We start from the raw sequence: 230,686 nt of genomic DNA, 5'->3' as shown, positions 1-230,686 counted from the left end.
TCACGTAATCAGGATTTTCTTTCCCATATTTCTCTTTCATTTGTGCTTTAATTTCTTCTGAAATAATCGCTTGGAATTTCGTTACCATTGCTGGATAAGGATGAGGACCAACTACAGAACCAATGATGTAAAAAGTTTCAGGATTATTGATCCAATAACGAATCGCTTCATTTGTTGCATCTTTCAAGGTTTTACTTCCTGAGGTTGCTGGAATAACTTCTGCACCTAACATTTTCATTCGTGCAACATTTGGTGCTTGACGAGCAATGTCAATTTCTCCCATAAAAACGATACATTCTAATCCCATCAACGCACAAACAGTAGCAGTTGCAACACCATGTTGTCCAGCACCAGTTTCGGCAATAATTTTGGTTTTACCCATTCGTTTTGCTAAAAGAGCTTGACCAATCGCATTATTGATTTTATGTGCACCTGTATGATTCAAATCTTCACGCTTTAATAAAATATTGGTGTTATATCTTTTTGAAAGATTTGGTGCAAAATACAATGGACTTGGTCGACCAACGTAATCTTTTAATAACAAATTAAATTCATTTTTGAATTCGTCTGTATCGATATATTGTGCTAAAGCTTCAGATAATTCTTCACAATTATGATGTAATAACTCTGGGATAAATGCTCCTCCAAATTCACCATAAAAACCTCTTTCGTCAACTTCGTATTTCATTTTGTTTCTTTTTTAATTTTGTTCAATTCGTCCATCAATTGTATCGATAAACTGTTTTACTTCGTCAGTTTTTTTTATTCCTGGTGCTGACTCAAAACCACTATTGATATCAAATCCAATACATTTCGGATGCTGAAAATTTTTCAAGATAAATGCATCTTCAAGTGTTATTCCGCCACTTAATAAAAAGGGTATTGATAACTGATAATTTGTTAACAATTGCCAATCAAATTTCTTTCCAGTTCCTCCGTAATTATTTGATTTTGTATCGAAAACAAAACTATCAATAACTTGTTGATAAGTGGTTAATTGTTGAAAATCTTCAATCGATTTTATGCCAACGGCTTTCCAAATTTTAAAGTCTAAAAAGTTTTCATCAGTTAATAATCGTTGATGTTTTTGATTGATTAATTCTTCACAAAAGTCAGCTGTTTCATCACCATGTAATTGGACAACATCTAATTTATATTCTTCAACTTTTTCGAGAATTTTCTCGACTGATTCATTCACGAAAACGCCAACTTTTTCTGCATTCGGAAAAACTTCAAAAATAGATTCGTCTTCTACAAATCTTTTTGATTTTGGATAGAAAATAAAGCCTACATAATCGGGTTCGATTGCTGCAATTTCTTTAAAATTTTCGATGTTATTATTTCCGCAAACCTTTACTTGAAAACGTTTCATTTTGATTCTTTTACAAATTGCTCAAATGCTTGAGATGGATTATCTGCTTTCATAAAATTTTCACCAATTAAAAATGCCTGAAATCCAGCTTGTCTTAATTCTTTTACTGTTTTAGGATCAGAAATTCCACTTTCCGCAACTTTAATTAAATCGGTTGGTAATTGTTTCAAGATTTGTTTTGATTTTTCAATATCAACTTCGAAATTTTTCAAATTACGATTGTTAATTCCAATCAAATCAATGAATTCATTTACCTTTTCTAATTGATCTTCTGAATGTAATTCCAATAAAACTTCTAATCCAATTCCCTTAGCAGTTTTAGCTAAATTATAGACTTCGTCTTTTGTTAAACATTCTGCAATTAATAACATCAAATCTGCACCAATCGCTTTTGTTTCGTACACTTGAAATTCATCAACAATAAAATCTTTACGCAAAACAGGAATATTCAACACTTCTTTTGCTTGTTTTAAATCATCAAAACTTCCGCCAAAAAATTGCTCATCTGTTAAAACAGAAACGACAGAAGCACCAAACTTTTCGTAACCGGAAACAACTTCTTTTACATTTGCGTCTTTGTTAATAAAACCTTTCGATGGTGATTTTCGCTTAAATTCTGCAATAATTCCAGATTTTAATTTATCTAAAATTGAAGCTTTTGTAGATTTAACAGGAAGCAAAAAATTTTCTGAATTTCTAAAACTTTCTATTGATTGAGTTTTCTGTTTTTCTAAAATTTCAATACGTTTTTGCGCGACAATTTCGTCTAATATCGTTTTCATGGTTTCATTAATTTTTGGAATACATTCAATGCTTTTTTACTGTCTAAACTTTCGTTCGCAATTGCTACACATTCGATTAAATCTTTGGTTGGATAAATTGTTTTAAGCGCTAAAGCAGCATTTGCTAAAACAACTTCTTTTTGTGCTTTAGTTGAATTTCCTTCTAAAACGCTCAAAAATATTTTTGAATTTTCTTCGATTGATTTTCCTCCTTTTATCTCATCAGGTTGAAGAATATTTAAACCAAAATCTTTACTTTCTAAAACAAATTCCCCCGAATTATTGAACACTTTTGTAGGCGATGTCAACGAAACTTCATCATAACCAGCCAACGCAGTCGAAATCGAATATTTCACGCCCGAATTTTGCATCACATAATGATATAATCGAGCAGTTTTGACATCATATGTTCCTAAATTTTGAAATTCTGGTTGAACAGGATTCACCAAAGGCCCCATTAAATTGAAAAATGTTTTTATCGCCAAACCTTTTCTAATCGGAGCAACTTTCGCTAAAGCCGGATGAAAGAGTGGCGCATGTAAAAATGTAATTCCAACTTCTTCGAACTCACGTTTTAATTTATCTTGATTAACAGAAAATTCGTAACCAAAATTATCCAACATATTCGAAGAACCGCTTACAGACGACGTTCCGTAATTTCCTTGTTTAATAATTTTCTCTCCAGCTCCAGCCAAGACAAAACAACTCAATGTCGAAATATTAAAAGTGTCTTTTCCGTCACCGCCCGTTCCTACAACATCAATCGCTTGCTTTGGTAAATTAACTTTGATGCATAAATCTAACAACGCTCGACGATATCCTTTTAATTCTTCCAACGTAATGTTACGCATATTAAAAATGGTCATAAATGAAGCTAATTCGACAGCCGAATATTTTTCTTCCGAAATTTCCACCATAATTTGATAGGCTTCATTTTCGCTCAAAGTATAATTTTCGAATAATAAATTTAATAATTTTTTCATCGTTTTAAGCTTCTAACCAATTCTTAATCATCTCATCTCCAAGTGGTGTTAAAATAGATTCTGGATGAAACTGAACACCGCGAACATCATACGTTTTGTGACGTAAAGCCATCACTTCTCCTTTTGGACCAACTGCTGTAATTTCTAATTCTTCAGGAAAATCTTCATTTGAAACTACCCAAGAATGGTAACGCCCAACTTCTAATTTTTTTGGTAAATTTTGGAATAACACTTCGTCTTTTATTACTTCAATTTTAGATTCAACTCCGTGAAAAACTTCTTGTGTATTTAATAATTTCCCTCCAAAAACTTCTCCAATTGCTTGTTGTCCTAAACAAACGCCAAAAATAGATTTTGTTGAAGCATATTTCTCGATGATTGGTTTCAATAAATTGGCTTCATCAGGAACTCCTGGACCTGGAGAAAGTAATATTTTATCATAATTATTCACATCTTCCAAAGTAATTCCATCATTGCGAACAACGGTAATATCATCGGCGAATTTCTTTAATGAATGCACTAAATTATAGGTGAACGAATCGTAATTATCGATAACTAAAATTTTCATAGTTTATAGGTTTTGAGCGATTTCTATTGAGCGACGAAGCGCTCCTAATTTATGATTGACTTCTTGTAATTCATTTTCTTCGACCGATTTGGAAACAACTCCAGCACCAGCCTGAAAATATAAGGTATTTTGTTTGCTGACGAACGTACGAATCGCAATCGCCATGTTGATGTCACCGTTGAATCCTAAATATCCAATTCCGCCACCATAAACGCCACGATTTTGATTTTCGTAACCGTCTAATAATTCCATTGCTTTGAATTTTGGTGCGCCAGAAAGTGTTCCAGCCGGAAAAGAGTCTGCAAAAACTTTCATCGTATTTACGCTTGGATCCAATTGAGCAGTTACTTTTGAAACCATGTGAATCACATGCGAGAAATACTGAATTTCTTTGTATTGTGCGACTTTTACATCAGCAGAATTTCGACTTAAATCATTGCGAGCCAAATCGACCAACATCACATGCTCTTCATTTTCTTTTGGGTCAGCAATTAATTTTTCGGTCAATTCTTTGTCCAAAGTTGGACTTCCAGTTCTGCGAACTGTTCCTGCAATAGGATGAATTTCTGCATGATTATTATTAATGATAATTTGCGCTTCTGGTGAAGATCCGAAGATTTTATAATTTCCGTAATCGAAATAAAACAAATAGGGCGAAGGATTTACAGAGCGTAAAATGCGGTAAACATTAAATTCGTCACCCGAAAATTTTTGTTTGAATTGACGAGAAGGAACAATTTGGAAAACATCTCCACGGAAACAAGATTGTTTACATTTTGTCACCATTTCTTTGAATTCATCATCTGTTAAATTCGATTGAATTTCACTTTCTACATTAAATGGATATTCAACAATTGATTTGTTATGAACAACACTTTTAATTTCAGAAAATTTAGAATCTATTTCATCATTTTGAAATTCGATGAATTGAATTTCATTGTGAAAATGATTGAACACCACAATATTTTGATAGAACGAATACGAAAATTCTGGAATCGTTGCTTCGTTTCCTTTTGCTGAAAATTTTACTGTTTCAAAATGTGGAATCGCATCCCACGCAATGTATCCAAATAAACCATTTACAGGTAAATCTTCTCCATTTTGAATCATAAACTGACTTGTAAATTTTTTGAATTTCTCTGTCAATTCTTGACCATTCAACGCATATTCTTTTGTTTCTCCATTCGCATACGTTTCATTCACAATTCCGTTTGTAACCTTAAAAGTTGCGATCGGATTTAGACAAATAAAAGAGTTAGCATCTGTCTTAGAATGATAGTCAGAACTCTCTAATAATAAGGCATTCGGATAAATATCTCGCAATTTCAAATAAAGCTGAACAGGAGTTGTTAAATCGGCTAAAACAGTTTCTTTCTGTATGTTAAAAGTTAAATTCATTTGTTAAATATTTAGGTTTAGAGCACAAAAAAAGGCTTGTCGGTTACGACAAGCCTTTTCTACATATAACTGCATAGAGGTCTTACGAACCAACGTTTTGTTGTTCGATATTCCACCACCAGTTATTTGTAAATAATGTTTTCATTGGGACAAATTTAGGAAGGATTTTGAATTGTACAAATTATTTTTTGATAAATTTTTTAGTTGAGTGAACAATTGATATTTTTGAGTGAATAATAAAAACACAAACAAAATGGAATATAATTATAACAATCTGATTGTTGAAGTAGAAAATAAAATTGCATTAGTTACCTTAAATCGTCCGCAAGCATTAAATGCATTGAACAAAGATTTATTAGATGATATTTCAAACTTTTTTACAGACGCAGATTCTGATCCCGCTATTCGAGTAATTATTTTAACAGGTTCTGGTGAAAAATCTTTCGTTGCTGGTGCTGATATCAAAGAATTTGCAAGTTTTGATGGTCGTCAAGGTGAAAAATTAGCTGCAAAAGGACAAGAAAATGTTTTTGATAAAATTGAAAATTCTAAAAAACCTGTAATCGCCGCAGTGAATGGTTTTGCTTTAGGAGGTGGTTTAGAATTAGCGATGGCGTCTCATTTTCGTATAGCATCAACCAATGCAAAATTAGGATTACCAGAGGTTACATTAGGTTTGATTCCAGGTTATGGAGGAACGCAACGTTTGCCAAAATTAATTGGAAAAGGTCGTGCAATGCAGGCAATTATGACAGCAGATATGTTTACAGCTGAACGCGCGTATGAAATTGGTTTAGTGAATGAAGTTGTTGAGCAAGCTGAATTAATTGATCGAGCAAAAGAAATTGCGACTAAAATTTCAAAAAATTCTTCTGTAGCGATTCGTCACGCGATTCGAGCGATTAATGCGTCAGATAAAGACAATGGTTTTGAAGTTGAAATTGAAAGTTTCGGAAATTTATTTGACGAAGAAGATTTCAAAGAAGGAACAACTGCTTTTGTTGAGAAAAGAAAACCTAATTTTAAGTAAATTTACATAAGCAAAAAAATCCGCTCAATGAGCGGATTTTTTAATAGACTTTGGCTGCAAAGCAAACCTATTTTTAAATATATTTTTTGATTTCTGCCACCAATTGTTCTTTTGGCCTTGCTCCACTTTGTTTCCATAATAATTCACCATTTTTGAAAATAGCAAAAGTCGGAACTCCTTGCACTTGATATCGTGCAGCTAAATCTTGATATTTATCAACATCCACTTTTAGGATTTTGACATCACCTCCCAATTCTTCTTTCACTTGTTGCAAAATTGGCCCCATCATTTGACAAGGACCACACCAAGTTGCAAAAAAATCTAACAAAACTGGTTTATCTGAATTAATAATTTCTTCAAAAGTCATCGTTTTTGATTCTTCTTGGTTATTTGATTGATTTTTATTTCGGTTGAATAAATTTTTAAACATCTTTATTTTTTCTTCTTAAATATACTAAAAAAGCACTTCCGAAGAAGTGCTTCATAATTAGTTTTACTAATTATTAACCTAACCTATGAAAAATTTATTCTACTGTTAGTGCTACTAACATTTAGGTATAATCAAAACAAATACCAAGCTTAAAACACTGACAATCTGTTTTTTACATTTAACATAATTTAAGAAATAGGTTAACGTAAATATGTTTTATTTTAGAAATTCTACTATAATTCACACACAAATTTTGGATTAACTGACTTTATTTCAGCTATCACTGACATTATTTCTTCTTTGGTTGAATTATCTTCCAATCTTTTCAATTGTTCCGAATTCAAACCAATCATTTGTATAAATGTAACTTTTCCATGCGGCGTATCAATTTCATCTAAATCATCATCCTTGATAAAAGCCAAACCAACAATGTCCGTTTCCGAATCTGTACGAATTGGACCTCCTAATGGTAAAAATTGATACTCTTCAAACCAAACATTTGTTTCGTTTACAAAACGTCCCAAATTATTCATCAATTGAACTACCCAAAAAGGATCTTCACCATTATCATCTTTAACAGGTTTCACACGGAAAGAAAACTCAAATCCCCACTTACTAAAATCTGCACCTACACTCTCCTCAGAATAGTATAAATGTGACATTCCGTAACTCACCAAATGATAATAACCATTCACATCAAAAACCGCAACGCCATCAATCGGATCATCACCTCCTTGAAAAGACATCACCTGCGGCGAATAAAAACGAGGCTCTAAAGTCCCATAAACCTCTTTTAAGCGATTTTCGATCGCAATTGCACCAACCGCTTGATCTGATTTATATTGTTTTTTGTATTCTTCTAAATTCATGATGCAAAAATAGTTTATCCAATCTTAATTCTCAGTTAAAGACATAAAAAAAGAGAGCTTCTTGTTAGAAACTCTCTTTTGTAGTAGCGAGGACCGGACTATATAATATTCTCTGTATCTCTCACTATCACTAAGATTTCTTCATCTATATTTTTTATGTATGCCTAATTGTATGCCTTTAATATGGTTTACCAATAGAAACACCTAATTATTTACCAGGAGTTATAAAAATACTACATTGACACAATTGAACTAACTACCAAGTTCTGAATCTTAACATCTGATTTTATGTAATAGTTTTTAATTACCAAATAGTCATCTGTATTATATCTTTCAATTTCCTTTGTTGATTTAATCAATATACATACTAATATATCCCAATAAAAGATTAACTCTATTTCAATATCTTTAAAATTGTTGCCTACATAAAGATAACTATCATAACCAATAATTCTATCATTTAATACCTCAACTTCAAACTCAACTTCTTCATAATACATTCCTATTGTAAATGGTATGTATATTTTGTTCATTTGTATTTTATTTTAAAGAAAAAACCACTCTTTAATTGAGTGGCTTTATATTAAAGAGTTATTATACACTGAGATTTACTCTTTATAATAAGTTCCTTCATATGCTTGTTCATTAGAATTACCTGTTGAAGTAAATTCTATCTTTTTATCGTTAATATATGTTACTTTTTGTACATATGTTAAACTTACTCCTTTAGGAAAAGTCATTGTTAATACATCACCTTTCAATTCATAAGTACCTTTTTCTGAATCAAAATCATTTGCTTTACCTCCAGACCAATATGAATATACAACTGTTTTATCCTTTGAGAAAGTAAATGAATTATTTGTTGTATAACCTACTACTTTTGGGTCTTCAAAATACCATTTACCTATTAATTTTTGAGTTGATGTATTTTCTATTGATGAGTCATCATCTTTAGAACAGTTAAATAATAATGCTGAACTTATTAGCATTATACTCAATAGTAAAATTCTTTTCATAGTTTTTATTTTTAATTCATAAACATTTCATTTGATAACTTTTCACCTTCATCATTTCTTATATTATCTAAGAAAACTGTATATCTACTTGAAGTATGTCGTGGTAAGTTTGAGAAATCAGTAATCTTTTTTGAAGTTACAATTATATACATTGTATTCTTATCACTTTTATCTTTACTTGTTCCTAATACAGAACAAAAACCTTCTGGAAATGATATAATTTCTTCTTTATGAGAGTTTAACTCATACACTAAACTATAGCCTATTTCTTCTAATAACATTTCTTCAGAGATTCCATTATGAAGTTTTTCACCTACCAGAGCAGATAAATCAAAAAAATCTTCTGTTAATTGATATTGAAATTTTTGAGGTTCAAATTCTTCTTTTAATACAAAACCCTTATTTCCTGATTCAAACAAAGTATAGTAGTATTCATCTTTATTAGGATTGTTATTTTCCATCAGTTTCTCTAATATGATTTATTTGAATCTTACTTCAATCTAATTTTTAACTTACTTTTTTATCATACTTAATAATAATCCAATAGCAACTACAACATCTATAATATTCCATATTGTACGTCCTAAGTAAATTTTAAATATTGGTTGAAATAAAACTGCTAAAATCAAATAGATAACAAATTCTGTTTGTTTTTCCTTTTGATAAGATTGATAAGCAAGTACTCCAAAACCTATTAATGCTATAAAGCGTATTAATTGATAAAAACCATATGGCATATCTATCAAACATAGTAGAAACAAAACTGAAAGTATGGATATCCTAACGAAATTTCCAGAGTAAGAAAAGGTATATAATACTTATCTTACAATTATGAAAGGAATAAAAAATCATTACGATGCTTCATTTAAATTACGAGCGGTAGAATTGAGTTATGAAAGAAGTAACATTTCAGAATTAGCAAGGGAACTTGGAATAAAAGCCTCCTTATTATACAAATGGCGCAAAGATTATCAAGAATACGGATCCAATAGTTTTCCAGGAAAAGGTAATTTAAAACTAACGCCTGAACAGGAGCGAATAGTTGAATTAGAAAGAAAGCTTAAAGATGCAGAATTAGAACGTGATATTTTAAAAAAAGCAATCAGCATTTTCTCCAAGAACGATCGATGAAATATAGATTTATAAAGAATCATGAGTGCCAATTTCCGATTGAGAAAATGTGTATTATCTTAAAAATCCACTCCAGCAGCTATTATAAATGGAAAAAGAAAGGTTGCTCCAATCGACTTTTGAGAAAAAATTTGATGCTAGATAAAATAAAGTATCTATATTTTAAATTCAAGCAGAGATATGGAAGTCCTCGAATTCATTCAGAATTAAATGCTTTAGGTTACAGAATATCAGTTAAAACAGTTGCTAAATATATGCAAGAGCTTGGTTTAAGAAGTAAATTAAGTAAAAAGTTTAGAGTTACAACAAATTCTAAACATAATTATTTAACTGTAAATAATCTTCTTAATCGAGATTTTTACGCTTCAAAACCTTCTATGAAATGGGTATCAGATATTACTTATATTCAAACTCAAGAAGGATTTTTATATTTAACAACAATTATCGATTTATACGATAGAAAGGTCATTGGCTGGAGTTTGAGCAATACGATGAGTACTGAAGATACAACTTTATCAGCATGGCGTATGGCTATAAAGAATAGATCGATTAAAAAAGGAATGCTATTTCATTCTGATCGAGGAATACAATATGCGTCAAAGAAGTTTGCAAATATGCTTGATTCTTATGGTGTTATCCGTAGCATGTCAAGGAAAGGGAATTGCTGGGACAATGCTGTGGCTGAGAGTTTCTTTAAATCGTTAAAAACTGAAATGATTTATGGAAATAAATTAATTACAAGAGAGAAAATGAAAAACCAAATTTTTCAGTATATTGAAATTTGGTATAACAGAAATAGAAGACATAAAGCTTTGAATTATAAAACTATTTTTGAGTTTAATAATAATTTACAATTTTTAAAATATGTAGCTTAACTTATACTGGAAAATTTAGGGGGATATCCAGTACTATTTTGATTAAATTCTCTGAAATTTGAATATTCATTGCTTATGATAATTTATTTTTTTTATTAATGGTCTTTAAATACAAGAAAGTTATACCAGCACTCAAAATAAATCCTATTACCCCAAAAGTATAGTTCATTTTAATATGCTTTATTGCATCAGTACTTTTATAAATCCTTTTACCTACTTCATTAAAATATTGTTCTTCACCAAATAAGTACCCAAACAAACTAAATATTATTGTCCCTGTTAAAAGTGAAATAACTATAATTTCAGCATAACCTAAATAACTTAACTTTGATTTTAAGTTAATTGACTTATATCTTTTCAATATTGATTCCTTTAAGTTTTTTAATTTGTTAATTGTACTTTGATATGATTGTCTTCTTTTTGAAGAAGTATCTTCAGGAACATATTCTTTTTGATCAAACTTAAATTCTTTTTGGTGTTGATTCTTTTTATCAAAAATAAAATACAGAATAATTACTACAATAGGGATTGCAAGTCCTGAAAAATAGCTAATCCCCTCTAAATAATTGTTTTGAATTTCTTTTAAAGTATTATTTTCACCTTTTTCTACTACAACATTATTAATTGAATCCCATATTGCTATAGAATCTCTTATCGCTACATCATCAACTACAATTATTGAATCAACTCTATTTATTGAATCAAGCTCTTCTTGTATTTTATTTCTTGACTCAGCATCACCAGGAGTTGATGAAAGAACAGCTTGTTGTTTATCAGAGTATTCTTCTGGAATACCTAAATTTCCCCTTGCCTTTTGTAAATAAGCTTCTGGATTATTAATTTGTAAATTTGCTGCAGATTGTTCACCTGTTATAAATGGTGTTTTTCGTTGTGGCATATCTATTTGTATTCTTCAGGTAATAGTGTAACAAAAAATATAAGCTTATCATTTGTGTCAACAAAATAGTATTTGATTGCAGTATTTGCATTAACAAAATATTTGTTATTAGGATTACCTTTAGAAATCTCTAAAAATATTTTTTTATATTCTACCTCCAAGTATTCTATTTCTTCCACAGAGTATTCATCAAAAGATTTAGTATTGTCTTTCACTACATACACAACATAATTTTCATCCTTTTTAAAAAATACTTTTTCTAACACTAAATTATCATCCATCTTTATAGGTAGACTTTCCTTGAATAAATCAACAGTTTGCTCTACTATATTTATAGGATTTTCACTTTGCTCATCTATTTTTGACTCTTCATTAGATTTATGTTTATCTAATAATTCTCTTATTTCAGCTTCTTGGATATTTTTTTGATCTTCAATATATAATCCTAAAACTAATGTCATTAAGAATAAACCTATTAATAGAAGTGGATGTTTATATTTCATTTTACCTTCCATTTTTCTTTTTAAAGAGAAATATAAAATTGGAATAGATATAAGAAATGCAAATATGTTTGCTGACATTTTAGTTCCTATAATGTATGATAGAGAATTGTAGCTTGTTGTACTTTCCTCTAAAGCAGAACCCAATATTAACAAAAAGGTAATCATTAAAGCGGCAATTAAATACCTAAATACAATAAACCAAATTTGCTTGTTTTTTTGCGGTTTCTTTTTGTAGATAGCAATTATTATTATTAATAAGAAGAAGGATAAATTTAGCATGTTTATAAAGTTTTATGTTATTCAATTATTAAAAGTTTGTTTGCAATGTATGCTCCTAATAATAAAAGAGCACCATAAAGCAATAACATATAGTCATTATTGTTGTTAATAAAAATTGATATTGTTTGAACAACACACAAACTCAATAAAATCAAGAGAATGATAATTTTTACAATCTTATTTGGAGCAATATAACCAGCTACATACATTAGTGTAAATCCACAAAAGAAACCCTCAATTATATATCGAAATAATTTTACATCATCATAAATACCAAAATATGAAAAAGCAATGTTTATTATTAATTGAACCAAAAAACCTACGATAAATGCTGACAGAACTGATGCAGGAAGAAATAACAGCCATCTTGAAATATTATTCTTCATAATGAACTGCTCAATTTTTTTAAAAGTTTTTTCCATAATTAATAAAAGCTAAAGGTATTCTCATTTACTATATAATTTTTACGTGAATCCGTAAACTTAGTTATTTTTTAAACTTGTCATATATGACATTAAACTACAAACGTAATAATCTTTCCTTGAGTTGCCAAATATGTCAACAATGGAAAAAGAAGAACTATTAAAATTTGTAGGTAAGAAGATTCAAGAAATTAGATTATCAAAAGGATTAACTCAAGTGGATTTAGTTGGTAAAATAGAAGGAGAAATAGATACTACTAATATATCAAGAATAGAAGCAGGAAGAACAAACCCAACAATTTTTACACTTTATAGAATAGCAAGTGCTTTAGAAGTTTCTTTATCTGAAATAGTAGAGATTAAATAAACCGCTATTAATATTATATCTGAACTTTTATTCAGGTACTTTATTAATAGTTTAATTTACGTCTAATACCTTATCATTTACTCCTGGTTAAAGAAATAAAATTCAGACTTTGCACTTAACAAAGCCTGAATTGAATATATATTATTTTTAATCTACTGAGATTTATTAACATTCAGGTATAAATTCATATCTATGACCTAACGTTATTAATTCTCCTGTTTCTGGGATAGTGAAATCATACAATTCTGTATTTACTTTCTCTATACTACCAGGAAGTTTTTCACCAATCAAAGTTTGGCAAGTTGCTTTGTTAAATGTTGATGGAACAAATGCTTTTTTTGCAGTTGCATAAAACTTATCTGATACTTGGCTTTTAACCATTTCAATACCAGATTGAACTTCTAAAACATAGAATTTCTCTCCATCTTTTTTTAGTCTTTCTTTAAAATCGATAACTGTTACCATTGGAATATATTTTGTTTGAGTTAAAATATGTTTACCAGGATATTATAAATAACCTCATTTACTCAGCTATCACCTTGAATAATAATATGAGCTTTAAATAAATTTACCTGATATAACAAGAGGGGGGAGTTTTCCCTCTAAAAAGAAGTGAGGGTCTTTGTGCAAGGAGGTTTACACACTCAATTGAAAATTTAAAAAATTATATTAATTAAATGAGAATATTATAAATATTAAAAATACAATTATAATTTTTTTTCCTTCATTATGATAGTAGGATTACACTTAAAGTGTTGTTTTTGTATGTTTTAATTGTTTTCAATTTTACTACTTGGTTTAATAAATAAAGCCACCCTACTAAAGCAAGGTGGCTCAGCTTAACTCAAAAACCAATGATAATTAGAATTACCATTTAGTGCCTGTTGGATGCCTTTATTAAATTCAAAAGCATTCAAATTTCTTTCAAGGAATGTATCTATATAGCTGCTTTTACTCGCTTGTGTAAATAGATTGTAGACATTCCATAGATTTATATTTCCTAACTCGTCTTTACTAAAACTCTCATCATTGTAGTAATCTTTAGCTATTGTATTAAATTGTCCATCATTGAAATTCAGCTCTGGAATAAAAGATTTAACTTTTTTAGGCAGATGATTATAAAGTCTGGATTTGCCTATTAACTGAGCAAATTGATGTTCTGTCAAAGAATATTCAGAAAATTCTTTGAGTTGCTCTAAATGCCTCTGAGCATTGTAATTTCGTATTAAATCTGTGATTTTATTTTTTAGTTCAGCATAAGAAGTGACTTTCATTTCAGAACTAAAACCATCTGTTGAAACACAAAGATTACAGCAAACTTTATTTTGGAATCCAATAAAGAATTTGAATTTTTCAAAACTTTTTTTACTATACAAATTCTCTTGATTATAGGCTCTCACACCTCCAATAGTTAAAGAGAGTTGATTTCCATTAATAGTATCTGTAATAGTTGGAATTCTTATAATAAAAGCCATTCTCTCATAGTAAATGGTTTTCTCGTGATCTAAAAGCTCTGCTACATTTTTGTGAATTGCTTCTGGTGTTCTACCTTTTATTTGATGACTTACCCTAATTTCAGGCATTTCAAAATTTTCATTTCCAAATACATCAAATAATCCTTCTTGAGCAATTTCTATAAACTCTTGATGTGCAATTGTTTTTTCATTATCCTTGCTAAACACAGGTATGATGCATTCTGTTTGTAGGTGATTATAATCTACATCAATTGTATTAGCTTCTATAAAAGGTTTTGGTTGATAGTTATTATTATTTCCTGGTATATTCCTTTCTTCGTATTTACCAGGAGATTTAAAAATACTTCTATCTTCAAAATTTGGATTCCTTGAATTGATTGGAATAATAGGATTTGGATTAGTAATGTTTAAAAGTTCCATTCTGTTGTATATTTTGTTGGTTAATTAAAAGTGATAACTCATTCTTTCTTGTTGTAAAAGATGAATTTAGATTCTGTTGAAACTGGGGATATTGTTGATACAGCTTAGATAGCTCATTAATAGTCTGACATGTAGAGATTTTACCTAACACATCATTTTCTAAAATTACTTCATCATTTACTCCACTATTACACCATTCTAAAATCCTTCTACCTGTACCAGAATTAATAATAAACTCAGGTCTACCCATAAATAAACCTGTTCTATCTTTGCTTGATACTGCAAAATGTTTGATGTCTATGTCAAATACTAAAGTAAATTCATAATCAAGTCCATCTCTTTGTACTGCTTTCAATCCTACTTTCTCAGGAACATATTTTCCATCTTTCTGATTTAATACATAATCTTGTTTGGTTCTCATTGTTGCTATTACATGAGCTTTGCATTGAAGTATTTTATCTGTAAAAGCCTTCTGTCTTGGAGTTACTTTTGCCCAATTTGTAAAGCTATTACCTGCTAACTTTGAATGAAAGTCTAATAATTCATCCCAAGCATGAGAAATACTATCAATTATAATTACCTCCATACCTTCTTTTTCGCATAATTCAATAGCTTCTATATATTTTTCAGGTGTATAAGGAGGTTGAAGAGCAAGAACATTGTAATCTCCTAAGTGTGCATACAAATCTGCACTTCCATTTTCAGTATCTATAATAGCTATTTTACTGAAATCTTTATTCGTGATACCTTGTGCAAGTAGTAAGCTTGAATAAGTCTTTCCACTTCCACTTGAACCTTGTAAAGCCATTTTTATCTTGGCTTTTTTTCTTTCTGATTTTCTTAATTGCATAATTGTAAATATTAATTGGTTAATTTTGAAATGAATTTTTTTTAAGTTTTAGTCTTAACTATGGAAATATTAAAATCTCCTTTATTGTTTTTTGAAGTTCTTCTTGAGTCAAATAAATATGACCAAATGAAGAATGATTATATGGACAAGTACCTTGAGGAAAGAGGTAACTTAAAATTTGAGAATAGTAAATTTGACTACGACAAGGGAATTATCATAGAAGATGAACAAACAGATCTAAGCTATTTCTATATGTTTAAAAACTTAATAGTTGATAATATTAGAATTACTAAAAATAAGTTTGATAAAATCCTTTTGAAGATGGCTATAGAAAATATAGATTCAACTAAATTTCTACAAATGCATATATCTTCTCTGACTTCTCTAATTATAAAGGCTGATAATTTTTATGCTAATCAACCTTTTTTATCTAATACTCTAATGGTCTTGAAAGAAGATTTAGAAATCAAACTGAATCCACAACAGCTATATAATAATAACAAAGACGGTAAAATATCTTCATTTGAATGGGATTACTTTAAAGAAAATGAAGAAGCAACACAATTAATTATTGAAAAATTATATGATGGACTCTTAAATCTTAAACTCATTGAAGGAACTAAAGAGGATTTCATTAATGGATTTATGAAGAAGGAAGTAAAATATGGTATTAAATGGCTGGATAAAACAAATACCAAAAAGGACACTAACAAAGGTTCTCTCATAGGATTTATTAATCTACTAATAAAAGGAAATTTTATTAACGATATTAAAGAGAAAGAATATAATGATGCTCTTGTTTATGTTTTTAGAGATTTCAATGGTAATAAACTTAAGAACATTAGACAAGCAAAAAGCTCTTATACAGGTAAGTTATCAGAAGAAATCCAAGATTTAATTTACAATTTAAATTAGCCTTACACTTTTAGTGTAAGCCTTACGTAAAATATAGTAAGGTATTCCCGATAATTTCTTTGCCTCATAATTAAAAACAATAATTATGGCAAAGAGAATTATTAAAAGCATTGTTGCTTTTATTCCAGAATCTTTAGATTTAGACAAGTTACTAAAAGAAAATCCTCCTGAGTTTAACTATCATGTAGATAACTTCAAATATCTCCTGACTTTAATGTATGAAAATTACGATACTCAAAAAAATGATGAATATGGTAACCCTTATACAAATCTAAATGCAAAGCTTTTACAATGCAGAATCAGAAATTACAGAGAGCATTTAGACTACCTTAAAAAACACAATATAATACATGAAGACAAACAATATATTCCTGGTGTCAAAAGTAGAGGATTCAGTTTTCATAATATTTTTGGAGTTACTCAAATTAAAGAAGTATTAATTACCAATCAAAAGTTAATTAGTAAGATAAATAAGTTTTATTATTTGGATGATAAAAATGAGATTAAACTACTAAATGATGAACTTAATATAGATTATATTACAAAATGGCTTAATCCTAAATACTTAAAAATTGACTATGCTAAAGCTGAACAGTATTTATATGATTTAGCAGATAAAGAAAGGTTATCTGAAAAGATTAGAGATTGTGTTATTCAAAAATTTGGAAAAAACAAAAAATTATATAATCAAAAAGATATTGAAGATGGAGTTGAATTAATTGTAATGAATAAATTTAATTGTAGGCTTAGAGTAATAACGTTATTTAATAAAGGAATATTCAACCAAATAGTAGATAATACCGCTGGAAGGTTACATACTACATTAACCCAATTAAAAGGTGATTTAAGACAATTTATTACCTTCAAAAATGAAAACCTTGTTGCAATTGATATAGTTAATTCACAACCTTATTTGAGTTATTCTTTGTTAAATGAGGAATCATTTCTCAGAAATAATATCAGTGAAAAAGTTTCCCTATTTAACCCAAGGTTTAATACATCTAAAAATTTAGATGAATTAAATAAACTAATATCTAATAACACAAGTAAAGATGATGTTCGTAATTTTATTGAGTTTATTAAATCAGGTAAACTCTACGAGGAATTTGGAAAAATTCTTATTAATAAAAGTATTATGAAAGAACATGAAGATTATAGAAAAGAAGCCAAAACAATTATTTTCAGTTCCTTTTTCAGTAAAAATCAAGCAAAAAGATTTATTAAAGAAATCCAGATTTTTGAAAAGGAATTTCCAAATGTCTATCAAATTTTTAAAACTATCAAGACAAAAAAACACAATGCTTTAGCTTGCTTATTACAAAACTTAGAAGCTGAGTTAGTTTTACATAAAGCATGTAAAATAATTGCTAAAAATAGACCTGATATTCCTATTTTCACTCTACATGATGCTATTATCACTACAGAACCAAACAAAGAATATGTTTATAGTGTACTTCATAAAATTCTGACAGAAAATATTGGTATTGAGCCTACTATAAAATATGAACCTTGGGTTTAAATAACAAAAATGAGTAGTATATGCTACTCATTTTTCATTCAGTTTTATTTCTAATGTATTAATATGTTCACTTACTTTTGATTGAACTACTTTAGCATAACTTTCTTGTGTAGTACTAATTTTACTATGACCCAATAATTCAGATACTATTTCCATAGGTATGTCATTGTATAATAGTATTGTAGTTGCAAAAGTTTTCCTTGCTACATGATGAGTAAGATTCTTTTCAAATCCTACTACATCAGAGATTTCTTTTAGATAAGAATTAAACTTTTGATTACTGATAATTGGCAATAGATTGAGATTTTCATTCTCCTGGTACTTCGCTAAAATTTCTTTTGGCTTAGCTAATAATGGAATTGATATTTCTCTTTTTGTTTTCTTTCTTATCATCTTAATCCAATCATTACCATCAAAACCTTTGTGTATATGAGAACTCTCAAGACTTGCCATTTCATTATATGCTAAACCTGTATAACAGCAGAAGATGAACATATCAGCTACTTGTTGTATTCTTTTTTGGATAAACTTATAATTTTCTAATTCTGTCAATTCTTCCTTTGTTAAATAAACAATCTTCTTTTCAACTCTTTTTGGATGATAAAGTATAAAAGGATCTCTTGACAAGTAACCTTCACCAAGAGCAAGTTTGATGATTTTCTTTAATCTCTGAATAGTTTTATTGATTGTAATTTGCTTGTGATTCTTTTCTGTTTTTAGATAGAAATCAAAATCATCTATAAAATTTAGCTTTATAGATTCAAGTAAAATATCATTCTTATTGAACTTAAACTTGATAAACTCATATGTATGTTTCCTTGCTTCTTTTAACTTGATGTATGTAGACATTGAATATTCTTTGCCTACCAATTTGAGAAATCTCTGATTGTGAATATCAAACACTTCTAATAAATATTTTATTCTCCTGGTATGGTCACCTGAGTACTGAATGTATATATCTTCTACATCAAATTGCTTCTCATTCATTTGCAGGTACAAAAAAGCCTGATTAATTTTAGATTTAATCAGGCTGAGTTGATTGTTTACATAATTACAATCTTTATCTGTGGATTTCATTTTTTGAAGCTTAGAGTTCCATTTTTTTGGATTAATAAAGATTCCATTTGAAAACTCTTTTCTTTGAGAAGAATAGGTTATCCTAACTCTTAAAGGACATAATCCTTTGCTGTTTGTTCTATTTTTTTGTATGTAGAATAGCACTACTAATTTATTGTTATTCATATCACTACATAGTTTTAATATGTACACCAGAATATATTAAATGTACACCTAATTGTACACCAGATTTTTTGAGTAAAAATCTATACATTAAATATATTTTGTGCCCAAAATTTGGGACTGTACACCTAATTATTATTTATGTACACCTATTTGTACACTATTTTTTGATGCTTATTTATAAAGAAGTAATTAATTTCTTGAAGTTGAATAGAATAATCTATATTTTACTATCATAATGAAGAAAGGGTAGTATTTATCAATAGTTTATCTAATCTTAATTCTCAGTTAAAGACATAAAAAAAGAGAGCTTCTTGTTAGAAACTCTCTTTTGTAGTAGCGAGGACCGGACTCGAACCGATGACCTTCGGGTTATGAGCCCGACGAGCTACCTACTGCTCCACCTCGCGATTTAGTAGCGAGAACAGGACTCGAACCTGTGACCTTCGGGTTATGAGCCCGACGAGCTACCTACTGCTCCATCTCGCGTTATTGGACTGCAAATATACGTTCATTATTTAAAATACCAAACATTATTCGAAATTATTTTATTTTATTCTGACAAAAAACAAACAAAAACAACATAAACAACTATAATAAAGTGATTTACGTGATTTTAAATATTTAAAATTATTTTTTAATTAACTTTAATTGGTGGATGATTTTCGATAAAATCGATTGCTAAATCAGCACTATCTGTTAAAAATAGTAACTCCTTATATGGTTTTCCTGTAGCTAATTGATGCAAAACTGAATAAATCGCCGTATCTTCTACATATCTTTTCTTACTCAAAAAAATCATTGGACTATAATATCCTGAAGTTCCATAATGATTTTGCGCTGCTTCCTGAAAAATTTCTTGTGTTGTTCCAGCACTTCCAGGCGCATAAACCAGCCCGAACAAACTAATTGTTAGCAACATATCTTCTCGAATACTATTAGAAAAATATTTTGCAATATTCGTTGCAAATAAATTACTCGGTTCGTGACCATAAAACCATGTTGGAATTGCTAAACTTTCAGCACCATTTGGGTAGATTTCTAAAACTTTTTTAGCATTCGTCATAAAATTCTTCGCCAAATATTCAGTTTTATCTTCATCAATAAAGTCTAAATCAGCCAAAATACTAATCGCATTCATCAAATCTTCATCCGAATAATTTGCCATATAAGCTCCTAAATTAGCGGCTTCCATAATTCCAGGACCTCCACCAGAAACAACAAAATAACCTTTCTCAGTAGCCAATTTCGCCGCTTTTGCGGTTTCATTATAAAACTCCGAATTTCGCGCAGTAGAATGTCCGCCCATAAAGCCAACCACTTTTTTCTTCGTCATTCCATTATCATCATATTCCAAAATTCGACGCAAACCATCATCAATAGACAAATCGTGTAAACGTTGCGCTAAAGCTTCTGAAACAGACGGATTATATTTATGTTTTTTGAAGTGTTTATAAATTTTAAGATCTATACTTTGGTCATTATCCGGATCATAACCTTCCATCAACTCTTGCCAAGTATACAATTTTCCACGATATGGATTATAGGGAACTGATTCAAATTTTGGATAAACGAATGCTCCTTTTTCGATTAAATAGATTGCTTCATGTTGTTTAAACTTACAACCCAAAAAAGATGTATTACATAAATTATACTCTTCCCAATTGATTTCTTGACGCAAAAAATTAACATCTTGAACTACTTTATCGGTTAAATCTTTGGTTTGAGAAACTAATTCATTCCATTCTGATAGATTATGAACTAAATCTTTGATTGGTTTTATTTTCATTCTTATTTCTTACTTCATTAAAAATTCGGAAAAATGAATTTACACGAATTATTCCAAACCAACGAATTCGGTACAATAAATCTGCAAATTTTCATTTTTCTAATTTATATTTGCATCAAATTCGTGCTCAACTTAATGGGGAATCGTGTGCAAATCACGAACTGTCGCGCAACTGTAAATCAATATTTTTGACAAGTCAGAATGCCACTAAATTGAGTTAATAATTAACCAAAAACTTTCGCGAAAAAAGTAAAAATTATGTTCTATGAAATCATCAAACCACCACAAAAAAACATTATCAACTCAAAAATTAATTAAGAAAAGTAACGTGTAAATATATGATAATGGAAGTGGAAAAAACACCAAGAGAAGAGTTGATTGAACAACGTATCATCAATTCTGAAACTCGCATTTTCAAAGCTGTTTTTCCTGGAGATACAAACCACCACAACACAATGTTTGGAGGATCAGTAATGTATTTGATGGATGAAATTGCTTTTATGACAGCAACTCGTTTTTGTCGCAAACCTATTGTTACAGTAAGTAGTGACAAAATTGATTTTAAACACTCAATTCCTGCAGGAACTATCGTAGAAATGGTAGGAAAAGTAGTACGTGTAGGACGCTCAAGTTTGGATGTACAAATTGATGTTTTTATCGAAAGTATGTATCGTGACGGACGTGATAAAGCGATTTCTGGAACGTTTACATTAGTTGCAATTAACGAAAACAAACGACCAGTTCCTGTTATTGACTAACACGAGCTATAGAAAATTTTTAATCCTTTATCTTTTTGATAGAGGATTTTTTTATGATTTTCAATTAATAATTGATAATATTCTAAAGGTTTCTTAGTTTTACATTAAACACAAGAAAAATGGAATTACCTTTTGCCGAACCATTTCGCATAAAAATGGTCGAAGAAATTTATCAATCTACTCGAGAAGAACGCGAAAAGTGGATCGAAGAAAAAGATTACAACCTATTCAACCTAGAAAGCCACAAAGTATTTATTGATTTATTAACTGATTCTGGAACTGGAGCAATGTCCGACAAACAGTGGTCTGCAATGATGACTGGAGACGAAAGCTATGCTGGTTCTCAATCTTTCTTAAAACTGAAAGAAACCATTAATACCATTACTGGATTTGAGTTTCTTTTACCTACGCATCAAGGTCGTGCAGCGGAAAATGTATTATTTTCAGCTCTTGTAAAAGAAGGTCATGTTGTTCCTGGGAACTCGCATTTCGATACAACAAAAGGTCACATCGAATTTAGAAAAGCGCACGCGATTGATTGTACTATTGATGAGGCTTTTGACAGCGAATTGATTCATCCTTTCAAAGGAAATATCGATTTACAAAAGTTAGAAAATGTCTACAAAGAATACGGAAAAGAACAAATTCCATTTACATTAATCACTGTTACGTGCAATTCTTCTGGTGGTCAACCTGTATCAATCGAAAATATTCGTCAAGTTCGTGAATTGTCTAATCAATATGGAATTCCAGTCTTTTTTGATGGCGCTCGTTTTGCGGAAAATGCTTATTTCATCAAAGAAAGAGAAGAAGAATTCAAAACGAAAACGATTAAAGAAATTGTTTTAGAAATGTTTTCTTACGGTGATGGAATGACAATGTCTGCGAAAAAAGATGGTTTGGTAAATATTGGTGGATTTATTGCACTGAATAACGAAGAGCTATATAAAATTTGTGGAAATTTCGGAATTATTTACGAAGGATATTTAAGTTATGGCGGTTTAGCTGGACGTGATTTAGCAGCTTTAGCACAAGGTTTACAAGAATCGACAGAATATTCTTATTTACAATCGCGCATCAAACAAATTGAATATTTAGGGAATAAATTAATTGAATTTGGAATTCCAATTCAGCAACCAATTGGTGGACATGCCATCTTTGTTGATGCTGTAAAGTTTTTACCAAATGTAACACGTGAAGAATTTCCTGCGCAAACATTGGGAATCGAATTGTACAAAGAAGCTGGAATTCGTGGTGTAGAAATCGGAACTATTTTGGCAGATCGTGATCCTGAAACGAGAGAAAATCGTTATCCAAAATTAGAATTATTGCGTTTAGCAATTCCTAGAAGAACTTATTTTCAAAGTCATATGGATTATATTGCAGTAGCTTTGAAAAATATTTTTGATCGACGAAACGAGATTAATTCAGGTTATGAAATTTCGTGGGAATCTGAAATTTTAAGACATTTCACTGTAAAATTGAAAAAGAAATAAATAAAAAATCCTTCAGATAATCTGAAGGATTTTTTTGATATTACCATCTCCAATCGCCCGAAATACGAAGTGGAGTTTCTAAATTTCCTTTGATTAAGGCTTCTTTTACTTCTTGCTCGTTCCAACGTTTTGAAGGAATTTCTTTCAAATTACTCAAACGATACAACAAATAGGTTTCCAAAATCACATTATTTTTCAAACCAATTTCTTCTACATAATCAAATGTATCGCAATTCGCGTGGTAACAATTTAACGCTCCTTTTGTAAATTGACTATCCGAAAGCCCAATAATAGGCACGCCTTGCAACATAAACGGTTGATGATCTGAATGTAAATCTACACTCGCAAATGTTTTCAATTTAAAATCTGGAATCACTTTTTGAACATCATTCGCATAATCAGTTAAAATAGGCAAATTACTTTCCATTGTCGAATAATACGACTTTGGATTTGTTGTCATATCCATATTCGACATTGTTTTGATTTGATTGATAGAACCATCTTTCAACGCTTGATTGACATAATATTTAGAACCTATCAAACCAACTTCTTCGCCCATAAATAAAACAAATTCTATTGTTCGATCATTTTGAAGATTCAACTTTTTATACGTTCGTGCAATATCCATCACAGAAAAACTTCCAACGCCATTATCAATCGCACCTGTAGCTAAATCCCAACTATCTAAATGCCCTCCAAGAACTATTTTCTCATTTGGAAATTTAGAACCGATTATCTTTGCTATAATGTTGCGACCTTTCATTTGTCCAACATCATTTTTCATTTCGATTTTAGCAATTTCTTTTCCTTTTGATAGATTTTCTTTGATTTTCAATCCATCTTCTAAACTGATATTAATCGCAGGAATTTTAATAATTTCTCCCGTCACAGAGGCCGTTCCTGTTAATAGAATTCCTCCAGCAGGACGATTAAACAAGATAATTCCTTTCGCTCCGTACTTCTCTGCTAAAGCTGTTTTTTCTGAACGATGTAGATTTTCGATTTCTTTTGGTGTTCCATCCAACAAACCAAGCGCAGCAAAAACAATCTTTCCTTTTACTTTATCACCAATCTTTTTATAATCTTCTTCAAGTCCATTTCCCAAATCAATCAATTCTCCCGAAAGACTAACATTTGCTGGCGAATGCGCCAAAGCAACGGATTTTATAGGTTGATTATTGATTTTTAAATCTAAACTTTTACGATTCCATCCGCTAAATGTAAACTCTTGAAAAGACACATCATAACCATACGAACGCAACAAATTGGCTGCATATTCTTCTGCTATTCGTCCATTTTCTGTTCCTGTAGCGCGATGTCCAATTGTTTCGGTTACTTTTTTTAATTGTTGATAAGCTTCAGAATTTTGTTGTACTTCTTTGTTAATCAAGTCTAAAACTTGTTGATTAGTTTGAGCAGATAAACTCATGGTTGTAGAGATTAAAACTAGTGTTAATAAAAATTTCGATTTCATGTGTGAGTATTTCTATAAACTTAAAAATGTTTTTGGAAATAGTTGATAGAATGGGAGGAAAATTTAATCAAAAAAAATAGTCCTCAAAAAATGAGGACTATTTATATGAAATTATAAATTATTTCTTAATGAGCTGGTACGAAACGCTCTCTTGCATCTTGCAATAATTTTTCTGCTTCTGCTTTATCACCGTACCCTTCAATTGTTGTTGTTTTATTTTCTAAGTCTTTATAAACTCTGAAAAAGTGCTCAACTTCTTTCAATGTATGAGGATTCATATCAGTGATGTTTTCTAATTGGTTCCATGTTGGATCAGCAACTGGTACACAAATTAATTTTTCATCTTGTCCTTTGTCATCAGACATTTTAAGAACACCGATTGTTTTTACTTCGATTACACATCCAGGAACAGTAGGTTCTGTTAAGAAAACTAATACGTCAATTGGATCTCCGTCTAATCCTAATGTATTTTCTACGAAACCGTAATCAGCTGGGTAGAACATTGGAGAGTATAAAACACGATCAAAACGGATTCTTCCTGTTTCGTGATCCATTTCATATTTATTGCGAGATCCTCTTGGGATTTCAATGATTGCATCAAAAGTCATTGTAATATTCTTTTTTTTATTATGTATTTTCTAAAAATTCCAATCTAAACCGATTGTGATGCCAAATTTACGAACATCTGGCAAATTATTATAATTTCCGCGCCAATTAAAATCAACACGTATTGGTCTAATGTTTCCAAAACCAATGTTTTCGATCCCAAACCCGTATTCGTAGTAGATTTGTTGATTTGGTGCAAAATATTCTATTGTCGAACGATTAATAGCTTTACTTTTCTCAGAAATGTCTCCGTAAGCCGCTCTCAAGAATCCAACTTCTCTTAATTTTAATTTTTTGATTAACGGAACTTTGTTCAAAATCCAACCGTTAAAATGATGTTCCCAGTTCATCGTTACATATTCGTCTGTTACAAATTCATAATAATCTAATTGTGAAAATGTACCATAAACTTGTCCGTAACTCTCATTTCCAGGTAACGCACTCATTAATGATAAAGGAACACCTTGAAATGTTTTTCCTGCTTCTACAGTTACCAATGATTTACCAAAAGATCCAATCAAAATTGGTTGTGTATATAAAAATTGTAATTTATCATATTCAAAATCTGAATTAATTACACCTTTCAATCCTTTTGTATAACGCAACATCAACGTTGGAGCAAGTGTTGTCATTTCGTAACGATCAATTCCATATTGAGAATATTTTGCACCTGGACGAGCAATTACCGAAACACTTACACTTGAATTTGTTAAAGTTTCTTTAATCTGACCGTTTTTTTCATATCCAATCGAAAAATGCTCTGCATCAGCTGGTTTAATTAATTGATAATTTCCATCAACACGAAACGTTACATTTTTCCAAGGTTCGATCGACGCATACACGTTTGTCAAATTATTATTACTCAAAAATGTATTATCTCCTTGATTGATGATTGATGACGAAGCAAAACTACGCGTCATAATTCCATCAGAAGCTGTTAATGTTGCAGCCAATTGTTCTACATCACGTTTTGTTCCGATACCGACTTGAAAACGATTATATTTATTGAACATGTAACGAAAATCTGCTCCATATTTGAATTTATCATCTCGAAAACCATATGCCAAGAAACCTTGCGCACGCCACATATCATTTTGCGAAAAATATGTACGAGCTCCAGCTCTCAAACGGAATCCTTCGATTTGGTTGTATCCAAAAGATGAGTATAAATTCCCGATATCAATTGCATTTCCGACATTGTAATATCCAGAACCAAAAATCTCGATTGCTTTCACAATATTATTGAATTTTGGTACTTTATTTAATTGCTCTAATGTTTCGTAAATACCTTCTTGATCTTTCGTTAAAGCTTCAGGACGATTTTCTGCCCAAAACTGATTATCTTTTTCGTTAAGCGCAGCTTTTGCTGGATCTAATTTCTCGTAATAAAAAGCTTCGGGATGTGTTGTCTCGAAATCGTAATTGTAATAATTCACCGTTTTATGCGCAAAAATTCCTTTCGCACTTTCTTTTTTACTCAACAACGACATATCCAACATCGCATATTCTTTCTTTGGATAAAAAATAGAATCGTTTGGAATATCATATTCTAGATTCATGAAAATATTACGCACAAAATTCACGTTCATTTCTTTCGTTGTTTCCATCACAACCTCTTTCACTGCATAAGCATCTTTCGAAATATATAATTCTCCTTTGAATGTCAATTCGCCTTCGCGACGCGGATAATATTTGATTCGATAAGATTCTATTCCATCTACATCAACTGTATCTTTCAATTCGTAATCATAAACTGCGAAACCATCTGTTGCAATTGGACTCACAAATTTGATGTCCAAAATATTGACACGATTATCATAAATATCAATATCACGGAAAAGATTTTTTACCGTAGAAGCTACCACTTCATTTTTCTCGAAACCTGATGTTTTATTCGCAATTAATTCTCGACGCTCCTTTGTTGAAGGTTTATTAATTCCCGCAACATTGTAAATCGACTCATTCAAGAAGGCAGGTAAATATGTTTTTCCGTTGATAGAAGAAGTATCTACTTTCTCGAAAACAAACTCCATTCCTTTAAAAATCTTACGTTTCATAAAAGTTGAATCGATATTACTAATATCAAATTGCAACTTTTCGTATTCATCATATTGGTAATGTGGCGCTAATTTTAGTCCATTTTTCTTTTTACGCTTCCATACTTCACGTAAAATAGCATACGCTGGATTTTCTTTCTTTTTAAGACGTTTTTTCTTTGCCGAAACAACCGCAGTTTGTAAATCTACCGTTCCGTCATCTTCTTCTGAAGTATTGTCTTCTGCTAAAAATAATTGAGCAATAAAATTATAATCGATTTTATTTTCGATTACATAATCAGAAGTTTCGTATCCATTTTTTGATACGACAATTTTATTTGTATTCGAACTAGATTCGATATAAAAAGTACCATCAGAGTTTGATGTTGCACTTACTTTAAGTTCTGGTAAACGAATATCTGCGTAAGGAATAGGCTTCTGAGTTTCAGAATCGATGACCTTTCCTTGGATTTTTACTTGCGCGTGAACAGACGCTAGAACAACTATAAAAAAAGCTGTTATATAACTTTTCATCAATAAGATTTGGTTAAAAAAATAAAGTCTAGCAAAATGTATGCTAGACTTTACAAATATAGTTTATAAATCTTAATTATTTATACATCACAGCTTTTACAGCTTCAACTACATCTTTTGCATTAGGAATCCAAGTCTCATACAAGTTTGGAGCATAAGGTGCTGATGTATCTTTTGTTGTGATACGTTTGATTGGTGCATCTAAATAATCAAATGCTTTTTGTTGAACCATATATGTAATTTCTGAAGCAACTGAAGCGAAAGGCCAAGCTTCTTCTAAAACTACCAAACGATTTGTTTTCTTAACAGATTTGAAAATTGTATCATAATCTAATGGACGAACTGTACGTAAGTCAATTACTTCTACAGAAATTCCTTCTTTTGCTAATTCATCAGCAGCAATGTAAGCTTGCTTAATAATTTTCCCGAAAGAAACTAACGTTACATCTGTACCTTCACGTTTGATTTCTGCTTTACCAATTTCGATTGTGTATTCTTCATCTGGCATTTCCATTTTATCTCCATACATCTGTTCAGATTCCATGAAAATTACTGGATCGTTATCACGAATTGCAGATTTTAATAAACCTTTTGCATCATAAGGGTTTGAAGGAACAATTACTTTAAGACCTGGTACATTTGCATACCAATTCTCAAAAGCTTGTGAGTGTGTTGCACCTAATTGTCCTGCAGAAGCAGTAGGTCCTCTAAATACAATTGGACAGTTGAATTGTCCTCCTGACATTTGATAAATTTTTGCAGCGTTATTGATAATTTGGTCAATAGACACTAATGAGAAGTTGAATGTCATATATTCTACGATTGGACGACATCCCGTCATTGTAGATCCAATTGCGATTCCAGAAAAACCAGCCTCTGCGATTGGCGCATCAATTACACGTTCTGCTCCAAATTCGTCTAACATTCCTTTCGAAGCTTTGTACGCTCCGTTGTATTCTGCTACTTCTTCTCCAATTAAAAATATAGATTCATCGCGACGCATTTCTTCACTCATTGCCTCTGCGATTACTTCTCTAAATGTTTTTATAGCCATTTTATGCGATTTCGTTCTTTATTATATTTTTTCCTAAAGCAAATGTAATAAAAAACTTGCGAATTATTTAAAACGAATTCATTCAATAAAAAAATCCCAAAATAATCTAAAGTTATTTTGGGATCGAAAAATATTTAAAAAAGAATGTAATCTCTATTTTAGAACCAGCCTTTGTGACCTTCTACATATGTTTTATCAAACTCTTCGTCAGATTTAGTCAAATAAATAATCCCTTCAATAAATCCAATAAGTCCAGCAAATCCAAATGTTACAAAAGTGGCAATAATTTGAATAACTCCTTCTTTTGTATATCCTAAATAGAATTTATGAATTCCTAAATATCCTACTAAAATTCCTAAAATTCCAGCAATGATTTTTTTCTCTGATTTGTACGGCTGATTGTTTTCCATCGTTTTTAAAGTTTAAATAATAATTGTTTTTGTTGGTTACAAATTTAATTTGTCCATCATTCTTAAAAATCACTAGATATAATGATTTTGAATACTGTACAAATAAAATAAATCTGATCTTAATTTAAGGTTAACGATTTAACAATCTACTTTTTATAAAATCAATTGCTTTTCTTTACATTTGCATAAAATGGTGCTCAACGAGTGAGTTAAAAGGGAATTTGGTTCAATTCCAAAACTGTCCCCGCAACTGTAAATTCTAACATACTTTTTGTAAAAGAATAAGTCAGGAAACCTGCCATTGCTAACAAATTAATAGAAAATGTTTTCGGAGGAAAAACAGATTTTAATATGAAAAAACTTTTTCTTTGTTTTAATCTTATCGCTGGAATTGCTTTTGCACAGACGGATACCATCAATTTGAAACCTTTGATTTTGAACGATGCTTTTCTTAAAAATCATTACAAATCTCAAAGTATTATCAAACTTAATGATAGTATTTTAGAGCAAAATCCTAATCAACTGACGCAAGTTTTACAAGCGCAAACGCCAATTTATTTTAAAGAAAATGGACGAGGAATGGTTTCTTCGCCTTCGTTTCGTGGAACTTTAGCTTCGCATACAGCGGTAATTTGGAACGGAATAAATTTCAATTCGCAAACAACAGGACAAACGGATTTTAATTTATTTGCAAGTAATTCGTTTGACGGAATTTTAGTGAAACCAGGAGGCGGAAGTATTGCGTATGGAACAGGTTCTATCGGCGGTACAATTCATTTGTTGAATAAATTTGAGTATGACAAAGGTTTACAGCAAAAAATAAATTTAGGATACGGAAGTTACGATACGTGGTCGGGAAAATATCAGTTGAAATATAGTACAGAAAAATTTAGTTCTTCAATCGATTACGAACGAAATCAATCTGATAATGATTACAAAATTCCGAATCACATGAAGAAGAATTTGAATGGAAAATATTATTTCAATACAATTAATGGAAATTTTGGTTATAAAATCGATCCTAAAAATGAATTGAAACTTTATTCGATGTTCAATTTTGGAAAGCGCGAATTTCCTTTGGTTGACATTGGTTCAACGCCTTCTGGATACGAAAATCAGGATTACCGTTTGATGACAGAATGGAATTTCAATCCAAATGAAAAGTGGCAATCGCAGTTAAAATTAGCTTATATACGAGAAGAAAGCAGTTATTTCAACAATATTCACAAATCTTATTCGGACGATTTACAGGTTGATAACTATATTTTAAAATATTATCTGAATCATCAATTGACCAATAATTTCGAGCTTTCGCTTTTATCTGAAGCTAATTATAATCAAGGAAGTGGAAATAATTTGACTAAAAGCGATCAAAACTCAATCAATTTTGCCTTAATCGCGAAGCATAAATTATCAGATGTTTTGGAATACGAAGCGAGTATTCGTCAAGATTTTTCTGATACGTACCAAAATCCATTTATTTATTCATTGGGTTTTAATTATCGTCCGATTCATTCGTATCAATTAAGAGGAAATGTTTCGAAAAATTTCAGAAATCCAACGTACAATGATTTATTTTGGAAAACTGGTGGAAATCCGGACTTGAAATCAGAATCAGCTTATCAATTTGAACTTGGAAATGATTTTATCAACAAAAATTTAAACATTCAAACCAATATTTTTTATAATAAGTTGAGTGATATGATTCAATGGATTCCGAGTTCGCAAAACAGTTCTTATTGGGTTCCTGTGAACATCAACAAAGCTGAAACCTATGGTTTTGAAATGATTGGAAACTACAAATGGAATGCATTTAGTTTCAATACAACTTATGCATACACCAAAACAAAAGATAAATTTAAAAATAAGGAACTGATGTATTCCCCAAATCATAAATGGACGGCGAGCGCACAATACACTTACAAACGTTTATCTGCTTTTGTACAAAACATTTATACAAGTAAAGTTTTTACCGATTCGCAAGAAGAAAGAACACTTGATGGATTTTGGCTAATGAATTTTGGTTTAAATTATACAATTTCACCACTTTATAGCATTTCTATGAGAGTGAATAATGTGTTTAACCAAGAATATCAAACGCAAGAAAATCGTTGGCAACCTGGCACAAATTATAATATACAATTACAAATAAAATTTTAAAACTATGACTAAATTTAAATCTATTGCGCTTATAGCTTTAGCAGGAATTTTTTTACAATCATGTTCTAATGATGATGATAGTGTAAAAAATGATCCAGAAAATGGAAACTATTCAAAAGGAATTTTTATTTTGAATGAAGGAAAATTTCAAGCAGGAAATGCTGATATTACGTATTATGATCCAAGTACTGTAGTGGGAGATAAAAATCCTGTTCAAGAAATTTTCAAGACTGCGAACGCTGGTGCACAATTGGGTTCTGTAGGACAAAGCATGTATTTCAAAGGAAACAAAGCTTATATTGTTCTTAATGTTTCTAATAAAGTAGAAGTTGTAGACAACACAACTTTCAAAAAAATTAGTACAATTCCATCATCAGATAATATGAGCAACCCTCGTTATATCGTTTCTGATGATCAATTTTTGTATATCTCAAACTGGGGAGATCCTAATGTAACGACAGATGATTTTATTGCAAAATACAAAATCAGTGATTTAACATTTGTAGAAAAATATAAAGTAGATGAAGGTCCAGAAAAAATGATTCTTGACAATAACAAACTTTATGTTGCACAAAAAGGTGGCTGGGGAACAGGTAAAACAGTTACAATTATTGACCTTAAAACAAATGATAAAAAAAGTATAAATGTTGGTGATGTTCCGACAGATTTAACAATTCAAAACGGAAATTTATTTGTGCTTTCTCAAGGTGTTAATTGGGGAACTACTACAAAAGGAAAATTGGTTCGTTATAATTTAACTTCAGAAGATAAATTAGAAATGAATTTTCCTGATGGACAACATCCTAATTTCTTAGTTGCGGAGAATAGTAAATTGTATTACATCGTTAATAATTCTGTTTATTCTATGGCTACAAATGCAACAGCTTTGCCTACAAAAGCAGATTACATAACAGGTGCTGATAGTGTATATGGTTTCTATGTAAAAGGTGATACTTTTTATGTTTTAGACGCAAAAGATTACAATTCTAATGGACGATTATTAATTCAGAATGCACAAGGAGGTCTTAAAAATCCAGCAATTACAACTGGAGTTTCACCAAATTCTGTTTACATCAAATAATATTTCCTGAAAAATCAACATAAAAATATCTGAAGTTTAAACTTCAGATTTTTTTATGTTTTTCATTTTGAAAATTGTTTGTGAATTAAACCCTACAATCGCGAGTAAAATCAAACTATAACCGATCATTTGCATTAGAGAAACGGCTTCTTTGTAATAGAAAATTGCTAAAACAAAATTCATAATTGGATTCAAATAAATTAAAATTCCAACAGTTGAAGAGTCAATTCCTTTTAAAGCAAAATTGTTTAAGAACATTGGAATGATAGTGAACAAAATCACAATCATCATGATACATTGATAGAAAATTGTTTCGGTCGGAATTGGTCCTGAAAAGATGAAAACCAATGGTAACATCAGAATGGCTACAATTAATAATTGTGTCATCAACAAATTGAAACTATCAAAAACATTCAAACTTCTCTGAATAATGATATAGAGTGCAAATGTACAAGCTACAATCAAACTATAAACCAAGTCTATAAGATGACCTATAGAAATAACCAAACATGCTAAAAGACTAATACCAACTGCAATCCATTTTATTTTGGTCAAATGTTCTTTCAGAATAATGAAAGCCAAAACGGTAGTAATAATCGGGCAAACCAAGTACGAAAGCGATGCTGCTTGTACGCTAATATGATTCATCACGATAATAAACATCAACCAATTCGTCATCAAAATCAATGATCCGCCAACAATTAAACTTACTAATTTTTTCTGTTTCTTTTTATCAAATGATTTGAATAAATCATAATCAGCTTTCATCTTATTACGTCGAAATCCAACATTAATGACCACTAAAAAGAAAACGGAAACATACAATCTGAAAAATAGAATATCCAAAGGTGGATAACCGGCGATCGGTTTCAATCCGAAACTAAAAAATCCCCACATAAAGTAGGTTATAATGGCTGCAATGATATATTTTGATTGATTCATAAAAGAGGCATCAATTTGTACAAATGTATCGAATATCCAATTTGGAAATGATTATTTTTGCCTTAAATTTTATAGAAATGGAAAATCTTTTTACAGACGAATATTTTATGCGAATCGCCTTTAACGAAGCGGTTACAGCTTTCGAGCGAGACGAAATTCCAGTTGGAGCTGTGATTGTTTGCAACAACAAAATTATCGCGAAAGCACATAATCTAACGGAAACATTGACTGATGTTACAGCGCACGCAGAAATGCAAGCCATTACGTCTGCAGCAAATTATTTAGGTGGAAAGTACTTACAAGATTGCACATTGTATGTAACCTTAGAACCTTGTGTGATGTGCGGCGGAGCATTGTATTGGAGCCAAATCTCGAAAGTGGTTTATGGTGCTTCGGATGAAAAACGCGGTTTTAAAGCAAAAATTGGCGAATTACATCCAAAAACTGAAATTGTTTCGGGAATTATGGAAGAGAAATGCGGTCAATTGATGAAAGAATTTTTCCAACGTAAGCGCTAAATTGATTTCAAAATCGATAAAACCTCATCATAATTTTCTATAAAAGCCATGTGTCCGCCATCAAATTTGTACAAATGAATATTAGGTAAATTTGGAATTAAGATTAAAAATAATTCAGGATTAACTGTTTCATCATTCATTCCAACAATAATATAAATTCCACCTTTGAAATCATACAAAATCGACGAACGATCTGGACGCTGTCGCATTCCTTTCAAAGCTGCACAAACACCTTCAATTGGAGTTTTTAAAGCAATTTCTTTTACAAATTTCAACTCATCTTTGAATTGATCTCGATGATGCGCTGCAAATAAAGTAGGCATACTAAAACTCACCAACGCATTGAAATTTTTACGAGCAGTTTCACACGCTTTCAAACGTTGATTTTTCTTCGCTTCATCATCTGGTAAAGTCGAGGAGTTAATCAAAACAATATTTTCTACTCGTTCAGGAAAAAGATCAGCCAACGCACACGTCACATATCCTCCCATCGAATGTCCTACAAAAGCTACTTTTTCAAGATTTAATTCATCCAGAACTTCAATCACTTTTTCTGCCATTTCTTCCATCGTATTCACCTCTTGAAAATTTTCAGAATTTCCATGTCCAGGTAAATCAATTGTAATAATTTGATTGTGATGAAATAAATCATTCTGTAAACGATTCCATATTTTATGATTTTCCAAAAAACCATGTAAGAAAACTATAGGTTTCCCAACTCCAATACTTTCGTAGAACAACATATTTTGGTTCAGAATTTGTAATTAATTAAATACAAATTTACAACAATGAAAAAATATAATCCTATTATAATACTCACAATAGCTATTGGTGCTATTCTTATTTATTGTATTACAAGAAATAAATCACTTATAATTGGAGGTTCTGTACAAAAAGAAATTAAAAAAGATTCTTCTATTCAGGAAATTGCTTTTGCTTCTCCAAAGATTATGAATAATTCTGAATTGAAATTAATACAAGGAAAAGGTAAATTTGAAATTGAAAAAGTAGCAAAAGAAGAACAAACATTTAGTTTTAGAAATGATTCTTCTTCATCTGTTTTTATTCAAATAATTCCTCAAGATAAACTAGGAAACATTAGAATTAATCAACTTATCTCTCCAAATAATGAAAAAGATGGTCCTTTTGGACAAGAAATCAATTACGATTTAAACGAAAAAGGTTTGTATCAAATTCGAATTGGCGAAAGTTTGATGCAAGGCGATCCATTTGAAGGAAAATATACCTTGAAATTGCAGTTAAAATAGTTACTTTTACAACAGAATTTTTCTGTTATGAAATGGACTTTTATCGCTTTTATTACATTGATTACGCTTTATAGTTGTGAAGACAAATCTACACCAACCATTTATCCAAGCAAGATTGGAGTTGATTCTGCGTACAAGGATTTGGTAAAAAAAGATAAACCAACAACAGAAGATGTAATGAAAGAAGAAGTGGTAAAAACAGCTTCTCCTCAGAAAAAAGTTGTGATAAAACCTCAGCAAAAAGTTATATCTAATACAGATAAAATTGTTCCTTTAAGCGCTAATAACACTACAGAGAATCTTGAAGTAAGTTATGCAAAAGCAAAAGCGGAACCGACTAAAATAGCGGGACAAACCAATACGTTTACGTTTAATGCAGATTCTGCAAAGAAAGTTTGGATCAAAATTTCTGCACAAGATTCTACAGCGAATATTAGAATTAATCACATCAAAGGACCTGCGGATTCTATAAAAGGTGGTCCTTTTGGCAAAGAAACCATTTTCGAATTACCTGCGCGTGGCGTGTATCAATTCTCGATTTCGGAGAAACCAACAACCCCAAAACCATACGCTGGGAAATATAAAGTTGAATTGAAATTATTGTGGAAATAAATCTATTTGTAATAGATTTTGTAGTTAAGTGAATGATTTTTCAAAATATCTTGTTTAATCATTTCACCATTAATTTCATTGTAATATTCGACTGATTTTTTTGTTACAATCAAATCAAAATAGCCATTTCCTTCGGGACAAAAAGGATTTTCGTAAGAAGTTTCTAAACCAATAAAATAGTTTTTGGCTTCGGAAGGTTTAAGTTTTAAATGAATCGGAAAAATATATTTTCCTTGATAATCTTTATCCACTTCAAACCATTTTTCTTCAATCAAACTTTGTTTATCCTCAATCGATTTTAGAATCATTGGTTTGAAATAATAATATTCGTTGCAATAATTTTTCTTTTTCACTTTTGATTCAAACAAAATTTCAATTGCGACAATTTCAATTTCTTTCTCATTTGGAAGTAATAAATTCGAAAATATTTTAAGTCCGAAACTTGTGTTATCCGTTAATCGAACCACTTGTTTAAACTTTGGACGAAATTGTTTGTAATTGGAATAATTCACTACCTCAACTTGATTGAGATTAATCGTATCCAACTTTTGAGCAAAACTCATCACAGAAAGTAAGAAAAGAATTAGAAACTTCATTTTATAAAAATAGAAAAAATTTTCAGTAAATGATTTTCTCAATTCATCCTAAAAAATCAACAATTCGTAAACATATATTTATACAAGTCTTTTGCTAACTATAGTTTTGATAAAAATTAACAACATGAAAACACTTATCAAAATCCTAAAAATCTTCTTTATTGCTCTAATTTCAATAATTACACTTATTTTTTTGTATTTATTTATTAGTAATAAAATTTTCTTAGCTTCTAAAAATGAAACAAATATTGGCTATCTAAAAAATAATAAAACAACAATTGACAGCAACTTTGATTCTCAGATTTTTGATAATAACTTCAACACTTCAAATGTTATTCTATTAGGTGAAATTCATGGTTTTGCTGACAATCAAAAATTAGATGAATTTATGTTTAAATATTTGAATAAGAATCTTGGATTCAACTATTACATTGCCGAAATGGACAGTTTAAATTCTAAAAAATTAAACACATTTCTAAGCTCCGATGTTAAAAATGAAAAATTATTAAAAGAAGTTGTTTTAGCTATTAAAAAAAGAATTCCTCAACAATCAAGTCAAGAGTTACTAAAAAAATGGAACAACTTGTATGATTACAATAAAACATTAAATGATTCATCTAAAATCGTTGTTTTGGGTATTGATACAAACTTTGATGATTCTAACAACAAAATTTCAAGAGATTCTGCAATGATTGAAAATTTTAATCATATCATTTCAAAGAATCATCTACAAAATGAAAAATTCTATGGATTATTTGGTCTTTTTCATACACTTCAAAAAAGTATGAATGATAAAGAAAAACCTTTTGCTGAAAGACTTTTAGACAATAAATATAACGTAACAAGCATCGTAAGTTATACATTGGACAGTGAAATGTATTTACCTAAAAATGATCAATTTCCTACTCCAGAAAATGAAAAAATAAACTGGGTAAATGCTGATGGACCGATGATGTTAATAAAAGGTATTCTTGATTTTAAAGAACTTGCAAAGTCTAATTCCATTTCAATTTTTAATCTTAATGCGAAAAATTCACCATACAAATCTTCTCAAAATTTAATTCAAATAAAGTCAAGATTATTTGGAGAAAACTTTACACCAAAAGAAAATTTAAAAACAACTGATTATTTTCAATATGTTGCAATACTCCGAAATTCTGAAGCATTAACTCCAATTCAATAAAAAAAACGGAATCTTATAGATTCCGTTTTTTTATTTTCCATTTATCGATTAAATCAAGTTCAAAACTTGTTCTAAATCTTCTAATAAGTCATCTATATCTTCGATACCAACAGACAAACGAATTAGATCATCTGTAATACCAATTTCAGCACGTTTTTCAGCTGGAATAGATGCGTGTGTCATCGTAGCTGGGTGATTTGCTAATGATTCAACTCCACCTAAAGATTCAGCTAAAGTGAAAACTTTTAAGTTTTCTAAAATTTTGAAAGCATCTTCTTTTTTCCCAGAAGTTAACGTAAACGTCACCATTCCTCCGAAATCTTTCATTTGCTTTTTCGCAATTTCGTGTTGCGGATGATTTTCCAAACCTGGATAATACGTGTGCTCAACTTTTGGATGAGCCTCTAAAAATTGTGCGATCTTCATTCCGTTTGAACAGTGACGATCCATACGAACAGCCAAAGTTTTGATTCCACGTAAAACTAAGTAAGAATCTTGTGGTCCTAAAATTCCTCCTGTTGCAAATAAATTGAAGTGAACATCAGTTGCCAATTGCTCTGAATTAACCACAATTGCTCCAGCAACTAAATCTGAGTGACCTCCTAAATATTTTGTTGCAGAATGCATCACTATATCTGCTCCCAACTCAATTGGTCGTTGTAAATAAGGCGAAGCAAATGTATTATCAACAGCGACTAAAATATCAGATTTTTTTGCTTTTACAGCATCATTTACCGCTTTGATATCAACCACTTTCATCAATGGATTTGTAGGTGTTTCAACCCAAACCATTTTTGTATTATCATTGATTAAAACAACAACAGCCTCAACATTTGTCATATCTACGAAATGGAATTTCAATCCAAATTTTTCATAAACACGTGTAAACAAACGGTAAGAACCTCCATATAAATCGTCCATCGCGATGATTTCATCACCTGGTTTAAATAATTTTAATACACCATCGATTGCTGCCAAACCAGAACCAAATGCAAAACCTGCAACTCCACCTTCGATAGATGCTAATGCATTTTCTAAAGCAGTTCTTGTTGGATTTGCACCACGAGAATATTCGTATCCTTTGTAATCTCCTGGTGATCTTTGCGCGAATGTTGATGTTTGGTAAATTGGAGTCATTACGGCTCCTGTAGAAGGGTCATGTTGTTGACCTCCATGTATAGCTTTTGTATTGAATTTCATTGTAAATGCTTTTAACTATAGCAAATATATGGAGTTTTATTTATTCTTTGTTTTAAAGATTTGTTAGAATTTATTTCGGGAGATTAACTAAACAATTCGTATAAAACTTGTAATGATTTTGGCTTCTTAAAATTATTGGTGTGAATTTGATAGTACTTCACTAGAATTTCGAGTAAAAGAGAACGTTGCGATTGGTTGAATGTATTTTTTGAATCTTCGGAAAAGTGTAATTCTAACAATTTTTTGAACAAAACAGTTTCATCTGCTTTCAACATATTGATAGATGAATTCGAATTTGTGAAAAATCCATTTTCTAAATCGAATAGATTTCCATCAATTTCTAAGTTGGGATAAAAACCAAGAAAATGTGATAATTGAATTAAAAAAATCAAATGAAAATCTGCAAAATCATCTTTTTTTTGATCAAATTCTTTTAACGAATGTTCAATGTAAAAATATAATTCTGGATTATCTGATTCTTCTTTTAGAACTAAGTTTAGGATTTCAGCTAAGAAAAAAACAATCGCCGATTTGATGGGATGAAAATGCAACGATTCATAATAATGCGACGTCTGAGCTGATTTTAAGAAAACCAATTGTTGTTCATTTGATTTCGGTTGAAAGCTCAAATCTATTTCTGCTAGCGGAAAATACAACGAAGTATTTCGCTTTTTTTTGGAGAAAACTCCTTTTGCTATAAATGATTTAAGGCCAAAATCTTGTGTATAACAACGAATAATTAAACTCGTGTCACCATATTTTAAGCTTGAAAGTACAATGGCTTTGGTTTCTAAAATTTTCATTAACGGACAACTGCAATTTTTAATGTTTTGGTTTCTGTACCATCAGCATTTGTCATCAAAACTAAGTAAATTCCAGAAGCTACTGGCTTTCCTTTTGCATTATTTGTGTTCCATTCTACAATTCCTCCTTCTGCTTTTTTCTCAAAAAGTAAATTTCCAACAATATCTGTAATCTTAACCAACGCACGATTTGGAAGATTTTTTATCGTGACATTCCCCTTATATTCTGGACGATAAGGATTAGGATAAGCAATTGCATTGTTAAAATTATTCGCTTCTGTCGATACATCTCCGTTATACGAAACCACACCTTTTTCCGTTGCAAAATATACTTTTCCTGTCGATTCATCAATCGAAACATCGTACACAACATCCGAAGGTAAAGGTGAATTTTTAGACGTAAAATGCAATTTCGTCGATTCTCCACTATCCGAAACATAATAAACTCCTGCTCCATTTGTTGCAATCCATTTATTATTTGCGTTATCTACTTTTATAGCATAAATTCCAACATCGGTTAACAACGCTTCCGGAATTCCATCTTGAATAATGACAACAGGCTCGGCAATTATATTATTAGAACTTACAGCATTATCAGCTCCGTACAAAACCACTAAACCTTGTTGAGTTCCTATCCACAAGTTGTTTGATCTATCATTTGCAACTGTCAAAACGTTATTAATAGGCAACTTGTTTGAAGTTGTTAAAGTTGTTACTATTTGATAATTTTTATCTAATACAGCAACCCCTCCTCCTTCTCTACCACTTGGATAATAGGTATAAATATCAGAAAAATCAGGAGTTAGAGCCACTATTGCAGAGGCTTTATCAACAGAAATATTATTCCACGTCCCATTAGCATTACGTTCTAAGTAATAAACCGAATTATAATCAGGAGATTTTCCATCTGGAAATGAAGCACCAATATGTAAGTTTCCTAATTTATCATAGGCTAATCCAGAAATTCTAGAACTAGGGAACTGATTACTAATAATTCGATCAGGTTTATAATTATTTACAAACTCGAATTTAGTTGGATCAAATTCTAATAAATCTGTTCGCCCATTTACATCGCGTCCATACTTATTGAATGATGAAACTATAAATGTATTATTATTTTTATCTGGATGAGGAGCGATTCTTAAAACATCTCGAATATCAAAAATATCTTTTGAACGAAAATTGTTCCATTGTTTTACATTATAATAATAGAAACCATCACTATTATCTAAAACATTTCCATAACCTAGAGTTCCTCCTGGAGCAATCCAGACTTTTCCATTTTTTGTTGTTACAGACCAAGCTTTATTATTGAAAGGTCCATCGGGATAAAATTCTTTATGATTAGATAAATTAATAATTCCATGATTTACTGAACCTCCAAAATAAATATTGTTAATAAAAATTCCTGAATTGAAATTTATTTCATTTCCATCTTCATCAATTAAAGGGTAATTATCTCCTTTGAAAACAGAAATTTGATTATTCTGAGTAATAATTAATTTACCATTCGACGATTTTAACTCTTTAATCAAATTAAAAGGAGTAGAAGTTCCTCTTAATAATTTTAATTCATTGTTTACCGAATAATAAATCTCATTTTCAAATAATTCTATATTTGTAACATTTTGACCAACAATTTCTTCTTTCCAAATTTTTCTATTTGTAAAATCTGGATTATTCAAATTCTTATCCGATAATTCGCTCGAATAGATTCCTTTATCTGTTGCAATATAAAGAGTTGTTCCGTTAATTGTTGCATCATTTACAACAGCTGTATTTGTACGTGTTGTTTCTTTAAATTCTTCCTCTTTTAAGTCGAAAGAAACAATTCCAAAAGCTCCAGAAATAAACGCAATTCCATCATTTATAAAAATATGATTGACTTTTTTATCACCCGAAAAACCATTCCATTTGATATCCAAAACCATTGTCGATTCTCCAGATTTCAATAAATCTAAACCTCCATTTTCATACCCAACTAAAAACGAATCCGAATCTATATCATAAGCCATTACAGAAACCCCAACATTGTTCAAAAAATTGGTTTTATTTAGTTTAATCCAATCACTTGTTGGATTTTGAGGATTGAACAAGAAAATTCCGTTTTCAGTTCCACAATAAATCACACCATTTACTTCTTCCAACAATTTCACATTATTGTAAGAAAAAAGATCAGTCCAACGCACTTTATCATTTTGAGCGTTTAAACTTGTGAAAATCATGGTGATGAAAATGAACAATTTTGTCTTCATAATGCACAAAAATACTGTAATTTATAACAAAATAACTTGCTAAAAATTGTATTGCTTGTTACAATAAATCATAAAATTTACCTGGAAGAGTAGAAATTATTTGCTTCAATTCTAAATCTAATAAAGTTGGCATCAATTCGTAGGATTTCAAATTTAAGTCAAAAGACATTTTATCAATATGTTGTTTTCCATTGGTTTTGAGATAATTTACAATTAAATTTTCATCATCAGAAAACTCAATAAACAAATCTATTTGTTTTGGTTTCTTCTTCGAATTGAAGTTAAAATAATCAATAATATCTTTCGAATTTTCGACCAAATAAGCTTGATGAGATTTTATCAAATAATTACACCCAATACTCAACACATCGGTTGATTTCCCTGGTAAAGCAAATACTTCGCGATTATATTCATTTGCAAATTTTGCAGTCACCAAACTTCCTCCTTTAAAAGCAGACTCTACCACAATTGTAATATCCGACAAACCTGCAATAATCCGATTTCGTTGTAAAAAAGCTTCAGGTGAAGCAATTTTAAAACTTGGTTGCTCCGTAATCCAACCTCCTTTTTGTAAAATTTCAATCGCAATTTTTTTGTGAGCAACAGGATAAATTCGTTCAAAATTTGTTCCCATTACCGACCATGTTACAACATTATTTTTAAGCGCATTTGAATGTGCTTCAATATCGCAACCATACGCCAATCCACTCACAATTGTAACATCAAAATCAGCTAAACCTTCAATTAATTCAGTAATAAAATTTCGTCCATAATTGGTCATTTTTCGTGTTCCAACAATCGAAATCTTTTTATTACTGAGATGATTAAATTCTAAACTTCCTTTACAAAAAATCACCAAAGGTGCATCAATACATTCTTTTAAGAATTGTGGATAAGCTTCATCATAAAAAGTTAAAATATTGATTTGATTATTTTTACAATATTCTATTTCGTTAAAAGCTAAATCTAACCATTTTTTATTCCCAAAATCTTTGCTTATTTGCTGTCCAATTCCCGAAATTTGCAGCAAATCTTTTGGTTTACAATTCCAAGCAGCCTGTGCTGAACCAAAAAATTGAATAATTTTTCGAGCTGTGATATCGCCAATTCCTTTCTGAAAAGAAAGTGCTAAAATATATGGTAAATCGGTTTGCATTTTGTTAAATTACTAATATTAAACCAACTAAGCAGAATTTTAAGTATTTATTTTTTGCTAAATCTAAAAAAAATGTTAATTTCGTAGTATGAGGTTAGAAGAGCATATTAGTCAATTATTATTTCAGCACGATTGTGTAATCGTTCCAAACTTTGGAGCGTTTATCTCAAACAATGCTAATGTGGCGTTTGACGAGCAAACAAACACATTTATTCCACCAAGAAAAGAGCTTTCTTTCAATACAACTTTAACAAAAAGTGATGGTGTTTTGGTGAATAAAATTGTAGAAGATGAGCCAATGTCTTTTGAAAATGCGCAAACATTTTTGAATGAACAAGTTTATTTTTGGCAAGAACATTTGAAAAATGGAAAAGTTTTAACCTTACAAAATATCGGATCATTACAATTTAATGACGCTGGAAAAATTGACTTCAAACCAGAAAATGCTCAAAATTATTTCATCGCCGCTTATGGTCTTTCAAATTTACAAGCCAATTACATTTTAGATTCGTCTAAAACTAAAACCTCTAACAAACACATGTCAAAATTTTTAGCCGCAGCCTCATTAATTCCCATTATTGTTGGTGGCTTCCTATATTTTAATACGCCGCAACCCGTACAAGAATTCGTAACAGAACAATGGAGCGGTTTGGTTTTACCAATGATTGGTAAAGATGACGCAACCAAAACTGAAAAACCTACAGTGCAATACGATGTGTATAATATGCCGCAAACGATTGCTGAGCCTTCTTTAGTTGAATATCAGATTGCCGAAACGGTAACGAAAACAGATACAATTGAAACGCCTAAAAAAGTTGAAATTACAGTTGTAAAGGAAACGAAACTGAATGAAACTGAAAAGGAGATTACGGCAATTGTAAAGGAAAAGCCTTCGACAAAAGAAATTGTAAAAACAGAAACAAAAAAATTAACGAAAGTTGAAGCTCCTAAAACAGCTGAAAAGAAAGTTGAGGACAAAAAAGAAGTTGCAACTAAAACAACTTCAAAATCTAACAATAAAAAATATCAAGTAATTGCGGCTTCGCTTAAACGTCAAGAAGATGCTGATCGTTTGGTTGGAGAATTGAAAAAACAAGGTTACAAAGATGCAGGAGTTTCTTATGTAAAAGGTCGCTATTATTATGTTACATATAGCAGCTTCAATAACATAGAAGACGCGCAAAAATATATGAATGATGTGAATAAAAAGTCTCCTGGAACTTGGGTTAGAACTGAAAATTAAATCATTTTTTAATACAATATAAATCGAAATAAGCTGCCCAAAAGGCAGCTTATTTCTTTGTTAGAATGAATATGAAAACTACTTCCAGCCACCACCTAAACTTTTGTATATAGCGACAACTGTACTTAATTGTTTTTCTTTTGTTTCGATTAATTCCATTTTTGCATCCAATAAATCACGTTGAGTTGTTAACACTTCTAGATAATCTGCACGATTATTTTTGAACAACTGATTCGCAATATCAATAGATTCTACAAGTGCTTTCGCCTGTTTATCTTTGTACGAATAACTTTGTTCTAAGTTATTAATCTTCGACATTTGATTTGACACTTCTAAATAAGCATTTAAAATCGTTTTATCATATTCGTACAACGCTTGTATTTGATGAGCATTTGCTGTATTAAACTCCGCTTTTATCGCACTTTTATTGATTAAAGGCGCAGCTAATTCTCCAGCCAACGAATATAAAATAGACTCTGGCATTTTTACCAAATAAGATGGTTTGAACGCATTTAGTCCTAAAGCCGCAGAAATATTAAGTGACGGATAAAACTCTGCACGAGCCACTTTCACATCTAAAGCAGAAGCTTTTAACTCTAATTCTGCTTGTTTGATATCAGGACGATTTGATAATAATTCAGAAGGAATTCCTGCATGTACTGTTTGTGGAATCAAATCCATAAATGACGAACCATCACGTTTTATCTTTTGCGGATATCTTCCCAATAAAGCATTAATCCTATTCTCGGTTTCCGTAATATCTTGTTTAATATTAAACTCTTCGCTTTCTGATTTTAATAATTCTGCTTCAAATTTCTTCACCGCTAATTCAGTTTCACGCGCTGCTTCCTTTTGAATTTTAACTACACGAAGTGATTCTTTCTGTAACTCAATATTTCGATGAATTAACTCCAATTGACTATCTAAAGACAATAATTCATAATAAGACGATGCGATCTCTGAAATTAAATTTGTCAAAACAAAATTCTTTCCTTCTACCGTTGATAAATATCGCGCAATCGAAGCATCTTTCGAATTACGTAATTTTTTCCAAATATCAACTTCCCAATCAGCGCTCAATCCAATCGCATAATCCATCAAAGGATCAGGCATTTCTTTCCCGGGTTTTATCTCAGTCGAAGCATCACCAGCACCTTGACTTGTATAACGACCAACTTTCTCAACTCCAATTCCTGCATTTGCTGAAACATTTGGCGATAATTTTCCGTTTTTGTACAACACTTCATTTTTAGAAATCTCAATTTCTTGAAGTGTAATCATCAATTCTTGGTTATTTTTTAACGCTTCTTCAATCAAAACGACCAAATTTGGATCAGTAAAAAATTGTTTCCAAGGCGTCAACCCAGAACTTGGTGCATCATCATTTTGCACATTTTGATAAGCTTCTGGAATTTTTGGTGCTTGATGATTTTCAATCTCTTTGCTTACCGCAGGAGCTTTACAGCTCCAAATCATCGGTCCAAAAAGACTTATTGCAATTATATTTTTTAAACTATTTTTATTCATCTTCCGTGATTTCTTCTGTTAAAGGATTTTCATCTTCATATTTCACCAATTGCATTTTATCCGCCAAAGCGCCAAACGCAACATATAAACCGGGTACAATAAACAACCCGAAAATAGTTCCGAACAACATTCCGCCTGCAGCAGCAGTACCAATTGTTCTATTTCCTACTGCTCCCGGACCAGAAGCAATAACCAACGGAATAAGACCTGCAATAAACGCAAATGATGTCATCAAAATTGGACGGAAACGAACACCCGCACCTTCAATCGCTGATTTTACAATTGATAAACCTTCGTTATGTTTTTGTACTGCAAACTCAATAATCAACACCGCATTTTTACCGAGAAGTCCAATCAACATCACCATTGCAACTTGTGCATAAATATTATTTTCTAATCCTAATAATTTCAAGAAGAAAAATGCTCCGAAAATCCCTGTTGGTAGTGAAATGATAACTGGTAAAGGCAAAATAAAACTTTCGTATTGTGCTGCTAAAATCATGTAAACGAAAATTAAACAAATGGCGAAAATAATCACCGCTTCATTTCCACGAGAAACCTCATCTTTCGAGATTCCTGCCCAATCAATTCCAAAGCCGCGAGGCAATGTATTTTTAGCTACTTCATTAATCGCTGCAATCGCTTGTCCACTACTATAACCTGGTGCTGGCGTACCACTAATTTCTGCTGCATTATACATATTGTGACGCGTAATTTCTGATAATCCATATACTTTTTCAATTTTCATGAAAGCTGAATATGGAACCATTTCACCTTGATCATTTTTCACATACAATTTCAATAAATCTTCTGGTAACGCACGATATTCTGGCGAAGCTTGTACCATCACTTTATAAGGTCGGTCAAATTTGATGAAACTTGTTTCGTAATTAGAACCAACTAATGTTGATAAATTATCCATCGCATTTTCGATCGAAACTCCTTTTTGTTCGGCAATATCATTGTCAATTTTCAAGACATATTGAGGGAAAGAAGCACTATAAAATGTAAATACAGAACTCAATTCTGGACGACGAGTTAATTCTTTTACAAAATCACGGCTCACTTCTTCCATTTTATGATAATCTCCACTACCCGCTTTATCTAACAATCTCAACTCGAAACCTCCTGCAGCACCATATCCAGGAACAGATGGTGGTTGAAAATATTCGATATTTGCACCATTAATATTCCCAGTTTTTTCTTCTAATTCTTTGATGATTTCTTCAGCAGATTTAGAACGTTCGTCCCAACTTTTCAAGTTAATCAAACAAGTTCCAGAGTTTGCTCCTGTTCCTTCTGTCAAAATCTCATAACCAGCCAAAGATGAAACTGATGAAACGCCATCAATTCCTTCCGCTATTTTTTGTAATTTTTGAGAAACTTCATTTGTTCTTTCTAACGTAGAACCTGGAGGTGTTTGAATAATCGCATAAAACATTCCTTGATCTTCGTTTGGAATAAATCCAGAAGGCAAACTATTATTCAAAAAGAAAACTCCAGCGCAAAATGCAAGTAAAATTCCGAATGTAACAGTTCGTTTGTTAACTGTTTTGGTTAAAACTTTTTCGTATTTAAAAGAACCTTTGTTGAACAAATTATTAAACTTCAACAAAAATTTATTTAGCATCGTTTTCTTTCTTGGTTGATTATGATTATTTTTCAAAATCATTGCACACAAAGCTGGTGTAAGCGTTAAGGCAACAATTCCTGATAAAATAATTGATGTTGCCATCGTAATCGAAAATTGACGATAAAAAATTCCAACTGGACCAGACATAAACGCAACTGGAATAAAAACAGCTGCCATTACAAATGTGATTGCTATAATTGCTCCACTAATTTCGCGCATCGCTTCTTCCGTCGCTCGTAAAGGCGAGAGATTTTTCTCTTCCATCTTGGCGTGGACAGCCTCTATCACCACAATCGCATCATCGACGACAACTCCAATCGCCATAACTAAGGCAAATAATGAAATCAAGTTTAATGTAATTCCAAAGAAACTCATTAACGCAAAAGTTCCGACCAAAGAAACAGGAACCGCCAACGCAGGAATCAATGTAGAACGCCAGTCACCTAAGAATAAAAACACAACAATCCCAACTAAAACGAAAGCTTCAAAAAGTGTATGTACCACTTTTTCCATTGAAGCATCTAAGAATTTCGAAACGTCATATGAAATCTCGTAATCCATTCCTTTTGGTAAATTATTCTCTTTAAGATCAGCCATTAATGCTTTGATATTTTTAATCACTTCACTCGCATTACTTCCGTACGATTGTTTTATCACAATTGCGGCAGAAGGTTTTCCGTTCAATGTTGAGTAAATATCATACATCGAACTTCCGAATTCTATATCAGCAACATCTTTTAAACGTAAGATTTCTCCATCAGGATTTGCTCTTAAAATGATGTTTCCATATTGTTCTTTTGTGTTATATCGACCTGAATATTTTAATACATATTCAAAAGCTTCTGAACGTTTTCCAGAACTTTCCCCTGTTTTCCCTGGCGAAGCTTCAATACTTTGTTCATCCAACGCTTTCATCACATCATCCGCAGAAATATTATAGGCTTGCATTCTATCTGGTTTTAACCAAACACGCATTGCATATTCTCGGTTTCCTAAAATATCTGCATCTCCAACTCCATTAATACGTTTCAACTCAGATAAAATATTGATATCTGCATAATTATATAAAAATTGTTGGTCAGCTTTTGGATCGTTACTGTACAAGTTAATGTACATCAACATGTTTGATTCTTCGCGTGTAATTTTCACTCCTTCGCGAACTACTAAAGGCGGAAGTTTATTGACAACCGAAGAAACACGGTTTTGCACATTTACAGCTGCAATATTGGGATCAGTTCCTAAATCAAATATCACTTGAATAGACGCTTCACCGTCATTCCCAGCATCAGATGTAATATATTTCATTCCTGGAACACCATTTAGCGCACGTTCTAATGGAATTACCACCGATTTGATTAATAATTCATTATTTGCACCCGGATATTCCGCTGTAATATTCACCTTTGGTGGCGAAATTGAAGGGAACTGCGTTACGGGTAATTTGACTAATGATAGAATTCCTAAGAAAACTATAATCAACGAAATGACAATCGATAGAACGGGTCTTCGAATAAATTTATCAAACATAACTTTGAATTTTTTAGATTAGTTTGATTTTAATTTCAACGATGAAAGAACTTTTCTTGGTGCAATAAATTTCGTTTTGATTTTATCATCATCTTTCACTTTCTGAACACCCTCTAACAAAATATTATCTTTCTCCGAAAGTCCGCTTTCTACCACATAAACATCAGGCATTTCTAGACCAATCGTGATATTTCTCGATTTGACAACACCATTTTTATCTACTACAAAAACATAGGTTTTATCTTGAATTTCGTAGGTTGCTTTTTGTGGAATTAATAAAGCATCATGTAACGGAACTGTCATTTTTACTTTCCCTGTTTCACCATTTCTTAACAGATGATTTGGATTTGCAAAACGTGCACGAAACGCAATATTTCCTGTTTCGTTGTTAAATTCTCCTTCTATCGTTTCTACCAAACCTTTTTCTGGTAAAGGTTTATTATTCGCCATAATCAACGAAACTTGTTTATTCGCTCTATCTTGAATATTTGTTTGATAATCTAAATATTCAGGTTCAGAAACGTTGAAATAAGCAAACATTGATGAGTTATCAGATAAATTTGTTAATAACATTCCTTCGTCAATCAAGCTTCCCAATTTCATAGGAATTCTATCAATAACACCAGAAAATGGTGCACGAATATCTGTAAATGATAAATGTAATTGAGCCAATTGCATTTCTGCTTTCGATTTTTCTAATCGTGCTTGCGCAATGGCTTTTTCGTTCTTAGAAACGACATTATTATCAGCCAAAGTTGCTGAATTTTGTAATTCAATTTGTGCCTCTTTTACCTCAGCTTTCGATTTTAAATATTCGGCTTGATACATCGAAGGCATAATGCGAAACAACAATTGACCAGCTTGTACATGTTGACCTTCATCCACAAAAACTTTTTGCAAATAACCTTTTTCTTGCGCACGAATTTCGATGTTTCGTACCGATTGAATTTGGGCTACATAATCCTTATCTACAATCGTATCCATTTTGATTGGCGTTGTGATTGGATAATCTTTCACTTCTTCTTTTTCCTGTTTTTTTGATGAACAACTTGTTGTCAACAATACAGTACTTAGAGCTACAAATAATGCGACTCTTTTCATAATTCTTCTAACTATTAAATGTAAAATTTGATGAAATGGATTTCTTGGCAGAAGTAGTTTTACCAAAAAATATTACATACAAAAATTGGTTAACATTCAGCTATTCATGAACTGAACACTAATTTTTGGTGTAATTTTAAAAATTTAAGAAATCAATCAAATTCTGATTGTACGTAACAAAATGTACTTACAACTCGAAAATTTGATGGTTTTATTGTAGAAGATGTGCTTCTTTCTTAAACCTTGAATCATAAAGTTTAAAACCAGAACAACACTTAATAGTTTGATACAAGTTTCTAAATCGATTTTGTTTGATGTCTGAAAATCATCATCAATCGTTTCGATACTTGGATTAAATTCTTGAAATTGATTTGAATTTGAAGTTTTAGAAAATTTAGTTTCAACAATTTTACTTGCGTGATAAATATGTGTATTATCGTTAACAACTGTCTGCGAAGTTAAATTTCCTTGAAAATGTTGAGTACCCGCAAACACTTTAGTTTCCGCAAAAAATAGCAGAAATAAAGCAGACAGCAAGTATGTGATAAACATTTTCATAATTCTGTTCAAATGTAAGACTTGAAATAATACAATAATCTATATTAACATTTTTTAACTATAAAATTTTATTGATTTAATAAAAAACTCAATTACAAATACTTAACACAACGATAATAACTGTTTCAAAACTCGAATATTTTGTTGAAATTTGCACCCAACAAACAAAAGTTTATGGCGAAAGCAAAAACAGCAAAAGAGTCGTTAGCAGTAATGACAAACTTGGTTTTACCGAATGAAACCAACAACTTAGGAAACATGTTCGGAGGCGAATTATTGGCTTCTATGGACAGAATTTCTTCTATTTCTGCGAAAATGCATGGTGGAAGTTTTTTGGTTGTAACAGCAAGTGTCAATCACGTTGCGTTTAACATTCCGATTCCGATGGGAAGTACAGTGAAGTTAGAATCTAAAGTAACTCGCGCATTCAAATCATCGATGGAAGTGTATGTTGATGTCTATGTTTACGATTACGAAAATTGTGTTTATAACCAAACAAATAGCGGTATTTATACATTTGTAGCCGTTGATAATGATAATAAACCTGTTCAAGTCCCTGAATTAATTCCAGAATCTGAACAAGAAATCGAGCGTTATGAAGCTGCTTTGCGTCGTAAACAATTAAGTTTGATTTTGGCTGGCAGAATGAATCCTGCTGATGCACACGAATTAAAATCGTTGTTTATTACAGAATAAAATAAAAAAGTCGAAACAATGTTTCGACTTTTTTATTGATATAATTTTTTAACCTTTTCCAGCTAAACGATCCACCACATATTCTATTTGTGTTTTCCCGTGTGGTTTTGGTTTTCCTTCTGCATCTAAATTTACCATCGTAATTCGATCGACTGTAATAATGGTTTCATGCGTCATTTTGTTACGTACTTCGCATTGTAAAACCAATGAAGTTGTTCCAAATTTCACCACTTCAATTCCAATTTCTACAATATCACCTTCACGAGCCGAAGCCATAAAGTTGATTTCCGACATATATTTGGTCACAACATGCGAATTTTCTAATTGCACAATGCTATACAACGCCGCTTCTTCATCAATCCAAGCCAAAAGCTTTCCTCCAAAAAGTGTTTTGTTTGGGTTAAGATCTTCTGGTTTTACCCATTTACGAGTGTGAAATTTCATAGTTTTCTATTTTAAGTTCTTGCTTATTTTCTGTTGCCAAATGATTCGCATCCGAAATAAACTTGACTAAATTTACAGCATATTTTCCATCTAACAAAGATTCATTATGACGGATTAACGCGTCAGAAATTTCGGCAATGGCGTTAGGATGAAAATTCTTTTGTTCAGTAGAAATTTTGTTTGAACAACACACATTTTTTAAATCAGAATAAATCATTTGATTAAGATATTGATCTCCAATCTTTATTGTTCCTTTTTCAGCAATAAGCGTGATATTACTTTCGAAATTTTTATTGAAAACTGACGTTGTATAAATCATATGTCCGATTGCTCCATCGGCAGTAAAATCAACACAACCCGAATCATCAAATTCTGTCACTTCTTGATGCGTAAAATTGAAACTTTTTGAATTTGTACAAATTACCTCATCAAACCAAAAATTCATGATATCAACAAAATGCGAAAATTGAGTAAATAAAACACCTCCATCCATTTCTTGGTTTCCGTGCCATTCACGCAACTTGTAATAATTCTTGTTACGATTCCAATAGCAATTAATATTCACCATGAAAATTTTCCCTAATGAATTATTATCTATCAAATTCTTTACATATTGCACAACTGGAGAAAAACGAAGCTGCATCGACGTAAAAACTCTAAGTTTCTTTTCGTCAGCAACTTTCAGTATTTCAGTAATATCTTCTACAGTTAATGCAATTGGTTTTTCAATCAAAACATTTTTTCCCGCTTTTAAACAACGAATCGCATGTTCGCGGTGCAAACCATTTGGCGTAGCAATCACAACAACATCAGTTTCTTGATCTTCGTTCAGAAAACTTTCAAGTGTTGAATAACCTTTGAAAGGTAAATCTTCTGGTAAATTGAAATCAATCACCGAAATTAATTGCGCATTTTCCGTTTCTTCTATCGCTTGTTGATGTACACGTCCAATATGACCGTAGCCTAAAATGGAAAAATTCTTCATTGAATTTATTTAATAATTTTTTCTAATATCTTTTGTGTGATTAGATAAGTTGGTTTTACACCTGTTAATCCTAAACCTCCAGAAGCCAATGTACTTCCTGTTTCTAACGGATTATCAGAAGCGTAATAAGCATACATTACTTTAACATCTTTATCAATGTGATGTCTAATTTTTGACGCAACCTGAATCGCTTTTTGATAATGCGCACCTTCCATTTCTAATCCAATCGCTTGGAAAGACGAATTTTTGAAATACTCTAAAACGTCTTTATTTTGTAATGATGTTCCTAAAACCGAAATCATTGGTCCTTCGTAAACACCTAAACCTTGTCCTTCGAAATCTGCAGCGGTTAATTCGTTATCAAAAACATAATTATCTGTTGTTCCTTCGAAAACGTGTGCTGTCGCAATCATTATATCACCTTTTATTCCTTCAAGAATACCAGCTTTACCCATAATCGCAACAGATTTTACATTCATTTTGAATTTTACATCTCCTACTTTGTATGGTTTCAACAACTCATCCATCGCCTCAAATGCTTGCTCACCAAAGGCATAATCCATTACAATAATCACCTCATTGTTCTTATCTTTTGCATAAGAAAACGCAGAATTGGCAATGTTTACTTTAGATAAATCAATAATCTGAACATCGATATTTGTTCCTGATTGATCTTTGATGTAAACTAAACCATTTTGTTGAGTGTATTCATTTAACGAATCACGCAACATTTTGTTGTTTGCCGCACTCAAATCTTCGTAAATTTCTACACCATCATTTTTGTATTTTCTTTTTAATCCATCATAGGCATACAACATGTTAGACACACTATGCATATTAGCAGAAATAATGTGAATGTTTTTATCTTGAAGATTATTTTCGAATAATACACGTTTGATTTCATTCGCCCATTTTTCTCCAATCATATGATGACCAATCGATTCACGTAAAGTTGACGTAAATGTAATTTCACGTTTCTTTGTTCCGATACGATCTTGTTGGCTAGTATAGCCCATCCAATAAACTACACGGAAAAAATAATCTTTGTCGTCTTCTTTACTGAAATAATGATGAATTTCTTGTGTTTCTTCAAATGTTCTTCCTAAAATCGTCGATAAATGCATCAAAGCAACTTCGCGTTCTTTTCGAGAAATTTCAACTTCATTAAATGCAACATTTTCGATAAATTCCCACGCTCTACTTTTAGAAAGTGTTTCGTTACTAAATGCTCTATTTCTGATTTTATCCGCTTCGTTATATAAAAACGTTAAGTGCGTTAACACATCATAAATGTCAGAACGACCGCGAGAAATTTCGATATTCATCTGGTCATCATCAATTCTATAACAAAAACGACGACGTTTTGCAGGAATAATTGGTGTAAAAATAGAACGATCATAGCCTTCGTCAGATGTAAAAGACACATATGGCGTTTCTACAATTCCTTCTGGTAAACGATCTAAAACATACATTAATCCACTTAATTCTACTTTGTTTGGATCTGTCATTGATCCGTAGATTTCAGGATTAATTTCGAATAATAAATTTCTTAATATTTTTCCAGGTGCACCAGATGGACGGTACACTCCTCTATGAAATAAATGACGCATAGAGATATATAATCTTTCAATAGCGTCAGTAGATCTTCTTGCTCTTGTTATTGACATAATAATTTTTTTTTTACTTTTTTTGGTTGTTTAATTCTTGTTGAATGTCCATTAATTCATCGTACCATTCTTGTCCAAATTTTCGGACCAACGAATCTTTTGCAAATGTTGCAACATTCACTTTCAATTCTTTTCCTAAGGTACAAGCATCTGAGCAGATATCCCATACATCATAGTTCACAGAAGTGAAATTTGAATATTCCTTAACACGAACTGGATACAAATGACAAGAAATTGGTTTTTTATAATCGACCTTTCCGTCTTCGTATGCTTTTTCAATACCGCATTTTGAAAAACCATTTTCTTCGAAAACTAAATAGGCGCATTCGCGATTATTGACTAATGGAGTTACCCAATCACCGTCAGTATCCATTGTGTATTTACCTTCTTGCTCAATCACCGCAATTCCTTCGGGACGCAAATAAGGTTTTACATCTTCATAAATATCGTCTAATACAGTTAGTTCGTCATCATTCAAAGGCGCTCCTGCGTCACCTTCTACACAACAAATCCCTTTACATTTGTTAAGATTACAAACAAAATCTTCATTTAGTAGTTCTTCAGATACAAGGGTTTTTCCTATTTGGAACATGTTACATTAAATTTTGTAACATGCAAAGGTACGGAAAATTCCTCAGAAAAATGTAATTTTGTAAAAGAATAATGGATAATCTACTTTCAAAAATCAATCATCCTAAGGAACTTAGGACTTTTGAAGCGTCTCAATTAACTGCTTTAGCTCACGAGATGCGCGAGTTTATTTTGGATACTTTGAGTGTAAAACCAGGACATTTAGGTGCTAGTTTGGGTGTGATTGAATTAACGATTGCATTACATTATCACTACAATACACCTAAAGATTTGTTGATTTGGGATGTAGGTCATCAATGTTATCCACATAAAATTTTGACTGGTCGTCAACAAATTTTCGATTCTCTTCGTCAGAAAGATGGTATTTCTGGTTTTCCAACGCGTACAGAAAGTGAGTTTGATACATTTGGAACGGGACATTCTTCTACATCTATTTCAGCAATTGTTGGGATGGCAACAGCAGATAAAATCAATCAAATCAATAGAAAACATATTGCAATTATTGGTGACGCATCAATTACTTCTGGAATGAGTTTAGAAGCATTGAATCACCTTGGATCGACAGATTTGGATGTTTTAGTGATTTTGAATGATAATGATATCGGAATTGATCCTTCGGTTGGTGGTTTGAAAAAACATTTTAAATCATTAGAAAATCAATCCGAAAATATCTTTACCAATTTTGGTTTAAATTTCATCGGAACAATTGATGGGCACAACTTTGATGAATTACTGAATGCTTTCAATAAAGCTGATTCAATCAGAGGTCCAAAAGTTTTACACATCAAAACAACAAAAGGAAAAGGTTACGAACAAGCCGAAATCGATCAAGTAAAATGGCATGCTCCTGGTTTGTTCGATAAAGAAACGGGTGAAATAAAATCGAAGAAAAAAGAAAAATCGTATCAAGATGTTTTTGGAAAAACCATGCATCAATTACTTGAAAATAATTCACAAATTGTAGCCATAACGCCTGCTATGTTAACAGGAAGCAATTTAGTAAAATGTCATCAAGATTTCCCAAAACGAGTTTTTGATGTCGGAATTACAGAACAACATGCGGTAACGTTTGCAGCTGGTCTGGCGACGCAAAACACCATTCCGTATTGTATGATTTATTCGACATTTTTACAACGTGCCTACGACCAAGTGATACACGATGTAGCGTTACAGAATCTACCAGTTGTGTTTTGTATTGATCGTGCAGGATTCGTTGGTACAGATGGCGCAACGCATCATGGTTATTTTGATATAGCATATTTACGCGAAATTCCAAATATGATTGTGTCTTCGCCTCGAAACGAAAAAGATTTCAAAAATCTATTGTATACAGCACAGTTTACAACTCGTCCTTTTGCAATTCGTTATCCAAAAAATAATATCCAAACAAGTAATTCTAAAGTCGAAAAAATAGAAATCGGTAAATCTGAAATTATTTTTGAAGGAAATCAATTAGCAATTCTTTCGACTGGATTGATTAGTTCTCGAATCGAAGAAATTATCATCCAAAATCATCTTCAAGATAAAGTTGCTTTGATTGATTTTCCTTTTATCAAACCTTTAGATGAATCTCGTTTAAAAGCTATTTCGTTGAAATATTCTACCATACTAACTTTTGAAGATGGGATTAAAAAAGGAGGTTTTGGAAGTGGAATTTTAGAGTTTCTGAATTCAATACATTACAAAGGAAATATTACAATCAACGGTTATCCAGACGAATTTATCGAACACGCTTCGATTACCGAATTAGAAGAAATCGTTGGTTTGGATGATGAATCAATTTTGGAAATGATAAAAAGTTATTTGTAATGGAAAATGAGTATTTAGAAAAAGCTTTAGTTGGTTTTTTATTAGGTCTAGGAATGTTAATATTTATATCTCCTTTCTATTATCCATATTATAAAAATAAAAAATCGAAACCTAAATTTGGAATTGATTATGCAGTAAAAAGAGAAAATAAATTAGACCATTTAAAAGACGGTTTTAAAGTTTTAGCTTATAATCGATTAATAGGTGGAATTATAATAGGATTTTTCCTGATAATTTCTTCAATTGTCTATTTGGTTTTAGGAATTATTGAATATTTTTAAACTTAATAATTTTCGGTACGAGAGTTGTAATAGCTTTTTCTAATTTATAAACACAACAACAATGAAAAAAATAATCGGTTTATCTTTTATAGCAGTATTGTTAACATTGCAATCTTGCGGTACAACAAGCAACATGCAAGAATTCTACAAAAAATATGATAATCAATCTACTGTAATTCCTTTACCTTCTTTTGCGTTGAAATTAGCTGGAAAAGCTGGTGGAACAGATTTATTTAATTATTTAAAATCGGCTAAAGTTTTTGTTGTTTCAGATGCTGGACAAGGAAAGCAAAAAAGAATCATGAATGATTTGCAGTCATCTATGCGTGGTGAAAAATATGAGAACTTAGTAAAATTCAAAGCGAAAGACAGCCGTTTGAACATTTCATTACAAGAAGATGGCGGACGAGTTAAGAAAATGATTTTTGGAATTAACGGTTTACGAAATGTATTGGTTATCGATTCGAAATTAGATATTCCTAGAACAGATTTAGACAAAATTTTGGACAAAGTTTCGGCTGAAGATATTGCAGATTTAGCAGATATTTTGAAATAATATAGGAAGCCAGCTAATTTGCTGGCTTTTTCTTTTGAAATTACTTTGTAACTTTGTCGCATGAGTGGAAAATTATATTTGGTTCCGACGCCAATCGGAAATTTGGGAGATATGACATTTAGAGCGGTTGATGTGCTAAAAGAATCGGATGTGATTTTGGCAGAAGACACGCGAAATAGTGGTATTTTACTGAAACATTTCGAAATTTCTACTCCAATGCGTAGCTACCATATGCACAATGAGCATCAAGCAACTGAAGATATTATTCGTCAGCTAAAAGATGGTCAAATCATTTCGATTATTACTGATGCCGGAACTCCAGGTATTTCTGATCCAGGTTATTTATTAGCAAAAGAATGTGTAGCAAATAATATCGTAATCGAATGTTTACCAGGTGCAACCGCTTTTGTTCCTGCATTAGTTGTTTCTGGATTACCAAATAATGAATTTACTTTTGTTGGATTTTTACCTGTGAAAAAAGGTCGAAAATCGAAATTAGATTCATTAGTAGAAGAAAAGAAAACGATGATTTTCTACGAATCTCCACATAAAATTGGACGCACATTAAAAGATTTAGCCGAAGCTTTTGGAGCTGAACGCAAAGCAAGTTTATCACGCGAAATCTCGAAAAAATTTGAAGAAACTTTACGCGGAACATTAACTGAATTAGCCGAAATAGCTGAAAAAAGAAATTTAAAAGGTGAAATGGTTTTGGTTATAGAAGGACATCATTAATCGTTGAAGCGAATATCTTTGATATTCAATTGCCAAGTTCCTTTTCCTTGCCAATAATTCATTCCGATTGTGTAAACCATATCAAACGATTGTCCTTTCTCTAATTTTGGTCCAAATTTCCCTAATTTGAAACCAATTGCAGGAAACGTAATACGTGTATCTCGCTGATGTACGTACAAACGCGCGTGTTCTTTACCAACTAATCGGAAATCCGTTGCTAATAAATCCTTCGAAATAAAAACAGGATTCATATTATCTGGTCCAAAAGGCGCCATTCGCATCACCGATTCCAAGAAAGAACGTGTCATATCCTTAAAAGAAATCTCTTTATCGATCAAAATTGATGGCGTAAAATGTTTTCCATTCGACATTTCTTTCACTGTTTGATCAAATCTAATCTTGAATTCTTCAAAGTTTTCTTCTTTCATTGCCAAACCAGCAGCAGCCATATGTCCACCAAACTGTGTTAACAAATCTTTGTTTTTTTCGATTGCCGAATGTATGTCAAACTCTTGAATAGAGCGAGCCGAACATACAATTTCGCCTTCATTATTCTTCGTGCAAACAATGGTTGGTTTATAATACAAATCGACCAAACGAGAAGCAACAATTCCGATTACTCCTTTATTCCAAGAAGCATCGTAAACAATGGTCGAATATTTTTCTTTGGTATTAATTTGATCCAGTTGAAAAAGTGCATCATGTGTCATATCAAGATCCAAGGTTTTGCGTTCATTATTTAATGAATTTATATCATTCAAATATTTACGGCAATCCTCTTCATCTGTACTCAACATAAAACGAACCGCTTCCGAACCGTGTTTTATACGACCTGCAGCATTAATTTTTGGCGCAATAGAAAAAACAACATTCGAAATATTGACATTATTTTTAATATTAGTCGGAATTAATTGCTGAAAAGCTAAACGAGGTTCTGAATTTAATCGTTTCAAACCAGCAAAAGCCAATACACGATTTTCTCCTGTAATCGGAACAATATCAGCCGCAATACTTACTGCAACTAAATCTAAAAGAGATAAAAGATTTTCTTTCGGAAGATTAAATTTCTCGGTATAAGCTTGTACCAATTTAAACCCAACGCCACAACCGCTCAAATCTTTGTAAGGATAGCGACAACCTTTTTGTTTCGGATCTAAAACAGCGTACGCTTTTGGCACAGAACGATCTGGTAAATGGTGATCACAAATAATATAATCTATGCCTTTTGATTGTGCATATTTTATTTCTTCGTGTGCTTTAATCCCACAGTCTAAAGCAATAACAAGTGAAATATTATTTTGTACAGCGAATTCTATACTTTGTTGAGAGATTCCATAACCTTCATTATTTCGGTCTGGAATATAAAAAAAGACTTTCGAGTAGATAGAAGTCAGAAATTCGTAAAACAAAGTTACAGCTGTCGTTCCATCTACATCGTAGTCTCCAAATATTAAGATATTTTCTTCATCATCAATTGCATTTTTGATACGTGAAACCGCATCAGACATTCCTTTCATCAAAAAAGGATCATGCAATTCGTCTAAGGATGGATTAAAATACGATTTGGCTTGAGCAAAATTCGTAATTCCACGTTGGACTAATAAAATAGCAAGCACCTCAGATATGTTAAGCGATTCTCTTAAATCCTTAACAACTTCAGTATTGGGCTGTTCTTTTATTTCCCATCTTTTTTCCATCTCTTTAATTTACATATTTTTTAATTAGAGAGAAGGGTAAAGCGAATATTATTTTGATTTATTTGCTTCTTTCACGTATTTATCTAACGCCATTGTCATTGAAGGCGTTTGTGGTGTTGGCACCTCAATGTCTACACGTAATCCCATCTCTTTTGCTTGATCTACTGTCGATTTTCCGAAAACGGCAATTCTTGTATTTTCTTGCACGAAATCTGGGAAATTTTCAAATAATGATTTGATTCCTGAAGGTGTAAAGAATACTAAAATATCGTATTTTACATCAGACAAATCAGATAAATCACTCGATACAGTTCTAAACAAAGTTGCTTTTTGCCAAGTTAATCCTAAACTATCTAATAAAGTAGGAACATTTGGTTTTAAAACATCAGATGCTGGTAATAAGAAGTTTTCGTCTTTGTGCTTTTTAAATAAAGGCACCATATCCGCAAAAACTTTTTCTCCAATATAAATTTTACGTTTTCTGTAAACAATGTATTTCTGTAAATAGAATGCAATTGCTTCTGATTCGCAAAAATATTTCATAGAGTCAGGAACAGTAAAGCGCATTTCTTCTGCTAAACGAAAAAAATGATCAATAGCGTTTCTACTTGTAAAAATTACAGCAGTCACTTTGCTAAAGTCAATTTTTTGTTGTCTTACTTCTTTAGCGTCTATTCCGACAACTTGGATAAATGGTCTAAAATCAATTTTGATTTTATTTCTTTTTTCAATCTCGTAGTATGGCGAGTTTTCTGCCTGAGGCTTAGGTTGAGATACTAATATTGATTTAACTTTCATAGTAATTTTAGATTACTTTACCTACAATTAATAGTTTTGCTAATACCATTATAGGTAAAATTTCTAGGGTGCAAAGGTACAAAATATTATAATACCAAACTGATTTATTGTCACTTATTTGTTTTGCATATATATGATAAATTTCGAATATTCTATTCAAAAACAACAAAATAAAGCCAATCACCATCAAGTAATCTTTGTTAATTTGTGTGTAAAAAAACAAAAAACAAATAATAAGTAAGAGTAAAACATTTTTTGCATTAACAAAACTCGAACTTTTCATAAAATATGAAACAGAACTAGATTCGTAGAAAACACGATAAAAAATTACCTCAATCATCAACCTAAAGAGCATAATCAAACTGATTAAACCAAAGGTAATTCCGACACGTGAAAGATAATAAAACTTAAAATTTGGAATATGATTATAATTGATATCAAAATAAGAAACCAACAACAAACTTATCAGCAAAACCGTCACACCATTAACAATAAAACTAAATAACGTCGTATTATCATCCGTAAAACTCATGTATTCGGTTTTATTATCTAGCGTTTTGAAATTTTTCGCAAACAAGTATTTTGCTGCACAAACCAATAACAAACACACCGTCAAAGCAATAAGAACAGTATCATTGCCAAGTGTATTTTTTCCTATCGAGATTAAATCGTTTGTTTTCATAATTTTTTCAAAAATACAAAAGACTAACAATCTTATAACTATCTTTATGCCCACAAAATAATATTTATGTCGGACAAATTAGTTATTATCCCGACCTACAACGAAAAAGAAAACATAGAAGCCATTATTCGTGCAGCTTTGGCTGTTGACGGAGCATTTGATGTGCTTATTGTTGACGACAGTTCTCCTGACGGAACGAATGATATTGTAAAACGTTTGATTCCTGAATTTAATGGACGTTTGCATTTAGAAATTCGTACCACAAAAGATGGTTTAGGACGCGCTTATGTACATGGATTTAAGTGGGCTTTGGCAAATAATTACGAATATATTTTCGAAATGGATGCAGATTTTTCACATAATCCAAATGATTTACCTCGCTTATACCAAGCATTAGCAGATGGTGCCGACTTAGCAATTGGTTCTCGCTATTCTAATGGTGTAAATGTTGTGAATTGGCCAATGAATAGAGTTTTATTGTCTTATTTTGCATCGAAATATGTGAGCATCATCACTCGACTACCTGTTCATGATGCCACAGCAGGGTTTGTTGGTTATAGAGCAAACGTGTTGAAATCTTTGGATTTGGATAAAATACAATTCAAAGGTTATGGTTTTCAGATTGAAATGAAGTATAAAACGTGGATTAAGAAGTTTAAGCTAAAAGAAGTTCCGATTATTTTTACGGACAGAACTTTAGGCGAATCAAAAATTAGTTCTGATATTATTGGAGAAGCCGTTTTTGGTGTAATTTCGTTACGATTAAGAAAAATATTTGGTAAATTATGAAAAACTTGATCTTTCTATCACTGATTTTTTTGAGTATTTTTAGTTGTGCACCAAAAAATTACGACAAACCAAAAGATCTCATCAATCAATCTGAAATGATTGATATTCTTACAGATTTATACATTAGTCAACAAGGTTTACAAATGTTCCCTACTCAAAACCAAGATCAAAGTATAGATTTAGCAAAAGATGCCGTAGATATTATGAAAAGTTATGATATCACGTTTCATCAGTTTTCGGAGAGCTACAAATATTATATGATGCAGCCCGAAAAATTCAAAGAAATGCTGAATGATGTGAAAAAAAATCTTGAAGATAAATTATCTGACGAAGAAAAAGAGCGTCAAAAAAATCAAAAGAATAGCTTAAATAATACTATAGAAGCAGAAAAATAACAAGAAAACCTTAAGTGAATCACTTGAGTTTTTTTTTGTTTACTATATTTTAGTATACATAATTTTTTTTTAAATAAAATCGAGGCTTTCCAAATGGAAAACCTCTAAAAATGTTATATTTCTCTATGAGGAGAAGATATATATAAAAAATGTTATCACGATGGATTCTGTTCACACAACGGATTCGAATTGATTTCAGCGACAGGAATTATCCATTGCCATTTTAAATCTGTTGGCTCTATTGTATAAACGTTGTTAATAACAGTTGCATTGTGATTTGCTCCTGTACGATCTAATTTTTGACCTAATCGTTTTAAATCGAAGAATCTAAATCCTTCTCCCCATAATTCGATTCGTCTATTCAGTAAAATCTGTTGATAATATGCATCCCCAGAAGTTGTAAATCCTGTGAAAGATGTATCCCTTGCTTTTTCTAAAGTTGTTAATACTGCTTTAGATTCTGTTTCTTTTCCTAATTTATATAACGCTTCTGCTTCTATCAAATACATTTCTGCCACACGCATAAACGGTACATCTCCTAAAGAACTTGATGTACTTTGTGCTAAAAATTTTTGAGATGTATATGCAAATAGTGAATAGTTAGACGGTAAATCTAAACTTGTATGCTTTCCTGTCGGATCCACAACTTGCGTACGAACATCTGTTGTTGGAAAAGCATTGTACAAATTGGTATTCATCACTTTTGGAGCAGTACGAATTTGAGATGAATTGTAATTTCGAGACATATAAGCATGGAAATTTCCGAAATAGTCGGATTGATCTTCTTGAATTGTTACGCCCCACATCCATTCTGGATTTGAATAATCATTAAACCCAGCTTTGTATTGCGTTTGTGACATTAACGAAAATTGTGATTTTACCTCGTTAGCATATTCAGCAGCTTTTGCATAATCTTGCTGAACCAAAGCAACTCTTGCCATAATACCTTTTACATTTTCGATCGAAAAATGTGAAGCATTAGACGCTTTTTTTCCTGTTAAATAAGTTTCTGCTTTGGCTAAATCATTCCAAATTTCAGTATAAACTTCTTGTACAGTTGCACGCGTTTTTGGATCAACATCTTTTGGATCATCTCTTAAAACAACTCCTAAATCAGAATTTGCGGCACCTGCTACATATCTTTTACCATACAACTGAACTAATTGAAAATATCCAAATGCACGGTAAGCATAGGCTTCTCCAATAGCTTGATCTTTTATATCCTGATCTCCCGATGCATCATCTCCGTATGTAATAATGTTATTAGCATTTTTGATCATTTCGTACCAAAATGTCCAAGGATAAGATGAAGTTGTAGAAGAATTGTTGCTTTGAGAAATCCATCTTAATTCACTTACAAACCAGCCATTTCCAGTAGAAGGAAATACAACATCTTCTCCCATTACATCTGTAATAATCAGTTGTGCTGTATAACCATTATTACCTTGAGATTCATTTTGTCTAACATACATATTTCTATGCATTCCATTTATTGCAGCCATTAAGTTATCTGCTGTAGAATAAATTGTTTGATCACTTACTGAGGATGTCGGAACAACATCTAAATAATCATCATTACATGATGATAACGAAAATGATGATAATCCAATAACTACTAGTAATAATTTTATCTTTTTCATTGTAAATTCATTTTTTTAGAAAGAAACATTTAGTCCTAAACTTACTGTTCGAGACGGAGTGTAACGATAAGTTGTTGTACCGTTGAATGACTGCGCTGGTTCTAAACCTTGTCTTGCGGTCCAAGAATATAAATTCTCACCAGAAACATAAACTCTCAAATTGCTTAAACCAATTCCTTCAATTGCTCGTTTATCGAAATTGTAACCTAATTGTACTGTTTTGATTGTTAAATAATCTGAACTAACCAACCATCTTGACGAAGCAGCAGAAGCATTTGTTGTATTCGCAGTACTCATAATTGGCACATTTGTAACATCTCCTGGACTTTTCCAAGCTGATAACATATCTGTACTAATTGCTTGTCCTTGTGGATAAGAACTCATTAATAACGCATAATTACTATCATATGTTTTTCCTCCTAATTGATAATTCAACATAATTGAAGCATCAAAATTTCCAACTCTGAAATTATTTGTAATACTACCATAAACATCTGGTAATGATGATCCTGAATAATCATACAATGCATTCGCATAATTAGTAGTTACTTTAGTTCCGTTAACTGTACGTGTATTAGAATCGTCTGCTTTTGTTGGATCTTGAACATACAAAGCTGCTCCATCCGAAGAGTCTACACCATACCATTGACGCAACCAGAAATCATACAAAGAATGACCTTCTGCAATACGTTTTGTTCCATTGATAATTGCATCATCTTTTCCATTAGCCATTTTCAACATTTCGTTTTCGTTATGAGCAGCAATCAGACCTAAATCCCATGAGAATTTATCATTTCTAACAATCCCAAAGTTTAATGAAAGCTCGATTCCTTGATTTCTCATTTTACCAATATTTTGATAAATAGAATTTCCTGGAACTCCAGCAGAATTTGGCACAGGAACAGCGAAAATCATATCTTTTACATCTTGTAAATAATATTCTAATGATCCTGAAATTCTATTTCTGAACAATGCAAAATCTAATCCTACATCAAACGAATTTTTAGATTCCCATGTTAAGTTAGAATTACCAACTTGACCAAGTAAGACTCCCGATTCTGTCCCATTGTTATATCCCAAAGAATATAAATCTAAATCGACCTCATAACCTGGTTCTTCGCCAATTCCGCCATCATTCCCAACTTGTCCATAAGAAGCACGTAATTTTAATTCATTAATAACTGATGAATCTTTTAAGAAATCTTCTTTGTGGATATTCCATCCACCACCTACAGACCAGAAAATACCTTGATTATTTTCATCCGAAAAACGAGATGACTTATCTAAACGAGCAGAAGCAGACAACAAATATTTGCTTGCATAATCATAGTTAACGCGTGCAAAATATCCTTCTTTTCTAATGATGTAATTGTACCCCGTTGCACTTGTTGTATTCAAGAAATTGACTAGTTCATAAATACCAGAAACAGTTTCTCCAGTTTTACGAATATTAGAATAATCAGTTTTTCTCTCAAAACTTTCGTGACCTAAGATTGCATCGAAGTTGTGTAAACCGAATGATTTTCTATAATTTAAGATTTGATTGAATGTTGTACCTGTATACTTATATTCCGTAATTTCTAAAGCAGCAGTACCAGACGCATCTCCAATTTCTTTATTACCATATTCTTTGTATTTGTAATTTCTTACATCATATGATAAGTTTGAAGTAAATGTTAAACCTTTTGCAAGTTTAATCTCTGCATTAAATCTTGAATTAATAGAATTAGAATCTTGATATTGATTATTCAACAAAGTTTCTTGCAACACATTTCGTCCAGAACTTGCACTAGAACCTCTACCACGAGATTCGTTTCCATCATAAACAGGATTTCCTTCTGTATCATAAACACGTTGTCCATTTGCATCATACAAATAAGGCGAATAAATTGGCCCCATTGCTCGTGTAAAATAAAATGGATTGATATAAGAAGAACCTCCACTAGAATCAGCTTGATTCGATTTAATTAAACTTCCTGATAAATTAGTTCCTAATTTTAACCAATCTGTAACTTGAGAATCTACATTTACACGTGCATTATAACGTTCGAAATCAGATTTTATCACATAACCAGATTCTTTATTATAACCAAAACCTGCAAAATATGTTGTCTTCTCATCACCACCCGAATAATCTATATCATACTTTTGAAAAGACCCTACACGAGAGATATAATCTTGCCAATCAAAATCATTGTATAAAGCATCAGATGAAGTTAAAACTCCATCTACAACAACTTGATTATCGGCAACTCCGTAAATATTATTTTTAAGATTATTTGTAATTAAATTCGTTGAAGCATAAGCATTCGCTTGTGCTAATGTTGCAGAAGAATTTGAAGCTAAATAGCCATTTCGCATAGATTCCCAAGTAGCAACATAATAATCTCCTGCTCCAACTCTCGAATATTCTGGTATAGCTCTCGTTACAACTCCTGTATTTGAAGATAATCTAAAAGATCCTTTACCTTTTTTACCTTTTTTTGTTGTCACCATAACAACTCCATTTGCAGCTGATGCTCCATATAAAGAAGTTGAAGCAGCATCTTTTAAAACGGTCAATGATTCGATATCATTTGGATTCAAATCTTGTAAACTTCCTGTGTAGATAACCCCGTCTACAACATACAATGGCGAACTAGATAAGTTATAAGAACCTACTCCTCGAACTTGCACTTCCAATCCAGAACCAGGCTGACCAGAACCAGTTGAAACTTGTACGCCAGCTACAGCACCATCTAAAGCTTTTGCCACATTAGATAAAGGTCTGTTTTCTATATCTTCAGCTTTTATAGTTCCCACAGAACCAACTACAGTTTCCTTTTTCTGTACACCAAAAGCGGTTACAACCGTTTCTGCAAGATCTACAGTAGTATTAGACTGTAATTTAATAACACCTAAATGATTGCTCGAAACAACATAATCTTTTCCATTAATGATTAAAATATCACCAATTTTAGCATCAATATCAAATTCTCCATTTTCATCTGTGTAAGCTACTTTGTCTGAACCTTTGATTCTAATTTGCACATCTGCTTCTGGAAAACCATTGCCATCATTTATAATTCCTTTCGTTTGCCCATACGAAAATGCAGCAAAACCAAGAAAAGCGAATAAGCTTAATGAAGTTAATTTTTTTCTCATGTTTAATATAAATTGATGCTACAATGATATTTGACATCTTTAACTTCGAGATTATTTTAACTTTCATTCAATTTTAATTAGAATTTACTTAACATAAATAATGAATGATTTTGTTTATTATTTAATGGAATAATTAAGTAAAATTTTAAACATGACGTTTTAACTATTTTTAACATAATAATTGTACTAAAACGCACAACCTGATTTTCAGAAGATGAAAAAAATTGTAAAAAATAAATTTTTATGCTTCTTACAAAATGACTTAATATAAAAATCAAACAGACTTCAAAACAACTAAAATCATCCTTATATATAATATTGTTGTTTTCACAATATTGCATAAGATAATAACTATCAAAAGCAGTTAATAGTTGATAGATTTAAAAGCTTTTCGATACCTATTGTGAGGTTTTTTTGTGGAAAAATAAATGGACGAAAATAAAAAAAGCACTAATCAAATTGATTAGTGCTTTTTGAGGTTCCTAGCGGATTATAAGTATGCAATATGATAATTTGTTATATTGTATTGAATTCATTAAATCTTAATTAAATGCAATGAATATCAAAGTTTAATGACTTTTTCAACATTGCACATAATTGTTTCTAATTTCATTTGATTTCAATTTAGTCGGACTAATGTCGGACTCGATCTCTTACTTATAAATTAGTAATCAAAAAATAACAATTATGGCTAAAGTAAGATTTGTAGTAAAAGGATCTCAAGAAATCGTACAATTAATCATTCGAGTATCAATCTCAAGACAAAATGATTTTCAGAAAGGATCTAAAATATTCATTCCAAAAAAATATTGGAATTTTGAAGAAAAGAGACTTTACGATAAAAAAGATAAATCTTCATTTAAGAATGATGCGGATTTTATCACAACAATCAATAACTCCAATAGGCTTTTATCTTCGATTGAAAATTTCGTTTTTAATAATTTGTCAAATCCGGAATTCATTACCTCATCATTAATAGAAGATGAAATACTTAAATTTCATGGACTCCCTACATCTCATGAAACATTAATTAAAGAAAAAGAGATCGAAAGGAAAAAAGAAATTGAAAATAACAATAAACTATTATTATATATTCATAATTACAATAATATTAGAGCTAATGATTATTCTATTGAAAACTCAACAAAACAAAAATATAAATATCTTGAAAGTGTAATATCCAATTATCAAGAATACATAAATAGAGAAATTAACATCCTCGACTGTAGTAAAGAATTCTTTTTAAACTTAGAAACTTTCTTATTTGATTACAAAATGTTAATGAAATCAACAATTAGACGAATATTAAAGAATCTTAAAACCATTATATATGATGCACGAAATAACGGACTTGATGTTAATCCTAGTATAAATTTTCCTATTCAAAGAATAAAAGAAGGTGATGTAGTATATCTCAACTTTAAAGAACTGGATCAAATAAGAGATTTTACAACTGATGATAAAATATTAACCTTAACAAGAGATTGGTTGCTCATTGGATGTTATACCGGACAAAGAATTAGTGACTTTATGAGGTTTACTACTGATTGTATTAGAAAATATTTAGACAATAATGGTAATGAATATAGTATAATAGAAATAACTCAAGTCAAGACTAAAAAAAGGGTTGCTATACCTATTCATCCAATTGTAAATGAAATAATTATTAAATATAATGGATTCCCTCCATTATTCAGTTCAAAATACTCTTCTAATGCAACAATATTCAATCAACACCTTAAAATTCTATTAGAACAAATAGGTATAAATAGATTAGTATTTGCAAAAGAATTTGATGAAAATGATAAACGAAATTACATGAAAGTGATTCCGTTATATAAAGCTGCTTCATCCCATATATGTAGACGATCATTTGCTAGTAATTACTATGCACACCCAAACTTTCCAACACCATTATTAATGAGTATTACCGGACATCAATATGAAAACACTTTTTTACAATATATAGGAAAGAATGATATTAGTAATGCATTGCAAGTAGCAAAAATATTCAACGATTAATATAAATGCGTCATTAACGATATAATGACGCATTATTTTTATTTGAATTTAGTGATGCATAATCAAATCTAAATTTCTTACTCTATATTTAGTTATTCCAATCACATTAAGTTTTTTGCCTGAAATTCTTCAATACTATAAATTATTCCCTGGTACATTTGATTTTTTTGATATTATATATTGTTTTATTGCATTAATGTTTAATCACTTGATATATAAAAAACTTAAATCAGAGGATCAAAATTTACATAAAACAAAATCAATAAAGCTTAAAGAAAACAAAATTTAAAATACAACTATTTGTATCTTTACAATCTTAGATATAAATACATGATTTCAACTAACTTCCATGCAAAGTATTTTGCACATGATTTAACGCGACGATTACCATCAGATAGTGTAGGGAAATTCGTAGCTTCATTACAAGATGCTCAAGTTGATTTAAATCCTCATCAAGTTGATGCGGCTTTATTTGCTTTCCAATCTCCTTTATCAAAAGGTGCAATATTAGCTGATGAAGTTGGTCTAGGAAAAACAATTGAAGCCGGAATCATATTATCACAAAAGTGGGCTGAACGAAAAAGAAAATTATTAATTATTTCTCCATCGAATTTACGCAAACAATGGAATCAAGAACTTCTAGACAAATTTTTCTTACCATCTACAATTCTTGAATCTAAATCTTTTAACGATGAAATAAAAAAAGGTAATTTGAATCCTTTCAACCAAGAGGATCAAATCATCATTTGTTCCTATCAGTTTGCTAAAACTAAAGATGCATACATCAAACAAACAAAATGGGACTTAGTTATTATTGATGAAGCACACCGACTTCGTAACGTATACAAACCAGCAAATAAAACAGCAAACGCTATTAAGGAGGCTTTACACCCGTATAAAAAAGTATTATTAACAGCAACACCACTTCAGAATTCTATATTAGAATTGTTTGGTTTAGTTTCAATTATTGATGATTATGTTTTTGGAGATTTAAAAAGCTTTAAAGAGCAGTACTCACGTAATCTGGATGAAGATTATCTTGAGGATTTAAGAAATCGTATTCAACCTGTTTGTCATCGTACATTACGCAAACAAGTATTGGAGTACATAAACTACACGAATAGAATACCAATTTGTGAAGAGTTCTTTCCTACACCAGAAGAAGAAGATTTATATGATCTAGTTTCTGAATATTTACAGAGACCAAAACTTTATGCACTACCGAATAGTCAACGTCAATTAATGACATTAATACTTCGTAAACTACTTGCATCCTCATCATATGCTATTTTCGGAACATTAAACACATTAGTTAATCGACTTGAAAGTATTTTAATTAAAGAATTGAATTCTGATTTGTTTGATGAAATTGATGAAGATTACGAATCGACTGATGAATTACAGGACGAATGGGATGACGACAATGATGATGATATTTCGGATGTGGTTTATTCACCTGAAGATTTAGTTAACATCCAGAAGGAATTAGATGAATTAAAGCAATATAGAAACCTAGCTGAAAAAATTCAAAAAAATTCAAAGGCGGAACACCTTTTTACAGCACTTGATAAAGGATTCAAAGAACTAGAAAATCTTGGTGCAAATAAAAAAGCATTAATATTCACAGAAAGTAGAAGAACTCAAGATTTCTTATATAAAACATTAGAAAAAAGAGGATACAAAGACAAAGTAATATTGTTTAACGGAATGAACAATGATGCTAAGTCAAAAGAAATTTATAAAAATTGGATTCAAAAGAATAAAGGTTCAGATAAAGTCACTGGATCTAAAACAGCTGATATGCGTGCTGCATTAGTAGACTATTTTAAAAACGAAGCTACTATAATGATTGCTACAGAAGCTGCATCTGAAGGAATCAATTTACAATTCTGTTCCTTAATTGTTAATTACGATATGCCTTGGAATCCTCAGCGTATTGAACAACGTATTGGTCGTTGTCATCGTTACGGACAAAAACATGACGTTGTAGTGGTTAACTTTTTAAACAAAAAGAACGAAGCTGACATCCGTGTATATGAATTATTAGAACAAAAATTTCAATTATTTGATGGCGTTTTTGGAGCTTCTGATGAGGTTTTAGGAGCAATTGGTAGTGGCGTTGATTTTGAAAAACGTATTGCAATGATTTACCAAAACTGCCGTAAACCTGAAGAAATAAAAGCGGCATTTGATGAATTACAAGAAGATTTAAAACCGCAAATTTCTGAAAAAATATTAGAAGCTAAAACTACTTTACTAGAGAATTTTGACGGAGAAGTTAGTGCAAAACTAAAAGCTAATTTATTAGAAACTACTGATTCATTATCAAAATTTGAGGAAAAATTATGGAAACTAACCAATTTTGTTTTAGTTGATAATGCTACATTCAATGATAATTTTTCATTCGAACTAAAGAAAAATCCTTTTAATGACATTAATATCAATAAAGGGAAATATATTTTACTGAGAACAGATGATAAAGGAAAAAAGAATGAAGTTCCGGAACATACTAATATTTACAGAATTGGTCATCCATTAGCGCAACAAATTATTCAAGAAGCTTCTATATTAGAAACGCCAACTCAAAAAATATCATTTAATCTTTCTAGTTCAAAATCTAAAATTAGTTACTTAGAACAGTTTATAGATGAAGAAGGTTGGATGAAAATTGTTAAACTTGAAATTGATTCTTTTGAAAAAGAAGATTACATCATTGCTTCAGCTATTTTAGATGATGGAACAGTATTAGAATCTGATATGGCTCTAAAATTATTCTCATTGGACGGAACTGAAGAAGGAGGAGTTTCACTTGATCCTGAATTTGCACAAAAACTTGAAGAAATTCACTTTGCCAATTGTCAAGAAATCATCAGTACTAACGCAATGAAAAATAATGATTTTTTTGATGAAGAAATGGATAAACTTGATCAATGGGCAGATGATATGAAACTTAGTTTAGATAAAGAGGTAAAAGACTTAGATGCCGAAATAAAACTACGTAAAGCTGAGGCTAAAAAAATCTTGAATTTAGATGAAAAAGTGAAAGCTCAAAGAACGATTAAAGAGCTTGAAAATAAGAGATCTGAAAAGCGTAGACGTTTATATTTAGCACAAGATGAGGTAGATGAAAAGAAAGAAAACCTACTTTCTGAAACAGAAAAACGTTTAGAACAAAATATAACTGAAACGGAATTGTTTGCAATTCGTTTTAAAATTCTTTAATATGACAAACGAAGAATTAATAACATTAGTTAATGAATTGCTCCAACAAGGCAAAGAATTAGAATGGCTTGAATTTAAACAAGGCGATGCGACAGATGCACAACGCTTGGGTAAATACATTTCTGGGTTAGCCAACGCTGCTAATTATAATAATGTGCCTTTTGGTTATTTAGTCTTTGGAATTAAAGATGAAACACTGGATATTGTAGGTACAAACTATAATTACCTCAATAAAAAAGAGAAAGGGAGTGAATTAGATTTTTACATTCGTAGAAACCTAAGTCCTTCGGTACATTTTCAGCATTTTGTTTGTGATTATGATGGTAATAAAATAGAAATATTTAAAATATCTGCTGCTCAAAATATCCCTGTTTCTTTTGAAAATGAAGCCTATATAAGAGTAGCTTCTAGTCTTACTGAATTAAAAAAATATCCAGATCGTATGAGAGCAATTTTAAATTCTCATATTGATTGGTCAGCAGAAATCGTACCTAATGCCACTTTAGAAGATTTAGATACTTACTCTATTCAAAAAGCAAGAGATATTTATAAAGAAAAAAACAAAAACAAGTCTTTTTATAAGGAAATAGACAATTGGACTAATGAAGTATTTCTCGATAAACTTAAAGTAACCATTAACGGTAAGGTCACTAATACAGCCTTAATATTATTGGGTAAATCAGAAGCATCACATTTATTGTCTCCTAAAGTAGCTCAAATCACTTGGAAATTAGATACCGAAGAAAAAGCATACGAGCATTTTTCTATGCCACTGTTTCTAGCAGTAAATGAGGTATTAGCTAAGATCAGAAATGTCAACTATAAGTTTTTTCCAACCAATCAATTAATTTCTATTGAAGTACCTAAATACGATAACGAAAGTATTTTAGAAGCTTTAAACAATTGTATTGCACATCAAGATTATAGTTTAAATTCTAGAATTATAGTTACTGAAAAAATAAACAAATTGATATTTGAAAATGCAGGTGGTTTTTTTGAAGGAAATGCTGAGGATTATTTTTTAGGTGAGAAAACACCTAAGAATTACCGTAATAAATGGTTGGTAGAAGCTATGGTCAATCTGAATATGATAGATTCAATGGGCTATGGTATTTTCAAAATGCTGAAAAGCCAAAAAGAGCGATATTTTCCATTACCTGATTATAGCAAGTCTAAGGGAAACGAAGTCATTTTAGAAATATATGGTCATTCTATTGACGAAAATTATTCAAAATTGCTGATAGAAAATAAAGATGGATTAGACCTTACACAAGTGATTTTACTGGATCGAATACAGAAAAAAACACCTATTACAGATGCTGCAGCCAAAATGCTGCGCACCAAGGGCTTGATTGACGGCAGAAAACCTAATTATTTTATATCGGCAAAAATTGCAGAATTGACCAACCGAAAAGCCGAATATACCCGAAATAAAGGATTAGATAAAGAAGTGCTTGAGTCATTTGTTTTAAAGCATATTGAGCATCATGGATTTGCTTCAAGATCAGAAATTAATCAATTGTTGATGGATAAACTCCCTGATTATTTGGATGAAAAGCAAAGAAAAAAGAAAATAGACAACCTATTACAGGGCATGAAGGATAGCATTCACAATGTGGGCTCTCGTACGGAATCAAAATGGGTGAAAATTAGGAAAGACTAGGAAAGGTTTAGGAAAGAAAAAAGAGATTTATCAGATAATAATAAAATGCAAATAAATGATTTTCAGCATTTTGCAATAAAATATTTTAGGAAAGCTCAGGAAAGAACTTAGGGTACGATTAGGAAAGGGAAAAGGGGTTTGTTTAACAATTACAAAATACAAATAAGTGATTTTCAGTATTTTAAAAGAGAATATTTCAGGAAAACTCAGGAAAGATAGGAATAGACTTTGGGATACTTAGGTGATGTAAAGCAATGAAAAAGACAATGCATAATAAGGATTATTCTATTGTTAATCAGGGTTCTACAAGAAAGCCTATTTGGGTATTAAGTTTATCTAATGAGTAACCAAAGAATATTTTTAGACAAACTTTTCCAATTTTAGACAAACTTTAGATAAACTTAGGGAACAATACAGATAAACGCACAGAAGGAAATCAACTTCCCTCTGTAGATATAAAACAATAAAAATCAATACATTAAAGTATTGAAAACAACAAAATAAAGAATATAGTAGTACAAATGGCTCAAAATAAAAACTTACAAAAATTAGAATTAACGTGGATAGGCAAAGGTGATGAACCGAAGCTAGAACCTCGTATTTTAATAGAAAACCCAGAATACTCATACGGTGACCCAAACACCGAAAACATGCTGATACATGGCGACAACCTATTGGCATTAAAAGCCCTAGAACAAGACTATGCGGGTAAAGTAAAGTGCATCTATATAGATCCTCCTTATAACACTGGTAATGCTTTCGATCATTATGATGATGGTATTGAACATTCATTATGGTTAAGTTTGATGAAACCTCGTTTAGAGATTTTAAGAACTTTATTAGCAGATGATGGCTCTGTTTGGATATCTATTGATTCTGATGAAAGTCATTATTTAAAAGTATTATGTGATATGGTTTTCGGCAGGAAAAATTTTATCGATGAGGTTATTTGGCAAAGAGCTTTTTCACCAATTAATCTTAAAAAAACATTGTCTAGAAGTCATGATATAATATTAGTTTATGCTAAAAATTCATTAGGCTTCGAATTAAATAAACTCCCACGCTCGGCAGATGCAACTAAATCATATAAGAACCTAGATAATGATAGTAGAGGTCCTTGGACTTCAGGCGATTTATCAGTAGGTCCTAAAGTAGAATCCAAAGTTTATGAAATTACAACGCCATCTGGTAGAAAAGTTTTGCCTCCAAATGGTTATTGTTGGAGATTGTCAAAAGAAAGGTTTGATGAATATGTTGCTGATAATAGAATTTGGTTTGGAGCAAAAGGAGATGGTGTTCCTCGTATAAAAAGATTTTTGTCGGAAGTAAAAGACGGTGTTACTCCAATGACATTATGGACGTACCAAGAGGTTGGTCACAATCAAGATGCTAAAAAAGAAGCTAAAGTATTTAATTCTGATAGTGTTTTTGCTACTCCAAAACCAGAAAAACTGATAGAAAGAGTAATTCATCTTGCCACAAATCGAGGTGATTTAGTCTTAGATTCTTTTTTAGGTTCAGGCACAACGGCTGCTGTGGCTCATAAAATGGGGCGTAAATACATTGGTATTGAGTTAGGAGAACACGCTATTACACATTGCTATCCACGTCTTAAACAAGTGGTTGATGGCGAGCAAGGCGGTATCTCTAAAGCAATCAATTGGCAAGGTGGCGGAGGTTTTAAGTTTTATACGTTAGCACCAAGTTTATTAAAGAAAGACCAATTTGGGCAATGGATTATGTCTGATGAGTACAATGCCGATATGTTAGCCGCTGCAATGGCAAAACAAGAAGGTTTTAAATACAACCCAAGCGAAACTCAATTCTGGAAACAAGGCAACTCGTCAGAGCAAGATTTTATTTTCACTACCACACAGTTTTTGACTGTTCAGCAGTTAGAAGCTATTGCAGAAGATATGCAAGCAGGAGAAAGTTTATTAGTTTGTTGTAAAGCATTCCAAGCGGAATGTAAAAACAAGTTTCCAAACATTACCATCAAAAAAATACCTCAACTATTATTAGATCGTTGTGAGTTTGGTAGAGATGATTATAGCTTAAATATTGTCAATCTACCACAAGAAGATAACCAAGAAGACTACGATGTAGAAGAAGAAATTGAAAATGATGAGGAAGTAGTAGAACCAAAAGAAAATAACCAAAAAACATTATTTGATTAAACATGAATCAAAACACTATAAATCAGATCAAGCAACGCTTATCGTTACGTTTACCGCTAGCAGAAGCGTTAGAAGTTACAGCAACCGTTGCAGATCATATTACTCTACAAAAATCAAAAAGAAGCACAACTGTACAAGAAGATTTGCAAGTCATTAAAGACTTATATCCATCGTGTACGGACTTTCAGAGAGCATTTCCTTCAATCACGCATAACATTGCTACAGGAGTTGGAAAAACCCGTCTTATGGGAGCTATTATATCGTATTTGTATTTAGCCAAAGGAATTAAGAATTTCTTTATTTTAGCACCTAACTTAACGATCTATGAAAAACTAATCAAAGATTTTGGAGATCCTGCTTATTCTAAATACGTTTTTAATGGAATTTCTGAATTTGTACACAATCGTCCAGTAATAATCACAGGTGATAATTATGCACAACAAGGGGCTTTGTTTAGCGAATCAGAAGTACGCATCAATATTTTCAATATCTCTAAATTTAATTCAGATAACAAAGGCTCTAAAACGAAAGGTATTGCTTTAGCTCCTAAAATGAAACGTTTATCAGAATATTTAGGCGAATCGTATTGGAAGCACTTATCATCTTTAGATGATCTTGTTGTCTTGATGGATGAAGCCCATCGTTACCATGCAGATGCTTCTAAAAAAGCCTTAGATGAACTAAATCCTGTATTAGGTATAGAATTAACTGCTACACCAATTGATGAAAAGGGAAAACCTTTCAAAAACATTGTTTACGAGTATACCTTAGCCAAAGCTTTAGCAGATGGTTTGTATGTTAAAAATCCTACGATTGCTAAACGTAAAAACTTCGATCCAAAAGGTGAAAGTTCAGAAAAAATAGAGCAAGTGAAGTTAGAAGATGCCATTTCTATTCACCAACAAACCAAAACGGATCTAGAATTATACGCACTAAATAACGATCAAAAAGTCGTAAAACCTTTTGTTTTAGTGGTTTGTAAAGATATTACCCATGCTAAAGCGGTTTATGATTATATCAACTCATCTACTTTTTACGATGGGCAATACATCGGTAAAGTTTTACAAATCGATTCTTCTACTAAAAAAGATGAAGAAATAGAGCAATTATTTGTTTCGTTAGAAAATCCAGAGAACGAGATAGAAATTGTTATTCACGTGAATATGCTCAAAGAAGGTTGGGACGTTTCTAACCTGTACACAATTGTGCCTTTACGTGCTGCAAATGCATCAGTTTTAATTGAGCAAACGATTGGTCGTGGATTGCGTTTGCCTTTTGGTGGTAAGCGTACAGGGGAAGCTAATATAGATAAATTAACGGTAATCGCTCATGATAATTTTGATGCAGTTATTGCTGAAGCTCAAAATCCAGAATCTATTCTTAATAAGATTTCATTTATTGAATTTGATGAAGATGAAGTAAAAGAGAAAACTATTGCTACAACATCTGTATCGAAAGCTGAAAAAGAAATTGAAGAAGAGCAAGCAAAAGTTGATGCTATTGTTGATGTACAAGAAAAACAGACAGCCCAAAATCAAGTTGATGCTAAAAAGGCTATTATTTCTGTTTTACCTACATTAAATAAAATTCCAGAGATAAAGAAAGTTGAAGATTTTGCTAAACCTGAAGCTAAAGCTAAAGTTATTGAGCAGTTAAAAGAGACATTCAATCAAGGACAAGGAAATTTATTTGTAGATGATATTGTAAAGGAAGCAGAAACAATATATGAAACAGTAGTTTCTAATTACAAAAAACAAATCATCGAAATTCCTCGTATGGACTTAGTTCAAGGGGATGCTCATGCTTATTTTGAAGATTTTGATTTAGATATTTCTGGATTTCAGCTTAAAGCATTCGATGATGAAATTTTAAGACAAAGTCTATCTGATAAAAAAGATATAGAAACTCTTAGAGCTGTTTCTAGTGGTAATTATGGTAATCCTATCAATAATATCATTGTAGAATTATTAAATTATTCGGATGTAGATTATGATGATAATGCTGAATTATTACATAAACTAGCAAAGCAAGCCTTTAGCGCAATTGAAGCAAGTAATTCAGATGAAAAAGATATGAAGAAAGCAGTATTTCAGTTTAAGAAAACCATTGCAGATCGTATCTACCTTCAAATGAAAAACCATTTCAAAATCGAATACAGCAATTACGAAAAACCAAACGTATTACCATTTACCAAAATAGAATCACATAATTTTTCGGCGTTAGCATCTAATGGTTTTAAAGATTATAGAGATACTATCTCACCTGTTAGTTTAGTACCAAAGTATGTATTTACAGGTTTTGAAAAAGCATGTCATTTTGAATATAAGTTTGATTCAAACACAGAAAAAGAATTAGCATTTGTACTTGAAAATGATAGAAGTGTAATAAAGTGGTTAAGACCTGCAAGCAATCAATTCCGTATTTATTGGGATAACAACTCTAAACGTTACGAACCCGATTTTGTAGTAGAAACCGAAGATGCTATTTATATGATAGAACCAAAATCTAAAGATAAAATGCAAGATTCAGATGTACTGCAAAAAGCAGATGCAGCAAAAACATACTGTAAATACGCAACCGAATACAATTTAGAAAACGGTAGTAAACCTTGGTATTATTTATTAGTTCCACACGATGAAATTAATAAAACAATAAATTTTGCATACTTACTAAATAAGTTCCTAACAAAATAATCTATGATTAATAAAAAAGAACTATATAATTTTGAAGACGTTAGTGATTTAGAGCTTAATTACACTTCTAAATTAAATCAATGGCTTATTCAAAATGAAGATTATAACGAACGTAAATTTTTAAAAGAAGCTATTTTATTTAACGAAAAAAGTATTTCACACCTAACAATATTATCTGAACTAGAAGAAGAATACTCCATAAATAATGCTGAAGCAATTCTAAAAAGTTATCAACTATCCGTTAGAAATATTAGTAAACCGCTCGATTTTAAAATTAACAGAAAAGATACTGATTCAACCAAATCTTTAATTTCATATTTATATGAACTATACGGATTAGTAGCCAGATATCTAAAAAAAATAAAGTCGGAAGATGCTACCGTTACTAAAGTTAATATTAAAAATATTTTAAAAGAGTATACTAATGAAATATTTGTCGATTATATTTTAGTAGATGATTATATCAATGACTTTTTAAATGAAAACTTCTATTTCACCAGCTTTTTAAAAAAATATAATTCAAATAACTGGGAAAATGATATCGAAAAATATAGCTTTTTTGACTTTAATAAATTTCACGAACATTTATATCACAAAAATGAAGTTGTAAAAATTTTAAAGAAAAAATTTAAAACCAAAAAATCATTTAATAATCTAAAATTCGATTCAAAAGTCGACAGTGATTTTGCTCTAAAGATTTACATGTTAGAAAAAATGGGAATAATTGATCAACTAAAAGTCAATTATCAAATTGAAGACAGTAAAATTGAAGATTTTATAGCTGACTTACTAGGTTGCACTAATAGAACAGTAAGAAAATCATACCTAGTTAAGTCCGTATCTCCTTCATATAAAAGAATAGCTGAATCTTATATCGAAAATCTTAATAGCCTAATGAGAAAAGAGATGGAAGGAACTCCCCGAAAAAAATTAGGTTTATTTCTTAAGAATAAAAAATAAACACCTGTTTAACAATTATTTAAAAAGTGTGGAAAGCGTTTTTAGCTTTCCACATTTTTTTTTGATAAATCTTTGCATCAACAAATTAAGAAAACAGTTATGAACACATTAACACTCTACAATGTAGACGCAGATGATCTTATTATAAAGATCAAAACAATAGTAGAAAAAACTATTAACCAACAAAAAGAGATCTTGACAATGGAAGTTGAATTTCTTACTCGAGAAGAAACTGCAAGAATCTTAAAAATAGATTTAAGCACACTTTATCGTTGGACAACTAAAGGAATAATTTCTCAGTACGGACTGGGTAACAAACGCTATTACTTACGCTCTGAAATCGAACAGAAACTTCTAAGTAATAAATTAAACTAACCTCACTTATATTGGTTTAAACGACCTTTTATTAAACTGAATTTTAATAATTAAAAAAGTATCCAATATCAATAATGATAATCTGGACAGGGCTTCTCATGCCCAAAATGTAACTTTCAAATTTATATATTTATGAGTATTTTAAATGAAAAGTCTTACGTAGTATGTAAGCAAATAGAAAACTTAGAATTTACAGTTGCTAACGTTTTAAAAGAATTTCTTCATCAATTTTCAATAGTTGATCAAGACGATATTCTAATCTCGGCTCGAGATAAAAAACTTATATCAAATTTCATTTGTATATCCGGATATGTTGAACGTTTTGAGAACGAAAACGACATATTTGAATATGAGAATCTTTCTGAAGATCAATTTAATGAACTATTAAACAGCAATTTAATTGCTAGTAATGCATATTCAGAAATAATAGAAACTCTGAATATTGATTTTAATTTATTTAAAGAACTATTGAACTCCGCTTTAGATTTATTTGTAATAGATAAACATGAAGATGTTTTTATTGGCAGTAGTCATTATTTAGCTCAATTTATGGTGAACAATTATCATAACATGAACTTTAATGATAAAATTTCTTTAAAAAATGATAAATCATTGTATGGTTTTAAAATTCTTAAACGTAATCTACCACTTGTCACAAAAGTAAATAGCTTAATTATTAATAGTCATTTAAATGGAATTTTTGAATTAATTGACTATGCTTTAAAAAACTTAAAGAAAACATCGAATTTTGATCAGTTTTATCAAGAGTATTGTGAAGACAATAATCTGAAGTTTATTATAAAATATATTTTTAAGGATATCGAATTAAAAGGATTAGATAATCGAAAAATAAGATTCTTTATCAATAAATTTAAAAAGGCAGCAAAAAATTATCTGGTGAATAAAACTTATGAAATTGACTATTTAATAAATTATTATGATTACGTATTAATAACTGAACTTGAAAAATACAAAATATTAAAAACAACGATAACTGATATAAATAGGATTGAAATAAGTCATCCGGAATATGTTCATTATTCATTTTTAAAAAGATTTATACAGGTTTATGGATTTTCAAAGACCATTATTACTGAAGACAATCCAATTTATCAAGTTATTCAAAAAACATATCAATATTACTTGATAAATAAAAGTGAACTATCATTTCAGGATTATAACGAAATCATTTCAGAAATTGGAATAAAACTAAATCAAGAAAGAAATGATTTAAATAAAATTGATTTTAATTATGATAAAAAAACATTTGAAATAATTGATTTATTAGTGAGTGAAAATCCGGAATTCACTATAACAAACAGTAATGGAAAAAAAGAATATTATTGTTCTACACATAATTTATTTTGGGCAGAGGTAATACCATTTATTATTGATGATCTAAAGAATGATGAATACTTATGGTTTGTTTTCAATAATCTTAATAAAGCGAATCTTGAATACGTAGTAAGTCATGACGTCAATTATAAAATACTTTTTAGAGATTATTTGAATCATGAAACTCAATTTATCAAAGATGAAAACATTGAAAAGGTATTAACAATAATTGATCAGATAAAAAAACTAAACTAGATTATTTAAAGGCTCCATTTGGAGCCTTTTTTAAAAAAATTAAATATGAAAAAGATTTTTATACCCAATAAAATCGATATCGAAAAAATAATAATTGCATCTAACAATCAATTTCTAAATAGCATAACTGGAAAATTAGAAAAGTACGATTTCGATATAAAAAAGCTAAGAATTGAATCTATTTATTATATTTTATATCTAATATTCTATTCAACAATTCATCGATTAAATGTTAAAAATCAAGAAGAAAAAAATAAATATGTAAATACCAATCAATTTATATTTAACGATGTGTATATTGATTTACCATCAACTTTATTACAATCTATTGATCGTGATTATCATAAGATCATGAAATTTCTTACTAATCAACATTTGAATTATGATAATTTATTATTTAGAAATGAATATAAAAATGGAAAATCATTTAGTTATTCTATGAACTATACTTATATTAATTCCGGATATAAAATTATTGATCTTTCAAGATTATCAATCATTAATAATATAAAAAAAAACTGCACAATATCGATCAAAGGGAAAATAATTGACAAGAAACTAAAAAAACTAAAAAATGATTTTCTAACTAAGTTCGATATCAATTTTGATAAACTTTCAAATAAATTAATGAGTCAAAATATTATTTCAGAATACTCATCACTAATATCTCTATTTGATTATCACAACGGAAAAAGATGGATGAGCTTAAATGATAAAACTGACGGTAGACTTCATACAAATTTCACTAATTTATCTTCACAATACAGAAAATTAATTACGAATAAATCTGAGGAAAATCTGGTTGAATTAGATATTGGCAGTTGTATTCCCTATTTATTTATTATCAGCTTAATGTATAATACTAAATTAAAAAATCTAATTATTGAAAATGATAATTTAGTATTATATCAAGAGATTTTTGAAGATAATATTAATTATTATACCAAAAATGAAATTATCGAACCATTAATTACAGAATTAAAACATGTTTATGTGGATATTCTTGATAATAATTTTTATAAACGCTTTACTACTGGCAGTGATTTAAAAAAAAGCGATATACTCAGTCTTTTCTTTTGTGAAATAGGAACTAAACCGAAAGTAGAACAAAAATTAAAAGAATTATATCCACATATTCATTATATACTAAATCAATTAAAAAATAATCAAACATGGATAAAAAAATATGGTTATCCACCATATGAAAATTGTAACAAGGTTTTAGCACATTATCTATTCCATATAGAAGCTTCAATTATGTTATTTAAGTTAATTGACAATATAAAAAAATACAATAAAAATATAGAAATAATAACTATACACGATTGTGTTATGATTTCAGAGAAATATTTAGATGAAGTAAAATTAATCATGGAAAATACATTTAAAGAACATATAGGTTTCCCTCCTAAATTAAAAATAAAAATATTAGATTAACTATTACCATATTATGTTAGTAAAAACAGCTTAAACACTTATAAACAGTGATTTTAAAAAGTATAAAACCCTTTAGTAATTTATTTTTTTACTAAAGGGTTTGCTATTAAAACATATAAGCTACCGAAACTTTAAAATTGCTATTTTTTAATGTTCCTGTTACATCATAATCTTCTTCATTCTTAGATTTATTATAAGTATCAATTAATCCAAAATCATAGCCGATAGATAATTGATAATTATTTTTATATTCAACACCTGCTTTAAAACCTAAACCTAAGTCAAATCTTTTTAAACCAGAATCATCAGAAAAAGTGTCATACTTTGTATTTACATAGCTATCATAATACCAATCCGATTCTGCTACTTCCATCTTACCTCCAATTCCATAAGCGAAATAAGTACCCACACTACCTCTTAAATCCAAATCAGGATTAATATTATAAACATATCCAATATGAATTGGAACTTCAATATAATTAGCATTAATTTTATTTGAACCTAAATCACCAAAATCCATTTTAGCTCCTTTTGCAGAATATAGTACTGAACCTTCAATAAAGACATTTTCCGTAATAGATTTTTCCGCTTTTAATCCTAAATGAAATGAAGCTTTAGAATCAAAATTTGTCATGTTACTCAAATTTAAACCTCCAGTAACACCAAACCTTAAATCCTCTAAACTTTGTGCATTTACATTACTTAAAGCGAATGGTAATAAAAGACTTAAAATAAATATTTTTCTCATAATGTATATAGATAAATTTTATACAAATGTAGTTATTTTTTTTACTTTTAAGTATTATTGTTATTATGCTTTTTTTAATAATTATCAATACGTTACATTCAGAATATTATTAATGATTATATATTATTAATAAACGATATTAATTAAGCCAAAATAACATCCATTATTTTCTACTCATTAATTATACATACAATAATTCATTATTTATCAATGTTTTAAAATGATCAATTTAGAAAAAGAATAATTTTTTATAAAATCTGATTAATCCACTTGATTTTGATACATCTAAGATTTCAGAATCCGGAAAATTTTAAAAAATTTTTGAAGCAACATGCAGTGCCTTTATACGTTTAGAGGGAGGGAGGGCTATATAAGCGGATACGGAGGGAGGGGGTAAATATTTAAATTTTTCTAACCAATTAAAATTTCATATAGTTATGCTAAAATTATGAAAAATTGAAAAATAACATTTACCTTTATAATATATTGTTAAATAAAAAAATTATGTTTAATAAGTTTATAGTTGTTTTTATAATACTCTTAATTCTAATTCCAGTAATGATTATTGGTTTAACAAAACCTAAATCTAATTTTAATACCACAAAAAATTCTACTATTGAAAATGTTTATGATAGTGCAGAAATTAATAAACAAGTTTCAAAAAAAATAACAGTTTGTAGCATCTGTCACAAAACATTTACACATAATGGTTATAAAGAAATATCCGATGGAGTTTGGAGACCTCAATCAGATCCATATACTTCACAGATATGTAGCATAAATTGTGGCAAAAAATATACAAAGAAAGTACATGATTTAATTGATAAAGTTGAAGACAAATATAATAATGGAATAGATACACATTCTAATCAAGAATATCAAAGAGGAAATGATGGGAGAATTTACGAAACCAAAAAATGCAGTATGTGTTTCGGTAAAGGGTATACTGATTACGTAAATCCGGCTAATGGATATCCTAACGAAAGTTCCAGAGTAAGAAAAGGTATATAATACTTATCTTACAATTATGAAAGGAATAAAAAATCATTACGATGCTTCATTTAAATTACGAGCGGTAGAATTGAGTTATGAAAGAAGTAATATATCGGAATTAGCAAGGGAACTTGGAATAAAAGCCTCCTTATTATACAAATGGCGCAAAGATTATCAAGAATACGGATCCAATAGTTTTCCAGGAAAAGGTAATTTAAAACTAACGCCAGAACAGGAGCGAATAGTTGAATTAGAAAGAAAGCTTAAAGATGCAGAATTAGAACGTGATATCTTAAAAAAAGCAATCAGCATTTTCTCCAAGAACGGTCGATGAAATATAGATTTATAAAGAATCACGATTGCCAATTTCCGATTGAGAAAATGTGTATTATCTTAAAAATCCACTCCAGCAGCTATTATAAATGGAAAAATAAAGGTTGCTCCAATCGACTTTTGAGAAAAAATTTGATGCTAGATAAAATAAAGTATCTATATTTTAAATTCAAGCAGAGATATGGAAGTCCTCGAATTCATTCAGAATTAAATGCTTTAGGTTACAGAATATCAGTTAAAACAGTTGCTAAATATATGCAAGAGCTTGGTTTAAGAAGTAAATTAAGTAAAAAGTTTAGAGTTACAACAAATTCTAAACATAATTATTTAACTGTAAATAATCTTCTTAATCGAGATTTTTACGCTTCAAAACCTTCTATGAAATGGGTATCAGATATTACTTATATTCAAACTCAAGAAGGATTTTTATATTTAACAACAATTATCGATTTATATGATAGAAAGGTCATTGGTTGGAGTTTGAGCAATACGATGAGTACTGAAGATACAACTTTATCAGCATGGCGTATGGCTATAAAGAATAGATCGATTAAAAAAGGAATGCTATTTCATTCTGATCGAGGAATACAATATGCGTCAAAGAAGTTTGCAAATACGCTTGATTCTTATGGTGTTATCCGTAGCATGTCAAGGAAAGGGAATTGCTGGGACAATGCTGTGGCTGAGAGTTTCTTTAAATCGTTAAAAACTGAAATGATTTATGGAAATAAATTAATTACAAGAGAGAAAATGAAAAAACAAATTTTTCAGTATATTGAAATTTGGTATAACAGAAATAGAAGACATAAAGCTTTGAATTATAAAACTATTTTTGAGTTTAATAATAATTTACAATTTTTAAAAAATGTAGCTTAACTTACACTGGAAAATTCAGGGGGATATCCAGTATATTATTTAATATATTTGTTCCTAGTTAAATAATTATAATTAAATCATTTGAAAAAAATATTTTACACACTTATATGTTTTCCGTTTATTTTTTCATGTAACAAATCTGAAAAAAAAGATCAAGAAAAAACACAAACAAACTTATACAATAATTCTGTCGACAGTTCTGAAATTATTTTGGATGAAGAATTAGCTGATACAATTAAAAAAGCTGAAACAAAATTAACTACAAATCAAGAAGAGTTAATAGGTAAAGGAAATCCTACTTTAGTAAGGAAAGATAATTATGCTTTATTGCCGGAAGCTGCAAAAGCTTTTGACAAAATGAAAGCTGAGGCTAAAAAAGCAGGTTTTAATATACATGTTATTTCTAGTTATAGGAATTTTGATTATCAGAATGGAATTTGGAACAGAAAATACAATTCAAATAGCAAGGATTTAACTCCTGAAAAAAATATTCAGAAAATTATAGAATATTCTACAATTCCCGGAACTTCTAGACATCACTGGGGAACAGATTTAGATATAATACACTCTACAACTGGTATTCCTACGGATCCACTAAATGAAAAACACTTTAACAAAGGTGGAAGTATGGAAAAATTCAAAGAATGGTTGGATAAAAATTCTGAGAAATATGGTTTTTATTTAGTTTACACGAATAATCCAAGTCGAAAAGGATTTAAGTACGAACCTTGGCATTTTACATACAAACCACTTTCTCAAAAAATGCTTCAAGATTACATTAAATTAGATTTAAATACCATTTTAAAAACAGAAAAACTAGCAGGAAGTCAATCTTTTACTCCAGAATTTATTAATCAATATAAAAAAGAGCAAATTCTTGATATTAATCCCGCTATAAAATAATCATGAAAAAAATATTTACACTACTTCCTATTCTAGGAGTAAGCCTTTTATTTGGACAAGTTCATATTAATGAATTTGATATGAAAACAAAAAATAATAATGCTGAAATTTTTATAGAATTAAAAAGCGCTCAACCCAATTATTCTTTAGACGGTTATCAACTTGTTTTTGTGAAACAAGACGACAAAGATGATACTAAGAACTATTTGTATTACAAGATTAATCTAGTTGATGTAACAACAGACAAAGATGGTTTTTTAGTGATCGGTAGCAAAACTGTTAATCCACAGCCAACGGTCACATTTAATACTAAAATCGCTGAAAACACTCCGATGATTGTAGGGTTATATTATGGTGCTGATACTATAAAAATGTATGAACATAATGATAATTTGAAGCTTATAGAAGGTTTTGCGTATAATTATGATTCCAAACCTTTTCCTGCATTTTATACTAATATTGCTGATAATACTTTTTCTGACATTGATGATAACTTATCTTTTCAACGAGATGAATATTTTGATTTTGTTACAAAAAAACCAACACCTGGATATGATTTTTATAACCCAAAAGTAACTTTTTCTGATGATGAATATATAACGGATAGTGTTCCTGAAAAAGTGAAACCTGAAATTGCTCAAAAATCATCAACTAATTTCAAAACAAGTAAGTTTTATTTTCCTGACGGAAGAGTGTTAGAGGGATATTTTCCGAATGAAATACATACAGGAAAAGGTGTTTATACCTTTACAAATGGAGATTCTTACGAAGGTGATATTGTAGATGACGAAATGACTGGTTTTGGCGTTTTTAAATGGAAAAACGGCGATCGTTATGAAGGAATGTTCTTAAAAGGCGTGTTGAACGGAAGAGGAACTATGTATTTTACTGACGGTGATCGATACGAAGGTTTCTTTAAAAACAATCTTTTTCATGGAAAAGGAAAATTACTAAAAACAAATGGTAAAACTGAAGAAGGAGAATTCTTCGAAGGAAATATAAAAGAATAAGAGGCTAATAAGCCTCTTATTTTTTATTTGATAATTAAATTTAGTGTGTTAGAATCTAATTCTCCGTTAAAATATTTATCTAAAACCAACGTAAATAAATTGTCTTCATTCTTTTCAATAAATGCAAAAAGTGTCATACAAGATTTTAATTTGAGATTATCAGGAAAGTAAAAAATATTTTCAATTTTTGTTTCATTACTTTCTATCAACACTTTTGTAATTTGCTTTAATCTAACTCCAAGAGTCGAATCATTTAAATATTCATTTGCTTCGTCCAAACTTTGTATAGAATAATAATTAGCCGTTTCACTAGAGCCAAGTCCTTTGTATTGTGGAAAAATAAACCACATCCAATGAGAAATTTTTCGTCCATTCTTCACCTCTTGTAAAGCTCTTTCAAAATCTATTTCTTGGGCTTCTAAAAATCTATTCAAATTAAATTGCATTTATTGTAAATAAGCCGTTTCTACCCAACCTTTGGATGTTTTGTTCTCCGAATTTGTAAACTCTACATAAGCAAAATCTTTTACAACTTCTTGTACATAAACAATTTCATTTGTTGTAAATCTTGCTTTTCGTTTATCATTAAAATTTGGCGAATTATAAAAATGTGCAGGATAACGATCACTTGCAATTACTCTATACTGATTATAAGGCTGAATATGAGAAGCTGAACTTTCTTGCTCTTGCATCGCTTGTTGTTGAATCTGCTTTTCTTCGTCTAATTTCTTTTTCTCATTAGCAACATATTGCGCATTAGAGTTAACCTTTCTATTTTTTTCTGCTAATTCGCTTTGTTGTTTTAGCAGCTCAAGTTCTTTTACTTTTAACTCCAACTCCTTTACCTTTTGGTCTTCTTTATTAGAACAAGAAACCGTTGCTCCAAAAAGAACTGTAAGTAGAATTATATTTTTCATAGAATTATATTTTATTTAATTATTGGTTACAGTAACTTTTCCGACTCCATTAATTTGAACTCTTTTAGGTTCTTGCGAGACCAAAAGTCCATAGGCATTTTTATCTTTTTTCCTGTATTCTTCTGTTGCTATTTCACACTCTTGTTGTGTAGAAAATGGTCCAATATAAACACTGTAAAATTTAGCACCACTTAACGAAGCATAATCTGGTATCCATAAATAATTTGCTTGATAACCTTTATTTTCTAGCTTTATTACTTCGTTTTTTGCATCCGATTCAGTTTTTACTGCAGCAACACTTACCATATAAAAAGACGATTCAATATTCGGACTTACAGCTTCTACTAATTTTATCCAACCGTAGTCATATTTGTATTTATCAATAATAACGTGTTCATCATTTATCAATAATTTATTTTTTCGATCAAATCTTTTGCCGAAATAATGAAATTTGTCTGAAAGAAAATTATCCCGTTCAAAATCACCTTGATCTGTTTGTAAATAGTATTCGTAAAAAAATATTTCTCGATCAGTTTCTTTGCTGTGATATATTGCGATATCATCTTTTCCATCAAAATTATAATCGCCAACTACAATGTTTCCGTCATATAATTTATCACTCCATTGTTTTGAAATATTATAATTTTTGGACAACGATTTTACTTGGTCACATTGTTTGTAAAAATTAATTTCTGAAGCTATTATCTTAGGTTGTGTTGTAATTTTTTTTAGGATATTGTTCTTCTTGTCCGTAATTTGAACAACAAATTCTATCGCTCCATTTGCAATGTTGTTATCTTGATTAATTTTGAAATTTACATTAAACTGATCGGATAAATTGTTATAATCACAGTTTAATTGGGTGTTTTCTGAAACTACTTCACTTACATTTTTCTCATTATTACAGCTTGTAATCAAAAGAAAAATAGTTACATATATTAGAAATTTCGTATTCATTAAATAATAATTAATTACTGAAATTAAAATTAGGATAACCATTATCCCCTATAATTTTTATCCAACCTGTAGTATAGTTTAGAATATAATAATCAGATTCTGGAAAAATAATTTCAGACACTTCAGCCCATTGCCCTTTTTTATTTCCAGTAAAAACAACGTAATAATTACCTATATCTGGGTGAATTTGTCCGATTAATTCTGATTTTGAACTTGGTGATTTTCTCACATTCATAACTATTCCATTTGGAGAAATATACATTTCATGATTTACAAAGTAATCTATAAAACTCTCTGGTTTGAAATTATATTTTTTTAATTCTAATGCATTAACATAATATGTTCCAGAAACATCTAATTGTAGAAACAAGCCATTTTTAGATTTATAAACCAATGAAGAAATTTTAGTATCACTATTATAAAGTTCTTTAACCTCTAAAACATTATTACTGTTTTTTGAAGCAAAATTTTCCCATTGATTAAATTCTACATTCCCAACTTTTTTAAAATTAGAATCATAAAGTGAAATAATTTTCGAGTTTTCTCCTCTATTAAAATTAGTAATTAAACCTCTTTCTGGAGCATTCGGAAAAGGGTCATTTACTTCTTCTGTCATTGTCCAGGAATTGTTGTTGTATGCATATTTTTTTATAGCAGATTTATCTTGTATAACAATTGTTTTACCATTCACATCATATTTTTTACTAAAATAATCGGTATCATCAGACAAAAAATTATCTATCTTAAACTCGCCACTCGCATCTTGTAAATAATAATTGTAATATGCTTTGTTGTCTTGTTTACGGTTATAAACCGCAAAATCATCTTTTCCATCAAAATTAAAATCTCCTACAACTACATTACCATCAAAAGATTCTATGTCAAAACTCTTCGCTAAATTATATTTTGTTGCTAAGGATTTCACTTGATCACAGATCTTGTATTTATCCAATTCATCCGTTGAAATACTAGGTTGAGAAACAATTGTTTTCAAAACTTTGTTGTTTTTATCTAAAATCTGAACCGCATAATCTACACCAGCTGTTGCTTTTTTGGGATCTTTATTGATCACAAATTTCACGTTAAATTGATTGGATAAATTGTTGTAATCACAATTTAATTGGGTATTTTCTGAGATTATATTTTCAGAAGATCCTCCTCCAATTTTTTCTTTAATTTCATTACAACCCGAAACCAATGTCCCAATTGCTAGGTATAAAAATAGTTGTTTTGTCTTCATAAGTTTATTGTGTTATTTTGTTAATCAATGTATAATTCTGTGATTTTACCATTTTTATCAAATTTATAAATACCGTAATAAATCACATTTTTTTCGCTTCCACCATCAACCTGATAGTTGTGATTAATCTTTACTTTATAGGTATTATCAGCAATTTTATTAATCGAAGAAATTTCTTTTTCTTCATACGTTATACTCGACCACCAATCGTTGTAAATCGATTTTAATTGACTTTTTGAAAGGTTATTTTTCGTTTTATATCTTGAAATTTTTGAAGAAAATAAATCACTCAAACCATTTCCATTTTTATTATTCTCAAAAGAAATAGATTTTTGAAGAATTGCTTTTGCTTGATCTTCGGAAAACGAAACTTCTTTTTTGACAGGAGCTTCATTAACCACAATTGGTTTTTCTATTTCAACTTTCTTTGCAAATTCTGGAGTTTTTACCTCTTCTTTTTTTGCTTCCGTTTTCGTTTCATTCTGATCAGGAAATTCTACCGAATTTTCCATTGGTTGAGTTGATATAGAATCTTGTATTTGTTCTTGAGAAACAGAAATTGGTTGTTCTTTTTTATCAGATTTTAAAAACCAATAACCTGCACCTAATAAAAATAATAAGGCTACAACTCCACCGATCATATACAATTTGTTGTTAGATGATGGGGTATTTGGATTTAACGAATCAATTGTTGAACTATCATTGGTATAAACTTCTTCTTCATTTTGAATACTTGTTTTTCTAAAAGATTCTTCAATAAAGTTGGTGTTTTCATTAATGACAAATTCTTTGATTATTCCGTCATAATTAATGAAAATCTTTTGTCCTAAGTAATCCTCTTTATCAATTTCAAAAGGCGTTTTTCCTATTTTATCAAAATTTTGATTCCTTACAATTGCTCCTTCTGGAACAGAATTTATACTAATTTTCATGTTTAGTTTATAATTTATTGTCTATGTAATTAATTAGCCCATTTTCATTGAATCGAATATAAATAAATGGAAATCGTTCTACACGGACATTGTCTTTATTTGTATAGGTATATTTTAAATCTACTTTATAAAATTCACCTTCTTTACTAATTGAAAGAATTTCATTTTTTGGATCTTGGATCTTGGCAGAACCATTATAAAATGCTGTATTTAACATCGTTTCTGTAATTCCGTCAACTTCCCAATAATGTAAATTAGTTAAATCAAAAAGTGATTTTAAGTATTGATAATTTTTCTGATCTTCAAAATATAAATAATGTTCAATTTTTTGTTCATTTGATATCTTACTAAATTGTTCACTTGTTAATTGTTGATGGATATCCATTGTAGGAATTTCGCTTTTAGAATTCGACAAGAAATAAACACCTCCACCAATCGCTAAGAGAAACAAAACAAGTGCTACCCAAATTAAACTATTTTTTGAAAATTTACTCTTTTCTTCTGTTTGAATTGTAACAGATTCTTCTGTAACTGAATGATTAACAATTTGAGTTTCTACTTCTGGTTGAACTGTAATTATTGGTTCTTCTATTTTCTCAAATTCTACAAAAACAGACTGTGTTTCTTCTGTAATGATCATTTTCTTTGAATCATCACCGTAATTTATACTTATAGATTGATTTAGAAAATCTTCTTTATCAATAAAATTTGGGGTTTTACCAATAATATCAAAATTCTCATTTCGTATAATTGCTCCTTCTGGAAAAGAATTAACTTGAATTTTCATCTTGTTCTATAATTTAGTAACCATCATAATAATAAACCGAAGAATCTACTAGAATAACTGAAGGATCAACTTCAGCTACTGCAGAATCAACAACAGAATCATCATAATAATATTGATTAGGTGTAGAATCATCTACGACTACAGAATCAACAACCGCTGCAGCAGAGTCAACATATGCCGCCAGAGAATCAATAACCATAGATTCTTCTTCAGAATTATCTCGAACATAAAAATCTGAAAACACTGCATTATTGTACAAAATAACTATAATCATTGCTACAAATAACAATCCAACATACCACCAAAAAACAGAACGTTGAGTTGTATCTACATATTCAGATGAGTCTTCGACTTCTTTAGGTTTTGGTACTTCATTAGTCACTGCTGAGTTATTAAAATCAACAAAAACATCATTCATTCCATAATAAATATCAATTTTTTTGATATTACTTTTCTCTGTAACAATAATTTGAAAAGGATGATCTCTTTCTTTAATTTCTAACGTATAAGGTGTTCTGCCAAAAACTTCGTACTCACTATCTCGTACTGTTGATCCTGTTGGCGAAGATGTAATGACAATTTTCTGTACTTTTTCATCTGAGCGGGTATCTTCTGGTAAATTTTGTACTGAGTTTTGTACCGGATAATCTTCAGCATTATGATCATTTGAAACTTGATTTTCTGTTTTTTCTGGCTCTACTAAAGCTTCAAAATCAAGGTAATTATTTGCTGCTTGATTCTCATAACTCTTGATTAATGAATAAGCAATAGAATTTTCAATTTGATTTAAATCTTGCGAATTAAATGTAAAAATTAAATTATTAGACTGAATTGAATTATCAGTTTTAGCAATTTCTAATGCACTTAGAATCATTGCAAAAAACGCCAAGTCTTTGTTATGTAAATTGACAAAAGAATCTTTATTAATATTAGTTGTCTCAAACTCTGGAATGTATAAATCGTCTAAAAACGTCAATACTAATTCATTATTAGCGTTTACTCTAATTGTTTTGAATGTTAAATTTCCATGTGCAAATTGCTTTACTTTTAATTGAGAAGATAAATCTTTTAGATCATTTTGAAGTTTTGATACCAATTCTGGCAAAAAAGAAATATTATCAAAATAAGTATCTAATGAAATAGATTGTTGATCATCTAATAAAACAACAGAAGAGGTTTTACCATTGATATTAATTTCATTTTCTTTAAACTCTAATTTTGGGATAAAACTAAGGTTATAATTTCCGATTATTTTTGCTAAACTTTTGTATCTATTTTCAGCATTTTTATTCAGATCTGTGAAGCAAACTAAGATACATTCTTTTCCATCTATTTTACATTTTACATGTAAGGTTTCTTCTCCTGAAAACAATAAATAATTGTTCTCTGAATGTAAAATTTCAACATTGGTTAATGATGAAAAAAAATCAAGTTTATTACTCTGAAATACTTGATTATACGTCAATATATCTGGTTGCATATTTTTGTCTATTTAGTGTTGTATTTTCTCTAAAATTAAATAATTTATTTTATATTTATCAGTATAAAATTTAACTATGTTTTTAAACCCATTTTCTTTAAAAGGACGTATCAGGAGAACTGAATATTGGTTAACCAATTTAATCTACTCAATACTTTATATTACCTATTCAGTTATGATTACTGAATCCCCATATGATTCTCCAATAATTATATTTTTTGGATTATTATTTCTTCCTTTTTTTTGGATTTTGATTGCACAATCTGTAAAACGTAGTCACGATATTGGTAACAGTGGTTGGTTTAACTTAATCCCTTTTTATGGGTTATTTTTACTTTTTGGAAATAGTGATGATGGCGATAATAAATATGGAAGTAACCCCAAAAGATAATTAAAAGTCTCTCTAAAATAAGAGAGACTTTTTTGTATTATTTATTTCGGTAATTCTTCTTTCTTAGCTTCTTCAACCAAAGGTTTCGTTTTATCTTGACAATATTTCTCCTCAATAAAAGTGGATTGATTAAACGATGTAGGATTTTTCTTGACATCATTAATCTTATCTACTAAAAATGGATTGAACATCTTATCTTCATTCATTAATTCATTAAATTTAATAATTGGTTCTTCCGTTTTCTTTTTAGCGATAATATTATCAAAATCCTTCGATTTGAACGTAGCAATAGAAATACCTGATTTTATAACCCCTTGTTGTACTTTCGTTATAACTTCTGTCGCATTACACGCATTATCTTTATAATTAACCAAAGCTTCAGTTATAGAGTTTTTATCTACTTCTACTTTTGATGTTTTATCAAATGTTGGTAAATTATGTAGTCTTGCAATCGCAGACGAAACTTTTACCGAATCGTATTTCTGTTTTAGAATATCTGTATAAACTTCATCCATTGCCTTTAGATAATCTGTAAAAACAATTGATTTTTCAGCTCTTTTATAAATTTCTGAATTCTTATCTTCTGCTGCTAAAATACTTTCTACCATTAATTGTGCTTGGCTAATCGTATTTTTATCTTCTTCCTTTAAAATTTTAAATCCTTGCGTTTTGAAATAATCATCAGAATAAAAATTGTTAAACGTTGAAATAAAATATTTTGAATTTACTTTTGTCAAAATATCTTTTAACTGTTTATTTTCGACTTTCAGTTTTTCTAATTCTTCTTTATCTTTAGAATTTACAACTACAGTTTTTTGTTCATTTTTTGTTTCGACAATCTCAGTATTTTTCACTTTATTCTTATCTCTTTTATCCCCTTTATTTTGAGCAAAAATGATACAAGGTAATAAGATTAAGATGTATTTTATTTTCATAATTATTCAAATTCTACTTCAACACTATTTAACTTTCTTTCTCTGTCGTATTCTTCAAATCTACTTTTGTACGAATTCAATTTAGAAACTGCATTTGATTTGATACTCGTAAATTTTCCTTTTGACTTATATTGATTATCTAATCCAGGCATATTTTCAGCTTCGTTTTTCAATGAAGTGTATTTTCCTGTAGAAAAACTTGCCAGATTTCCATTGGTAAAAGATGTTACTTTCCCAGGAAACGAATTGGCATAATAATCGTATTTCGGGATTTGAGTTTTATAAAAATCTATTCTAGCATCCTTTCCTATCGCTTTTTCTAAACTTGACAAATAAGACAAAACCGTATTTTTATCTCCATTTCCTTGGTTAAGGAAATAATCAGCCTTGTTAAATACATGTTTTTTGTAAACACTATTTAATTCTTCTGTTAAATAAATTACTGATGAAGATTCTATCAAACCTTGTTCTTTTGATGAATTAATTTCCATTAACAAGGTTGAATATTGCTCTGGTTGAAAATTATCTTTTCTGAAATTTTCAATCTTTTTTTCTAAATCATTTTTATTAGAACCTGCTTTATTATTCACCATTTCTGGTCCCGAAATACTAGAACCTTCAAAAACTGTAATTCCACCTATCAATAACAAACCGATGACAATTACACTTCCTAATATGATTAATTTTCTTTTTTCCATTACTGTAAAATTGTATTAACCTCTAAACCTCTTTTATTTTCTGTCTCTATTTTTTTAGGAATAGAATTTTCGATTTTCACCTTTTCTATTACTTTTGGTTTAGGGACTTCTATTTTAGACTCTATAATTTTGTTTTTTTTCTCAGAAACAGTAGGACTTGAATTCTTAAATTGAATCTTTTTTTCTTCTTGATAAATTGAATCTTTTTTCAAGGCAGACTTTATAGAATCGTTTATTTTAATTTTTTTTAACTCGACTTCTTCTTTTTTTTCGAATTCTTTTACCCGATTTTCTAATAATTCAATTTTCTTTTCAAACTTTTCTGCTGTCCCTTTTTCTCTTTTTGAAATTGAATCATCATCAATCATCATTATCCCACACATAAAAATAAAGCTTGAGAACAATGCACTTCCTAATATGATTAAATTTCGTTTATTCATTATTGTAAACCTATATTTGGTTCAAGGCTTTTTACGGTTTTCACTTCTTTTACTGTTTTAGTCTTTTCTTCAGCCTTTGGTTTAGAAACTTCTGTTTTAGGTTCAGTCGCATTATTATTTTTAGGTTTAGGAGAAGTTACTTTATCTGTATTATTTGTAGAATTAACATTGTTATCAACGGATGTATTTTCTTTTGGGGAAGTTGTAGTTGTTTCGCTATCATTAGGTAATTTTAAACCTTGATATTTTGCTTCTTCTACAATTTTATTCCATTGAATTTCTGTAATATTATTGCTTTTTAAAAAGATTGAAAGATTGTCCTTATTTAACCTTTCTAATTCTCCTTTGTTATATAATTCATCAAATGACTTATAATATTCTACAGATTTTTCATCTTTATTTTTGAAATAATAATTTCTCAAACTTGGGCTAACAGTATCTATTTGATAATAATCATTATTAATTGGCACTTTTTTCCCTCCAAAAGAAATCGTATCTTTTGAGTTATGTTTTACTATAATAAATGTTGGCTCGTATAAAACATTACTATCTTTCACTACTTCTTCATTATTTATTTTTTCAACTTCAGTATCTTCTTTTTCTTTAAAGAATTTATCATATGAGAAATATCCTCCTATTCCCAATGCAAAAACGCCTAAAATTGCTACAATAATAATTGGTGTGTTATCTTTTTTGGGTTGAGTTGATCTTGGTTGGATAGGTTTAGAAATTACAATAGGTTTTCTTAATTCATTAAAATCTGCAACTGGAATATTTTTCTTTTCTGTTGTAGAATATTTTAACGTTCCTGCTAAACTTGATGGATAAATTATTTTAAAATTTTCTTGACTAACTGTTCTAAAATCAATTGGTAGATTATTTTGTGTAATTTCTCTTAAGATATGGTCAGAATTATCAAAGTTTGCCTTCTTTGTTTTGTAATCATTAAAGGAATCTAATCCATACGCTTTCACTTGATCTTCTGCTAATGATTTTGTAACATCAAAAACATAGAGTTTTTCTATTGTAAAAACCTTTTCATCGTTCAACTTTTCTGTTAAAGCTGTAAAATTATTTGGATCAAAATAAGCGACAAATTGTTTTTTCTCTGTCAAATAAAGAAATGATTTAACTTCTGTTCCGTCCAATAAATTTTGAATTATTGTATAATCTTGTCCAGCTAAAGTATTATTGTTTTTATGTTCTAAATATTTAGCTTCAATTTTATCAAAAAGACTAATCAGATTAATTGGTTTGATAAACTTATTGTTGAAATATAATTTGATTGCATAATAACCAGAACGTCCAAACTCATCGGTAACATTAGGGTTAACGTAAGTATATACTTTGTATGATTTTGTAACCTCAACACTATAAAATTTTGATTGATTGACTAATTGCGTCGCCAAAATTCTTTCGTCTTGCGTTGTTTGGATTACTTCACTATTATTACTATCTAAATCAGAAGAAATGTATTGTGTGTTTAACCCTGACGTTGTTTCTTGTATAATTATTCCGAATTGATTCATAGTTTTTTAGATTAATTAAATAAACTCCATTTTCCTCCTTTTACAACAAAAGAATCTTCTATCAAATTGTTTAGCACAATTGAAGAATAGTTACGATTAAAATCTTCTACAATAAATTCATAACTTACTTTACCAATAGAATATGGTAAAACTTTAATTTTAAATTTATTCTTTGACTCATCTCTGATACTCGTACAGTTATTTAATAAGTTTTTGAATTCTTCATTCAAAAATTCATATGCTAAATCAACATCCGGACGATTATCTCCATCATATCGACTTTCTTTTATAGCATCAAATTTATTAGCAACTAAATAAACTGCATCAGTTTGATTTAAGATTCCGCTACTTTTGAACATATTAAGAATATTCACATAAACTAAACTTTGATCTAAAGCACTTTTAGCGTCAGCATAATTTGTATCATGTGCCAAAGAATCAATCACAAAAATTAAAATCTTTTTGTTAGAATTTTTGATGTATTTCAATAAATCGTCCACATTCGCATTGTTGAACATATTAACATACAACTCTCCTGGAACCTCAACGACATTAAATGGATGTTTCTTTTTATTATCATCATTTAAAGACATTGCTACATAGTTATATGAACCCGAAGCGGTAGCATTAGGTAAAACACCCCTTGATAAATCTGAAACGATTTGCGTTTGATAAACTGCTCCATCATTACTGTAAGTATCTGGCAAAAGAATACCTTCTTTATTCGCAACATTCAATAAACCTGAGAGCATAGTCGATTTTCCTGAACCTGGTAATCCTACAAAATAAACATCTGTACGACCTTCTTCCATCGGCGGTAAATCATCAATTTTCTTAAAAATAGTTACGCGATTAGAGTTTGAATAATATTTGATTGAATTAATTATCCTTTGAGAAATTCCTTCATCTTCTAAATCATCAAATGAGATATATCCATTGTTTATTTTATTTCTTATCTCATCAACCGTAACTCTTTTACGAACAACTTTTTTAAGAAATTCATTTTTTTCTTCTTGAATTTTAAATTTAGCTAATCGTTCTTCTTCTTCTTTTCTAGCAATCTCTGCTGCTGCGCGTTCTTTAGCCGCTTCAAGATTTATTTGACCTTCAATTTGGCGAATTTTTTCTACTGTTAACCCAGCTTGTTTAAATTCTTCTATAGAAATTTCTCCTTTTTCTATTAATGAAATAAGATTAGAAACTTCTAAAGTATTTGCATTTTGTAATATGATTCTTTTCTGTACGTCGTTCATGGTGTTTTCTTTTATAATTCTATAGATCCTCCGTTATTACTTGATCCCTCTTGCATTTTATTTGTCGTATTATTATACGATCTTACTTTTTCTGTAAAAAATGGAATTAAAATAAAACCATTGATCAATAACACAACGATAATTGGAAGTATGTAATTTGGGGTAAATTTTTTATTAAATTCATTTGGAGTGCCTAATGGAAGGCTTTCTTTGTTGTAATTAATTACAATAGGAGAATTATCAATCGGAAATTGTGCTATTTTTTCATTAATTAAATTGATGGATTGATCTATATAATCATTCAAAGTAGAATATGTACCTACTAAACTTAATCTTTTCCAGTTAGTAAAAGTACTTTTATATTTCTCCGTATTTTTCTTCGTTATTGAATCAAAGTTAGCGGCGTTTGTTTCTATATTTTTGATGATTGGTGTCAATTTAGCGTTCGCAACTTGATCAACATTAAGATACGTTCTGTCACTTAAAACCTTTGCATCAATACTATAAGGTTTTGAAGTTAATTCATTAAGAGTACTATTAGAACCTGTGTTTTTATAACTTTTAAGTTTAGTTTTAAGATCATTTTCAAAATCTTCTATTACTTTTTTAGAACGGTCTTTGTAAATAGTTGTCGCACTATCTACAATTGTTAATTTTGATAATGCATCGTCTTGAATTTGTTTTTTAGCATTGAATTCAACATTCACAAAATGTGACATCAAAACAAAACTAACGAAGAATAATCCAATGTAAAAAAACCACAAAACAGATGAAGAATGAATAAATTTATTTTTAAACATTAACTCCTTGTTCTTAGCTAATAATTGAACTAAGAAATAGTAACATATTATAATTAATGTACTTACTAATGCACTGAATATAATATTCCCTTGTAAGATATATAATAACCCTAAAAAATTCGCGATAAATAATATTAATAAAAATATCGACGATACGATATCTACAAATAAAAAATTCTGTTGTTTCATTTTTTCTAAATTGATTTTATTCTAAGTTGTTTTATACTGTTGACTTCTTCTGTATTCTTCATCAATAATGACATCACATCATTAAATTTGTAATTAGGATATTTAGATTTTATTAAACCTATAAACCCACTAATAATTGGTGCTGACATACTTGTACCGTCTAAATATTCGTATTGATTATTTGGTTTAGCTCCATAAATTTCTTCGCCAGGAGCATAAATTGTATTATAATTTCCGAAATTACTAAAACTCGCAATGGTATTTTTACGGGAAACCGTACCGACCTTAATTGTTTGATTAGATCGTTGAAAAGCATCAAGACCTGTTAAGACACTACTATTCCCTGCAGCAATTACACAAATAGAATTTCGTTCGTTTGCATAAAGAAATAAATCATTCCAAAACTCTTGTAAATCACCTGCATCAGAATTGATTACTTCCTTTTGTTGTTGTAAAGAAAGATTTCCCAATTCTAACGGAATTTCTGATCCTAATGATAAATTAATAACAGCTGCTTTATTTTTTACCGCATATAGAATAGCATCAATCACATAAGACATCGACATTATTCCATTTTCGTCCTCAACTTTTATCGGCATATAATCACAATTTGGACATATACCTTGATACCTATTGCTGTTACCTACTGCAATTGATGCAACGTGTGTACCATGATTCTGACTAGATGGATTAACCTGATTTGTTTTTGAAATAACATTATAAGACTTTACATCTTTTCCTCGCAACGATTCGTGCTGGGTATCAAAACCATTGTCAATAACCGCAATAATTGTTTTTTTTGTTCCTAAAGTTGTTCTCCAAGCATTCCGAATGTCTATTTGATTCATAAACGGAGCTTCTTCTTCGTTTATAGCAACATTGTTATTTGTGCTTTCAAAAATCATCTCATCCCAAACAAGCAAACTGTCATTCTTCATATTTTTCTTAACCTCATCTTTAAAAATTTCTCGATCTAAATCGGGTAATTTTACTTGAAGACGATTGATGACAGAATCTATATAAACAATTTGATAAGTAGAATCTTTGTAGACTTTTTTCAATTCATCTGCAAATTGATAAATGTCTTTCGACTTATTTTTTAATGCAATATTAACCAGGTTGGAAACGATTCGTCTATTTGCAATAGAATCTATAATTAAATCGTCTTGATTAATAGGTTGTAATACATGTACAGCTTTATCTTGTCTATAATCAATCTCTTGTTGTGAAAAATATTTTCCATTTGAAAAATTATTGAAGACAACCCACCAAAAAAAAACACTTACAATCACAAAAAAAATGATTGAGAAATAATAATAAAAAGGGTATTTAATTTTTTCTTTCATTATTGTGGACAGTTAACAACATATTCCCACATTGTACCAGCTTCTGGTGCAGACATTTTTACTATACATGTATTTGGTTGACCAGGTAACGCTTGATAATTGAAACTTAAATTCCCTTGTCCAGAAACCAAATTTGTTGAAGTCGCTACTATTTTTCCGTTGTAGATAACCTCAATCTTATCTGGAACATCCATCATATCAAAATTTATAACTACTCTACCAGGTGAATTTCCTAGATTATGAGTTGTCTCTGTCATACCTTGTCCTCCAGATTCTACTTTTGCGTTACATTGTACTGTATTTTGCTTTTCACGTAAGTTACATTGCGCTAATTGTTCCTCCAGATTCTTGATATAACGATCTTTTCCTTTCAAACTTTCGCGTGCATCAACTAATTCAGTGTTTTTCTGATTAATTATATCTTGATAAGGTTTAAAATTAACCTTCCATAACAAAGCATATATCAATAAGCCTAATAATGAAAATAATAGGATGTAATATAACCACCAATATTTATAAAAAAACTTGCTCATAATTAAGAATATAACAATGATTTGTAAACAAAAACTAAAACAATAAGTACGAGTAAAACGATCAGAAACCACCAATAAGTTCCAGCAAACCATTTCAGAAACTCTAGAAAACCTGGTTTTCTTTCTAAAGACTCATCTTTTGGAAATTCATCCTCCTTTTCTATTATTTCTTCTGGTAATTCTTCTTCAACTTTTGGTTCATCGATTGGTAAATCTTCTACAATTTCATCCTCAAGAACCGGTTCATTATTTTCACCAATTGGCTCTGTTATGTTTTCTACTATTGGCGTATTTTCTTCAATAATTTCTTCTTCTATCGGAGGATTAGCTAATTGTAAGGCAGGTTTATAAATTTGGCTATTTTCAAATTTCCATCCCCAAACTATAGAAATATCTTTTCCGTTCGTATAAATAAAATTATCTTGCTCATTGAACACTTTTTCTAAAATCTCTGCCCAATTAATCGCATCTTGATCGCGTTGAGATTTAAAATTTTCAATACGTTGTTTTATAACTTCTAAAAACTCATAATATTTACGATAAGCAAACTCTTCGTGTTCAGAACCTTGTGCATTTACAAGATTTGGATAAATTGAAAACCATTCTATATTATATCCACTTTTAATTGGTTTTGCTAATAAATTGCGGTATTGTTGATCTATATTAAATGTCAAAAAATTCGTAATTCTATCATAATGGTTAAACAGATAATTATTATCATGCGACAAAGGCAAATAATGATCTGTTGCTATTTCGTAAAATTTATTCATACTCTAGTTGAAGATTAAAATTAGTAAGGTTTTGGATGTATGATTTCAGTTGTAAATTTGCTTGCTCATCGTAGTTGACAAAACCACAGTTCACTAGCAAAGAAATTCTCAAAAACTCAATCCATTTATTATATTTTTCTAACATAATTGCTTCCGAATTCAAAATTGCAGACTCCTCAAATAAATCAGATAAATCATTATTTGGTTCTAAATTAAATTTTTGATAATTAATAAATTGACGATAATTCGGCATTTTATTAATTTCTGAAATTTCATCTTTTGAAAAGAAATCTAAGTCAAAATTGATGGTAATATCATTGATTATAGTAGAAAATGTTTCGGCTAAAAACTCTTCAATACCTCTATTACTTTCCGTTTCTGAAACAATATCATTTAGCACTTTTGTCAATTTACTTTCGATATTTCTATTCTTAACAATTGAAAATAAATGATCGGCTAAAAAGACAATACTACTTTGAGATAATCCATTATTTGTAAAATATTGATAATTAGAAAAATTCATAATCTTCGATTTCCAATTTTCAAAAATCAACTCAGTATAAATTTCTGGTTTAGATTTTGAAACTTTTTGTTCAAACAACTTCGTTTTATCAATATTTTGATGGTGTAAAAAATCTTCAACTTCTTCACTTGTTCCTAGCCATAGACTAGATTTTAAGATTTCTATTGCTTCTTGATAAGATTTTGCATTTTTTAATTCTGGATATTGAAGGAACAAGATATTGCTTTGATCAAATGAATTATTACTTACTTGAGAAGAATCAACAACAATATTTTCGTTCAATAAATTGAAATTTTCTACCGTATCTGTTCCAATAATTTTAAGAAAAGAATTGAATGCATTTGTGTCTTTCGTCAAAATATTATTGAAGGAAAACTGAAATGTATTGGTATCCTTCATTCGATTTGCTCTTATCACTGAAACATCATCTGAATGTACAAGTGACTCTAAAAACGATTTTATATCAGTAATTAATTCGTTTAATTTATTCAAATAATAATTTGTCTTCGTATGATTATTTGAAACTAGATTAAGATTGTTGATAATACGTAAAGATCCGTCAGAATTGAGAGATGTAGAATCTTCCCAAACATCAGTTGGATTTTTAAAATGTTTATTTACGAATTCAAAATTCTCAAAAGATGATTTTAATGCATTCAAGTAATCAACTCTTTCAGGTTTTAAATTGGTTTCTCTACCTTCAATCTCAAAACCGTCAAATGTATCTGAGGAATATTTATAATCGCGTAATAAGTAAAAGTTTTGGAAATGATGATTCATCAACGTCCATTCTGTATCCCAATCTTTGGTTTGAGTAACAATCTCGTTTTTAAAAAAACGATTAAATCGAGTATCCCATTTGTAGTTTAAAGAATCTGAATCCTCTTTGTAATGTAAATCGTTTGTTATATCAAATTTTAACTGATTATTGAAAAATGTAAAAATTACAAATAACGGTGGAACTTCTGTATTTTGAAGCGCATTAGATCGTTCAATTTTATTTTCACCGATGTTATTTTTTATCCAATTAAAAAGTAATGCAGGAATCTCATTAACATCTAATTGTTTGTCATTTGTACAAAATAGTAAATTATTAATACTATAATTATCGGAATATTTATTGAATAGATAAGAAACCTTACCTCTCAACAACATATCAGGAATTATTTGGTTATCAATATCTTCTAATTCTATTGCCAAACGACTTCTTGCACCAGGAAAATCTAATAAATCTGATTGTTTTAAGAATGGTTTTTCATCCACCAATTCTTTTGGTACAGTAAAAATCAATTCTGACGTTAAAGCTGTAATCAACGATTGTAAAATCTGTACAACTTGTCCATCTTCCGTTTTAACTTGTGTAATGACAGATGATGTATAAATTTCTTTTAGACGTTGTACATCTAAGATTTCTCCTCCGCCACGTAAAACCTCATTAAATTTGATAAAGGCATTCTTAGAAAAATTAAATTTGACCAAAGAATCAATCAACAAACTATACAATTGATTTAGATTATCATTCTTTAACCATAAAATACTAAAGATAGATAACCATTGATTCTGCGAATAGTTTTTAATAATCATACCAACACGTTCAAAGAATTTAGATTCTCGTAAGCTCTCAAATAAAATGGTATGTTTTGATAAATGATTTTCGAAATATTCTTTGATTTCTAAAACATCAAAATCTGTTAAATAATCTTGTTGATTATCAGAGATATTTTGTTCTAACTTCTCTAGATGTTCATTCAAATCGGATAAAGCAACATATTTCTTGATTTTTTTGAGATCAAGAAAAAAGCTATCTAAAACGATTATTAAAATATCTTTTGCGGATAATAATTTTATCTGAATAGGAAAATCTGGAAATTTCAAGTTTTGATCTATTGTAAATCGTGTTACAACTCCCGTACTTTCTGCACCTACACCTGGAGGATTAATATCTTTTAAGAAATCATAATCTATTTCATTATTTTTTATAAGAAATGGTTCTCCTTCAGAACTTAATAAATTTTTTATTAGATATGATTTCCCAACTTGACTTCCTCCGAAAACTGCCATAACAGGCTTAGATTCTATATTCTCGTAAATTCTGTGAAATACATTTTTAGAATTTTTTATTTTTAAAAGAAACTGATCTTTTTCTTCATAACGTAGGTTTTCATTTCCCCAATTAATAAGCTGATCTAAAATAGAAACATTATTTTCTATTCCAAGTTTTATTGTATTTATAAATTGATCTGAATAGTTTTTCATTTTAATTGCTTCTAATTCCTAATGTAAATTCGCATGTATCTAACCAATATCCATCTTCAGTTCCTAATGTTTGAGGAGTTAGTTTAAATAATTTTATTGGTAAATCATCTCCTTCATTATTCTCTATACTTTCTAAAAATATGTTTTCTTTCGATTCGTCATACTCTCTAGAAATCGTAATTTTTAAAGGTAATTTTTCGAATATTTTGGCTTTTATTTTATTTATTTCTTCTTCTTTTCCTTCGGCACGTTGACTTATATAAGCCTCATTAATGCTTATACTATACAAATTTGAGATAGGATAATTTTTACTTTCATACTTAGAATAACCAAATTGAAAAGGCAAATTTTCAATCAAAATAGTATTTTCATTTTTCTTCGGAGTCAAAATGATTTCTGTTGAATCGAAGTCTTTTCTCAAAATATAATCAGCTGTAGAAATCACTTCTTTTCTTAAGGTTTCTATATTCAATTTCAAATCTTCTAAATTTTTCAGACGATTAGATGTTAAAGAGATCATAGCACCAACAGTTACCATTGTTTTAGCATCTTCTACATAACCTTTGTGATCAGAAAACGGGAACCATTTACCTATCCAATAAGTGTTGAGATTGATTAAATTATTCGGTGAAATTGATAAATATTTTAAGAATAAATTCTCTAAACTGTTTAACGACGCGGGTTTTCCTGATAAAACAATATAATCACAATTATAATGATTAAGAACTAAAGCTAATTGTTTTACCAATCCATCAAAAACTGATGCAATTATTTGATCTAATTTTTTAGGTTGGATTGTAAATTTGATATCAAGAAAACTGAAGCCAAAATGTCTTTCGAAATAACTAATTAAATCTTTATTTGTGAAAGATTTTCCTATTATTTCTTCAAAAGTTTTTACTTCAACTTCATTCTTATTCGAGTTATTTAGATAATACATCGCAATCGGAATAGCAACTTGATGAATAAATCCTTTTCTCATCATTTTCCCTAAATACCCTACTTTATTACTATCTACACCAAAAAAACCGTTTAGTTTATCTGATACATTATTAATGCCATTATTAATCGCGTAATTTTCTATAACTCCCGTACAACCTTCATCAATAGGACTATTAATTTTTCCTTCAATAATTACTTGTTGAATAATTTCTTTTAATAAATCATCTCCAGCAATTTTGAAACTGTCCCAATATTTTGGTTTAGGTTCTAATTCTATTGTTTTATTCTCTTGATTAAGCAAATAATCTGCAATCATAATATCTGTTGTTCCTGCACCAATATCAATAGAACCAATCGTTAAATTAGGTTTATTTTTATAAATGAAATTAGAAATTACATATTGATTACTATTTAATTTTTTAGAAATCAAACTATATAGAAATACTAGTTGACAACTCGTTGCCTCATCGTACATCCAATCTTTACGATCTTCTAATTCTGTGTTTTTCTTTTTTATATCTTCTATTGACGGAATAATCTCTGGCATTTCAAACCAAAATTTATTTTCATCTGAATCGAAATAAAATTTTACATAATTATTCAATAATTTACAAGCATCAACAGCCGCTTGTCTCAAAGCAACTTGTTCATATTGTATCATTGCTGTTGGGCAGGAAATTGTGATTCGTCGTAAAGTTCTTGGAATTGTTAAATTACCATGTTCTTGACGAAAATGAAAAGAATTAATTTGAATATAAGCGTGTATTAACATTTCTAAGAACACAAATTTCATCAAACTATTTCTTGAAAAAAGAGATTTAGATCCAAAAATTTCACCTTGTTTAGTTAATGATCCATCTGCATTTAGTTGCTCTGAAATTCCATTTAAGTAAACTTTTTTGATTCGATTCGTATAATCTGGTGAAAATTCCCATTCTATATTAGATGGATTATTATCCCATAAATATCTTTTTGGACTAGAGTTATATGTTTTTAATTCATATCCTAAATCCAAATTAATTCCTTTTTTGTTGATTAAATCATCTGCCTCGAAACCAATTCGAACAAAACTTGGTATAACAAATTTATTATTGTGGTATTTTTCTTTATTGATCTCTCCAAAATTAGATTCCTTGAAAATCAAATTCATCGGAAAAGGTTTATCATACTCAATGTGAGGTTGAGTATAATCTTGTATAATTAATTTTTTAACCTTATCAAACTGAATATTTTCATTATTATTATTCTCAAACAACAATGCACAAGTAGATGAATTTCCTACATCAATAACCAAGTCTACAGGTATTTTTTTTGTATCATCGGTAAAAAGCTGTATTTCTGGCAAATCCATTAATCTTGATAACCATTTCAGTAACAATAAATAATGAGAAATATATTGTTTAACAGGTTGTTCAAATCTTAAGTCTTCATTATTTCCGTAAAAAACATCTGCTATATACCCTTCTAACCATTTTGTTTGGCTATCATCATTATAAAGAAAATTACTAATCAAACTTTCTTCAAATTTTAATTTATATATATTTTCTTCTGGATTAAAACTTAGTTGCGGACTAGTTTTATCATACTCATTTTTTGCTAAACTTGTATCTATCGCAAGTACAAATTCTGCTTTCGAATAATCTTCATTGCATGTAATAAAAAGGCGAACCCAATCTGTCGGATAAGTTAAATCTTTGTTGATTGAATTATCTTTAAAAAATGGTAACGGAATCCATTTATTGTTAAAGTGTTTTAGAACTTTTTTTAGATTTGATAGTTCATAATATTCAGTAAAAGTTTTACAATCCTCTAAATTTGAATCACTTTTTAATTTATTATTGATAATATAATCCTTTTCAATTAGTTCGTTTTTACGATAAAACAAATCTTCATTATCTGTTTTAACTTTAAAAAGAGGATCATAGATAAAATCAAGTAAGTTATTGTCAAATGGTTGGTGAAAAAATAATTTATTATCTTTTCCAAAATCTAAATCAATATTTCCCGAAAATTTATGGTACTGTATACTCGAATTTGCTATTAAGGAAATTCTTAACATGTAAAAGTTGTTTTTATAATTTGGTTGTTTTAATTATTGTAAATATATAAAATGCATTTAAACAACTATATATTAATCATTACAATATTTAAAAATTATTGGAGATCAAAAAAACAAAATATTATTCAATATTAATTATGGTTTTCCGTAATTGTGGTAAAGTTTTTAGACAATTCTATTTTTTTTGATTAAGTTATAAATGATATTTTAAATTCTTGCACCTATTTATAATGTACATTTTATGAAAATAAACTAGCAAAATAGAGATTTAAGATTATTAACAAGCTCCGTAATAAATGTAAATGCACTAAAATTCCAATAAAAAAAATGCAACCAACTTGTTTCTGATTGATTATTCTTGTTTAATTATAAAATATAAAAAAATATAAAAATTTTTTGAAGCTACTTACTATATAGAAATTATGAATGGAAAGAGGGAGGAGATTTAAGAGGATACGGAGGAAGGGGGTGTATGAAATTAAATAAATATGGTTTATATTAGTAGGAGAATTTAAGTATTAGAGTAGAAATCGGACTAATGTCGGACTATTGAAAAACAAAAAAAGTTAACTATCTAAATACAAGACAATTAACTTTTTAATTGAGGTTCCTAGCGGATTCGAACCGCTGTGGACGGTTTTGCAGACCGCTACCTAGCCTCTCGGTCAAGGAACCATTCCCGTTGTTTTGGATTGCAAATATAGCAATAATTTCAGAAAAAAAAAGTTTAATACGATTTTTCTAAAATAACACTCACTTTTTCTACATGCCCACCAATAGGAGGATTCAGCTTAGATAATTTTACTTTTGCATATGTGACATTCGTAAGTTCCTGACCTATACGATCTAACACTCTTTTACAAACATGTTCCAAAAGTTTTGAACGAATACCTACTTCTTCCTTCACAATTTTATTTAACGAAACATAATCCAAAGCATCTACCAATTCATCCGATTCTGTTGCTTTCGTAAAGTCTGCATGCGCTTCCAAATCAACCAAATAATCAGAACCAATGCGCGCTTCTTCATCTAAACATCCATGATTCGAATATATTTTTATATTTTCTAAAATAATTACTCCCATAGTCCAAAGATAAAAAAAGACTTGCGTATTTCTACACAAGTCTTGTATTGTTTAATTTTTTTAAACCTTATTATTTTGCAGATGCAAATCTTTCCGCAACTTTATCCCAGTTAATTACAGAGAAGAAAGCCTCGATATAATCAGGACGACGGTTTTGGTAATTTAAGTAATAAGCATGTTCCCAAACATCTAATCCTAAAACTGGAAATCCTTGTACATCAGCAACAGGCATCAAAGTAGAATCTTGATTTGGAGTTGATGTAACAACTAATTTTCCATCTTTTACGATTAACCAAGCCCATCCAGATCCAAAGCGTGTTGCAGCAGCTTTAGAAAACTCATCTTTGAAAGCTTCAAAAGATCCAAAAGCAGCGTTAATTGCATCAGCAACTTCTGCAGTTGGTTGATTAGCACCACCTGGAGTTAAAATTTCCCAGAATAAATTGTGATTGTAAAAACCACCACCATTGTTACGAACAGCTGGTTTGTCAGTTCCTTTTGCTAAAATTTCTTCGATTGTAGCATTTGCTAAATCAGTTCCTTCAATAGCAGCATTCAAGTTATTTGTATACGCAGCATGGTGTTTGTCATGGTGAATTTCCATTGTTTTTGCGTCAATATGAGGTTCTAATGCATCAAATGCATAAGGTAATTTTGCTAATTCAAAAGCCATAATATTTATTTTTTAGATTTAATTTTCTTGTATAAAGATACACAATAACTCAACAAATATGATTCCGAAATGATAGAATTTTAACATTATTTAATAGTAAAAGCTTATTTTAGTAAAAGATTCTAAATTTTTGAAATGAAAATACTTTGGAAAATAATAAAATGGTTCATCGTAATCATTTGTGTATTAATCCTAATTCTTTATGCAACAGGGAATGACTACATTTTTCGTGGCGTAAAATTAACCTATATGAAAGGTGAAAGCACTGCAAATATCAACGATTACAAAGATTTTGATAACAATGTAATTTTGGCAGATGCACCGCGAGTTTGGCATCAACATTTAGATTATAATCAATTTCCGTTGTCAGCTAATTTCGAAAAGGAGATGAACGATTTCGGAACTGCTGGGTTAGTTATTATAAAAGATAATCAAATTTTGAGCGAATATTATTTCAATGGATATGCGCAAAATGATATTACCAATTCTTTTTCGATGGCGAAAACATTCACGACAATGATGTTAGGAAAAGCGATTGAACAAGGTTATATCAAAGGTTTAGATCAAAAAATAACAGATTTTATTCCCGAATTTAAAAACGATAAATTTGGAGCTGAATGCACCGTTGGTGATTTATCTGCGATGACTTCTGGTTATGATTGGGACGAAGATTATTATTTTCCTCTAAATCCTACTGCAAAAGCATATTATGGCGATGATATAGTTAAACAAATGTTAGCTCGAAAATTTGTTTCTCAACCTGGTGGACATTTCAAATATCAATCGAGTGACACGCAATTATTAGGAATTGTGATTGAACGCGCGTTAAAAAATAAATCGTTATCACAATATTTTCAAGAAGAATTTTGGCAACCAATGGGTATGGAATTAGATGCACAATGGTCGAAAGATAATCCGAAAGGAATGGAGAAAACCTATTGTTGCTTCAATGCAACAGCGCGAGATTTTGCCAAACTTGGACAATTATTATTGAATGATGGAAATTGGTACGGAAAACAAATTTTAGATTCAGTATTTGTTCAGAAAATGGTTTTACCAAACAAAAAAGCATTCGGACCAAATGAGTCACAAATTTATGGTTATTCAGTTTGGATGGATTACAATTACAAAACGCCTTTTTATGCAATGTTAGGACATTTGGGACAACGTATCATTGTAATTCCTTCAGAAAAATTAGTTATTGTTCGAACTGGAAAAACGCATAATGATCAACCAAACAATCATCCAATTGCAGATGGCGATGTTTACCGATTGGTAGACGAAGCAATGAGAATTAATCAAAAAGTGAAAGAAAATGATCCAACGAATTCCTTACAGTAAAATATTATTTTTAGATATCGAAACGGTTCCACAAACCGATGATTGGAATCTTTTGTCTGAAAGAACACAAGCTCTTTGGGAAAAGAAAACAGCTTATCAACGCAATAATAATGAAATTTCTCCTGAAGAATTTTACCACGAACGTGCTGGAATTATGGCTGAATTTGGAAAAATTGTATGCATTTCAGTCGGAATTGTAGTTAAAGATTCTTTTATTCATATCAAAAGTTTTTATGGTCACGACGAAAAGAAATTGTTAGAAGATTTTAATTCAATGTTGATTGAAAATTTTTTCAAGCCTGATCATATTTTATGTGCACACAACGGAAAAGAGTTTGATTTTCCGTATATAGCTCGCCGAATGATGATTAATCAAATTGAAATTCCAGCTATTTTGCAATTATTTGGTAAAAAGCCATGGGAAGTTCAGCATTTGGATACAATGGAATTATGGAAATTTGGCGATTACAAGAACTTTACATCGTTAGATTTATTGGCAAATGTTTTCGAAATTCCAACACCAAAAGATGATATCGATGGTTCACAAGTTGCACGAGTTTATTACGATGAAAACAATGTAGAACGCATCAAAGATTATTGTGAAAAAGATGTTGTAACCTTGATTAATGTTTTCCGAAAAATGCGCTACGATCAACCTTTACAACGAAAAGAAGATTTATAAAAACGAAAAAATCCGCTAATGAGCGGATTTTTTATTCTATATTTTTTAATGATTAATTTTCATCATCTTCTGCTGAATCTGGTTCATCGCGAAAGTTTTCAATCAATTCATCTTTCACTTTCAATTGAACTTGCTCAACAGAATTTCGGTACATTTTGATAATTGTTCCTGTATATTCTTCCAAATCAATCAAATCTCCTTCTGTTAATTCTTTATCAGGATAACATTCAGAAATCAATCCAGCCAACGTATCATAATGTTCACTTTCTTCGAATCTAAACGGTACTAAACGATTAATATCGCTTATCGCGTTGTGTGCATTTATATTATAAACACCTTCAGAAACACGAGAAACTATCGGATCTTCGTTATCATATTCGTCTTGAATTTCTCCAACCAACTCCTCCAAAATATCTTCCATCGAAACAATTCCTGCAACTTCACCAACTTCATTTGTTACAATTGCAATTTGCATATGTTTTTTCTGAAATTGTTTCATTACATTCTTAATCAATGCATTTTCTGAGATAAAAATTGGCTCTCGCAACAATCCTTCAATTTCAGTTTGATTTGGATTTTCCAATAATTGCTTGATTAAATCCTTAGCGTAAATGATACCTTTTATATTATCAAATTCTTCTTCGTAAACAGGATAACGCGAATAACCTTCATTAATCGCATAATCTAACGCATCTTTTACAGAAGTATTAATATTAATTGCAGAAACATTTTTACGTAATGTTTGAATATTCATCACTCGACGATCATCAAACTCAAACACATTTTGAATTAAATTACGCTCAGATTCTTCAATTGCTCCACCTTCAGAACTTTCTGTAATAATCATTTTCAACTCTTCTTCTGTGTGAATTTCACCTCCATGAATAGGATGAATTCCAATCGCACGAAGAATTACATTTGCCAAACCATTCATTAAAACAATAAGAGGTTTGAAAACAAAATAAAATGCACGAAGAGGCCAAGCTACTGTAAAAGTAGTTTTTGTTGGATACTGAATCGCAATAGATTTCGGCGCTAACTCACCAAAAACAATGTGCAAAATAGTAATGATAACGAAAGCTGCTGGGAATGCAACATTATGCGCAATCGCTGTCCAAGAAGGAGAAGTTAAACCAACTACTTCAAAAAGTTTTACGATTACAGGTGTTAAAGAGCTTTCTCCAACCCAACCAAGACCAAGCGAAGCTAATGTAATACCTAATTGTGTTGCGGCAAGATAAGAATCTAAATGATTAACGATTCGTTTTGCAGCATTTGAAGTTCTTTCGTTAATATCTTGATTAACTTCAATTTGTGACGAACGTACTTTTACAATTGCAAACTCGGCTGCAACGAAAAAACCATTTAATAAAACAAGGAAAATTGTAAGCAAAAGTTTTGCTACAGAAATTTCATCGGCGACATTGTGATTAGCGACTAAAAACAATGTCGAAATCTGGGAGTATGTATCCATTCTTCGAATTTAAAAAACTGACTTGTTATAAGTTTTTATAAGCCAGTAAATCAATACATCTAAATTAATAAAAAAAAATAAAAATCACAACGTTTTGATTCGTAGCAAAATTACAAAATTTATAAATACAAAATCTTAGAAATTATTGATTCGAGAAAATGATTAAAAAATCACTAAATTTCCACTTCATTTATCAAGCAACAATTTGCCATGCAAAAGCAAGATTTACATTATATTATCGAGATCAAAAAATTATCGATTTCTTTTGGAGATAAACAAGTTTTGAATAACATCAATTTCAAAGTAGAACAAGGTGATACATTAGGAATTGTTGGAGAATCCGGCTCTGGAAAGTCATTAACTTCATTGGCAATTATGGGTTTATTGTCTCCTAATGTGACAATTCATCCCGAAAGTGAAATTCTTTTTCGTCAAGATGATAAAATGATCGATTTGCTTAAACTTTCGCCTAAAGAACTGGAGGAAATAAGAGGAAATGAAATCGGAATGATTTTTCAAGAACCAATGACTTCTCTAAATCCAAGTTTACGTTGCGGGGAACAAGTGGAAGAAGAGATTCGTTTGCATCAAAATTTATCGAAAGAAGAAGCTAAAAAGAAAGTTCTTCATCTTTTTGAACAAGTAAAATTACCAAATCCCGAACGTATTTATAAAGCCTATCCGCACGAATTATCTGGTGGACAAAAGCAACGTGTAATGATTGCAATGGCGATTTCTTGCGAGCCGAAATTATTGATTGCTGACGAACCAACAACAGCTTTGGACGTTACGGTACAAAAAGCAACGTTAGATTTATTGAAAGAATTACAAGAAAAAAATAACATGAGCATGTTGTTTATTTCTCACGATTTGGGCGTAATTGCAAATGTTTGCGAAGAAGTTTTGGTGATGTTTCGTGGTGATGTTGTAGAACAAGGAAATGTGGAAACTATTTTTAATCATCCGAAAGAAAATTATACAAAAGGTTTAATTGCTTGTCGACCTCGATTGGATGAACGCGCAAAACGTTTACCTACGGTGAAAGATTTCTTAGAAAATCCAAATTTCAAAACTGAAATCTATACAGAAGAAGAACGAGAAGCTTTTCACGAAAAAATTTATGTAAATCCTCCAATTTTAGAGGTTAAGAACTTGAAGAAATATTTCTATCCTTCGACTCTATTTGGAAACGCTACAATCCCGAATGTAAAAGCTGTCGATGATATTTCATTCAAAGTATATCCAGGTGAAACAATGGGCTTGGTTGGCGAATCGGGTTCTGGAAAAACAACCTTGAGTAGAACGGTTTTGTTATTAGAAAAACCAACTGCCGGCGAAATTTATTATAATGGTATAGATATTACGAAACTAAAAAAAGAGCAAATTCGTAAATTAAGAAGAGAAATTCAGATTATTTTCCAAGATCCATATTCAAGTTTAAATCCTCGCCAAACCATTGCGCAAATTATTACAGAACCAATGCAAGTGCATAAAATTGGTCTGAATAAAGCTGAGCGATTAAAAACGGCTTCATCTCTTTTACAAAAAGTGGGTTTATCAGATCAAGATTTGAACAAATATCCGCACGAATTCTCTGGTGGGCAACGTCAACGTATCGGGATTGCTCGTGCTTTGGCTTTAAATCCTAAATTTATCATTTGTGATGAATCTGTTTCTGCGTTGGATGTTTCTGTTCAGGCACAAGTTTTGAATTTATTAAATGATTTGAAAACAGAATTTGGATTTACCTATATATTTATCTCGCACGATTTGGCGGTTGTAAAATATATGAGCGATCAATTATTGGTGATGCAACACGGAGAAATGAAAGAATTGAACGATGCAGACAAGGTTTATGCGCATCCGACAACAAACTATACCAAAGAATTGATAGAAGCTATTCCAAAGCTATAAAAGGATCTTTTATAAAAGCAAAAAGCGTTTGAAGTTTATTTCCTCAAACGCTTTTTTATTGATCGCAATAAATCAATATAAACTAAACTATTTCAAAATAAAAAAAGCATCCAAATCTGAATGCTTTTTAGTAGTCCCTAGGGGAATCGAACCCCTCTTTCTAGAATGAAAATCTAGTGTCCTAACCGATAGACGAAGGGACCTCCTTTCGTATTATTGTGGTGCAAAAATAAACGTTTATTTTTTATTACCAAACAATTTTCGAAAAATTTATACTATTTTTTTTAATCAAGTCAAATTGTAGTCCCTAGGGGAATCGAACCCCTCTTTCTAGAATGAAAATCTAGTGTCCTAACCGATAGACGAAGGGACCACTTAATATGAATTAATTAATTCGAATATTATTTATTTTGAATGAACGTCATTTTGTGTTGGGAGTTGTAGAAAAGTCGATGTATAATTCTAATAATTTGAACCAAGTTGAATTATACAGCGACATTTTCATTCCCGATTAATCATCTAAACATTATGATTAACCTTTACAAACAAAACACAAAAAACAATTTCCTTTACACAGTATTCTACTGGTTGTTTAAAAAATCAACAACTATGAACAAGGAAAAAAAAGATTGCAATAATGCAATCCATCTATTAATTTGTAGTCCCTAGGGGAATCGAACCCCTCTTTCTAGAATGAAAATCTAGTGTCCTAACCGATAGACGAAGGGACCACTTTTATTTTATTAAGCTAATCCCGCAATATGTTTCGCTAACTTTGATTTTAAGTTTGAAGCTTTATTCTTGTGAATAATGTTTCTTTTTGCTAACTTATCAATCATTGAAGAAACTTTCGGAAAAACTGTTTCTGCTTCATTTTTATCAGACTCAGATCTTAAAGCTTTAATAGCTGTACGAGCTGATTTGTGATAATATTTATTACGATCGCGTCTTACCGCTGACTGTCTAATTCTTTTTAATGCTGACTTATGATTTGCCATAACTTAAATCTCTTTCTATTTTAGTTCGGCAAAGATATAAACAAATATTTTATCTCGCCAAATTAATTTAATAATTTTCTAAAACACTTTTATGTAGCCCATAGGAGAATCGAACTCCTGTTTCCAGGATGAAAACCTGATGTCCTAACCACTAGACGAATGGGCCGCATGACGGCTTAACCACTTGTTGTGAAAAGCGAGTGCAAATGTAGAACAATTTTTTGGACTTCCAAATATATTTAAAAGTTTTTTTGAATATGTTTTTGTTAAAAAATGTTAAGGAAGTTAATATTTTGTCAAAACAACTCTTATATATAATGAGTTATAATTTTAACAATTACTTTAGCGGTGCTATTAAAATTTATACAAACGAATACTCAATATATGAAAGCATCGATATTAGGTGTAGCTGCAGTGGTTTGCACGATGTTTATTACATCATGTTCATCTTTAACCCCAGTTAGTGAAGCTACAGAATATTCTTCGAGAAGTTTCGTACCGAAACCAAGAGCTATTGAAGCTCAAGCTAAAATAATCAATAAACATGCCAATTTAGATGTTACACCAATAGAAATTAACGATGAAGCGAAATCTATGGTTGTGTTAAACAGCGTTTTAGAAGAAACGAATGAATTGTTTGCAGGGTTTTTATTAAAAGAAGCAGAAACGTATATTGGTACACCTTACCGATACGGAGGCACAACAAGAAGTGGTATTGATTGTTCTGCCTTTGTTAGAAACGTTTTCGAAACTTTCAATAAAAATTTACCTCGTGTATCTGCAGATCAGGCAAGAGAAGGTTTTACAGTTAGTACAGACGAAGCAAAGGAAGGAGATTTAGTTTTCTTTGCAACAAGAGGTCGTGGTAGAGTTTCGCATGTAGGAATTGTTCATGGAAGAAATAAAGATGGAGTTTTAGAATTTATTCATTCATCTACTTCTCAAGGTGTTATGGTATCTTCTTTAAATGATAGATATTGGGGACCAAAATTCTTATACGTAAAAAGAATATTATAACATTATCATAAAAAAAGCATCAAGTAATTTTGATGCTTTTTTTTTGTCTTATTTTTTTATTTTCGATGTTCTCTCAAAATCATCACAAGCAATACAATTAATGGAACAATCATTCCTAAAATATAATATGTATTGATTTGTAAAATTGTTGGATAAAATAATATTGCAGATAATAATCCCACAATTGCTCCACCTAAATGCGCTGAATGCCCGATGTTCCCTAAATTAGTTTTCATTCCATAAACTGAATATCCTAAATATAAAATTCCGAAAATCCAGGCTGGAATTGGTAAAGCAAAAAATAATCTTAATTCCATTTCAGGAAAAGCTGCAATTGCAGCGAATAAAATCCCTGTGACTCCTCCAGAAGCTCCTACTGCCGAATAAAAAGTTTCTTTCTTGTGAATCAACAAAGACAAAAGATTTCCGCCAATAACCGCTGCAAAAAAAACTAAAAGAAACATTCCGTAACCTACATTTAGTTTAGCATTCGAAAAGTCTCCTAATAAAAATCCTTCTGGACTTGCAAAAAAACCGATAACAGGATTCGCAAAAAAGTAAAGAGTTAACATATTGAATAACAAATGAGTAAAATCAACATGTAAAAATCCTGAACTTAAAATTCTATAGTATTCCTTATTATATAATATCGACCCTACTTGGAATTTATATTTTTCAAAAAAAGCTAAATCGTTAAAACCTTTCCAACTTACCAAAACATTCAATCCAATAACGACTAATGCCACAATAGAGATGTCTCCCATTATTCTTCTATATTTTCTTCTTCATTATTATCCTCCTCAATCGCATCAAATAGCGTCGGCTGCGGCTCTTCTTCTGACTCCTCCTCTTCTTCTGGTTCTTCGAATGGAAGCGGTTCTAACACATTAATCTGTTTTAATTTATATGTCGTCAATTGATTTCCTTGCGCTTTAATTCCTTTAACTGTAATAAATTCTTCTAAATTTATCACTTCTGGTTCTTTTTCTAAACCTTTTACTTTCGGGAAAATCAACTCAATAACTGGTAAATAATCTGTCGAAACAACTTTTATTGATGATTTACCATCTTCTAACGTATAAAAAGTTTGTGGAGAAAATGTATCTTCTAAAAGGAAACGTTTCACAAAATAACGATCTTTTTCTGCATCATAATACACGCAAGAAATCGGTTTTGAAGGTTTCCATTTCTCGATAATTTCTAAATCTTCGTCAAAACGATTACTCAAATCAAACGAAACCAATTTTGCTTCACCTTTTTTATTAATCGTTAAAATTTTATCATCACCCTTAAAAGAACCTAATAAAATCCCCAATCCATCTGCATTTAGGCGTTTTGTATCCGTATCAAACCAAATTTGACGAGGTGCTAAAGTCGAAACTCCTTCCTCTTTCAATTCTACTTTTTTGATTGGATATTTTGTTACTAAATTTCCTTTTGATGCACGACCTTTAATCGCTAAATCAGCAAAATTAATATCAAATTTTAATTTTTTGATTCGTTGATGAGTTTTTAAAATAATTGATACAACTTCGGCTTCTCCATTTGGATTTGCTGAAAAATACAACACTTCCGAACCTTTATTACCAGCCGTTAAATCATATTCTTTATCGCGAGTAATTCCCGTTACAGCAAAACGTTTTTGATAAGCCGGACCATTTTTACCATCGCGATAAATCAAGTTATAAATGGTACGTTTATCATTTTTATGCCAAATTCCAACATGAATAATTCCTTTTCCAACAAAAGTTTTTGCATCAACTTTTGTCACAATCATCGAACCATCATGTTTGAAAACCACAATATCATCAATATCAGAACACTCGAATAAATACTCGTCTTTTTTCAATGAAGTTCCGATAAAACCTTCGTTTCTATCCACATAAAAACGTGTATTTGCAACGGCAACTTTTGTCGCATCAATCGTATCAAATGTTCTAATTTCTGTTTTACGTTCTTTTCCTTTTCCGTATTTTGTCTTTAGGTTTTTGAAATAATCGATCGCATAATCAATCAAATTTGCTAAATGATGTTTTACATTCTCGATTTTATCTTCTAATGATTCAATAAATTGTTGTGCTTTATCTAAATCAAATTTTGAAATACGTTTGATTCGAATTTCTGTTAAACGCGTAATATCTTCTTCCGTAACTGGACGAATTAAATGCGCAATATGTGGCTTCAGCCCTTTATCAATCGCAGAAATTACACCTTCCCATGTTTCTTCTTCTTCGATATCGTGATAAATTCTATTCTCGATAAAAATTCGTTCCAACGAAGAAAAATGCCATTGTTCTTGCAGTTCATCTAACTCAATTTCTAACTCTTTTTTCAACAATTCAACTGTATTGTTTGTATTGTGAATTAAAATTTCAGAAACTGTTAAAAATTCTGGTGTTTGTTCATTAATCACACACGCATTTGGCGAAATAGAAATCTCGCAATCCGTGAATGCATACAATGCATCAATTGTTTTGTCTGGACTACTTCCTGGAACAAGATGAATTAAAATCTCAACTTCAGCCGCTGTATTATCTTCAATCTTTTTGATCTTGATTTTACCTTTATCATTGGCTTTTAAAACTGAATCAATCAAAGATCCTGTCGTTGTGCCGTAAGGAATTTCCGTAATTTTTAACGTTGTTTTATCTTCTTGCAAAATCTTTGCACGAATACGCACTTTACCACCACGCAATCCATCATTATAATCGGAAACATCAACCAATCCAGAAGTTAAAAAATCTGGGAAAATTTGAAATTTCTTTCCTTTCAGATGTAAAATTGACGCATCAATTAACTCATTGAAATTGTGTGGCAAAATCTTTGTTGACAAACCAACTGCAATTCCTTCTACTCCTTGTGCCAAAAGCAAAGGAAATTTGATTGGAAGATCAATTGGTTCTTTATTTCGACCATCATAAGATGGTTGCCATTTTGTAGTTTTTGGATTATAGACAACTTCTAACGCAAATTTAGTTAATCGAGCTTCGATATAACGCGACGCAGCTGCTCGGTCACCAGTGTAAATATTTCCCCAGTTTCCTTGCATATCGATCAACAATTCTTTTTGACCAATTTGAACCATTGCATCAGAAATCGCCATATCACCATGCGGGTGATATTTCATCGTATTTCCTACAATGTTCGCAACTTTGTTATATCGTCCGTCTTCCAACTCGCGCATTGAATGTAAAATTCTACGCTGAACTGGTTTCAACCCATCATAAATAGATGGAATTGCTCGTTCTAAAATTACATAAGAGGCATAGTCAAGAAACCATTCTTGGTACATACCAGAAACCTTCTTGATGCTCTCTTGATTGTCTTGCATCATGTTAAATAGCTACTTCTACATTGTTTTTGACCATACAATTAGACTCCACAATTTTGTCTAATTCAGTCAAAATAATATTAATATTTCGGTTAGAAATGAATGCTAAACGAAATTTGACTTTTGTTAAATTGGTAGGATTCTTTTTACTGTTAATATAAAAGACAACGTTTTTTGAAAGAATTCCTTTCTGAAAATCGTATTTGATCAATTTATACTTCGGTAAATCGATTTTGTTCGTTTTTGAATCTAAGAAGGATAAAAATCCAACATTCTTCGTTTCAAAAGTTATGGTTTCACCTTTTGTGTCTATCGCAAAAAATTGATTTCCACTTTTATAGCTTACATAAATAAACAACGCTATAAAAATTGCAACAACATAAGGTGGTATTATGTGATACTTGTAAGGTAAAATACCAGCATACATAATAAGGTTTAGAATGATTAAAATAACGATGGTGAAATTTAGCATTTTAAAGAGCTGTATCACATTTTTATTATTCTTCTTCATATTTATAAAATAGGTGTTTAGGTTAGATAGAAAGTAAGTTTTTTATAAAATATTCTAATTTTTAATAGCTTCTACAGCCAAATTGTTAATAATAAATTCTTGTCTTGTTGGTGTATTTTTTCCCATGTAAAATTCTAAAAGACTTTCGATGGTTTGATCTTTTCCAATCATTACTGGTTCTAAACGAATATCTTTTCCGATAAAATGTTTGAACTCATCTGGCGAAATTTCACCTAATCCTTTGAATCGTGTAATCTCTGGATTTTTAACTTCTTCCAACGCTTTTATACGTTCTGGTTCAGAATAACAATAACGTGTTTCCTTCTTGTTTCTCACACGAAAAAGTGGTGTTTGCAAAATATACAAATGTCCCTCTTTGATCAATTCTGGGAAAAATTGTAAGAAAAATGTAATAATCAACAAACGAATGTGCATTCCATCGACGTCAGCATCAGTTGCAATTACAACATTATTGTAACGTAAATCTTCTAATCCTTCTTCGATGTTTAATGCCGCTTGTAAAAGATTAAATTCTTCGTTTTCATAAACAATTTTCTTTGTCAAACCGTATGAATTCAACGGTTTTCCTCTCAAACTAAAAACCGCTTGCGTTTCTACACTTCTACTTTTGGTAATCGATCCACTTGCCGAATCTCCCTCGGTAATAAAAATAGTTGTATCTAAACGTAATTCAGCTTTCGGATCATTATAATGTTGACGACAATCGCGCAATTTCTTGTTATGTAAACTAACTTTTTTGGCGCGATCACGCGCTAATTTTCGAATTCCAGAAAGCTCTTTTCGTTCCGTTTCTGATTGTTTAATCTTGCGTTCTAATGCTTGCGCAACTTCTGTATTTTTATGTAAAAAGTTGTCAAGATTCGTTTTGATAAAATCATTTACAAACGTGCGAACCGTTGTCATTCCTGGTCCAATTTCATTCGAACCAAGTTTAGTTTTTGTTTGCGATTCAAAAACTGGCTCAATTACTTTGATCGAAATTGCTCCAATAATTGATTTTCTAATATCCGCAGGATCATAATTTTTATTATAAAATTCGCGAACAGTTTTCACAACAGCCTCTTTAAAAGCTGTTAAATGTGTTCCTCCTTGCGTTGTATTTTGACCATTCACAAAAGAATAATACGTTTCCGAATATGATTTCGAGCTGTGCGTCATCGCAATTTCGATATCTTCTCCTTTCAAATGGATGATATCATAAATTGTTTCTTCCTCGATATTATCATTCAATAAATCTTTCAATCCGTCTTTCGAAAAGAATTCTTCTCCATTGAAAATAATTTTCAATCCTGGATTTAAGTAAACATAGTTTTTCAACATTTTGTCTACATATTCTTTTCTGAATTTAAAATTCAAGAAAATCGATTTATCTGGGATAAATGTAATTTTAGTTCCTTTTCGTAAAGATGTTTCTTTTTCATCTTCTTGATTTGCTAAAATCCCTTGCTCAAACTCTGCAATACGTGTTTTTCCATCTCGAATAGATTGCACTCGAAACGATGTTGACAACGCATTTACAGCTTTTGTACCAACACCATTTAAACCAACCGATTTTTTGAAAGCTTGTGAATCATATTTACCACCTGTATTCATCTTAGAAACGGCGTCAACCATTTTTCCAAGCGGAATTCCACGTCCATAATCACGAACCGTTACCTCATCTTCGCGCAGATTAATTTCGATTGTTTTTCCTGCACCCATCACAAATTCATCGATACAGTTATCTACAATCTCCTTCAACAAAATATAAATTCCATCATCTTGAGACGAACCATCTCCCAGCTTCCCAATATACATCCCAGGTCGCATGCGAATATGTTCGCGCCAATCAAGGGTTTTGATATTGTCTTCCGTATAATTTACTTGTTGATCTAATTCTGACATTTGAGTTGTTGAGTGTTAAACGAGTTTTACAAAAATAAGAAAAAATTTCCTAAAAATATTAAGGTTCATTGTTTTGATTTTGAGCAAAAACGACCTAATTTACCAATATGATAAAATCTAAACTACCCAATGTTTCGACAACCATTTTTTCGGTAATGAGTCAATTGGCAAATGAACATCAAGCGATTAATTTAGCGCAAGGTTTTCCTGACTTTAATGCAGATTCTGAATTAATTAGTCGTTTAAATTATTATTCAACACAAAATTACAATCAGTACGCGCCAATGACTGGCGTCGAAAAATTGCGTGTATTACTTTCAGAAAAATATTCTAATCTTTATCAATCTGATTACGATTTTCAGAATGGAATTAACATTACGAGTGGTGCAAGTCAAGCGATTTTTAATGTTGTTTCTACATTAATTCATCCAAATGATGAAGTAATTATTTTTGAACCTGCTTACGATTTATATCAACCAACGGTTGAATTATTTGGAGGAAAAATTGTTCCAATTCAGCTAAAATATCCTGAATATTCTATCGATTTTGAAGAATTGAAGAAAAAAATTAATGATAAAACGAAATTGATTATCGTTAATAATCCGAATAATCCAACTGGAAAAATTTTATCCGAAAATGATTTAAAACAATTTGAACAAATCCTAAAAGATTCAAATTGTTATTTGCTTGCAGATGAAGTTTATGAGCACATTACATTTGATGGAAAATCGCATCAAAGTTTTGCAAAATTAAAATCAGTAAAAGACAAGATTTTCATCGTAGGTTCTTTCGGAAAATTATTTCACATAACTGGTTGGAAAATCGGTTATATTTTAGCCGAAAAAGAATTGATGAAAGAGTTTAGAAAATGTCACCAATTCAATACTTTTTCTACGCATACACCATCACAATATGCAATTGCAGATTATTTAGAAAAACCTGATCATTACTTGCATTTGAATGATTTTTTTCAACAAAAAAGAGATTTATTTGTTAAAGGTTTAGCTTCAACAAATTTTGAAGTTTTGCCTTGCGAAGGAACTTATTTTGTAAGTGCAAATTATGCTAAAATAAGTGATTTATCTGATGATGAGTTTGCAAAACAGTTAACCATCAAAAATAAAGTTGCGACAATACCAATTTCAGCATTTTACCATGATAAAACAGATAACAAAGTAATCCGATTTTGTTTTGCTAAAAAGGATGAAACACTTTTAATGGCTTTAGAAAATTTGAAAAGTTTGTAGAAAAATAAAAGCTCAATCTTTCGATTGAGCTTTTTATATAGATATAATTTAAATCTTAAACATTAAACAAGAAATGCATAATATCACCATCTTGTACGATGTACGCTTTTCCTTCTACGTTTAATTTTCCTGCTTCACGACATTTAGATTCTGATCCGTATGTAATAAAATCCTCAAATTTGATTACCTCTGCACGAATAAATCCTTTCTCGAAATCAGTGTGAATAACTCCTGCCGCTTGTGGTCCTGTAGAACCTTTTTTGATTGTCCAAGCACGAACTTCTTTTACACCTGCTGTGAAATATGTTTCTAAATCTAACAATGTATAAGCAGAACGAATCAAACGATTAACTCCTGGCTCTTCTAATCCTAATTCTTCCAAGAAAATTTGACGCTCATCAAACGTTTCTAACTCGTTGATATCTGCTTCTATTTGTGCCGCTAAAATTAACACTTCTGCGTGTTCATCTTTTACAGCTTCTTTCACTTTTTCTACCCATTCGTTTCCGTCTTTTGCAGCAGACTCGTCTACATTACATAAGTACAAAACTGGTTTAGAAGTAATCAATTGTAACGAATCCACAATTTCTTGCTCTTTTTCGTCCAAATCCATTTCACGAACATTTTTCAACTCTTCTAAATGAGCGATTACAGCTGTTAAAACTTCTACAACTTTTTGTTCGTCTTTATTTCCTGCTTTTGCTGCTTTTTTAGATTTATCGATACGTTTTGTAACTGTATCCAAATCTTTCAATTGCAACTCAATATCAATTGTTTCTTTATCACGCAATGGATTAATAGAACCATCAACATGTGTAATATTTTCGTTTTCGAAACAACGTAAAACGTGAATAATTGCATTACACTCTCGGATATTTCCTAAAAATTGATTTCCTAAACCTTCTCCCTTACTTGCTCCTTTTACTAAACCAGCAATATCTACAATTTCTACAACAGCAGGCACAACGCGCTCTGGATTTACAATTGCTTCTAACTGATTTAGACGAGTATCTGGTACAGAAACTGTTCCTACATTTGGTTCAATTGTACAGAAAGGATAATTCGCCGATTGCGCCTTTGCATTCGACAAACAGTTAAATAAAGTAGATTTACCAACATTAGGCAATCCAACAATTCCACATTTCATATATGTTGTCTCTTTTTTTAATGATTGAATATTAGAACGATGTTCTAATAATTTTGTGCAAAGATAATGATTTCCATTAAATTTATTTAACCGAAGAAACTCTGTTCAATTTTATATTTAATACATTTCCAGAATATGATTTCATTTCACCATAAAAACAATCGCAAGTCGCATTATAAGTTAAATCATAATAATTAGAAGTTTTATCAAGATTTATTTTTCTGAATTTGAGTTGAGGAAAATTAAACACAACAGAATCTGTCACATCTTTTTCATAACCATCTTGAAAATCAAATTCTATTTTTAATTTTGATTTATTTCTTGAAACATCCATAACCGCATCACTCTTTGTCAAAGGAACTTCTACCACTTTCGATTTATAATCCAAAAAATCTTGTTTCCATTTTCCTTCAATTGTTTTTATATTATTGGATGCGCAACTCACAAGAAATAGCAAAAAGATAAATCCTAAAAAATGTTTCATAAGTGTTAATTTTTTATTGAAAATACAATTATTTATTTACATTTACTTAAATACTTATTACAATGAAATTAAAAGCCTTAATCGTAAGTTTTATAATTGCTTTCGCAGGAATCGTAAACGCGCAAACAGCAACAGAAATATTAACAAAAGCTCAAAATCAAGCGAAGGTTGAAAATAAAAATGTCTTTTTAATTTTTCATGCTTCTTGGTGCGGATGGTGTAAAAAGATGGAAAAAAATATGGACGATCCAGCTGTGAAACCATATTTTGATGCGAATTATGTCAAAACATTTATTACTGTACAAGAACGTGCAGAGAAGAAAAATTTAGAAACTCCTGGTGGAGATGCTATCAATGAGAAATTAGGAGGAAAAAATCAAGGTTTGCCTTTTTGGGTAATTTTAGATTCGACTGGAAAAGTTTTAGAAGATTCTCGCGTAAATGGAGAAAATCTTGGTGGTCCAGCTTCTGAAGAAGAAGTAAATCACTTGATTGCAAAACTTGAAAAAACAACGAAAAACGATAAAGTTGATCCAGAAAAAATCAAAGAAGTTTTTATCTTGAAAAAGAAATAATTCACAAAAAAATCCGCTCAATGGACGGATTTTTTTTTATTGTGTTAAAACATGAAAAGCTTCTTCCAAGTTTTTATATTGTCCTTTAAATTCTTCTATCGGTTGATCGGCTACAATTTTTCCTTTATTCAAGAGGATTACACGCGAACAAAGCGCTTCAACTTCTTGCATAATATGTGTCGAAAGTATCACCGTTTTTTCTTTTCCAATTTCTTTAATTACCTCTCTAATTTCAATAATTTGATTTGGATCCAAACCATTTGTAGGCTCATCTAAAATTAAAATTTCTGGGCTAGAAATAATCGCTTGCGCCAATCCAACACGCTGTTTATATCCTTTAGATAATTGATGAATTTTCTTATGTTTTTCTGGTGATAAACCTACTTTTTCAATGACTTCATCAATTTTTGATTTAGGCACATTTCGAATATTTGTTACAAATTCCAAATACTCTTTTACATACATATCCATGTACAATGGATTATTTTCTTGCAAAAATCCAATAAACTTTTTCGACTCAATTGGTTGCGTCAAAACATTAAAATCATTCACAGAAATTTCACCAGAATCTGCATTTATTGCATTGGTAATACTTTTCATCAAAGTAGATTTTCCTGCTCCATTTGGTCCAAGTAAGCCAACAACTTCGCCATTATCTATTGAAAACGAAACTTTGTCTAAAGCCACCTGTTCACCGTATTTTTTTACTAAATCAGTAATGATTATTCCCATTTGATGAAAAATTTTCGATAAAATTAGCAAAAAAGATTTGGATAACTGAAAAATTATTTTTTAGATTTGTACTATAATTAGGAAAACGAAATGGCAACATTCAATTATTTTAACGCATTCTTTTTTTACTTTTTTGGGTATTATCCAGGAGAGCAGGGACTGCGTTGTCAAAATTGATTGTAAACATTCATAATAAGATAATATAAGGTCCCGCAATTTGTGGGACTTTTTTTGTGAAAAAAAATGAAAGAAAGAGTTGCAATACAAGGTTACATTGGTTCATATCATCACGAAGCTGCCAATAATTATTTAGGAAACAACATCGAAATTGTAGAATGCGACACATTCAAAACTTTAGCAAAGTCTCTTGCAAAGGAAAAAGTTGACAAAGCAATCATGGCAATTGAAAACACAATTGCTGGGGCAATTTTACCAAACTATGCATTGCTAACGAAATATAATTTGAAAGTTGTTGGAGAAATTTATTTATCAATCCAACATCAATTGATGGTAAAAAAAGGGCAAACTTTAGAAAATGTAAAAGAAGTTCGTTCGCACCAAATGGCATTGTTACAATGTGATAAGTTCTTTGAAAAACATCCAACATGGCGAGTTGTAAATGATATCGATACCGCATTAACAGCCAAAGATATTGTAGAACAAGATTTGAATGATGTTGCAGCAATAGCGTCGAGAAAAGCTGCAGAAGTTTATGGATTAGACATTTTAGCTTCGAGTATTCAGACGTTTCAAGATAATTTTACTCGCTTTTTTGTATTGCAACGCGAACACAACGATTACGAAGATTTCAATAAAGTTTCGATGCGTTTTTCTGTTCCACACCAATCTGGTGCTTTGGTTGACGTGTTAAATCAAATTGCAGAATGTGGAATAAATATGGACAAAATACAATCTGTTCCGATTATTGAAAAACCTTGGGAATACTCTTTCCACATTGATATTACGTTCGAGCAAAAAGAACAATATTATGAATTGCTTGGAAAAATTGCACGAAAATTAACGGATTTAGAAATATTAGGCGAATATAAACTGGGAGAAAAATGATAGCAGAAGCCCAACGATTACAAAGTGTTCAGGAATATTATTTCTCGAAAAAATTACAAGAAATAACGAACATGAAAACCGACATTCCTATTATTTCATTAGGAATTGGAAGTCCAGATTTACAACCTCATCCAGATGTGATCGAGGAATTAATCAAAAGTTCACGAAACGGAATCAATGGCTATCAAAGTTATCGCGGAATTCCAGAAATGCGCGAAGCAATGGCAAGTTTTTACAAAAACAAATTTGATGTAGACGCCAATCCTTCAACAGAAATTTTGCCACTTATGGGCTCTAAAGAAGGAATTATGCACATTTCGATGGCATTTTTGAATGAAGGTGATAAAGTTTTAATTCCAAATCCTGGATATCCAACTTATTCATCTGTTACAGAATTAGTGCAAGCAGAACCTTTATTCTACGATTTGAAAAATGAAAATGATTGGCTTCCAGATTTTGATCAGTTAGAAAAATTAGCCGAGCAAAAACCAAAAATTATGTGGCTCAATTATCCACATATGCCAACCGGAGCCAAAGCCCCAAAAGACGTTCTTAGAAAATTAGTAGAGTTTGCAACTCGTCACAATATCTTAATCGTAAATGATAATCCGTATAGTTTTATTTTGAACGATGAACCGACAAGCATCTTAGGAATTGAAGGTGCAAAAGATGTTTGTATCGAACTGAATTCATTAAGCAAAACCTTTAACATTGCAGGTTGGCGAGTAGGAATGGTGATTGGAAAAGAAAGTTTTATTAATTCTATTCTAAAAGTAAAGTCAAATATGGATTCGGGAATGAATTTTGCGATACAAAAAGCCGCGACAAAAGCTCTTTTAGTTGATGATTCTTGGTACGATGAATTAACAAAAATTTACGCAGAAAGACGAAGAATCATTTGGGAAATCGCTGATATTTTAAATGTAAAATATAATCCCAATGCAGCAGGAATGTTTATTTGGGCGAAGCTTCCAGAAGGAAAAGATGATAAAAAATTTATTGATGAAATTTTATACAATAAAAAAGTATTTATTACACCAGGAAGTATTTTCGGAAGCAATGGTGAAGGATTTATAAGATTTTCACTTTGCGCACCTGTCGAGAAGTTGATTGAAGTAAAGAGAAGATTAGAAGCATGAAAATAATTTCAGTAATCGGTTTAGGATTAATCGGAGGTTCTTTTGCTTTAGCATTAAAAAAAGTTGGTGTTGCCGAAAAAATAATCGGTGTTGATCAAAATATTGAACATCAAATTCAAGCTTTAGAATTAGGAATTGTGGATGAAATCGCTCCTTTGAATGAAGCACTTTCTCAATCAGATTTAGTAGTGATTGCGGTTCCAATTAATTCAATTCAAAAAGTTTTACCAGAGATTTTAGATCAAATTAATGATAAAACGATTGTAATGGACATGGGATCAACAAAAGCTGGAATTTGTAAAAAAGTTTTAAGTCATCCCAAAAGAAAACAATTTGTTGCCACACACCCAATCGCAGGAACGGAAAATTCTGGACCAAAAGCTGCTTTTCCTGAGTTGTTTTTAAACAAAGTTGCGATTTTGTGTGATATTGAAGAAAGCGAAAAAGAAGCAGTAAAAAAAGTAAGAAAAATTTATCAATCGCTCTGGATGAATGTTAAAACAATGACTTCGGAAGCGCATGATGCGCACATTGCGTACGTTTCTCATCTTTCGCACATTACATCTTTCGCTTTAGGACAAACAGTTTTGGAAGAAGAAAAGAATGAAGATGCAATTTTTGACATGGCTGGATCTGGTTTCGAATCTACGGTTCGTTTAGCAAAAAGTTCACCAGATATGTGGACACCAATTTTGATTCAGAATCGAGAAAATTTACTCAATGCTATTGATGCTTATCAAACTCAAATTTCTAAAATCAGAAAAATGATCGAAGAAAAAGACGCCGAAGATATTCATCAATATTTAAAAAACACAAACGACATACGTCGAATATTAAATAAATAATTACTCTCAAATAAAATAAATATTAAATCTTAAATTTGTAAATGTTATGGAAAACAATAACTGGATAAAAGAATACGATAAACCAATGATCATCGCTGGACCTTGTAGTGCAGAAAGTGAAAAACAAATGATGACAATCGCTGAAGATTTGGACAAAGATTATGTGCAAGTTTTCCGTGCGGGAATTTGGAAGCCTCGTACTAAACCAAATTGTTTCGAAGGAGTTGGTGCAATCGGATTAAACTGGTTGAAAAAAGTAAAAGACGAATTCGGAATGAAAATCGCAACTGAAATCGCCAATGCAAATCACGCAAAATTAGCGTTAGAATATGATGTTGACGTTTTATGGATTGGTGCTCGTTCTACGGTAAACCCTTTTACAGTACAAGAAATTGCTGAAGCTTTACGTGATACAGACAAAACAGTTTTGGTTAAAAATCCTGTAAATCCAGATTTAGATTTATGGATTGGTGCTTTGGAGCGTTTAGAAGGTCAAGGAATCAAAAACTTAGGTGCTATTCACCGTGGTTTTTCAACGTACAAAAAGACAAAATACCGTAACAATCCACAATGGCAAATTGCATTAGATTTCAAAAACAAATTACCAAACGTGCCAATTATTTGTGACCCATCACACATTTGCGGAAACAGAACAGGATTATTTGATGTTGCACAGCAAGCTTTCAACTTTGAATACAATGGATTGATGATCGAAACACACAATAATCCTGATGAAGCTTGGTCTGATGCAGCTCAACAAGTAACACCAGCTCGTTTATTAGAAATCTTAAAAGATTTAGAAATTCGTGTTTCTGATGATCCAGATGCAATTTACAAAACTGGAATTCAGAATTTACGTCATCAAATTGATGAATTAGATAACTCTATTTTAGATGCAATTGCTCAACGTATGAAAGTTGCAAACTCTATCGGAGAATTGAAAAAAGAACATAATGTGGCAGTTTTTCAGCCAGATCGTTGGAAACAAATCAAAGATAATTCTGTAAAAGCAGGAGTTTCTTTAGGTTTATCTGAAGATTTTGTTGACAAATTATTGCAAGCAATTCACCAAGAATCTGTTGCGCAACAAAACCAAATTATGGTAAAAAAAGAAGAAAAAATTTAAACAATATTGAAAGGAATTGTCATAAAATCTACTGGTAGTTGGTATCATCTTTTAACCGAAGATGGTGCAACCTATCAGGCAAGAATTAGGGGAAAATTTAGAATAGCCAATATCAAACATACCAATCCAATTGCTGTTGGAGATGAGGTTGAGTTTGAGATTGACAAAGATGATATTGCAGTCATTACAAAAATTCATGATCGCAAAAATTACATCATACGAAAATCTGTTAATCTATCCAAAAAAACGCATATTATTGCCTCTAACATTGATGTTGCTTTTTTGGTTGTAACGCTTTCTAATCCCAAAACTTCGTTTGGTTTTATTGACCGTTTTTTGATTACTGCCGAAGCTTATCATATTCCTGTTGTAATTTTATTCAACAAAATGGATTCATACACGGAAGATGAAATGGCTGAGTTAGAAATTTATAAATCAATTTACAATTCTATCGGTTACGAAAGTCTTGATATTTCTGCTGAAACTGGTCTAAATTTAGATCTTGTAAAAAATCGAATGAAAGATAAAGTGAGTTTGGTTTCGGGACATTCTGGCGTTGGAAAATCAACGTTGTTGAATACTTTAAATCCTGATTTAAACTTAAAAACGCATGAAGTTTCTGATTTTAATAGCAAAGGACAACATACCACTACTTTTGCACAGATGTACGAATGGCCTTTTGGAGGTTTTATTATCGATACGCCTGGAATTAAAGAATTTGGTTTGGTTCATATCGACAAAACCGAATTACAAGGTTATTTTCCTGAAATTTTAGATTTAAAACATAATTGTAAATTTGATAATTGTATACATGTTAACGAGCCAAAATGTGCCGTTCGAGATGCAGTAGAAAATGGTGAAATAGCAGTTTCTCGCTACGAAAATTATCTCACTTTTTTAGAAGAAGATATTTATACCGAAAAATAATTAAAAGCCATTTCTTTCGAAATGGCTTTTTTATTTTTTCAAATTACGGTTTCACGTAAAAATAATTCAACTTCTCATTTTATTTTTGTTAAAATTAATTGAATGAGCAATTTATCCGTACAAATCGCTTTAGATTTTGTGGAATGTACAAAGGAACAAAAAGAAAGATTTTTATTGCATTTAGAAGATTTAAATTGGAAACCATTAAATCCAAATAAATTGTGGACTGCTGAATTCGATAATTCTAAAAACAAAGAAAATAAACTAAAAAATATAGAACAAGAACTAATTAATGCAAAACAAATATCGAAGCTCTATGAGCTAGATTATGTGATAATTGCAGATGAGGAAATCTATTTTAACCAACTAACTTAAACCTATAGCGATTGCTTTCTAAACTTAAATTACAACAAGCGTTATAACACATCTAAAAGATGAGTTGTAACGCTTTTTTATTTGTTAATAATTTCTTAAATTTCAATCAATTTAATACCGATTAAAACAATATTTATGCGAGTGATTTTACAGCGTGTGCAACATGCTTCTGTAATGGTGGATGGAGAAATAACTGGAAAAATAGAAAGTGGAATTTTGACCTTGGTTGGCTTTGAACCTGATGATACGAAGGAAGATTTTGAATGGATTTCGAAAAAAATAATTCAACTTCGAGTTTTCAATGATGAAAATGATGTGATGAATTTAGATGTGCAACAAACAAATGGAGATATTTTGGTTGTTTCTCAATTTACGTTACATGCCTCTACGAAAAAAGGAAATCGTCCGTCATATATCAAAGCGTCAAAACCAGCTGTTGCAAACGAACAATATGAAACATTTTTGAACGTTTTAGAATCAAATTTCAAACCTGTACAAAGAGGAATTTTTGGTGCAGATATGAAAGTAGAATTATTGAATGATGGTCCTGTAACCATTTTTATCGATTCAAAAAATAAAGAATAACTTGATTAATAGATATTGAATGAAACAAACTCTACTTTTTTCAACTTTTTTGATTAGTTCATTTTCTTTTGCTCAAAACTATGCGGTCGATCAAATTCCATCCGATTTGATAAAAGATGCTTACGCTATTGTACGAAAAAATGAAGAAAAAATAGAACTTCTCAAAGTTGATGAATTAAAATATACGGAAGACGTTGTCGTAACGGTTTTGAGTAAAGCGGGCGATAATTATGTTGGTGCGCAAGCGAATTATGATGCAAATACAAAAATTGACTTATTCGAGGCAACTTTGTATGATGCAAATGGAAAAGAAATTAAAAAATTCAAGACCAAAGATTTTGGTGACCAAAGTTATGTAACAGGTGGACAAATGTACACGGATGATCGCATAAAATATTTGAATTATACTCCAACAAATTATCCTTACACGATACATTATAAAATTGTTACAACGAACAAAAATACACTTTGGATTCCGCGTTGGTCACCTATACGAGCAGCGAATTTATCAATCGAAAAATCGTCTTATCAATTTGTAAATAAAACATCTTCAACTATTCGATTGAAAGAAGATAATTTTAAAGGTTTTGACATTGCAAAAACAGGAGATAACAATAATTTGAGCTATTCATTAAACAATGTTTTGGCATTTAATGAAGAAGATCAAATGGTTGGAAGTCAAAAAATATTTCCTCGCGCTATTTTAGCTTCAAATCAAATTAATATCGATGGTGTTAAAGGAAATTTTGACAATTGGAATGATTACGGAAAATGGACTTTTGATAATTTAATTCGTTCAAAATTAGATTTTACTCCATCTCAAAAATTAACTTTTCAAAATATGGTCAAAGATGCAAAATCGGACGAAGAAAAAGTTCAGATTTTGTACAAACATTTGCAAAATAAAGTTCGATATATTGGCGTACAACTGGGAATTGGAGGACTTTCGCCTTTTCCAAATTCTTATGTTGAGAGCAAAAGTTATGGCGATTGCAAAGCCTTATCTAATTATATGATTGGAATGTTAGATGCAGTGAATATCAAATCGTATCACACCATATTATTTGCTGGAAATCCAATTGATATTGATGAACAAATGATGTATCAACAAGGAAATCACATGATTGTTTATATACCTCTAAATGGAAAAGATATTTGGTTAGAAGCAACAAGTCAAACAGCTCCTTATAATTATTTAGGTGATTTTGCAGGAAATAGAAAAGTATTAATTGTTGATGAAAAAGGCGGAAAAATTATTCCTTCGCAACAATTCAAAACAGAAGATAATCAATTATTCGTCAATGGAAATGCAACACTTTTAGCAGATGGAACATTAAATTTTGATTTTTCTGAAACTTCCAAAGGTTTGATTTATGAGAATTTTGCAAGATTTAATCAATTAAGCGAAAAAGATCTTGATGTTCGTTTAAAAAATCGATTTTCTTACTTACAAGGAATATCATTCAAAAAGAAAGAATTTAATAATGATTGGAAAAATGCTGTTTTTACTTCAAATTTCGAGTTTTCAGCACCAAATTATGCTAAAATTCAAGGAAATAACATCATTCTGAATATTATTCCAGTGAATAAAGAAGAGACTTCTGTCAAAAAAATGAAAGATAGAAAGTTTGATTTCAACATCGAGACAGGATATGTTGACGAAGTTTCGTATACATTGACACTTCCTTCTGGTTATAAATTACCACAAAAATTTGATGCTATAACCGTGAAATCTGCTTTTGGAGAATATCAATTAGAAATCAATCCGAAAGAAAATAATGCATTCGAAATAAAACGTATTTACAAACAATTTTCTGGAACTTTTTCGAAAGAAAAATACAACGAATATGTAGAATTTAGAAGACAAATTTCGGGTTACGACAACACAAAACTACTTTTAGAAAAATTATAACACTAATATGAAAACAATATTTACGATTGTTGCGACAGTTGCAACTGTTTCGAGTTTTGCACAAGATGTAAAATTTGGAAAACTATCTAAACAAGATTTCGAGAAAACAAAAAGTACAATTCAAGCTGATGCTCCAGCAGAAGTTTTATATGCTGACGGAAATTATAAAGTTAGTTTTAATACCAATCAAGGCGGTGTTGAGCAAACAAAAAAAGTTTTTTATAGAGTAATTGTTTTTGATAAGGATAAAACACCTGATGATGTTTTAAAAATAGAAATTCCTCTTTACAAAAGCTCAGGATCAGATCAAGATAAATTGATTACTTTAAAAGCGGTTACCTATAACCTTGAAAATGGAAAAATTGTTGAACAAAAAGTTGAGAAAAAAGATATTTTCTTAGATAAAGTCCATCGTTTTATGGATAAACAAACGTTTACATTTCCTAATGTAAAAAATGGATCGATCCTAGAATATACGTACGAAATTATTTCCCCTTTCTATGGAAATACTGATACGTGGTATTTTCAACAATCGATTCCTGTGGTTGCAAGTAATTTCACGATGCAAAATCAAGAACATTTTAATTATCAACAAGATTTGAGAGGTGCATTTGCTCCAAAATTAACAAAAAATTCTAAAGATGATACTTTTTCAACTACTTCTTTTGGAAACAGAGGTGTTTCATCTTTTGGGGGAAATATGGGAAATCAAGGCGCGACATCAAGTAACCACAAATTAAAAATTGACACGCAAACCTATTCATTAACTAATTTACCTTCTTATTCTCGCGAAGCTTATGTACTTAATCCGAGAAATATGTTAGCAAGTATTCAGTTTGAGTTAGCTTCATTTGTGGTTCCAGGAAGAACCTCAGAAAATTTTTCTACAACTTGGGAACGTATTGGTAAAGATTTGATGGATCATGAAGATTTTGGAAGACAATTAAATGGAAATAACTTTTTAGATGAAACAGTAAATACTACAATTGTTGGAAAATCTACAAATATTAAAAAAGCTCAAGCAATTTTCGATTATGTAAAAAACAACATCGCTTGGAATAATTATGTTGGTCAATATACAGATAAAGGAATTCGAAAAGCATTTAACGAAAAATCTGGAAATTCAGCGGATATCAATCTTATGTTAACAGCTATGTTGCGTAAAGCCGGATTAGACGCAAATCCAATTGTTTTGAGTACGTTGCAAAATGGTTTAATCAATTATTCGTTTCCTTCACGTAGCAAATTGAATTATGTAATTGTTGGAGCAACAATAGATAATGAATTTTATTTAATGGATGCAACTGATAAAAATGCTCAAATTAATTTATTACCAATTCGAGCAATTAACGATCGTGGATTTATGGTAAATGACAAAGGAATAAAAGAAGTTCCTCTTCGTAATTCGGTTATGACCAATGATAAAATATCAATTACGGCAGATTTAAAAGCTGATGGAAATTTGAAAGGTTTATTTTCTAATGTTCGTGATAATTATTTTTATATGTTTGATAAAAGTGAAATCGCAGATGATCCAAAAGCGTTTGAAAAAGAATTTGTAGAAGATTACAATTTTGAAATTTCAGAATTTAAAACACAAGATAACAAACAAAATGTAATCCGTCATCAATTCAAATTTGATGATGTAAAAGTAGATGTGGCTGGAAATAAAATATTATTCAATCCATTTTTATTTGTTGCGAATACAAAACATAATTTAAATCTAGATCAACGTAATTACAATATTGAGTTTGGTGCACCAACTACGAATACAAATACAGTTAAAATTAAAATTCCAGAAGGTTACAAAGTCGAATCTTTACCAACTGAAAAGCAATTTACAATGCCCGATCAAGCTGGTGGATATGCATATAAAGTAATTGAAAAAGATGGTTTTATTATCGCTCAAGCCCAAAAAGTTATTCCATACAGTATTTTACCTGCACAATACTATAAACCATTGAAAGAATTTTTAACAAATATTATTAATGCAGAAAGTCAGCAAGTGATTTTGGTAAAACAATAAAAAATATTCTAAACATCGAATAAAGCCAACTCCAAATACGAGTTGGCTTTTTATTTTTGTACCTTTAACTTTTAAAATTTAAAATAAGATGAGCCTTAAACAAGCACAAACAGACGTTGATAATTGGATAAAAGAACATGGTGTTCGTTATTTTAACGAATTAACAAATATGGCACAATTAACTGAAGAGGTAGGAGAAGTTGCACGTATTATTGCGCGTCGTTACGGTGAACAATCGGAGAAAGAATCTGATAAAAACAAAGATCTTGGCGAAGAATTGGCAGATGTTATTTTTGTAGCGCTTTGTTTGGCAAATCAAACAGGTGTTGATTTAGAATCAGCTTTTTACAAAAAATTAGATTATAAAACAAAACGTGACCACGATCGTCATCAAAATAATGATAAATTAAAATAAATATGATTGAAATTTCTGCTCTAAAATCTCCGATAAACAATCAATTAGCCATCACAGGTTCTAAAAGCGAAAGCAATCGTTTGTTGTTATTAAGTCAATTATTTGAGAATGTTTTGACATTAGAAAATGTTTCAAATTCAGAAGATTCTCAATTAATGCAAAAAGCGTTAGCGAACAAAAGTGATTTAGTTGATATTCACCACGCGGGAACTGCCATGCGATTTTTAACGGCTTATTTTTCTATTCAAGATGGACGAAAAATAACGTTGACAGGTTCTGAAAGAATGAAACAACGTCCAATAAAAGTTTTGGTTGATGCCTTGAATGAGCTGGGTGCAGAAATTTCGTATCAAGAAAACGAAGGTTATCCACCTTTATCGATTGTTGGAAAAAAAATAACGAAAGATTCTATTACAATCCCTTCTAACATTAGTTCTCAATATATCTCTGCTTTATGTTTGATTGGAACGAAATTAGAAAATGGATTAACGATTAATTTGGATGGAAAAATTATTTCTATTCCTTATATTCAAATGACAATTCAATTATTGAATAAAGTTGGAATTAATGCAATTTTCGAAGGAAATACAATCAAAATTCCTTTTACTGAAAACATCAAAGCTAAAACTTTACAAGTAGAATCTGATTGGAGTTCAGCTTCATATTATTATAGTTTGATTGCTTTATCGCAGAATTCTGAAATTAAAATCTCAACTTATTTCGAAGATTCTTTACAAGGAGATTCAGCTTTGCAACATATTTATGCAGAAAATTTTGGTGTAATTTCAACTTTTGAAAATGGAGTTTTAACATTGAAAAATGAAGATAATTTCATACCAAAATCAATCATCGAATTAAATTTAATCAATACTCCAGATATTGCACAGACGATTGCTGCAACTTGTGTGGGATTGAAAGCAAAATGTCATTTAACTGGTTTGGAAACACTAAAAATTAAAGAAACCGATCGTTTGGTTGCACTTAAAAATGAGTTGGAAAAATTTGGAGCAATTATTACAATTACAAACGATTCTTTAACGATAGAAGGTTATCATAATTTTGAAGAAACGCCGACTTTAGCGACTTACAATGACCATAGAATGGCAATGTGTATGGCGCCTTTGGCTCAAATTTACTCAATTCGAATTGAGAATGAAATGGTCGTAGAAAAATCATATCCAACATTTTGGGAAGATTGGAAACAACTTGGTTTTGAAATTAAATAGATTTAAAATATAAACTAAAAAATCCGCTTAATAAGCGGATTTTTTTAGTTTATAAAGTTAAGTTTTATTCAAAATTTTGCATGTTTACCAAATTAGCATAAACTCCTTTTTTCTCGATAAGCGAATGATGATTTCCTTCTTCAATAATTCTTCCTGCTTCCATTACCACAATTTTATCTGCATTCTGAATGGTTGATAAACGGTGCGCAATAACTAAAGAAGTACGATTTTGCATCATATTATTTAACGCAATTTGCACCAATTTTTCAGATTTAGTATCCAAAGCAGAAGTTGCTTCATCCAAAACCATAATCGGTGGATTTTTATAAACCGCACGTGCAATACTTAAACGTTGTTTTTGTCCACCAGAAAGTTTACTTCCTCCCTCACCTACTGACTCTTGATACTTTTCTGGCATTTTTACAATAAACTCTTCCGCATTTGCAATTTGTGCTGCATGTTCTACTTTTTCTAAATTTGGAGATTTATCACCTAATGAAATATTATTAAAAATTGTATCATTAAACAGAATCGAATCTTGCGTAACCAAACCAAATAACAAGCGATAATCATGTAATTTTATATGTTTGATATCAATTCCATCAATCAAAATTTGACCAGATTTTACATCCCAAAAACGAGTAATTAAATTAGCCAAAGTTGATTTTCCAGAACCAGACTGCCCAACTAAAGCAACCGTTTCTCCTTTGTTAATTGTTAAATTAAAATTCTCAATTACATTATGTTTTCCATAAGCAAATGTCACATTTCTAAACTCAATTTTATCTTCAAACGCATCAATTCCTTTAGCATCTGGAACATCTTTTATCGAAACGTCAGCATCCAAAACTTCAAAAATTCTCTTTGCAGAAACTTCTCCTTTTTGTACATCTGATAATGCTTTCGAAAAGCGTTTAATCGGATCTAATAATGTATAAAATGTTGCGATATAAAAGATGAATTGTGAACCTGTTAAACCATTTCCTTCTAACGATAACTTACCTCCAAAAAAAACAATTAATCCAATTGTAACAGCACCTAAAAATTCACTTGTTGGTGAAGCTAAAGCACGTTTTTTCATTACTTTTTGAAGATATTTTCGATAACGATTAATCGATTCATCAAAACGACCTTTTACTTGATCTTCAGCATTAAAAATTTTGATAATCTTAAGAGAAGAAAGTGTTTCGTCTACATAAGTAATAATATTAGATAATTCGTCTTGCGCATGAGTAGCAGCTTTTTTGAGACTTTTTCCAATCAACGAAATAATTGTTCCCATAATCGGGAAAACCAAAATAGCAAAAATCGTTAATTGATAACTTACAGTAAATAAGAATATCACAAAAACAATAATCATAATTGGTGAACGCACAAGTTCTACAAAAGAATTTAAGATATTCGATTCAACTTCATTTACATCACTTGACATACGATTTATCATATCGCCTTTTCGTTTTTCTGTAAAATAAGCAACTGGTAAATCGATAATTTTATTATGAATATCCACTCGCAAATCGCGTGTAACCCCAGAACGTAAATCGACCAAACAAGTTTCTGAAAGAAAACTGAAAATATTACGAAACAAAAATGCAATAATAAATACAACACACGAAATTGCTAATACATAAACTGGACCTTCGGTTTGCGACAATTGATTCATATAATAGCCCGAATAATCAGAAAAAAATTGTTTCAAATCAACTAAATGACCTGAATAAATCGGTTTGACTGTAATGTGTTTTTTATCTTCTCCGAAAAGCACACTCAATATAGGCATCATGAATGCTAATGCAACAATATTAAATAATGCATACATTAAATTAAAAAAAATTGCTGCAACAAATGAAGATTTGTAAGGTTTTATATAAGCAAACGCTCTGTTTTTATATGAACTCATTAATTTATTTTAGAAATAATCAAAAACTAAAGTTTTGAAGTTACAAATTTAAGCAAAAAAAATAATGACTATTCTTTTAGAAATAGTCATTATAGAGTAAAATTTTGTGGGTTTGATTACTCAGAGTAACCTTTTCGTTTTTGTTTTGATTTTTATTTAACTCGTTGCCAAGTTTGCGTTCTTCCTACAAGAGAAATCCCGATAAAACCTCTTACGTCTAATTTATCATTTCCGTTAAGAGACATTTTTGCTTTGTATTCCTTTCCACTATTAGGATCAATAATTTTTCCACCATTCCATTCTTTTCCATCTTTTTTAAGACCAGAAAGAATTTGCATTCCTAAAATTGGTTTATTTTTTAATGCGCCTGAACAATCTGTACATTTTGCATCTTCTTTTCCTTTTGTTAAAATCTTAGTGACTTTACCATAAAGTTTTCCATCTTTCTCGAAAATCTCTACGTAAGACTTCGCCTGTTTTGTCTCATCATCAATTGTTTTCCAAGTTCCAATTGGTGATTGCGCATACATTAAAGATGTCAACATAAAGAATAATCCGAATAAAATTGATTTTTTCATATTTTTATCCTTTAAAATTTATTTCACTAAAATAACTATTTTTTAGTGTAAATAAAACACTATGCTTTATTTTTTATAAAAATAATCTTTTTTAAACACATAAACCCTTTTATAATATTGATTACCAGTTATTTAATTTGATAAATAATTTTAAATAAATAAAAATAGATTTTATTCATAAAAGTCAAAACAGTGTATTATTATGCTTACATAGCAATAATAAAAGAGAAAGCATTTTTATGGGTTTTGTCATTTTTTCGACAATTTCTTCTTCAAGAATAAAAAAATGAATACATTCGCCTACTATTTTTATAGAGTTTATAGATTTAAGAATGTATCAGCTTACGAAATACAGTTTACCATTTAGAAAACAAGAAGTAGAACCGTTGATAGAATCCATTATTTATGATGAGATTTTTCAACAACCAAATCCTTTGTATAAGAAAGAAGATTTACTCAATCAATTCAATTCTATCTTGTTAAAAATTGTTCCTGAGGAGAAGTCGAATCAAATTAGTTTATACTTTTTTGAACAATTCAAACAACTTAGACAAGAATTAGAAGAACTGATTTTTGTTTTTTATGCAAATGATCCTGCATCTAAATCAGAAATTGAAATCATTTTAGCTTATCCAGGTTTTTTTGCGATTGCAATTCACCGTTTAGCACATATTCTCTATAAATTAAATACGCCAATTCTTCCCCGTTTTTTTTCTGAATATGCACATTCTAAAACTGGAATTGATATTCATCCTGGTGCTACAATTGGAAAAAATTTTTATATCGATCATGGTACAGGAATTGTGATTGGAGAAACAACATTGATTGGTGATCATGTAAAAATTTACCAAGGCGTAACATTAGGAGCGTTTTATGTTTCGAAAAATTTGGCTGATAAAAAACGTCATCCAACAATAGAAAACAATGTCACGATTTATGCTGGAGCCACTATTTTGGGAGGAACAACTGTAATTGGAGAAAATTCTATAATCGGTGGAAATGTTTGGATTACAGAAAGTATAGAAGAAGATTCTGTTGTCTATCAAGAGAATCAACCGCAAATAAAAAAACAAAAAAAAGAACAACATATCAATTATATCATCTAAAACCTTACAACAATGATTTACAATAACGTATTAGAAACTATAGGAAATACACCAATTATTAAACTAAATAAATTATTTCCCAACCATAATGTTTATATTAAAGTAGAAAAACAAAATCCAGGTGGATCAATTAAAGATCGTATTGCTTTAGCAATGATTGAAGATGCGGAAAAAGCTGGAATTTTAAAACCTGGAGGAACAATTATAGAACCTACTTCGGGTAATACAGGAATTGGCTTATCATTTGTTGCAGCTGTAAAAGGTTACAAAATGATTATCACAATGCCAGAATCAATGTCAATTGAGCGTCGAAAAATTATGGAAGCTTATGGTGCTGAATTTGTTTTAACGCCAAAAGAATTAGGAATGAAAGGCGCTATTGCAAAAGCACAAGAATTAGCCGAAACAATAGAAGGCGCTTGGGTTCCGCAACAATTTGAGAATAATTCGAATCCGACAGTTCATTATAATACAACTGCAAAAGAAATTCTTTCTGATTTTCCACAAGGAGTAGATTATTTAATCACAGGAGTTGGAACAGGTGGACATCTTTCTGGAATTGGAAAAGCATTGAAAGAAATTAATTCTTCAACAAAAGTTATCGCTGTAGAACCAACCGATTCTCCTGTCATTTCAGGAGGAAATCCTGGTCCACACGCGATTCAAGGAATTGGAGCAGGCTTTATTCCAACTAATTTAGATACTTTAATTGTTGATTCTTCTATTCAAATTACAAAAGAAGAAGCATATGAATTTGCAAAAAAAGTGGCTAAAGTAGAAGGTTTATTTGTTGGAATTTCGACAGGAGCTTCGCTGGCTGCAGTTGCAAAAACATTGAATGAAGTAGACAAAGAAGCAAAAATATTAACTGTCAACTACGATACTGGCGAACGCTATTTATCAGTAGAAGGTTTATTTTAAATACTATAAAAATTTTTAAACGAGAGGAGATGTTGTCAAAATGTCTCCTTTTTTTATTCAATATAGTCAAAAAGTCAGTTTTTAGGTTTTATTTCTACTTTGGAATTTTTTTTGATGAAGTACAACAAACAAAACCAATATAAAAAACTAAAAACCAATGGATTTTAATCAATTTACAATAAAGGGTCGTGAGGCGATTCAAGCAGCGCAGCAAATTGCAGTTGCTAAAAAAAATCAAGCAATAGAACCAGCTCATATTTTAGGCGGAATGATAGATGTTGATGAAAACGTATTATCATTAATCTTAGAAAAACAAGGTGTAAAAATGGATATGTTGAAACCAGAGCTGGATTTAGAAATCAATAAATATCCAAAAATTGAAGGTCAACAAGGAAATCATCTTTCCAATTCATCTAACCAAATTTTGCAATCTGCACAAGAAATTGCAAAAGAGATGAACGATGATTTTATCACATTAGAGCATTTATTATTAGGTATAATCAAGAATGTATCACCTGTAAGTCAGTTATTAAAAAATAGAGGTGTTACATTCGACAACACAAAAAAATTAGTAACAGAATTGAGAAACGGAGAAAGAGTAACTTCTGAAAACGCAGAAGGAACATATAATTCATTAAATAAATACGCTAAAAATTTAACAGATTTAGCAAAAGAAGGAAAATTAGATCCTGTAATTGGACGTGACGAAGAAATTCGTCGTGTTTTACAAATTCTATCTCGTCGTACAAAAAATAACCCAATCCTTATTGGTGAACCAGGTGTTGGTAAAACTGCTATAGCAGAAGGTTTAGCTCATCGTATCATCAATGGAGATGTTCCTGAAAATCTTTTGAATAAACAAATTTTTTCATTGGATATGGGAGCTTTGGTTGCGGGTGCAAAATACAAAGGTGAGTTCGAAGAGCGTTTGAAAGCCGTTGTAAAAGAGGTAACTGCTTCGAATGGAGAAATTATTTTATTCATCGATGAGATTCACACGCTTGTTGGTGCTGGCGGTGGCGGAGAAGGCGCAATGGATGCAGCAAACATCCTAAAACCTGCTTTGGCTCGTGGCGAATTACGTTCGATTGGTGCTACAACTTTGAATGAATATCAAAAATATTTTGAAAAAGATAAAGCTTTAGAGCGTCGTTTCCAGAAAGTAATGGTTGAAGAGCCAGATGAAGAATCTGCAATTTCTATTCTGCGTGGAATCAAAGATAAATATGAGCAACACCATAAAATTGGAATCAAAGACGAAGCAATTATTGCGGCTGTAAAATTATCAACACGTTATATTACAGATCGTTTTTTACCAGATAAGGCCATCGATTTGATGGACGAAGCGGCTTCTAAGTTGAGAATGGAAATGAATTCTAAACCAGAAGATTTAGATAAATTAGATCGTAGAATTATTCAGTTGGAAATAGAAATTGAAGCGATAAAACGTGAAAATGATGAGAAAAAATTGAATCTTTTGAAAGAAGAATTATCTAATCTTCAAGACGAAAGAAATCAATTGAATTCAAAATGGGAAGCGGAAAGAAATCGTGCCGATGAAGTTCAAGATTTAAGAAAATCTATCGAAAATATCAAATTCGAAATTGAGCGTGCAAAACGTGATTATGATTATGCAAAAGCCTCAAAATTAGAGTTTGAAGATTTAGTAAATGCAAAAAATAATTTAGAAGAAGCTGAACATAATCTTGAACAGAATAAACAAAACAAACTAGTAAAAGAGTTTGTTGATGCAGATGATATTGCAGAAGTTGTATCAAAATGGACTGGAGTTCCAGCTCAGAAAATGATGCAATCTGACCGCGAAAAATTATTGAATTTAGAAAGCGAATTACACAAACGTGTACTTGGACAAGAAGAAGCAATTACGGCTGTTTCTGATGCAATTCGTCGTTCTCGCGCAGGTCTTAGTGACGAAGGAAAACCAATTGGTTCGTTCTTATTCTTAGGTTCGACTGGTGTTGGGAAAACTGAGTTAGCAAAAGCTTTGGCTGAATTTTTATTCGATGATGAAAATGCAATGACTCGTATCGACATGTCCGAATATCAGGAGCGACATGCAGTTTCTCGCTTGGTTGGGGCACCTCCGGGTTACGTTGGTTACGACGAAGGTGGTCAGTTAACAGAAGCAGTTCGTCGTCGTCCTTATTCAGTTATTTTGTTGGACGAAATTGAGAAAGCGCATCCAGATGTTTTCAATATTTTGTTACAAGTTTTGGATGACGGACGTTTGACAGACAACAAAGGTCGTGTGGTTAACTTTAAAAATACGATTATCATTATGACATCGAATTTTGGTTCTCATACGATTTTGGATAAATTCTCGAATATTGACGAAAATAATGTGGCGCAAGTTTATGATGAAACAAAAGATGTCGTTTTTGAGGAATTGAAACAAAACTTTAGACCAGAATTTTTGAATCGTATTGATGAAATTATTTTGTTCCGTCCATTGAGTGAAAATCAAATTTCTGGAATCGTGAATATCTATTTAAGCGGAGTTGCTAAGAAATTAGCACAACGTGATATTACATTAGATATTACGCCAGAAGCTGTCGATTATTTAGCAAGAAAAGGCTACGATCCACAATTCGGAGCACGACCATTGAAACGAGTTATTCAACAAGATGTATTAAATGAACTTTCAAAAGAAATTTTAAAAGGAACAATAAATGATAATGATGCGGTTTTAATCGATTATTTCGAAGAAAAACCTGGAGATAATAAATTAGTTTTCAGAACTAATCAATAAGTATATTACGATTTTATTCATGTGTAAAAAAATCCGCTCGTTGAGCGGATTTTTTTATTTCTTCTTTTTATAAAGCGGAACAGTGCTACACGCTTCACCAAACATTAACGAACTTACAATTGGTTGTAAACGTTCAATCAACTGAATATAAGCTGATTCTGGTACAGGTTTGTGAGAGCAACCTTTCACAATTATTTTTCCATCAACATAATCTTCATAAGGCAAATGATCTACAATTTCTGTGTACAAAATCGTATCCAAATCTTGTAAACTTCCATGTACAATTCGTTTCGCAATTGGCGACAAATAGGTTGCGACCAACAAATAAGCCCAAGACGGAACAATCGCATCCGCAGTACACGTTAACGCTACATATTTATCTTGATATTGTGTCCAATCATGATTTTTCAGATTTTCTCTAAAATCCTTTTCTCTAAGAATCAATTCTTCATATAACCAATCTTTCAAGTCAAAAACAACACGATCTCCATCAGGGTAATAATCCTGTAAATCAATTGTTACTAAACTACTATTGGCAACTTTATTTATAATTTCGTCTGACATTTTTCTTTGTTTGAAAGAGTAAATTTACGCAATAAAAAACATTGAAATCTACTCCACTTATAGATTTCTCCTATCTTTGTAAGAAGAAAAATGATTTCCATTGAAATACTATATCATTGCAGGTGAAGCTTCGGGCGATTTGCACGCATCGAACTTAATGAAAAAATTAAAATTAAAAGATCCACAAGCTGAATTCAGATTTTGGGGAGGAGATTTGATGCAAATGCAAGGCGGAACTTTAGTCAAACATTACAGAGATTTGGCGTTTATGGGTTTTGCTGAAGTTGTAATGAATTTAAGAACGATTTTAGGAAATATTTCGGTTGCTAAAAAAGACATCGAAACTTATCAGCCAGATGCAGTTATTTTAGTTGATTATCCTGGTTTTAATCTCAGAATTGCTGAATTTGTAAAAAGTCTTGGAATTAAAGTTTATTATTATATTTCGCCACAAATTTGGGCTTGGAAAACTGGTCGAGTTCATAAAATCAAAAAAGTTGTCGACAAAATGTTTGTGATTCTTCCGTTCGAAGAAGAATTTTATCAACGTTACAATTACAAAGTAGATTTTGTTGGAAATCCATTATTAGACTCGTTGAATAATCTTCCGCCAATTGATGAACAACAATTTAGAAAAGACAATAATTTAGACGAAAGACCAATTATTGCTTTACTTCCTGGAAGTCGAACACAAGAAATTAAAGTCAAATTACCTTTGATGCTTTCAGTGGAAAAAGATTTTCCCGATTATCAATTTGTTGTAGCGGGTGCTCCATCTCAACCAATCGAAAATTATAAAAAAATTGCAGGAAACGATTTGAAAATTGTAGAGAATAAAACCTACGATTTATTGCGCGTTTCTCATGCAGCTTTGGTTACATCAGGAACAGCAACTTTAGAAACTGCTTTACTGAAAGTTCCAGAAGTTGTTTGCTACAAAGGAAATGCAATTTCGTACGAAATCGGAAAACGTGTTGTAAAAAACATTCGTTTTATTTCGTTGGTGAACTTGATTATGGATGAAGAAGTGGTGAAAGAGTTGATTCAATATGATTTAACTTACGAAAATATCAAACGAGAATTAGATTTAATTTTAAATTCTCCTAAACGAGAAAAAATCATGAAAAGCTATGAAAAATTGTATCATAAACTTGGTGGAATTGGTGCTTCAGAAAGAACCGCTTCACTAATTATTGAGGACTTAAAAAAATAATTTAAAAAAAAGTAAAAGTTTGACGCAACCTTTTATTGTTTTTTTTATCTTGTAAGCTATAGATGTCATTCAGATCTAATTATTAAAATGTTTCAGGATTGACTTAATTAAAGTTTACACCTATTCTAACAAAGGTAATCCTCTTGATTTTCAAGGGGATTTCTTATTCTATATGTTAATTTCTTATTCTTTCACGCAACCTTTTCTAAAATCTATATCTTATTTTTATAACGATTAAAACTCATACAATGAAATTAATGAAAAGATTAAGCATGTTTGCTTTGGTAGGTATTTTAGGTTTATCAACATTTAGTTGTTTAAATAATGATGATGCAGATTTTGTAAACTATGGTTACTTTACAACGGAAGGAGTTACTGTTAATCCAGACTCTATTATGCCTATGAACCAAACAACAAATGTTAGAGTTAATTATTCTAAAACAAATTCTTGTCAAGAATTTATTCAATTTAGTTTATTAGGTGGAAAACAAGATGACTCAATTCAATATATTGGAGTTTTAGGTTCTCAAGGAAGTGGACAATCTTGTTTACCTTCGACAAGTATCGAATCTAAAATTTTAAAATTTACACCTAAAAAAGCTGGTAAATACACATTAAAATTTTGGACAGGTAAAAACTCAGAAAATAAAGATACTTATAACGATTCTATCGTTTTAGACATTAAAGAAAAATAAAGTCCAATAAGTTTTGAATAGTGACTCTCTTGAAATTTTAATCAAGCAATGTCAAGAACAAAATAGAAAAGCTCAAGAAGAAATTTATATTGAGTTTTCGTCTGTTTTGTTCTCGATCTGTCTTCGTTATGCCGAAAATCACGAAGATGCGCAAGATATTTTTCAAGAGGGTTTTATTCATATCTTCAATAAAATAAATCAATTCAAGTTCGAAGGATCTTTTGAAGGTTGGATGAAACGGATAATGGTAAATCTTAATTTAGAAAAACTAAAAAAGAAGAATAATTTACCTTTTGAAGATTTCGAAAATCTCATTATAACACAGGAAGATGACGACGAAGTTGAAGAAGATTTTGATTATCAACAGTTGTTAGAAGCCGTTCATAATCTTCCACCACAATATAGGCAAGTTTTTAACCTCTACGTTTTTGAAGAATATTCGCACCAAGAAATTGCAGAAATGCTGACCATTTCGGTTGGAACTTCAAAATCAAACTTATCAAGAGCACGAAATTTATTAAAACAAAAACTCAATCAATTAAAAACTGTCACAGAAGATGAACAAATTTGATCAACATATTAAAGATAAACTCTCGCAACCACAACTTCCTCCTTTGGATGCTTGGAAAAATATTCAAGAGAAATTAGACGAGAAAGAAAAGAAAAAACGCATCATTCCTTTATTTTATTGGATTGGTTCTACAGCAGCGTGTTTAGTTGCGGGAATTTCTATTTATTATTTTAATCAAAATGATGCGGTTAACGTTAATCATACTCCGACTAATGAAGTTGTAAAAACGAAATCGACATCTAAAGAATCCACCAAAAAAGATTGGAATAATATTGAACATACAAATGAAAAGTCTTTTGATAATAAGATTGTTTCTTCTGTAAAAAAATCGACTGAATCAAATCAAAAGATAATTCAAAGTTCAAGTTCATATTTTGAAAATATAATTGGAGAATCATCTTTATTTTCGAATATAATTCCAAATCAAAAAGAAGATAAAACACAAGAATTAGGTAAAACAAGTTCAACTCAAAAAGATAATTTTGTTCAAAATAATTCTATAAATACTCCAAAAAATGAAGTTTCTGAGAAAGAAGTTAAACTTAACATTTTAGAGGAAAAACCATTAGAATTAGTTCTTCAAGAAGAAAAAAAGAAGAAAAAAGAGAAAGTAGAAATCAAACAGAAATCTCCACTTCTGACGATCTCTTCGTACATCAATCCTACAAAAATGTTAGATTCTAAATCTATTTTAGCGGATGAATTTAACGATCATACTATCAAAAACAATTTGACTGTCACTTACGGTGCAAAGATTTCTGTCCGTATAAATGATAAGATAAATGTCCGTTCGGGAATTTCAAAAGTTGAGTTGGAACAAAATACAACCAATATAAATTCGGGAATCAATACAGGTGTTTATGCACTTTCTGCAAACATGCCAAAATCACCGAACAATATCACATATCATTCGAATATTAGAGTTGTAGATGATAATACATCACATACGACAATGACCATGTTGTCTTCTGAAACCAATACTATGGAACAAAAAGTTCATTATATCGAAGTTCCATTAGAAGTTGAATATAAATTGGCAAGTTTTGATAAATTCAATATTCTAGCAATAGCGGGAGGAAGTTATTATGCTGTAACGAAAAATTCTATTTCATTGGCTGATGCTAATACAAGATCAAATTATAAATTAGGCGAAGCAAATAACTTAAATAATTCGAGTTATAGCGCTAACGCAGGGGTTAAGTTAGAATATAATTTATCAAATAAATCAAGTATAAATTTGGAACCAAATTATAGATATATGCTAAATCCATTGAAAAATGTAGATGCTAAAAATCCTTCTTTATTAGGATTGAATTTAGGTTTTTCAATTAAATTTTAACAAAAAAAAGACGAAGATTATTCTTCGCCTTTGTTATTGTTTAATTTGATTACAATTGTATTATTTTCTTCAGTCATTTCCACTTTGGCTTCCTCAAAAGTTGGCTCACGCAAAATAGGATCTAAATTCTTAGAAAAACCATACGGTTCTTTACGCACACCCAAAAAACTTTTATCAAGCTGTTTATTATTGTTCGTATCCAAATACACTTTTACCGCATAAAATGTTGGCTCAATATCTTTAAAAACCGTTTCATACCTGTCTATATCAGCAACTGGAACGTACAATTTTTTGAATGCATTTTGACCTTTTGTATAATTTTCTACATTTCTATAAAACTCTATAGCCAAATTTCCTTTCATTTTCTTAAGGTTTGTGATTGATAGTTTTACATCAATTTGAGCCATTGCCATTTGAGTAAAAAATAACACAATTAATATAAGAATCTTCTTCATTTTTTTTTATTTTTTTAATCAATTCATTTACAAATAATTAAAACCTACTATTTGTAAAAAAATTTATAAATTATTAGGATGAAAAAGTATCTCTTTTTTACCCTAACAATTTGTTTCTCAATCGGAATAATTTTATCCGAATTATTAATTCCTGCTACAAATTTACGAATTATATTTTTTTCATTAATTACTTTACTTTTTATCTCTTTGTTAAAAAATAATAATCGTCAAAATATAATCACTTTTTTAGGTATTTCGATTATTTTGGGCTATTATATTCATCAAAATTATAATAGACATTCAAAAATTGATTTCGAATCTGTTTCGAAAATTCATTTACTAAAAGTCGTTTATAGTTCTAATTCTACCGAAAAATATACCAATTACGTTGTAAAAGATATTGAAACGACTGAGCAAATTTTACTTCATATCAAACCTCAACAACAAATTTTATATCCCAATGATGAAATCATAATTTTAGGAGAAAAAAGAAAAATCCAAGAACCGTTAAATCCATATCAATTTGATTATAAACGTTTCTTAAACAGAAAACGAATTTATTCTCAAATCTTTACAAATGAAATTATTTCTATTCACAAAGAAGGAAATGGATTTCGAAATTGGGTTGCCAAATCGAAAGTCATGATTCGAAAAGAACTAACAGAACAAGGTTATTCCCTTGAAAGTAGAGCGATTATTTCGTCTATGCTTTTGGGTGATAGAACGGAGCTCTCGCAAGAACTCAATCAAAGTTATGTAGCAACAGGAGTTGTGCATATTTTATCCATTTCTGGTTTACATGTGATGATGATTTACATGATTTTACAATTCGTTTTACAACCATTATTAAAGCTAAAACAAGGTCGGAAAATTAGAATAATTATTAGCTTAATATTTATCTGGATCTTTGCTTTTTATGTCGAATTACAACCGCCAGTTTTTCGTTCTGCGTTGATGATTACCATTTATTATATTAGCGAATTACTCAACCGACCAAAAAATATTTTCCACACACTTTCACTTTCTGCTTTTATCATTCTAGTTTTTCAACCTAATTATTTGTTTGATGTTGGCTTTCAATTGAGTTTTTCAGCGGTCTTTTTCATTGTTTGGCTCAATCCAATTTTTGAGTATTATTGGAAAGTTAAAAATAGTTTCCTGAAGAAAATCAAGATTATGATTGAAACAAGTTTATCTGCTCAATTAGGAACTTTACCAATTTCGGTCTTGTATTTTAATCAATTTTCAGGATTGTTTTTATTTGGAAATTTAGTCTTGATTCCTGCTTCCTTTTTTATGATTTGTGGCGGTATAATTAGCATTCTTCTCATCATTTTTGATCTTAATATTCCAATCTATACGTGGATTTTCAATCATTTTATTTATTATTCAAATCAATATATTTATTGGTTAGCAAACTTCAAGTTTATTGCGAAAGATGTTTACATCAGTTTATTTACCGCGATTTTGATTGGCGTTATTTTATATGCATCGAAACCTTTATTCCTAAAAAAATCTAAACTAGCATTATTTGTTTGTTTAATTTCTTTATTTCTAATGGAATCTGAACGATATTATCAAGTTTATCAACTCAATCATTCGAATGAATTAATTGTTTTTAATCAATACAAGAATAGTATTATCGGCATAAGAAATCAACGAAGTTTAGCAATTCTAAGCGAAAATCCTTTGGATGAAAAAACATATAATTTTACGATTAAACCATATAAAATCCACGAAAGAATAAAAGATGTTAGTTTCTACTCTTATGATTCAGACTTTAAACATCAACATTTTATCAAACATCCAAATTTTATTGAAACGAAGTCATTTAACCTTTTATTAAATGAAGAACATTCTGATACTCCTTTTTATGTGTTAATTCATCAATCGAAGCTTTATTCTTTCGAAAATAATGAAAATTTAAAAAGGGTAATTGCTGATGCCAGCAACTACCCTTCTATTGTTAGAGAACTTGAAGAAACTTCTGATTCTGTTTTATTGAAAACCTCTCAACAAGGTTATTTCTCGATTAAATTTTGATATCGTTTATGAAATCTGTTGAATTACGATAGCCCAAAACAATTTTGTTAACATCTCCTTTTCCGTTCATCAAAACAGTTGCAGGATAACTCAATTGTCCGTTTGTAAAGGCATACGCCATGTAATTCGCTTTAGCAGGTGCAATATAGGTGTACTGAATTCCCATAAATTTTACCATATCCTTTGTTTCCGCATCAAATTTTACCGCAATGTAATTTTTGTTTACATAATCTGCGACTTTATTATCTGTAAAAGTTTCTTTGTCCAAACGCTTACAGAATCCACACCAAGTTGTATAAAAATTAATCAATACAGGTTTTTCTGGATGTGCTTTTATTTCCTTTGTTGCTTCGTCTAATGATAACCATTTAATTTCTTGTCCGAAAAGAAATGATGATAAAATTAGGGCAGCGATTGCTAAGCTTGATTTCATAAATTTCAATCTTTATTATTTAACTCCGTGCATCAATTTTTTCATGACTGGATTTAATGCGATAACGATTAAACCTGCTACAATTGGTACAATTGTAAAGATTAAGAAGAAAGTTGATAACGAATATTCTTTGGTAATATTTTCGATTTGACCTCCTAAAATGGCTGCCAATTTGTTACCAATTGCAATTGCAAGGTACCACATTCCGAACATAAATGCAATCATACGTGCTGGAACTAATTTCGATACGTACGAAAGTCCAACTGGAGATAAGCAGAGTTCGCCCAATGTATGGAATAAATAAGCTAATACTAACCAGATGATAGAAACTCTAACACCTTCTGAAATTCCGTAAGAACCGAAAGCTAAGAATCCGAATCCGAATGCCATAATGATTAATCCTAAACCATATTTTACAGAAGCTGATGGGTTGTATTTAGAATCCCAAACACGAGAAACTAACGAAGCTAATGCAATGATGAAGAAAGAGTTTAATGTAGAGAACCAAGAAACGGTAATTTCTACTTGAGAATCTTTAATCTCTGCTACTTTCGCAGGAACAACTTCAGATGGTTTATTTTGATTTTTATATTCAGTATCTAATTTCACTAAACTTTCTGGAGAAACTAATACAAATTTATCTCCTTCTTTGTGAATATTAATATCAGATCCTTTTGTTAAAGCGTCTTGAGAAGCTAAATTAATTGTTTCAGTTACAATTTTATCTGTAGAGTTTGCCACATAAGAAGCCGTAACTGGTGTTTTATCAAAAACAGGTTGTCCTTCTTCGTTCATCACTTGTTTACCAGCGTCGTCTAATTTAGCCGTTTCAATTGCTTGGTAAGAAACATCGTAAGAGTGAGAAGTCCAGTTATAGTTTAACATCCAAATTGCAGCAGCCCAAATTCCTAAGAAAGTAAACGCTAAAACAACATTAGATAAAGCCGCTTTTTTAAATGTTTGTTTTGCTAATAAAATCAATACATACGAGATGAACAATAATGGAACAACTGTTAATAATGTATTGAAAACGTTGAATGCCATTGCAGCACCTCCAATTAAGTTACGTTCTGTATTATCACGCGCAAAGATTACTAATGATGTAGCTCCTTGTTCGAAAGACATCCAGAAGAAGATAACGAAGAAAGCAAAAATAATTACCGCAATCATACGATCACGAACCACTTTTGTATAATTTGCCAAACGACGAATTACCACAAAGAAGAACAAGAATAATGCTACTAAAATAACGACATTTTGTCCTGATAATCCTCCGATAGAGAATGGGAATAAGTTAATTCCACCAATTGCATTTAACGGATCATTGAACGCATATCCTAATCCTAAAAGCGTCATAATAACGATCAATACTTGATCTAATACTGTAAAAGGATTTGGTTTTTCTCCTGGTTCGTATTTTGGTGTATCATCATCAGCAGTAATTTGATTTCCTGTTTTTGAAGGAACCTCACCGATATACCCAAATAATGGTTTTGCTAACCAGAACTGTAATGTTCCTAATAACATGAAGATTCCAGCTAAACCAAATCCCCAGTGCCATCCTACTTTTTCTGCTAAGAATCCACACAACATCATTCCGAAGAATGCACCAGCGTTAACTCCCATGTAGAAAATTGTATAAGCACCATCCTTTTTCTCAGGAAAGTCTTTGTACATTTCTGATAAGATAGATGTCATATTTGGTTTAAAGAATCCTGTTCCAATAACCAAACACGCCAATCCTAAATATAAAAAGATAGGTGTATCAAAAGCCATGAATGCATGACCAAGAGTCATAATAATCGCACCAATTACAACTGCCCATCTATAACCTATGTATTTATCGGCAATAATACCTCCAAAGATGGGCGTAATGTATAATAACATTGCGTATGTTCCATATAAAGCAGTTGCTTTTTCTATAGACCATTCCCAACCTGGATTTAACCCAATAACTGCAGCTGTTAAAAACTGAATTAATAAAACGCGCATTCCGTAGAATGAAAAACGCTCCCACATCTCTGTAAAGAAAAGCACGAACAACCCTGACGGATGCCCAAGTACTTTTGAATCAAAGAAATTTTCTGATTTTGAACTCATGTTTGTTTGTTAAAAGTATTTCTTAAAAGTTATTTTACGTCTTGCATTAATTTGCGAATTAATGGGGATAAAGCGATTAATAATACACCTGCAATTAAAGCGTATATTCCCAAATCTTTGTAGCCATCAGTATAGGCAATCAATTTTGACATTAAAGTTCCTCCTGTATTTGCTTCAGACATTTCTGCTCCAATTTTCCCTGCAAAAAACTGACCAAAAGCACTTGCTAAAAACCACATCCCCATCATCATTCCAAATAGTTTTTGAGGAGATAGCTTCGTAATAATTGACATACCGATTGGACCTAAACATAACTCTCCTAGAGTAATTACTAGCCAAGTAAAAGTGAATAAATTAAGAGATGATTGTCCTGTATCGTTTACAAAGAATCGTAAAGAATAAAATAAAAAGAATCCTAATGATAAGAATAAAAACCCTATTCCGAATTTAATAATTGTATTAGGTTCTATTTTCTTTTTAGCTAACCATATCCATAACAATCCTGCTAATGGACTTACTATGATTATAAAAAATGAATTAGCACTATTATTAATAATATTTGGATCAATTTCGAAGAATAGTAAATTATGTACTAAGTTATCTTTTGCGAAAAGAGATAAAGAACCTCCACTTTGTTCATAAATAACATTAAAAATCAAATACATAACAATAAAAATAAAAGCTGCTAAAACTTTTTTCTTATAACTATTATTTAATTTTAATATCTCGAATCCTAAATACAAAAGCGCAGCAATACCAATTCCGTACATAAAATAATCGGTTAAATCACTTCTATGAATTAAGAAATATATTAAAGGTAATATAACTATTGCACCAACGTAAACAGCTGTTTCTTTAAAAGTCCTTTTTTGTATACTATCTTTTTCTAATGGAGTGTTTCCTATAGGTTCTAAACTTTTTTTAGTAGCAAAATAAGTTATCAAACCAATCACCATTACAATTGCTGCTGCTAAGAAACATAAACTCCAAGAGTAATATTTTCCCAAATAAACACACAAAGCACCTCCTAAAAGACCTCCTATATTTATTCCGGCATAAAACATTCCATAACCTGCATCACGTCTTACATCTCCTTCTTTATACAATTCACCTACCATTGATGATATATTGGGTTTAAAAAAACCTGTTCCTATAATGGTGCAGGTAATTCCTACATAAAACATTGTATGAGGATCATAGGCAATGATTAAATTTCCGATGACCATAAAAAGACCTCCAAAAACTAAAGACTTTTTGAAACCTAATATTTTATCAGCGAAAATACCTCCAATAAATGTAAATGCATAAATAAATGCTTGTATTGCGCCATATTTCAAATTAGCATCTTTTTCTAAAAGACCTAGTTGGTCTGTCATAAAAATTGCTAAAACACCTCTCATACCGTAGAAACAAAAACGTTCCCACATTTCTATCGTAAACAAATACCAAAGCTGTTTGGGATATTTTCCTTCAAAGTTTTGAATTTGCTCTAAAGTTAATTTTTGACTCATAATTTCTTTAACTAAGCGCTAATATATCATTTAGATTTTATTAGCAATCAACGAAAATAAAAAAAACCTCCGACAATGCAGAGGTTTTTTTTATTTAATGTATGATTTTTGTCAATTTGAATAATGTTTCATCTTATTCATTGGCGTATTCTAATAAATACAGCTTTTTTCTTACAAATTCTTCTTGATAAAGTTTGTCATTTTACGGTAAAGCTGAATACGCGTGTTTCCACCATAAATCCCGTGATCTTTATCTGTATAAATTGCCATATCAAAATCTTTGTTCGCTTGTACCAAAGCTTCTGATAATTCGAATGTGTTTTGTGGATGCACATTATCATCAGCAGAACCAGAAATTAATAAGAAATTACCTTTCAACTCGTTTGCATAATTAATTGGTGAATTGTCATCATAACCAGATGCATTTTCTTCTGGTGTACGCATAAAACGCTCTGTATAAACAGAATCATAATAACGCCAGTTTGTTACAGGAGCAACAGCAATCGCCGCTTTGAACACATCATTTCCTTTGAATAATACATTCGAAGCCATGAATCCTCCATAAGACCAACCCCAAATTCCGATACGAGATTTGTCCACATAAGGTAATTTACCAATTTCTTTTGCCGCAGCAATTTGATCTTCTACCTCATATTTTCCTAATTGTAAATACGTTTGCTTCTTGAAATCTTCTCCTTTGTATCCCGTTCCACGACCGTCAACACAGAAAACGATATAACCTTCTTGTGCCAACATCATGTGCCAATAATCATTTGAGTTGAAATACGCATTATTTACATTCTGAGAACCTGGTCCAGAATATTGATACATCAAAACTGGATATTTTTTGGTTGGATCAAAGTTTTTTGGTTTGATTACGTAAGCATTTAATTCGTTTCCTGCTGTCGTTTTCAACACAAATAATTCTTTTGTTCCAATATTATCTGTAGTCAATTTATCTTTTAAAGAAGTATTGTCAACGATAACACCCAAATCTTTTCCAGATTTAGATTCAACCAAACTAATTGTTTTTGGAGTTGTTGTATTCGAAAAAGTATTAATGAAATACGTAAAATTCTTACTGAAAGCAGCCGAATTTGTTCCATTATTTTTCGTCAACATTGTTGTTTTCTTACCATCTAAACTAACCGAAGAAATTTGTCTTTCTGTCGAAATACGTTTTCCATTATTCGAGTTAGATTGATAATAAAGTGTTTTATTACCAGGATTATATCCGTAGTAATTCGTTACTTCCCAATCTCCTTTCGTCACTTGGTTAATTAGCTTTCCGCTATCTGCATAATGGTAAATATGGTTATTTCCATCGCGCTCAGAAGTCCATAAGAACGAATTATCTGCTAAAAACTCTAACGTTAAATTATCCGTTTCTATCCACGCTTTATTTGTTTCAGTAAATAATTTATTTACTTTTTTCGTGTTGATATCATAAAACGAAACATCTACATTATTTTGATGACGGTTAGACGTTACAACCGTTAATAAATTCGCTTTTGTAGAGAACTTAATTTTAGGAATATAATAATTCTGAACTCCGCCTAAATTAACATTTGCAGTTGAGTTATTCTTCGTATCAAAAACATGTAACGAAACTTCCGAATTGTCTTGTCCTGCTTTTGGATATTTGTAACGTAATTCTTGTGGATAAAGATTATTGTGGTAAATCGGAATATTAATTTCTTTGACTTTCGATTCGTCAAAACGAACATAAGCCAAAGACGTTCCATCAGCATTCCAATCAAAATTTCTTACGAAACCAAACTCTTCTTCATAAACCCAATCGTTGATCCCGTTGATAATATTATTCTTTTTACCATCCGTTGTAACTTGAATTACCTTGTTCGATTTTAAGTCTTGAATGTATAAATTATTCTCAAAAGCAAAAGCTACCTTAGAAGCATCTGGCGAAAACAAAGGCTCTTGAATTCCTTTTCCATCAAATAACAATACTTTCGATTTTGTTTGTGTATCATACACTTCAAACTTTGCTGTAAACGAATGGCGATAAATTTGGTGCGAATTAGTTTGCAATAAAACGTAACGCTCATCAGAACTAAATTCATAACCTTCAAACTTTCCAGGAACGACAACTACATCAGAAGTCTGACCTTTTTTCAATGTCGATTCATACGAACGTTTTACCAATCCGTCTTTTGTAAGAATTGTATAATTTTCTCCATCATTCAATGAATTTACACCATATAATGAGTTTTCTCGGTATTTACCGCCATATATCCCTTCAATGGTTATTTGTTGTGCATAAGAATAAGCACCCATCGCAAGGATAGCCAAACTTAAAATAAATTTTTTCATATTAATTTTCTAATCATGTGAGTTCAAACAATCAAATATAAACAATTCTATTTTCTCAAATAACACATTTCCTCGAATAATCCATTATAATCGTTCATATAAACGAAAAACTCTTCACTATTTTATATTTTAAACAATTTACAGATAATCGTATTTCATCATTTTTATCAAGAATATTATTAATTCAATCAAAACAATTTAAAATAATCAAATATTTGTAATATAATCATTTAAACAATACAAATTACATTTTTCACAAAAAGTGACCACAAATGTCCGGTTTTGTCCACATTTGTCCACTTCTGTCCTCCAGCATTTTTATCAACAATATGTTTTAGTTAATTGAAACTCCTATACAAACCTCTGTATATCTATGTTTCACATCATATCGAAAAATAGCTCATTTTACTCTTGTTCGACCATCGTTCGACCTTTGTTCGACCGTCCTTCGACGAACTTGCGGAAAAATGCACCTTTGCGAGGACAATGGTCGAAGAACGGTCGAAGAAAACACGAATAAACTCTATAGAGAGTTATAAAAAAAATAATAACGTTGCAGTAAAAAATTAGTACGAAAGAAAAATAATTTTGTCTGATATGAATACCTTCACTCAACGATTAAATGCTTCTTTCAGAGCATTTTAAATTACAAACTTGTTTGTTCAAAACTGCACTCTCACAATATCAAAGTTTTAAGCCATTTAAAAGAGGTGTATAATAATGATTATGTTTAATAGACCTTAATAATGTAAATATTGTTTATTTTCTATTTGAAAAATGATTTCTTATTCCTTTCATCATGTTAAGATAAATAAGTCTTATACCTTTTCTTATACTGTATTTTTTTTAGGATTTCCAAATCAAGATGAAACAAATGATGGAAGAAGAATGAATTGACAAACGAACACAGTTGCCAATACTTTTATTCAACACGTAATAGGGTCGATTAATAAACTAATTTTATCAATTTGATAGATATAAAAAAAGGATTTTTAAAACAAAATCCTTTTTATAGGCAATATCCAAAAAACTGTGTAAACATAAATTAAGGTGGGTTTAGTAACTCACCTTATTTATTTTATTAAATTTATAAAACACAGTTTATTATGAAAAAATCTGTAGCCCAATTCATCCAAGATCAAGGTCATTTAGAAGGGATCAAAACCCAAGAAGATCTAAGTAAATTATTAAAAGAATTGCATTCTGATTTATTAGAAGCCATGCTACAAGGCGAACTTGAAGCCCATTTAGGTTACTCAAAAAATGAGAAAAGTGACAATTCCAATGCACGTAATGGCACAACTTCAAAACGTTTAAAAAGCGAATATGGGGAATCTACAATAGAGGTTCCTCGAGATCGAGAAGGAAGTTTTGATCCAATTATTGTCCCAAAACATCAATCCAAATCAGTTTCTGTTGAAAATATGGTTATTTCGTTATACGCTAAAGGTCTAAGTGTTTCGGATATTGAGCAGGAACTTTACGAATTATACGGCTATAAACTCTCTACATCAGCAATATCCATCATTACTGATAAAGTAAATAGTCAAGTTTTGGATTGGCAAAATCGTCCTCTAGAATCTATTTATTGCATTGTTTGGATGGATGGCATTGTGTTTAAAGTTCGTCAAGGCGGAAAAGTAATCAATAAAACGATTTATCTAGCTGTTGGTTTAAACCGTGAAGGTCACAAAGAAATCCTTGGAATGTGGCTTGGAGAGAACGAATCTGCTGCTTTTTGGCAAGGTGTGATGACGGATTTAAAAGCGCGTGGCGTAGAAGATATTTTGGTTACAGTAACTGATAATTTAAACGGATTTACACAATCTATAACCAATATTTTCCCTCAAGCGAACACACAAATTTGCGTGGTTCACCAGATTAGAAACTCTGCTCGATACGTAGTCTGGAAGGATAAAAAAGAATTTACCTCAGACATGAAACTCATTTACAATGCGCCAAACAGAGAGATGGCTGCTTTAGAATTAGATCGTTTTGCAGAAAAATGGATTCAAAAATATCCCTACGCAATGCAATCTTGGAGAAATAATTGGGACGAATTAACTGTATTTTTTGACTTTCCTATTGAAATCAGAAAAATTATTTACACCACCAACCTTATCGAAAATTTGAATGGAAAAGTCCGAAAATATACCAAAAATAAACTAGTATTCCCAACAGATGACGCGCTCAAAAAGTCAGTTTATCTATCGTTAATGCAAATCTCAAAAAAATGGACACAACCAATTCATAATTGGGGAATAATTTTAAATCAATTTTTAACTATATTTGAAAAAAGGGTTCAACTATAAAAAAGTCAAACCCACCTGAAATATATTTACACAAAATTTTGGACAGTGTCTTTTTATATGTTTTTTAATTATTGTTTAAATAATTCATTAAATTTTCTCTCCTCCTCTTTCATTATTTTATCAAATTCTACTTGAGTTATCGATTTACCTTTTGTTGGTTTATTTATTTTTAATTTATCACTCACTTCAACTTTTGTTGCTAAATAAATTTGTTTGTTTACCGAGTTTTCTTCTTTATTCGTCAAAATTAATTTTAGAATAATCCCTGGTAATCCTCCATAATTAGAAGGTCCATTTTTTATTTTAATTGTTGACGCATACCAAGCTTCAACAAATGAATTTTCAGAAATTTGTAAAGTTGCTTTTTTAACATCGAACCCTAAAATTTTATCTTTATCTTTTCCTAATATCCAATTTTTGGTTGTTATAGAATCTGTTATTAATATTTTTTTTCCTTTATAGTTAACTTCAGAAATAGTTGATTTATCAACTAAATTTTTATAATAAATTCCTCCTGGTCCACTTATAAAGGAAATTGACACTCCTGATCTACCCTGAGAATTATCAATTCTATCTATTCTTTGGAAAAGCGATTCTTTATCAGAACTTAAAAACTCAAAATACAATCTATTTTCGTTACTGTTTTTTAATCGTTCTTTGACAACAGCATCTTTTGCATTTTCAATATCAAATTCATTTCGAAATTCGTATTCTATTTGTATTTTTTCTTGACAAAATGTATTTACAAAACACAATAACATTACAAATGAAAGTATATTTTTCATATAGATTCTTATTTTTTTCTAATTTCTGTGGCTTTGGATAGTTAATTGAATCATAAATTATTTTCCCATTCTGTAATCTTCCCCTTGTTAGGAACATTTAAAAGTATAGTTTTTATTTAATATTATTGTATTATTATTTTGATTAATTTGAAATGTAGGAAAATCATTAGGATTTTTGACCTTACCATATTTCAATAAAAAATTTCTAGGAGAAAGATATTGTAAAGAACTGTGTGGTCTTTCATTGTTATACATCCACATCCAAATTTCTGTATAATTTTTCATTTCTTTGATATTTTCAAATAAATAAGCATTTAAAAAATCTGTTCTAAAAGTTCTATTAAATCTTTCAATCAACGAATTTTGCGTAGGTTTCCCAGGTTGAATATAATATAATTCAATGGCTTTTTTTTGACAAAATAGTTTTAGTTTTTCAGCAATAAATTCTGGACCATTATCTACTCTAATTTTCTCAGGTTTCCCTCGCCATTCGATTAGTTTTTCAAGTTCAGAAATTACTTTAGCTGAAGGTAAGCTTGTGTCGATACAAATACTCAAAATTTCTCGATTAAAATCGTCTATAATATTCAAACTTCTCACGCTTTTTCCGTTTTCTAAACTATCATGCATGAAATCCATACTCCACGTTACATTTGGATAAATCGGACGTAAAAGCGGCTCTTTAATCCTTGCAGGAAGTCTTTTTTTACGTTTATTACGTAGGTTAAGTTTCATCGAAGTATAAATTCGATAAACTCGTTTATGGTTCCAAGTAAATCCTAAATTTCGTAAACGATGATGCATCATCCAAAAGCCCCAAGTTTGATGCTCGTTGGATAGCGCTATCAATTGAAAACGTATTTTATCATCCTCATCTTTACGTACTTTTTGATAATAAAAAACGGATGTTCTTAAGCTAAATAGACGACAAGCCCTGCGAGAACTTAGCTGATGTTTTTCTTTTGAATACAACACCAACTCTCGTTTTTCACAAGGCGTTATAGCTTTTTTTCGATAACATCTTTTAAAACTACGTTTTCCAAAGTAAGCTCTGCTACAATTTTTTTATATTGGGACAATTGCTTCTCTAGTTCTTTTAATTGAGCTAATTGATGGGCTTCCATTCCGCCATATTTACTCTTCCATTTATAAAAAGTGGGTTGACTTATTCCATGTTCACGACAAATTTCATTGACTGTTTTGCCTTGATTTTGTTCTGATAAGATCTTGACGATCTGAACTTCTGTAAAATTGCTCTGTTTCATAATTATCCCTAAGTTAATAAACTATATTTTTAAACGGTCCGGTTTTTAGGGAAGATTACAATTCAAATAATAATTCTATATCTATTCTTTCTCCTTTTGGGAATATAAAATTACTGTCTATTTTTCTTAATTTTTCTTTAACTCTTTCTGGCGTTTCAAATTTTAATTGTGGATATTCTTTGATGCTTTTTACAGCATACGTTTTATTTTCTAAAGGATTTTTTATTGTACTTACTTCTATCTTTTTCACGTCCTTTAATTGCCAAGAATATCTCCCGCTGTCTTCATTAACACTTACTATTGCGCCAGGAAGTCCATGCAATTTCCATGGTCCAACATTTACAGGAATATCTAATGTGTACCAAGCTGTATAGTTTCGCCCTCTGAAAGTAGCAGTCGCTTTTTTAAGATTATAATCATTTTCTACTTTTGTTTCATTTGATAATTCCCATTTGATAGTTGGTATTTTTTCTGTAAAATTCATCATTTCAATATCAATCTGTTCTTGAATGACCATTTCTAATTTTTTGAAATTACTATAAATTAATTCATTATCAATCACCTTTTCATCTATAACTAATGAAGTGCTGTTTTTTTCACTCTTTGCTTTTTCTTTTAGTTTTATTACCGTATATAAACTTACCTTATTAGGAACGTCATATACTAATGTTGTGTTATATGTATTTGTTCTATTCAATATTGAAACATGATTATTGAACTGATAATCAAGCTTATAGATTTGCGCATAAATAGAATTAGCAATACAAAATAAAACTATTAATAATAGTGGCTTTAATTTCATTTATTATTTATTTTATAATAGCCTGATTAATTATAATCAGGCTATATTAATGTAGTTGATATTAGTTAATTCAATTATGAATGATCTGCAATATATTGCTCTAAATACTTATCAGCTTGATAATTACAATTTAACTCTGAAGTAGCATAAACTATTGTATAAGCAAGTAATTTACCATTACCATCACGAATTGTTATTTCACAATTATTAACATCTTCAGAAGTATTATAATTTATAACTGATGATAATTCTTTAACTTCATTTGTAATTTTTGTTTCTGTTTCGTTTGCCATAGCAAAAGTTCCGATAAGTGCAAAAGCACTTGCTAATAAGATTTTTCCATTTTTTTTAGTTTAAATATTGTTGTTAATATTTCTAAATTAATATTTTTTTTAAAAAACAAAAAATTTTAAATACTTAATTTAAGAAATATTTAAAAATGAAGTTTTTTACATTAGAGTTGAAATATCTTATAACACCTTTTATGTTAAGTAAAAGGTGTTTTTTATATTTTAGAATATCAATTTTCAAGTGGATATTTTCTTCAAAAAGTTATAGTACAATAACTAATTCTACATTTATTGTGTTTAACCAAATCCACTACTCTACTAAATCGTTAAAAATTAATCAAAAAACAGAAGAAGTATCTTATAACATTCAAAACGTTTGTACTTTTGTCTTATAAAAAAATATCCAATATGAAGCATCAAGCAGTAGAAGGTTTTTCGAAATTATCGAAAGAAGGAAAAATTGAATGGGTTGTCAATGAATATTTGAATGGCGATGAAAAAGCAATTCAAATCATGAAACAATATTGGAATGATGATGCAGATTTACAAAAACTGCACGACGAATTTTCAGAAAATACAGTTTCTAATTTCTATATGCCGTTTGGTTTAGCACCAAACTTTTTAATCAACGACGAATTATATGCCATTCCAATGGCTGTTGAAGAGTCGTCTGTTGTTGCTGCGGCTTCTAAAGCTGCGAAGTTTTGGCAAACACGTGGTGGTTTCAAAACAACTATTTTATCCACAACAAAATTGGGTCACGTTCATTTTATGTACGAAGGCGACAAAGAAAAGTTACAAAATGCATTTGAAACAACGATTAAAAATCAATTAATCGAAACGACAAATGATATCACCAAAAACATGCGTGCGCGTGGTGGTGGTATTTTAGCTTTGGAATTAATTGATAAAACTGCTGATTTAGAAAACTATTATCAAATAAAAGCGTCTTTCGAAACAATGGATTCGATGGGTGCAAACTTTATCAATTCTTGTTTAGAACAATTTGCCAAAACATTACGCAACGAGATAGAAGCTGATTCTACTTTTACAGATGATGAAAAAGATTCAGTTCAAATCGTGATGTGTATTTTATCGAATTATACGCCAGATTGTATTGTTCGTGCAGAGGTTTCTTGTCCTGTTGAGCAATTGGCAGAAGGAAATGTAACCTCAGAAGAGTTTGTAGAAAAGTTTTTGCGCGCTGTTCGCATTGCAGAAATAGAACCATATCGTGCAACAACACATAACAAAGGAATTATGAACGGAATTGATGCGGTTGTGATTGCAACAGGTAACGATTTCCGTGCTGTAGAAGCTTGTGCGCATACATATGCGGCGAAAGATGGGCAGTATTCTTCGTTAACACACTGTGAAGTGAAAGATGGAGTTTTTCGTTTTTGGATTGATTTACCAACTGCTCTTGGTACAATTGGTGGATTGACAGCTTTGCATCCGTTAGTAAAATTAGCAATGGGAATTCTTGGGAAACCGAATGCTAAAGAATTGATGGGATTTGTTGCTGTTGCAGGTTTAGCGCAAAACTTTGGTGCATTACGTTCTTTGGTTACAACTGGAATTCAGAAAGGTCACATGAAAATGCACTTAATGAATATCTTGAATCAGTTAGAAGCAACTGAAGAAGAAAAGAAATATTTTGTCAATTATTTTAAAGATAAAACGGTTTCTCATCACAATGTTATCGAAGAGTTTTGCAGATTACGTGGTGTAAAAAATGTAGAAGAGATCAAAAAAGAGAAGTAATCTAACAAATGCGAATTTGGTCTGTTCATCCGAAATATCTCGATGCAAAAGGAATTGTAGCACTTTGGCGCGAAACGCTTTTGGCAAAAAATGTTTTGGAAGGCAATACAAAAGGTTATAAAAATCATCCGCAATTAACTCGTTTCAAAGCAATTGAAAAACCGCTTGAAGCGATTAATCAATATTTAGCAAAAGTTTGGGACGAAGCCACAAGACGAGGATATAATTTTGACCGAAATAAAATTGATTCTGATTTTACAAAGATTAAAATTGAGGTTACAACAGGTCAAATGCAATATGAATTCAACCATTTATTAAAGAAGTTAGAACAAAGAGATCCTGAGCGATTCAAACAATTTGAAAACCTTAAAATGGTTGATTGCGCGGAGATTTTTGAAGTAAAAGAAGGAGAGATAGAAAAATGGGAGATCATTTCTTAGAAGAATATTTTGCGAAAGCAAAAGAAAAACAACGCGAACACAAAAAGTTTTTGGAGAAGTTGAAGAAGAAACCGCCTAAAAACTTGGATCAGAAAATGGAAGAAATCCACGAAGATGTTTTCAATCGTATTGATTGTCTTTCTTGCGCGAATTGTTGCAAAACAACTGGTCCCCTTTTTACACAAAAAGATATTGAGCGTTTAGCGCATGTTTTTCGCATTAAACCAAGTCAATTTATTGATAAATATTTGCGAATTGATGAAGACAACGACTATGTTTTGCAGCAAGTTCCTTGTCCTTTTTTGGATAGTGAAAATTATTGTTTGGTTTATGAAGATCGCCCGAAAGCTTGTCGTGAATATCCGCATACAGATCGTAAGAAATTTTACCAGATTAATCATCTTACCATAAAAAACACGCTAATTTGTCCTGCAACTTACGAAGTTGTGGAACAAATGCAGAAAGAAATAAAAGTATAAATGGAAACACCTCTAAAAATAATCGCATTTATTATGTTGATATTTCCGACAATTTATCAAGGAATTGCTGGATTTAGAACAAAAGATGCAGCTGTTGTAAAAAAAGTGGCTTGGCGCGCCGTTTTGATGCAAATCATGGGAACACTTTTGGCTTATTTTATCTTCATAAAAATTGGTCAAGACAAGCAAGTTGCCATTTATGTTGGCTTTATGTTTTTTACGTCGGTTGCAATTTTAGTGCTGATTCAAAACATTTTGATTTACTTAAAAAATAATAGTAATAATTAAAACGTCGTCTATGAGCGACGTTTTTTTAATATCATTAAGCTAATAAATTAACGTATTGTTCTGCTTTTTCGGTTAGTTTAGTTTTTACTTGATCATAATTTGAATCAAAAAAACTTCGTAATCTGAACTTTGATTTTTTGGTTTGAATAGTTAGAATTTGATTGCGATTCAAGCGAAAAATGTCTTCTTCTTCGTACAAATAATAAATTGCTCGATATGGAATTTCATCTTTTTTGAAAATTGTTCTGATTTCGAACGTTTCTTCTTTTAACGTAAATAAGGTCAAATTAAACGTTAAATCGTATAAAATAGACATCGATGCAAGTAAAGAAATCATGAAAACGCCAATGCGTAAAAAAGGTTCGTCTATCCAAAAATTTCCTCCAAACCAAAAAGCTTTGACAAACGTGAAGTTAACCATCATTAATAATAGAAAAATGATGACGAGAAGAAGTGTTTGCCAACTAAGTTTAGATTTTACCATCTCTCATTGGATTTGTACTAATTTACAATTTTTTTGAACAGGTTTAGAAAATTTTTCTACAAATAAAAAACCTCAGATAAATCTGAGGTTCATTATATTAAAAAAAATGTTATGTTATAAAATTTCAATACTAAAACTATGATTGAGATAATTGTTATAATCCAAGATTTATGCCAAACTGAATCATTTTACGATTATCGAATGTATTATCTTTAAAATAATTATTAAAATCCTTTCTCACAAAGACATCAATCAATCCTAAACCAATTGTTACTTCGGCTCCGTAGATAAAATTATTCACATTATAATTTCCACGATTTTTGCTGCGAACACCATCTCCTTTGTAAATATTATTCGATGATAACAACGTTCCTCCATACATATATGCTGCGATATAGTGTTTTCCTTGCGGACGATATGCAAAATCTTCGGTAATATTTTTGACTTTCGAAAAATTGTATTTAAATCCAACTGGAACCATAAAATAAGCCGAGCGCAACTTCGATTTGTCTAACGATTTGTCATGTTTTATTAAACCAACATCTCCATTTTCATCACGATTAAAACGCATATCATCGTCAATTCTGTAAGTTCTCCAAGAGAATAATGCTCCTGCTAAAAAGTTAACTGGACTCGTTAAGGATAATTGTCTTTCATACATTAAACCTACTGTTAAATTGCTCGAAAACTTCTCGTGTTTGTTCAATTCTTCGTCTTTTTTTCCTGTAAACGCCATGTATCCAAAAGAAGCATAACCGTTAATTTGATTCGCAATTCGGTAACGTTTCGTCACATCTTGTTTCGTTTTTGGCGTAATTGGATCTTCGCCATTCATAATCGAAAATGCAACTTGTTGTTTGATGATATCATCTAAGTTAAAATTCACTTCCTGAATACGATCATTTATCGTTCCCGAATACACATTTGCAATCGCTTCTTTCTTCGCTGTAGCCTCAGAAGCATTCAGTTTTCCTTCTGCTAATTCTTTGTCAACTGCCGCAATTTTCTTTTCCATTGCAGATTTTTCTTCCTGCACAATTTGACGAATCACTAACGTAAATTCGCTAATGCGATCTTTTACAATTGGACTGATTTTTTCGTCATTTTTATCATTCAAATCAAATGTAAATTTTTGAGCATATAGTGATGTAGCTGATAAGCATAATAATCCTGCTACGATAAGTTTTTTTATCATAATCTTGCTAATTTAGGGATATTAATGTTTTATTTGAAGCCGATAGAAACCACGCGCGATTGGTTTGACTCCTTTAGATTTTCTTTATTTTCGATCGAATACAACAACATATTTGGATCTACAAAATTCTTCTTCTTTTTGTTCACTTTTACAGAATCTAATGTTGTGTTAGCTGCAATATTTTTCTTTGGTTGAGCTTCTGATTTTAACTCTTCTTTCTTCTCTGCAATAGCTTCTTTCTTCGTTGGAAAAGCCATTTCAACTTGTTGAGATTCTTCGTTTATCGCCACTTGAACTTTACCATGTTGAATTGGTTTCTTCTCTTCTTGAGGCTGAATTTCAACTTCTTTTTTAGAAGAATCAATCTTTTCATTATTCGCTAAAATCGATTCTGAAGAATGAACTGTATTAGAATCTGATTGAATTTGTTGCGGATTATTTTGTTCCTGATGATTTACCAATTCTTTTGGTTCATCATTTTTAGATTGATTCGTAAATAAATAAACAGACGTAGTAACTGTAAATAACGCCACAACCGCAGCAGATAACCACCATTTGTAGTTTGATTTTTGTGGTGATGGAGCGACATCCATACGAGCCTGAATTCTGTCCCACGCATCGTGCGAAGGTTTTAGCTCACGATTTTCTAAATCGTTTTTTATATAGTTTGATATTTTATCGTTGTTTTTCATTTGTCATTTTCTTTTTACTTAGAACAATTTCTTTCAGTTTTGCCTTTGCTCGAAACAATTGCGTTTTGCTGGTCGATACCGAAATATTGAGCATTTCTGCAATTTCTTGATGCGAATAATCTTCGAGAATATGAAGATTAAACACCAGTCTATAAGGTTCTGAAAGTTGATCTAACACGTCTTGCACATTAAAATTTAACCATGTTTCTTCTACTTCTTCATCTGCTTCATCATAATTAGAAACTCTTACATCATCAACATAAATCAATGTTTTATTTGCACGTAAAAAAGTTAAACATTCGTTGACCATAATTCGACGCATCCAACCTTCGAAACTTCCTTTATTTTGAAATTTCTCGATATGATTAAAGACTTTACAAAAACCGTTAATCATACAATCTTCTGCATAATGCATGTCTTCGATGTAACTTCTACAAACGCTCAGCATCTTTTTGGAGTTTTGTTCGTAGAGTTCTTTTTGCGCCAAAGCATCGTTCTTTTTTAGTCGATCGACTAAAATTTCTTCTTTACTTTTTCGATTTAGTACAAATAATTTCACGTGTGTTAATTGCTTTCTTACTTAATAGACTCAAGGTTTGTAAAAAGGTTACAGAAAATTAGACATTTTTTTGAAATGATTTGATATAAAATGAAAAAAGCTCGCAATGAGCGAGCTTTTTAATTGTTTTTATCTAAAAATAGATTTATTTCTGAAATGAATCTTTATTCAATTCGTATAATATTTTAAGACCTTTTATTGTGTGTAGACGATCATCGATATCAATTTTATCTGTCAATGATTTGTAAACACCGCCAACTCCTCCTGTTGAAATTACATAAGATTGTTCTCCTTCTTCGGCATTGATACGATCGATCATTCCTTCGACCATACTTAAAAACCCATAAACCATTCCTGATTGCATGCAAGATTCTGTATCTGATCCTAAAACAGTTTTTGGTGCTTTTAGTTCGACTGTTGGTAATTGAGCTGTTTCTCCTACTAAAGAATTTAAGGCAGTAATAATTCCGGGAGCAATTACTACTCCACCGACATTTGCTGATTCGTCTATGCCTAAGAAAGTTAGTGCAGTTCCAAAATCAATGACAATTTTTTTGCCTTGATAATTTTGATAATGTGCAGCTACGGCATTCGCATATAAATCTGTTCCCATTTGGTTTGACTTATGCTTGATTGCTGATGGCGTATTACGATCTACAACCATTGGTTTGAACTTGTGAATCTTTTGTAATGCAATCTTAACGCTTGCTGTAAGTGGTGGTACAACCGAACCTATCACAATATCTGTAATATCATTTTTCGAAATTCCGAAAGGCTCGTACATGTTCGAGAATTTTGCAAAAAACTCGTATTCGGTACGGTAAGGTTTTGAATTGATTGTCCATGTAATAATCTCCGTTTCACTTTTGAAAACTGCGAAACGAAGATTAGTATTTCCAATATTTACTGCTAATAACATTATTTTGTAAATACGTTATTTTTATCGTTTACATCTGCCAAACGTTTTGTTGGATCGATGGTAACTTGTTTAACTTCTTTCGAAACTTTAACATCATAGGTAGGTTTTGTCCAGAACCAATCTTCTAAAATAATTCTTTTTGCACCTTGGTATTCTACTAAGTTTTCTGCTGGTTTTTCTCCACGCATTTCACGTAAAGGAATGTAGAATAATTCTTTTGAGCCATCTGTATATTCTACCAACAAATCGATAGGCATTGCAAAATCTGATTTGTTTGCAATTGTGATTGTGTTTCCGTTTACAGCTTCTACAGCGTAATCAATTTTGCGTGTTGTGTTCAAGAATAAATTGAAGTACCATTTAAGATTAATTCCAGAAACTTCTTCTGCTACACGTTTGAAATCATTCCCTGATGGATGTTTGAATTTCCATTGTTTATAGAATTCTAGGAATGTTTTGTTTAAATTATCATTTCCAATAATATATCCTAATTGAATTGCTAAAACTTGACCTTTGTAATATGCTTCTAAAGAGTATGCATAGTTTGTATTATAATAGTCTGCTAATAAACTTGCAGGTTCTTCTTTACCAGAAAGTGCTAAATTAATATATCCTTTGTAGGCATCTGGATTTGGATTAGAAGGCATTACTTTTAATTTATCTACAACATTAAGGTGCGCCATTTGCTCTACATATGATGTAAAACCTTCGTCGAACCATTCGTTGTATGTTTCATTGATACCAAATAATTGTTGGTACCAAGAGTGAGCTGCTTCGTGGAAAATAGTTCCGATTAAGCTATTTAAATTACTTCCTCCAGCAATTAAAGTTGCAGTACCATATTCCATACCACCGTCACCACCTTGAATGATTGAATATGTTTTCCAAGGATATTCGCCAAAGTGTTCAGAATTATAATCGAAGAAACCTAATGCGTAAGGCATTGCTTGTTTCCATGCAGAAGATTTATCATTGTCTTGGTAAACTAAATATACCTCAACACCATGCTTTGATTTTGCATGTTCTACAATAAATTCTTTGTCTGCAGCCCAAACAAAATCGTGAATATTTTCAGCTTTGAAATTCCAAGCTACTTTTCCATTCTTTGTTTTGATTGTTGGATTTTTTACATAACCTTTTACACTATTAGGGTCTTGTAATTCTCCTGAAGCTCCGATTACATAATCTTTATCGATGTTAATTGTGACATCAAAATTACCAAAAGGCGCAAAAAATTCGCGACCAATGTATTCATCTAAATGCCATCCTTCTGGATCGAATTCTGCCATTTTAGGATACCATTGTGCCATAGAAAATTCTACACCATCTTTCGAATTACGTCCAGAACGACGAATTTGTTCGGGAACTTGTGCATTCCAAACCATATCGAAAGTAGAAGTTTGTCCTTCTGCAATTGGTTTTGCTAATGTAACTTCTAAGATTGTTCCGTCTACTTTATATGAAACGGCTTTACCATCTTGTTTAAGAGATGTTACTTTTTGATAACCAATTTGATCTGGTTTTAATTCAGAAATACGGCTAACATATTTAGGATTTTCTTTTGTTCCGATATTTGTTGCCATTCTTTTATCAGGATCTGAAATGTTTTGTAAACGATTATCCATCATACTTCCTGGTTGAAAAGCATTAAAATATAAATGAAAATAAACTTTATTCAGGCTTTGACCTGAATTGTTGGTGTATTTCAATTGCATTTTTCCATCGTATTGATATGATTTTTCTTTCATATCAACATCTATTTTATAATCTACCTTTTGTTGCCAATATCCTTTACGTTGTGCAAAAGCTAATTGAACCAAACATAAGCAGATTAGTAAAGTGAATTTTCTCATTTCTAACTAATCATTAAACTTTAACTTCAAAAATACAAAAAAGATTGAGATTAAGGTGAAGGTTGGGGGTTGGTTGTTTTTATTTAGTTAACAACCTTCTGTTACTTTTTTTATTCATTGAATATCTATTTTAATTAATTGGTATTCATATGCCCTTCGGGGAACAGTCAAAAAAAGTAACCAAAAAAGACTTGGCTGTAAATCGATTGGACTAAAAATGGTTTTCGCTTCGCTAAAGATTTTAAAAACTCTACGAGCTAAAATCTTTTTAACGCTGCTCTTCAATCATTTTCTTAACGTCATCGATTTAATGCCAATTTTTTGATTTGGAATTTGATTAGAAAATAATGTGAAGCTGAAATGAATTTAGCTTGATAAGTTAGGGTTTACACTCTTCTATGCCCTCTCGAGAGGGATTTTTTTTTGTGTCTTTGGTGAAGTTTTTTCTTTTGATAAAAAAAGAAAAACCGTTTGTATCTTGGACATCAACTTATGTGATTTGTTATGATATAAACGGTTTTTTCTCTCTTTTCTGAATCATAGTCAATGTTAGTTTACTATGATTTTTCCTACGTAAACAGAATTAGATGCAAATAGGTTTTCTGGATTGACAAAGGCAATCCATATATGTAATTCTTTACCTTGATATCTTGGTAATAAACTTAGTTGATATGTTAAGTCTACACGGATTGCATTGGTTTGAAAAAAATGGGTTCCTACATTAAGGTCGTTGTCTTCTGCAAGTTATGCCACCATGTAATCTGTTTCGCCATTAGAGCCCATGGAGTTGTTTTCCCAATCGATCTGAATTGTTAACGGAGTTGGAGAACTGATGGCTAAGGGTTGTAGATCTATTCCTTTTCCTTTTGAAAATTGAATTTGATGATAATTAGGTAGTATTTGTAAATTATCCATATCACAGACTAATGCATTCATGACATTGCTCATTGCAGAATTGTATGTGGAACGTAATCCTACTTTTGTTCCGAAAAATGCTTTTGCATATTCTTTGTAACTCGCAAGAAATAAGACTGATTTGTTGAAACGTTCTTTGATTAATGCTTGTTTTGGAGTTGGTGCTTTTGATAATTTTTTAGGACGAATGCGTGATATTTCGTAACCGTTGACATTTGCGACTACTATTCGACCTGTACGACCGGATGTACCTGAAATGATACTGTCAATAACTTTACCCATACTTTTTGGTTTTAAATGTTTTACTTGATTTTTAATTTCTATGGTGAAGTTCGTAATGGATATCCGTATTAATTCAATTATTGCATACAAATGGAAACATTTGGAATGATTTGCAATGCTTTGGAATGAAATGTACTTATTTGTATTCGTCTGTATATTTCTGTGGTTGTGCTGTGGTTGTTCTGTTGATAAGTACCGCAGCGCTTCGGTGTTTGTTCGGTGTTTGTGTGGTTGTAGTGGTTTTGTTTTACATTTGATTTACACTCTCCTGACCTCTTTCAAACGGGGAAGTTTTTCTTTTTGGTTAAATCTTCTGTCTCTTTTTTTGTCTAAAAAAGGATTCAAAAAAAGAATTGGTTGTTAATTGTTATCTTTAATGATGATCTTATTGAGTATTATTAAATTTATTATAAATAAAAAGAGGCTTAAAAGCCTCTTGATTTATTTGAGTAATTGATTGATTATTGCTTGGTAAACTTCGTGTCTTAAGTAGACGTTTCGACCAAAATAATTGTAGGCTTTTAAAAGGTTTTTCTTTCTGTAATTGTATAATGTACTTTTGCAAATTTTTAGGTATTGCAATACATCCTCCTCTTCCATTAGGTACAAATCTAAAGAACTAATGTTTCCTTCTGCAAATGCTTGTTGCATTTTATTGATTTCTTCTGCTAATTGTTGAAACTAATTGACTGAGTTAAACGCTTGACTTTTCATCTGAAGAATCGTAAGATTTACTCTAAAGATAAATTGATTATCGAAATGATTTTATGGGTTTTAACTTTATTTATCAATAATATGTTGTTGATAAGTTAGGGTTTACACTCTTTGCAAAATAATCCCATATAAAAAAAAGCTCGTGTCAAGTACTTGACACGAGCTTTTAAATAATAAATAATAAAAAACTATATAATAATCATTCTCCAATTACCACATTGGCGTTTGTAAAAATGACGATAATATTCCTGGAAAAATTCCCATCACAATTAAGATTACCATTCCGATAATTAAAAGGAAATTTGTTAACCCGTCTTGTGTTTTTAATTTGTTTTTCCCTTTTTTGAAATACATGTAGTTGATGATTTTGAAGTAATAATACATACTCAAAACTGCCATAACCAATGCAATTACAATCAAAAATAGGTTTTTATCGTTTGTTCCTCCAATACTCAACGCCATAAATTTCGCAAAGAAACCTCCTGTTAATGGAATACCTGCTAATGAAATTAATGAAATTGTCATCGCTGCTGCTAAAACTGGATTTGCTTTTCCTAAACCAATGAAACTCTCAAATTTTGAATTTTTGAATTGATCAATCGCATAGAAAATAATGAAGTTCGCAACTGAATAAGCAATCGTATAGAACATCAAAGCCTCTTTAGAAGCTGAATTGATATTGAACAAAACAAATAACATGAAACCTGCTTGCGCGATTGATGAATAAGCCATCAAACGTTTGACAGATTTTTGAGAAACTGCTCCGAAGTTTCCGATAAATAACGTCAAAATGATAATTGACGCGAATAATAAACGGTAATATTCGGCATATTCTACATTTGTTGGGAATGATTTTAGGACTAAAATAAATCCTAAAAATGATCCTCCTTTGATGATTGTCGACATAAACGATGTAAACACAGTTGGTGTTCCGTCGTAAACGTCTGGTGTCCATGCGTGGAACGGTGCTGCAGAAACTTTGAAACAAAATGCGAAGATGATTAAACACCATCCTGCGTAATAAATTGTTTCGAAATCTTTGTTATAGTTTACCAATTGATCAACCATAAAAGTTCCTGTTGCGCCGTACAAAAATGTTACACCTAACATCAAAATTCCTGTTGAGAAAGCTCCCATCAAGAAATATTTTACAGAAGCTTCTGTACTTCTAAGACTTTCTTTGTTTGTTCCTGCAATAATGTACATTGGAATTGACATTAATTCGATTCCTAAGAACATAATTACTAAGTTGTGGAATTGTGCTAAAACTGCGATTCCTGTAAAAGAGAAGAAAATTAAGGCATAATATTCTGCCACATGTTTTCCTACTTTTCCAAACGAATCTTTGTTCAACAATAAGTAAAAAATTGCCAATCCTGCCAATGCGATAAAGAACGAAACGCCGTAAAGCGATTGTCCAATCATATTATCGAATTTTCCTGCGAACATTGAGCAACCTTTCAAGTCGAAAATTCCTCCTACAATCATTCCGAAAAACAGAACAACAGAAAGTATATTTAAGGCACGATTATTTTTGATGTAGAATCCACTAAACATCAAAATAATACCTGAAAGTGCTGATAAAATAATCGTATTCATATCTATTTATTCAAAAATGATTAATGTGCTAATAAATTAAAAATTGGTGTTGGATAAACTCCTAAAATAATCACGATGATTGCGATTACAGAAATAACTGCAATTGGTCCAAAACCTCCTTTTTGAGCATCTTTTTGTTTGATGTTTTTCACTTCTCCAAACAATAATGCGCTTGATAATCTCAACGTATAAACGGCAGATAAAATAACACCTAAACAAGCTACTACACATAAAACTGGATTGTGTGTAAATAATGCAGAAAGCATCATAAACTCTCCGATGAATGAGCTTGTCAATGGTAATGCTACGTTTGCTAAACCGAATATCATGAATAAGATAGATAATGTTGGATCAACTTTTGCTAAACCACCAATCGATTTGATGTCTGTCAAATCATATTTTCTTTCCATAATATCTACACATAACCATAATCCTAAAACAACTAAACCATGTGAAAACATTTGGAAATAAGCTCCTGCTACACCATTTGCTAATTCAGAAAATAATGACACAAAAATTAAAGCTAAGTGAGCAATCGAGCTATATGCAATAATTTTCTTCACATTTTTTGCACTCAAAGCTATTAACGAGGCATAAACTAATCCGAAAATTGCTAAATAAGTAATGTATTTGAACAATTCTGAAATCGTTGGAAACATTCCCAAATACCAAGTAACCACTGCAAATAATCCCATTTTCGCCATCAAAGCTGAAAGTACAACTGTTAATGGAGTTGGTGATGTTTTATAGATTGTTGGTTGCCATGTATGAAATGGAAAGATTGGAATTTTAATCACAAAAGCGATTAAGAATAACAATGCCAACGCTGTGTTTGTTGAATAATGCGGTCCTGTAACTTGTACAACATCTGTTAATAAAAATGATGCTGGTTGTAAGAAAAATCCGATGTAAATAATTCCTCCTAACATAAACATCGATCCTAAAATCGTGTATAAGAAGAATGTCATATTTGCGCGAATTTTGTCTTTTCCAATTCCAAATAATCCGATTAAGAAATAAACCGGAATTAAGACAACTTCCCAGAAGAAATAGAATAAAATTAAATCTTCTGCTAAGAAAACTCCGTTTAATCCTGCTAAAGTGATTAACAATAATCCATAGAATGTATTGCTATATTTTTGTTTTGTTGTTGATAAATAAACAAAAAGAGCTAAGTAAGTAAGGTTAGTTAATAGAATCATTAATCCTCCCAAACCTTGAGCATTTAACGCGAAATAAGTTTTAACGCTGTTGAAATTGAACCATTGTGTTTGAAACGTTAACTCGTTGTTTCCACCTTTGCAAGTGATAAACAAGTACAACGCCAACAACGCTCCACCAACGAATGCTCCTAACCATCTTTGTGGTTTTTGACCTTGCATTAATAGCATAAAAACTCCTACTATTAATGGTAAAATGATAAATAAAGATAAAAGCATTACTAACCTATTTTGAAATTAAATACCCCATAAAAAAGATTGCGATACCTGCCACGATTCCTACAACCATTAGCATAATATAGAATCCTACATTTCCGTTTTGTAGCTGACGTACATTTTTTGATGCGCGACCAGAAACAGTTCCAACTCCTAAAACAAAAGCTGCAATTCCTGCTTTTTCTACATATTTTTTCAAGACATCACCCAACTCGAACAATGGTTTTACAATTGCATTGTCATATAACTCGTCGATGTACCATTTGTCTTCAAAGAATTTTGCAATTCCTGTTGCTTCACCATCTACATGGTTTGTGTATTTCTTGATTGCATAATAAATTGCACCAAGTACACAAAGTAATAAAGCTCCCATCATCATCCATTCTGTTGCATGAGAAACATGATGAGCTTCTCCGATTGATACAACTCCACTTAAGAAAGTTTGAAGTTTATGTCCGTCTTGCATAAACAACGCTGGAATTCCGATATAACCTGCAAAAACAGAAAGAACTGCTAAGATGATTAATGGAATTGTCATTGCAGCTGGACTTTCATGCGGATGAGCTTCTTTATCTCTTAAATCTCCTAAGAAAGTCATTGCATATAAACGGAACATATAGAATGCTGTCATCACAGAAACGATAAATCCGATTCCGTAAACAACTGGATTAGAAACAAACATTCCTAATAACATTTCGTCTTTCGAGAAGAAACCTGATAAACCTGGAATACCAGCGATTGCCAAACATCCAATCAAGAAAGTGATATGTGTAATTTTCATGTATTTGCTCAAACCTCCCATTTTGCGCATATCTTGCTCGTGGTGCATTCCGTGAATTACAGAACCTGCCCCTAAGAATAATAATGCTTTGAAAAATGCATGCGTCATTACGTGGAAAACTGCTGCGATATACGCTCCAGATCCAATTGCTGCGAACATTAATCCTAATTGAGAAACTGTAGAATAAGCCAATACTTTTTTGATATCGTTTTGACGCATTGCAATCGTTGCAGTAACAAAAGCTGTTGCAATTCCTACGTACTGAATAACTTGTAATGTGATTGGTGCTGCCGAAAATAATTCGTTGCAACGTGTAATCATAAAGATACCTGCCGTTACCATTGTTGCAGCGTGAATAAGTGCTGAAACTGGCGTTGGTCCTGCCATCGCGTCTGGTAACCATGTGAATAATGGTAATTGAGCCGATTTACCTGTTGCTGCTAAAAATAACAATAATGTAATTCCTGTCAATACAAAACTTGTAAATGCAGATGGATCAATTGCTAATTGGCTGAATACTTTTACATATTCTAACGTTCCAAATTCTTTGAAAATCCAAAACATCGCCAATAAGAATCCAACATCTCCGATACGGTTCATGATGAAAGCTTTCTTTGCTGCTTTGATATATTCTGGATTTGTAAACCAAAAACCAATTAATAAGAATGAACATAATCCTACTCCTTCCCATCCAATAAACATCATCACAAAGTTGTTTCCCATAACAAGAATCAACATAAAGAAGATGAATAAATTTAGGTAAGAAAAGAATTTTGCAAATCCTTTGTCTTCGCTCATGTAAGCCGAGCTGTACACGTGAATTAAAAATCCAACTCCTGTAATAATTAACAAGAACAAACTCGTTAATGCATCAATTTGAAATGCAAACGGAACTTGTAAAGTTGGAATATTGATAATATCAAATGCCTTAAAAATTAATGGTTGTGCATCTGCTCCTGATGGAACTGACATAAAAACCATGATTGATAAAATGAAACTTGCTAAAACTGCTCCACTTCCGATGAAAGTAACTAAGCTTTTTGAAAGTACATTTCGTCCTAAACCGTTAATCAAAAATCCTATGAATGGAATCAAAGGAATTAACCATATATACTGCTCCATTCTTAACCTTTTAAACGATTTAACACATTAATATCTACCGAGTATACTTTTCGGAACAATAAAATTATTACTGATAATCCTACAGCAACCTCAGCCGCGGCTACAACCATAATAAAGAATACTAAAAGTTGTGCATCTGTTCCTTTTTCTAATGCTGGATTTGCATGATAGTGCATTTTTGAGAACGCTACTAACAACAAATTCACAGAATTTAACATCAATTCTATACACATAAAAATGACAATTGCGTTACGACGTAGCATAACACCTGCCATTCCTATTCCGAATAGGATTAATGATAAAGTAATATAATAACTGATTGGTAACATCTTTTACTTTTTATATTTAATCCAATAATTCTTCGTCCTTTTTCGATAACATCACCGCTCCAATCATTGCAGAAATAAACAAAATACTGCTCAACTCGAATGGTAAAACATATTCTGAATATAACAATGATCCTAAGTTGTGAATCAATCCTAAATCACCTGTTCCCATTTCTACAGCTGTGTTTGCAGAAGCTTGATTTTGTGAGAAAATACCAATTGTCAAGGCAACAAATAACAAAGAGATTAAACTCGCTGCTAATATTTTTGCTGGTCGACCAAATGATTTCTTTTCACTATTCAAGTTCATCAACATCACCACGAATAAGAACAATACCATAATTGCTCCGGCATAGACAATGACATTTACAATTGCCAAAAACTGTGCGTTTAGCAATACATAATGTCCGCTGATGCAGAAGAATGTTACGATTAAATATAAAATGGAATGTACAGGATTTTTACTGAACACCATTAGTAGCGCACTTAACACCGTTAAGCTCGACAAAACATAGAATAAAATGATAGGTAATTCCATTAATTTGTAGCTTTTTTCGGGATTAATAAATCTTCTTTCGAATAGATAAAGTTTTGACGTTTGAAACTTGCTGGTGGAACTGTTTGCGATAAATAAACAGCATCTTTTGGACAAGCTTCTTCACAGAATCCACAGAAAATACAACGTAACATGTTAATTTCATATTTCGCTGCATATTTTTCTTCGCGGTAAAGATTTTCTTCACCAGGAAGTCTTTCTGCTGCTTCCATTGTAATCGCTTCTGCTGGACAAGCCAAAGCACAAAGTCCACAAGCCGTACAATTTTCGCGATCTTCTTCATCTCTATTCAAAACGTGTAATCCTCTAAATACAGGACTAAACGGTCTTTGTTTTTCTGGATAACTAATTGTTGCTTTCTTCGAAAAGAAGTGCTTCAATGTAATCATCAACCCTTTTGCGATAGAAATCAAATAGATACTTTCCCAAAAAGTAAGGGGTTTACGTTCTACTTGTTTTACTCTATTTGTAATTGGTTTCATACTTTTAATGATTTTGATGATTCTACTTGTTTAATAATAAAATCACTAAGCCTGTAATTAACATATTGATTAATGCTAAAGGCAATAATTTTTTCCAACCTAAATCCATTAATTGGTCATATCTGAAACGAGGAATCGTCCAACGCACCCACATATAGAAGAAGATGAAGAAACAAGCTTTACCGAATAATGAAAGGAAATTAAGAATTGCCGTTCCATTCACTCCGATAGAGTTTACTAATGTTGCATCGTCTACAAATGGGATATCGTATCCACCAAAATATAAGGTAGAAATTACTACAGAACTGATAAACATGTTGATGTATTCTGCGAATAAGAAGAATCCCATCTTCATCGAAGAATATTCTGAGTGATAACCTCCAATTAACTCATTTTCTGCTTCTGGTAAATCGAACGGAGTACGGTTAGTTTCTGCGAACGAACAAACCAAGAAAATAATAAATCCTAATGGTTGTAATAAGATAAACCACGCATGCTCTTGTTGATAATGTACAATATCACTCAATTTTAAAGAACCTGTCATCATCAAAATTGTGATTAACACTATTCCCATCGGTAATTCGTACGAAATAATCTGCGAAGCTGCACGCAAACCTCCCATTAAAGAGTATTTGTTGTTCGATGCCCAAGCACCAATCATAATTCCATAAACACCTAAACTTAACACACCTAAAATGTATAAAAACCCGATGTTAACATCTGCAATTTGAGGAACAACTACACGATCTCCAATCTCGAAAGCTGTCGACCATGGAATAACTGCACCTGTCATACAAGCTACAATCATTGCCAAAGATGGACCTAAGATGAATAAAAATTTATTTGAATCTTTTGGTGTAATTTCCTCTTTTGAGAATAATTTTAAACCATCGGCAAGTGGTTGTAATAAACCAAAAATACCTGCACGGTTTGGTCCGATACGATCTTGTAAGAATGCTGCAACTTTACGCTCAGCCCAAGTAGAGTACATGGCAACAACTAATGCAAAACCAATCATTACGCCTACTAAAGCTAACTTTTCTAATGCATCAGCAATAAATTCTTCTGTCATTTTTGTTAATTTTATTTACGAATGATTAATCTTTAAAATCTTTACTTGTTGCTGGTCCATCAATTTTAGATAAATCACGATTTGGTTCATTTACTTCTGAAACCGAGTGAATATCTAATAAAATCTTTGGATCGCGTTTGATTACTTTCGGAAGTGTTTCTTTTGGCTCCACTTTATTCTCAAAGTAATGACCTTGACGAACAACAGAATCTTTAGAAATTTCTGATGGTTTTTCTAACGTCCAATCGTTGATATCTTTTTTATCGAAACGACATGTGTTACAAATCCAATCTTTTACTTCGTTAAATTCATCTTTGCGAGCTGTTACACGGAAAACTTCGTTTCCACGGAACCACACTTGTGCTTTACCAGAACAAGTCGGACAATCGCGATGTGCATCAACTGGTTTCAAGAACCAAACACGATTTTTGAAACGGAACGTTTTATCTGTTAGAGCTCCAACTGGACAAACATCAATAATATTTCCGATGAATTCGTTATCTAAACTTTTGTTGATATGAGTTGAAATTTCTGCGTGATCTCCACGATTCATTACACCATGCTCACGACAACCTGTGATTTGATCCGCAGTTTTTACACAACGATAACATAAAATGCATCGGTTCATGTTCAACTGAATATTTGGACCTAAATCTTCTTTTGGGAATGTACGACGATCAAATTCGTAACGTGTTGCTTCTGCTCCGTGCTCGTAACTTAAATCTTGTAATTTACATTCTCCTGCTTGATCACATACTGGACAATCTAAAGGATGGTTGATTAATAATAATTCAACAATACCTTTACGTGCCTCAACTGTACGCTCAGACGTTTTATTGCCTACAACCATTCCGTCCATAACTGTTGTACGACAAGACGGAACCAATTTTGGCATTGGACGAGGATCTGCTTCACTTCCTTTTGATACTTCTACCAAACATGTTCTACAGTTTCCTCCTGTATTTTCTAATTTACCGTAGTAACACATCGCTGGAGGTGCTACTTCTTTACCAACCATACGAGCGGCTTGAAGGATCGTTGTTCCCGCAGGTACTTCAATCGTTTCGTTATCGATGGTAACTTTAAATAATGGTGTTTCTTCTGCCATCTTCGTATTAATTTGCGGTTTCTTTAATTTCGATTGGATCAGCATAATGTGCTAAACCAAAATTACGCATCAAACATTCTTCCGGATTATTAATATGCCATTCAAACTCATCACGGAAGTGACGAATTGCCGCTGCTACTGGCCAAGCCGCTGCATCTCCTAATGGACAAATTGTATTTCCTTCGATTTTACGTTGAACATCCCATAACAATTCGATGTCAGACATTTTTCCTTTTCCTTCATCGATTCGTTTCAAGATTTTTTCCATCCAACCTGTTCCTTCACGACAAGGTGAACATTGTCCACACGATTCGTGACGATAGAAACGAGCTAATGTATACGTGTGGTAAACAACATCTTGATCTTCATCTAAAACAATAAATCCTCCGGAACCCATCATTGTTCCTGTTTGGAAACCTCCTTCTGATAAACTTTCGTAATTCATGTAACGAGGTTTACCTTCGGCAGTTTTTAACAATAAGTTTGCTGGAACAATTGGCACAGAACTTCCTCCAGGAATACATGCTTTAAGGCGTTTTCCATTTGGAATACCTCCACAATATTCGTCTGAATAAATAAATTCTTCAACCGTAATTGTCATATCAATTTCATAAACGCCTGGTTTATTAATATTACCACAAGCTGAAATTAATTTTGTTCCTGTAGAACGTCCAACTCCAATTTTAGAATACGCTTCTCCTCCAATTTCAATAATTGGAACAATTGCAGCAATTGTTTCTACATTATTTACAACCGTTGGTCTTCCCCATAAACCTTTAACAGCTGGGAAAGGTGGTTTAAGACGTGGATTTCCACGTTTACCCTCTAACGATTCTAACAATGCCGTTTCCTCACCACAGATATAAGCTCCACCTCCACGTTGAACATAAATTTCGCAATCGAAACCTGTTCCTTGAATGTTTTTACCTAACCAACCAGCAGCTTTTGCTTCGTCGATTGCTTCTTCTAAAATTTCTGCAACCCACGCATATTCTCCACGGATATAAATAAATGATGTATTAGAACCTAAACAGAATGATGAAATCAGAACTCCTTCAATTAATAAATGAGGAATATATTCCATCAAGAAACGGTCTTTGAACGTTCCTGGTTCAGATTCGTCTGCATTTACCACTAAGTGTCTTGGAACACCTTCTGGCTTTGCCAAAAAGCTCCATTTCATTCCAGTTGGGAAACCTGCACCACCACGACCTCTTAAACCAGAAGTTTTTACTTCTTCTAAGATTTCATCAGTTGTCATTTTAAATGCTTTTTCAGCATTTGCATAACCACCGTTTTCGCGGTAAGCTTGATACTGACGAATTCCTGGAACATCAATATTTTTTAACAGTAATTTTTGTCCCATTATGCTAATTTTTTCAATTCCTCGATTAATTCGTCTACTTTCTCGATCGTTAAATTCTCACGATACGTTTTTCCTAACTGTAGCATTGGCGCGTAACCACATGCTCCTAAACATTCGGCTGGTTTTAATGTAAATAAACCATCTGCCGAAGTTCCACCAGCTTCAATATTTAATTTTGTTTTGATGTGTTCAATAATTTTGTCTGAACCTCTTAACATACAAGGTCCTGTTTGACAAACTTCTAACACAAATTTCCCTACAGGATTTAAGTTAAACATCGAATAAAATGAAGCTACTTCGTAAACTTCTACTGGTAAAATTTCTAATACTTCTGCAACATAATCTAAATGAGGAGTGTCTAACCAACCACCAAACTCAGCTTGTGCGACATGAAGTAAAGGAATCAATGCACTTTGTTTTTTATCCGATGGATAACGTGCAATGATTTTATCTACTTTTTGTTGTGTTTCTTCTGAAAATTGAATTGCCATTTTTAATAATTTTTATTAAGCATCTAATTCTCCAGCAATCAAATTCAAACTACTCATTGTGATAATGGCATCTGAAATCATTGATCCTTCAATCAATTCTGGATAAGCTTGATAATAAATGAAACAAGGTCTACGGAAATGTAAACGGTATGGCGAACGTCCACCATCAGAAACGAAATAATAACCCAACTCACCATTTGCAGCTTCGATTGAATTATAAATTTCTCCTTTTGGCATATCTACCTCTCCCATAATAATTTTGAAGTGATAGATTAACGCTTCCATTTTTGTGTAAACATCTTTCTTTAGTGGTAAATAAAAGTCTGGAGCATCAGCATGATATTGCGTTGCTTCTTCTCCTTCTAATGCATCAATTTTTGCAATTGCTTGTTTAATGATACTTAAACTTTGCCACATTTCTTGACCACGAACTAAGAATCTATCGTAACAATCTCCCGTTGTACCAACTGGAATATCGAATTCGAATTCTTCGTAACGAGAATATGGTTTCGCTACACGAACATCATAATCTACACCAGCCGCACGTAAATTTGGTCCTGTGAAACCATAATTTAATGCACGTTCAGCCGAAATTCCTCCTACTCCTTGCGTACGATCCATAAAAATACGGTTACGTAAAAATAAGTTTTCAAACTCTGTTAAGACATCTGGAAACTCTCTCACGAAACGATGGATTTTTGTCCAAGCAACTTCAGAAAAATCACGTTCGAAACCACCGATACGACCAATATTTGTTGTTAAACGAGAACCACAAATTTCTTCGTAAATCTCATAAATCAACTCGCGGTATTTCATCATATAAAGGAATCCTGTAAATGCTCCTGTATCAACACCCATAATCGAGTTACATACAATATGATCTGCCATACGAGCCAATTCCATAATGATAACACGCAAATAAGAAACACGTTTTGGAACTTCAATTCCAACGAATTTCTCAACTGTCATGTGCCAACCTAAGTTATTTAACGGCGCCGAACAATAGTTCAATCGGTCTGTTAAAGGTGTAATTTGGTACAAAGGTTTGCGTTCAGCAATTTTCTCAAAAGCACGGTGAATATACCCAACTGTAGGAACCGCAGATTTGATGATTTCACCATCAATCTCTAAAATATTTTGAAATACCCCATGTGTTGCAGGATGCGTAGGTCCTAAGTTTAAGGTAATTGTGCTTTTTTCTAACGAACCATCTGGAAGATCAAGATGCTTTAATTTTTTAGTTTTCTCTTTTCCCATGGTTAATTTGCTTTTACATTAAAACCTCCGTAATTAAAATCTCCACCACGACCAAACATATCGTCGTCTTTGTCTTTACGTGTTTGATCCTCTAATGGGAACTCTTTGCGTAACGGATGATAATCCATTTCTGGAACATTCATGACACGAATTAAATTTGGATGTCCTACAAAATCAACTCCATAGAAATCATACGCCTCGCGCTCTAACCAGTTAGCTGTTTCGAATAATTTAGTTGCGGTAAAAATCGAAGGTTTTTCGATTGGTAAAGCAAATTTTAATCGAACCTCAACTCCTTCATATAGATTATAAACTAAATAGGTTACAACCAATTCTTCTCCAACATTATTAGGATAATGAATAGCAGTTAAATCCTTCAAAAATTTGAAAGATAATTGCTCATCATCATATAAATATTGTAAAATCTTTAGATTGAAATCTTTGTTAGCGTATAAAGTCAATACACCGAAATGCTCTTCGTATCCGTATATATTTTCTTGAAACTTCTGAACCAAACGGTCTTTTATAAATGAATTGTCCATTATTTCAACTTATTTAATTCCATAACTTGCTAAAAGTTGTTGATATTCTTCGCTACTTCTGCGACGAACACTTTCGCTCTCTACCAACTCCTGAATACGCATTACACCATCGATAATTGCTTCTGGACGAGGCGGACAACCTGGCACATATACGTCTACTGGAATTACTTCATCAATTCCTTGTAAGACCGAATATGTATCAAAAATTCCTCCCGAACTTGCACAAGCGCCAACAGCAATCACCCAACGAGGTTCTGCCATTTGGATGTAAACTTGCTTCAGAACTGGTGCCATTTTTTTAGAAATTGTACCCATTACCATCAACAAATCGCACTGACGAGGCGTAAAAGCCAAACGCTCAGATCCAAAACGTGCCAAATCGTATGTCGAACCCATAGTCGCCATAAACTCGATTCCGCAACAACTTGTCGCAAATGGTAAAGGCCAAATAGAGTTTTTACGCGCTAATCCAACTACTTTTGATAGTTGCATCGCCATAAAACCTTCACCTTCAAAACCTCCTGGAGACTCTACAATCTTCACATTGGTATTGTGTGTTACTGGTCTTTTATTATGAATCATTATACTATTATTTTAGAATTTTAATCGCTCTATTTTTCCCAATTAAGAGCTCCTTTTTTGCGTACATACAAGTACATCACAAAGAATAATCCAACGAATGTTACAACTGCTGCAAAACCTTCCCAACCTAACTCTTTAAAATTCGCTGCATATGGGTAAAAGAAGATTACCTCTACGTCGAATAACACGAATAAAATGGCTACTAAGAAGTATTTAATTGCAAATGGCTGTCTTGCATTTCCAACTTTCTCAATCCCAGACTCGAAATTCTCTAATTTTTCGTCTGTCTTTCTCGATGGCCCAAGAAAATGCGTCGCAACGATAGTACCCGCTACAAACGCAAAAGCAATCACAAAAAGAATGAGAATAGGAATATAACTTGATGCTGTTTCCATAACTACTTTACTATTTTTCCAACTAATATTTTATCGATAAAAATAATAATAAAATATCATATTATTTATGTGAATTAGTTTTCAGTAAGTTGTAGTTCTTTATATGATAAATTATATATTATTTATTTATATCGGAAGTTTGATAATTGAATAAAAAAAGGAGAACTAACAACTTGGTCAATTCTCCCTATGTATTTTATTAGATTACTAATTAAAACTTAAAAAAGTTAATGAATTAATAAATTTTGTAGACCTTGTAGTGCTTCATTCACAGTTTTAATATGTTCAAATCGTACTAACAATGTTGGGTACTCTTCTCCTTTTTGGGGTGATTTTTCCTTAAAACTGATGTTTTTAGGGTTATTTTGAACGTAATTTAAAATTAATCTAAATTCATCTGACTGATAAAATTCGCTTTGTGGTTTATTAATAAAATAAGCCAATAAAACACCATTTTTCATCACCAAACGTTCGAAACCTAATTTTTTACTGATCCATTTCAGTTGAATTGATTCCAATAAATTTTCGGCTTCAATTGGTAATTTTCCAAAGCGGTCAATCAAATTATTTTTAAACGTTTGTAAATCTGTTTCAGTTTCGACATCAGCTAATTCTTTGTACAGCAATAAACGCTCTTCCGAACTTTCAATGTATTCGTCTGGGAACATAATTTGTAAATCCGAATCAATTTGCACATCCGACACATACGATTTTACTTCTTCCGATTTTTGATCTTCGAACAAATCTTTGAAATCCGTTTCTTTCAATTCTTCTATCGCTTCATTCAAGATTTTTTGATACGTTTCGAATCCAATATCCATCATAAATCCTGTTTGTTCAGCACCTAAAAGATTTCCAGCTCCACGAATTTCTAAATCTTTCATCGCAATATTGAATCCTGATCCTAAATCAGAAAACTGCTCAATTGCTTGCAAACGTTTACGCGCTTCGTCCGTTAAAACCGAAAGTGGTGGCGCAACCAAATAACAAAACGCTTTGCGGTTACTACGACCAACACGTCCACGCATTTGATGCAAATCTGCCAAACCGAAATTCTGCGCATCATTAATTAAAATCGTATTCGCATTCGGAACATCTAAACCAGATTCGATAATAGTTGTTGACACAAAAACATCATATCGACCATCAATAAAATCGAGTAAAACGGCTTCTAATTCTTTCCCATCCATTTGTCCATGACCAATCGCCACACTCGCATCAGGAACTAATCGTTGTACCATTCCAGCAATATCTTTTAACGATTGCACACGATTGTGAATGATATAAACTTGTCCACCACGTTGCATTTCATACATAATCGCATCACGGAAAATCTCTTCATTAAAACCAACCAATTGCGTATCGACAGGTTGTCTATTTGGTGGAGGAGTTTTGATAACCGATAAATCACGCGCAGCCATCAACGAGAATTGAAGTGTACGCGGAATTGGCGTCGCAGTCAAGGTTAATGTATCAATATTTTCGCGAAGTGTTTTCAATTTATCTTTTACACCAACACCAAATTTGTGTTCCTCATCCACAATTAATAATCCCAAATCTTTGTATTCAATTTTTGGATTAACCAATTGATGCGTTCCTATCACAATATCAACTTGACCAGATTTTAAACCATCTAAAACAGCTTTTTTCTTTGCTCCTGTTACAAATCGATTGAGATAAGCAACTTTCACAGGCAAATCTCGTAAACGCTCTGAAAATGTCTTGAAATGTTGAAAAGCTAAAATCGTTGTTGGCACTAAAACAGCAACTTGTTTTCCATCAACAGCTGCTTTCATCGCCGCACGAATCGCAACCTCTGTTTTCCCGAAACCAACATCTCCACAAACCAAACGATCCATTGGGCGTTCAGATTCCATATCCGTTTTTACATCTTGCGTCGCTTTGTACTGATCGGGCGTATCTTCATAAATAAAAGATGCTTCCAACTCATTTTGCAAATACGTATCAGGCGAATACGCAAAACCTTTTCTGGCACGGCGTTTCGCATATAATTTAATCAAATCGAAAGCAATTTCTTTTACTTTAGCTTTGGTTTTATTCTTTAAATTTTTCCAAGCTGGAGATCCAAGTTTTGAAATTTTTGGCTCAGCGCCATCTTTTCCTCTAAACTTTGCAATTTTATGCAACGAATGAATATTAACATACAGAATATCATTATTTTGATAAATCAATTTGATTGATTCTTGCGTTACGCCATTATTATTCAATCGTACCAAACCTGCAAATTTTCCGATCCCATAATCTATATGCGTCACAAAATCTCCAACTTGCAACGAATTGATTTCCTTTAGCGTAATCGCTTCTTTTTTGGAAAATGAATTTCGAAGATTGAATTTATGATATCGACCAAAAATCTGGTGATCCGTATAACACGTTAATTTGATTTCTTCGTCAATAAAACCTTGATAAATAGATCCCAAAACGGGAATATATGAAACTTCTTTTCCGATATCATCAAAAATTTCTTCGAAACGTTTGATTTGATTTTCATTGGAACAAATCAGTGCATTTTTGAAACCTTCGGCTTTATGCTCATTCAAATCATCAATTAATAACTCGAATTGCTTATTAAAACTTGGTTGAGGTTTGAATGGTGATTCTATTTCTTCAACTGTTTCAAAATAAGATTTCATGGAACATTCAATAACTCCATAAGATGAAATTTGTTGAAGAAATGCATTCTCATTCAAAAATAAATGATTCGGTTCTGCTTGTTTAATTTCTCCTTTCAATTCTGAAAAAGCAACTTCCGCTTGTTCAAAATTCTTGGTGATTTGTTTCGCTAAAACAGAAATATTTTTCGCGATAACTAAACTATCTTTCGAAATATATTCTAAGAAACTTTCTCGTTTTTCGTTAATCGATTTACTCTCAAGATTTGGAATAATCGTAATTTCTTTTGTCGTTGCAATGGACAATTGATTCTCGATATCAAACGTTCTGATGGTTTCCACCTCATCACCAAACAACGAAATTCGATAAGGATGCTCATTCGAAAACGAAAAAACATCTATAATTCCACCACGAATCGAGAATTCTCCCGGTTCAGAAACAAAATCAACACGATGAAAATTATAAGAAGATAAAACCTCCGTTAAGAAATCAATTCCTAAATCATTTCCAACCTTCACTTTAAGTGTATTCGTAGAAAGCGCTTTTTTTGTCACTACTTTTTCAGACAAGGCTTCCGCATATGTCACCACAATTTTTGGGCGTTTCGAATGCGATAATACATTTAAAACCTCTGTTCTAATAACAACATTTGCATTATTTACTTCCTCAATTTCGTAAGGACGCTTATAAGAAGACGGAAAAAATAGAATTTGTTCTTTATCAAACAAAGTTTCCAAATCATTTAACACATAAGCCGCTTCTTCTTTATCATCAAAAATTAGAATCGTAGGACGCGCAACACGATCATATAAATGACCAGTTATAATGCTCAATCCTGAACCTAAAAAACCTTTGATATTGACTTTATGCTGTGGATTATTTTTAAAATTGACAATAAGCTTCTGTACGAAATCTGAAGAATCGTATAAGCTAAAAACGTTGTGAATAGTTTTCTGTTCCAAAGTTTTGCAAATATAAAATTTTATAAACTTATTTTTAAACAATCTTTAAAAAAAGCAATGTTAAAATGCGAATTTTCAATTAATGAAAATTTTTCGGAAAATTTATAAAAAAAGTTGAGCTAAGTTAAAAAAATTAATCCTAGCTTTGGCTTATCAAAAAAAGAAAATGAAATTAGTTCACAACATTATCAACTTGATTATTTTAGTCATTCTTATCCCAGGGAGTGGTAATTAGTTGTGTACGTACAAAATAACAATTAAAGCCACTTCTTAACGAGGTGGCTTTTTTTATGGAGAAAAATTAATTAAACAATATTATGCAAAACAATTTCGTCATTATTATCATTATTATTTTAGTCTTGGTCTTACGATTAGGAAAGGTGGTTTTATGACAAATTTTTTGAACGATTTTTTATGAGCCACCTTTATTCAGGGTGGCTTTTTTTTATGTTTTTAATACAAACAATGTCAAATAAATAGTGATGAAAAACAACAACAAAGCACTAAACAAACATAGTCGAACCGTTACGCAAGATGACACTTTACCCGCGTCACAAGCGATGTTACATGGGATTGGCTTAACAAACGAAGACCTTAAAAAACCATTAATCGGAATTGCAAGCATGGGGTACGATGGAAATACTTGCAATATGCACCTAAATCAATTTGCACAGTTGGTACAAGATGGAATGAAAGCCGAAAACCTAATCGGATTGAAGTTCAACACTATCGGAATTAGCGATGGAATTACCAACGGAACTTCAGGAATGCGCTACTCTTTAGTAAGTAGAGAAATCATTGCAGATTCTATCGAAACTGTTTGTGCAGGACACTTTTACGATGGCGTAATTACTATTCCTGGTTGTGATAAAAACATGCCAGGATCGATTATGGCAATGGGACGTTTAAACCGTCCTTCGATCATGATTTATGGTGGAACAATTCCTCCGGGACATTACAAAGAAGAGGAATTAAACATTGTTTCTGCTTTCGAAGCATTAGGAAAAAAATTAAACGGAAATCTTGATGACAAAGATTTTTGTGGAATCATTCAGAATGCTTGTCCTGGTCCAGGTGCTTGTGGCGGAATGTATACAGCAAACACAATGGCAGCGGCGATTGAAGCAATGGGAATGAGTTTACCTTATTCTTCGTCTTACCCTGCTCTTAGTCAAGAAAAGAAAAACGAATGTACAACTGCGGCACATTATCTAAGAATTTTATTAGAAAAAGATATTAAACCAAGTGATATCATCACGAAGAATTCTTTAGAAAATGCAATCAAAACAATTGTTGTTTTAGGCGGAAGCACAAATGCTGTTTTGCACTTATTAGCAATTGCAGCGACTATGAATATCAAATTATCATTAGACGATATACAAGCAATTAACGATAAAACATCAGTAATAGCAGACTTAAAACCTAGTGGAAAATACTTGATGGAACATTTGAGTAAAGTTGGTGGAGTTCCTGCTGTTTTAAAGTATATGTTACAAGAAGATTTAATCGATGGAAGTTGTTTAACGGTTACTGGAAAAACATTAGCCGAAAATTTAGCATCGGTTCCTGATTTAGATTTCTCTAAACAAAATATTATTCGTCCATTATCTAATCCCATAAAAGAAACTGGACACTTACAAATGCTTTACGGAAACCTTGCTCCTGGCGGATCGGTATCTAAAATATCTGGAAAAGAAGGTTTTTATTTTAAAGGAAAAGCACAAGTTTTTAATAGCGAAGTTGAAGTTTTAAAAGCAATCGAAGATTTACAAATCAAAGCTGGAAGCGTTATCGTCATCCGAAACGAAGGTCCGAAAGGTGGTCCTGGAATGCCAGAAATGTTGAAACCAACATCGGCAATTATCGGAGCTGGATTAGGAGATAAAGTCGCTTTGATTACAGACGGACGTTTTAGCGGAGGAACACACGGATTTGTCGTCGGTCACATAACACCAGAAGCTTTTGAAGGAGGTCCAATCGCATTAGTCGAGAATAATGATCTCATCGAAATTGACATCAACAAAAATGAATTAAACCTTTTTATTGATGAAAAAACATTAGAAAATCGAAAAAATAACTGGAAACAACCCGCATTAAAAGTAAAAAATGGAGTCTTATACAAATACGCAAAGCAAGTCGGAAACGCTTCAGAAGGATGTCTTACTGACCAATAAACCAACTCAAATTTCAGGTTCACAAGCGATTATTAACGCTTTATTGTCCGAAGGAGTTACAACAGTTTTTGGATATCCGGGTGGCGCAATTATGCCTATATATGATGCTTTGTATGATTACAAAGATAAATTAGAACACATTTTAGTTCGTCATGAACAAGGAGGCATTCACGCTGCGCAAGGTTATGCAAGAACTTCAGGAAAAGTAGGTGTAGCTTTTGCCACGAGTGGTCCAGGCGCAACGAATTTAGTCACTGGAATTGCAGATGCCATGATTGATAGCAATCCTATTGTATGTATCACAGGGCAAGTTTTCGCTTCTCTTTTAGGAACGGATGCTTTTCAAGAAACTGACGTTATCAATATTACTAATCCTATCACGAAATGGAATTATCAAATTACTGATGCAGAAGAAATAAATCATGTATTAGCAAAAGCATTTCATATTGCTCACTCGGGAAGACCGGGACCTGTGTTGATTGACATTACAAAAAATGCTCAAATACAACTTATCGAAAAGAAAAAATATGAAAAATGCACACATGTTCGTAGTTATAGACCAGATCCAGAAATAAGAACTGAATATATAAAGGCTGCTGCAGAACTTATAAATCAAGCAAAAAAACCATTTGCAATTATTGGTCAAGGAATTCTACTTGGAAAAGCAGAACAAGAGTTAAAAGATTTCTTAGAAAAATCGGGAATTCCAGTGGCTACAACTTTAATGGGATTAAGTTCTTTGGATACCGATCACCCACAATATGTTGGTTTATTAGGAATGCATGGAAATTATGCGCCGAATGTAAAAACAAATGATTGCGATGTATTAATTGCCATAGGAATGAGGTTTGATGACCGCGTAACTGGACGCTTAGACAAATATGCAAAACAAGCGAAAGTTATCCATCTTGATATTGACCCAGCAGAGATTGGTAAAAATGTAAAAGTTGCTGTTCCTGTTTGGGGAGATTGCAAGAAAACACTTCCGTTATTAACTAATTTGATTAATCAAAATGAACATACCGATTGGTTAAAAGAATTTAGAGATCTCGAAAAAGAAGAACGTACAGAAGTTATTAATAAAGAATTCCATCCAACAACTGATGTGATATCTATGGCTGAGGTTATCAATACCTTAAATGAATTAACTAAAGGAGAAGCCGTTATTGTGACAGACGTAGGACAACATCAGATGTCGGCTTGTCGTTACGCGAAATTCAAAGATTCTAAGCTTTTGGTTACATCAGGAGGATTAGGAACAATGGGATTTGGTTTACCTGCAGCAATTGGAGCATGGTATGGAGCACCAGAAAAAGACATTGTCATGGTTTGTGGAGATGGTGGTTTCCAAATGACGTTACAAGAAATGGGAACGATTATGCAATTTGGAGCTAAAGTAAAAATATTAATCCTAAACAATAGCTTCCTTGGAATGGTGCGTCAATGGCAAGAATTATTCAACGACAAACGCTATTCTTTCGTAGATATTACAAGTCCAGATTTTGTAGCACTTGCAAAAGCCTACCAAATAGAAGGTCAAAAAATAGAAGCAAGAAACGACTTGAAAAATGCTTTAAAAGAGATGTTAGAGCATGATGGTTCTTATCTTTTAGAAGTTATGGTAGGAAAAGAAAACAATGTATTTCCTATGGTAGAACAAGGTACAAGTGTTTCTGAAATTAGATTAAAATAAATTATTATGGACTCAAAACAAGAATATACAATTACGCTATATACAGAAAATTCCATAGGAATTTTGGGAAGAGTTGCAGGAATTTTTACTCGACGAAAAATTAATATTGAAAGTTTAAGCACTTCTCCATCAGAAATAGAAAATGTACACCGATTTACAATTGTAATTGAAGAATCTGAAGAAGTCGTTCGAAAACTTTGCATGCAAATTGAAAAACAAATCGATGTTCTTAAAGCTTATTTCAATAATAATGATGAATTAATCTGGCAAGAACAAGCTTTATACAAAGTACCCACTAACATTATTGCTGAAAAGGCATACGTTGAACGTTTATTACGTCAATATGGCGCGAATACAGTTGTGATTCGCAATGATTATACAGTTTTTGAAACAGCTGGTCATCGTGAGGAAATTGATAATCTAACACAAGAGCTGACTAAATATGGCTTAATAGAATTTGTTCGTGGAGCTAGAATAGCCATTATAAAAGCAAGTGCTGGTTTCCATGAAAAATTATTACAATTCGAAAAAGACGAGCCATCAAAAGAAGTAATCGAAAATGAATTCCTAAACGAAGGAACCTCAGTTTTCACAATGTAAAGACGAATAATTCAACAAATAATTTTATTAAAAAATCAAAAATGACTAATTACTTTAATTCACTATCATTAAGAGATCAATTATATCAACTAGGACAAGCAGAATTTCTAAATAACTCAGAATTCGCAAAAGGTACAGACGCATTAAAAGACAAAAAAATTGTGATTGTAGGCTGCGGTGCGCAAGGGTTAAACCAAGGATTAAATCTACGAGACAGCGGTTTAGATGTTTCATACGCGTTACGCAAAGAAGCGATTGAACAACAAAGAGATTCTTGGAAAAATGCAACAAGTCATAATTTTACAGTAGGAACTTTCGAGGAATTAATCCCAAATGCTGATGTTGTTGCGAATTTAACGCCGGATAAACAACATACGCAAGTTATCAATACTGTTCAACCACTTATTAAACAAGGTGCTACACTTTTATATTCTCATGGATTCAATATCGTAGAAGAAGGTGTGCAAATTCGTAAAGATATTACAGTAATAATGGTTGCACCAAAATGTCCAGGTTCGGAAGTTCGTGCAGAATATTTAAGAGGATTCGGAGTTCCTACATTAATTGCCGTTCACCCAGAAAATGATCCCGAAGGAAAAGGTTTTGATCAAGCAAAAGCATATTGTGCAGGAACTGGTGGTCACAGAGCGGGAGTTTTAAGATCATCATTTGTTGCGGAAGTAAAATCAGATTTGATGGGAGAGCAAACCATTTTATGTGGTCTTTTACAAACAGGTTCTATTCTTTCTTTCGAAAAAATGATTGAAAACGGAATTGATGCTGGTTATGCTTCAAAATTAGTTCAATATGGTGTGGAAGTAATTACAGAAGCCTTAAAACATGGTGGAGTTAGCGGTATGATGGATAGATTAAGTAATCCTGCTAAAATTAAAGCTTTTGAACTATCAGAGGAATTAAAAGATATTATGCGTCCATTATTCCAAAAACATCAAGACGACATTATTTCTGGTGAGTTTAGTAAAACAATGATGGAAGATTGGGCGAATGATGATAAAAACTTATTAAAATGGAGAGCTGAAACTGAAGAAACTGCTTTTGAAAAAACACCCGCTGGAGATGCAAATATTACTGAACAAGAATATTTTGACAACTATACATTAATGGTTGCTTTTGTTCGTGCTGGAGTTGAATTAGCTTTCGAAACAATGGTAGAAGCCGGTATTAAACCTGAATCTGCTTATTACGAATCCTTACATGAAACACCATTGATTGCGAATACAATTGCGCGTAAAAAATTATTCGAAATGAATCGAGTGATTTCTGATACAGCAGAATACGGTTGTTATCTTTTCGATCAAGCTTGTAAACCTTTGTTAAAAGATTTCATGGCAAAAGTAAACGTAGACGTTGTCGGTAAAAATTACAACGAAGGAAAAGACAATGCTGTTGACAATGCGACATTGGTACATATAAATGATGTTTTACGTAATCATCCTGTCGAAACTGTAGGAAAAAAACTTCGTAAAGCAATGACTGCTATGAAAACGATAAAAACGGTGTAGTCAAACATCAAGATTACAAAAAAAAGTTAACAGAACTAACAAACAGTGAATTATGGCAAATGGACTTAGAAATGAAAAAACTGAGACCTTAGGCGTTTCGCTTGACGAAGTAAACTTAGCACAAATGAATTTGAAAGGAGTTGCCAAAAACACTCCTTTCGATTTCAATGAAAATTTAAGTCGTCAATTTGATGCGAATGTCTATCTAAAACGAGAAGATTTACAAGTCGTCCGTTCGTACAAATTACGTGGTGCTTATAATAAAATCGTTCAGTTATCAGAACAAGAAAAAAATAATGGTGTGATCTGCGCAAGTGCAGGAAATCACGCACAAGGTGTGGCGTATTCGTGTCAACAATTAAACATCAAAGGTAAAATTGTGATGCCTACAACGACACCTCAACAAAAAATAAAACAAGTAAAATGGTTTGGTAAAGATCAAATCGAAATTATTTTACATGGCGATACATTTGATGATGCATCGGCTTTTGCACATCAATTATCGCAAGAAGGAAATATTACATTTATTCATCCTTTTGATGATGAAAAAGTAATTGCAGGACAAGGAACAGTTGCATTAGAAATTTTGAATCAATGCGATCAACCAATCGATTATATTTTCGTGCCAATTGGTGGTGGAGGTTTAGCATCTGGCGTTATTTCTGTGATGAAAACACTTAGTCCAAACACCAAAATTATTGGTATAGAACCGAGTGGAGCAGCAAGTATGGCAGAAGCTATCAAACAAAAAAAATCTGTTGCATTAGCGAAGATTGATCCTTTTGTGGACGGTGCAGCTGTAAAAAAAGCAGGAGAAAAAACCTATAAAATCTGTGCAGAAGGTTTAGAAACAACTTGCGCAGTTCCGGAAGGAAAAGTTTGTTCGAGCATTTTGCGTTTGTACAATGAAGATGCAATTGTTGTAGAACCAGCAGGCGCTTTGAGTGTTTCGGCTTTAGATTTTTTCAAGGAAGAAATCAAAGGAAAAAATGTGGTTTGCGTACTTAGCGGAAGCAACAACGACATTACGCGAATGGAGGAAATAAAAGAAAGAAGTTTGCAATATGAAGGTTTGAAACATTATTTCATTATCAATTTTCCTCAACGTGCCGGCGCTTTAAAAGAATTAGTGAACGAAGTTTTGGGTGAAAATGATGACATCACCTATTTCCAATACACGCAAAAAAACAACAAAGAAACAGGTCCAGCAGTAGTTGGCATTGAATTAGACAAAAAAGAAGATTTAGATGGTTTAATTTTTAGATTAGAAAATCATCATTTCGACTATCAATATCTTAACACAGACAACACACTTTTTTCATTAATGATTGGATAAGTTTTCCATCATTAATATATTATTCAAAAAAAAGCAAAGCTTCTATTTAGTTAGAAACTTTGCTTTTTAATTTATTAATTATTCAACAACCAATTTTTTAACTCATCAAAATTATTGTTCATTTCAACTTTATTCGATTGTTTCAATTTCAATTCTTCGACTTCTTTTGGATAGACAATTTTATCTTGTATTTCTTTCGGAAAAACTTCAGGAAATTTACACGGATGCGCTGTCGATAAAAATACCACTAACTCTTTTTCATCTTGCTTTTTCGCTTGGTATTCCTTCGCCGCCAACCAGGCAATCGACGTATGCGGACAAGCAATGTAATCATATTCTTGATTAATTTTAACAATTGCATTTGTCGTTTCAATATCTGAAAAAGCTTTCGAAACCATTTTTGATTTTAATTGCCCCACATCTTGCTCAAAAAATTCCATCACGCGAACCCAATTACTCGGATTTCCAACATCCATTGCATTCGATAACGTTTGTACAGAAGGTTTTGGTTGATAATTTTCGGTTTTTAAAAATGAAGGAACTGTATCATTCGCATTTGTAGCCGCAACAAATTGTTCTACTTCCAATCCTAATTTTGAAGCCAAAATACCTGCTGTAATATTCCCGAAATTTCCACTCGGAACAACAAAAGAAACTTTCTCAAAACCTTTTCTTTTTGCTTGGGCAAATGCCTCGAAATAATAGAAAGATTGCGGAATTAAGCGAGCAATATTAATTGAATTTGCTGAGGTTAAGTTTAGATTTTTCATTAAATCTTTGTCTAAAAAAGCTCGCTTGACCAATGCTTGACAATCATCAAAAGTTCCGTCGATTTCTATGGCACGAATATTTTTTCCATTCGCCGTTAATTGCAATTCTTGTATCAGCGACACTTTTCCTTTTGGATACAAAATCGTTACTCTCGTTCCTTCTACTCCCAGAAAGCCAAGTGCTACAGCGCCTCCTGTATCGCCAGAAGTTGCGACCAAAACATCTAACAATTGATTATCTTTTTTTGAATAATGTGCCATCACGCGACTCATAAATCTTGCTCCAAAATCTTTAAAAGCAAAAGAAGGTCCGTGAAATAATTCCAAAATAGCTAAATCATCTTCTAAAAACACCAAAGGCGCAGGAAAATTAATTACATCATCAATTAAATTATTAATCGTTTCTTCAGAAAAATCATCTTTTAATAAGTGATTTGTCACCTTTTTCGCAATCTCTTGAAATGAATAATTTTCAATAGAATTCAACCAATTTTCATCTAATTTTTCCAACGACAAAGGCATATACAATCCTTTATCTTCTGGCAAAGATTGGAAAACCGCTTGTTTAAAATCGACTCTGTTATTATGATTATTTGTACTATATAATTTCATTTTTAGTGTTTTATGTAAGGTCCTTGTTGATTAATTTTAGAGACAAATGATAAATGTTCAATTTCTTTTATCGTCAAAAAATTATTTAATTTTTGTTCGATATTTTCTGCATCCAATTTACTTTTAGATAACGCCATAACTGTTGGTCCAGAACCAGAAATACCGAATGTTAATGCATTATTTTCGAGCGAAATACTTTTCATTTCATTAAAATACGGAATCAATAAAGAACGATTTGGTTCGACAATATCATCCTGCATCGAACGACCAATTTCTTCGTAATCATTCTCATAAAGCGCCGCAACCAAACTTGCAATATTCCCCCATTGTTTTATTGCTTTACTCAATTGCACTTTATCTTTAATTAATTTGCGCGCATCCTTTGTTGGCACTTCTACTTTTGAGTAAATCAGTGTGACATATAAATTTTCAGGAACAGGTAAAGAACGCACCAAAATCGGCTCATAAGAAGGAATCAACGTAATTCCTCCAAACAACGATGGCGCAACATTATCCGCATGAGCAGCGCCACAAGCCAATCGTTCGCCTTCCATACAATAAGGCAAAAGCTTATTTTTAGAAAGTGGTTTTCCTAATAATTCATTCAATGCAAAAAGTCCAGAAACTGTGCTCGCCGCGCTTGAACCTAAACCACTTCCAATTGGCATTTTTTTGTGTAATTCTATCGATAATCCAAAAGAATCTTGTAGACCTAAATCACAAAATAATTTCCATGCCGAATGAGAAACTGTATTTTTCATCGCATCCAAAGGCAATTTACCCTCGTCACCTGTAATTGTCAGAATTTCGATTCCTAACTTTTCTGTCTTTTTCATGATTACCTCATCACCTGGATAATCCACCGCAAAGCCCAAAATATCATATCCACAGATCATATTGGCAACTGTTGCAGGAGCAAAAACATGTACTTTATCTAAAAACTTCGCTTGATCAAGCTTATATTTATTTTCGATTATTTGATTCATCTTTTATCGTATTGAACTTATATTAACTAAATCTGCAAAAACGCCAGCTGCTGTAACTTCTGCACCAGCTCCAGGTCCTTTCACAACCAAAGGACGTTCCTTGTAACGCGCTGTTGTAAAAGAAATAATATTATCGCTTCCAGACAAGGCATAAAACGGATGTTGATTATCCACCAATTCTAACGAAATTGATATTTTTCCATCTTCTAAAATCCCGATGTAACGAATCACTTTCTGCTCCTCATCTGCTTGATGTTTTATCTTTTCGAAATAATCATTTTCGTTGACTAATTCTTGATAAAAATCTTCTACAGTTGCAGCTTCTAAACAAGATTTAGGCAAAATAGAATCGATTTTTACATCCGCTGCCTCCACTTCGTAACCGTTATCACGAGCAAGAATCAACATCTTTCGCATAAAATCTATTCCGCTCAAATCGTCTCGAGGATCTGGCTCTGTATAACCTAATTCTTGCGCTTTTTTTACAACTTCGGCAAATGTATTTTCACCTTTAAAATGATTAAAGATATACGAAATTGTCCCTGATAAAATCGCTTCAATTTTTAAGATTTGATCTCCACTCATTCGCAAATCTTTCAACACACTAATAATTGGCAAACCTGCTCCAACATTTGTTTCGTAAAGGAAATCAATCCCATATTTTCGAGCCGTTTCTTTCAAGTTCTTATATTCTTGATAAGAAGACGAATTCGCAATTTTATTACATGTTACAACCGAAATACTGCTTTCGAAAATTTGTTTGTAATAATTTGGCAAATCAGAACTCGCAGTATTATCAACAAAAACACAATTTGGTAAATTATACTGTTTCATTTTTTGGATAAATTCATTCAAATCAGCTGGTGAAGAAGAATTTTCTAATTCATTTTTCCAATTCGATAAATTGATTCAGTTTTCATCAAACAGCATTTTTTTAGAATTTGATAATCCGACTAATTTTATCTCGATATCATTATTTTTTGCTAAAAAATCTTTCTGTTTTTCTAATTGATTTAAAAATGTCGACCCAATATTTCCTACTCCAACATTGAAAACATGAATTGTTTTTTTCAAATGATTAAAAAACGCATCATGTACCGCATTTAAAGCTTTTGACAAATCATTTTCGTTAATCACAACCGAAATATTATACTCCGAAGAACCTTGCGCAATCGCTCTGACATTGATTCCATTTCGTCCTAATGCATAAAATAACTTGCCCGAAACACCAACCATTTTCTTCATGTTTTCTCCAACAATTGCAATAATTCCGAGATTTTCTTCAATTTCAATTGGTTCCAACCATTTTACTGCAATTTCCAAACAAAACTCTTCTTCAATTAATTGCTTTGCTTTTTCGACTTCATTATGATGAATGGCAAGCGTGATACTATGCTCTGACGAAGATTGCGTAATCAACACAATGTTGATATGATGTTGCGCTAAAAGTGAAAAAAGTTTTCCACTAAAGCCCAATTTGCCAACCAAGCCGCTTCCTTTTATATTGACTAATGCAATATCTTTGATCGACGAAATTCCTTTAATTGGATAATCTGTTGGTTGCGAATCGAACTGAATTTTTGTTCCCTCAAAATCCGGTTGAAATGTGTTTTTAATTAAAATCGGAATTCGAAGTTTAAAAGCTGGAGCCATTGTTGGCGGATAAATCACTTTCGCACCGAAATACGACAATTCCATCGCTTCTGTATACGATAAATTTTCTAACGAAAAAGCTTTGTTCACAAAACGAGGATCCGCCGTCATCATTCCATTTACATCTGTCCAAATTTCAATTTGTTCTGCATGTAAAGCCGCACCAATCAAAGCCGCAGTGTAATCAGAACCTCCTCTTCCCAAAGTTGTCACTCGTCCTTCTTCATTAGCAGCAATAAACCCTGTTACAACTAATAATTTATCCGAATAATCTTTTGCTAATTGTTGAATATTCTGAAACGATTTTTCCTCGATAACATTCGCTTGACCAAAATTATGATCAGTCAAAATATAATCTGATGCATTAATCGCCAATGAATTTCCAACATGCTCTTGCATTACTTTTGCTATTAATAAAGCACTACATCTTTCGCCGAAACTCAAAATCAAATCTTTTGTTTGAGGGCTTAATTCTTTCAGAATTTCCACCCCTTCTAATAATGCTTCCAACTCATTCATCAACAATTTTAATTTTGTTAAAATCGGATTTTGATTCGGCACATCGATTAAAGCTTTTACAATTTCGAAATGTTTGTCTTGAAAAAGTTTTAAATCATTTTCATCAAAATTTCCTGATGAAGCTTCTTCAGACATTTTGGTTAATAAATTGGTCAAACCAGAAATAGCAGACACAACCAAAATAATCGAGTTATTTTGTTGCTTTTCCTGTTTAACAATTTCTACGACCGCGCGGATACCTTCTACCGATCCGACTGATGTTCCTCCGAATTTTAAAACTTTCATAATTTAAATTTTGATCATAAAAAAAGCATCTTCCTTTTGAGAAGATGCTTTTGCATTATTTTTTTAGAATTAAATACATAACAAAACTCCTCTAAGTGTGAACACTAGAAGTCGTCGTAATTGAAATGATTGTATTTAATCCGTTTTGTTTCATTATTGATAACGAATATACAAACTTTTTCAATAAATCATTACGTATTTATTATTTTTTTATATTTATTTCACCGAATCCTTTTTTACAGCCAATGAATCATTTGGTTCAGCAACAGGTTTTACATCACTTGCATAGCCAACAACAATTCCGTCTAGTTTATCAATTTTTCGTACTTTAAAAGTTTCTGTACCTTCTGCTCCTTTAAAAGATACTTTATAAACTGCTTCGTAAACTGTTTTGTCACCATCTTCAAGAGGCGTCATTTTCTCAAAGTTGTAGACATCAACTGGCCCATATTGTTTAACCACCGCATTCAAATCATCCACATTTACGCCTTCTACTTTCGAAAAAAGTGAATCTGGCTTATCTGCTCTGTATTTGTAAACATCTAAAACTGCTTCTTTCACCTTATAATCTGGCAAATCTGATTTTTTATTACATGCTGTTAAAGCCAAAATACCGCCAACCATAAGTAATGCACTTGCTTTCATAATTCCTATTTTTTGTGTTAATTGATTATAACTAATGTAAAAATAAATAAGATAAAAAACAAGTATTTTTATTGAAATCAAATAGATAGAAACAAAAAAAGTCGATTCTGTTGCAGAACCGACTTTTGAATATATCTTATTGTAAAATAAATTTTATACTTCAAAATTGACGTAAAAACCTTCGTGACCTCGAACATTGAAAACGGTATTGTCTTCAAAAATCAAGTATTGACCTTTTATTCCTTTCAAAACACCTTTTATTTCTGGCGTTTTTTTCAAGTTTAATGATTTTACTTTTTCTGGATAAGATAAAACTGGATAGTCTAACTTCCAAACTTCTGGCTCATCAACCAAAAATTTTTGAAAATCTGGATTCACTTCATTTCTGATTTCGTGATACTTTTCGAACAAATTAATTTCTGGCACATCGTTTTTCAACATTCTTTGCCAATTTGTTTTATCAGCAATAACATTTTTCAACGAAACCTCTATCATTCCAGCTTCGTAACGATTATCCGTTCGCGCAATAATAATAGCTTCTGAAGCTCCTTGATCGATCCAACGTGTCGGCACTTGCGTTAAACGCGTTACACCAACTTTTATTCCTGATGAATTTGCCAAATACACAATATGCGGTTGCAATTCGAATTTCGTTTCAAACTCTAAATCACGTTGCGCAATTCCCAAATGTGCTGTAGAAAGTTCTGGATTGATAATACTTGGATTAGCTTCTGGAACTGTAAAAAAACAATTTTTACAATATCCCATCTGATAAATCTCTTTGTCCTCGTGACAGTTTAAACATTCGTAATGATCAAAGTTAATCTTGATTTTTTTTCCTAACAATTGATTCATAACAATAAAATCATTCTTGAAATTCCAATAATAATTGATTGGCGTTCCATTTTCAGTTGTCATTTTACGAATTTGTCCTTCAAACTGCATCTTGCTAAAAAAGTTTAATTAATTTTGTGTAAATCTACAAAACTTTTAGCGGATGGGAATAGTCAATAAGATTATGGAAATTATGATGCGTAGCCGAATGAATATCATCGAGGAAAGTATCAAAAATCCAGTTGGTACGCAAGAACGTGTGTTATTTGAGAATATCAAAAAAGCCAAATCGACTATTTACGGAAAAGAATTTCATTTTGACGAAATCAAAACGACACATAAATTTCAAGAGCAAGTCCCTGCAGTGCATTACGAGGATTTTCAACCTTATATTGAATTAGCAAGAAAAGGTGAAAAAGATGTTACTTGGCATGGAAAAATAAAATGGTTTGCGAAATCTTCTGGAACAACAAATGCCAAAAGTAAATTTATTCCGATTAGTAATGAATCCTTAGAAGATTGCCATTACGCAGCAGGAAAAACAATGTTTGCATTGTACTTAAATGCTTATCCCGAAACGGATATTTTTATGCACAAAAACTTAAGAATTGGCGGAAGTAGTGAACTTTATCAAAAATATGATACGCGTTTTGGTGATTTATCAGCTATTCTGATTGATAATTTACCTTTTTATGCAGAAATGAAAAACATTCCAAATCGTGAGATTTCTTTAATGTCTGATTGGAATGTAAAGATGAATGCTATTATTAATGCAACAAAAAATGAAGATGTTGGTTCTTTAACTGGTGTTCCTTCGTGGATGTTAGTCGTTTTGAATAAATTATTAGCCGAAACTGGAAAGAATTATTTGGACGAATTATGGCCAAATCTCGAAGTGTTTTTTCATGGTGGAATCAGCTTCAAACCTTATGCAGAAAATTATAATTTAATTACTCAGAAAAAATTAAATTATTTCGAATTATATAATGCTTCCGAAGGTTTTTTTGGAATTCAGGATCAATTAAATAGTAAAGAGTTGTTGTTATTATTAGACAACGGAATTTTTTACGAATTTATTCCAATGGAAGAATTTGGTTCAGAAGCTCAACGATTTTTAACGATTAAAGAAGTTGAAGTTGGTAAAAATTACGCCATGGTAATTACAACAAATGGTGGTTTATGGCGTTATATTATTGGTGATACGGTTCGATTTACCTCAACTAATCCACACAGAATTGTTGTTTCTGGACGAACAAAACATTATATCAATGCATTTGGCGAAGAATTGATGATAGAAAATGCAGAAGAAGCTTTGAAACGTGCTTGTATGCAAACAAATTCAATTGTTTCTGAATATAGTGCTGGTCCAATTTTTATGCAAGGAAAAGAAAAAGGCGCTCACGAATGGATGATAGAGTTTGATAAAGAGCCTGAAAATTTTGAGCAATTTATTGATTGTTTAGATAAAGGTTTGCAAGAAGTTAATTCCGATTACGAAGCAAAACGTTACAATAATATGACACTTAATCGACCGATTGTACACAAAGCACGCACAAAATTATTCATCGAATGGATGGCTTCAAGAGGTAAATTAGGTGGACAAAATAAAGTTCCTCGTTTATCAAATACAAGAGACTTTATTGAACCATTAATTGAATTAAATAATCGATCATAATAAAAAAGAGAATCAATATGATTCTCTTTTTTTGGTTTAAAATAAATAGGATAATTACCTCGAAACAAGTAAATTTACTATTAAGAGAAAAAATACCTATTAATGCGAAGTACGAATTTATCTGAACTTAAATTCCACCAAATTGTGGAAAATAAGTTTCAAATTTACAACAGTCTCTTTATGAGTCTTCCCTACGAAAAAATGCAAAACATCGGATCATTGATTCCGTTTTTGTATGATGAAAGTCAAAAAGGTTTACCCGAAGGTAAATCACCAAATGAAATCATCAACAATTTTTTTGAGAAATACACTGATTTAAAAACCGAACAAGAGCAAATCGATTTGATGTTTCGAATGATACAATACATCGAGCGACAAGTTGTTTTGTTTGATAGTATCGAAGATGCTGCATTTCCGTCATTACATTCCGAAAATGAAAAAGGAAGTTTGGAAAGCATTTATCATATTGCACAAGCGCAAGGTAAAATGGAGCAAGTAAAAACCAGAATCGAAGATTTTGTAACAAGAGTTGTTTTTACAGCCCATCCAACGCAGTTTTATCCAACAAATGTTCAACAAATTATTCAAGATTTACGCGACGCAATTCAACAAGATTCGGTAAGTAAAATTGATTTATTGTTGCAACAATTAGGAAAAACACCTTTTATCAACGAAGAAAAACCAACTCCTTACGATGAAGCTGTTTCTATTATTTATTATTTGAGAAATGTATATTATCAAACAATTGGACGATTATACAACGAAATCAACCAATTGTTTTTTACAGAAAGTGAACCTCTAAAATCTCCTGTTATTCAATTAGGTTTTTGGCCTGGAGGCGATCGCGATGGAAATCCGTTTGTAACAGCAGAAATTACATGGAAAGTTGCAAGTTTATTGCGTACAAGTATCTTAAAAAATTATTACAATCATCTTAAAATTGTTCAACGTAGATTAACATTCAAGCATGTTACAGAACCTTTAAAAGCGTTGAGTAATTTGATTTACGAAAATATGTTCAATGAAAATGGAACAATTACAATTGATGAAATCAAAACGCGCTTACAAACGATTCGTACAATTTTAATTGAACAACACAATGGTGTTTTCTTAGATATTTTAGATGATTTTATCACACGTGTTGATATTTTCGGATTGCATTTTGCATCATTGGATATTCGTCAAGATTCACGTGTTCATCAAAAAGTAATTAACCAAATTGTTGAAAAATATACTGGAATTAATCTGAAAGATTTAAGCGAAGCTGAACAAATCGAATTGTTAACAAATCCGTCTTTTACAGCTAAGCCAGAAGATTTTGAAGATGATATTGTGGTTGATACGATCAAAAATGTTTATCAATTAAAAACAATTCAGCAACGAAATGGTGAATTAGGTGTTAACCGATACATTATTTCAAATTCTGAAACCATTTTCGATGTCTTAAATGTTTATGCTTTATTCAAATTTTGCGGCTATAAAGACGATGAAATTAAGTTTGATATTATGCCACTTTTCGAGACGATTAGAGGCTTAGATGGTGCTGAAAATACAATGAATAAATTGTATAATTTACCTATTTATGCGCAACATTTAGAACGTAGAAAACAACGTCAATCGATTATGTTAGGCTTTTCGGACGGAACAAAAGATGGCGGTTACATCAAAGCGAATTGGGAAATTTATCGTACCAAAGAAATCCTTTCGAATGTTTCGGATAAAAATCAAATCGAAGTTATTTTCTTTGATGGTCGTGGTGGACCTCCTGCGCGTGGCGGTGGAAAAACGCACGAATTTTACGCTTCTCAAGGGAAAACAATTGCGAATCACGAAATTCAAATTACGATTCAAGGGCAAACAATTACGTCGAATTATGGAACAATGCCGCAGGCAAAATATAATTTTGAACAATTGTACACAGCTGGTATTATTTCGGATGTTTTCTCGACAAGCACAAGTCAGATTTCACCTGATGAACGTGTATTGATTGATAAATTAGCCACAATTAGTTATCAGAAATACGAAGATTTGAAAGCGCATCCTTCATTTTTACCTTATTTAGAAAATATGAGTACGCTTAACTATTATGGAAAAACGAATATCGGAAGCCGTCCGAGTAAACGAGGTGGTGATAAAAAATTAGAGTTCGATGATTTGCGTGCTATTCCATTTGTGGGTTCTTGGAGTCAATTAAAACAAAATGTTCCGGGGTATTTTGGTGTTGGAACGGCTATAAATGAATTGAAAAAACAAGGTCATTTAGAAGATGTAAAAGATTTATTCAAAAATTCGAGCTTCTTCAAAACATTGATTCAAAATAGTATGATGTCGATGGAAAAAACTTATTTTCCGTTAACTTCTTACATGAAAGATGATCCTGAATATGGTGAATTTTGGAATATTTTGCATGATGAATTTGAATTATCAAAAGCATTATGTTTAGAAATTTCGGGTTACACAGAATTGATGCAAGACGAACCATTGAACAAATCTTCGGTACAAATGCGCGAAAAAATTGTGTTACCATTATTAACGATTCAACAATTCGCGTTGAACAAAATTCATCATGAAAGTGAGTTCAAGTCAATCTATGAGCAAATTGTGATGCGTTCGTTATTCGGAAATATTAATGCGAGTCGAAATTCGGCTTAATTTTCAGAATATCTTAATACCTTCGCAACGATGGAAAAAATTATTTTAGGGATTGATCCTGGAACAATGGTGATGGGTTTTGGTTTGATTGAAGTCAAAAACAACAAAATAAAGTTGATTACTTTAGACGAATTGTTGTTGCATAAACTTCCGAATCAACAAACGAAATTGAAAAAGATTTTCGAAAAAACTTTAGCCATTATCGATCAATATCATCCTGATGAATTAGCCATTGAAGCGCAGTTTTTTGGCGTTAATGTTCAGTCTATGTTAAAACTTGGACGTGCACAAGGTGTTTGTATTGCGGCTTGCCTGCATCGCGATATGCCTGTTGTAGAATATGCGCCAAAAAAAATTAAGATGGCGATTACTGGAAACGGAAATGCATCAAAAGAACAAGTTGCGGGAATGTTACAGCATTTACTTGGATTGAAAGAAATTCCGAAACGTTTGGATGCCACAGATGGTCTTGCCGTTGCGGTTTGTCATTATCTAAATTCGGGTAAAACAACTGGAACCTCAAATTCTTATTCGAGTTGGGATGCCTTTGTAAAAAATAATCCGAATCGAACAAAATAAAATATATTTGTAGTAGAATTAGCAACGTAATTCATAAAACATAAAACACATCAAATGAAAAAATATTTAATCGCTGCCTCAGTTTGTGCAACAGTTTTCTCTTCAGTGTTATTTTCTTGTAAAGATTCTACAGGAAAAAACAATACTGCAATCACTGAAATTGTTTCGAAAATTGAACAAAATAAATACAAAATTGGCGACAAAATCGATATTCCTTTAACTAATTTAGATGGAATTACGAAAGTTGTTGTTTCGGTGGATGGACAAGAAGTTCCTGCTGATTTTACGATTGACGGAAAAACAATTGGATTAGGAAATCATACGGTTAATTTGAAATTCTTCAAAGGAGAAGAAGAAACAAATTCGCGCGATTTTACGTTTGTGGTTTATGCAAATGAGCCGGCTGCGCAATGGAATTATGAAATTGTAGGAACTTATCCACATAATCCAGATTATTTTACGCAAGGTTTTTATTTCAAAAACGGAAATATTTTCGAAGGAACTGGACTTCGCGGAGGAAAAACACGTTTGATTGAATATAAATTGGGGGCAACTGAACCTACAAAATTATATCAAATCAAAGACGATGTTTTTGGAGAAGGAATTACAGAACTGAATGGTTTTATTTATCAATTAACATGGCAAGATCGTGTGATTTATAAATATGATTTAAACTTTAATCAAGTTGAAAAATTTGATATGCCAGCTCAAATTATCGAAGGTTGGGGAATTACAACAATTGGAAAAGAATTGGCCATAACAGAAGGTTCTCAACGTATTCATTTCTTTGATGAAAACTTTAATTATCTAAGAACTGTTCAAGCTTTTGACAGTCAACAACCATATAGTTATTTGAATGAAATTGAATACCACGATGGTTTAATTTATGCAAATGTTTACCTAAAATCTGGACATGCAGATAACAGTAATATTGTGGTAATTGATCCGCAAACTGGCGCTGTAAAAGTAGAGTTTAACTTCGCTGAATTGAAAGGAAAACAAGGAAATCCGCAAGCACAAGAATTGAACGGAATCGCTTTCAAAGACAACGGAAATATGTTATTAACAGGTAAAAACTGGGATAAAATATTTGAAATTAAGATTAAGAAATAATTTCCTTAACACATAAAAAAGCAAAAAGCTCGACCTGCAAAATCGAGCTTTTCTTTTTCAAAAATCATCTAAAAAATTATAAGTAAAAATTTATGGTTATGAAAGATCCTATAACCAAAATTGATCTTTCCAATCTGTGTTAGTTAAAAGTGAATTAAATTGTTCTTTAATTACTTTTAACTTTTTTTGTGTTGCATTTTTCTCAAATTCAGGAAACATTTGTTTCTCCTCAAATCTGATGTGCAAATCCAATTCTTCTTCGATATAAATCAAACTTTTCATCGGATTTTTTGCATCTATTTTGAATAAGCGTCTCAAACGTCTATGTTCTTTCAATGCTCTTTTTACCAAGTAATGATCTTCATCTAAAAGCGAAAACAAGTAATTTTCTTCTATCTCAAATTTTTTGAATAATACTTTTTCCCCATACCAATTTACATAATCAACAATTCGTTGAATATCGACTCCTTTATCTATTCCAGCACGAATATTCCAACAAAAAAATAATGTTTTATGATGCCTTTCGCACGCTTCATTTAGATTTACTGTTACAGTATAACTCATCTGAGAAGCAGTTGTTTGAGGAAGTTCTATTAATAGGTTCATTGTTATAATTTTTCAATTCGGATAATCGGATATTTTTATCTTATTTTTAATCAAATTTTTTTAATGCTTAAGAAAAGCAATTCCTTTCTCTAGATCATCAATCAAATTAAACATCGATGTCTTTTCTAGCATACCTCGCAAATCATTACGAATTGCAAAAACACGGCTATGTAAAGCACAAGGTTTGTTAGTATCGCATTCTACTAAACCTAAAATGCAACTATGATAAAGACCATCTCCGTCAATCGCTTTGATGATATTCACTAATTTGATATCTTCTAAATGCGCTGCATCCATTTGGAAACCTCCCATTTTTCCTTTGACAGATGAAATCACATTTGCTTTAACTAATTGTTGAAGAATTTTGGCTGTGTAAGCTTCTGGAGAATTAATAGAATTTGCAATTTGTTTTAAATTGACTCTCTTTCCTTCTACAGATTCTTGTGCAATAAACACACAAGCCTTAATTCCATATTCGCACGCTTTAGAAAACATTAATTTCTTTTATTCATTATAAATTATGAAGCAAATATACAACTAATTTTAAATCGGACAAATTTATCTTATTAAATTTTTAAAAATAAAAAAACCACTCAAAAATGAGTGGTTTAATATTATCTGAAAAGAAAATTTCTTAATCTTCGTCTTCGTCTTGATCAGCATCCTTAACTGCGTTACGAGAAGTACGAATAGCTACTACTACTGCGTTATCTGGATGAGCGAATGTGTAGTTATCATTTTTCAATGTTTCTACATACATTTTGTGACCAATTCTCATTGGAGTGATATCGATTTCGATTTCGTCTGGTAAGTTTGCTGGAATAGCACGAACTTTTAATTTACGCATATTGAAACGTAAAACCCCACCAGCTACTAAACCACGAGCACGTCCTACTAAACGAACTGGAACTTCCATAGTTACTGGTTTGTCCTCGTTTAATTGGTAAAAATCTACGTGTAAGATTTTATCCGTTACTGGGTGAAATTGGATGTCTTGTAAAATTGCTTGAATTTTAGCTCCATCAGCTAACTCGATAGTTGCTGTATGAGCATCTGGAGTGTAAACTAATGATTTGAATGCTTTTTCATCAGCTGAAAAGTGGATAGGCTCTCCAGAACCGTAAACCACACAAGGTACTTGTTCAGCATTACGTAGGTTACGTGTAGCCACTTTACCTAAGTCTTCTCTTTTTACACCTTGAATTGTAATTGACTTCATAATAATATGTATATAATAAAAATAATTTAATATTTAGTTAAACCACTAGATAACAAAACGTTGACTAATAGATTTGTTGCTATGTACTAAATGCATAACATCAGCAAAAAGCGGAGCGCAAGATAATACTTTTATTTTAGATACGGAAGTATTTTTTAATGGAATACTATCAGTTATAGCAATTTCCGTTAATAGAGAGTTATCAAGACGCTCATAAGCTGGTCCAGATAAAACTCCGTGCGTTGCAATTGCACGAACAGATTTTGCTCCTTTTTCCATAATCAATTCAGCCGCTTTAGCAAGTGTACCCGCTGTATCAATCATGTCATCCACTAAAATAACATTTTTACCTTCTACCTCACCGATTAACATCATGCTATCAACTTGATTAGCAACTTTACGTTCTTTATGACAAATTACGATATCTGCATTAAGATATTTAGCATAAGTATTTGCACGTTTAGCACCTCCCATATCTGGAGAAGCAATACAAATATTATCTAAACCTAAACCTTTAATGTATTCAACAAAAATTGTTGAAGCAAATAAATGATCAACAGGAACTTCAAAAAATCCTTGAATTTGATCAGCGTGTAAATCCATAGTCATTACACGAGTTGCTCCAGCTGTCATTAACATTTTTGCAACTAATTTTGCTCCAATTGGTACACGTGGTGCATCCTTACGATCTTGACGAGCAAAACCAAAATAAGGAATAACAACTGTAATACTTTTAGCAGATGCGCGTTTTGCTGCATCACACATTAAAAGTAATTCCATTAAATTGTCTGTTGGTTGCATTGTAGAACCGATTAAGAAAACGCGAGCTCCGCGAATTGGCTGTTCAAAAGCGGGTACAAATTCTCCGTCGCTAAATTCTACAATTTTAGATTTACCAAGTTCTTGACCATATTGATCGGCAATTTTTTGTGCTAATTCTAATGATCCTCTGGTCGAAAAAAGAAATGCTGATTGTTCCATTGTTTGTTTTGGGAAATATTTATGCAAAAATAATTTAAATGATTCAAACATGGTACAAGAAAAATGAAAATTAATTTCGGCACAGTTATTGTGTTAATTTTTTAACATGTTTAATAATTTCAGAAAATATGACTTTAATTACTTATTGTTTTTTTTCTGTAAATTATTCATTCGTTATTAAGTATTTATATAATTTTGTAATTAAATATATCCTCATGAAAAAGATTTCATACCTATTAAGTGTAATTGGATTAGGGATTTTTGCTCAAGCGCAAGAAGTAACTGAAACAGTTAACAACGATTACAACAAGTGGTCTATAGAAGCTCAAGCTGGAGCTAATAAAGCGATTAGTCCATTTACAGATGGATACTATAATGAAACACCAAGTTTTTACAACGCAAATTTTGGAGTTCGTTATATGTTTAACAACAAATTCGGTTTAAAATTATCTGGTGGATACGATCGTTTGAAAGAAGGAGAAGGTTCTGAACACTTTAGATCAAATTTCTACCGTGTTGATTTATCAGGAGTTGCTAATTTAGGACGAATGATGAATTTTGAAACTTGGACAAACACGTTTGGGTTATTAGCTCATGGTGGTGTTGGTTATGGTTTTATGAACAATGATGCTACTAAGGGAGATTCATCTGGCTTATTAGATGATAACGACGAAATGGGATTAGTTTCATTAGGTTTAACTCCACAAGTTAAATTGACAAATAGACTTGTTTTAACAGGAGATTTATCTTATACTAAAACTATTCGTCAAAACACTACATGGGACGGACAGTCTTCTGATGCTTCTGCAAGAAGAGGGTTTGATGGTTCTTTATGGAACGCAACATTAGGTTTAACATTTTATTTAGGTAAAAATGAAAAACACGCTGACTGGGTTTACGAACCAACTCGTTCTGACTTAGAAAATCGTATATCTAATATCGAACAAATGTTAAAAGATACTGACGGTGATGGTGTTGCTGATTACTTAGACCAAGAAGCAGATTCAGCTCCAGGTGCAGTTGTTGATACTAAAGGTGTTACAATTGATCACAATGGAAATGGTATTCCAGATAATATTGAAGAGTACATCAAACAAAATGCTGGTGGAAATACTACAATCGTTAACGATGCTGATTTCTTAGAGCAAATGATCAACTCAGGTATTATTAACGTTTATTTCGATTATAATTCTGATAAACCATATCAACAATCAGTTGGAGGTATTAAATTTGTATCTGAATATTTAAAAGCTAAACCAAATGCTCAAATTGAAATTTTAGGTTTTGCTGATCCAGTAGGAAGTGATGCTTTCAATAAAGATTTATCTCGTAGAAGAGCAGAAAATGTTAAAGCAATTTTAGTTAACCAAGGAGCTAATGCTTCTCAATTAACTACTATTGGTGAAGGTGAAGATAAAGAGTTCAAAAACTCTCAAGTTTCTTCTCATCAATTAGCAAGAAGAGTTGTTTTCAGAGTAAAATAATTTTTCTTAAATTAAATATAATCAGGGGTAGATTTTTCCTATTGCAGGCTGTCTATTCCTGATTTTTTTTTTATCTTTACCATCACTTAAATTACTATAACATTGAGTCCTTTTAATCAACACTTTATTACTCCTAGGTGGGTAGTATTAGTGATAGACATACTTATTGTTTTCTTTAGCTATGTAATAACCAATTTTATACTTAATAGTTTTCTAAATTCTTTTAGTTTAGAAAAATTATTATTTAAATTACCATTTGTTGTAGCAGCATATACTCTATGTTTCCTATACTTCAAAACATATAAGGGAATTGTAAAAAAAACGGGGTTAAAAGATGCTGAAAATGTATTTGTATCTAATACTACGGCTTTTCTGATTCTTTTCTTCATCTCTTTTATCTATAGACAATTCATTGAATCTAATCTTTCGGAGAACACTCCTGTTTCATATGTTTTCAGAATGTCTTACTCTGTTATCTTTGTCCATTTATTTATTTCAACAGTAATAATGGTTATTGCCAGATTATATTATAAATGGATTTATAATTATTTTTTCTCAAAAAATAAGGAACAACAAAAAATATTAATTTACGGTGCAGGAGATTCAGGATTAATTACTCGAGATATTTTACAAAATGATACTCAGTTTAATTATAAAGTTGTAGGTTTTATTGATGATAAACCTTCTAAAATTGGAACATTTATAGATGGTGTTAAAATTTATTCTATAAATGATATTGATAATAAATTCATTGAACGAAATGATATTTCAGAAATTATTATTTCTATTCAAAATATTAAAACGAATCAATTATTAAATCTATCCAAATCATTAGAAGATTTGAATGTAAACATAAAAATAATTCCACCTATTTCTAATTGGATTGATGGTACATACAAGCCTGCTCAAATCAAACAATTAAAAATTGAAGATTTATTAGGTCGTGAATCAATTAAGTTGAAAAACCCTATTATTAATGAAAATGTACAAGGTAAGGTAATACTTGTTACTGGTGCTGCAGGTTCTATAGGAAGTGAAATTTCAAGGCAACTTGCTATGATGGATTTTGCTCAACTAATTTTGATTGATCAGGCAGAATCGGCTCTATATGATGTTCAACAGTCTTTAAAAAATGAAATTTCTGAAGAAAAACAAAATAGAATAGATTATATCGTTTCGAGTGTAAGAGATCGAAAACGAATGTTAAGCCTTTTTGATAAATATCATCCGCAAATTATTTTTCATGCAGCTGCATATAAACATGTTCCTTTAATGGAAAGATTTCCATATGAAGCAATTAATACAAATATTTATGGAACAAAAATTATTGCTGATTTAGCGAATGAATTTGGTGCCGAAAAATTTGTTATGGTTTCAACAGATAAAGCGGTTAATCCGACTAACGTGATGGGAGCAACCAAACGTGTGGCAGAAATTTATGTAAATTGTACAAATGAAAAATCTAAAACAAATTATATTGTTACTCGATTTGGCAATGTCTTAGGATCTAATGGTTCTGTAATACCTTTATTCAAACGTCAATTAGAAAACGGAGGTCCTTTGACAGTAACACATCCCGATATTACACGTTTTTTCATGACTATTCCAGAGGCCTGCCAATTAGTATTAGAAGCGGCTATTATGGGAAAAGGTGGTGAGATTTTTGTATTCGACATGGGCGAATCAATGAAAATTATTGATCTTGCTAAAAGGATGATTAGATTAAGTGGCTTTAAATATCCTGAAGAAATTGATATAAAAATTGTAGGTTTGCGTCCAGGTGAAAAAATCTATGAAGAGTTATTGGCTAATGATGAAAATACAGTAAAGACCCATCATGAAAAAATAATGATAGCAAAAGTTAATACAAACAAATGTCAAGACAATAAAAAACTAATTGAAGAACTATGCTTAATGTCTTCAACCATAGAAAAACATGAGCAAGTCATGCATTTAGTGGCTAAAATAAAAGAGATTGTACCAGAATTTAAATCTCAAAACTCAGAATTTGAAAAACTTGATAACTTAATTTATGAAAAATAAAATTTTTAATCTTTTAATTGTAATAGTTATACTCACTATTTCTTCTTGTGCATCAAAAAAAGAATTAGTCTACTTTCAAGGAGATCAACAATCTACTACGAAATACGAAGAATATATTCCTAAAATTCAATCTTCTGATATGCTAGCAATCAGTGTAAGTGCTGCTGATATAAAAGCTACAGAACCTTTTAATCAACAAAGTGTTTATCAAGTAAATTCTGGGGTGCAAAATAATCCTTATGCGAAGGTTTATACTGTTGATGAAAATGGTTATATCAACTATCCGTTAATTGGTAATGTGAAAGTAGGTGGATTAACTAGAACAGAAGCTGAAAATGAATTAAAAGCAAAAATCTCAAAATATATCGTTAATCCTGGGGTAAATATTAATTTTACAAATTTTAGAATTAGCGTTTTAGGAGAAGTTGCTAAACCTGGTAATTTTACAATTCCAAGCGAAAGAGTAAGTATACTTGATGCTTTAGGTATGGCTGGTGATTTAACTATTAATGGTGTTAGAAATAATATTATGGTTATTCGTGAACAAAATGGACAAAAACAAACATATAACGTCGATTTAACATCCAAAGAAATACTAAACTCTCCTGTTTATTATTTAGCCCAAAATGATGTTATTTATGTAGAACCAAATAATGCTAAAATTTCATCATCTAAATTTACACCAAACTATTCATTATGGATATCTGTTGCTGGTGTTATAATATCTGTAATTGCTGTTATTTCTAAATAAAAATGAGTACAAATAAAAATAACCTAGAAGACCAATACTTCGATGAGTCTGAAGAAACGATTAATATCAGGCAAATTTTAGAACAATATCTTTATTACTGGAAATGGTTTGTATTTGGAGTTATTATTTCTTTAACCTTAGCCTTTTTATATGTTAAATATACTCAGAAACAATATCAAGTTTCAGCTAAAATATTATTAAATGAGAAAGAATCTGCAACAGGTGAATTAGCTGGTTTAATGGATCAAGCTATGCTTGGAGGGGGATTTTCAACAAATGCTGAAGTTGGTGATCAAATTGATGTTTTAAAATCAAAACGACTAATTACTAAGGTTGTAGAAGAAAATAATTTAAATATTCAATATTTTAGTAAAGGTCGTGTAGCTGAAGTTGAATTAACTCAAGAGAAATCTCCTATTAAAATTATTTTTCTAAACGAAGCTGATAAAACCAATGAAGATTTAGAAGCTAAATTTATTGTTCAAATAAAATCTACAACAAAATTTATTTTAACAAACAAAACAACTTCTACAGAAAAGGAATATTCTTTTGGACAAAAAATAAATGATAAGATTGGAAGTTTTGTTATCAGTCCTAATAAAAACTTAGCTAAATCAATTGATAATGAATATCTGATTGTTTTAAATTCTATTGATAAGACTGTAGATAATTACCAAAAGAAACTTGCTATAGATCCTAACAGTGAAAAAAGTTCTAAAATTATTAACTTCTCATTAGTAGGTCCTGTTCCTGAGATTTCTAAAAAAGTAATTAATGATTTAATTATTAATTACAACAAAGATATTGTAGGCGATAACCATAAATTAACTGAAGCTACATCTAAGTTTATTGATTCAAGGTTAGCTATTGTTAGTGGCGATTTAGATGGTGTTGACAAACAATTAGAACAATATAAACAAAGTAATAATATTACAGATGTTACCTCTGAAGCAAATATTTTTTTAGAGAGTGCTGCTGATAATGAAAAGAAATTATTAGATGCTTCTACACAACTACAATTAGTTGAATATATGAATGGAGCTCTTAATACGTCTCGTACAGATTTACTTCCTTCAAATATTGGTTTAGAAGATAAATCTATTTCATCAGAAATATCTTCATACAACGAACTAGTCCTAGCTAAAGAAGATATGTTAAAATCTGTAACAAATGAACATCCAAATGTTATTAAATTACAAGAGCAAATAAATGATGTAAAAAGAAACCTGAAGAATAGTTTAAAATTATATAGAAATAACACACAAACTATTTTAAATACAATACAAGGAAAGCAAAATCAAATTGCTGGAAAAATTAAAAAAGTACCTAGTCAAGAGCGTGGTTTTAGAGATATATCTCGCCAACAACAAATTGTAGAGGCTTTATATTTATTCTTACTTCAGAAAAGAGAAGAAAATGAAATAAAAGCTGCTGCAACACCAGAAAATATTAAAGTAATTGATTATGCTTATGGTATAAAAGAACCTGTTTCCCCTAAAAAAAGTATTATATTTTTAGGAGCGCTTATTGTAGGTCTTATAATACCTTTTATAATAATTTATATATACAAATTATTAAATAATACAGTTAATTCAAAAGAAGATGTAGAAAATGCCGTAGGAGCACCTATCGCAGGACAAGTACCGAAAAGTAATATTTCTATATTAGAAAATAATGATAACTCAAGTGCTGCTGAAGCTTTCCGAATCTTAAGAACAAATGTAAATTTCTTATTAAAGAACTCAACAGATCCTCAATGTATTTATATTACATCTACAACTAGTGGAGAAGGAAAATCATTTATATCAACTAACTTAACTCAGATTTTAACAATGTCTGGAAAATCAGTATTGTTAATCGGAGCTGATATTCGAAGTCCAAAAGTATTAGATTATTTAGGTATTTCTGATCAATATATACATAAATATGGTGTAACTGAATATTTAATTTCTAATGATGTTAATATTGATGATATTATCATAAAAAAACCTGCACATTATAAATTCGATGTTATTTATTCAGGTCAAATAGCACCTAATCCATCCGAATTATTAATGAATGGACGATTTGATGATATTATTAAATATGGAAAGGAACATTATGATTATGTAATAGTTGATACAGCTCCTGTAAGTTTAGTAACTGATACACTATTAATTTCAGACGATGCAGATATTACAATGTACGTAGTTCGTGCCAACTACTTAGATAAACGTATGCTAGCAATTCCAAGAGATTTATATAGAGAAAATAGACTTAAGAATATGGCTATGGTTATTAATGATGTTGACTTTACAAAAGGTTATGGCTATGGTTATGGCTATGGTTATGGAGAAAACCATAATAAAGGTGGATTTTTTAAAAACCTTTTTAAACGTAAATAAAATAAAAACCTGAAGTTAATCTTCAGGTTTTTTGTTCTATAAAATATATACACTATTGACCTTCCTTCTCCAATCTCTCTAATGCTTTTTCGTGAGCTGATTTTACATCATTTTTGATCTTTTTATCTTGTGTAGATTTTCTAATCTTTTCTGCATGATAAGCCAAATCATCTAATGTCATTTTATAACTCACATAAAATCCGCGATTATATCTTGAATATGAAGCTAATCCCCAACCAGCAATTAATTGATTCTTAATCTTTTTGGTTTGATATTCGTTCAAATAACGTTGAAGTTTTGGAGAAATTTCTTCTTTCGCAATTGATTTTACAGAACCATTCATTCGGCTAAACCAATATTTATTATCCAATTTTATATATGATTTTGCACCTAAAATGCTTTTAAAAGCAAGATCCCCAAGCAGTAAAACCTTTTCAAATTCAGATTTTTCATTGGTCATATAATCCCAATACATTTCAGAAGTCATTCCAACCATCGGACTTTTATCTATTGTTGCTTCATACAAATCTTTACCATTTTGATAAGCTGCTGCAACATTTTTAAATTCGATTCCAAAATCATCACAAGCCTTCTGATAACCTGTAAAAGAACCCGAATATTTTTCGAAATTATCTATAAAAACTCTATAAATACAATAATGTGAAATATCAATCAAAACTTTTTTAGAATCATCTAAAAAACCGTTTATCAACTGTATCGGAAAGTTATAATATTCGTAGGAACTCATAATTGTTTGATTGTCTTAAATGTGGTGTTAATTCATCGACTAAGATAAGATAGTTTTTATTATTCTTAAAATGATAAGTATCAAAAAACTTCAAAATTTAATAGGTTAGATTTTTAAAGGGGTAAAACTTCAATTCCTAATTTCTTCCTAAATCTTCTTTGTCCTTTGTCTCAAAATAATAAACAAATGAAATTTTTCTTAACAATAATTACAAGCACTTTCTTAACAATTACTACGATAGCTCAGACGAAAAATGATTCAATTATCACCATTCAACCTCAACAAAAAACATTAAAACCTAAAGTTGAACATGCAGAACCTCTCTATACAGATTTGATGCGTGATTTGGGCGCACGAAAAGGAGAAGCTGAGATAAATGTAGGATTTGGAGTGACCTCAAAAAAAGGATATAATGAATATAATGGTTTTATTGAGTATGAATGGGCTGTTGCAGATCGTTTGGGATTGGAGGTTGAAGTACCTTTTTCTTTTAATCACAAAAGCGATAATAACGATGGCTCTATTTATGTTCCGAACAATAAAATTGAAGGTTTAAAATTAGCAACTCAATATACTTTTTTAGTAAATGAAAAACAAAAAATGTCTTTGGCTGTAGCTTATGTTCATGAATTTGAGTTTAATAATTTTAAAGAATTAGGACATCAAGGTTCTGTATTTACGGGTATGAAAATGAATCCTGTTTTTATTGGAGCAAAGAATTTTAAAAATTTCAACACGTTAATCTATACAGGTCCTATTTTTGAACATCATTATAAAGAGCAAAAAGTAGATGTTGGAGCAACTATAAATGCAAGTATGATGTATGTTTTACCAAATTCGAAAAACTTTATTGGACTTGAAAATAATATGGATATTGACCGCGATGGATTTCATTATACTTTAAGACCTCAAATTAGATTGGCTATTCAACACAATTTAATGATTGGTTTGGTTACTGGAGTTTCTATCACCAAACATACAGGAACCAACCTTGATGTGATGACACGTATTATTTGGGAACCTTAGTTTTCTTAATAAAAAAACCTCCTTTAAAACTTTTTAAAGGAGATTTGTGGAGCTGGCGGGATTAAGGACATGTGTTAAATATCAATCTCTTAGCTCTAAAAACCTTCTAAAGGGGATGAAATCGGGGATGATTTCCACTAACCATCTTCAACCCTACTCGTATATTTATTTAAATCAAAGAATTCCTTCGTCTGCAAAACTAAGGTAAGAATTTTTAGCCATAATAATATGGTCTAACAATCGAATATCAAATAACTCGCAACACTCTTTGATTTTAGAAGTTATTCGCTTATCTGATTCACTCGCATTTAAGTTCCCACTTGGATGGTTGTGAGTTATTACAAGAGCAGATGCGTTAGCTTTTAATGCCATTCCCATAATTAACCTTACATCTATGCTACAAGTGTTAATTCCTCCCTTAAACATGCTTTTAATTCCTAAAACTTGATTACCCTGATTTAGTAATAATATTTTGAACTCTTCTTGAAGTTCAATTGTATCCAAATCCCAATTCGCTTTAAGAACTTGATAAACTTCACTACTTCCCATTACTTTGATTTTCTCATCAACTTCATTCATATATGAGATTTTAATTTCTGACACCTTCATTTTTGGCTATAAGATTTTAGAGTAGAGATAAATTTTGTTGATGATTTAGTATCAAAAACAAGCAAGTTTGTTTACCTCTACGTTTGTTAAACATTAATTTAGAATCACAGGAGGATGAATGAATCCACCAGAAAAAACCATTCTATTAAAAAGTGGTGCGGGGGATTCCAAATCTTCCAAAAATAGGCGGGGGTTATTCGAGGGTAGTTTACGTGTTCGAAAATTTTATAAAAAAAATTTTTGTAGAAATTGTAAAGTTTGTAATTGTAGAAAGAGATATTTTAATCAATACCTTCTCAAATATTTAGAATCACAGGAAAGGTAGAAAATCAAATATCTAATACTAAAATTTTGATTTATGATATTGTAATCTTCCCCTTGTTAGGAACATTTAAAAGTATAGTTTTTATTTAATATTATTGTATTATTATTTTGATTAATTTGAAATGTAGGAAAATCATTAGGATTTTTGACCTTACCATATTTCAATAAAAAATTTCTAGGAGAAAGATATTGTAAAGAACTGTGTGGTCTTTCATTGTTATACATCCACATCCAAATTTCTGTATAATTTTTCATTTCTTTGATATTTTCAAATAAATAAGCATTTAAAAAATCTGTTCTAAAAGTTCTATTAAATCTTTCAATCAACGAATTTTGCGTAGGTTTCCCAGGTTGAATATAATATAATTCAATGGCTTTTTTTTGACAAAATAGTTTTAGTTTTTCAGCAATAAATTCTGGACCATTATCTACTCTAATTTTCTCAGGTTTCCCTCGCCATTCGATTAGTTTTTCAAGTTCAGAAATTACTTTAGCTGAAGGTAAGCTTGTGTCGATACAAATACTCAAAATTTCTCGATTAAAATCGTCTATAATATTCAAACTTCTCACGCTTTTTCCGTTTTCTAAACTATCATGCATGAAATCCATACTCCACGTTACATTTGGATAAATCGGACGTAAAAGCGGCTCTTTAATCCTTGCAGGAAGTCTTTTTTTACGTTTATTACGTAGGTTAAGTTTCATCGAAGTATAAATTCGATAAACTCGTTTATGGTTCCAAGTAAATCCTAAATTTCGTAAACGATGATGCATCATCCAAAAGCCCCAAGTTTGATGCTCGTTGGATAGCGCTATCAATTGAAAACGTATTTTATCATCCTCATCTTTACGTACTTTTTGATAATAAAAAACGGATGTTCTTAAGCTAAATAGACGACAAGCCCTGCGAGAACTTAGCTGATGTTTTTCTTTTGAATACAACACCAACTCTCGTTTTTCACAAGGCGTTATAGCTTTTTTTCGATAACATCTTTTAAAACTACGTTTTCCAAAGTAAGCTCTGCTACAATTTTTTTATATTGGGACAATTGCTTCTCTAGTTCTTTTAATTGAGCTAATTGATGGGCTTCCATTCCGCCATATTTACTCTTCCATTTATAAAAAGTGGGTTGACTTATTCCATGTTCACGACAAATTTCATTGACTGTTTTGCCTTGATTTTGTTCTGATAAGATCTTGACGATCTGAACTTCTGTAAAATTGCTCTGTTTCATAATTATCCCTAAGTTAATAAACTATATTTTTAAACGGTCCGGTTTTTAGGGAAGATTACAATATGTAAATAAATATTTACATAATTACTATATTGCAAAAAAATATTTAATATGGGACTTGGAGGAAAAGAATGGATTATACTAATAATTTTAATGGGTGTTATTACAATACCTTATATATTATTTCTAAAGACTTTACAAAATACTATTAAAGAGATTTCTCTTGAAAATAGAAAAATTAATCCAAATGACGTTTGGTTAATTTTAATACCACTTTTTGGAATAATCTGGCAAATGATTGTAATTAATAAAATTTCTATTTCCTTAGGAGATGAATTAAATAAAAAAAATATAGGTAACAATGAAGTAAAACCTACATTCGCTTTAGGGATAGCATATTGTATTCTTCAAATACTTACTGTTATTCCAATTGCAGGTATTTTATTTGGTTTAATTGCGTTTATTTTATGGATAATATATTGGGTTAAAATTGAAAGTTATAAAACGTTATTAAAGAGAGATTAATAACATTTTATTTAAAATGTTTGACTCTTATTAATTATATCCTAATATATTCTATATTAAGATATAAACCATTAATATTTCTATATATGAAAAATTATATCTCATTATTTATTAAAATATCAATAATATTTTTAATATTAACAATAACATATCCATTTATATTATCAGTATTTTTTGAAGAAAGTACGGATAAGGGTACTTTTGGAGATAGCTTTGGCGCTTTAAACTCAATTTTTTCTGGTATAGCTCTTTGTGGTATTATTGTGTCTTTAATAATGCAACAATCTGAAATGAAATTACAAAGAGATGAAATGATAGCTTCAAGATATGAGTATTCACACAATAGAATTACAAATTTAGTGTATTCTCAACTTTCTAAATTCGAAAAATCAATTGAAAACATACATTTATCTAATATGCATCAGGCTCCTTCAGGAAGTAGCGCAATTTTTTTTCTTGAAAAAAAATTAATTAATATTTATAACTACAAAGAAAATAGGGAAGATCAATTAAAAGAGGCTGTAAAACAAAAAAAAGATATTAATCATAATTATCAAATACTATTACAATGTTCATCAGATTTAGCTCCCTTTATCATAACAACTTATAACTGTTTGAACGCACTTTCTTCAATTTTAAAAAAAGGTAATATTGAAGAAAATGATAAAGAAGAATTGTTTGAAGTATTCATAAATAATATAGGCGACTCATTAATCATAGTTATAAATAACATTGAAACTACTCTTCATTTTGTACTTGAATATACTGATGAATTAGGAATCAATAAAGAGTATCTACAGAAAGAACAAAACATTAAAGCTATAAATTTCTATATAAGTGAATTAAGAAATTTTCTTAATAAATAATCGTTAGATTCATATAAAAATCAACTAAACAAACAGTTAAATAACTGATTAAAAATAAATTAGTTTCAATTTATGTAAATTCATTTATATTTAATTATTTCTAATAATATAAACTAATAAATAACTTATTTTTACAATTAATAACTAATACATTTAGTGTAATATGAAAGTAAAGCTAGGTCAAGCAGTAAAAATGTTTTTTAGCAACTCATCTCTTGAAATGGTTTATTTTGAAGCCGTTAGCAATTCATTAGACGCTGATGCTACAGAAGTAAATATTGAATTATCTTTAGAAGCACCTAATAGACCGGAAACTTTAGAATTAAAAATTTCTGACAATGGTTTGGGATTTGACGATGATAGATACAGTAAATTTTCTAAACTATTTGATGTTGAGGAAAGTTCTCATAAAGGATTAGGTAGATTAGTTTATTTATGCTACTTCGATGAAATTTTTGTTGAAAGTACATTTTCAAATACAAATAAAAGAACGTTTACTTTCTCTCAACAATTTGAAAGTGATAAATTCATTTTAAAAAAAATTAATCATTCTAACAATGGTACAACATTGTTTTTGAAAAATTATACACTTCAAAAAATTGCAAAGTCAGATTATTTTACTCCCATAGGCATAAAAAAAAGATTACTTGAAGAGTTTTATTCAAGGCTTTTTCAATATAAGATACAAGGAAGAATTATAAATATAAACATTTCTACAACTATTAATAATAACGTTTACAAAGAGACTTTATCAAATGAAGAAATACCTTCAATGTCATTTGTAGAACTTGATAGTACACTAAGTTTAATCGATAAATTTCAATTATATTATTCTATAGAAGAAGTCGAACCAAAAGAAACGTCCCTTATTTCTGCTATTTCAATTGACAATCGAACTTTTAAAATTGAATTAATTGCTAATGAAAATATCCCAACTGGTTATAAAATGATTTTCTTATTATTTTCAGATTATTTTATTGGAAAAGTTGATGCAGCAAGGCAAAATCTTACATTAAATAATGGAGAGTTAAAAGAAATTCAAAGAATATTTAGAAAAAAAGTAACAAGCTTAATTGAAGAACAAATTCCTAGAATCAAAAAAAGTAACAAGTTAATCAAAGAAAATTTAATTAATAGATACCCACATCTAAATGGATATTTTGATATTGAAAACATCGGTTATATTAAAAGAAATGAAATTTTAAAAAATGCTCAAGAAGAATTTTTTAAAGCTCAAAAAGAAATACTTGATGCTAATCATCTTACAAACGAGCAATTTGAAAAATCTCTTGAAATCTCTGCTAGAGCATTAACTGAATATATATTATTTAGACAATTAACCATTGACAAGCTTAAAAACTCAACTTCCAAAGAAAGTGAAGCTGAATTACATAATTTAATTGCCTCAAAAGGAAAAGAAGGTAGGTTTGAAAAAGATAATCTAATTAATGACATTTATAAAAACAACTCTTGGTTACTTGATGATAAGTTTATGACTTACGAAATTACACTGAGTGATAGAGAAATGTCTGAACTTGTTGAACATTTAGTTGAAGGTGAAGAAATAGCTAGAGATATAGATCGACCTGATTTTGCATTTATTTTTTCAAATAATCCAAATGAAGAAAAGCCTTTCGACGTTGTAATAGTGGAATTAAAAAAACGAGGTGTAAATCTTTATGAAAACTTAAAAACTGTAAATCAACTAGAAACAAGAGCAAGAAATTTAATGAAATATTATAATAACAAAGTGCAAAGAATTTGGTATTATGGCATTATTGAATTTAATGATGAAGTTGAATTGGCTTTATCAAGTGATTTTACAGAATTATATTCTTCAGGTAAACTATATTATAATGAAAAGGATGTAGCTATTTCTTTAAATCCTAAAAGGTCTGTTCCTGTTGGGATCTTTATGTGGGATATTGATGCCATTGTTTCTGATGCTAGTGCAAGAAACAGTACATTTTTAAATTTTATTAAAAGTAAATTTTCTACACAATAAAAAAAGAACTCAGCATATACATTTACTTTGTAAAATGGGATATAAAGAAAGAGGTTTAATCTCCAAAATATATTTAACATAATTTGGTTATAGTGGGCTTGTCCCCGATAGCCCGTAGGCGACTATAACAACAAGTTATGTTAATATAGATTTTGTCCGCTGTTTCCTATTTAAGTTTCAAGATAGCTTTCAAGCTCAGGAGATGTAAAAGAGATATCGGTTGGATTTGCAGTTTTTGTACTTTTTGTAACATTGTAAATCTTGTAAGCTTATTATTTTATATATGTATTTTGATTTTTAGTTAATTATATTTTACCTTTTTTAATCCTCCTGTGCTTACATATAAATAGAAGATATATTGATTTTATTATTACATAGATTACAGAATTACAAAGTGTACAATTTTTACAAATACAAAAAACCTCAGCTAATTTTTAGCTGAGGTTT

The 230,686-nt window shown here is 31.0% G+C and carries 208 protein-coding genes, 7 tRNA genes and 2 riboswitches (1 of these 217 cut by a window edge); of the genes, 83 read left to right on the top strand and 132 right to left on the bottom strand.

The annotated features are described in order from the left end of the window. The 6 genes in view from trpB to ACTS9J_RS02665 are tightly spaced (at most 12 nt apart) and all read right to left on the bottom strand, a layout consistent with a single transcriptional unit that may run on beyond the window. Positions 1 to 688 carry the 5' portion of a tryptophan synthase subunit beta gene (trpB, locus tag ACTS9J_RS02690; RefSeq protein WP_125349944.1) on the bottom strand. It extends 497 nt beyond the left edge of the window, so 688 of the gene's 1,185 nt are visible here — the first part of the coding sequence; its start codon is at positions 686 to 688; the stop codon falls past the left edge of the window. A gap of 12 nt (positions 689 to 700) precedes the next feature. Next, positions 701 to 1,372 (bottom strand): phosphoribosylanthranilate isomerase, encoded by a 672-nt coding sequence (locus ACTS9J_RS02685; RefSeq protein ID WP_125349945.1) that lies wholly within the window; start codon positions 1,370 to 1,372, stop codon positions 701 to 703. Next, complete coding sequence (trpC, locus tag ACTS9J_RS02680) at positions 1,369 to 2,154, bottom strand: indole-3-glycerol phosphate synthase TrpC (protein ID WP_125349946.1); 786 nt, start codon at positions 2,152 to 2,154, stop codon at positions 1,369 to 1,371. Before trpC ends, ACTS9J_RS02685 begins: the two co-directional genes overlap by 4 nt. Continuing rightward, positions 2,151 to 3,137: an anthranilate phosphoribosyltransferase gene (gene trpD, locus ACTS9J_RS02675; RefSeq protein WP_125349947.1), complete on the bottom strand. Its 987-nt coding sequence runs from the start codon at positions 3,135 to 3,137 to the stop codon at positions 2,151 to 2,153. The genes trpC and trpD overlap by 4 nt, the downstream gene beginning before the upstream one ends. 4 nt (positions 3,138 to 3,141) lie before the next feature. Next, the gene (locus ACTS9J_RS02670; protein WP_125349948.1) at positions 3,142 to 3,705 is read right to left on the bottom strand and encodes an anthranilate synthase component II; all 564 of its coding nucleotides are present in this window, start codon (positions 3,703 to 3,705) and stop codon (positions 3,142 to 3,144) included. 3 nt (positions 3,706 to 3,708) lie between these two features. Further along, on the bottom strand, positions 3,709 to 5,103 hold the full coding sequence (locus tag ACTS9J_RS02665; RefSeq protein WP_219033919.1) for an anthranilate synthase component I family protein: 1,395 nt from the start codon (positions 5,101 to 5,103) through the stop codon (positions 3,709 to 3,711). 253 nt (positions 5,104 to 5,356) lie between these two features. On the opposite strand from ACTS9J_RS02665, the gene ACTS9J_RS02660 reads away from it, so the two are divergent. Further along, positions 5,357 to 6,133, top strand: coding sequence for an enoyl-CoA hydratase/isomerase family protein (locus ACTS9J_RS02660; protein ID WP_219033920.1), 777 nt, complete (start codon positions 5,357 to 5,359; stop codon positions 6,131 to 6,133). A 73-nt stretch (positions 6,134 to 6,206) separates the two neighbouring features. Here ACTS9J_RS02660 and trxA read toward each other — a convergent pair whose 3' ends face one another. The 6 genes from trxA to ACTS9J_RS02630 form a co-directional block, all read right to left on the bottom strand. Beyond that, positions 6,207 to 6,563: a thioredoxin gene (gene trxA / locus ACTS9J_RS02655; protein WP_219033921.1), complete on the bottom strand. Its 357-nt coding sequence runs from the start codon at positions 6,561 to 6,563 to the stop codon at positions 6,207 to 6,209. Positions 6,564 to 6,796: 233 nt separating this feature from the next. Next, positions 6,797 to 7,432, bottom strand: a complete 636-nt coding sequence (locus ACTS9J_RS02650) for a suppressor of fused domain protein (RefSeq protein WP_416426324.1) — start codon at positions 7,430 to 7,432, stop codon at positions 6,797 to 6,799. Between the two features lie 233 nt (positions 7,433 to 7,665). Next, positions 7,666 to 7,965 carry a hypothetical protein gene (locus ACTS9J_RS02645; RefSeq protein WP_448352812.1) on the bottom strand — a complete coding sequence of 100 codons (300 nt, stop codon included), beginning with the start codon at positions 7,963 to 7,965 and terminating at the stop codon, positions 7,666 to 7,668. Positions 7,966 to 8,040: 75 nt separating this feature from the next. Then, positions 8,041 to 8,421: a lipocalin family protein gene (locus ACTS9J_RS02640; protein ID WP_448352811.1), complete on the bottom strand. Its 381-nt coding sequence runs from the start codon at positions 8,419 to 8,421 to the stop codon at positions 8,041 to 8,043. 38 nt (positions 8,422 to 8,459) lie between these two features. Further along, positions 8,460 to 8,909, bottom strand: coding sequence for a hypothetical protein (locus ACTS9J_RS02635; protein ID WP_448352810.1), 450 nt, complete (start codon positions 8,907 to 8,909; stop codon positions 8,460 to 8,462). A 51-nt stretch (positions 8,910 to 8,960) separates the two neighbouring features. Then, on the bottom strand, positions 8,961 to 9,221 hold the full coding sequence (locus tag ACTS9J_RS02630) for a DUF6804 family protein (protein WP_448353463.1): 261 nt from the start codon (positions 9,219 to 9,221) through the stop codon (positions 8,961 to 8,963). A 58-nt stretch (positions 9,222 to 9,279) separates the two neighbouring features. Here ACTS9J_RS02630 and ACTS9J_RS02625 point away from each other — a divergent pair. Further along, positions 9,280 to 10,454 (top strand): IS3 family transposase gene (locus ACTS9J_RS02625; protein WP_448352809.1). Its coding sequence is split into 2 segments (ribosomal slippage): positions 9,280 to 9,547 and positions 9,547 to 10,454, totalling 1,176 coding nucleotides; the frame shifts between segments, so codons are not numbered across the junction. A 73-nt stretch (positions 10,455 to 10,527) separates the two neighbouring features. Here the strand turns inward: ACTS9J_RS02625 and ACTS9J_RS02620 are convergent. From ACTS9J_RS02620 to ACTS9J_RS02610, 3 genes are read right to left on the bottom strand one after another with little or no spacing between them, the layout of a single operon-like run. After that, on the bottom strand, positions 10,528 to 11,352 hold the full coding sequence (locus tag ACTS9J_RS02620; protein ID WP_219035463.1) for a hypothetical protein: 825 nt from the start codon (positions 11,350 to 11,352) through the stop codon (positions 10,528 to 10,530). 2 nt (positions 11,353 to 11,354) lie between these two features. After that, positions 11,355 to 12,134: a hypothetical protein gene (locus tag ACTS9J_RS02615; protein ID WP_219035462.1), complete on the bottom strand. Its 780-nt coding sequence runs from the start codon at positions 12,132 to 12,134 to the stop codon at positions 11,355 to 11,357. Positions 12,135 to 12,151: 17 nt separating this feature from the next. Beyond that, positions 12,152 to 12,556 carry a hypothetical protein gene (locus ACTS9J_RS02610; protein WP_219035461.1) on the bottom strand — a complete coding sequence of 135 codons (405 nt, stop codon included), beginning with the start codon at positions 12,554 to 12,556 and terminating at the stop codon, positions 12,152 to 12,154. 142 nt (positions 12,557 to 12,698) lie between these two features. Between ACTS9J_RS02610 and ACTS9J_RS02605 the strand changes: the two genes are divergently transcribed. After that, positions 12,699 to 12,923, top strand: a complete 225-nt coding sequence (locus tag ACTS9J_RS02605) for a helix-turn-helix domain-containing protein (protein ID WP_448352808.1) — start codon at positions 12,699 to 12,701, stop codon at positions 12,921 to 12,923. 165 nt (positions 12,924 to 13,088) lie between these two features. On the opposite strand, the gene ACTS9J_RS02600 is transcribed toward ACTS9J_RS02605, so the two are convergent. From ACTS9J_RS02600 to ACTS9J_RS02590, 3 genes are all read right to left on the bottom strand, one after another. Beyond that, positions 13,089 to 13,388: a hypothetical protein gene (locus ACTS9J_RS02600; protein WP_448352807.1), complete on the bottom strand. Its 300-nt coding sequence runs from the start codon at positions 13,386 to 13,388 to the stop codon at positions 13,089 to 13,091. 374 nt (positions 13,389 to 13,762) lie between these two features. Further along, the gene (locus ACTS9J_RS02595) at positions 13,763 to 14,818 is read right to left on the bottom strand and encodes a DUF3871 family protein (RefSeq protein ID WP_448352806.1); all 1,056 of its coding nucleotides are present in this window, start codon (positions 14,816 to 14,818) and stop codon (positions 13,763 to 13,765) included. Next, entirely contained in the window at positions 14,796 to 15,668 is an 873-nt protein-coding gene (locus ACTS9J_RS02590) for an ATP-binding protein (protein ID WP_448352805.1), read from the bottom strand. The genes ACTS9J_RS02595 and ACTS9J_RS02590 overlap by 23 nt, the downstream gene beginning before the upstream one ends. A gap of 60 nt (positions 15,669 to 15,728) precedes the next feature. On the opposite strand from ACTS9J_RS02590, the gene ACTS9J_RS02585 reads away from it, so the two are divergent. Beyond that, positions 15,729 to 16,583: a hypothetical protein gene (locus ACTS9J_RS02585; RefSeq protein ID WP_448352804.1), complete on the top strand. Its 855-nt coding sequence runs from the start codon at positions 15,729 to 15,731 to the stop codon at positions 16,581 to 16,583. A gap of 85 nt (positions 16,584 to 16,668) precedes the next feature. Then, a complete protein-coding gene (locus ACTS9J_RS02580; RefSeq protein ID WP_448352803.1) occupies positions 16,669 to 18,102 on the top strand; it encodes a hypothetical protein in 1,434 nt (477 codons plus the stop codon). A 27-nt stretch (positions 18,103 to 18,129) separates the two neighbouring features. Here the strand turns inward: ACTS9J_RS02580 and ACTS9J_RS02575 are convergent, their stop codons facing one another. The 4 genes from ACTS9J_RS02575 to ACTS9J_RS02560 all read right to left on the bottom strand — a co-directional run bounded on the left by ACTS9J_RS02575 (position 18,130) and on the right by ACTS9J_RS02560 (position 21,130). Further along, complete coding sequence (locus ACTS9J_RS02575) at positions 18,130 to 19,344, bottom strand: tyrosine-type recombinase/integrase (RefSeq protein ID WP_448352802.1); 1,215 nt, start codon at positions 19,342 to 19,344, stop codon at positions 18,130 to 18,132. 334 nt (positions 19,345 to 19,678) lie between these two features. Continuing rightward, positions 19,679 to 19,751: transfer RNA gene (locus tag ACTS9J_RS02570), tRNA-Met, on the bottom strand. Between the two features lie 6 nt (positions 19,752 to 19,757). Next, positions 19,758 to 19,830 (bottom strand) — tRNA-Met (locus tag ACTS9J_RS02565). 148 nt (positions 19,831 to 19,978) lie between these two features. Next, a complete protein-coding gene (locus tag ACTS9J_RS02560; RefSeq protein ID WP_416426326.1) occupies positions 19,979 to 21,130 on the bottom strand; it encodes an LOG family protein in 1,152 nt (383 codons plus the stop codon). A 128-nt stretch (positions 21,131 to 21,258) separates the two neighbouring features. Continuing rightward, positions 21,259 to 21,345, top strand: a riboswitch (adenosylcobalamin-variant (AdoCbl-variant) riboswitch). Between the two features lie 129 nt (positions 21,346 to 21,474). Between ACTS9J_RS02560 and ACTS9J_RS02555 the strand changes: the two genes are divergently transcribed. Further along, on the top strand, positions 21,475 to 21,888 hold the full coding sequence (locus ACTS9J_RS02555) for an acyl-CoA thioesterase (protein WP_114998110.1): 414 nt from the start codon (positions 21,475 to 21,477) through the stop codon (positions 21,886 to 21,888). A gap of 119 nt (positions 21,889 to 22,007) precedes the next feature. Continuing rightward, the gene (locus ACTS9J_RS02550; RefSeq protein WP_180905739.1) at positions 22,008 to 23,384 is read left to right on the top strand and encodes a tryptophanase; all 1,377 of its coding nucleotides are present in this window, start codon (positions 22,008 to 22,010) and stop codon (positions 23,382 to 23,384) included. A 40-nt stretch (positions 23,385 to 23,424) separates the two neighbouring features. On the opposite strand, the gene ACTS9J_RS02545 is transcribed toward ACTS9J_RS02550, so the two are convergent. The 5 genes from ACTS9J_RS02545 to ACTS9J_RS02525 all read right to left on the bottom strand — a co-directional run bounded on the left by ACTS9J_RS02545 (position 23,425) and on the right by ACTS9J_RS02525 (position 29,498). Then, on the bottom strand, positions 23,425 to 24,858 hold the full coding sequence (locus tag ACTS9J_RS02545) for a M28 family peptidase (RefSeq protein ID WP_448352801.1): 1,434 nt from the start codon (positions 24,856 to 24,858) through the stop codon (positions 23,425 to 23,427). A gap of 125 nt (positions 24,859 to 24,983) precedes the next feature. Beyond that, complete coding sequence (locus ACTS9J_RS02540) at positions 24,984 to 25,466, bottom strand: inorganic diphosphatase (RefSeq protein WP_291047917.1); 483 nt, start codon at positions 25,464 to 25,466, stop codon at positions 24,984 to 24,986. A gap of 30 nt (positions 25,467 to 25,496) precedes the next feature. Beyond that, positions 25,497 to 28,034 (bottom strand): DUF5686 family protein, encoded by a 2,538-nt coding sequence (locus ACTS9J_RS02535; protein ID WP_448352800.1) that lies wholly within the window; start codon positions 28,032 to 28,034, stop codon positions 25,497 to 25,499. 76 nt (positions 28,035 to 28,110) lie between these two features. Beyond that, on the bottom strand, positions 28,111 to 29,088 hold the full coding sequence (locus tag ACTS9J_RS02530; RefSeq protein WP_114998120.1) for a pyruvate dehydrogenase complex E1 component subunit beta: 978 nt from the start codon (positions 29,086 to 29,088) through the stop codon (positions 28,111 to 28,113). A 158-nt stretch (positions 29,089 to 29,246) separates the two neighbouring features. Further along, positions 29,247 to 29,498, bottom strand: coding sequence for a TM2 domain-containing protein (locus tag ACTS9J_RS02525; RefSeq protein WP_219034059.1), 252 nt, complete (start codon positions 29,496 to 29,498; stop codon positions 29,247 to 29,249). A gap of 174 nt (positions 29,499 to 29,672) precedes the next feature. Further along, positions 29,673 to 29,815: riboswitch (cobalamin riboswitch) on the top strand. Between the two features lie 34 nt (positions 29,816 to 29,849). On the opposite strand from ACTS9J_RS02525, the gene ACTS9J_RS02520 reads away from it, so the two are divergent. Next, positions 29,850 to 31,658: a TonB-dependent receptor plug domain-containing protein gene (locus tag ACTS9J_RS02520; protein ID WP_448352799.1), complete on the top strand. Its 1,809-nt coding sequence runs from the start codon at positions 29,850 to 29,852 to the stop codon at positions 31,656 to 31,658. Positions 31,659 to 31,662: 4 nt separating this feature from the next. Continuing rightward, the gene (locus tag ACTS9J_RS02515; RefSeq protein ID WP_416410350.1) at positions 31,663 to 32,739 is read left to right on the top strand and encodes a YncE family protein; all 1,077 of its coding nucleotides are present in this window, start codon (positions 31,663 to 31,665) and stop codon (positions 32,737 to 32,739) included. A gap of 36 nt (positions 32,740 to 32,775) precedes the next feature. Here the strand turns inward: ACTS9J_RS02515 and ACTS9J_RS02510 are convergent, their stop codons facing one another. Beyond that, positions 32,776 to 33,681: an EamA family transporter gene (locus ACTS9J_RS02510; protein WP_291047932.1), complete on the bottom strand. Its 906-nt coding sequence runs from the start codon at positions 33,679 to 33,681 to the stop codon at positions 32,776 to 32,778. Between the two features lie 77 nt (positions 33,682 to 33,758). Here ACTS9J_RS02510 and ACTS9J_RS02505 point away from each other — a divergent pair, with 77 nt between their 5' ends. Then, positions 33,759 to 34,199, top strand: a complete 441-nt coding sequence (locus ACTS9J_RS02505; RefSeq protein ID WP_115001927.1) for a nucleoside deaminase — start codon at positions 33,759 to 33,761, stop codon at positions 34,197 to 34,199. Here ACTS9J_RS02505 and ACTS9J_RS02500 read toward each other — a convergent pair. Beyond that, complete coding sequence (locus ACTS9J_RS02500; protein WP_114998131.1) at positions 34,196 to 34,942, bottom strand: alpha/beta fold hydrolase; 747 nt, start codon at positions 34,940 to 34,942, stop codon at positions 34,196 to 34,198. The two genes, ACTS9J_RS02505 and ACTS9J_RS02500, sit on opposite strands and share 4 nt — an antisense overlap. A 45-nt stretch (positions 34,943 to 34,987) precedes the next feature. On the opposite strand from ACTS9J_RS02500, the gene ACTS9J_RS02495 reads away from it, so the two are divergent. Both ACTS9J_RS02495 and ACTS9J_RS02490 read left to right on the top strand, forming a co-directional pair. Further along, on the top strand, positions 34,988 to 35,467 hold the full coding sequence (locus ACTS9J_RS02495) for a hypothetical protein (RefSeq protein ID WP_114998135.1): 480 nt from the start codon (positions 34,988 to 34,990) through the stop codon (positions 35,465 to 35,467). A gap of 27 nt (positions 35,468 to 35,494) precedes the next feature. After that, positions 35,495 to 36,079, top strand: a complete 585-nt coding sequence (locus tag ACTS9J_RS02490; RefSeq protein WP_114998137.1) for a hypothetical protein — start codon at positions 35,495 to 35,497, stop codon at positions 36,077 to 36,079. Between the two features lie 2 nt (positions 36,080 to 36,081). Here ACTS9J_RS02490 and ACTS9J_RS02485 read toward each other — a convergent pair whose 3' ends face one another. Next, positions 36,082 to 36,675: a hypothetical protein gene (locus ACTS9J_RS02485; protein ID WP_219034054.1), complete on the bottom strand. Its 594-nt coding sequence runs from the start codon at positions 36,673 to 36,675 to the stop codon at positions 36,082 to 36,084. 124 nt (positions 36,676 to 36,799) lie between these two features. On the opposite strand from ACTS9J_RS02485, the gene ACTS9J_RS02480 reads away from it, so the two are divergent. Further along, positions 36,800 to 37,858 (top strand): hypothetical protein, encoded by a 1,059-nt coding sequence (locus ACTS9J_RS02480; protein ID WP_221855494.1) that lies wholly within the window; start codon positions 36,800 to 36,802, stop codon positions 37,856 to 37,858. 48 nt (positions 37,859 to 37,906) lie between these two features. On the opposite strand, the gene ACTS9J_RS02475 is transcribed toward ACTS9J_RS02480, so the two are convergent. The 4 genes from ACTS9J_RS02475 to dprA form a co-directional block, all read right to left on the bottom strand. Then, positions 37,907 to 39,058 carry a cystathionine gamma-synthase gene (locus ACTS9J_RS02475; RefSeq protein ID WP_448352798.1) on the bottom strand — a complete coding sequence of 384 codons (1,152 nt, stop codon included), beginning with the start codon at positions 39,056 to 39,058 and terminating at the stop codon, positions 37,907 to 37,909. Between the two features lie 83 nt (positions 39,059 to 39,141). Next, a complete protein-coding gene (recO, locus tag ACTS9J_RS02470; protein ID WP_125349971.1) occupies positions 39,142 to 39,861 on the bottom strand; it encodes a DNA repair protein RecO in 720 nt (239 codons plus the stop codon). Continuing rightward, on the bottom strand, positions 39,861 to 42,116 hold the full coding sequence (porZ, locus tag ACTS9J_RS02465) for a type IX secretion system anionic LPS delivery protein PorZ (RefSeq protein WP_448352797.1): 2,256 nt from the start codon (positions 42,114 to 42,116) through the stop codon (positions 39,861 to 39,863). The genes recO and porZ overlap by 1 nt, the downstream gene beginning before the upstream one ends. A 58-nt stretch (positions 42,117 to 42,174) precedes the next feature. Then, positions 42,175 to 43,272, bottom strand: a complete 1,098-nt coding sequence (dprA, locus tag ACTS9J_RS02460) for a DNA-processing protein DprA (RefSeq protein ID WP_416410359.1) — start codon at positions 43,270 to 43,272, stop codon at positions 42,175 to 42,177. An 88-nt stretch (positions 43,273 to 43,360) separates the two neighbouring features. Between dprA and ACTS9J_RS02455 the strand changes: the two genes are divergently transcribed. Further along, positions 43,361 to 44,515, top strand: a complete 1,155-nt coding sequence (locus ACTS9J_RS02455; protein WP_291069074.1) for an HU domain-containing protein — start codon at positions 43,361 to 43,363, stop codon at positions 44,513 to 44,515. A gap of 78 nt (positions 44,516 to 44,593) precedes the next feature. Here the strand turns inward: ACTS9J_RS02455 and ACTS9J_RS02450 are convergent, their stop codons facing one another. The 4 genes from ACTS9J_RS02450 to ACTS9J_RS02435 all read right to left on the bottom strand — a co-directional run bounded on the left by ACTS9J_RS02450 (position 44,594) and on the right by ACTS9J_RS02435 (position 50,861). Next, on the bottom strand, positions 44,594 to 46,042 hold the full coding sequence (locus ACTS9J_RS02450; RefSeq protein WP_448352796.1) for a TolC family protein: 1,449 nt from the start codon (positions 46,040 to 46,042) through the stop codon (positions 44,594 to 44,596). Then, the gene (locus ACTS9J_RS02445; protein ID WP_448352795.1) at positions 46,035 to 49,202 is read right to left on the bottom strand and encodes an efflux RND transporter permease subunit; all 3,168 of its coding nucleotides are present in this window, start codon (positions 49,200 to 49,202) and stop codon (positions 46,035 to 46,037) included. The genes ACTS9J_RS02450 and ACTS9J_RS02445 overlap by 8 nt, the downstream gene beginning before the upstream one ends. Positions 49,203 to 49,220: 18 nt before the next feature. Further along, positions 49,221 to 50,303, bottom strand: a complete 1,083-nt coding sequence (locus tag ACTS9J_RS02440) for an efflux RND transporter periplasmic adaptor subunit (protein WP_219034048.1) — start codon at positions 50,301 to 50,303, stop codon at positions 49,221 to 49,223. Between the two features lie 156 nt (positions 50,304 to 50,459). Next, entirely contained in the window at positions 50,460 to 50,861 is a 402-nt protein-coding gene (locus ACTS9J_RS02435; protein WP_286495288.1) for a hypothetical protein, read from the bottom strand. Positions 50,862 to 51,035: 174 nt separating this feature from the next. Between ACTS9J_RS02435 and ACTS9J_RS02430 the strand changes: the two genes are divergently transcribed. Then, the gene (locus ACTS9J_RS02430; protein ID WP_219034046.1) at positions 51,036 to 51,557 is read left to right on the top strand and encodes an acyl-CoA thioesterase; all 522 of its coding nucleotides are present in this window, start codon (positions 51,036 to 51,038) and stop codon (positions 51,555 to 51,557) included. 48 nt (positions 51,558 to 51,605) lie between these two features. On the opposite strand, the gene ACTS9J_RS02425 is transcribed toward ACTS9J_RS02430, so the two are convergent. Genes ACTS9J_RS02425 through ACTS9J_RS02410 form a run of 4 tightly spaced genes read right to left on the bottom strand, consistent with a single transcriptional unit; the run spans position 51,606 to position 55,245 of the window. Then, a complete protein-coding gene (locus ACTS9J_RS02425; RefSeq protein ID WP_038336752.1) occupies positions 51,606 to 52,001 on the bottom strand; it encodes an acyl-CoA thioesterase in 396 nt (131 codons plus the stop codon). Continuing rightward, positions 51,982 to 52,986 (bottom strand): Gfo/Idh/MocA family protein, encoded by a 1,005-nt coding sequence (locus tag ACTS9J_RS02420; protein ID WP_219034045.1) that lies wholly within the window; start codon positions 52,984 to 52,986, stop codon positions 51,982 to 51,984. The genes ACTS9J_RS02425 and ACTS9J_RS02420 overlap by 20 nt, the downstream gene beginning before the upstream one ends. A gap of 5 nt (positions 52,987 to 52,991) precedes the next feature. Next, positions 52,992 to 54,653, bottom strand: coding sequence for a DUF6909 family protein (locus ACTS9J_RS02415; RefSeq protein ID WP_448352794.1), 1,662 nt, complete (start codon positions 54,651 to 54,653; stop codon positions 52,992 to 52,994). A 13-nt stretch (positions 54,654 to 54,666) separates the two neighbouring features. Next, the gene (locus ACTS9J_RS02410; protein ID WP_219034044.1) at positions 54,667 to 55,245 is read right to left on the bottom strand and encodes a DUF3109 family protein; all 579 of its coding nucleotides are present in this window, start codon (positions 55,243 to 55,245) and stop codon (positions 54,667 to 54,669) included. A 71-nt stretch (positions 55,246 to 55,316) separates the two neighbouring features. Between ACTS9J_RS02410 and ACTS9J_RS02405 the strand changes: the two genes are divergently transcribed. The 4 genes from ACTS9J_RS02405 (at position 55,317) to rsmI (ending at position 58,625) form a co-directional block, all read left to right on the top strand. After that, positions 55,317 to 57,053, top strand: coding sequence for a 1-deoxy-D-xylulose-5-phosphate synthase (locus ACTS9J_RS02405; protein WP_291047966.1), 1,737 nt, complete (start codon positions 55,317 to 55,319; stop codon positions 57,051 to 57,053). Beyond that, positions 57,053 to 57,334 carry a hypothetical protein gene (locus ACTS9J_RS02400; protein WP_219034042.1) on the top strand — a complete coding sequence of 94 codons (282 nt, stop codon included), beginning with the start codon at positions 57,053 to 57,055 and terminating at the stop codon, positions 57,332 to 57,334. Before ACTS9J_RS02405 ends, ACTS9J_RS02400 begins: the two co-directional genes overlap by 1 nt. Before the next feature lie 61 nt (positions 57,335 to 57,395). Then, positions 57,396 to 57,890 carry a DUF4252 domain-containing protein gene (locus ACTS9J_RS02395; protein WP_038336746.1) on the top strand — a complete coding sequence of 165 codons (495 nt, stop codon included), beginning with the start codon at positions 57,396 to 57,398 and terminating at the stop codon, positions 57,888 to 57,890. Positions 57,891 to 57,950: 60 nt separating this feature from the next. Then, positions 57,951 to 58,625: a 16S rRNA (cytidine(1402)-2'-O)-methyltransferase gene (gene rsmI / locus ACTS9J_RS02390; RefSeq protein WP_221854392.1), complete on the top strand. Its 675-nt coding sequence runs from the start codon at positions 57,951 to 57,953 to the stop codon at positions 58,623 to 58,625. On the opposite strand, the gene recJ is transcribed toward rsmI, so the two are convergent. Genes recJ through ACTS9J_RS02375 form a run of 3 tightly spaced genes read right to left on the bottom strand, consistent with a single transcriptional unit; the run spans position 58,622 to position 61,802 of the window. Next, entirely contained in the window at positions 58,622 to 60,322 is a 1,701-nt protein-coding gene (recJ, locus tag ACTS9J_RS02385) for a single-stranded-DNA-specific exonuclease RecJ (RefSeq protein ID WP_221854393.1), read from the bottom strand. The two genes, rsmI and recJ, sit on opposite strands and share 4 nt — an antisense overlap. Before the next feature lie 48 nt (positions 60,323 to 60,370). Further along, on the bottom strand, positions 60,371 to 61,120 hold the full coding sequence (locus tag ACTS9J_RS02380) for a uroporphyrinogen-III synthase (protein ID WP_019974792.1): 750 nt from the start codon (positions 61,118 to 61,120) through the stop codon (positions 60,371 to 60,373). Between the two features lie 7 nt (positions 61,121 to 61,127). Then, complete coding sequence (locus ACTS9J_RS02375; protein ID WP_448352793.1) at positions 61,128 to 61,802, bottom strand: DUF4271 domain-containing protein; 675 nt, start codon at positions 61,800 to 61,802, stop codon at positions 61,128 to 61,130. A gap of 66 nt (positions 61,803 to 61,868) precedes the next feature. On the opposite strand from ACTS9J_RS02375, the gene ACTS9J_RS02370 reads away from it, so the two are divergent. After that, complete coding sequence (locus tag ACTS9J_RS02370; RefSeq protein ID WP_114998203.1) at positions 61,869 to 62,591, top strand: polyprenol monophosphomannose synthase; 723 nt, start codon at positions 61,869 to 61,871, stop codon at positions 62,589 to 62,591. Then, positions 62,588 to 62,986: a DUF4296 domain-containing protein gene (locus ACTS9J_RS02365; RefSeq protein ID WP_448352792.1), complete on the top strand. Its 399-nt coding sequence runs from the start codon at positions 62,588 to 62,590 to the stop codon at positions 62,984 to 62,986. The genes ACTS9J_RS02370 and ACTS9J_RS02365 overlap by 4 nt, the downstream gene beginning before the upstream one ends. 155 nt (positions 62,987 to 63,141) lie before the next feature. Here the strand turns inward: ACTS9J_RS02365 and ACTS9J_RS02360 are convergent, their stop codons facing one another. Both ACTS9J_RS02360 and ACTS9J_RS02355 read right to left on the bottom strand, forming a co-directional pair. Beyond that, entirely contained in the window at positions 63,142 to 64,626 is a 1,485-nt protein-coding gene (locus ACTS9J_RS02360) for a RagB/SusD family nutrient uptake outer membrane protein (RefSeq protein ID WP_286494932.1), read from the bottom strand. Positions 64,627 to 64,641: 15 nt separating this feature from the next. After that, entirely contained in the window at positions 64,642 to 67,770 is a 3,129-nt protein-coding gene (locus ACTS9J_RS02355) for a SusC/RagA family TonB-linked outer membrane protein (protein WP_291047984.1), read from the bottom strand. Positions 67,771 to 68,457: 687 nt separating this feature from the next. Here ACTS9J_RS02355 and ACTS9J_RS02350 point away from each other — a divergent pair. The 9 genes from ACTS9J_RS02350 (at position 68,458) to ACTS9J_RS02310 (ending at position 83,909) form a co-directional block, all read left to right on the top strand. After that, on the top strand, positions 68,458 to 69,792 hold the full coding sequence (locus ACTS9J_RS02350; protein ID WP_092906503.1) for a tyrosine-type recombinase/integrase: 1,335 nt from the start codon (positions 68,458 to 68,460) through the stop codon (positions 69,790 to 69,792). A gap of 330 nt (positions 69,793 to 70,122) precedes the next feature. Next, a complete protein-coding gene (locus tag ACTS9J_RS02345; RefSeq protein WP_291096183.1) occupies positions 70,123 to 73,014 on the top strand; it encodes an SNF2-related protein in 2,892 nt (963 codons plus the stop codon). 1 nt (position 73,015) lies between these two features. After that, a complete protein-coding gene (locus ACTS9J_RS02340) occupies positions 73,016 to 74,677 on the top strand; it encodes an RNA-binding domain-containing protein (protein WP_448352791.1) in 1,662 nt (553 codons plus the stop codon). A 521-nt stretch (positions 74,678 to 75,198) separates the two neighbouring features. Next, a complete protein-coding gene (locus ACTS9J_RS02335; RefSeq protein ID WP_448352790.1) occupies positions 75,199 to 76,854 on the top strand; it encodes a site-specific DNA-methyltransferase in 1,656 nt (551 codons plus the stop codon). A gap of 2 nt (positions 76,855 to 76,856) precedes the next feature. Further along, positions 76,857 to 79,547 carry a DEAD/DEAH box helicase gene (locus tag ACTS9J_RS02330; protein ID WP_448352789.1) on the top strand — a complete coding sequence of 897 codons (2,691 nt, stop codon included), beginning with the start codon at positions 76,857 to 76,859 and terminating at the stop codon, positions 79,545 to 79,547. A 3-nt stretch (positions 79,548 to 79,550) separates the two neighbouring features. Beyond that, the gene (locus ACTS9J_RS02325; RefSeq protein ID WP_448352788.1) at positions 79,551 to 80,507 is read left to right on the top strand and encodes a hypothetical protein; all 957 of its coding nucleotides are present in this window, start codon (positions 79,551 to 79,553) and stop codon (positions 80,505 to 80,507) included. A 99-nt stretch (positions 80,508 to 80,606) separates the two neighbouring features. Next, the gene (locus ACTS9J_RS02320; RefSeq protein WP_092906493.1) at positions 80,607 to 80,882 is read left to right on the top strand and encodes a helix-turn-helix domain-containing protein; all 276 of its coding nucleotides are present in this window, start codon (positions 80,607 to 80,609) and stop codon (positions 80,880 to 80,882) included. 132 nt (positions 80,883 to 81,014) lie between these two features. Further along, on the top strand, positions 81,015 to 82,472 hold the full coding sequence (locus ACTS9J_RS02315; RefSeq protein ID WP_448352787.1) for a hypothetical protein: 1,458 nt from the start codon (positions 81,015 to 81,017) through the stop codon (positions 82,470 to 82,472). Between the two features lie 45 nt (positions 82,473 to 82,517). Further along, on the top strand, positions 82,518 to 83,909 hold the full coding sequence (locus ACTS9J_RS02310) for a hypothetical protein (RefSeq protein WP_448352786.1): 1,392 nt from the start codon (positions 82,518 to 82,520) through the stop codon (positions 83,907 to 83,909). A 106-nt stretch (positions 83,910 to 84,015) separates the two neighbouring features. Here ACTS9J_RS02310 and ACTS9J_RS02305 read toward each other — a convergent pair whose 3' ends face one another. After that, a complete protein-coding gene (locus ACTS9J_RS02305; protein WP_332565859.1) occupies positions 84,016 to 84,657 on the bottom strand; it encodes a porin family protein in 642 nt (213 codons plus the stop codon). A 456-nt stretch (positions 84,658 to 85,113) separates the two neighbouring features. On the opposite strand from ACTS9J_RS02305, the gene ACTS9J_RS02300 reads away from it, so the two are divergent. The 5 genes from ACTS9J_RS02300 to ACTS9J_RS02280 all read left to right on the top strand — a co-directional run bounded on the left by ACTS9J_RS02300 (position 85,114) and on the right by ACTS9J_RS02280 (position 88,772). Then, positions 85,114 to 85,668, top strand: a complete 555-nt coding sequence (locus tag ACTS9J_RS02300) for a hypothetical protein (protein ID WP_332565858.1) — start codon at positions 85,114 to 85,116, stop codon at positions 85,666 to 85,668. Positions 85,669 to 85,684: 16 nt separating this feature from the next. After that, positions 85,685 to 85,984, top strand: a complete 300-nt coding sequence (locus ACTS9J_RS02295; RefSeq protein ID WP_125388334.1) for a transposase — start codon at positions 85,685 to 85,687, stop codon at positions 85,982 to 85,984. Further along, entirely contained in the window at positions 85,981 to 86,859 is an 879-nt protein-coding gene (locus ACTS9J_RS02290) for an IS3 family transposase (protein ID WP_448352785.1), read from the top strand. Before ACTS9J_RS02295 ends, ACTS9J_RS02290 begins: the two co-directional genes overlap by 4 nt. An 81-nt stretch (positions 86,860 to 86,940) precedes the next feature. Beyond that, positions 86,941 to 87,762 carry a M15 family metallopeptidase gene (locus ACTS9J_RS02285; protein WP_291095383.1) on the top strand — a complete coding sequence of 274 codons (822 nt, stop codon included), beginning with the start codon at positions 86,941 to 86,943 and terminating at the stop codon, positions 87,760 to 87,762. Between the two features lie 2 nt (positions 87,763 to 87,764). Then, positions 87,765 to 88,772: an MORN repeat-containing protein gene (locus ACTS9J_RS02280; RefSeq protein ID WP_092908569.1), complete on the top strand. Its 1,008-nt coding sequence runs from the start codon at positions 87,765 to 87,767 to the stop codon at positions 88,770 to 88,772. Positions 88,773 to 88,795: 23 nt separating this feature from the next. Here the strand turns inward: ACTS9J_RS02280 and ACTS9J_RS02275 are convergent, their stop codons facing one another. Genes ACTS9J_RS02275 through ACTS9J_RS02245 form a run of 7 tightly spaced genes read right to left on the bottom strand, consistent with a single transcriptional unit; the run spans position 88,796 to position 95,085 of the window. Then, complete coding sequence (locus tag ACTS9J_RS02275) at positions 88,796 to 89,218, bottom strand: DUF1810 domain-containing protein (RefSeq protein ID WP_092908568.1); 423 nt, start codon at positions 89,216 to 89,218, stop codon at positions 88,796 to 88,798. Continuing rightward, on the bottom strand, positions 89,219 to 89,689 hold the full coding sequence (locus ACTS9J_RS02270; RefSeq protein WP_092908567.1) for a hypothetical protein: 471 nt from the start codon (positions 89,687 to 89,689) through the stop codon (positions 89,219 to 89,221). A gap of 15 nt (positions 89,690 to 89,704) precedes the next feature. Further along, positions 89,705 to 90,646: an SPOR domain-containing protein gene (locus tag ACTS9J_RS02265; RefSeq protein WP_177190303.1), complete on the bottom strand. Its 942-nt coding sequence runs from the start codon at positions 90,644 to 90,646 to the stop codon at positions 89,705 to 89,707. 10 nt (positions 90,647 to 90,656) lie between these two features. Then, positions 90,657 to 91,886 carry an XAC2610-related protein gene (locus ACTS9J_RS02260; RefSeq protein WP_291095391.1) on the bottom strand — a complete coding sequence of 410 codons (1,230 nt, stop codon included), beginning with the start codon at positions 91,884 to 91,886 and terminating at the stop codon, positions 90,657 to 90,659. A 20-nt stretch (positions 91,887 to 91,906) separates the two neighbouring features. Continuing rightward, on the bottom strand, positions 91,907 to 92,818 hold the full coding sequence (locus ACTS9J_RS02255) for a hypothetical protein (protein WP_448352784.1): 912 nt from the start codon (positions 92,816 to 92,818) through the stop codon (positions 91,907 to 91,909). A gap of 7 nt (positions 92,819 to 92,825) precedes the next feature. Further along, on the bottom strand, positions 92,826 to 93,605 hold the full coding sequence (locus ACTS9J_RS02250) for a hypothetical protein (protein WP_291095395.1): 780 nt from the start codon (positions 93,603 to 93,605) through the stop codon (positions 92,826 to 92,828). A gap of 13 nt (positions 93,606 to 93,618) precedes the next feature. Then, complete coding sequence (locus ACTS9J_RS02245) at positions 93,619 to 95,085, bottom strand: hypothetical protein (protein ID WP_291095397.1); 1,467 nt, start codon at positions 95,083 to 95,085, stop codon at positions 93,619 to 93,621. A 76-nt stretch (positions 95,086 to 95,161) separates the two neighbouring features. Here ACTS9J_RS02245 and ACTS9J_RS02240 point away from each other — a divergent pair, with 76 nt between their 5' ends. Beyond that, the gene (locus tag ACTS9J_RS02240) at positions 95,162 to 95,476 is read left to right on the top strand and encodes a DUF805 domain-containing protein (protein ID WP_291095399.1); all 315 of its coding nucleotides are present in this window, start codon (positions 95,162 to 95,164) and stop codon (positions 95,474 to 95,476) included. A gap of 41 nt (positions 95,477 to 95,517) precedes the next feature. On the opposite strand, the gene ACTS9J_RS02235 is transcribed toward ACTS9J_RS02240, so the two are convergent. The 14 genes from ACTS9J_RS02235 to ACTS9J_RS02170 form a co-directional block, all read right to left on the bottom strand. Continuing rightward, on the bottom strand, positions 95,518 to 96,411 hold the full coding sequence (locus ACTS9J_RS02235; protein ID WP_291095401.1) for a hypothetical protein: 894 nt from the start codon (positions 96,409 to 96,411) through the stop codon (positions 95,518 to 95,520). A gap of 2 nt (positions 96,412 to 96,413) precedes the next feature. Further along, positions 96,414 to 97,109: a hypothetical protein gene (locus ACTS9J_RS02230; RefSeq protein WP_291095403.1), complete on the bottom strand. Its 696-nt coding sequence runs from the start codon at positions 97,107 to 97,109 to the stop codon at positions 96,414 to 96,416. Then, positions 97,109 to 97,480 (bottom strand): hypothetical protein, encoded by a 372-nt coding sequence (locus ACTS9J_RS02225; RefSeq protein WP_448352783.1) that lies wholly within the window; start codon positions 97,478 to 97,480, stop codon positions 97,109 to 97,111. The genes ACTS9J_RS02230 and ACTS9J_RS02225 overlap by 1 nt, the downstream gene beginning before the upstream one ends. A 68-nt stretch (positions 97,481 to 97,548) precedes the next feature. After that, on the bottom strand, positions 97,549 to 99,078 hold the full coding sequence (locus ACTS9J_RS02220) for a hypothetical protein (protein WP_291095406.1): 1,530 nt from the start codon (positions 99,076 to 99,078) through the stop codon (positions 97,549 to 97,551). Positions 99,079 to 99,089: 11 nt separating this feature from the next. Continuing rightward, complete coding sequence (locus ACTS9J_RS02215; RefSeq protein WP_291095408.1) at positions 99,090 to 100,331, bottom strand: TRAFAC clade GTPase domain-containing protein; 1,242 nt, start codon at positions 100,329 to 100,331, stop codon at positions 99,090 to 99,092. 11 nt (positions 100,332 to 100,342) lie between these two features. Beyond that, the gene (locus tag ACTS9J_RS02210; RefSeq protein ID WP_291095410.1) at positions 100,343 to 101,131 is read right to left on the bottom strand and encodes a hypothetical protein; all 789 of its coding nucleotides are present in this window, start codon (positions 101,129 to 101,131) and stop codon (positions 100,343 to 100,345) included. 194 nt (positions 101,132 to 101,325) lie between these two features. Next, entirely contained in the window at positions 101,326 to 102,666 is a 1,341-nt protein-coding gene (locus ACTS9J_RS02205; protein WP_291095412.1) for a S8 family peptidase, read from the bottom strand. Further along, on the bottom strand, positions 102,666 to 103,199 hold the full coding sequence (locus tag ACTS9J_RS02200; RefSeq protein ID WP_291095414.1) for a hypothetical protein: 534 nt from the start codon (positions 103,197 to 103,199) through the stop codon (positions 102,666 to 102,668). Before ACTS9J_RS02200 ends, ACTS9J_RS02205 begins: the two co-directional genes overlap by 1 nt. A 2-nt stretch (positions 103,200 to 103,201) precedes the next feature. Beyond that, positions 103,202 to 103,969: a hypothetical protein gene (locus ACTS9J_RS02195; RefSeq protein WP_291095416.1), complete on the bottom strand. Its 768-nt coding sequence runs from the start codon at positions 103,967 to 103,969 to the stop codon at positions 103,202 to 103,204. After that, on the bottom strand, positions 103,962 to 106,748 hold the full coding sequence (locus ACTS9J_RS02190) for a virulence factor SrfC family protein (protein WP_291095418.1): 2,787 nt from the start codon (positions 106,746 to 106,748) through the stop codon (positions 103,962 to 103,964). The genes ACTS9J_RS02195 and ACTS9J_RS02190 overlap by 8 nt, the downstream gene beginning before the upstream one ends. Position 106,749: 1 nt before the next feature. Continuing rightward, the gene (locus ACTS9J_RS02185) at positions 106,750 to 109,749 is read right to left on the bottom strand and encodes a virulence factor SrfB (protein WP_291095420.1); all 3,000 of its coding nucleotides are present in this window, start codon (positions 109,747 to 109,749) and stop codon (positions 106,750 to 106,752) included. Between the two features lie 604 nt (positions 109,750 to 110,353). After that, positions 110,354 to 110,424, bottom strand: a tRNA-Cys gene (locus tag ACTS9J_RS02180). Positions 110,425 to 110,476: 52 nt separating this feature from the next. Then, positions 110,477 to 110,833, bottom strand: coding sequence for a dihydroneopterin aldolase (gene folB, locus ACTS9J_RS02175; protein ID WP_038334989.1), 357 nt, complete (start codon positions 110,831 to 110,833; stop codon positions 110,477 to 110,479). A 70-nt stretch (positions 110,834 to 110,903) separates the two neighbouring features. Then, positions 110,904 to 111,506, bottom strand: a complete 603-nt coding sequence (locus ACTS9J_RS02170; RefSeq protein ID WP_038334988.1) for a superoxide dismutase — start codon at positions 111,504 to 111,506, stop codon at positions 110,904 to 110,906. Positions 111,507 to 111,641: 135 nt separating this feature from the next. Here ACTS9J_RS02170 and ACTS9J_RS02165 point away from each other — a divergent pair, with 135 nt between their 5' ends. Further along, complete coding sequence (locus ACTS9J_RS02165) at positions 111,642 to 112,847, top strand: serine hydrolase domain-containing protein (protein ID WP_219034028.1); 1,206 nt, start codon at positions 111,642 to 111,644, stop codon at positions 112,845 to 112,847. Continuing rightward, positions 112,822 to 113,529, top strand: a complete 708-nt coding sequence (locus ACTS9J_RS02160) for a 3'-5' exonuclease (RefSeq protein ID WP_038334981.1) — start codon at positions 112,822 to 112,824, stop codon at positions 113,527 to 113,529. The genes ACTS9J_RS02165 and ACTS9J_RS02160 overlap by 26 nt, the downstream gene beginning before the upstream one ends. A gap of 52 nt (positions 113,530 to 113,581) precedes the next feature. Here ACTS9J_RS02160 and ACTS9J_RS02155 read toward each other — a convergent pair whose 3' ends face one another. Next, positions 113,582 to 115,003, bottom strand: a complete 1,422-nt coding sequence (locus tag ACTS9J_RS02155) for a hemolysin family protein (protein WP_114998216.1) — start codon at positions 115,001 to 115,003, stop codon at positions 113,582 to 113,584. 192 nt (positions 115,004 to 115,195) lie between these two features. On the opposite strand from ACTS9J_RS02155, the gene ACTS9J_RS02150 reads away from it, so the two are divergent. Further along, positions 115,196 to 116,917, top strand: coding sequence for an ABC transporter ATP-binding protein (locus ACTS9J_RS02150; RefSeq protein ID WP_291059791.1), 1,722 nt, complete (start codon positions 115,196 to 115,198; stop codon positions 116,915 to 116,917). Positions 116,918 to 117,048: 131 nt separating this feature from the next. Here ACTS9J_RS02150 and ACTS9J_RS02145 read toward each other — a convergent pair. From ACTS9J_RS02145 to ACTS9J_RS02125, 5 genes are all read right to left on the bottom strand, one after another. Further along, positions 117,049 to 117,120, bottom strand: a tRNA-Glu gene (locus ACTS9J_RS02145). 98 nt (positions 117,121 to 117,218) lie between these two features. Continuing rightward, positions 117,219 to 117,290 (bottom strand) — tRNA-Glu (locus ACTS9J_RS02140). 286 nt (positions 117,291 to 117,576) lie between these two features. Next, positions 117,577 to 117,648, bottom strand: a tRNA-Glu gene (locus ACTS9J_RS02135). 12 nt (positions 117,649 to 117,660) lie between these two features. Continuing rightward, the gene (gene rpsT, locus ACTS9J_RS02130; protein ID WP_038334974.1) at positions 117,661 to 117,915 is read right to left on the bottom strand and encodes a 30S ribosomal protein S20; all 255 of its coding nucleotides are present in this window, start codon (positions 117,913 to 117,915) and stop codon (positions 117,661 to 117,663) included. Between the two features lie 94 nt (positions 117,916 to 118,009). After that, positions 118,010 to 118,081, bottom strand: a tRNA-Glu gene (locus ACTS9J_RS02125). A gap of 218 nt (positions 118,082 to 118,299) precedes the next feature. Here ACTS9J_RS02125 and ACTS9J_RS02120 point away from each other — a divergent pair. Beyond that, a complete protein-coding gene (locus ACTS9J_RS02120; protein WP_038334971.1) occupies positions 118,300 to 118,932 on the top strand; it encodes a C40 family peptidase in 633 nt (210 codons plus the stop codon). 56 nt (positions 118,933 to 118,988) lie between these two features. Here the strand turns inward: ACTS9J_RS02120 and ACTS9J_RS02115 are convergent, their stop codons facing one another. The 4 genes from ACTS9J_RS02115 to ACTS9J_RS02100 form a co-directional block, all read right to left on the bottom strand. Beyond that, positions 118,989 to 119,696, bottom strand: coding sequence for a rhomboid family intramembrane serine protease (locus ACTS9J_RS02115; RefSeq protein ID WP_286494940.1), 708 nt, complete (start codon positions 119,694 to 119,696; stop codon positions 118,989 to 118,991). Continuing rightward, positions 119,696 to 122,263, bottom strand: coding sequence for a DNA gyrase/topoisomerase IV subunit A (locus ACTS9J_RS02110; RefSeq protein ID WP_219034066.1), 2,568 nt, complete (start codon positions 122,261 to 122,263; stop codon positions 119,696 to 119,698). Before ACTS9J_RS02110 ends, ACTS9J_RS02115 begins: the two co-directional genes overlap by 1 nt. Before the next feature lie 4 nt (positions 122,264 to 122,267). After that, positions 122,268 to 122,735 carry a hypothetical protein gene (locus ACTS9J_RS02105; RefSeq protein WP_221854409.1) on the bottom strand — a complete coding sequence of 156 codons (468 nt, stop codon included), beginning with the start codon at positions 122,733 to 122,735 and terminating at the stop codon, positions 122,268 to 122,270. Positions 122,736 to 122,828: 93 nt separating this feature from the next. Further along, the gene (locus ACTS9J_RS02100) at positions 122,829 to 124,679 is read right to left on the bottom strand and encodes a DNA topoisomerase IV subunit B (RefSeq protein WP_125348938.1); all 1,851 of its coding nucleotides are present in this window, start codon (positions 124,677 to 124,679) and stop codon (positions 122,829 to 122,831) included. Between the two features lie 107 nt (positions 124,680 to 124,786). Here ACTS9J_RS02100 and ACTS9J_RS02095 point away from each other — a divergent pair, with 107 nt between their 5' ends. Further along, on the top strand, positions 124,787 to 125,926 hold the full coding sequence (locus ACTS9J_RS02095; protein WP_416410066.1) for a methionine aminotransferase: 1,140 nt from the start codon (positions 124,787 to 124,789) through the stop codon (positions 125,924 to 125,926). 55 nt (positions 125,927 to 125,981) lie between these two features. Here the strand turns inward: ACTS9J_RS02095 and ychF are convergent, their stop codons facing one another. Continuing rightward, positions 125,982 to 127,073, bottom strand: coding sequence for a redox-regulated ATPase YchF (gene ychF / locus ACTS9J_RS02090; RefSeq protein WP_125348936.1), 1,092 nt, complete (start codon positions 127,071 to 127,073; stop codon positions 125,982 to 125,984). Between the two features lie 82 nt (positions 127,074 to 127,155). Next, entirely contained in the window at positions 127,156 to 127,557 is a 402-nt protein-coding gene (locus ACTS9J_RS02085; protein ID WP_219034023.1) for a hypothetical protein, read from the bottom strand. Between the two features lie 62 nt (positions 127,558 to 127,619). Between ACTS9J_RS02085 and ACTS9J_RS02080 the strand changes: the two genes are divergently transcribed. Next, positions 127,620 to 128,132 carry a thioredoxin family protein gene (locus ACTS9J_RS02080; protein ID WP_448352782.1) on the top strand — a complete coding sequence of 171 codons (513 nt, stop codon included), beginning with the start codon at positions 127,620 to 127,622 and terminating at the stop codon, positions 128,130 to 128,132. Positions 128,133 to 128,168: 36 nt separating this feature from the next. On the opposite strand, the gene ACTS9J_RS02075 is transcribed toward ACTS9J_RS02080, so the two are convergent. Further along, the gene (locus ACTS9J_RS02075) at positions 128,169 to 128,864 is read right to left on the bottom strand and encodes an ATP-binding cassette domain-containing protein (protein WP_221854406.1); all 696 of its coding nucleotides are present in this window, start codon (positions 128,862 to 128,864) and stop codon (positions 128,169 to 128,171) included. A 243-nt stretch (positions 128,865 to 129,107) separates the two neighbouring features. On the opposite strand from ACTS9J_RS02075, the gene ACTS9J_RS02070 reads away from it, so the two are divergent. From ACTS9J_RS02070 to ACTS9J_RS02020, 11 genes are all read left to right on the top strand, one after another. Further along, a complete protein-coding gene (locus tag ACTS9J_RS02070; protein ID WP_448352781.1) occupies positions 129,108 to 129,929 on the top strand; it encodes a prephenate dehydratase in 822 nt (273 codons plus the stop codon). After that, the gene (locus ACTS9J_RS02065) at positions 129,926 to 131,068 is read left to right on the top strand and encodes a pyridoxal phosphate-dependent aminotransferase (protein ID WP_448352780.1); all 1,143 of its coding nucleotides are present in this window, start codon (positions 129,926 to 129,928) and stop codon (positions 131,066 to 131,068) included. The genes ACTS9J_RS02070 and ACTS9J_RS02065 overlap by 4 nt, the downstream gene beginning before the upstream one ends. Then, positions 131,065 to 131,913, top strand: a complete 849-nt coding sequence (locus ACTS9J_RS02060) for a prephenate dehydrogenase (RefSeq protein ID WP_286494950.1) — start codon at positions 131,065 to 131,067, stop codon at positions 131,911 to 131,913. The genes ACTS9J_RS02065 and ACTS9J_RS02060 overlap by 4 nt, the downstream gene beginning before the upstream one ends. 46 nt (positions 131,914 to 131,959) lie before the next feature. Then, positions 131,960 to 133,039, top strand: a complete 1,080-nt coding sequence (locus ACTS9J_RS02055) for a bifunctional 3-deoxy-7-phosphoheptulonate synthase/chorismate mutase type II (protein WP_115002148.1) — start codon at positions 131,960 to 131,962, stop codon at positions 133,037 to 133,039. Positions 133,040 to 133,045: 6 nt separating this feature from the next. After that, entirely contained in the window at positions 133,046 to 133,966 is a 921-nt protein-coding gene (rsgA, locus tag ACTS9J_RS02050) for a ribosome small subunit-dependent GTPase A (protein WP_286494951.1), read from the top strand. Positions 133,967 to 134,068: 102 nt separating this feature from the next. Beyond that, a complete protein-coding gene (locus ACTS9J_RS02045; protein ID WP_038333228.1) occupies positions 134,069 to 134,341 on the top strand; it encodes a hypothetical protein in 273 nt (90 codons plus the stop codon). A 135-nt stretch (positions 134,342 to 134,476) separates the two neighbouring features. Next, positions 134,477 to 134,926, top strand: coding sequence for a D-aminoacyl-tRNA deacylase (gene dtd / locus ACTS9J_RS02040; RefSeq protein ID WP_038333231.1), 450 nt, complete (start codon positions 134,477 to 134,479; stop codon positions 134,924 to 134,926). A gap of 19 nt (positions 134,927 to 134,945) precedes the next feature. Continuing rightward, the gene (locus ACTS9J_RS02035) at positions 134,946 to 136,838 is read left to right on the top strand and encodes a DUF3857 domain-containing protein (protein ID WP_038333234.1); all 1,893 of its coding nucleotides are present in this window, start codon (positions 134,946 to 134,948) and stop codon (positions 136,836 to 136,838) included. Positions 136,839 to 136,845: 7 nt separating this feature from the next. Further along, entirely contained in the window at positions 136,846 to 138,864 is a 2,019-nt protein-coding gene (locus tag ACTS9J_RS02030) for a DUF3857 domain-containing protein (protein WP_416410063.1), read from the top strand. 88 nt (positions 138,865 to 138,952) lie between these two features. Further along, a complete protein-coding gene (locus ACTS9J_RS02025) occupies positions 138,953 to 139,279 on the top strand; it encodes a nucleotide pyrophosphohydrolase (RefSeq protein ID WP_038333238.1) in 327 nt (108 codons plus the stop codon). A gap of 2 nt (positions 139,280 to 139,281) precedes the next feature. Then, entirely contained in the window at positions 139,282 to 140,505 is a 1,224-nt protein-coding gene (locus ACTS9J_RS02020; RefSeq protein WP_448352779.1) for a 3-phosphoshikimate 1-carboxyvinyltransferase, read from the top strand. 64 nt (positions 140,506 to 140,569) lie between these two features. On the opposite strand, the gene ACTS9J_RS02015 is transcribed toward ACTS9J_RS02020, so the two are convergent. Further along, complete coding sequence (locus ACTS9J_RS02015; protein WP_448352778.1) at positions 140,570 to 142,405, bottom strand: ABC transporter ATP-binding protein; 1,836 nt, start codon at positions 142,403 to 142,405, stop codon at positions 140,570 to 140,572. A gap of 152 nt (positions 142,406 to 142,557) precedes the next feature. Continuing rightward, a complete protein-coding gene (locus ACTS9J_RS02010; protein WP_038333244.1) occupies positions 142,558 to 142,983 on the bottom strand; it encodes a DUF2147 domain-containing protein in 426 nt (141 codons plus the stop codon). A gap of 332 nt (positions 142,984 to 143,315) precedes the next feature. Here ACTS9J_RS02010 and epsC point away from each other — a divergent pair, with 332 nt between their 5' ends. From epsC to clpB, 3 genes are all read left to right on the top strand, one after another. After that, positions 143,316 to 144,089: a serine O-acetyltransferase EpsC gene (epsC, locus tag ACTS9J_RS02005; RefSeq protein ID WP_291061237.1), complete on the top strand. Its 774-nt coding sequence runs from the start codon at positions 143,316 to 143,318 to the stop codon at positions 144,087 to 144,089. Between the two features lie 12 nt (positions 144,090 to 144,101). After that, complete coding sequence (gene cysK / locus ACTS9J_RS02000; protein WP_416410062.1) at positions 144,102 to 145,010, top strand: cysteine synthase A; 909 nt, start codon at positions 144,102 to 144,104, stop codon at positions 145,008 to 145,010. Between the two features lie 157 nt (positions 145,011 to 145,167). Then, positions 145,168 to 147,780, top strand: a complete 2,613-nt coding sequence (gene clpB, locus ACTS9J_RS01995) for an ATP-dependent chaperone ClpB (RefSeq protein WP_291048033.1) — start codon at positions 145,168 to 145,170, stop codon at positions 147,778 to 147,780. Positions 147,781 to 147,834: 54 nt separating this feature from the next. Here the strand turns inward: clpB and ACTS9J_RS01990 are convergent, their stop codons facing one another. Continuing rightward, complete coding sequence (locus ACTS9J_RS01990; RefSeq protein WP_221855726.1) at positions 147,835 to 148,344, bottom strand: DUF2480 family protein; 510 nt, start codon at positions 148,342 to 148,344, stop codon at positions 147,835 to 147,837. A gap of 100 nt (positions 148,345 to 148,444) precedes the next feature. Here ACTS9J_RS01990 and lpxB point away from each other — a divergent pair, with 100 nt between their 5' ends. The 4 genes from lpxB to ACTS9J_RS01970 all read left to right on the top strand — a co-directional run bounded on the left by lpxB (position 148,445) and on the right by ACTS9J_RS01970 (position 152,162). After that, a complete protein-coding gene (lpxB, locus tag ACTS9J_RS01985; RefSeq protein ID WP_448352777.1) occupies positions 148,445 to 149,557 on the top strand; it encodes a lipid-A-disaccharide synthase in 1,113 nt (370 codons plus the stop codon). A gap of 248 nt (positions 149,558 to 149,805) precedes the next feature. Beyond that, positions 149,806 to 150,252 carry a hypothetical protein gene (locus ACTS9J_RS01980; RefSeq protein WP_416402711.1) on the top strand — a complete coding sequence of 149 codons (447 nt, stop codon included), beginning with the start codon at positions 149,806 to 149,808 and terminating at the stop codon, positions 150,250 to 150,252. A gap of 13 nt (positions 150,253 to 150,265) precedes the next feature. Continuing rightward, positions 150,266 to 150,823, top strand: a complete 558-nt coding sequence (locus ACTS9J_RS01975; RefSeq protein ID WP_221855732.1) for an RNA polymerase sigma factor — start codon at positions 150,266 to 150,268, stop codon at positions 150,821 to 150,823. Continuing rightward, positions 150,810 to 152,162, top strand: coding sequence for a hypothetical protein (locus tag ACTS9J_RS01970; protein ID WP_448352776.1), 1,353 nt, complete (start codon positions 150,810 to 150,812; stop codon positions 152,160 to 152,162). The genes ACTS9J_RS01975 and ACTS9J_RS01970 overlap by 14 nt, the downstream gene beginning before the upstream one ends. A gap of 17 nt (positions 152,163 to 152,179) precedes the next feature. Here the strand turns inward: ACTS9J_RS01970 and ACTS9J_RS01965 are convergent, their stop codons facing one another. Next, positions 152,180 to 152,617 (bottom strand): DUF2141 domain-containing protein, encoded by a 438-nt coding sequence (locus tag ACTS9J_RS01965; protein ID WP_291077894.1) that lies wholly within the window; start codon positions 152,615 to 152,617, stop codon positions 152,180 to 152,182. 78 nt (positions 152,618 to 152,695) lie between these two features. On the opposite strand from ACTS9J_RS01965, the gene ACTS9J_RS01960 reads away from it, so the two are divergent. After that, positions 152,696 to 154,660 carry a ComEC/Rec2 family competence protein gene (locus ACTS9J_RS01960; RefSeq protein ID WP_448352775.1) on the top strand — a complete coding sequence of 655 codons (1,965 nt, stop codon included), beginning with the start codon at positions 152,696 to 152,698 and terminating at the stop codon, positions 154,658 to 154,660. On the opposite strand, the gene ACTS9J_RS01955 is transcribed toward ACTS9J_RS01960, so the two are convergent. From ACTS9J_RS01955 to ACTS9J_RS01940, 4 genes are all read right to left on the bottom strand, one after another. After that, positions 154,650 to 155,093: a thioredoxin family protein gene (locus ACTS9J_RS01955; protein WP_448352774.1), complete on the bottom strand. Its 444-nt coding sequence runs from the start codon at positions 155,091 to 155,093 to the stop codon at positions 154,650 to 154,652. The genes ACTS9J_RS01960 and ACTS9J_RS01955 overlap by 11 nt on opposite strands. Positions 155,094 to 155,108: 15 nt before the next feature. Then, a complete protein-coding gene (locus ACTS9J_RS01950; protein WP_448352773.1) occupies positions 155,109 to 157,193 on the bottom strand; it encodes a peptide MFS transporter in 2,085 nt (694 codons plus the stop codon). A 29-nt stretch (positions 157,194 to 157,222) separates the two neighbouring features. Next, positions 157,223 to 158,704, bottom strand: a complete 1,482-nt coding sequence (locus ACTS9J_RS01945) for a peptide MFS transporter (RefSeq protein WP_291100172.1) — start codon at positions 158,702 to 158,704, stop codon at positions 157,223 to 157,225. A 171-nt stretch (positions 158,705 to 158,875) separates the two neighbouring features. Next, the gene (locus tag ACTS9J_RS01940; RefSeq protein ID WP_448352772.1) at positions 158,876 to 161,035 is read right to left on the bottom strand and encodes a S9 family peptidase; all 2,160 of its coding nucleotides are present in this window, start codon (positions 161,033 to 161,035) and stop codon (positions 158,876 to 158,878) included. 1,106 nt (positions 161,036 to 162,141) lie between these two features. Here ACTS9J_RS01940 and ACTS9J_RS01935 point away from each other — a divergent pair. Then, positions 162,142 to 163,347: an IS256 family transposase gene (locus tag ACTS9J_RS01935; protein ID WP_219035089.1), complete on the top strand. Its 1,206-nt coding sequence runs from the start codon at positions 162,142 to 162,144 to the stop codon at positions 163,345 to 163,347. A gap of 68 nt (positions 163,348 to 163,415) precedes the next feature. Here the strand turns inward: ACTS9J_RS01935 and ACTS9J_RS01930 are convergent, their stop codons facing one another. The 5 genes from ACTS9J_RS01930 to ACTS9J_RS01910 form a co-directional block, all read right to left on the bottom strand. Continuing rightward, positions 163,416 to 164,132, bottom strand: coding sequence for a GLPGLI family protein (locus ACTS9J_RS01930; RefSeq protein ID WP_221855659.1), 717 nt, complete (start codon positions 164,130 to 164,132; stop codon positions 163,416 to 163,418). A gap of 87 nt (positions 164,133 to 164,219) precedes the next feature. Beyond that, entirely contained in the window at positions 164,220 to 165,107 is an 888-nt protein-coding gene (locus tag ACTS9J_RS01925; RefSeq protein ID WP_181816276.1) for an IS3 family transposase, read from the bottom strand. Positions 165,108 to 165,130: 23 nt separating this feature from the next. Continuing rightward, a complete protein-coding gene (locus ACTS9J_RS01920) occupies positions 165,131 to 165,397 on the bottom strand; it encodes a transposase (RefSeq protein WP_038336637.1) in 267 nt (88 codons plus the stop codon). A 55-nt stretch (positions 165,398 to 165,452) separates the two neighbouring features. Next, positions 165,453 to 166,199 (bottom strand): GLPGLI family protein, encoded by a 747-nt coding sequence (locus tag ACTS9J_RS01915; protein ID WP_448352771.1) that lies wholly within the window; start codon positions 166,197 to 166,199, stop codon positions 165,453 to 165,455. Between the two features lie 74 nt (positions 166,200 to 166,273). Continuing rightward, the gene (locus ACTS9J_RS01910) at positions 166,274 to 166,492 is read right to left on the bottom strand and encodes a hypothetical protein (RefSeq protein ID WP_115002328.1); all 219 of its coding nucleotides are present in this window, start codon (positions 166,490 to 166,492) and stop codon (positions 166,274 to 166,276) included. Between the two features lie 405 nt (positions 166,493 to 166,897). Between ACTS9J_RS01910 and ACTS9J_RS01905 the strand changes: the two genes are divergently transcribed. The 4 genes from ACTS9J_RS01905 to ACTS9J_RS01890 are packed head-to-tail and all read left to right on the top strand — an operon-like array spanning position 166,898 to position 169,460. Beyond that, positions 166,898 to 168,253 (top strand): hydroxymethylglutaryl-CoA reductase, encoded by a 1,356-nt coding sequence (locus tag ACTS9J_RS01905; RefSeq protein ID WP_221854701.1) that lies wholly within the window; start codon positions 166,898 to 166,900, stop codon positions 168,251 to 168,253. Positions 168,254 to 168,261: 8 nt separating this feature from the next. Beyond that, positions 168,262 to 168,693, top strand: a complete 432-nt coding sequence (locus ACTS9J_RS01900; protein WP_219034526.1) for a pyrimidine dimer DNA glycosylase/endonuclease V — start codon at positions 168,262 to 168,264, stop codon at positions 168,691 to 168,693. After that, positions 168,675 to 169,172, top strand: coding sequence for a YkgJ family cysteine cluster protein (locus ACTS9J_RS01895; RefSeq protein WP_171623750.1), 498 nt, complete (start codon positions 168,675 to 168,677; stop codon positions 169,170 to 169,172). Before ACTS9J_RS01900 ends, ACTS9J_RS01895 begins: the two co-directional genes overlap by 19 nt. Then, on the top strand, positions 169,173 to 169,460 hold the full coding sequence (locus tag ACTS9J_RS01890; RefSeq protein WP_038333316.1) for a hypothetical protein: 288 nt from the start codon (positions 169,173 to 169,175) through the stop codon (positions 169,458 to 169,460). Positions 169,461 to 169,494: 34 nt separating this feature from the next. On the opposite strand, the gene ACTS9J_RS01885 is transcribed toward ACTS9J_RS01890, so the two are convergent. The 23 genes from ACTS9J_RS01885 to mfd all read right to left on the bottom strand — a co-directional run bounded on the left by ACTS9J_RS01885 (position 169,495) and on the right by mfd (position 193,784). Beyond that, on the bottom strand, positions 169,495 to 169,944 hold the full coding sequence (locus ACTS9J_RS01885; RefSeq protein WP_147280029.1) for a hypothetical protein: 450 nt from the start codon (positions 169,942 to 169,944) through the stop codon (positions 169,495 to 169,497). Positions 169,945 to 170,098: 154 nt separating this feature from the next. Beyond that, a complete protein-coding gene (locus ACTS9J_RS01880; protein WP_286494968.1) occupies positions 170,099 to 171,139 on the bottom strand; it encodes a PorT family protein in 1,041 nt (346 codons plus the stop codon). Between the two features lie 29 nt (positions 171,140 to 171,168). Further along, positions 171,169 to 171,831, bottom strand: coding sequence for a hypothetical protein (locus ACTS9J_RS01875; protein ID WP_219034523.1), 663 nt, complete (start codon positions 171,829 to 171,831; stop codon positions 171,169 to 171,171). Beyond that, a complete protein-coding gene (locus tag ACTS9J_RS01870; protein WP_219034522.1) occupies positions 171,815 to 172,390 on the bottom strand; it encodes an RNA polymerase sigma factor in 576 nt (191 codons plus the stop codon). Before ACTS9J_RS01870 ends, ACTS9J_RS01875 begins: the two co-directional genes overlap by 17 nt. Positions 172,391 to 172,535: 145 nt before the next feature. Next, positions 172,536 to 173,309 (bottom strand): type III pantothenate kinase, encoded by a 774-nt coding sequence (locus ACTS9J_RS01865; RefSeq protein ID WP_257468124.1) that lies wholly within the window; start codon positions 173,307 to 173,309, stop codon positions 172,536 to 172,538. Next, entirely contained in the window at positions 173,309 to 175,162 is a 1,854-nt protein-coding gene (locus ACTS9J_RS01860) for a M1 family metallopeptidase (RefSeq protein WP_219034521.1), read from the bottom strand. The genes ACTS9J_RS01865 and ACTS9J_RS01860 overlap by 1 nt, the downstream gene beginning before the upstream one ends. A gap of 744 nt (positions 175,163 to 175,906) precedes the next feature. Next, complete coding sequence (locus tag ACTS9J_RS01855) at positions 175,907 to 176,359, bottom strand: DUF6266 family protein (RefSeq protein WP_448352770.1); 453 nt, start codon at positions 176,357 to 176,359, stop codon at positions 175,907 to 175,909. 441 nt (positions 176,360 to 176,800) lie between these two features. Then, on the bottom strand, positions 176,801 to 177,010 hold the full coding sequence (locus tag ACTS9J_RS01850; RefSeq protein WP_219034519.1) for a helix-turn-helix domain-containing protein: 210 nt from the start codon (positions 177,008 to 177,010) through the stop codon (positions 176,801 to 176,803). A 273-nt stretch (positions 177,011 to 177,283) separates the two neighbouring features. After that, on the bottom strand, positions 177,284 to 178,672 hold the full coding sequence (locus ACTS9J_RS01845) for an NADH-quinone oxidoreductase subunit N (protein WP_416410053.1): 1,389 nt from the start codon (positions 178,670 to 178,672) through the stop codon (positions 177,284 to 177,286). Between the two features lie 20 nt (positions 178,673 to 178,692). Beyond that, complete coding sequence (locus ACTS9J_RS01840; RefSeq protein ID WP_125348902.1) at positions 178,693 to 180,111, bottom strand: complex I subunit 4 family protein; 1,419 nt, start codon at positions 180,109 to 180,111, stop codon at positions 178,693 to 178,695. 7 nt (positions 180,112 to 180,118) lie between these two features. Further along, entirely contained in the window at positions 180,119 to 182,011 is a 1,893-nt protein-coding gene (gene nuoL, locus ACTS9J_RS01835) for an NADH-quinone oxidoreductase subunit L (protein WP_448352769.1), read from the bottom strand. Positions 182,012 to 182,013: 2 nt separating this feature from the next. After that, positions 182,014 to 182,340 (bottom strand): NADH-quinone oxidoreductase subunit NuoK, encoded by a 327-nt coding sequence (nuoK, locus tag ACTS9J_RS01830; RefSeq protein ID WP_219034517.1) that lies wholly within the window; start codon positions 182,338 to 182,340, stop codon positions 182,014 to 182,016. Between the two features lie 16 nt (positions 182,341 to 182,356). After that, positions 182,357 to 182,875: an NADH-quinone oxidoreductase subunit J family protein gene (locus ACTS9J_RS01825; RefSeq protein WP_038333350.1), complete on the bottom strand. Its 519-nt coding sequence runs from the start codon at positions 182,873 to 182,875 to the stop codon at positions 182,357 to 182,359. Further along, positions 182,875 to 183,375 carry an NADH-quinone oxidoreductase subunit NuoI gene (gene nuoI, locus ACTS9J_RS01820; RefSeq protein WP_038333352.1) on the bottom strand — a complete coding sequence of 167 codons (501 nt, stop codon included), beginning with the start codon at positions 183,373 to 183,375 and terminating at the stop codon, positions 182,875 to 182,877. Before nuoI ends, ACTS9J_RS01825 begins: the two co-directional genes overlap by 1 nt. Before the next feature lie 22 nt (positions 183,376 to 183,397). Beyond that, the gene (nuoH, locus tag ACTS9J_RS01815) at positions 183,398 to 184,447 is read right to left on the bottom strand and encodes an NADH-quinone oxidoreductase subunit NuoH (RefSeq protein ID WP_038333358.1); all 1,050 of its coding nucleotides are present in this window, start codon (positions 184,445 to 184,447) and stop codon (positions 183,398 to 183,400) included. Between the two features lie 25 nt (positions 184,448 to 184,472). After that, complete coding sequence (locus tag ACTS9J_RS01810; RefSeq protein WP_115002357.1) at positions 184,473 to 185,555, bottom strand: 2Fe-2S iron-sulfur cluster-binding protein; 1,083 nt, start codon at positions 185,553 to 185,555, stop codon at positions 184,473 to 184,475. 7 nt (positions 185,556 to 185,562) lie between these two features. Beyond that, complete coding sequence (gene nuoF, locus ACTS9J_RS01805) at positions 185,563 to 186,921, bottom strand: NADH-quinone oxidoreductase subunit NuoF (RefSeq protein WP_115002289.1); 1,359 nt, start codon at positions 186,919 to 186,921, stop codon at positions 185,563 to 185,565. Next, on the bottom strand, positions 186,921 to 187,412 hold the full coding sequence (locus tag ACTS9J_RS01800; RefSeq protein WP_115002287.1) for an NADH-quinone oxidoreductase subunit NuoE family protein: 492 nt from the start codon (positions 187,410 to 187,412) through the stop codon (positions 186,921 to 186,923). Before ACTS9J_RS01800 ends, nuoF begins: the two co-directional genes overlap by 1 nt. A gap of 15 nt (positions 187,413 to 187,427) precedes the next feature. Beyond that, positions 187,428 to 188,669 (bottom strand): NADH-quinone oxidoreductase subunit D, encoded by a 1,242-nt coding sequence (locus ACTS9J_RS01795; RefSeq protein ID WP_038333370.1) that lies wholly within the window; start codon positions 188,667 to 188,669, stop codon positions 187,428 to 187,430. A 2-nt stretch (positions 188,670 to 188,671) separates the two neighbouring features. Next, a complete protein-coding gene (locus ACTS9J_RS01790) occupies positions 188,672 to 189,211 on the bottom strand; it encodes an NADH-quinone oxidoreductase subunit C (protein WP_038333373.1) in 540 nt (179 codons plus the stop codon). 9 nt (positions 189,212 to 189,220) lie between these two features. Beyond that, positions 189,221 to 189,793 (bottom strand): NADH-quinone oxidoreductase subunit B, encoded by a 573-nt coding sequence (locus tag ACTS9J_RS01785; protein WP_038333376.1) that lies wholly within the window; start codon positions 189,791 to 189,793, stop codon positions 189,221 to 189,223. A gap of 29 nt (positions 189,794 to 189,822) precedes the next feature. Next, positions 189,823 to 190,188 carry an NADH-quinone oxidoreductase subunit A gene (locus ACTS9J_RS01780; protein ID WP_115002285.1) on the bottom strand — a complete coding sequence of 122 codons (366 nt, stop codon included), beginning with the start codon at positions 190,186 to 190,188 and terminating at the stop codon, positions 189,823 to 189,825. A gap of 227 nt (positions 190,189 to 190,415) precedes the next feature. Beyond that, entirely contained in the window at positions 190,416 to 193,784 is a 3,369-nt protein-coding gene (gene mfd / locus ACTS9J_RS01775; RefSeq protein ID WP_448352768.1) for a transcription-repair coupling factor, read from the bottom strand. A gap of 482 nt (positions 193,785 to 194,266) precedes the next feature. Here mfd and ilvD point away from each other — a divergent pair, with 482 nt between their 5' ends. The 5 genes from ilvD to ilvA are packed head-to-tail and all read left to right on the top strand — an operon-like array spanning position 194,267 to position 201,110. After that, positions 194,267 to 195,958, top strand: a complete 1,692-nt coding sequence (ilvD, locus tag ACTS9J_RS01770; protein WP_448352767.1) for a dihydroxy-acid dehydratase — start codon at positions 194,267 to 194,269, stop codon at positions 195,956 to 195,958. Next, positions 195,891 to 197,651 (top strand): biosynthetic-type acetolactate synthase large subunit, encoded by a 1,761-nt coding sequence (gene ilvB, locus ACTS9J_RS01765; RefSeq protein WP_448352766.1) that lies wholly within the window; start codon positions 195,891 to 195,893, stop codon positions 197,649 to 197,651. Before ilvD ends, ilvB begins: the two co-directional genes overlap by 68 nt. Positions 197,652 to 197,657: 6 nt before the next feature. Then, positions 197,658 to 198,251 carry an acetolactate synthase small subunit gene (ilvN, locus tag ACTS9J_RS01760; protein ID WP_180905464.1) on the top strand — a complete coding sequence of 198 codons (594 nt, stop codon included), beginning with the start codon at positions 197,658 to 197,660 and terminating at the stop codon, positions 198,249 to 198,251. A gap of 41 nt (positions 198,252 to 198,292) precedes the next feature. Next, positions 198,293 to 199,774 carry a ketol-acid reductoisomerase gene (gene ilvC / locus ACTS9J_RS01755; RefSeq protein WP_448352765.1) on the top strand — a complete coding sequence of 494 codons (1,482 nt, stop codon included), beginning with the start codon at positions 198,293 to 198,295 and terminating at the stop codon, positions 199,772 to 199,774. A gap of 52 nt (positions 199,775 to 199,826) precedes the next feature. Next, complete coding sequence (gene ilvA, locus ACTS9J_RS01750; RefSeq protein ID WP_291063053.1) at positions 199,827 to 201,110, top strand: threonine ammonia-lyase IlvA; 1,284 nt, start codon at positions 199,827 to 199,829, stop codon at positions 201,108 to 201,110. 74 nt (positions 201,111 to 201,184) lie between these two features. On the opposite strand, the gene thrC is transcribed toward ilvA, so the two are convergent. From thrC to ACTS9J_RS01720, 6 genes are all read right to left on the bottom strand, one after another. After that, positions 201,185 to 202,492: a threonine synthase gene (gene thrC, locus ACTS9J_RS01745; RefSeq protein WP_448352764.1), complete on the bottom strand. Its 1,308-nt coding sequence runs from the start codon at positions 202,490 to 202,492 to the stop codon at positions 201,185 to 201,187. A 2-nt stretch (positions 202,493 to 202,494) separates the two neighbouring features. After that, on the bottom strand, positions 202,495 to 203,478 hold the full coding sequence (locus tag ACTS9J_RS01740) for a homoserine kinase (RefSeq protein ID WP_448352763.1): 984 nt from the start codon (positions 203,476 to 203,478) through the stop codon (positions 202,495 to 202,497). A gap of 3 nt (positions 203,479 to 203,481) precedes the next feature. Next, positions 203,482 to 204,387, bottom strand: coding sequence for a hypothetical protein (locus tag ACTS9J_RS01735; protein ID WP_448353462.1), 906 nt, complete (start codon positions 204,385 to 204,387; stop codon positions 203,482 to 203,484). Next, entirely contained in the window at positions 204,388 to 205,935 is a 1,548-nt protein-coding gene (locus ACTS9J_RS01730) for an aspartate kinase (protein ID WP_448352762.1), read from the bottom strand. A gap of 216 nt (positions 205,936 to 206,151) precedes the next feature. Then, complete coding sequence (locus tag ACTS9J_RS01725; RefSeq protein ID WP_147280028.1) at positions 206,152 to 206,580, bottom strand: hypothetical protein; 429 nt, start codon at positions 206,578 to 206,580, stop codon at positions 206,152 to 206,154. Between the two features lie 153 nt (positions 206,581 to 206,733). Further along, complete coding sequence (locus tag ACTS9J_RS01720) at positions 206,734 to 207,525, bottom strand: DUF2797 domain-containing protein (RefSeq protein WP_125348888.1); 792 nt, start codon at positions 207,523 to 207,525, stop codon at positions 206,734 to 206,736. 52 nt (positions 207,526 to 207,577) lie between these two features. Between ACTS9J_RS01720 and ACTS9J_RS01715 the strand changes: the two genes are divergently transcribed. The 4 genes from ACTS9J_RS01715 to ACTS9J_RS01700 all read left to right on the top strand — a co-directional run bounded on the left by ACTS9J_RS01715 (position 207,578) and on the right by ACTS9J_RS01700 (position 213,433). Continuing rightward, entirely contained in the window at positions 207,578 to 209,089 is a 1,512-nt protein-coding gene (locus ACTS9J_RS01715) for a GH3 auxin-responsive promoter family protein (protein ID WP_291095451.1), read from the top strand. Positions 209,090 to 209,269: 180 nt separating this feature from the next. Beyond that, positions 209,270 to 211,741, top strand: coding sequence for a phosphoenolpyruvate carboxylase (locus ACTS9J_RS01710; RefSeq protein WP_448352761.1), 2,472 nt, complete (start codon positions 209,270 to 209,272; stop codon positions 211,739 to 211,741). 30 nt (positions 211,742 to 211,771) lie between these two features. After that, positions 211,772 to 212,320 (top strand): crossover junction endodeoxyribonuclease RuvC, encoded by a 549-nt coding sequence (gene ruvC / locus ACTS9J_RS01705; protein ID WP_125348885.1) that lies wholly within the window; start codon positions 211,772 to 211,774, stop codon positions 212,318 to 212,320. 54 nt (positions 212,321 to 212,374) lie between these two features. Next, complete coding sequence (locus tag ACTS9J_RS01700) at positions 212,375 to 213,433, top strand: glutaminyl-peptide cyclotransferase (RefSeq protein ID WP_291091878.1); 1,059 nt, start codon at positions 212,375 to 212,377, stop codon at positions 213,431 to 213,433. 108 nt (positions 213,434 to 213,541) lie between these two features. Here ACTS9J_RS01700 and ACTS9J_RS01695 read toward each other — a convergent pair whose 3' ends face one another. The 4 genes from ACTS9J_RS01695 to ACTS9J_RS01680 all read right to left on the bottom strand — a co-directional run bounded on the left by ACTS9J_RS01695 (position 213,542) and on the right by ACTS9J_RS01680 (position 216,239). Then, positions 213,542 to 214,039: a hemerythrin domain-containing protein gene (locus tag ACTS9J_RS01695; protein ID WP_221854727.1), complete on the bottom strand. Its 498-nt coding sequence runs from the start codon at positions 214,037 to 214,039 to the stop codon at positions 213,542 to 213,544. Positions 214,040 to 214,099: 60 nt separating this feature from the next. Next, entirely contained in the window at positions 214,100 to 214,534 is a 435-nt protein-coding gene (locus ACTS9J_RS01690) for an RrF2 family transcriptional regulator (protein WP_286494986.1), read from the bottom strand. Positions 214,535 to 214,673: 139 nt separating this feature from the next. Then, positions 214,674 to 215,258: a 50S ribosomal protein L25/general stress protein Ctc gene (locus ACTS9J_RS01685; RefSeq protein ID WP_038336278.1), complete on the bottom strand. Its 585-nt coding sequence runs from the start codon at positions 215,256 to 215,258 to the stop codon at positions 214,674 to 214,676. 45 nt (positions 215,259 to 215,303) lie between these two features. Further along, positions 215,304 to 216,239, bottom strand: a complete 936-nt coding sequence (locus tag ACTS9J_RS01680) for a ribose-phosphate pyrophosphokinase (protein WP_038336277.1) — start codon at positions 216,237 to 216,239, stop codon at positions 215,304 to 215,306. A gap of 215 nt (positions 216,240 to 216,454) precedes the next feature. Between ACTS9J_RS01680 and ACTS9J_RS01675 the strand changes: the two genes are divergently transcribed. The 4 genes from ACTS9J_RS01675 to ACTS9J_RS01660 all read left to right on the top strand — a co-directional run bounded on the left by ACTS9J_RS01675 (position 216,455) and on the right by ACTS9J_RS01660 (position 222,901). Continuing rightward, complete coding sequence (locus ACTS9J_RS01675; RefSeq protein WP_448352760.1) at positions 216,455 to 217,723, top strand: OmpA family protein; 1,269 nt, start codon at positions 216,455 to 216,457, stop codon at positions 217,721 to 217,723. Positions 217,724 to 217,825: 102 nt separating this feature from the next. Further along, on the top strand, positions 217,826 to 219,766 hold the full coding sequence (locus ACTS9J_RS01670) for a polysaccharide biosynthesis protein (RefSeq protein ID WP_448352759.1): 1,941 nt from the start codon (positions 217,826 to 217,828) through the stop codon (positions 219,764 to 219,766). Then, complete coding sequence (locus ACTS9J_RS01665; RefSeq protein ID WP_125348880.1) at positions 219,756 to 220,517, top strand: polysaccharide biosynthesis/export family protein; 762 nt, start codon at positions 219,756 to 219,758, stop codon at positions 220,515 to 220,517. Before ACTS9J_RS01670 ends, ACTS9J_RS01665 begins: the two co-directional genes overlap by 11 nt. A 2-nt stretch (positions 220,518 to 220,519) precedes the next feature. Next, positions 220,520 to 222,901, top strand: coding sequence for a GumC family protein (locus ACTS9J_RS01660; RefSeq protein ID WP_448352758.1), 2,382 nt, complete (start codon positions 220,520 to 220,522; stop codon positions 222,899 to 222,901). Between the two features lie 52 nt (positions 222,902 to 222,953). Here ACTS9J_RS01660 and ACTS9J_RS01655 read toward each other — a convergent pair whose 3' ends face one another. Continuing rightward, complete coding sequence (locus ACTS9J_RS01655) at positions 222,954 to 223,649, bottom strand: hypothetical protein (RefSeq protein WP_219034502.1); 696 nt, start codon at positions 223,647 to 223,649, stop codon at positions 222,954 to 222,956. 186 nt (positions 223,650 to 223,835) lie between these two features. Between ACTS9J_RS01655 and ACTS9J_RS01650 the strand changes: the two genes are divergently transcribed. Then, a complete protein-coding gene (locus ACTS9J_RS01650) occupies positions 223,836 to 224,675 on the top strand; it encodes an HAEPLYID family protein (protein WP_038336266.1) in 840 nt (279 codons plus the stop codon). 174 nt (positions 224,676 to 224,849) lie between these two features. Here ACTS9J_RS01650 and ACTS9J_RS01645 read toward each other — a convergent pair whose 3' ends face one another. The 3 genes from ACTS9J_RS01645 to ACTS9J_RS01635 all read right to left on the bottom strand — a co-directional run bounded on the left by ACTS9J_RS01645 (position 224,850) and on the right by ACTS9J_RS01635 (position 226,843). Then, positions 224,850 to 225,284, bottom strand: coding sequence for a JAB domain-containing protein (locus ACTS9J_RS01645; RefSeq protein ID WP_180905479.1), 435 nt, complete (start codon positions 225,282 to 225,284; stop codon positions 224,850 to 224,852). A gap of 381 nt (positions 225,285 to 225,665) precedes the next feature. Then, positions 225,666 to 226,553: an IS3 family transposase gene (locus ACTS9J_RS01640; protein ID WP_181816276.1), complete on the bottom strand. Its 888-nt coding sequence runs from the start codon at positions 226,551 to 226,553 to the stop codon at positions 225,666 to 225,668. Positions 226,554 to 226,576: 23 nt separating this feature from the next. Next, on the bottom strand, positions 226,577 to 226,843 hold the full coding sequence (locus ACTS9J_RS01635) for a transposase (RefSeq protein WP_038336637.1): 267 nt from the start codon (positions 226,841 to 226,843) through the stop codon (positions 226,577 to 226,579). Positions 226,844 to 226,954: 111 nt separating this feature from the next. On the opposite strand from ACTS9J_RS01635, the gene ACTS9J_RS01630 reads away from it, so the two are divergent. The 3 genes from ACTS9J_RS01630 to ACTS9J_RS01620 all read left to right on the top strand — a co-directional run bounded on the left by ACTS9J_RS01630 (position 226,955) and on the right by ACTS9J_RS01620 (position 230,239). After that, complete coding sequence (locus ACTS9J_RS01630) at positions 226,955 to 227,368, top strand: hypothetical protein (protein WP_448352757.1); 414 nt, start codon at positions 226,955 to 226,957, stop codon at positions 227,366 to 227,368. Positions 227,369 to 227,454: 86 nt separating this feature from the next. Beyond that, positions 227,455 to 228,234, top strand: a complete 780-nt coding sequence (locus tag ACTS9J_RS01625) for a hypothetical protein (RefSeq protein WP_448352756.1) — start codon at positions 227,455 to 227,457, stop codon at positions 228,232 to 228,234. Positions 228,235 to 228,397: 163 nt separating this feature from the next. After that, the gene (locus ACTS9J_RS01620; RefSeq protein WP_448352755.1) at positions 228,398 to 230,239 is read left to right on the top strand and encodes an ATP-binding protein; all 1,842 of its coding nucleotides are present in this window, start codon (positions 228,398 to 228,400) and stop codon (positions 230,237 to 230,239) included. The last annotated feature ends 447 nt before the right edge of the window (positions 230,240 to 230,686 follow it).

It is taken from the genome of Empedobacter sp. ULE_I140, assembly GCF_053482575.1.
The sequence above is the reverse complement of the archived record's forward strand: the minus strand, read 5'-3'. Positions and strand labels throughout refer to the sequence as shown.

What these genes read in the sequence shown, in the direction of transcription:
- ACTS9J_RS01955 (WP_448352774.1), bottom strand. Translation starts at nt 155,093, where the DNA reads ATGAAATCAAGCTTAGCAATCGCTGCCCTAATTTTATCATCATTTCTT.
- ACTS9J_RS01825 (WP_038333350.1), bottom strand. Translation starts at nt 182,875, where the DNA reads ATGGAATTACCTATCATTTTATTCTATGTTTTGTCGAGCTTAACGGTG.
- ACTS9J_RS01780 (WP_115002285.1), bottom strand. Translation starts at nt 190,188, where the DNA reads ATGGAAACAGCATCAAGTTATATTCCTATTCTCATTCTTTTTGTGATT.
- ACTS9J_RS01785 (WP_038333376.1), bottom strand. Translation starts at nt 189,793, where the DNA reads ATGATTCATAATAAAAGACCAGTAACACACAATACCAATGTGAAGATT.
- ACTS9J_RS01720 (WP_125348888.1), bottom strand. Translation starts at nt 207,525, where the DNA reads ATGCAGTTTGAAGGACAAATTCGTAAAATGACAACTGAAAATGGAACG.
- trpC (WP_125349946.1), bottom strand. Translation starts at nt 2,154, where the DNA reads ATGAAAACGATATTAGACGAAATTGTCGCGCAAAAACGTATTGAAATT.
- ACTS9J_RS02010 (WP_038333244.1), bottom strand. Translation starts at nt 142,983, where the DNA reads ATGAAAAAATCAATTTTATTCGGATTATTCTTTATGTTGACATCTTTA.
- nuoH (WP_038333358.1), bottom strand. Translation starts at nt 184,447, where the DNA reads ATGACAGAAGAATTTATTGCTGATGCATTAGAAAAGTTAGCTTTAGTA.
- ACTS9J_RS02100 (WP_125348938.1), bottom strand. Translation starts at nt 124,679, where the DNA reads ATGTCAGAATTAGATCAACAAGTAAATTATACGGAAGACAATATCAAA.
- ACTS9J_RS02225 (WP_448352783.1), bottom strand. Translation starts at nt 97,480, where the DNA reads ATGATGATTGATGATGATTCAATTTCAAAAAGAGAAAAAGGGACAGCA.
- ACTS9J_RS02585 (WP_448352804.1), top strand. Translation starts at nt 15,729, where the DNA reads ATGGAAATATTAAAATCTCCTTTATTGTTTTTTGAAGTTCTTCTTGAG.
- ACTS9J_RS02615 (WP_219035462.1), bottom strand. Translation starts at nt 12,134, where the DNA reads ATGCTAAATTTATCCTTCTTCTTATTAATAATAATAATTGCTATCTAC.
- ACTS9J_RS01715 (WP_291095451.1), top strand. Translation starts at nt 207,578, where the DNA reads ATGGGAATAGTCAATAAGATTATGGAAATTATGATGCGTAGCCGAATG.
- ACTS9J_RS02215 (WP_291095408.1), bottom strand. Translation starts at nt 100,331, where the DNA reads ATGAACGACGTACAGAAAAGAATCATATTACAAAATGCAAATACTTTA.
- nuoK (WP_219034517.1), bottom strand. Translation starts at nt 182,340, where the DNA reads ATGTTACCAATCAGTTATTATATTACTTTATCATTAATCCTATTCGGA.
- ACTS9J_RS01885 (WP_147280029.1), bottom strand. Translation starts at nt 169,944, where the DNA reads ATGGTAAAATCTAAACTTAGTTGGCAAACACTTCTTCTCGTCATCATT.
- nuoI (WP_038333352.1), bottom strand. Translation starts at nt 183,375, where the DNA reads ATGAAACCAATTACAAATAGAGTAAAACAAGTAGAACGTAAACCCCTT.
- ACTS9J_RS02490 (WP_114998137.1), top strand. Translation starts at nt 35,495, where the DNA reads ATGAAATGGACTTTTATCGCTTTTATTACATTGATTACGCTTTATAGT.
- ACTS9J_RS01740 (WP_448352763.1), bottom strand. Translation starts at nt 203,478, where the DNA reads ATGAATCAAATAATCGAAAATAAATATAAGCTTGATCAAGCGAAGTTT.
- ACTS9J_RS02155 (WP_114998216.1), bottom strand. Translation starts at nt 115,003, where the DNA reads ATGGATACATACTCCCAGATTTCGACATTGTTTTTAGTCGCTAATCAC.
- porZ (WP_448352797.1), bottom strand. Translation starts at nt 42,116, where the DNA reads ATGAAGACAAAATTGTTCATTTTCATCACCATGATTTTCACAAGTTTA.
- ACTS9J_RS02350 (WP_092906503.1), top strand. Translation starts at nt 68,458, where the DNA reads ATGGCTAAAGTAAGATTTGTAGTAAAAGGATCTCAAGAAATCGTACAA.
- ilvB (WP_448352766.1), top strand. Translation starts at nt 195,891, where the DNA reads ATGGAGTCTTATACAAATACGCAAAGCAAGTCGGAAACGCTTCAGAAG.
- ACTS9J_RS02295 (WP_125388334.1), top strand. Translation starts at nt 85,685, where the DNA reads ATGAAAGGAATAAAAAATCATTACGATGCTTCATTTAAATTACGAGCG.
- ACTS9J_RS02635 (WP_448352810.1), bottom strand. Translation starts at nt 8,909, where the DNA reads ATGGAAAATAACAATCCTAATAAAGATGAATACTACTATACTTTGTTT.
- ACTS9J_RS02230 (WP_291095403.1), bottom strand. Translation starts at nt 97,109, where the DNA reads ATGGAAAAAAGAAAATTAATCATATTAGGAAGTGTAATTGTCATCGGT.
- ACTS9J_RS02255 (WP_448352784.1), bottom strand. Translation starts at nt 92,818, where the DNA reads ATGAAAATTAGTATAAATTCTGTTCCAGAAGGAGCAATTGTAAGGAAT.
- ACTS9J_RS01950 (WP_448352773.1), bottom strand. Translation starts at nt 157,193, where the DNA reads ATGAGTTCAAAATCAGAAAATTTCTTTGATTCAAAAGTACTTGGGCAT.
- ACTS9J_RS01655 (WP_219034502.1), bottom strand. Translation starts at nt 223,649, where the DNA reads ATGAGTTCCTACGAATATTATAACTTTCCGATACAGTTGATAAACGGT.
- ACTS9J_RS01845 (WP_416410053.1), bottom strand. Translation starts at nt 178,672, where the DNA reads ATGAATACGATTATTTTATCAGCACTTTCAGGTATTATTTTGATGTTT.
- ACTS9J_RS02335 (WP_448352790.1), top strand. Translation starts at nt 75,199, where the DNA reads ATGGCTCAAAATAAAAACTTACAAAAATTAGAATTAACGTGGATAGGC.
- ACTS9J_RS02260 (WP_291095391.1), bottom strand. Translation starts at nt 91,886, where the DNA reads ATGAAGACAAAACAACTATTTTTATACCTAGCAATTGGGACATTGGTT.
- nuoL (WP_448352769.1), bottom strand. Translation starts at nt 182,011, where the DNA reads ATGGAGCAGTATATATGGTTAATTCCTTTGATTCCATTCATAGGATTT.
- ACTS9J_RS02310 (WP_448352786.1), top strand. Translation starts at nt 82,518, where the DNA reads ATGAAAAAGATTTTTATACCCAATAAAATCGATATCGAAAAAATAATA.
- ACTS9J_RS02120 (WP_038334971.1), top strand. Translation starts at nt 118,300, where the DNA reads ATGAAAGCATCGATATTAGGTGTAGCTGCAGTGGTTTGCACGATGTTT.
- ACTS9J_RS02525 (WP_219034059.1), bottom strand. Translation starts at nt 29,498, where the DNA reads ATGGAAAACAATCAGCCGTACAAATCAGAGAAAAAAATCATTGCTGGA.
- ACTS9J_RS01710 (WP_448352761.1), top strand. Translation starts at nt 209,270, where the DNA reads ATGAGTCTTCCCTACGAAAAAATGCAAAACATCGGATCATTGATTCCG.
- ACTS9J_RS02515 (WP_416410350.1), top strand. Translation starts at nt 31,663, where the DNA reads ATGACTAAATTTAAATCTATTGCGCTTATAGCTTTAGCAGGAATTTTT.
- ACTS9J_RS02275 (WP_092908568.1), bottom strand. Translation starts at nt 89,218, where the DNA reads ATGCAATTTAATTTGAATAGATTTTTAGAAGCCCAAGAAATAGATTTT.
- ACTS9J_RS02250 (WP_291095395.1), bottom strand. Translation starts at nt 93,605, where the DNA reads ATGAAAATTCAAGTTAATTCTTTTCCAGAAGGAGCAATTATACGAAAT.
- ACTS9J_RS02445 (WP_448352795.1), bottom strand. Translation starts at nt 49,202, where the DNA reads ATGTTTGATAAATTTATTCGAAGACCCGTTCTATCGATTGTCATTTCG.
- ACTS9J_RS02395 (WP_038336746.1), top strand. Translation starts at nt 57,396, where the DNA reads ATGAAAAAAATAATCGGTTTATCTTTTATAGCAGTATTGTTAACATTG.
- ACTS9J_RS02360 (WP_286494932.1), bottom strand. Translation starts at nt 64,626, where the DNA reads ATGAAAAAGATAAAATTATTACTAGTAGTTATTGGATTATCATCATTT.
- ACTS9J_RS02560 (WP_416426326.1), bottom strand. Translation starts at nt 21,130, where the DNA reads ATGAAAATAAAACCAATCAAAGATTTAGTTCATAATCTATCAGAATGG.
- ACTS9J_RS02620 (WP_219035463.1), bottom strand. Translation starts at nt 11,352, where the DNA reads ATGCCACAACGAAAAACACCATTTATAACAGGTGAACAATCTGCAGCA.
- ACTS9J_RS01970 (WP_448352776.1), top strand. Translation starts at nt 150,810, where the DNA reads ATGAACAAATTTGATCAACATATTAAAGATAAACTCTCGCAACCACAA.
- ACTS9J_RS01790 (WP_038333373.1), bottom strand. Translation starts at nt 189,211, where the DNA reads ATGGACAATTCATTTATAAAAGACCGTTTGGTTCAGAAGTTTCAAGAA.
- ACTS9J_RS01675 (WP_448352760.1), top strand. Translation starts at nt 216,455, where the DNA reads ATGAAAAAGATTTCATACCTATTAAGTGTAATTGGATTAGGGATTTTT.
- ACTS9J_RS02520 (WP_448352799.1), top strand. Translation starts at nt 29,850, where the DNA reads ATGAAAAAACTTTTTCTTTGTTTTAATCTTATCGCTGGAATTGCTTTT.
- ACTS9J_RS01725 (WP_147280028.1), bottom strand. Translation starts at nt 206,580, where the DNA reads ATGAAAGCAAGTGCATTACTTATGGTTGGCGGTATTTTGGCTTTAACA.
- ACTS9J_RS02240 (WP_291095399.1), top strand. Translation starts at nt 95,162, where the DNA reads ATGTTTTTAAACCCATTTTCTTTAAAAGGACGTATCAGGAGAACTGAA.
- ACTS9J_RS02315 (WP_448352787.1), top strand. Translation starts at nt 81,015, where the DNA reads ATGAGTATTTTAAATGAAAAGTCTTACGTAGTATGTAAGCAAATAGAA.
- ACTS9J_RS02055 (WP_115002148.1), top strand. Translation starts at nt 131,960, where the DNA reads ATGGAAAACAATAACTGGATAAAAGAATACGATAAACCAATGATCATC.
- clpB (WP_291048033.1), top strand. Translation starts at nt 145,168, where the DNA reads ATGGATTTTAATCAATTTACAATAAAGGGTCGTGAGGCGATTCAAGCA.
- ACTS9J_RS02555 (WP_114998110.1), top strand. Translation starts at nt 21,475, where the DNA reads ATGGAAGTGGAAAAAACACCAAGAGAAGAGTTGATTGAACAACGTATC.
- ACTS9J_RS01965 (WP_291077894.1), bottom strand. Translation starts at nt 152,617, where the DNA reads ATGAAGAAGATTCTTATATTAATTGTGTTATTTTTTACTCAAATGGCA.
- ACTS9J_RS01915 (WP_448352771.1), bottom strand. Translation starts at nt 166,199, where the DNA reads ATGAAATTAAAGCCACTATTATTAATAGTTTTATTTTGTATTGCTAAT.
- ACTS9J_RS01920 (WP_038336637.1), bottom strand. Translation starts at nt 165,397, where the DNA reads ATGAAACAGAGCAATTTTACAGAAGTTCAGATCGTCAAGATCTTATCA.
- ACTS9J_RS02095 (WP_416410066.1), top strand. Translation starts at nt 124,787, where the DNA reads ATGATAAAATCTAAACTACCCAATGTTTCGACAACCATTTTTTCGGTA.
- recJ (WP_221854393.1), bottom strand. Translation starts at nt 60,322, where the DNA reads ATGGAAAAAAGATGGGAAATAAAAGAACAGCCCAATACTGAAGTTGTT.
- ychF (WP_125348936.1), bottom strand. Translation starts at nt 127,073, where the DNA reads ATGAAATGTGGAATTGTTGGATTGCCTAATGTTGGTAAATCTACTTTA.
- ACTS9J_RS01645 (WP_180905479.1), bottom strand. Translation starts at nt 225,284, where the DNA reads ATGAAGGTGTCAGAAATTAAAATCTCATATATGAATGAAGTTGATGAG.
- ACTS9J_RS02645 (WP_448352812.1), bottom strand. Translation starts at nt 7,965, where the DNA reads ATGAACAAAATATACATACCATTTACAATAGGAATGTATTATGAAGAA.
- ACTS9J_RS01910 (WP_115002328.1), bottom strand. Translation starts at nt 166,492, where the DNA reads ATGGCAAACGAAACAGAAACAAAAATTACAAATGAAGTTAAAGAATTA.
- ilvN (WP_180905464.1), top strand. Translation starts at nt 197,658, where the DNA reads ATGGACTCAAAACAAGAATATACAATTACGCTATATACAGAAAATTCC.
- ACTS9J_RS01810 (WP_115002357.1), bottom strand. Translation starts at nt 185,555, where the DNA reads ATGGCAGAAGAAACACCATTATTTAAAGTTACCATCGATAACGAAACG.
- cysK (WP_416410062.1), top strand. Translation starts at nt 144,102, where the DNA reads ATGATTTACAATAACGTATTAGAAACTATAGGAAATACACCAATTATT.
- ACTS9J_RS02550 (WP_180905739.1), top strand. Translation starts at nt 22,008, where the DNA reads ATGGAATTACCTTTTGCCGAACCATTTCGCATAAAAATGGTCGAAGAA.
- ACTS9J_RS01875 (WP_219034523.1), bottom strand. Translation starts at nt 171,831, where the DNA reads ATGAAAAACAACGATAAAATATCAAACTATATAAAAAACGATTTAGAA.
- epsC (WP_291061237.1), top strand. Translation starts at nt 143,316, where the DNA reads ATGTATCAGCTTACGAAATACAGTTTACCATTTAGAAAACAAGAAGTA.
- ACTS9J_RS02025 (WP_038333238.1), top strand. Translation starts at nt 138,953, where the DNA reads ATGAGCCTTAAACAAGCACAAACAGACGTTGATAATTGGATAAAAGAA.
- ACTS9J_RS02535 (WP_448352800.1), bottom strand. Translation starts at nt 28,034, where the DNA reads ATGAAAAGTTATATAACAGCTTTTTTTATAGTTGTTCTAGCGTCTGTT.
- ACTS9J_RS02510 (WP_291047932.1), bottom strand. Translation starts at nt 33,681, where the DNA reads ATGAATCAATCAAAATATATCATTGCAGCCATTATAACCTACTTTATG.
- ACTS9J_RS02400 (WP_219034042.1), top strand. Translation starts at nt 57,053, where the DNA reads ATGGAAAATGAGTATTTAGAAAAAGCTTTAGTTGGTTTTTTATTAGGT.
- ACTS9J_RS02380 (WP_019974792.1), bottom strand. Translation starts at nt 61,120, where the DNA reads ATGAAAGTTAAATCAATATTAGTATCTCAACCTAAGCCTCAGGCAGAA.
- ACTS9J_RS02045 (WP_038333228.1), top strand. Translation starts at nt 134,069, where the DNA reads ATGAGCAATTTATCCGTACAAATCGCTTTAGATTTTGTGGAATGTACA.
- ACTS9J_RS02345 (WP_291096183.1), top strand. Translation starts at nt 70,123, where the DNA reads ATGATTTCAACTAACTTCCATGCAAAGTATTTTGCACATGATTTAACG.
- ACTS9J_RS01695 (WP_221854727.1), bottom strand. Translation starts at nt 214,039, where the DNA reads ATGAACCTATTAATAGAACTTCCTCAAACAACTGCTTCTCAGATGAGT.
- ACTS9J_RS02595 (WP_448352806.1), bottom strand. Translation starts at nt 14,818, where the DNA reads ATGGAACTTTTAAACATTACTAATCCAAATCCTATTATTCCAATCAAT.
- ACTS9J_RS02500 (WP_114998131.1), bottom strand. Translation starts at nt 34,942, where the DNA reads ATGTTGTTCTACGAAAGTATTGGAGTTGGGAAACCTATAGTTTTCTTA.
- ACTS9J_RS02540 (WP_291047917.1), bottom strand. Translation starts at nt 25,466, where the DNA reads ATGACTTTTGATGCAATCATTGAAATCCCAAGAGGATCTCGCAATAAA.
- ACTS9J_RS01935 (WP_219035089.1), top strand. Translation starts at nt 162,142, where the DNA reads ATGAAAAAATCTGTAGCCCAATTCATCCAAGATCAAGGTCATTTAGAA.
- ACTS9J_RS02605 (WP_448352808.1), top strand. Translation starts at nt 12,699, where the DNA reads ATGGAAAAAGAAGAACTATTAAAATTTGTAGGTAAGAAGATTCAAGAA.
- ACTS9J_RS02685 (WP_125349945.1), bottom strand. Translation starts at nt 1,372, where the DNA reads ATGAAACGTTTTCAAGTAAAGGTTTGCGGAAATAATAACATCGAAAAT.
- ACTS9J_RS02160 (WP_038334981.1), top strand. Translation starts at nt 112,822, where the DNA reads ATGATCCAACGAATTCCTTACAGTAAAATATTATTTTTAGATATCGAA.
- ACTS9J_RS02530 (WP_114998120.1), bottom strand. Translation starts at nt 29,088, where the DNA reads ATGGCTATAAAAACATTTAGAGAAGTAATCGCAGAGGCAATGAGTGAA.
- ACTS9J_RS02355 (WP_291047984.1), bottom strand. Translation starts at nt 67,770, where the DNA reads ATGAGAAAAAAATTAACTTCATTAAGCTTATTCGCTTTTCTTGGTTTT.
- ACTS9J_RS01850 (WP_219034519.1), bottom strand. Translation starts at nt 177,010, where the DNA reads ATGCAACAAGCATTTGCAGAAGGAAACATTAGTTCTTTAGATTTGTAC.
- ACTS9J_RS01890 (WP_038333316.1), top strand. Translation starts at nt 169,173, where the DNA reads ATGGAAACACCTCTAAAAATAATCGCATTTATTATGTTGATATTTCCG.
- ACTS9J_RS02640 (WP_448352811.1), bottom strand. Translation starts at nt 8,421, where the DNA reads ATGCTAATAAGTTCAGCATTATTATTTAACTGTTCTAAAGATGATGAC.
- ACTS9J_RS01650 (WP_038336266.1), top strand. Translation starts at nt 223,836, where the DNA reads ATGAAATTTTTCTTAACAATAATTACAAGCACTTTCTTAACAATTACT.
- ACTS9J_RS02435 (WP_286495288.1), bottom strand. Translation starts at nt 50,861, where the DNA reads ATGAAAATGTTTATCACATACTTGCTGTCTGCTTTATTTCTGCTATTT.
- ACTS9J_RS02545 (WP_448352801.1), bottom strand. Translation starts at nt 24,858, where the DNA reads ATGAAATCGAAATTTTTATTAACACTAGTTTTAATCTCTACAACCATG.
- ACTS9J_RS02415 (WP_448352794.1), bottom strand. Translation starts at nt 54,653, where the DNA reads ATGTCAATAACAAGAGCAAGAAGATCTACTGACGCTATTGAAAGATTA.
- ACTS9J_RS02265 (WP_177190303.1), bottom strand. Translation starts at nt 90,646, where the DNA reads ATGAATACGAAATTTCTAATATATGTAACTATTTTTCTTTTGATTACA.
- ACTS9J_RS01685 (WP_038336278.1), bottom strand. Translation starts at nt 215,258, where the DNA reads ATGAAGTCAATTACAATTCAAGGTGTAAAAAGAGAAGACTTAGGTAAA.
- ACTS9J_RS02035 (WP_038333234.1), top strand. Translation starts at nt 134,946, where the DNA reads ATGAAACAAACTCTACTTTTTTCAACTTTTTTGATTAGTTCATTTTCT.
- ACTS9J_RS02110 (WP_219034066.1), bottom strand. Translation starts at nt 122,263, where the DNA reads ATGCAAGACAATCAAGAGAGCATCAAGAAGGTTTCTGGTATGTACCAA.
- ACTS9J_RS02670 (WP_125349948.1), bottom strand. Translation starts at nt 3,705, where the DNA reads ATGAAAATTTTAGTTATCGATAATTACGATTCGTTCACCTATAATTTA.
- ACTS9J_RS02270 (WP_092908567.1), bottom strand. Translation starts at nt 89,689, where the DNA reads ATGAAAAATATAATTCTACTTACAGTTCTTTTTGGAGCAACGGTTTCT.
- rpsT (WP_038334974.1), bottom strand. Translation starts at nt 117,915, where the DNA reads ATGGCAAATCATAAGTCAGCATTAAAAAGAATTAGACAGTCAGCGGTA.
- ACTS9J_RS02375 (WP_448352793.1), bottom strand. Translation starts at nt 61,802, where the DNA reads ATGAAAACAAACGATTTAATCTCGATAGGAAAAAATACACTTGGCAAT.
- ACTS9J_RS02480 (WP_221855494.1), top strand. Translation starts at nt 36,800, where the DNA reads ATGAAAACACTTATCAAAATCCTAAAAATCTTCTTTATTGCTCTAATT.
- ACTS9J_RS02660 (WP_219033920.1), top strand. Translation starts at nt 5,357, where the DNA reads ATGGAATATAATTATAACAATCTGATTGTTGAAGTAGAAAATAAAATT.
- ACTS9J_RS01730 (WP_448352762.1), bottom strand. Translation starts at nt 205,935, where the DNA reads ATGAAAGTTTTAAAATTCGGAGGAACATCAGTCGGATCGGTAGAAGGT.
- ACTS9J_RS01625 (WP_448352756.1), top strand. Translation starts at nt 227,455, where the DNA reads ATGAAAAATTATATCTCATTATTTATTAAAATATCAATAATATTTTTA.
- ACTS9J_RS02365 (WP_448352792.1), top strand. Translation starts at nt 62,588, where the DNA reads ATGAAAAACTTGATCTTTCTATCACTGATTTTTTTGAGTATTTTTAGT.
- ACTS9J_RS01940 (WP_448352772.1), bottom strand. Translation starts at nt 161,035, where the DNA reads ATGAAAAAATTTATTTTAAGTTTGGCTATCCTTGCGATGGGTGCTTAT.
- ACTS9J_RS01635 (WP_038336637.1), bottom strand. Translation starts at nt 226,843, where the DNA reads ATGAAACAGAGCAATTTTACAGAAGTTCAGATCGTCAAGATCTTATCA.
- thrC (WP_448352764.1), bottom strand. Translation starts at nt 202,492, where the DNA reads ATGAAATTATATAGTACAAATAATCATAATAACAGAGTCGATTTTAAA.
- ACTS9J_RS01700 (WP_291091878.1), top strand. Translation starts at nt 212,375, where the DNA reads ATGAAAAAATATTTAATCGCTGCCTCAGTTTGTGCAACAGTTTTCTCT.
- ACTS9J_RS02425 (WP_038336752.1), bottom strand. Translation starts at nt 52,001, where the DNA reads ATGAAATTTCACACTCGTAAATGGGTAAAACCAGAAGATCTTAACCCA.
- ACTS9J_RS02650 (WP_416426324.1), bottom strand. Translation starts at nt 7,432, where the DNA reads ATGAATTTAGAAGAATACAAAAAACAATATAAATCAGATCAAGCGGTT.
- ACTS9J_RS01990 (WP_221855726.1), bottom strand. Translation starts at nt 148,344, where the DNA reads ATGTCAGACGAAATTATAAATAAAGTTGCCAATAGTAGTTTAGTAACA.
- ACTS9J_RS01860 (WP_219034521.1), bottom strand. Translation starts at nt 175,162, where the DNA reads ATGAGAAAATTCACTTTACTAATCTGCTTATGTTTGGTTCAATTAGCT.
- ACTS9J_RS01680 (WP_038336277.1), bottom strand. Translation starts at nt 216,239, where the DNA reads ATGGAACAATCAGCATTTCTTTTTTCGACCAGAGGATCATTAGAATTA.
- ACTS9J_RS02610 (WP_219035461.1), bottom strand. Translation starts at nt 12,556, where the DNA reads ATGGAAAAAACTTTTAAAAAAATTGAGCAGTTCATTATGAAGAATAAT.
- ACTS9J_RS02325 (WP_448352788.1), top strand. Translation starts at nt 79,551, where the DNA reads ATGATTAATAAAAAAGAACTATATAATTTTGAAGACGTTAGTGATTTA.
- ACTS9J_RS02440 (WP_219034048.1), bottom strand. Translation starts at nt 50,303, where the DNA reads ATGAAAAGAGTCGCATTATTTGTAGCTCTAAGTACTGTATTGTTGACA.
- ACTS9J_RS02220 (WP_291095406.1), bottom strand. Translation starts at nt 99,078, where the DNA reads ATGAATCAATTCGGAATAATTATACAAGAAACAACGTCAGGGTTAAAC.
- folB (WP_038334989.1), bottom strand. Translation starts at nt 110,833, where the DNA reads ATGGGAGTAATTATTTTAGAAAATATAAAAATATATTCGAATCATGGA.
- ACTS9J_RS02420 (WP_219034045.1), bottom strand. Translation starts at nt 52,986, where the DNA reads ATGAAGAATTTTTCCATTTTAGGCTACGGTCATATTGGACGTGTACAT.
- ACTS9J_RS02505 (WP_115001927.1), top strand. Translation starts at nt 33,759, where the DNA reads ATGGAAAATCTTTTTACAGACGAATATTTTATGCGAATCGCCTTTAAC.
- ACTS9J_RS02085 (WP_219034023.1), bottom strand. Translation starts at nt 127,557, where the DNA reads ATGAAACATTTTTTAGGATTTATCTTTTTGCTATTTCTTGTGAGTTGC.
- ACTS9J_RS02405 (WP_291047966.1), top strand. Translation starts at nt 55,317, where the DNA reads ATGGATAATCTACTTTCAAAAATCAATCATCCTAAGGAACTTAGGACT.
- nuoF (WP_115002289.1), bottom strand. Translation starts at nt 186,921, where the DNA reads ATGGGACAAAAATTACTGTTAAAAAATATTGATGTTCCAGGAATTCGT.
- ACTS9J_RS02185 (WP_291095420.1), bottom strand. Translation starts at nt 109,749, where the DNA reads ATGTTAAGAATTTCCTTAATAGCAAATTCGAGTATACAGTACCATAAA.
- ACTS9J_RS02320 (WP_092906493.1), top strand. Translation starts at nt 80,607, where the DNA reads ATGAACACATTAACACTCTACAATGTAGACGCAGATGATCTTATTATA.
- ACTS9J_RS01690 (WP_286494986.1), bottom strand. Translation starts at nt 214,534, where the DNA reads ATGTTTTCTAAAGCGTGCGAATATGGAATTAAGGCTTGTGTGTTTATT.
- ACTS9J_RS01905 (WP_221854701.1), top strand. Translation starts at nt 166,898, where the DNA reads ATGAAGCATCAAGCAGTAGAAGGTTTTTCGAAATTATCGAAAGAAGGA.
- rsmI (WP_221854392.1), top strand. Translation starts at nt 57,951, where the DNA reads ATGAGTGGAAAATTATATTTGGTTCCGACGCCAATCGGAAATTTGGGA.
- ACTS9J_RS02020 (WP_448352779.1), top strand. Translation starts at nt 139,282, where the DNA reads ATGATTGAAATTTCTGCTCTAAAATCTCCGATAAACAATCAATTAGCC.
- ACTS9J_RS02195 (WP_291095416.1), bottom strand. Translation starts at nt 103,969, where the DNA reads ATGAATAAATTTTACGAAATAGCAACAGATCATTATTTGCCTTTGTCG.
- ACTS9J_RS02575 (WP_448352802.1), bottom strand. Translation starts at nt 19,344, where the DNA reads ATGAATAACAATAAATTAGTAGTGCTATTCTACATACAAAAAAATAGA.
- ACTS9J_RS02210 (WP_291095410.1), bottom strand. Translation starts at nt 101,131, where the DNA reads ATGTTTAAAAATAAATTTATTCATTCTTCATCTGTTTTGTGGTTTTTT.
- ilvD (WP_448352767.1), top strand. Translation starts at nt 194,267, where the DNA reads ATGAAAAACAACAACAAAGCACTAAACAAACATAGTCGAACCGTTACG.
- dprA (WP_416410359.1), bottom strand. Translation starts at nt 43,272, where the DNA reads ATGCAAACCGATTTACCATATATTTTAGCACTTTCTTTTCAGAAAGGA.
- ACTS9J_RS02455 (WP_291069074.1), top strand. Translation starts at nt 43,361, where the DNA reads ATGAGGTTAGAAGAGCATATTAGTCAATTATTATTTCAGCACGATTGT.
- ACTS9J_RS01895 (WP_171623750.1), top strand. Translation starts at nt 168,675, where the DNA reads ATGGGAGATCATTTCTTAGAAGAATATTTTGCGAAAGCAAAAGAAAAA.
- ACTS9J_RS02190 (WP_291095418.1), bottom strand. Translation starts at nt 106,748, where the DNA reads ATGAAAAACTATTCAGATCAATTTATAAATACAATAAAACTTGGAATA.
- ACTS9J_RS01660 (WP_448352758.1), top strand. Translation starts at nt 220,520, where the DNA reads ATGAGTACAAATAAAAATAACCTAGAAGACCAATACTTCGATGAGTCT.
- ACTS9J_RS02030 (WP_416410063.1), top strand. Translation starts at nt 136,846, where the DNA reads ATGAAAACAATATTTACGATTGTTGCGACAGTTGCAACTGTTTCGAGT.
- ilvC (WP_448352765.1), top strand. Translation starts at nt 198,293, where the DNA reads ATGACTAATTACTTTAATTCACTATCATTAAGAGATCAATTATATCAA.
- ACTS9J_RS02290 (WP_448352785.1), top strand. Translation starts at nt 85,981, where the DNA reads ATGAAATATAGATTTATAAAGAATCACGATTGCCAATTTCCGATTGAG.
- ACTS9J_RS01900 (WP_219034526.1), top strand. Translation starts at nt 168,262, where the DNA reads ATGCGAATTTGGTCTGTTCATCCGAAATATCTCGATGCAAAAGGAATT.
- ACTS9J_RS02340 (WP_448352791.1), top strand. Translation starts at nt 73,016, where the DNA reads ATGACAAACGAAGAATTAATAACATTAGTTAATGAATTGCTCCAACAA.
- ACTS9J_RS02430 (WP_219034046.1), top strand. Translation starts at nt 51,036, where the DNA reads ATGGCGAAAGCAAAAACAGCAAAAGAGTCGTTAGCAGTAATGACAAAC.
- ACTS9J_RS02070 (WP_448352781.1), top strand. Translation starts at nt 129,108, where the DNA reads ATGAAAGAAAGAGTTGCAATACAAGGTTACATTGGTTCATATCATCAC.
- dtd (WP_038333231.1), top strand. Translation starts at nt 134,477, where the DNA reads ATGCGAGTGATTTTACAGCGTGTGCAACATGCTTCTGTAATGGTGGAT.
- ACTS9J_RS01630 (WP_448352757.1), top strand. Translation starts at nt 226,955, where the DNA reads ATGGGACTTGGAGGAAAAGAATGGATTATACTAATAATTTTAATGGGT.
- trpD (WP_125349947.1), bottom strand. Translation starts at nt 3,137, where the DNA reads ATGAAAAAATTATTAAATTTATTATTCGAAAATTATACTTTGAGCGAA.
- ACTS9J_RS02235 (WP_291095401.1), bottom strand. Translation starts at nt 96,411, where the DNA reads ATGAAAATAAAATACATCTTAATCTTATTACCTTGTATCATTTTTGCT.
- ACTS9J_RS02115 (WP_286494940.1), bottom strand. Translation starts at nt 119,696, where the DNA reads ATGGGAGACATCTCTATTGTGGCATTAGTCGTTATTGGATTGAATGTT.
- ACTS9J_RS02105 (WP_221854409.1), bottom strand. Translation starts at nt 122,735, where the DNA reads ATGCTAAATTTCACCATCGTTATTTTAATCATTCTAAACCTTATTATG.
- ACTS9J_RS01980 (WP_416402711.1), top strand. Translation starts at nt 149,806, where the DNA reads ATGAAATTAATGAAAAGATTAAGCATGTTTGCTTTGGTAGGTATTTTA.
- ilvA (WP_291063053.1), top strand. Translation starts at nt 199,827, where the DNA reads ATGGCAAATGGACTTAGAAATGAAAAAACTGAGACCTTAGGCGTTTCG.
- ruvC (WP_125348885.1), top strand. Translation starts at nt 211,772, where the DNA reads ATGGAAAAAATTATTTTAGGGATTGATCCTGGAACAATGGTGATGGGT.
- ACTS9J_RS01865 (WP_257468124.1), bottom strand. Translation starts at nt 173,309, where the DNA reads ATGTTATTAGCAGTAAATATTGGAAATACTAATCTTCGTTTCGCAGTT.
- ACTS9J_RS02410 (WP_219034044.1), bottom strand. Translation starts at nt 55,245, where the DNA reads ATGTTCCAAATAGGAAAAACCCTTGTATCTGAAGAACTACTAAATGAA.
- ACTS9J_RS02205 (WP_291095412.1), bottom strand. Translation starts at nt 102,666, where the DNA reads ATGAAAGAAAAAATTAAATACCCTTTTTATTATTATTTCTCAATCATT.
- trxA (WP_219033921.1), bottom strand. Translation starts at nt 6,563, where the DNA reads ATGTTTAAAAATTTATTCAACCGAAATAAAAATCAATCAAATAACCAA.
- ACTS9J_RS01945 (WP_291100172.1), bottom strand. Translation starts at nt 158,704, where the DNA reads ATGAGTCAAAAATTAACTTTAGAGCAAATTCAAAACTTTGAAGGAAAA.
- ACTS9J_RS01840 (WP_125348902.1), bottom strand. Translation starts at nt 180,111, where the DNA reads ATGCTTTTATCTTTATTTATCATTTTACCATTAATAGTAGGAGTTTTT.
- ACTS9J_RS02485 (WP_219034054.1), bottom strand. Translation starts at nt 36,675, where the DNA reads ATGAAGTTTCTAATTCTTTTCTTACTTTCTGTGATGAGTTTTGCTCAA.
- recO (WP_125349971.1), bottom strand. Translation starts at nt 39,861, where the DNA reads ATGAAAATTTTAGAAACCAAAGCCATTGTACTTTCAAGCTTAAAATAT.
- ACTS9J_RS02015 (WP_448352778.1), bottom strand. Translation starts at nt 142,405, where the DNA reads ATGAGTTCATATAAAAACAGAGCGTTTGCTTATATAAAACCTTACAAA.
- ACTS9J_RS02600 (WP_448352807.1), bottom strand. Translation starts at nt 13,388, where the DNA reads ATGGTAACAGTTATCGATTTTAAAGAAAGACTAAAAAAAGATGGAGAG.
- ACTS9J_RS01930 (WP_221855659.1), bottom strand. Translation starts at nt 164,132, where the DNA reads ATGAAAAATATACTTTCATTTGTAATGTTATTGTGTTTTGTAAATACA.
- ACTS9J_RS02475 (WP_448352798.1), bottom strand. Translation starts at nt 39,058, where the DNA reads ATGAAATTCAATACAAAAGCTATACATGGAGGTCAACAACATGACCCT.
- ACTS9J_RS02080 (WP_448352782.1), top strand. Translation starts at nt 127,620, where the DNA reads ATGAAATTAAAAGCCTTAATCGTAAGTTTTATAATTGCTTTCGCAGGA.
- ACTS9J_RS01960 (WP_448352775.1), top strand. Translation starts at nt 152,696, where the DNA reads ATGAAAAAGTATCTCTTTTTTACCCTAACAATTTGTTTCTCAATCGGA.
- ACTS9J_RS01855 (WP_448352770.1), bottom strand. Translation starts at nt 176,359, where the DNA reads ATGGGTAAAGTTATTGACAGTATCATTTCAGGTACATCCGGTCGTACA.
- ACTS9J_RS02060 (WP_286494950.1), top strand. Translation starts at nt 131,065, where the DNA reads ATGAAAATAATTTCAGTAATCGGTTTAGGATTAATCGGAGGTTCTTTT.
- ACTS9J_RS02245 (WP_291095397.1), bottom strand. Translation starts at nt 95,085, where the DNA reads ATGCAACCAGATATATTGACGTATAATCAAGTATTTCAGAGTAATAAA.
- ACTS9J_RS02665 (WP_219033919.1), bottom strand. Translation starts at nt 5,103, where the DNA reads ATGAATTTAACTTTTAACATACAGAAAGAAACTGTTTTAGCCGATTTA.
- ACTS9J_RS02065 (WP_448352780.1), top strand. Translation starts at nt 129,926, where the DNA reads ATGATAGCAGAAGCCCAACGATTACAAAGTGTTCAGGAATATTATTTC.
- ACTS9J_RS02590 (WP_448352805.1), bottom strand. Translation starts at nt 15,668, where the DNA reads ATGCAATTAAGAAAATCAGAAAGAAAAAAAGCCAAGATAAAAATGGCT.
- ACTS9J_RS02075 (WP_221854406.1), bottom strand. Translation starts at nt 128,864, where the DNA reads ATGGGAATAATCATTACTGATTTAGTAAAAAAATACGGTGAACAGGTG.
- ACTS9J_RS02370 (WP_114998203.1), top strand. Translation starts at nt 61,869, where the DNA reads ATGTCGGACAAATTAGTTATTATCCCGACCTACAACGAAAAAGAAAAC.
- ACTS9J_RS02450 (WP_448352796.1), bottom strand. Translation starts at nt 46,042, where the DNA reads ATGAATAAAAATAGTTTAAAAAATATAATTGCAATAAGTCTTTTTGGA.
- ACTS9J_RS02580 (WP_448352803.1), top strand. Translation starts at nt 16,669, where the DNA reads ATGGCAAAGAGAATTATTAAAAGCATTGTTGCTTTTATTCCAGAATCT.
- ACTS9J_RS01795 (WP_038333370.1), bottom strand. Translation starts at nt 188,669, where the DNA reads ATGGGAAAAGAGAAAACTAAAAAATTAAAGCATCTTGATCTTCCAGAT.
- ACTS9J_RS02495 (WP_114998135.1), top strand. Translation starts at nt 34,988, where the DNA reads ATGAAAAAATATAATCCTATTATAATACTCACAATAGCTATTGGTGCT.
- ACTS9J_RS02305 (WP_332565859.1), bottom strand. Translation starts at nt 84,657, where the DNA reads ATGAGAAAAATATTTATTTTAAGTCTTTTATTACCATTCGCTTTAAGT.
- ACTS9J_RS01880 (WP_286494968.1), bottom strand. Translation starts at nt 171,139, where the DNA reads ATGATAAAAAAACTTATCGTAGCAGGATTATTATGCTTATCAGCTACA.
- ACTS9J_RS01620 (WP_448352755.1), top strand. Translation starts at nt 228,398, where the DNA reads ATGAAAGTAAAGCTAGGTCAAGCAGTAAAAATGTTTTTTAGCAACTCA.
- ACTS9J_RS02200 (WP_291095414.1), bottom strand. Translation starts at nt 103,199, where the DNA reads ATGAGCAAGTTTTTTTATAAATATTGGTGGTTATATTACATCCTATTA.
- ACTS9J_RS02170 (WP_038334988.1), bottom strand. Translation starts at nt 111,506, where the DNA reads ATGGCTTTTGAATTAGCAAAATTACCTTATGCATTTGATGCATTAGAA.
- ACTS9J_RS02280 (WP_092908569.1), top strand. Translation starts at nt 87,765, where the DNA reads ATGAAAAAAATATTTACACTACTTCCTATTCTAGGAGTAAGCCTTTTA.
- ACTS9J_RS02330 (WP_448352789.1), top strand. Translation starts at nt 76,857, where the DNA reads ATGAATCAAAACACTATAAATCAGATCAAGCAACGCTTATCGTTACGT.
- ACTS9J_RS01800 (WP_115002287.1), bottom strand. Translation starts at nt 187,412, where the DNA reads ATGGCAATTCAATTTTCAGAAGAAACACAACAAAAAGTAGATAAAATC.
- ACTS9J_RS01665 (WP_125348880.1), top strand. Translation starts at nt 219,756, where the DNA reads ATGAAAAATAAAATTTTTAATCTTTTAATTGTAATAGTTATACTCACT.
- ACTS9J_RS02165 (WP_219034028.1), top strand. Translation starts at nt 111,642, where the DNA reads ATGAAAATACTTTGGAAAATAATAAAATGGTTCATCGTAATCATTTGT.